The organism is Streptomyces piniterrae (genome assembly GCF_005048155.1).
GTDB classification, from domain to species: Bacteria; Actinomycetota; Actinomycetes; order Streptomycetales; family Streptomycetaceae; genus Streptomyces; species Streptomyces piniterrae.
Map to the genome: position 1 here is coordinate 57,672 of NZ_SUMB01000002.1, position 229,542 is coordinate 287,213.

Below are 229,542 nucleotides of genomic sequence, written 5' to 3' on the forward strand. Positions count from 1 at the left end.
TGGTGACGGAAAGGTCACCGAACCGGCCCCGTAGGAGCACGACGCATGACTGACGAGAACCAGGGCCAGGACAACTCCGCGGATTCCGGGGCCGGTTCCCGTACCGCTTCCGGGGCGGATTCGGGTCCTCCGGCTTCCGGTGCGGGTTCCGTGATCCGGGTGGTGCTGGCCGACGACGAGGAGATGATCCGGCACGGCGTACGGCTGATCCTCCGGCACGCCGACGGCATCGAAGTGGTGGGCGAGGCGCCCAATGGCACCGAGGCCGTCCGACTCACCACCGAACACCGGCCCGACGTCGTACTCCTCGACATCCGCATGCCGGTACTCGACGGACTGGCGGCCGTCGAGCAGTTGGTGACCCTTGCCCCCGCGCCCCAAGTGCTCATGCTGACCACTTTCGGCGACGAGGAGAACGTCACCCGCGCCCTGCGGGCCGGCGCCACCGGCTTCCTGCTGAAGGACGAAGGGCCGCAGGAGCTGATCCGTGCGGTGCGGGCGGCGGCCGCGGGGGATGCGGTGCTCTCGCCCGGCGTCACCGGGACCGTCATCCGGCGGATGCTGAGCGGCGGCGGAGCCGTCGCCCCGGACAGCAGGGTGGCGGGCCTGACGGACCGGGAGCGGGAGGTGCTGGTCATGCTGGGGGAGGGGCTGTCGAACCCGCAGATCGGCGGCCGGCTCGGCATCGGCGTGGGAACGGTCAAGACCCACGTCCGGTCGATCCTGGAGAAGACGGGGTGCAGCGGCCGCGTACAGGCGGCGCTGCTGGCGCACCAGGCCGGGCTCATGGGGTGAGCCCGGCCCGGGGCCTTGGGCAGATGAATCCCTGCTTCGCTCGCTCGGCGGAGGGTCCGAGGCAGGGGTGCAGATTGCCGGGCCGGTTCCGCATCGAGGTTCCATGGCCCTGCTATGCCGTACCGCCACCCGGACCCGTGCCGGTGCGCCTGGACTGGAGCGTGCCTCAGTGATGGGTGGAGGGAACCGGCACTGGAGTAGGCAGCGTCCCTTGATGGACAAGATCGCCAGTGGACGCAGAGGAGTTGGCGATGACCGGCACGGCCACCCGTTACCTCTATCTCATCCGGCACGGCGAGGCATCGCCGGACGAGAGCGAGCTGACAGAGGCCGGCCGTAGGCAAGCCACGCTGCTCGGCCGACGCCTCCGGGACATCCCCTTCGCAGCTGTTCGGCACGGTCCCTTGCCCCGGGCAGAGCAGACCGCACGCCTGATTGACGACCAATTGCAGAACGCCGCTCTGCAGAACGTCCCTCGGCGGAACGCCCCTCTGCAGAACGTCCCTCTGCAAGTCTCGGAAGTCGCCGGTGACTACGTGCCCTACGTGCCCGGAAGAGACGAACTTCCTGCGGAATCAGCAGACTTCTACCTCCGCTTTCTCGCTGGTGCCACTGACGAGGAGCGGGAGCGTGGGCCTGCGCTGGCACGCAAGGCGCTGGATCTCTTCACCGGGCCGGTGGACGGCGAAGAGGACCGGCACGAACTCGTCGTCACCCACAACTTCCTGGTCGCCTGGCTCGTCCGGGATGCCATGCATGCACCGAAGTGGCGTTGGCTCGGCCTCAACTACTGCAACGCGGCACTTACGGTCATCCGATACGCGCCCGGTCGGCCGGCTACGGTCCTCCTGTCCAACGACATGCGTCATCTGCCGACCGAGCTGCGCTGGACGGGCTTTCCCTCCGAGTTGCACATCTGACATTCGGCCGGCCAATGCGGCACTGCCGCCTGACCCGCAACTACGAGGCCCTGCCCCAGGTCAGCGGGGCAGCACAGTGAACCCGAGAATCCGTGCTCCCTTCTCGGTGCGGGGCCGGTGGCGGCTGCCCGGTGCGAATACCACGTACGTACCGGGCCCGTGGCGTTCCTCTCCCTCGATCACCTCACCGCTCAGCACGTAGTAGCGCTCTTCGGTGGCGTGCACATCGACCTCCGGCCACTCGGTTCCCGGGGCGAAGTCGATCAGCCAGCCACTGGCGTATTCCGTCCTCGGCAGCCTGTGCCGCACGATCCCGGGGGCGATCTCGACCGGTGCGACCTCATCGACCTGGACGGTGGTCTTCAATACGGGCGTTTCAGTGGTTTCACTCATGGGACCACTGTGGCCCGGGGCAGGCCGCCGCCCGAGAGTCCAGATAGACATCTCTGGGTATCTTTCTGCCATGAACCGTCATCGAGTGGTGGCTCTGCTCAACTCGCCCCAGTCCCCCTTCGAACTCGCCTGCGCCGCCGAGGTCTTCGGCACCGTCCGGCAGGACCTGCCGGACCACTACGACTTCCGGGTCTGCGCCGAGCGCCAAGGACCCCTGCCGACCACCGTCGGCATCGCGATGCTCGTCGACGCGGGGCTGTCGGCCCTGGAGGAAGCGGACACCGTGATCGTCCCGGGCTGGCAGCCGCCGGGCATGCCGGTGCCGTCGACGGTCCTGGAGGCGCTGCGGGCCGCCCACCGGCGCGGGGCGAGAATCGTCGCCATCTGCACGGGGGCGTTCGTCCTCGCCCAGGCCGGACTGCTCGACGGCCGCCGCGCCACCACCCATTGGCGCCGTACCGCCCAACTCGCCGCCGCATTCCCCGAGGTGCAGGTGGATCTGGACGTGCTGTACGTGGACCACGGCGACGTGGCGACCAGTGCCGGGAGTGGCGCGGGCATCGACCTGTGCCTGCACCTCGTACGCTCCGACCACGGCGCGGCCTACGCCGCCCAGATCGCCCGGCACATGGTGCTGCCGCCCCACAGGGAGGGCAGCCAACTCCAGTACGCCGCACAGCCCGCCCCCGCCAGGGTGGACGAGTCACTGGCACCACTGCTGGAGTGGGCCACCTCCCAGCTCCACACCCGACTGACCCTGGACCGACTCGCCGAGCGCGCCGGACTGTCGAGCCGAACCCTCGCCCGGCGCTTCGCCGAACAGCTCGGCACCAGCCCAGGTCAGTGGTTGCTCGGCCGGCGCCTCGACGCGGCACGAGTACTTCTGGAACAGACCGACCTTCCGGTGGAAGCCATCGCCACGAAGGTCGGGCTCGCCTCGGCGGTCAACCTGCGGCGCCGCTTCCGGGCGGCTCTCGGCACCACACCCGGTGCGTATCGACGGGCCTTCGGCGAAACTTTGTAGGCGGGTGGTCCGTGGTCCGTGGCCCCCGCCGGAGTCCTGCTCGTCGAGAGTGATCGGCGCCGTGCTGGACGCGCGCGACGGAGCGGACTCCCCCTTACCGTCAGCTCCACAGCGTCAGGACCCTTTATGCGCCCTCGTATGGCGCCGAACGGTGCGTAATCCGAGTCGGATGCCCGACAGTTGGCGGATGATCCCGGGGAGGGGCGCCGGTGAAGATGTCCGGCATGGACCCCGAACTCGAAGCGTTCATCCCGCTGTTCCCGCGAGCCGACCTCACCGACCCGGTCAACGACCGCAAGAACTTCGCCAAGCTGGCCGCCTCGGCCCCCGCATCGGACACCACAGGCATGGAGATCGAGGACCGCACGGTGCCCGCCGATCCGGACGTGCCGGTGCGGATCTACCGCCCGCACCAGGCACAGGGCGCCATCGTCTGGCTGCACGGCGGCGGGTTCGTCATGGGTGACCTGGACACCGAACACCCGTGGGCCACCCGGATCGCAGAAAGCTCCGGAGTGATGGTGATCTCGGTCGGCTACCGCCTGGCCCCCGAGCACCCGTTCCCGGCCGCCCTCGACGACGCCTACGCCGTACTGACCTGGACGGCCGAGCACGCAGCCGAGCTCGGCATCGCCCCGGAGCGGATCGCGGTCGGCGGCCACAGCGCCGGCGGCGGGCTCGCGGCCGCGGTGGCACTGCGGGCGCGCGACCAGCAGGGACCGCCGATCCGGTTCCAGCTGCTCAACCAGCCGGGGCTCGACGATCGGCAGGAGACCTGGTCGCAGCAGAACTTCACCGACACGCCCTGGTTCACTCGCGACAAGGCCACCACGGCGTGGCGGCACTACCTCGGCTCCCAGCCCGCCACACCGTACGCCGCCCCGGCGCGGGCCGCCGACCTGTCCGGCCTGCCGCCCGCCTACATCGCCAGCGCCGAACTCTGTCCCAACCGCGACGAGAACATCGCTTACGCGCTGCGGCTGCTACAGGCCGGGGTACCGGTCGAGCTGCACCAGTGGCCCGGCACCTTCCACGGGTCGCAGGCGATCCTGTCCGCCGCGGTGTCGCAGCGTCAGATCGCCGAACTCGGCGCCGTACTGCACCGCGCCCTGGCGGACTGAGCCATCGATACCGAAGAGCACAAGGAAAAGGAAGAGGGCTTGGATCCCGCGGCGCTGAAGTCCGCCCTGGACGGTGTCCACCGCGCGGGGATGCCCGGTGTGTACGCCGAGGTGCGCGACGGCGACCAGATATGGCGTGGCGCTTCCGGGGTCGCCGATGTCGGGACCGGCCGTCCCGTCACGCCCGATATGCGGCAGCGCGTCGGCAGCATCACCAAAACGTTCACCGCCGCCGCCGTCATGCAGCAGGTGGAGAAGGGCCGGATCCGACTCGACGCGCCGATCGGGGACTACCTGCCGAGGCTGGTGCCGGGGGAGCGCGGCAAGAAGATCACGGTCCGGATGCTCCTCAACCACACCAGCGGCATCACCGACTACCTCCCCTACGCGTTCCCGTCCCTCAAGGGTTTCCCCTCTCTTCCGGACGTCTCGCCCAAGAGTCTGGACGACAACCGGTTCCGGGAGTTCCGCCCCACCGAGCTGATCGAGATGGGACTCACGGCACCTCCCGCCAGCGAGCCCGGAGCCGCTACCGGGACCTACTCCAACACCAATTACCTGCTCCTCGGCCAACTCCTGGAGCAGGCGACCGGTACCACGGCCGAGAAGTACATCACCCGCAACGTCATTGAGCGCGCCGGGCTCCGGCACACCGAATTCCCGGCCGGGCCGCACATCAAGGGACCGCACTCACGGATGTACGAGGCGCTGTACGGCCTGATCGACCCACCGCGCGACTACAGCGTCTACAACGTGTCCTGGGTGGGGACAGGAGCCGGTCTGGTTTCAACAATGGAGGACGTCAACAGCTTCTACGGCAAGCTGCTCGGCGGCGAGATCGTCAACCGCTCGTCGCTGGCCGAGATGCAGCGCACGGTCCCGGTCCTGGCCCTGGACGGCAGCACGAAGATCGACTACGGCCTCGGTCTGCACAAGGTCAAAACCCGGGACTGCGGCACTTTCTGGGGCCACGACGGCACGGTCTGGGGAGCCCAAACGATGTCCCTGACCCGCGCCGACGGCAAGCGGCAGATGTCCGTCGCGATGAACCTCGTGAGGTGGAACAAGACGGACTCCTCGGGGAAGCCGCAGCGCCACCCCGTCGACGACGCGCTGAAGACCCTCTACCAGCAGGCGATGTGCGGTCACGGAAACGCCCAGGCCGAGGAAGCGGCCGAGAGGGCCTCGCAAGCCTCGTAGACCTCCCGGGTCCGCGGCGTTCGACCTATAGGCGGAGTGCATCGCCGGAGTGCCGCACGCTCGCTCACCGAGGGCGGTGGCCGAGCGGCGGCACTGTCGGACGCTTTGCGTCTCCGGAACCACCAGGGCCGGGTCGTGTGATCGGCCGGTGGATCCAGGATTCCAGGGTTTGGGCTCAGGCGGCGACGGTGAACCCGTGCTGGCTGCCGAGCGTCGTGAGGGTGGACTTGCCCGGGATGCCGTCGGCGTTCGCTCCCGTGAACCCCTGACGGCGCTGGTAGGCCGCGTAGGCGTCGACGGTACGGGAGCCGAAGGACCCGTCATCGCCGAACTTCGGGTCCAGCAGCCCCTCTGCGACCAGGGCAGCTTCCACGCGTTTGACGTCCGCCGGGAATGTGGTGTGCCCCTGGGCAGCGCCCGGGTCGGTACGTGCGGCGGTGATGACGTGGGAGAGGCTGACCTTGGCACCGGGGGGTGGAGGCGGGGGTGGCTCGATGCCGGGCGTGCCAGGCCGTGGAGCGCCCTTCTTCACCCACTCCTGGAGCGGGTCGCCAGGGCATTTGGTGGCGAAGCCATCGCGGTGCCCTTTGATCTCTGCGCCGGCCCCGCCTTTGTCTCTCAGAAGCTCGATGGCGTCGCGGATACCGTGCAGTTGATCATTGGTCGGTTTGGTGAGGCCGGAGTCGCCCACCATGGCGACCACCGAGTAGTGGTTCAGGTTGAGCTGCTGGTTGCCATTCGCACCTTGGCGTTTGTGCAGGCCACGGCCCTCGAAAACATGACCGTGCGGGCAGACCACGTAGCTGTAGGCGATGTCGGAGTACTTCTCCTTGGTGTTCGCCAGATGACTGGCTTGGATGCTCCGCACCCGGCCGGCGCACTGGGAGTGTTTCTCCGGCTTGGCGAGATCGGCCGGGACGGGAGCGCCCTCATAGTGGACCTTCACGCCCTTCGTGGACGCGATGTGCTTGAGGGGAGATTTGGGCGGCTTGGCCCCCCACTGAGCGCGAGTGACGAGGTGCATTCCTAACTCCCTTGCGAGTTGCAGATCGACGCCGTCGGATGGCGGCACGAAACATGGCGTTACGAAACCCGGAACCCGTGGCTGAGCTTCCCGTGGCAGAGCTTCCGAAAGCGCGTCGACACCGGACCCCGAACCACGAATCACCCGAGCACGAATTTGAAGTCGGCCTTTCTGTCGGCCTTTTAAGTGCGTTCCTCCTGGGCTCAGAGACTGGGCGTGCAGCCAAGGACGGGAAGGCGCGAGCGACTGCGATTCTCGCCGGCCTTGCTCGCCGGCCTTGCGAATCTCACCGCAGACGCGTGTGCGATGTACGCGGCCTGGCTTGGTCAGCGCATAGCGCGCGTAACGGGTATGTAGCGTCTATATCAGGGTGCGTCTGCGCACTTGGGGAGTCAAGGCGAAGTCAAGCAACGCGGGCGGCGGCTGACACGTCGCAGAAATCAGTAGCGAGCTTGGGCCCTCACGGACGAACATGCGACGCATGAGCGACCAACCCGCACGTTGGACTCAGGCGACCGTCCACCCCGACATGTGGGTTGACCCGGACGACGACCCTCGCGACGGCGAAGGCGCCAGTCCGGACGGCGAGCTCGCCACCCTTCGGGACTTCCCGCAACTGGATCAGCGACGGTGACCCGCTGCCGAAGCTGTACGGCGAGCGTGACGCGGACTTCCACGGAGCCGTCGCCGAGCAGGCCGCGGTCGACGCTGCGTTCGCCGATGTGGAGCGGGAGCAGACCGCGACCGACGCCGCGCTGGCCGAGCACCCGGATCTGGGCGCCCGTCTGGCGAAGGACGGCATCACAGTTCGGGAGCTGTGGGTGCACGGGATCGAGGAGTATGCCCGGCACTGCGGGCACGCCGACCTGTTGCGCGAGCGCGTCGATGGACGGGTGGGCCAGTGACGGGGCCGGGGGCTCTATCCGCCGCCAAAGGCGCCCAACCCACCACCTGTAAATCACCTTCCCACCGCCTGTGAATCATCTTCCCACCGCCTGCAAATCAACTTAACGCGCGGGAACTGGCGCTCCGTTTGCCCTGCATCCGGCACCGTCATACGGTCGAAGTAACTGACATTCGCGCCTCGGAAAGCCGCCTCACCCTCCATGGAGGAGGCGCGACCGAGAGGCGTCCTGACCCGCTATGCGTATACCTGAATCGCTATGTGTATACGCGTCAAACAGGGGCGCTCACACTCGGGATTTGAGCCCTTACCCGCAAGCGCAGGTAACGCATTCCGGCAATATCTCCCCTCGGGCCGGGGAATCCGGCCGGCACCCGGTCCTCGACCCGACGCCATACCGAGCCATGGGACATGGCTCCTGATCGGAACGTTAGAAGGGCATTGGGAATGAAAATGAACCTGACCGAGCTTCGCACCCTCGCCACAGAGGTGGGGTTCACCGGCAGCGACATCAACATCGCGGCGGCCGTCGCCATGGCGGAGTCCAGCGGCAACCCGGGCGCTGTGGGGGACGAGAATCTGGTCGACAACAAGTGGGGACCGTCGTTCGGTCTCTTCCAGATCCGCTCCCTCAAGCACCCGGAGCAGTTCTCCCCACCGGACACGCTCAGGATTGCCGGAAAGCTCAAGGACCCGGTCTTCAACGCCAAGGCAGCAAAGGCCATCAAGAAGGCACACGGCTGGAACCAATGGTCCACGTTCACGAGCGGGGCATACCGCCAGTTCATGGATGGCGGCTCCGGCAGCGGCTCCGGCAAGTTCGAACCGTTCCCTGGTGCCTCGTTCTTCCACACCGGACAGAGGTCGCCGATCATCACCGCGATGCACAATCGGCTTGTCGCTGAAGACTGCAACCGATACACGTCCAGCCGTGACGCCGACGTGTGGGGCTCGGGCGATGTGAAGTCCTACGCCGCCTGGCAGCACAAGCTCCACCTCTCAGGCCCTGATGCCGACGGCATCCCCGGCAAGTCCAGTTGGGACAAGCTGCACGTCCCCAACGTCTGACAGACCTTCACAGCCACTGGCACCAGCCGATCCGCCTACAGCCCAGACTTTCGCCCGCCAACGAGACAGTCATATGACGTCTCACGCAGGTGTGAAAGCTGGGCTGTTGGCGTGGCCCCAAACCAAATGCCCTCAAGGATGGCGCTGTTTACCCAGAGTCGGGTGCGTGGGACGCTGCCGCGATGGACGCCCGGCATCACCATCCAACGGTGAGTGTGTATCTCTTCGCCCGCTTCGGTGCCACGTGGCGCATGGGTGTCATCGGCCACCCCCGGCTCGGCGGGGCGATGATCCCCGGCGGGCATATCGAGCCCGACGCGAGCCCAGCTCAGGCCGCCGTGCGTGAAACGCTTGAAGAGACCGGATACCGCGTGCGCCTGCTACCACCAGTCGGGCATGACCTGCCCACGGACTACCCCCACCCCGAGGCGCGGCCGACGGCGACTACGTCGTCCGGCTCCGCACCGTGGTGGGTGGTGGACGTCCCAGCCGCCGAGGACAGCCGGCTCGCCAACCGGCAGGAGCACGTCGACCTTCACGTCGACCACCTTCACGTCGACCACCCTCGCCTCGACCACATTCACGTCGCCGTGGTCGACCGACCCTATGGCCCCAGGACGCCCGGCGCACACCTATTCCGGTGGATCAGCGTCCAGGACCTGCCCAAACTGGATACGCCAGAGGGCACCCGCATTCCCGCCCCCACTCTGGTCGAGTTGGTGTCGGCCACGATCGCCGCCCACCGGCCCCGGTCACCGCTGGATGATGGCCTGCGCCGGGAACTGCTACGCCGGCGCGACATCGACCAGGAGTTCCGTACGAACCTCCCCGAGACCCTGACGGAGGAGGAGTTCGCGCGCTGGGAAGCGATGGACAACGACAACACCGAGTGGCTGCGGAAGGTCATCGACCGTGTCGGCTGGCCCGGACGGTCACTTTGCGGTGATGAGGCAGCCGATGCCGCTTGGCTGCTCGCGCAGCACGCCGACCGTCAGCCGCACCTCCAAGAGGCATGGGTCGATCTGCTGGCTGAGGCCGTCACGTCGGGGGAGGCCGAGCCGAGGCATCTGGCGTTCTTGGAGGACCGTATTTCTGTCCGCAAGGCCCGCGAGCAGTGGTTCGGCACCCAGCACCACAAAGGGGCCAATGGCCAGTGGGAGCCTTACCCGATCCGAGAACCTCTAGGTGTCGACAAGCGAAGGGCCGAGGTCGGTCTCAATCCGCTGGCCGAGCGCACCAGGCAGATCGCGGAAGAGAACCGCCACTAACGACCTTCGGAGTCAGCCGCCCATCTGGCTCCGCCCCGGGGGCAAGCCGTCGTACAGCGGATGACTCACCTGGGTGGCAGCCCCCACGGATGGAACCGCACGCCGGCGAACCCGACGGACGACCCCGCGTCGTTCGGCTGTCGACCCTCCGTCGCGGGGGGCTGTCAACCCTCCGTCGTCGGGCCGTCGACCCTCCGTCGGCGCTCTGTCCACTCTGTGAGCTTTCGCCGCCGCGATGGAACCTCGACCCTGGGCCATGCCATCTCACTGAACGTCCCGATAGTGGGCTTATAGGCAATAAGTGTGATTGGTTCAGTTATGCGTGAATTCAACCGAAGGGGCATGCTCGGACTGGGCGTCGGAGCAGGAGCGGCAGCGGCGCTGTCCGTCGCCGGCTGCTCCTCCACTGGGTCGTCCGTATCCAGCAAGAGTGGATCCGAGGGCGGGCAGAGTGCCCAGCCGAAGCCGATAGGCGATGGCTCTACCGCGTACACCGGCAAGCAGCCGAACCAGCCGCCCAAGCCGGAGAAGCTGGAGCCGGGTCAGAAGCCGCCGCAGTTCGTGGTCTTTTCCTGGGATGGTGCGGGTGAGGTCGGCAACGGCCTTTTCCCGCGGTTCCGCAAGCTGGCCAAGGACCATGACGCCTCGATGACCTTCTTCCTTTCCGGGCTGTATCTGCTGCCCGAGTCGAAGAAGCGGATGTACCGGCCGCCGAACAACCCCGTCGGCCACACCGAGATCGAATTTCTCACCGATGAGCACGTCAGGATGACGCTCAAGAACCTGCGTGCGGCGTGGCTGGAGGGCCACGAGATAGGCACCCACTTCAACGGCCATTTCTGCCGCGAGGGTTCAGGCTCGGTAAAGCACTGGACTCCTGCCCAGTGGGACGACGAGATCGAGCAGGCCATGGGATTTGTCACCAAGTGGCGGACCAACACCGGCTTCACCGATCTCGAACCGCTGCCGTTCGACTACAGCAAGGAGCTGGTCGGCGCCCGTACGCCGTGCCTGCTGGGCCAGGAGAACCTGCTGCCGACCGCGAAGAAGCGCGGCTGGCGGTACGACGCCAGCTCACCTGGCGGTCTCCAGGTCTGGCCCACCAAGAAGCAAGGAATCTGGGACTTTCCACTCCAGGGAATACCGTTCCCCGGCCACTCCTTTCCGGTTCTGTCGATGGACTACAACATCCTGGCCAACCAGTCCAAGAACTCCACCAAGGGACCGCCGGCCAACTACCCGGGCTGGCGCAAGCAGGCCACCGGCGCGTACATAGCCGGCTTCCAGCGAGCCTATGAGACCAACCGCGCCCCCTTCTTCGTCGGCAACCACTTCGAGCAGTGGAACGGCGGTATCTACATGGACGCCGTTGAGGAGGCGATCAAGCACATCGCCGGCGGGAAGAACAAGGACGTGCGGCTGGTCTCCTTCCGCCAGCTCTGCGACTGGCTCGACGCACAGGACCCACAGGTCCTCTCCGACCTGCGCCGACTCAACGTCGGAGAGAAGTTCACCGGACGAGGCTGATTGGCGCTTGTCGGCAGCTGACCGGCACCTGATGGCATCTGAGGCCATCTGACGGCACCGGGAGGGGGCCGAGTGAGATGGCGGCGCGCCGCGTGGGCGGCGCGAGTGCCCCCGACCTCCCTGGCCGTCGTGCGGCGGCATCCATCAACTCCCGCCCGCCCAGCGGAAATGTGGGAACCTGAGCGAATGCCTCGACGAATCATGTTCGTTCAGCTGAAGACGGGATACGACACCGATCGCGGTCCTTCCTGGATCGGCTGGGTGGACTTCTCCAAGACCTGGCAGACCGCCTACTTTCAAGGGAGAACTCTGCGCCGCGCAGAGGGCATGTCCAGTGCCAACTTCTACGACATCGATACCGATGAAGAGTTCTGGATATCCGGCCCGAAGCGAGACCAAAGTGACACACGCTACGGTCCGTTCAACGCAGTGATCGAGGACGACGCAGCCGATGCCTACGCGGCGTTCCGGCGTGGAGCGCCCTTGCCGGGCCGGGAGAACGGGTAGCCGAGTGCGGCTTGAGGTCAGCTCGCCGGGTTCTCGATGAGCCGGAGCAGCGAACGGGCCTGGAGAGCGGGGCCGGTTGACCAGTCCGGCTCTTGGCACACCACGACGCGCAGCTGGTGGACTCCCCACCGACTGGCGAGGGTCTTGTCGCCGCCCTCGCGGGTGACGAGAAGATCGCCCGTCGGCACACTGACTTCCCTGTGTTCGGCCGCCGGGGCGACGAGGGAATCCCCCATGGGGAGCGGGCGGTCGAGGCGGGCGACGCCTTCTCCGCGTACACCCTCGCCCGCTGCCGGAAGATCCGCGGTGACCGCCCGGAGGCCGAGCGGCTCTACCGCCTCGCTGCCGATCACCACTCCGGCTGTGCGTACGGTCTGGCCGTATTGCTCCAGGAGAACGGCGACCCGGAAGCTGCCAGGTGGTTACAGGACGGCTGGGACATGGGCTGTCTCGACTGCAAGATCGAGAGGACTTCGACCGGGTCGCCGAGGACTTTGATGCGGCGGAGGCGGCCGAGGACGGGGAGGCCGCGTGGGAGGCGCTGGAACCGCTGCGGGAGATGGACCGTTGGCGAGCTCGCCCAGGCGAGGCGGAGGCCTGGCTGAGCGAGTTCGATCCCGAGGACGAGGCCGTCGCCGAACGGATCGCCCGGATCGCCCGGCTCCGCGAGGAGGGCGAGGTACCGCGCGTGCAGGACCTGCGCCGGCTGCCGGAACTGTGTGAGCGGGTCGAGGCAGGCGATCTCCGGGCGTCGTACGCGTACGGGAAGATGCGCTACGAGTGGGGTGGGGCGGCGGGGCGGCGGGGCGCTGGGTGGCCCACCGGTACGAGGCTGCGGCGCTCGCGGGCGACACGGCGGCCGCGGCCGACCTCAGGTGGCTCTACGACGACCTGGGCGAGCCCGTGCGCCGCGACCACTGGAAGCGCATCGCCGCAGAGGGCGGTGACCACGACGCCTGCGGCAGCCATGACCTGGCTCTCCGACCACCACAGGGACCACCAGGAGGCACCGAGACAGCGGGCTACTGCTGCCTCGTTCTGAACCGCATCGGTCGGCATGCGGAGGCCGAGGAGCTGCTGCGCCTGGCCGCCGAAAACTGGTGGGCCGACGTCCGGTCGCGGTACAGCTCGGATGATCTGGACATGCTGTCCCGGATGCTGAACCCGGAGGACGAGCTGGCGGCCGCCGAGGAGGCGCTGGCGGCGGGCTGAGCGGACGCGGCGTCCCACTCGCCGGCCGGGAGTCAGGAAAGCCTGACGAAGAGGGGCCCCGGCCCGGCGAGCCGACCGGCCATGGCCTCGGGCGATCCCGCGGCGGACTCCACACCGCACAGGCACCTTCTTCCGGCCCGCCGGTGATCAAAACCAACCCGCCTAGGCCCGCCTAGACACGCGCCTAGGTGTCTAGATCAAGCCACCTGCACCCTTCCCCTGCATCCCGGCCGACGACCGGTACCCCCGCCCCCTTCGTCGCACAGTGTCACCCCATCATCACAATCGTCACCCTTTCGCCCCGACATGATCCACAAAACTCGCTCCGCGACTGACGGGGAAGATCGGCGAGGCGCTTGTGTCCGCTCAGCGGGTTGCTCTGATCGGATAACGATCCGATTACTGCAATGGGTGATTTGGCCGTAGAGCAGACGGTTATGCCCGATTCCCTCCATGATCTGCGCCACACTGGCTGGTTTTCGCCCGTGGTACATCTTCACGACCACCTGACGGACGTCACCCATGTCCGCGTAGGGGGCGCTTGAGCCGGCCGATCGCCGGCATGCAACTCCATCAGCATCCGGGGGGATCGAAACCCGATCCGTCGCCAAGCAAGGCGCGGGTCGGCATGGAGCGGAAAGGGCGCACCACACCATGACCTCAACGCAGGTCGGCACGAACCCCGGCGACGGGAATGGAGCCTCGGGCACTGCACCGGAAGAGGGCTACGAGCGGGGCCTCGGCAGCCGCCAGGTCCAGATGATCGCCATCGGCGGCGCCATCGGCGTCGGCCTCTTCCTGGGCGCGGGCGCGAACATCGCGAAGGCCGGGCCCAGCCTCATCCTCATGTACGCCCTCGCCGGCGTGATTGTCTTCTTCATCATGCGGGCACTGGGCGAGCTGCTCCTCTACCGCCCCGTGTCGGGTTCCTTCTCGGAGTACGCCCGCGAGTTCCTCGGTCCGTTCTTCGGGTTCGTGACGGGCTGGACGTACTGGCTCATGTGGGTCGTCACGGGCATGGCCGAGCTGACGGCCGCCGCGATCTATGTGAACTTCTGGTTCCCGGAAGTCCCACGGTGGGTCACCGCGCTGGTCTTCCTGGTCGTCCTGTACGTGGCGAACCTGATCTCGGTGAAGATCTTCGGTGAGATCGAGTTCTGGTTCTCGATGGTCAAGGTCACCGCGCTCATCGGCATGATCGTGATCGGTATCGGTGTCGTCACCTTCGGCTTCAGCCAGGCGGGAGACGCCGCTGCGGTCGCCAACATCTGGGCCCACGACGGGATCTTCCCCAAGGGCGTCGGCTCCAGCCTCATGACCCTCCAGGGCGTCATGTTCGCCTACCTCGCCGTCGAGCTCGTCGGTGTCACCGCGGGTGAGTCCGAGAACCCGGAGAAGACCCTGCCCAAGGCCATCAACACGCTCCCGTGGCGCATCATCGTCTTCTACGTCGGTGCGCTGAGCGTGATCCTCATGGTCGTCAAGTGGACCGAGTTCGAGCCCGGCGTCAGCCCGTTCGTGGCCGCCTTCGCGAAGATCGGCATCCCGGCCGGTGCGGCGATCGTCAACTTCGTCGTACTGACCGCCGCGCTGTCGTCCTGCAACTCGGGCATGTACTCCACCGGGCGCATGCTCCGCGACCTCGCGGCCAACGCCGAGGCCCCGAAGGCGCTCGGCAAGCTGAGCACCTCCAAGACCCCGGCCATCGCCATCACCCTCTCCGCCGCCCTCATGGGCATCGGCGTGATCCTCAACTACGTCGTTCCGGAGAAGGCGTTCGGCTACGTCACCTCGGTGGCCACCGCGGCCGGCATCTGGACCTGGCTGATGATCCTCATCAGCCACATCCTCTACCGCCGCGCGGTCGTCGCCGGCCGACTGCCCGCCTCGTCCTTCCCGGCGCCGGGCGGCACGGTGTGCAGCTGGATCGCCGTGGCGTTCCTGCTCCTGGTGACCGTCCTGATCGCCATCGACCCGGACAGCCGCGTTTCGCTGTACGTGGGTGCCGGCTGGGCCGTGTGCCTGGCGGTCGGCTGGGCCATCCTCAAGGGCCGCAATCCGCAGATCGCCGCGCAGGGGACGCAGCAGGACAAGCAGCTGGAGACCGCCGGACAGCCCCGCGGCTGAACGGAGCGGGCTCTCGGAGTCCTGACAGACGGCCCTTGACGCCGTCACTCCCCGACGGGGCGCCCAGGTACAGACACCTGGGCGCCCCGTCGGCGTCCGAGGCCATCGCGGCTGCCGGGCGGCTGGCCTGTCACCGCACAACCGGGCTGCTCGGCACGCTCCACATGATTCCCGGCAGTCCGGGCGATCGCCCGGGCCGCCGATGCCATGATGATCACCATCGGCGGCCCCCCGGTGGACAGGTGGAACACCTGGCCGGCTGACGAACCCGCCTCACCCCGTACGCACACCGTGATGTCCGTCGAAGGAGAGCACGTGGAAGACCAGGCGCAGCAGGAGCAGGCGAGCCCCGAAGTGCAGAAGCGCATCCAGGCCAGCTTCGACCGCCAGGGGCTGATGAGCCACCTCGATGCACGCATAACCCACATCGCACCCGGCCGCGTGCGTATCGAGCTCCCCAGCCGGCCCGAAGTCACCCAGCAGCACGGCTACTTCCACGCCGGTGCCACCAGCGCCATCGCGGACAGCGCCGGCGGTTACGCGGCGTACACGCTCTTCCCCGAAGACTCCGACGTGCTCACCGTCGAGTACAAGATCAACCTGCTCGCGCCCGCCGTCGGCGACCACATCGAAGCGGTCGGAACCGTCCTGAAGTCCGGGCGCACCCTGACCGTGTGTCAGCTGGAGGTGTTCGGCGTTCGGGACGACGGCGAGCGGAAACTCGTCGCCAACGGGCAGCAGACACTGATCCGGGTGGACCGGCCCGGCGGCTGAGGCTCTGGCCTATCGCTTCGGTGTGGCCGTGAAATGGAATCCTGTCGCGAGATGTTCGGAGCTGACGTCGTCACTCATCAACATCCCCCCGCTGGCGGCGCGGTAGGAGTAGTTCAGTGAACGCTTCAGCCTCTCGAGGACGTTCGACTCGTCCTCCATGTTCTGCGCGGCGCAGGTGCGGTGGGTGGTGAGTTCCGGGTCGCGGAAGAAGACGTGGGAGCCGGTGAAGAAGACGTCGGCGGTGAAGTCGTTGCAGCCGAGCTTGCCGGTCACGGTGCCGTTCGGATGGAAGTCGAAGTAGAGGTCCTTGCCGGACTTGAATCCGTCGCTGCTGTCGTAGGCGGTCCGCGCCGTCAGTTGGTACCTGGTGTCGAAGAAACCCGGGTGTCTGACCACGGCGAGGGTGACCACGTCACCGTCTTGGTTCCTCAGTTGCGGCAACGAGCCTGGCGGAGGCCCACCGGGCACTGGCGGCAGCTGCTTCGCGGTGATCTTCAGCTGGCCCCTGAGGAACTTCTTGACCTTCGCCTCGAAGTCCGCCAGACCCTTGTTCCGCTTGGCGTAGCCCTCGGCCGCCCACTTCCTCGCAGCCGGGTCCGTGTAACGCTCAATCGACTTCTTCTGCTGGTCGGGCGTCACACAGAGGCCCTCGCCGTCCGTGGGCGGAGCCGGTGTCGCCGAAGGAGTGGGCACCGGCAGGTCCTCGCCCATCGTCAGCTCGGCGGCCTCCAACTCGGCCTTCACCCTGAACGGCGTACAGCCGTAGTCTCCGGAAACCGTGCCGTCCTCATGGAACTCCACCCACGGCCTGGCGTCGTAGGACCCTTCGACCTTCTCCCCGTCCACCGTGAGGTCCTCAAAGGTCCAGATCCCACCGACCAGCCTTCCTCCTGGACCACCTGGCCCCTTCTTCGTGGGTGAGGCGGACGCCGTACCGCCGCCCTGCCCGCTCCGGCCGTCCCCATCACCCGACGCCGTCCCGCACGCCGATACCCCGGCACATGCCACCGCTATGGCTGCGATGAATGCCGCTGTACGTCTTCGAGAGATCCACATGCTTGCCAAACGTCCTCGGTGGAAGCTCAGTTCCACCGCCTCCGCCATGTGGTGAGGCGGATATGTGGCGAAGCGGCCGCCCGAAACCAGCTCCACCACAAATAGAGCGTGTCTCTTTGAATGGCGAGCGCCAGGGCGGAAGAGGGCCACTCGCGCACAGACTCGCGCACAGCATGGGATTTGCTCATACGGGCTATTGTTATTCCTGTTGTGGGTGTGACCCGTGTTGCTGCTCATGCGACCGTATGTGCGTGCGCTATAGCGAGGAGTTCCTGCGGATCTCGGCCAGGAAATGGGCACAGCGCAGTCGTCCTGACCGAAATAAAACACCGGAGATGTCGGTTCCGGACTGGCTGGATGTGCTGCGGGAGAAGTCGTTCGCGGGCTCTTGCCCGACGTTGTGGCGTCAGGCGCCGCCCGGTTGGGAGAAGGCCTCCAGCTAGGTGATGTCATCGAAGACGGTCGCTGGAACGCAGGCGCGACCGTGGCGACATAGTTGCGGGCAAATGAGTTTCTGTATTCAAGTTGTCTGAAACAGAGGGTGACTTGATCACATCGGTACTCGCAGCGGCCGCAAAGACGGCCGTGCGCCCGGACGTTCCGCTGGGATAGCTTGCGCCAGCCTTCGCTGCATCGATTTCAGCGAGAACCTCAACCCTTTCCATGACAGGGAGAAGCATGTCTCTGCTCGATGACCGGCGCCGCACCGCAGGGGACCGACGGGACGGGTGGCCGTCGGCTCTGACCTTCAGTGTGGAGCCGTTCGACCAGTCGGCGAATGCGGAGGAACTGTCCGGACGGGCGCCTGGGAGCATCACCGTCCTGCGCCCCTCCCTCGACAACCCGGCAACCGACCAGCTCTTCCTCGACCGCCGGCCGGTTCCCCGCGACGCCTGGTCGCTGGACTTACGCCACGGCGTGCTGGCGTGGACCGGCGTGTACGGCGGCGGACGCATCACGCTGGACGACAACTTACGCACCGGCCACGGTCTGGTCGGCCCGGTCGCGGACGAGGTCGGCGTGAGCGTGGTCTACAAGAAGTCGTTCACCTGCAGGGTCGCCGAGGACGCGGGCGCGCAGCTGGTGCTGGACGGCGACCGCATCGTCGGGCTGAGCTGGGATGCCGGCTCCGACCGGTGGAAGTCCGCGAGTTGGGGCGACGACGCACTCGTTCTGCGCTATCAGGTGGAGCCCGGTATCCCGCCGGCGGACCCGGACGTCTTCAGCGTCGGCTTCGACGACCTCCGCTGTGGGGACACCTGGGACCCGATGGACAGCGACTACAACGTCACACTCCACGGATCGCAGGACGACCAGGGCAACGTCGTATGGAAGTTCGCCTTCTCCCTGGTCTCCGGGGCGACCGCGCCGGAGGGATGTGAGACGGGGACGCCGCACTACCCCTACCGGTTCGAGTGCGTGGAGCCGTGGTCGACGGACAGCCTCACTGGTGCCCTCCTGGCCGGCTCGCCCGACATCAAGGGCAAGGTCTACGGAGTCAAGGGGGAGTACGTCGACGCGGCGGTCACCGGGTACTACCGGCTGAACGGTGGCGGCATCGCGCACCCCGCGGTGATCGGTGTCTTCGACGGCCGTCTGCACGTCGACGACGAACTCGTCACCGGCTCGGGCGTCTTCGGCCGGGAGCTGGTGTGGAGCGGGCTGACCAAGGAACAGCAGCTGGCCACCGGTCTGCCGGCCGACGGGAGTCTGGCCTTCGGCCCCGTCGGCTCCAGCGGCACCTGTGCGGGCGAGGACATCACCGCCGTGCGACTGAACCATTCGGAACTGTGGTCCGTGCTGAACAGCGGCTCGGAGCAGCACACGGCGCTGCGGCCGCTGCTGGCCCCGCCCGCGGCCGCCGCGCAGTCCCGCGGCGCAGGACCGGGCCTCGACATCAACACCCTGCTGGCGATGCACCCCTGGGCCCAGACCGAGAAGGGCGAGTGGTACGACCAGGTGCAGCAGGGCGTCCGCGGCGACCTCTTCACCATCATGAACTCCCACATCCCCAACGACCTGTGGAGCCTGCTCTTCCCCGACCAGGACCACCCCAGCCTGCAGGGATACCTCGCCGACGTCGATGCCACGCCGGTCGACGGAAAGCCGGCGGCGCCCTGGTACGAGTCACTGTCCACGGCCGTGCTCACCCAGGGTCTGGCCGGCGGCACCGACCCCAACGTCCACCGGCTCAACGGACTGCGCGCCGCGTCCTGGCTGCGGGACCAGGTCGCCGTCTCCACCGCCTACCAGAAGCACGGGGACCTGCTCTTCCACTACCACTGGAAGCAGATCGCGCGGAACTCCACCACCCAGGCGTACCTGGACGACCAGGCCAAGAACACCGCCGAACAGCAGAAGACAATCGACGCCTATGTCGGCAAGTGGATCGACGACATGGAGAGGAACGCCGAGCTCGACCCCGACGACCACGACAAGCTCAAGGCCCTCATCCTGGAGATCGGCGAGACCGCCAAGTCCAACTCGCTCTACTGGGCCTTCTGTTACTACTACCGCGCCACCCACGCCACCAGCTGGGCCAACCTGCAGACGTTGATCGGCAACCCGGACGGCTCCACGCTCACCCGGCTCGTCCAGCAGAACGTCTCGGTGCTCACCGCCCTCGACTCCTCCGGATACTTCGCGCGGAAGTACTTCGAAGCCCTTCAGGTCGCGCTGTCCACCACCGTCTTCCTCCAGTCCATCGACTTCAGGGGCGTCGCGGTCGACTTCTCGTTGATCAAGCTCTACCTCCAGAAGTTCGTCGAGAAGAACATCAACTCGGCGAACGAGACGGTCAAGGCGCAGGCACAGAAGCTTCAGGCGATGCTCGCGGAGGAGGAGCAGACCCACTTCATCGAGGCATCGGTCGACGAACTCCGGCAGATCGCCGGGGTGAAGAACGCACAGTTGCCGTTCGGCGCGGTCGCCACCGAGTTCGTCAAGTGGTTCGAGACGTCGAAGGTCGGTACGAAGTTCGCCAAGTGGGGCAAGGTCTTCGGCGGGCTGCTCATGAGCGGGATGACCGGCCTGGCCCTCAACAACCTGCTCGGCCCGTACAAGGACTGGAAGAACCTCACCGCCGCGCAGCGAGCCGAACTCATCACCAATACGCTGCAACTCGCGGTGCAGGTGGTCGCGGCCGTGGCGAAGGGCACTGTGGAGCTCTACGCGGTGTTCACCGCGAAGGGCCTGACCAACTTCCAGCGGTTCGGTGCCCTGGCCTGGACCACGATCGGCGGAGAGTCCAAGGCTCTCGCCGAAGGCATGTCGAAGATCTCCAACAGCATGGCCCGGTGGATCGGTGGCGCGAGTGCCGGGGCACGCGCCGGCGCCGCGGCGGCGGAGGAGGCCTCGTTCCTCGGCAAGGTCATGGGCAGCAGCCTGAGCGAGTTCGTCGCCACCCGGCTCGGTCCGCTGTTCGTGCTGGCCGGCATGGCGTTCAGCATCTACAACCTCACCCAGGGCGGCTCGGACCTCGAGATCGCCGCCGAGGTCCTCAACCTCGTCAGCGGAGCACTCACGCTCTTCGCCACATTCGGTGGCTGGCTGCTGGCCTCCTTCGTCGCGGAAGCCGTGATCTCGGTCATCATCCCGATCGTCAGTGTGCTCGCTGTGGTCGCCGCCCTGGTAGGCATGGCCATCGGGCTCTATCTCATGTTCAAGAAGCCGCCGAACCCGATTGCCCAGTTCGTCGACGACCACGCGGCCCCGGCCGGGCTGGCCATGCGCGCCCGCTGTTCGGCGATCGACTACGCCGTCCAGTACACGGACAAGGAACAGAACCTCGCCATGGTGGGCTGCCGGTTGGGCACCGGATCCACGGTGCTGACGGCGCGGCCGGACGGCACTGTCGGCATTGGTGCGGCCGACCACAACGCGGCAACGGTGTGGACGAGCGCCACCAACGGTGTGGGCCTCACCCAGTTCTTCACCCTGATCGACCGCACGGGCAGCGACCAGGGCCTGGTCTGGCAGTACCTCAGCCTGCTCAAGGACGGCTCGGTCGGCTTCCGGGACCGGTCGACCAAGGACGCACCCGTACCGGACGTCCAGAGCCAGTACTGGGTCGCGGGCGTCACCGCCGACGCCGAGATCACCCAGGACAACAACCTCAAGAGCCTCCAGCACACGCTCCAGCCGGTCTACCCGGATGCACAGGGCGACTTCCTGCCCGAGAACAAGAAGAACTACCTCGTCACCGACGGAAACGGCGTCAAGATCGTCGAGAACTCCGGAACCACCTGGACACTGACCATGGCGGGCCTTGCCCCGGCGGCGATGACGATGCACGACATCTCGCTGTACAAGGGCGCCCAGTCGGCTCCCTCCTTCAAGCCGGTGCAAGGCCAGACCGGCAGCAAGCCGATGACGTTCGGTCTCAAAAGCGGAACGCTCCCGTCGTTCCTCTCCCTTGACTCCGGCACCGGCGAAATCAAGGTGACGGCAACCCCGACCGAGGTGCAGGCGCCCACCTCGTACACGCTGGTGGCCGAGAACGCGCTCGGAAAGACCGAGGCGGCCTTCAGCGTCGAAGTAAAGGCCGTGTCGTGACCGCCGCCGTCGACGACGACGTTCAGGGCCGGCTCCAGACCGCGCTCAAGGACTCCATCAACCAGGGCCTCCAGTTCTACGCCCGGGGCACGTACCTGCCGAAGGGACTCTGCGACCTGATCGACAGTGTTCCCGGGCGCGGCTCGAACTCGCCCATCGTCACACTTCACAGCAACTGCATGCTCGACGCGCTCAAGAACGGGAACCTGGGCGACGCGGTGGAACCCGGGCCGCTCGCCACCAAGAAGTGGACCAAAGACAACATCATCTTCGACGACGGGGGCCAACCGACCAACTACCGGAAACTGTTCTTCGGTGACGCACCCGAGTACTCCAACACCGAGGCCCTCCGCGCCGCGATGGAAGCCGTCCAGCCGACGCTCAAGGGGCAGTGGCAGAGCATCCTCGTCACTTTCATCTCCGAGATAGCCCGCCAGAACCTCGGTAACCTGCCAAAACTCGGCTACCTCGACAAGCTCAACAGATCCAAGATCGAGGAAACCTACCGGACTTGGGACGGGACGCTGTCCAAGGCGTACGGCGCGTCCTACCTCTGGGTCTTCACCAACCAGTACGAGAAGACCGCCGCCGCCTTGGCGCCGGTCCTCGGCGACGACAGCGGGGCGGCGGCACGGTCCGCGCTCAGAACCGCCATCGAGAACGGGCGCTTCACGGCGGAGGTCAGAGCCGCCATGAGCGGCGGGCCGGATTCCGTCATGCTGGCCGAGTGGTTTCTGTTCAACCTGTGGATCATCCTCACCGCCCTCCACGACACCGATGTGGACGGCGCGATCCGGGAGTTCAAGGCGGCCGATCTGACCGTGCCGGACCAGGTGGGGCCGGGGACATGGTGGACCGGGTACACCGACTGGACGACCTTCGGCCTCGCCGAGGTCTTCGCCAAGGGGAAGACAGCGCTCTCCGCCTGGCGCATGTCGGCCTACTACTTCTTCCCCGACAAGCCCAAGGAGGGGCCCTTCGGCTGGGAGATGAGCCACTGCCAGCAGTTCACTCTCTGGACGCACTACAGCGATTTCCTCAAGGGATAACCCGTCAACGGATAACCCCGTCCAGACGGCGGTGCGGGTGGGCGCGGTGCGCGCTCACCCGCACCGCCGGCGTGGCGGAGTCTGGGGCGTCCGCTCCCGAGGGAGCAGCTTGGGAGATCGCGTACGCACCTTCACCCAAGCTGGCTATGATGCCGCCTATCTTCCTGGCCTGAGGGGTGCTACGTGTCAACTCGCTTGCTGGCCACGCTTGCCGTGGGCTCGATCGTGCTTATCGCGGGATGTTCGGCCGGCGGCAATGACGCCAAAGACGACGCGCCCACCAACGCGGATTCGTCACCGAGTGTCTCGAAGCCCAAGTACACCAAGTTCGCCGACTTTCCCGGCAAGGACTTCGTGACCACCGAACCGGGGCTGAAGCTTGGCGTGCGGGTGAAGCCCGTGGACACCAGGTGGGCACCGGAACTGGTCGGTAAGCCGGCCGATGCCGGGAAGCACTACTTCGCCGTCTATGTCGCCGTGACCGGAGAGCTCGCCGACCGCGGGGTGGAGAACGTCAAACTCAGCTATCTCAGGCTGAAGTTCAAGTCGTCGACGGGGGAGAAGTGCGGCTTCGGGCAGAGTGAGAACTGCTACTACGAGGCTTTCCCCAGCAGCCAGCTCGAGGAGCTCGAAAAGGTCTCGGACGGCGAGTGGCGCAACGCCACCTGGACCGAATCCATCCTCGGGACCAATATCGAGCGCGGCGAGACCAAGATCGGCGTTGTCGGGTTCAGCCTGCCGGACACGGAGAAGGCCACATCCTTCGAACTGTGCGGTCCCACGAAGGAAGCCATGGTGGACACGGACCGATTCGCCTGTGTTCCGGTCAAGACCCCGGACAAGAACGCGGGCTGAGAAGAGTGAGCAGGGATTCGCCTGCGCCGTTCCTACGCCATACGCGCCAGGCGTAGCGGAAGGCGCAGGAGGCGCCAGGCACCCGGCTGGCGGCGGCGTACCCGGGTTTTGAGCTGGTCGGGGGCGACGGCCAGGGAGAGGTCCGGGAAGCGCCGCAGCAGGCGACCGATGGCGACCTCGCACTCCTGACGGGCGAGCGAGGCGCCCAGGCAGTAATGCATGCCGTGACCGAAGCCGACGTGGTCCTCGCCGAGGCCCCCCGACTGCCGCGTCAGGTCCAGGCGGTCGGGGTCGTCATAGTGGCGCGGGTCGTGGTTCGCGGACACCAGGACGGGCTGGACGGCGTCGCCCCGGCGGATCCGGGTGCCGGCCAGCTCCATGTCCTCGGTGGCGTACCGCAGTTGGGTCATCTGGACCGAACCGCACCGGCGCATCAGCTCGTGAACGGCGTGCGGCAGCAGCCCCCAGTCTTGCTTGAGCAGCCGCAACTGGTCGGGGTGGGTGAGCAGGGCGACCGTGCCGTTCCCGATGAGATGGGCGGTGGTCTCGTGTCCGGCGAGCACCACCGTCATCACGAGGGTGACCATCTCGGTGTCGCCGAGTCGACCGCCGTCGCTGTCCTGGACGCGGATGAGCGCGCTCAGCAGGTCGTCCCGCAGGTCCGTACGGCGCTCGGCGATCAGCTCATGGAGGTGGTGGACCATGGCTGGGAACGACGTCCCGATCCGCTCGGGTTCCAGCGAGGCGAGGTCCGAGCCGAAGGCTCGCCAGCGAGGCCGGTCCGCTTCAGGTACGCCCACCAGCTCGCAGATGACCGTGATCGGCAGCGGGTAGGCGAAGTGCTCGATGAGGTCGACCACTCCGTTCTCGTCGGCATGTCCGGGGAGTTCGTCGAGCAGTGTGTCGGTGATCTCCTCGACGCGTGGCCGCAGGCCGGGGACCCGGCGGGCGGTGAAGGCACGGGAGACCAGGCGGCGCAGCCGGGTGTGGTCCGGCGGGTCGCTGGTGAGGATCGACTCCAGGATGTGCACGCTGAACTCCTCGGGGATGCCGAGCAGTTCCATGAGCCGGTCACGTGGGTCCGGGCCGGCGTGGCCCGGTACCGAGTGCGGACTGTTCACAAAGCGCGGGTCCCGTAGGACGGCCCGCACCTCCTCGAAGCGCGTCACGAGCCAGATGGGCGTGTCGTCCATGAAACGTGCGCGGACGACGGGTGCCTGCTCGCGCAGCTTGCCGTAGCCGCCGAACGGGTCGGCGAGCAGCTCCGGATCCATCACGTTCGGCTCGTCGGGGTGCTTGCCGATGAGGTCCTGGATGGCGAGCGGGAGGTCGGCGGTCAGGGTGGTGGCCGGAGAGGTCATACGGAGCCCGGAGAGGTGGCGGTCTGGGAAGCGCGGAGGGGTGTGTGCGCGAAGGTGGTGAGGGTGGCCGGTGGTGGCTCGTTGGGGCCGTCGGGGCTCGGGTGACCGGCGGCCAGAACGTAGAGCGGTGTGTGTCCGGCGTTGTCCAGACCGCATCGCTCGGCGATCAGGCCGTCGTTGAAGGCGCCGGTCTGGGACGGGCCGAGGCCCAGCGCCGTGGCGGTCAGGGCGAAGGTCTGACCCAGGTGCCCGGCGTTGAGCAGGCAGACGCGGTAACAGCGGGGCGTCCGGTACTTCACACTCATACGTTCCAGCCGGGCGGCGAGGACCACCATGAACGCGGCATCGCCGGCCCACTCCTGGCCGGCGCACACATCCACGACCTCATCCCGGGTCAGCCCCTCCCTGCGCAGTTCCAGGGAGTGCTCCAGACCGTTGTAGTGATACCAGCCAGGGGCGAGTCCGGTGACGTTGAGTGCGCCGAGGTAGGCGTCGAGCTCCTGGCGGGAGCCGCCGGCGGGGCTGGTGCGGCGGTAGAGCGCGCCGTGGCCGCTGTCGATGAAGTCCACCGGGCCGAACACCGTGGAGAGCACGGTGCCGAGAGTCTCCAGTGACACCGCGTCGCGGGTGAAGTCGCGATGGGTGCGGCGAGCGTGGACAACCTGCTCGTACGGGGCTCGAAGGCCGGCCCGGGAGCGGGGCAGTGGATGCCGGGGCGCGTCTGGGTAGGTGGTGAACAGCGGCGGCATCTGAGCCGGGTCCGGCATGAGGTCCGACTCAGGCATCAGGTCCGGGTCCTGGGTGCTGATCTCGCTGTCGAGGTAGTCGTTCTGCGTCGCGTAGTGGAGGAAGGACGCCTCGGGGGCCCAGGCGGACCAATGGCGGTCGATCTCCTCGTCGTGGTGGGCTTCCGGGCTGTCCTCCGCCAGCAGGGCGCCGGCCTCCGTGAGGACAGCCACGGCCTCTTCGACGGTTTCGGGTGTGAGGTGCTCCAGAGCCTTCGCGGCCCCGGCGGGCCCGGTCCATTCCTCGAACGCGGAGAGGACTTCGGCGGCCACCGGATGCAGCGAGGTGGGAGTGCCGTGGGGATAGGGGTGGACGACGAACGTTCCGTCGCGCCAGTAACAGGTCAGGCAGCGGGAACGGCGGTAGCGCACGGCAACTCCAGCAGAACAGGCCGGGACGGATACCAAGGAGGGCGGACAACGGGCACGGGACCTGCGGCATTCCGCAGTACGGCCCGCTGCCCGCCCGGCGGATTCACTTCGCAGTGCCGCCCTGGATCTTGTAGATGTAGTACCCGGCGCGCCGGTCCTTCCGGACCGCCGCCTGTGCGTTCATCGTGACCTTACGCATGAGATGTCACTTCCTCTCAACGGGTGATGTGGAGAGTGCGCCGGACGTGAAGAGACGCACCATCTCCAGCCTTCCTGGGGCGTGGCGCGCGCCATGTCCAGACGCGTGGATTTCGGCCCTATGGGGGAAATTGCCCTTCGCGGGTGTGGAACAGCGTGTGCCGGCTCTGGTGCTGCTACGCAAGGGCTTCCCGCTGGGTGCGTTCGGCGTGTTCGGCGTGTTCGGCGCGTTCGATGTCAAGGGAGCGGGGCCGGGCGGGGCGGGGCGGCGGTGTCAGAGTGCCGGGCCGCCGTTGTTGGCACGGTCCACGGCCGCTTCTCCTGCGGCGGTCCAGGCACCGTTCGGGGCGACGAAACCCTTGTTCAGCCAGCGCGTGAACTGCTTCAGGGCGGTGACGGCATCGTCCGAGTACTCGATCCGGTTGGGGTTGAACCAGCCGGTCTTCTGGAGCCTGGACAGCTCCCTCATGGCGCCCTCCGCGTCGCCGGCCGGGTGGACCGTGGGCCGCTTGGCACCCGACGGTGTGGACTGCGAAGGCTTCGCCGGGGCTGCGGACGGCTTCGCCGGGCCGGCGCTGGGCGCGGTGCTCGGCGACGACGCTGACGTGGGGGACACCTGCGACGGCGTACCTGCCGCCGGAGCGGCCGATGAACCGGTCGGCCCACAGGCGGCGGTCGCCAGCAGCCCGATCCCGGCCGTCGCCGCGACCGCAGCCGTCCTGATGGTCACGGGGAGTGTTGAGAGGCGCATCGTGTGATTCCTTGTCGTGTGCTGAGTGCTGAGTGCTGAGTGCTGAGCGATTGGGACGGCCCTACCTTCAATCCCCTACTCGTCACTGGCGTCGCACTCGCGTCACAGCCGGCCGGATGTTTCGTCTCACTCGTGCAACGAAAGCCGAAGTCGGCGGTTGCCCGGGGATGGACGACGCCGGGCCGGCTTACGCCCGGCTCGTATCCCGCAAAAGACTGCGGACCCCGTAGGTATTGGCCCGGGGATCCCCAGAGTTATCCACGGCAATAGCGGAAAACAGCTGTGAAGGGGCGGCTGGTGTCATTCAGTGGGCTGGGGCGGGAACCCGGAGGCGGAATTCGAGATCTCTACGAATGAGACCGCTTTCGTGATCTTGCTTCCACGACCGACCGAATGGAAAGCAGCAATGGGAAAACATCGCAAGCCGTCAGATTCGCGAACTGCGCGCCGGATGGGCATGGGCGTCGCCACTGCAACCCTCGGACTCACCGGACTCGGCTTCGGCGCCACCACCGCTCAGGCGGCGACTGCCGCTCCTGACGCCCCTGCCGCCAATTCCGGCGCCTCCGGAAACGAATTCTTCGACAGGTCCTACGAGAAGTGCCTCGATGACCAGAGCTCCAGTGGCCTGTCCTACGAGCAGCAGGTCGACGCCTGCACAGGGAAGCTCAGGGAGGGGCCTGGTGAACCCGACTCCTCCCACCCGGGGGCAAAGTTCGATCCTGCGACCTACCAGAAAGTCGCACAGCTGCCCAATGATCAGTTCATCGAACTCAGAAACAAGTCGTTGGATGCGGCCTCCGATGGGGAACTGCAGCGAAGCTTCTACTCCAATGGCTGCACCAGAACACCGAGCGACGCCGTATCGCAAAAGACGATGGATGCCTGCATTCAGCATGACTTCCGTTACACCGTCGGCCCGAACGTCTACGACAAGAACTCCAAGGAAGGGCAGGACGACCGGGCTGCTGCCGACGCGCAACTGGGGCAGAACATCGGTGGAATGACGGGGCAGGCCGCCGCACAGCTCACCGGAACCGTGGGCTCATCGTTCTACAACCGTACGGAAACGGGGCAGCAGAACGCCAACGAGCTGCTTCCCCGATGAGGACGGAAAACTCCCGCTAAGAGAATGGTTGCTCGTCGCTGCGGCGGAAGTCCCTGCCCGTCACAGCGGCGAGCAGTCCCATGGAGCCGTCGTACCGAGGCGCGCGCCGACAGGCAATAACTAGGCCGCGTTGGTACAAGCGGCAAACGGGTGTCCTGGGACGGCGCGGCTCCGCGATCATGGACCGGAGACCGACCGCTACCGATGAGGAATGCCTGCCCCATGCCCATGCCTGTACCTGCCGACCCGACGGTCCTTCATCCGATGCCCGAGCAGCCCCGGGTGGTGCTGCTCAAGCCGTTGGTGAAGTCCCCGCTGATAGAGGTCGGGGAGTACTCCTACTACGACGACCCGGACGACCCGACGGCGTTCGAGACGCGCAACGTGCTCTACCACTACGGGCCGGAGAAGCTGGTCATCGGCAAGTTCTGTGCGCTGGGCACGGGCGTGCGGTTCATCATGAACGGCGCCAACCACCGCATGGACGGCCCCTCGACCTTCCCCTTCCCCACCATGGGCGGCTCCTGGTCCGACCACTTCGACCTGCTCACCGGCCTGCCCAACCGAGGGGACACCGTCGTCGGCAACGACGTCTGGTTCGGCCACGGCACGACGGTCATGCCCGGCGTACGGATCGGGCACGGCGCGATCATCGCCTCCGGCGCCGTGGTCACCACGGACGTGCCCGACTACGGCATCGTCGGCGGAAACCCGGCCCGCCTCATCCGCACCCGCTACAACGACCAGGACATCGCCCGGCTGCTGGCGGTGGCCTGGTGGGACTGGCCCGCGGAGCACATCACCCAGCATGTGCGGACGATCATGTCGGGCAGCATCGCCGATCTGGAAGCCGCCGCCCCGGACACCCCGCATGTGTGACGTGGGTGTGGGAGTTTCCGTACGGAGAGATGCCGCACGGAAACTCCCCTGCGGGCACACGGGCCCGAAGGGGACCTCTCCAGAGGGCGGCTGACAGAAATTGCGATGCCCACAAGCCTCAGCGCGGCTAGAGTCGCCGCCATGAACTTCCTTCAGATCTACGGCTGACGGGACCGGGGCAGCGCCCCGTCCTCCCTCCCGCATGTCCTTGTGCGCCCCGACGACCGAGCCTTCCTCGGAGCCGTCGGCGCACCGGCTTGCGGTACCCCTTTCGCCGTAGACCTGAAATGAGTTGAGCTCTATGTCTCGTCGCCGTGCCCACATCGCCATGGTCGGCATCCCCCTCGTCAGCCATGTCCTGCCCAGCCTTGCGGTCATCCGCGAGCTGGTGGCACGCGGCCACCGCGTGACCTACGCCAACGACCCGGCGATGGCCGACCTGATCGCGACCACCGGCGCCGAACTCGTCCCCTGCACGTCCCAACTGCCGTTCGCCGACAACAACTGGCCCGACGACCCCATTGCCGCGATGGGCCTCTTCCTCGACGACGCCATCCAGGCACTTCCCCAGTTGCACGCCGCCTACGACCAGGACCCGGCGGACCTGTACCTGTACGACATCGGCGCCTACGCCGCGCGCGCCCTCGCCGAATCGCAGAACCGGCCTCTCATGCAACTGTCCCCGACGTTCGTGGGCTGGGACGGCTACGACCAGGACGTCTCGGCACACGTGCGCCAACTGCCGGGCGCCGACGCCTACCGGGCGAAGTTCGCACAGTGGCTCGCCACTTGCGGGGCGTCCACCGCCGACGTGGACGCTTTCTCCGGCCGTCCCGCGCGGGCCGTTGCGCTGATCACCCGGGCGATGCAGCCGCACGCCGACCAGGTCGACACCGACGCGGTGACCTTCGTCGGACCCTGCTTCGACGCAACCGCCGACGCGGACGGCTGGACCCGCCCGGCGGATGCGGAGAACGTGCTGCTGATCTCGCTGGGTTCGGCGTTCACCCGTCAACCGGAGTTCTACCGCCAGTGCCTGGCGGCCTATGGCAACCAGCCCGGCTGGCACGTCGTCCTCCAGATCGGCAAGTACACCGACCCGCGGGAACTCGGCGACATCCCGCCCAACGTCGAGGTGCACTCCTGGGTCCCGCAGCGGGCGATCCTGGAGCAGGCGGACGCTTTCGTCACCCACGCCGGTATGGGCGGCTGCGGCGAGGGACTGCTGGCCGGTGTCCCGATGATCGCCGTGCCGCAGGCCGCCGAACAGTTCATGAACGCCGACCGGCTCGTGGAACTGGGCGTGGCCCGCCGCATCGACACCGCGGAAGCGACCGGCGACAACCTACGGGCGGCCCTGAACGACCTGGTCACCGACGCGGAGGTCGCCGGCCGCTCGGCACGGCTACGCGCCGGCGCACGGTCCGAGGGGGGCACTTCGCGTGCCGCCGACCTCATCGAGGACATGCTGGCCTGAGCCCTGACCGCCAAAGGGTTTTGGTGAACAGCACTCCGCTGTTCACCAAAAACCCTTTGGTGGACCACGGCGACCACTGCTAATTTTCGGCAGGCCGTGCGAGAGAACGAGGAGGTGGTACCCGTGAACGCAGTATCGACATGGGTGCTCCCCTCCGGGGTCACGGTCGGGCGATAGGTCGTCCGGGAGCGCCGTTCAAGCGCACTCCCGAAAGGCAAGACCATGCAATTCACTTCCGAACGGCGCCTCGACGACGGCGTCCTCGAACGCGAATTCACCCTCGGCGAGATCCCCGGCATTCTGTGGACACCTGAATCCGCCGCACCGGCTCCACTGATCCTGATCGGCCACCCCGGCGGACTGCACAAGATGTACCCCCGACTGGTGGCCCGGGCCCGGCACTCCGCAGCGGACGGCTTCGCCTCGGCCACCATCGAGCTCCCCGGCAGCGGTGACCGGCCCCGTTCCGCCGCCGCCGAGCAGGCCCGCGCCGACCTGCGCCGAGCGCTGGACGCCGGCGAGCCGGTCGACGACGAGATCGCGGACCGGCTCGTCCTCCCGCTGGTCGAAAAGGCGGTCCCGGAATGGCAGGCCGCCCTGGACGCCCTCCTCTCGCTGCCCGGGATCGGCGGCCCGGTCGGGTACTCGGGGGGAGTGATTTCCATCGGGACCCGGCTGGCGGTGGTCGAGCCGCGGATCTCGGCCGCCGTTCTGTTCGCCGGGAGTTTCGTGCCTCGCGCCATGTTCGAGGAGGCCCGGCAGGTCACCATTCCGCTGCACGTCCTGCTGCAGTGGGACGACGAAGGGAACGACCGGCAGGCGGCCCTGGACCTGTTCGACGCCTTCGGCTCCGAGGAGAAGACGCTGCACGCCAATATGGGCGGGCACACCGGCGTCCCGCAGTTCGCGGGGGACGCCGCGGCGCGGTTCTTCGCCCGGCACCTGAAGTGAGGCCGGGCCGTCAGGCCGACAGCAGAAGGTAGTCGGTGTCGGCGTAGGCGTCTGCGTCGGCCAGGATGCCGCTCGTCGAGGACGGGTCCCGGACCTCCTCGATGACGGTGGCCGGCAGACGCACAACCGCCCCGATCGCGGTGGTACCGGCCATCGGCGGTACCGGCCGGTCGGGGCGGCGCCCGGCTACTTCGTGGGTTCCTCAGCTCCCAGAAATTTGTGCCCGGAAGCTTTGCGGACAGTTGCCGACTTCTTCGGCGAGGAGAGTGCCGAAGAACGTGTCGGCGTCAGTGGCGCCCTGCCTTATGCTGTCGAACCTCTGGCAGGTTTCGGCGTGCTGCCTGGCCTGCTCTTCGGCCGCCTGCTTCGCCTCCTCTTCGCGCTGCTCGGCGGTCGTGCACCTGCCCAGGTAACCCCCGAATCCCGGGTTGCACTGAACGCCAGAGGCGGCAGAGGCGGCCGGTGCGGCGGTGAGGCCGTAGCCGGCCAGGCCGGCGGCAAGAGTTGCGACGGCGATGCCCCGGCCGGCCATACGCCCGCTCCGGCGGCGTGCTCGATGCTTGTTTTGTCCGCGGAGTTTCATGGCACGCATTCCCTTCTGTAAGGAGACCGGTCACCGGAAGGCGCTCGGCCGTGCAATGAGAAAATTGAAGGGAAAATCCGACACGGCCGGAAGCGAATTCGCGAGTTCCTGGGGTGAAGTCACGCTGCACCCCAGGCAAAACCTGCGGAGGCGGACGCGAAAACCTACGGGATCGTCGCCGGGGGCGCTCCCGCCCCTGACCCACACGTCACCGGCTAGCGTGATCACCATGACTTCCGAGATATCCGAGACGTCCGGCACGCGCACCGCGGGCATGGCAGTGAAGACGCAACGTGGGCTGGTCTATGGCCCGAGCGGCCAGCGGCTGGACCTCTACCGCCCGGAGAACGCGTCACACCCGGCGACGACCGTCCTCCTCTGGCACGGCATCGGGCCGGACGAGCGGGACGTCCTGGAGCCGCTGGCGCGCACCGCGGCGGCGCGCGGGCTGCTGGTGCTTGTACCGGACTGGCGCTCGGACGCAGCGGACGGTGGCAAGGCACAGCTGCTGGAGTCGCTCGCCTTCGCCCGCAAGGAGGCGGACGGGCTGGGCGGCGACGGGGAGTCGTGCGTACTGGCCGGGTGGTCTGCGGGGTCCGGGGCCGCGCTGGGGGTCGCACTGCGGCCCGAGATCACGGAGGGGTGGCGGCCGAAGGCCGTGGTGGGCATGGCAGGCCGCTACGATCTCCCGGCGCGCACCACCGGCACCGCCCCGCTGGACGATCTCGCCGCGGGCCGGGCCCCGGCCGTCCCGGTCCACCTCGTCCACGGCAGCCGGGACACCGTCGTGGACGCCCGCCACTCCCGCGACCTGGCCGCCGCGCTGCGCGCCACGGGCCGGCCGGTGACTCTCCAGGAGCCGGACACCGACCACGCAGGCGTGATCATGACCGAGTACGACCCGGCGGCGAACCGGTGCGTCCCGACGACCGCCGAACACGCCGTACAGGCGGGCCGGTTGGTGGCCGAGGCACTGGCGAAGGCCGGGGGCGCGTCCTGAGGTCTCTCCGACGGGTCATCGCTGCGCCCCCACAACCGCGGCACTCCCACGCTGTCCCTCATCGAACCTCATCGAAGGAATTGGGTTGAGCGGTCTCAGTGGATCTCGATGACCGATAGGTTCGTCTCCACGAGGTCTGAGCGGCTGGTGCCGGTGCGGGGCAGGGGCAGGGGCGGTGGTGGGGCACTTGCGGGCGCGTATGGCCGGGGCTGTCAGTGGCTTGAGACCGGCAACGCACGCGACATCACAGGAGTGCTGAGGACATGGCGAACCGCTGGGCCGGAGTGACCGTCGACTGCGTCGACGTGGAACGTGTGGCGGGCTTCTGGAGTGCACTGCTGGACCGCCCGCAGGGGCCGTCCCAGCCCGGCTGGGTCTACCTCGGCCATCGTGGCGACTCGCAGCCCCGCCTTGTCTTTCAGCCGGTGTCCGAGCCGAAGCACGGCAAGGTCCGGCTGCACCTCGACATCGAGGTCGACGATATCGATCAGGGCATCGCCCAAGTCATCGCCCTCGGCGGCCGATTCACCGGCGAACGGCACGACTACGACGAGGGCGTGGTCGTCGTGATGACCGATCCCGAAGAGCACGAATTCTGCCTGGTCCAGATCTACTGACCTGGCCCACCACTGACCGGGGCGGCGCCACCACTGACCGGCGCCGCCCCAGTCCTCACGATCCGGTGGGCTGCTCCGCGACGCTGCCGTGCTCCTGGGCGTCGGCGGCAGGGATCCGGCGCGGCAGTTTCGCGGCGACGGCGATCGTCACCAAAGTGAGAGCGGCGGCGATACCAAAGGCCAGCTTCATCCCGCTCAGCTGTGCGGGCACGGCGGCGACGCCGTCGGCGACCAGATGCCCGGAGCGCGCGGTCATCACGGTCACCACGAGCGCTGTACCGAACGCTGCGGCGACCTGCTGCAACGTCCCGAGCATCGAGCTGCCGTGCGAGTACAGGTGCGGGGGAAGCGCGCCCATGCCGAGCGTGAAGACGGGGGTGAAGGTCGCCGCCAGGCTCACCATCAGCAGTGCGTGCAGTCCCAGCACCTGCCAGTACGGCATCGTCATCGAGACCTGGGTGAAACCGGCGAGGGCGAGCACCATGCCGATCGAGCCGGGCAGCACCAGCGGCCGACTGCCGAACCGGTCGAATATCTTCCCAACGGTCGGTCCGAGCAGTCCCATGGCCAGACCGCCCGGCATGACCAGCAGGCCGGTCTCCAGCGGGCTGAGCCCCCGCGTTTTCTGCAGGTACAGGGGCAGCAGGATCATCGCCCCGAGCATTGCCAGGAACCCGATGGAGATGAGGGCCAGGGAAAGGCCGTAGGTGCGGTGCCCGAGGGTGCGCAGGTCCATCAGCGGCACGCCGGTGCGTTGCAGCTTGATCTGGCGGATCACGAAAACCGCGATTGCCGCGACCCCGGCGACGACGATGCCGATGCCGAGCCCGAGCCCGCCGTCGGTTTCGCCGAGGAGGCTCAAGCCGTACACCAGGCCGCCGAAACCGAGCGCCGCCACGGAGACGCTGAGCCAGTCGATGGAGCTCACCTGCGGCTCGCCTATGTTGTCCATCTTGCGCAGCCCGAGCAGGGTCACCAGAGCCGCGATCGGCAGAACGACCACGAACAGCAGCCGCCAGGAGCCGAGCTGGAGGATCAGCCCGGACACGGCGGGTCCGAGCGCGGGTGCCACCGAGATCGCCAGGGTGACGTTGCCCATCACCCGGCCGCGGTCATGCTCGGGCACCACGATCATCAACGTGGTCATCAGCAGGGGCATCATCACGGCAGTGCCCGCGGCCTGCACGATCCGGCCCAGCAGCAGCACCTCGAAGGACGGCGCGACGGCCGACAGAGCGGTGCCCGCGAGGAAGACGCCCATCGCGATGGCGTAAGCCTGGCGGGTGGTGACTCGCTGGAGGAACCAGCCGGTGATCGGAATCACGGCGGCCATGGTCAGCATGAAAGCGGTGGACACCCACTGTGCCGACTGCTCGGTGATGCCCAACGAGTCCATCAACCGCGGGATGGCGTTGATCAGGATCGTCTCGTTGAGGATCACCACGAACGTGGCCAGGACAAGCAGCCGCACCACGGTCGGTATTCGGCCCGCCTGTACGGCAGGTTGTTCTTTGGTCACAGTTGGCATGGCAGCACCTCGCTGGGGTTCCTGGTCGCAGTCGCCTCGCAGCCACGGGCTGTCGGCACGAACGTGGGTGGTGTTACCGGTAGAGACCGGCACGCCTGGTAGAACTCATCGGTCGGCCCGAGTGTTCCGCATCATCGAACCTAACTCACCCCAATTTTCGCCTGCTCACGAAGGTGTCCGCCGGCGAGGCCGTGGCCGACGGCCGGCGCTTCACCGCTCGTCCACGCCACCGTCCCCAACCGGCCCCCAACCGTCCTCTACACCTTCGACTGCGGCCTGAACTGGTCGTGGGCGACTTCGAGTTCTGCGACCGGCTGAGAAGTCCGACGGCCTCGTGGGGATCTGAGAAACGGCGCTGTCAGCGCGGCTCGGCGGCCCGTTCGGGGTCGTTGTGGTGCCGGTCGGCCAGGGCGGTGATTCCCGCTGTGGCGGCGGCCGCGAGGTCGGTGACCATCGCGTCGTCGACGGGCAGGTTGAGGATGTACAGGGCGGACGCCAGGGAGCCGAGCAGCAGCAGGTGGGCCATCGCGGGGTCGACGGTCCCGGCCAGCTCGCCGCGGGCCACGGCCTGTTCGATGATTTCGGCGAAGGCGGCCTGTTCGGCGGCCAGGAAGGTGTCCTGGAACCGGGTATCCAGTCCGGGATTGCCGGCAAGTTCGCTGATCAGGGCCGGTGCCAGCTGTCGGGCTGCCGGGGTGGCCATGCGGACGTGAAATGTGCGGACCAGCGCCAGCAGGTCCCCGTGCAAGGAGCCGGTGCCGGCGAACGGCGGCAGCTGCTGCTCGTACATGGTGGCAGCGAACGCCATCTCGGCCTTGGAGGTGTAGCGGCGGTAGATCGCCGCCTTGCCCACCCCGGCGCGCGTCGCGACCTGGTCGACGGTCAGGGCCGGGTAGCCGACTTCGTCGATCAGCTCTCGCGTGGTCTGGAGGATTTTGTGATCCACACGACTGTCCCGGGGGCGTCCACCGCGTTGCCTTGTCGCTGTCATGGCTCCATGATACGGAACGTGAGTATCGAAACCGCAGTATCGGAACTAGGGTTTCGGAGTGACTCGCCTGCTTCGTGTTCGTCGAGGCAACCGCAATGAAGTCGCGCCGCGTGGCTTCGTGACAAGAACGGAGAACTCAGGTGATCAAGTGGGCTGGCTGGATCATCACGTTAAGCGGAATCGCGCACTCGATCGGCGCCCTGACCGTGCAGAAAGCCGCGCGTCACGCGGGGACATGGTTCAGCGGCGGACTGTGGCACGAGGACCTGGCCGATATGAGCCCGGCGGGCAGTGCGTACTTTCTGAGCCTGGCAAGCTTCGGCATACCGCTCATCCTGGTCGGCCTGACGGTGCTGTGGCTGGACCGCCGCGGCATCACCCCGCCGGCGTTCATCGGCTGGACGCTGGGGGGCTGGACCGTCGTCGATGCGGTGGTCCTCCCGTTCACGCCCTGGCCGCTCTTCGTGCTCGCGATCGCCCTGCTGCTGATCGGATCCCGCCGCGCCCGTCGCGGCGACTCCCACTCCCAACGCCCGGCGCACTCAAGCTAGTTGTGGCGCAAGCGGCGCCCCGCCAGTAATGGCCCCCGTCAGTCGAGCCCCGCCTCCGCGATCCGCAGCAGCAGCGCGTGCAGGTTTTCCCGCTCGGCCGGTTCCAGCGGGCCCAGTAGCTCGTTCGTCACGCGCACGCTCGCCTCGTCGGTGTCGCGGAGGAAGGCGCGGCCGTCCTCGGTCAGTACGACGATGCGGCTGCGGCGGTCGTCGGGGGCGGGCCGGCGTTCGACGAAACCCTGGCTCTCCAGGTTGTCGACCAGGCCGACGATCGCGCTCGGGTCATAGCCGAGCCGCGCGCTCAGTTCACGTTGCAGCGCGCCCTCCGATGTGGCGAGGAAACGCAGCACTGCGTAGTGGCGCAGGCGCAGCCCCGACTCCTGGAGACAGGCGTTGAACAGCTGCCCGGAGCGCAGGCCCACGCGGTACAGGAGGTAACCCGTGTCCGCGTGCAGCCCCCGCATCCACGGCTCGTGCGCGTCGATCGGTGCGGGGTTGTCGGCGTGCTGCTGGCGGGTGATGGCGGACTCCCTGGTCGAGGCCCCTGGGGTGGGGCGTTCTGTCTGCTGGTCGCAGTTTGTGCTGGTCACAGTGTGGCGCATCCCTTCGGTCGGCGACAACTATTGACGTCAACAATTATTGCTCTTAGCTTCGATCTCGACGTCGCACCCCTATGCCTCGACGTCGCACCCCTGCGCCCTCGTCGGCGCACCCCATGCGAAGGGACCCATCTGTGCCCAGCATCGATCTGACCGGAAAGGCCGCCGTCGTCACCGGCAGCGGCCGGGGCCTCGGCCTCGCCTACGCGCAGGCCCTGGCCGCCCACGGCGCGTCCGTGGTCGTCAACGACATCGACCAGGCCGTGGCCGAGCAGGCCGTCAAGTCCATCACCGAGGCGGGTGGCACGGCCGTCGCCGAGGTCGTCGCGGTCGGCACGACCGACTCCGCGGACCGCCTGATCAACCGCGCCGTAAGCGAGTTCGGGCGGCTCGACATCCTGGTCACCAACGCGGGCATCCTGCGCGACAAGGTCCTGTGGAAGATGACCGACGACGACTTCGACGCGGTGATCGGCACCCACCTCAAGGGCACCTTCACCTGCGCCCGCGCCGCCGCCGTCCGCATGCGCGAACAGGGCGAGGGCGGCACCCTGATCCTGGTCGGCTCCCCGGCCGGACAGCGTGGCAACTTCGGGCAGACCAACTACGCCGCCGCCAAGGCCGGCATCGCCGCCATGGCCCGCACCTGGTCCATGGAGCTGGGCCGCGCGGGCATCACCGTCAACGCGATCGTGCCGGTCGCCGCGACCGCGATGACCGAGACCATCCCCGCGTTCGCCCCGTACGTCGAGGCCATGAGGAACGGCGAGCCGCTGCCCGGCTTCCTGCGCAAGGGCGAGGGCTTCGGCACCCCGGAGGACTGCGCCGCGCTGATCCCGTTCCTCGCCTCGGACGCCGCACGCGGCATCACCGGTCAGGCCATCGGCATCGGCGGCGACAAGGTGGCACTCTGGTCGCATCCCCAGGAGATCAGGACGGCGTACGCCGACGGCGGCTGGACCCCCGACACCCTGGCCGACACCTGGCACACCTCGGTCGGCGCCGAACCCCAGACGGTGGGCATCCCCGCGCCCAAGCTCCCGGAGGCGTGATGGACATCGAAACCCTCGACGCTCTCACCGCGATCGACGTCCACACCCACGCGGAGGTGTCCGCCAAGGGCCACTCCTCCCTGGACGACGACCTGCACAACGCCTCCTCCGCCTACTTCAAGGTCGAGGGCAAGCGGAAGCCGACCCTGGAGGAGACCGCCGCGTACTACCGCGAGCGGAACATGGCCGCCGTGATCTTCACGGTCGACGCCGAGTCCGCCACCGGCACCGAGCCGGTCGCCAACGAGGAGGTCGCCGAGGCGGCCGCCGCCAACCCGGACGTCCTCATCCCGTTCGCCTCCATCGATCCCTTCCGGGGCAAGGCCGGCGTGCGGCAGGCCCGCCGCCTGGTCGAGGAGTACGGGGTGAAGGGCTTCAAGTTCCATCCCAGCATCCAGGGCTTCTTTCCCAACGACCGCGCGCTCGCCTACGGGTTGTACGAGGTCATCGAGGAGACCGGCACCATCGCCCTCTTCCACACCGGCCAGACGGGCATCGGCGCCGGAGTGCCCGGCGGGGGCGGGATCCGGCTCAAGTACTCCAATCCGCTCCACGTGGACGACGTCGCCGCCGACTTCCCGCATCTGAAGATCATCCTGGCGCATCCGTCCTTCCCCTGGCAGGACGAGGCCCTCGCCGTGGCCACCCACAAGCCGGGCGTCCACATCGATCTCTCCGGCTGGTCGCCGAAGTACTTCCCGCCGCAGCTGGTGCGGTACGCCAACACGCTGCTGAAGGACAAGGTCCTCTTCGGCTCCGACTTCCCCGTCCTCACCCCGGACCGCTGGCTCGCCGACTTCGCGCAGCTGTCGATCAAGGACGAGGTCAGGCCGAAGATCCTCAAGGAGAACGCCGCCCGCCTGCTCGGGCTGACGAAACCGTAAGGGGCGTCAGATGCGCAACGAGGGACTGGGGTCGTGGCCCGCACGCCGGGCCCGCAAGACCCCGCACCGCACCGCCCTCATCCACCGCGACACCACGATCACCTACGCCGAGCTGTGCGAGCGCACCACCCGCCTCGCCCACGCCCTGCGTGCCCGGGGCGTCAGACGCGGCGACCGGATCGCCTATCTCGGCCCCAACCACCCCTGCTACCTGGAGACACTGTTCGCCGCCGGCATCCTCGGCGCGGTCTTCGTCCCGCTCAACACCCGCCTCGCCGGCCCCGAGATCGCCTATCAGCTCGCCGACTCCGGCGCCAAGGTCCTCATCCACGACCCCTCGCACGCCGGACTCGTCGCCGGAATCGAGGGCAGCGCCGAGGTCCAGGTTCACATCGAAGTCGGTGCCGCATACGAGGAGTCGCTCGCCGGGGCCTTCCACTCGCCGATCGACGAGCCGGTCACCGCCGACGACCTCTGCATCATCATGTACACCTCGGGGACGACCGGCCGCCCCAAGGGCGCGATGCTCACCCACGGCAACCTGACCTGGAACGCCGTCAACGTCCTCGTCGACACCGACCTGACCACCGACGAACGCGCCCTGGTCTCCGCCCCGTTGTTCCACACGGCCGGGCTGAACATGCTCACCCTGCCGGTACTGCTCAAGGGCGGCACCTGCGTCCTGGTCGAGTCCTTCGACCCGCACGCCACCTTCGACCTGATCGAACGGCACCGGATCACCTTCATGTTCGGAGTGCCGACCATGTTCGACCGGATGGCGCGGCACCCGAGCTGGGCCGGCGCGGACCTGTCCTCGCTGCGGATCCTCAACTGCGGTGGATCACCCGTGCCGACCCCGCTCATCGCCACCTACCAGGAGCGAGGACTCACCTTCCTCCAGGGCTACGGCATGACCGAGGCGGCACCCGGGACCTTGTTCCTGGACGCCGAGCACGCGGTCGACAAGGCGGGTTCGGCAGGAGTGCCGCACTTCTTCAGCGACGTACGCGTCGTACGGTCGGACCTCACGCCGGTCGACGTCGGCGAGACCGGCGAGGTCGTCGTGCGCGGACCGCACGTCATGCCCGGCTACTGGGGACTGCCGGAGGAGACGGCCGCCTCCTTCACGGACGGCTGGTTCCGCAGCGGGGACGCGGCCCGCGTCGACGAGGACGGCTACATCCACCTCGCCGACCGCATCAAGGACATGATCATCTCCGGTGGGGAGAACATCTACCCCGCCGAGGTCGAGGACCTGCTGCTGGCCCACCCGGACATCGATGAGTGCGCGGTCATCGGCGTGCCGGACGACACCTGGGGCGAGGTGCCGCGCGCGGTCGTCGTGCCCCGCCGGGGCGCCGAGCCCGACCCCGACGAGGTCCTCGCGTCCCTCGCCGGACACCTCGCCAAGTACAAGATCCCGAAGTCGATGGTGATCGCGCCCGCACTCCCGCGCACCGCCACCGGAAAACTCCGCAAAGCCCTGGTGCGCGAGCACTACGGCAACCGTCAACTCCCCTGAGGACAGGTGCATATGAGCCCCACCATCAGCCCCACTGTCAACGGCCTCGATGAACTCAAGAAGCTCGCCGGCAGCGACCTCGGCACCAGTGAGTGGATCGAGGTCACCCAGGAACGCATCGACACCTTCGCCGACGCCACCGGCGACCACCAGTGGATCCACGTGGACCCCGAGCGCGCGAAGGACGGGCCGTTCGGCGCCCCCATCGCGCACGGCTATCTCACCCTCTCCCTCTTCATCCCGCTGTTCTCCGAACTGCTGGATGTCCAGGGCGTCACGACCAAGGTCAACTACGGCCTGAACAAGGTGCGGTTCCCCGCACCGGTGAAGGTCGGCTCCCGCATCCGGCTGACCGGAAAGCTGAGCGCGGTCGAGGACGTACCGGGCGGCGGCGTGCAGATCACCGTCGACGGCACCATCGAGATCGAGGGCGGCGCCAAGCCCGCGGCCGTACTGCAGAGCCTGTCCCGCTTCTACGCCTGAGCGCCAGGACCTGAGCGCCTGGACCTCATCGCCTGGGCCGCCTGACCGCCTAGGCCTGATCGTCGACCACGGGCACCAGGTCGAGAAGATGTTCCGCGGCGTCCTGCGCGAGCGGCGTCAGCCGGTCGTACACCGCCCGGAACGTCTTCTCGGCCCGCTCCGCAGGCCAGTCGTCCGGCAGATGCCCGACCGGCAGGCGCGGATCACGGCGGATCACCTGAAGCCACTCGGCCTGCAGCCGTAGCCGCAGCGCGAGCACCGCGAGACGAGGATCCCCCTGGCCGGCGCCCGGGAGAGCCTCCTCGGAGTCCGGCAGCCGCGTCTCCCACGGCTGCCAGCGCCGTACGAACTCCTCGTAGCGCGCCGCCAGTTCGGACAGCTCCCAGGTCTCCTCGACCATCGCGTCGATGTCCATGCCGGTGTCGGCGTGCGCGCGGAAGACCTTCACATGGGCGGACAGCCCGAGCTCGGCCACCAGCGACGACACATCCACCTCGCCGGGGGCGATCCACAGGCCGCTGAACAGCGGCCCGAAGCCGTGCCAGGTGAGCTTGGCGCGCAGGTCATGGCGCTGGCGCTGCCAGGACTCGGGCAGCGAGAAACCGAGCAGGGTCCAGGTCCCGTCCCAGTTCCGATTGATGGCGCCGGTCTGCCAGATGCGCCGCTCGCCGTCGCGCAGAACGGCCGCCGAGTGTTCTGTCAGGCCGAAGTACATCCGCCGCCCCTCGCGCCGGCGGTGCAGCAGGCCGCGCTTCACCATGCGGGTGAGCGTCGAGCGCGTCGCGTGTTCGCCGACCCCGGCGAGTTCGAAGACATCGATGATGCTGCCCGAGTACACGCAGACGTCACGCCCGAGCACCTGGTCGCCGAGGAACGTCAGCATGAGGGACTGGGGCCGCAGCGACTCTTCCGTGGTCACGCGGCCCACCGTACCCTCCGACGATCAGTCCCCGATCCCGCGGTACGAGCCTCGACGCGGGCGGGGGGACGGTCACCGCGCTCCGGCGCGCCCGCGTGCACCGACCAGCTCCGGCGCGGTGTAGCGGATGAACGGCGGAAAGCCGCCCTCTCCCGTCCCCTTCGCGACGTCGTTGAGCTTCCGCGGCTCGGTGGCCGTGCCCCAGCTGCCGCTGTCCACGCGGTGCTCCAGGGCGTTCAGGGCGGCCAGCCAGTTGGCGGGCTCGAAGGTGCAGTGGCCGGTGCCCTGCACATACGTCTGTCGGAGCATTCCGCGATCGCCCGCTCCGCGCACCGTGCGGGCGTACTCGCTCTCCTGCGGCGCAGGGTTCAGCGGGTCATCCGTGGTGTGCAGGGTGAGGTTCGGGACAGGCAGGTGCCCGGACGGAACGGCGGTGCGCCTCATCCGGCGTACGGCATCCGGGTCGGCCTCGATGCGCGCATCGCGCGTGAGCTTCCGCAGATCCTCGTCCAGATCGAGGCCCGCCTTCTTGTAGAGGGCCCGGACCTGGGGCAGGTCGCTGCTGTACGAGAGCAGCCTGGCGTAGTCGACGCCGACGTTGGAGGAGATACGCCCGCCCTCGGCCTTCTCCACCTGGTAGCGCGCCCCGAGAGTGAAGGGGAGCGAAGCCTTGATGAGCCCCTCTGCCTGCTGCTTCTCGCGTGCCCCGTAGTCGTGCGCCGTGGGCGGCTGCTTGCCGCTGAACCAGTTGGGCTGGTTGCGGAGCGCGGCGGCGAGTGCCGTACGGGCGCGGCCCTGCGAGGTGGACTGGGCGCGCTGGACGACCCGCGCCAGAGCCTCGCCGGAGGCGGCGGCCTCCTTGTCGGACGTGAAGCCGGTCAGCTTGATCTCCTCGCCGGCGGCGAGGAGTTGGGCGACCGCGTAGTCGCCGTCCACCTGGTAGTTGTTGAAGTCGACGCCCCCGGCGAGGATGCCGCAGGCGGAGAGCGCACCATCGATACGGCCCTCCCCGTGCTGCGCGATGAGGGAGTTGATCAGCCCGCCCATGGACTCACCCCAGGCGATGGTGCGCTCCGGGTCCCCGACCTTGCCGACCTTCTTCTTTACCGCGTCGAGGGTGGCGAACTGGTCCTTCACTGCGACGTTCAACGCCCAGCGGGAGCTGCCCGAGTACGAGGAGCCGACCAGCGCGTAGCCGCGTTCGAGGAGCGCCTCGCGGGTTTTGGCGTTGGGGGCGTTCGCCGCCTTGAGCGGCCCGTAGCCGTGCGAGAACAGCATGAGCGTGCCGTTGAAGTCGTCCGGCACATCGGCGACCCACTGCGCGCCGTCAGCGAGCTCGCCGGTGTAGTGCTTGGCGTGCGCGGTGGCCCCGGCGTCCACGGCGCTCCGGCCTTCTGTCCCGCCGGCCCCGTCGCAGGCGGCGGTCACCGTCAGCGCGGCGCAACAGCCGAGCGCTGCGGCCACCGTTCGGGTGCGACGGATGGGGGGTGTCGGTGTCATGAGGACTCCCATGGGTGGCTGGCGACGACACAATGCTAGGCACGCATATGATCGCCGTCAAAGAAATGCCTAACATATGGCCGCACATATCGTCCTCGGGCTCGGCTGTCCGGCCGGCGCGCTCAGGGGTGAGGACGCGGAGGCTCAGCCCCGTCGTTGCTGCTGGATTGCCGCCCGGCTCCTGCCCTTGCCGCGTTTGCGCAGCTTCCGGAGGCGTTCCCGCTCTGCCGCTCGGCGTCGTTCCTGCCGGGTGCGGCGGATGCGGTGGGCGGCCGTCCCCAAAACCGCGGTGGCGATGACGAAGGTGGCGATCGTCAGGCCCGCGCCTGGCTGGGCGGTGCAGTCCGTGGAGCAGTGGCGGCCGGGGACGGTGCCGAGGACGTAGCCGAGAGTGGTGAAGGCCAGTGCGTAGCAGGCGATGGCCGCGGTGGAGCGGAGTTTGGGGTGGGGGGTGTCGGGCCGGATCTCCGAGTACAGGTGCCAGCCGGCGTAGCCGCTGCTGAGGAGGATGACGGCGCAGGAGACGCCGAAGCCTATGGGGCCGCCGGGCCAGGCGGTGGGGAGGTCGGGGGTCTGGCCGGCCAGCCAGCGTGGTGTGGCGGCCGCGATGAGGACCCCGGCGACCGAGCCGACGGCCAGGCCGATGGCCAGGGCGACAGTGCCCGCCGACTGGATGGCCGTCCGCAGTCTTGAGGGCGTACGCAGTTTGGAGGGCGTACGCGCTTCCGCCGGCATGGCATCCCCCCGGAGATTCCGTGAATGACGATGGTGACGTGAACGACGATGATGACTGGTGAGTTGAGAATGGTGGATCGGTGCGAATACGCGGTGCCGATCCTATGGGCTTGCCCGTTCACTCACCCCCGCGGATCATGTCCGCGCACTTCTCGCCGATCATCATGGTGGTGATGCAGGGGTTCACGGTCGTCAGGAACGGCATCGCCGAGCCGTCCGCGACGCGTAGCCCGGTGACGCCCTTGACGCGCAGCTGGGGGTCCAGTGGGGCTGCCGGGTCGTCGGGGGCGCCCATGTGGACCGTGCAGGCCGGGTGGTAGACGGTGTTGTGGGTGGCGCGGATGTAGTCGAGGAGTTCGGCGTCGGAGCGGACGTCGGGGCCGGGGGCGAGTTCGGTGCCGGCCCAACTCGCCATGGGGGGCTGGGCGATGATCTCGCGGGCCAGGCGGAGCCCGTACGTCATGACGCGGACGTCGTGCTCATGGGTGAAGTAGCGCGGGTCGACCTTCGGCTTGTCGCGGAAGTCGCGGGTGCGCAGCCGGACGGTGCCCAGAGAACGGGCACGGGTGACGTTCGGAGTGAGACAGAAGGCGTTCTCCGAGGTGGGATAGCCGTGGCGGTAGGTGTTCATGTCGAAGGGCACCGAGCCGTAGTGGAACATCAGGTCGGGGCGGTCGAGGCCGGCCTCGGTGTCGGCGAAGATGCCGATCTCCCACCACTGGGTGGAGGTGCTGACCATGGGCTGTTTGGCGTCCCACATGATGACGCCCTCGGGGTGGTCCTGGAGGTTGGTGCCGACCCCGGGGGAGTCGACCAGCGTCTCGATGCCGACGGTGCGCAGATGGTGGGCAGGGCCGATGCCGGAGAGCATCAGCAGCTTGGGGGTGTCGATGGCACCGCAGGAGACGATCACCTCGCGGCGGGCCCGCACCGTACGGGTGTGGATCAGGTCGGGGGAGAGATAGTCGACGCCGGTGCAGCGCCGGGAGTCGTCCAAGCGCAGCCGCCGCGCCTGCACCCCGGTGCGTACGTCGAGGTTGGAGCGGTTGCCCATGACGGGGTGGAGGTAGGAGACGGAGGCAGACGAACGGGTGCCGTCGGGGCGGCAGTTGATCTGGAACCAGTTCGCGCCGCGGATGACGGTCTTGCCGGTGTTGAAGGGGGTGGTGGGGATGCCCGAGTCGGCACAGGCTTCCAGGAGGGCGACGCCGCACGGGTCCTTGGGCGGGACGGTGCGCAGGATCACCGGGCCGTTGCGGCCGTGGTGGCCGCCGGGCGCGTCGTTGGTCTCCAGACGTTGGAACAGCGGGAAGCAGTCGGCCGCGCTCCAGCCCGTACAGCCCATTTCGGCCCACTCATCGAGGTCCTCGGCCGGTGCCCAGAAGGCGATACACGAGTTGTGCGACGAGCAGCCGCCCAGCACCCTGGCGCGGGCATGCCGCATAAAGCTGTTGCCGCTCTCCTGCGGTTCGACCGGGTAGTCCCAGTCGTAGCCGGATTCGAGCAGGCCCATCCACCGGTCGAGGCGGAGGACGTTGGGGTCGTCGACGTCGGACGGGCCGGCCTCCAGCAGGCAGACGGTGACGGCCGGGTCCTCGGACAGCCGGGCGGCCACGACCGCTCCGGCGGTACCGCCGCCGACCACCACATAGTCGAACTCGCCGATGGGAGCGTCGGGCATGGAGGGGGCGGCGGTATCGGAGGCGGTCGCGGCAGCCATGTCCGCGCTGGGGTCGTCGTGCACCGGGGCCTCCTTGGGCATCGTGCCGTGTCCAGGTCAGTGTTGTTCGGGGGCGTTGGGGTCCGGAACGGCGGCGTGCCCGGCCAGGACACCGGTGCGCTTGCGCTGCACGAACCAGTAGTAGGCGAAGCCGCCGATCGCCACGACGCCGATGAACAGGAACGCCCCCCAGCGCAGATACCAGTGCTGGGGGCCGGTCGCGTTGTAGACGGCCGCGCGTGGCCAGGCGAGGTTGAGGGACATCGCGGCGCCCCAGAGGACGGCGAGGATGTTCACCGGGAGCCCGAATTTCCCGAGGGAGAAGCGTCCGGGGACCGGTGTCCAGCGGCCGCGCAGCCGCTGGACCAGCATCGGCAGGGTGACCATCAGATACGCCAGATAGATCATGATGATCGCGATGCTGGTGATCACCGAGAAGATCTGCGGCTGGTTGACGTTGATCAGCAGGATGCCGACCGCCACCAGACCGATGACGATCGCGGGCAGCACCGGGGTCTGGAAGCGCGGGCTGACCTTGGCGAGCAGCGACGCGGCGGGCAGGTTGTTGTCCCGGGCCATCGCGAACGCCAGGCGGATACCGGCGGTGTGCACCGCCAGCTCGCACACGGTGATCGCGATGACCACGCACCAGAGCACGATCTGCCCGATGGTCGAGCCGAGGGTGGAGAGCACGACGTACTGCAGACCGTCGACGGACAGCTCCTCGGCATGCAGGTCGGGGGTGGCCAGCAGGGCGAAGAGGAGGATGAGCCCGCCGATGAGGAACGAGGCGACCAGTGCGCGGAGGATCGCACGGGGGGCGTTGCGGCCCGGGTCCTTGGACTCCTCGCCGAGCGACGAGGCCGTATCGAAGCCGTACATCACATACGCCGACGCCAGCGACGCCGTCAGGAACGCGCCGAAGTAGCCGAGACTCTCCCCCTCGCCCAGGCCGAAGGTCTCCGTGATCGCGCTCGGGCCGCGGGTGATGTGCGCGGCCAGCAGGATGATCAGCACGATGGCCGCGATCAGCTCGATCGCCACGCCCGCGGAGTTGATACGTGCCATCAGCTTGACGCCGAAGGCGTTGACCAGGGTGGTGAAGGTGACCAGCACGGTGCCGAGGAGGACGGCGTTGGCCGCGGCGTCGTATTTGCCGGTGCCGTCGCCGATGAACTGGAACCAGGACGAGATCTGCGGCAGCGTCACCTGGTAGGCCAGCGCCACGGCGGACAGCGAGACCATGGTGGCGGTCAGCATCATCCAGCCGCCGAGCCAGCCGACATGCGGGCCGCCGAGCTGCTTGGCCCAGTTGTAGATCGAGCCGGCCACCGGATAGCGGGCGGCCAGCTCACAGAAGCACAGCGCCACCATCAGCTGGCCGAGGAAGACCATCGGCCAGGACCACCAGTACGCCGGGCCGCCGTTGCTCACCCCGAAGTAGAAGAGCTGGAAGGTGCCGGTGAGGATGGAGATATAGCTGATCCCGGCGGCGAAGGTGTGGAAGTTGCCCAGGGTGCGCTTGAGTTCGGGCTTGTAGCCGAGTTCGGCGAGCGCGTGGTCGTCGTGCGAACCGTCGGCCGGGGTGCCGGAACCCGAGCCCCCGGAACTGTCGGGCGAGCCGGTCACTCGAACCACCTCTGCGGCCGCGGCGCCGTATTACGCCAGATGTGCTTGGCCTCCCGGTACTCCGCCAGCCCCGCGGGACCCAGCTCCCGCCCGACGCCGGACTGCTTCATTCCGCCCCATTCCGCCTGCGGCACATAGGGGTGGAAGTCATTGATCCACACCGTTCCCGCCCGCAGCCGGGCCGCGACCCGGTGCGCCCGCTCGCTGTCCCCCGTCCACACCGCCCCGGCCAGGCCGTACTCGGTGTCGTTGGCGAGCGAGACCGCCTCGTTCTCGTCACGGAACCGCTCGACCGTCAGCACCGGGCCGAACGACTCGTCGCGCACCACGGACATGTCCGGTGTGCATTCGTCGAGCACCGTCGGCAGGTAGTAGAAGCCGTCGGCCAGCGCCGGATTGTCGGGCGCCGAGCCACCACACCGCAGTACCGCACCCTCGTCGAGACCGGCCGCCACATACGCCTCCACCTTCGCGCGGTGCGCGGCCGAGATCAGCGGGCCGGTGCGGGCATGCTCGTCGAACGGCCCGCCCAGCCGGATCCGCTGGGCACGGGTGACCAGCTCGTCGACGAACGCGTCATGCAGCTCCTCCTGGACGAGCAGCCGGGCGCCCGCCGAGCAGACCTGCCCGGAGTGCAGGAACACCGCCATCAGGGCGTAGTCGACGGCGGTGTCGAAATCGGCGTCCGCGAACACGATGTTCGGGTTCTTGCCGCCCAGTTCGAGGGCGATCTTCTTCACGGTGGGCGCGGCCGCCGCCATGATGCGCCGCCCGGTGACCAGCCCCCCGGTGAACGACACCATGTCCACCCGGGGATCCTCGGTGAGCGGCGCGCCCACCAGCGGCCCGGTTCCCAGCACCAGATTGGCCGCGCCGTCCGGCAGCCGGGCCTCGGCCAGCAGCCGCATGAGATGGATGGCGGTGTGCGGGGTCAGCTCGCTGGGCTTGAGGACGAAGGTGTTGCCGGCGGCGAGCGCGGGCGCGACCTTCCAGGCGGTCTGTAGCAGCGGATAGTTCCACGGCGTGATCAGCGCACAGACACCGACCGGCTCGTGCCGCACCGTACTGTCCGTCTCCGGGCTGCCGGTGTCCACGACCCGGTCGGTGCCGCCGGCCGCGGCCAGATTGCCGAAGTAGCGGAAGCAGCCCGCGATGTCGTCCATGTCGTACGCGCTCTCGACCAGCCGCTTCCCGGTGTCCAGGGACTCGGCCTTGGCCAGCGTGTCCCGGTCGCGCTCCAGCAGCTCGGCGACGCGCAGCACCAGCCGGCCGCGCTCGGCGGCCGGCGTCCGGGGCCAGGGCCCGTCGTCGAAGGCCGTACGGGCCGCCGCGACCGCCGCCGCCACATCCTTCGGACCGCCCTCGTCGACGGTCGCGACCAGCGTGCCGTCCGCCGGGCAGCGGATCTCCCGCACCTGCCCGTCGGCCGCCGCGGTCCACTGACCTCCGATGAACAGCTCCGGCATGGTGGTGCCTCCGGTCTCGGGTCTCGACGTGCCCCGTACGGGGTGGCGCTGCTGCGGGCCCGGCGTGCCGGATGGCCCGGGGCCCCGGGCGGACCTCGGTGACGATCTCTGCACCGAGAGTAAGACGGCCGGGACCGGACCGCACGGTACGAGGGGCCGCAGGGAGGCGCCGCCCGCCAGGTGGCAGCGCCGAGTGGCGCTTTCCGCCAGGGCGGGAGAATGGAGGTATGCCCACAGAACCCGCATCAGGGGCGGCGGTCCCCGGGCCCGCCCCGCATCCGGTCCCCGACACCGCCGCGTATCTCGCCGGCCGCTGGAGCGTCGAACGCGTCGTGATCGATCTGCAGGCCGGCACGGAAGGCCGCTTCCGCGGCACCGCGGACTTCCGGCCCGACACGGCGGGGGAGGGGCTGGTGCACATCGAGGAGGGCGAGCTGACCTGGGGCGGGACGGTGCACCCGGCGAGCCGGACGCTGCGGCTGGCCCCTCAGCCGGACGGCACCGCCGAGGTCACCTTCGACGACGGCCGGCCCTTCCACGACCTGGACCTGCGCAGCGGCCACTGGACCGCCGTCCACCCCTGCGCCCCGGACCGCTACGAGGGCACCTTCACCGTCGTCTCCGTGGACGAATGGCGACTGGAGTGGCGGGTCGGCGGCCCGTCCAAGGACCAGCTGCTGCGCTCGGTCTACCGGCGCCGGGGGTGAGGCGGGCACTCACCGGAGCATGAGATTCCGCCGCCATGCAGGCATATTGGTGACGCAACTGGACTGACGGGCAGTCAGGCTACGCCATCTGACGGGCAGTCGGCGCCCTCGTCATCCGTCGAAATACGGCCCGCTGAGCCGACCCAGGACGTTACCCACCGGGAACCTCAGATGTAGCGCAATTAATGCCATCGGCAGTTGCCGCCCCCATCACCTCCTGTCAGGGTTTCAGCAATCTCAGCCCCTCCCGAGATACTCGGAGGCTCCATGCCCGTCCGCCGCACCGTGGTCGCCGCCGCCTCCGCCGCGGTGATCGCCGTCCCGTTGGTCTTCTCCCTCAACGCAAGCGCCCAGCCGGGCGCCGGCACCCCGTCCCGCGCCGCGCCGACGTCCGCGCTCACACCGCCCGCCAAGGAAGCCGTCGCCACCGGAAACGGCGGCGCGGTCTCCAGCGTCAACCCCTACGCCTCCCGGGCCGGCATCGAGGTACTGCGCCACGGCGGCAACGCCGTGGACGCCGCGGTCGCCACCGCCGCCGCCCTGGGAGTCGTCGAGCCCTACTCGGCGGGCATCGGGGGCGGCGGCTACTTCACGTACTACAACGCCCGCACCGGCAAGGTCAGCACCATCGACGGCCGGGAGACCGCCCCCGCCCGTATGAAATCGGACGCCTTCATCGACCCGGCCACGGGCAAGCCCATCCCGTTCCCCGAAGCCGTCAACTCCGGTCTCTCCGTGGGCGTACCGGGCACCCCGGCCACCTGGCGGAAGGCGCTGCGCGACTGGGGCACCATCTCGCCGGCCAAGGCCCTGCGGCCGGCCACGCGCCTCGCCGACCAGGGCTTCGTCGTCAACGACGAATTCCGCGCCCAGACCGAGATGAACGAGGAACGCTTCCGGAAGATCTCCTCCACCGCGAAGCTGTTCCTGCCGAACGGCGAACTCCCGGTCGTCGGCTCGCGCTTCCGCAACCCCGACCTCGCCCGTACCTACCGGGAACTCGCCCGCGACGGCATGGACGCGCTCTACCGCGGCCCGATCGGTCGCGATGTCGTCCACACCGTCCAGCACCCGCCCGTCGCACCGGACGCGAACGCGAAGATACGCCCCGGCCTGATGGAGACCGGCGACCTCGCGAAATACACCCCGCTGCGCCGCGACCCCACCCATGCCACCTACCGCGGCCTCGATGTGTACTCCATGGCCCCCTCCTCCTCCGGCGGCACCACCGTCGGCGAGGCCCTCAACATCCTGGAGAACTACCACCTCTCCTCGGCCGACCGGGTCCAGGCGCTCCACCACTACCTCGAAGCCAGCCGTATCTCCTTCGCCGACCGCAACCGGTGGGTGGGCGACCCGGCGTTCTCCGACGTACCCACCGACGAACTGCTGTCCAAGAAGTTCGCCAAGGACCGCGCCTGCCTGATCAGCCCCACCAGCACCCTCACCAGCCCGGTCGCGCCCGCCGACCCGCGCCGCCCCGGCACCGGCTGCAAGGCCCGCACCGGCAGCACCGAACCGTACGAGGGCCCCTCCACCACCCACCTGGTCGCCTCCGACCGCTGGGGCAACGTGGTGTCGTACACCCTCACCATCGAGCAGACCGGCGGCTCCGCGATCACCGTGCCCGGACGCGGCTTCCTGCTCAACAACGAACTCACCGACTTCAACTTCACCCCGCTCGCCGAGGGCGTGCCCGACCCGAACCTGCCCGCCCCCGGCAAGCGCCCGCGCAGCAGCATGTCCCCGACGATCGTCCTGAAGGACGGCAAGCCGCTGCTCGCGGTCGGCTCACCGGGCGGCGCGACGATCATCACGACCGTGCTGCAGACCCTGGTCAACCGTGTCGACCTGGGCATGACCCTGCCCGACGCGGTCGCCGCCCCCCGGATCTCACAGCGCAACCGCGCCGACACCGAGGCCGAACCGGCGTTCCTCAAGTCCGCCGAGCGCACCGCACTGGACAAGCTCGGCCAGCACTTCGTGGAGGCCCCGAAGACCTTCACCCCGTCACCGGAGATCGGCGCCGTCGCCGCCCTGGAGTTCCTCTCCGACGGCCGCACCCAGGCGGTCGCCGAACCGAAACGCCGGGGTGGTGGGTCCGCGATGGTCGTCCACAAGGCCGGATAAGGCACGAGCGGAGGCCAAGCCGAAGGCCCGGGTGGAGCTCCAAGCCCACCCGGGCCTTCGGCACTCCGCTCGGCGCGCGCCTCAGCCCTTCACCGCCCGCACCGCGTACAGCAGCGGAATGATCGGCTCCGAGGGCGGCAGCCGCCACCAGCCGTTGTCCGACGGCACCATCGAATCGAAGCGCTTCCAGGGCAACAGCTCGGTCTCCCGGACCAGTTGGACGGTCAGCCCCGCTCCGGCCAGGGCCGAAACGACCTCCCCGACGCCGTGCCGCCACTCATAACTGGTCGTCGCGCCCGTCACGGGCGGACCGTCGGTGTAGGTGCACGGCGTATCGCTCCTGAGGGGCCCTCGACCCGCCAAATAGTCGTGCCGGAGCAGCAGTTGCTGCCGCTCCGGGTCCGGCGTCGGGCCCAGCGCGTCCAGCAGCGGATGGAACTCCACCAGATACAACGTTCCGCCGGGCCGCAGCAGCGCCTCGACGATCCCCGCCCAGACCGTCAGGTTCGGCAGGTAGCACAGCGCCCCCTTGCCGGTGTAGATCACATCGAACCGGCGGCCGTCCAGCGCCTCCACCGCCCGGTGGACATCGGACCGTACGAACTCCATGTCCCGCCCGGCCTCGGCCGCCAGCCGCCGCGCCTCCGCGACCGACGCCGCGGAGATGTCCAGCCCCACGGTGTGCGCGGCGCCCCGGTCGGCGAACGCGGCGGTCTCGGTGCCCAGATGGCACTGGAGATGCAGCACGTCCCGCCCCGCCAGCTCGCCGAGATCCGCCCACTCGAACGGGGCGAACCAGTGCTCGGCGGTACGGGAACCGTCCAGGCCGTAGAACTCGCTGGCCACGTGGACGGGGGTGCGGGCGTCCCAGTTCGCCTCGTTGGCGCGCACCATGTCCTCGATGGTCGGTGGCTGCCCGGTGAGGGGTGAATGTTCCGAGGCCGGTGCCACCTGGGCCGCGGGGATCGCCCCGGCCATCGGCTCACGCTTGTCTGTGGTCATCCACCCGTTGTACCTGCCTCACCCGGCGTCCACACCTCACCTTCCAGCACATTGCGCATCCCGACCCACACCATGTTCATCAGCCGCAGAGTCATCCGCTCCGGCGACTCCTCGGGGTGCCGCTCCATCCAGTCGGTGAGCGTGTCCGCCGCGCCGACCAGGGCGTGCGCCACGAAGTCGGCCTCCTCGTCGTCCAGCCGGGTCCCCCCGGTGTTGTCAGCGATGCCGGCCCGGGCGAGCCCGGCGACCTGCTCCATCACGGCCCGCCGCGCCTGTGCCATCTCCGCCGCGATGGCCGGGCTCAACTCGGAGGCCTGCCGGTGCAGCACCACCCAGCTCGCACGGTGCTCGGTGACGAAGGTGAAGAAGGCGTCCAGGCCGGACTGCAGCCGCAGCTCGGGGGAGTGCGCCTCGCCCGCGGCGGCCTGGAACGCGGCCACCAGCCGTTCCGTCTCCCGCCGCAGACAGGCGAGGAACAGCCCTTCCTTGGAATCCAGATAGAGATAGACCATCGGCTTGGAGATCCCGGCCAGCTCGGCGATCTCGTCCACCGACGCGGCGTGATAGCCCCGTTTGGCGAAGACCTGGATCGCCGCGTCGATGATCTGCTGCTCCCGGACCGGGCGGGGGACGCGTCGCCTGCGTGTGTCACTCATCCCTGCCAGCTTACCTAGTACACAAGTAAACTTACTAAATAGTAACTTTACTGTGCGGTAATGTGAGTCGGGTGCGAGCATGGATGCCGGCATGGGGGAGTTGGGTATGACGAACGGGCTGCGCTGGATATCCGAGGCATATGACATGGGGTACACGGTCGTACTCTGCGAAGGAATCTCGCCGGAGGAAATGCTGTCGCGAATGGGATTCGCCGAGGACCAGGTGTTCCCGCTGTCCCGCGACCAGGCGGACGACATCCTCTGCCTAGACGACGAGGGGACCGCCTCCGACCTGGAGTTCATCGACCCCGAGGACGAGGAGACGATAGAGCGCCTGGAGCGCTGCGGATTCCTCTCCCGGCCCGAGTCCATCGTGCGGGTGGGCGGCCACGGCGGATGGGCGTATGCGCTGGAGGCGTTCTTCGCGAATTCCAGCGACGAAGAACTACTGGCATCCCTGTCCAAGGACACCCGCGTCTTCGCGCTGCACTGCAACGGCGGCAAAGGGTTCGGCGTCGCCTCGTTCGCCTCCTTCGGAGTCGTCCACTGCTCCTTCGAGATCGGCGCCCCGTGGGATGTGCCGGACGTGATGCCCGAGGAGCTTACGGAGTTCGTCGCGCCGGAGGACGACGAACCGGACGCGGTGGCCTTTCTGCGGTTCCTGGAAACCACGTACGGAATTTATGTTCCGTGGTCCGAGGCCGAGACGGAAGCGCGGCTCTCGGCTGCCTTCCCGGCCTGACCGGATGAATACCCCTGAGTAGCAAAGGCGTTGGCGCCGACGCCCGGCATTTCGTGGGTATGTTGGAGTCCGCTCCGGGGCCGCCCGCCATGGCACGGCCGTCCCGGGCCGCATGGCGGTGGATGCCCAACGACGGGAAGTGTGGAATGAGCCAGGAAACGCAACCGCAGTCCGATGCCGTCGACGTCAGCATCCCGAGCGTGGCGCGGATGTACGACTACTACCTCGGCGGCAAGGACAACTACGCCGTGGACCGCGAGGCATGCGAAGAGCTGAACAAGGTCGTCCCGAGCACCAAGGTGCTGGCGATCAACAACCGGCGCTTTCTGCAGCGGGTGGTCCGCTGGCTGGCCCAGGAGCAGGGCATCCGGCAGTTCATCGACCACGGATCAGGTCTGCCGACCCAGGACAACGTCCACCAGGTGGCGCAGCGGGTCGACCCACAGGCCCGCGTGGTCTACGTCGACAACGACCCCATCGTCCTGGCGCACGGCCGGGCGCTGCTGGAGGAGAACGACCACACCGCCGTCATCCAGGCCGACATGCGGGACACCGAAGGCATCTTCGGCAGCCCCGAGGTCGAGCGCCTGATCGACTTCAAGGAGCCGGTGGCCGCCCTGTTCGTCTCCGTACTGCACTGCATCCCGGACAAGGACGACCCCGCCGCACTGGTAAAGCGTGTCGCCGAACGACTGGTACCCGGAAGCTTTCTGGTGGCCTGTCAGCTGGTCAGCGAGGACAAGGCCACCCGCGACTTCGTCACCGAGTTCATGGACAAGAGCACCCACGGCAACTGGGGCCGGGTACGTCAGGCACACGAACTGGAGGGGTTCCTGGACGGGCTGGAGATCCTGGAGCCCGGACTGGTGGAGGTCTCCACCTGGCGGCCGGACTCGGATCTCGGCCCGAAGCAGCTCACCATGGAGTGGATCGAGTACGGCGGCGTCGCCCGTAAGCCGTAGCGTACGCAGCGGTGGCCGTACCGGTACGAGGCAGCGGCTGACCAGTGCTCCGGCTGGTCAGCTCTGCTGCTCGATCAGACCGTCCAGCATCGCCAGCGAGTCCCGCGGTGACTCGGACTGCGCGCTGAGCCGGTCCATCACCGCGAGGTAATGGTCCACGTCATCGCGCTTGTCCAGATAGAGCGAACTGGTCAACTGCTCCAGATAGACGATGTCAGGCAGATCCGGCTCCAGGAACCGCAGGATCGTGACCGGCCCGCCGGCCGCCGCGAGACCGCCGAGGCTGAACGGCGCGATCTGCAGCGTGACATTCGGCAGCGCCGCCATCTCCCGCAGCTGCCGCAGCTGACCGGCCATCACCTCCGCCCCGCCCAACGGCCGGCGCAGCGACGCCTCGTCGAGCACCGCCCACAGCCGCGGCGCGTCCCGGACCGTCAACAGCTCCTGACGCTTGATACGCAGCGCCACCCGCCGCTCGATCTCCTCGGCGGACGCCTGCGGATGCCCGAGCCGGGTCACCGCACGCGCGTAATCAGCGGTCTGCAACAGGCCCGGCACGAACTGGACTTCATAGGTGCGGATGACGGACGCGACCTCTTCGAGGCCGAGCAGCGTCTCGAACCAGCCGGGCAGCACATCGCCGTACTGGTGCCACCAGCCAGGAGTGCTGGTCCGGCGGGCCAGCGCGAGGAAGTCGGCGCGCTCCGAGTCGTCCGTGATGCCGTAGAGCGTCAGCAGATCCGCGATATCCCGCTCTTTGCAGCCCACCCGGCCGAGCTCCAGGCGGCTGATCTTCGCATGCGAGCCGCGGATGGCGTCTCCGGCGGCCTCGCGGGTGATGCCCGCCGCCTCGCGCAACCGTCTCAACTGGGTGCCCAGGACGATGCGCAGGACGGTCGGGCCACCACGGGGATGCTCCAAGTAGCGGCGCAGAGACGATTCGCGGCTCGGCTGCGCGGCACTCATGGTGACTCCCCTGGGTGTTCGGACGAACGCTCAGTGTCCCATCGTCCCAGAGCGTTCGTACAGTCGCGCAATTATCCGGCCGTCATATGTCAGCCGCAATCGATGAGATCGTCGAAGTCGCCGTCCTTGGCGCCCTGGACGAACGCCGACATCTCGGCACGGGTGTAGACCAGCGCCGGGCCCGACGCATCCCGCGAGTTCCGTACCGCCACCCCGCCGCCGGAAAGAACGGCCAGCTCAACGCAGTTGCCACTGGGGTTGCTGCGGCTGCTCTTGCGCCAGACGGCGCCTTCGATGCTGGTCGCCTGCATGCCGTTGGTCACCGACTCCATCATGCTGCTCCCTTGCTGGAGGACGCGCCTCCGCCGTTCCCGGGCCCGCGATCACATTGGCGTGAACGGGCCCCTGAGCAACCGTCCTTACCGATGCAATTGCAGATGTACTTGCAGCGGGGGGCGGCCGACGAGGATATTAGCTGTCCCGGGAAGTTCCGCCCAGCCCCGAAAGCCCTCACGGAGTTCGTGATGACGACACATCCGGCAGAGACCGTGCACGACGCCCTTCGGGAGGAATCACATCAGGACACCTGGTGGTTGCCGGGTCCCGACGACTTCGCCGCATGCGCCCTCAGCGACTCCCCGCGCACCGCGGCCGAGGCCCGCCGCTTCACCCAGCTGACCCTCGAAGGCTGGCGGATGTGCCCCACCGTCACCGAGAACACCGCACTGGTCGTCTCCGAACTCGTCAGCAACGCACTGCGATACGGCGCCAAGGCGCAGGGGCGGGAGGACAGGGGGGACGACGAGCAGGCCCCGCACGACGACGACCGGGGCGGCTTCACCCCGGCCGGCTCCTACTGCCCCGCCTGGCTCGCCCTGACCCGGCAGGACACCGGCGTGCTCTGCGCGGTCTCGGACGCCGGCACCGGGACGCCGGTGCTCATCACGCCCGACCCCCTCGCCGAGTCCGGGCGCGGACTGCGCATCGTCGACGAGCTCAGCGAAGCCTGGGGCTGGACACAGCCGGACGCCTCGGGCAAGACGGTCTGGGCCACGGTGTCGACCCACGGCTGACGACCCGTCGGATGATGCCCGCTGCGGGTCTCGCCACCGCCGCCGGACGGGCCCTGTGTGACCATGCCCTGGTCGCCGTCACCACAGCGGGAGGCCCGAGAAGCCGATGGATCTGCTGTCCCTGCGCTACTTCCGGGCCGTCGCCCGGCGCGAGCACATCAGCCGGGCCGCCGAGGAACTACGGGTGGCCCAGCCATCGGTGAGCCGTACGATCGCCCGGCTGGAGGCCGAGCTGGGCGTTCCGCTCTTCGACCGGCAGGGCCGCACCATCCGGCTCAACCGCTACGGCGCGGCGTTTCTGCGCCGGGTCGAGCGGGCGCTGGACGAACTGGACGACGCCCGCCGAGAGGTCGCCGACGCCGCCGGCCTCGACCACGGCGGCGTCGCTCTCGCCGCCGAGACCCTGCTGCCGCTCTCCGAACTGCTGGGCGCGTTCCGCACCGCACACCCCAAGGTCACCATGCGGGTCCTGCAAGCCACCCCCGAAGTGATGCGCAATCAGCTACGTGCACGGGAGGTGGACTTCTGTGTGGCCTCACAACCGCTGGACGGGCCCGGCCTCGAAGCGGTTCGGCTCCTGCACGAAGAGGTACTGCTCGCCGTACCGGCCGGGCATCCGCTGGCCGCCCGGGACCGGGTCTCGGTGGCCGACATCGCCGACGAGCCGTTCATCTCCACCCGGCCGGGGCACTGGCAACGCGCCCTGCTGGAGCGGCTGTTCACCACCATCGGCCGCAGTCCGGTCATCTCCTGTGAAGGGGAGGAACCAGGCGCCACGCACTTTCTGATCGCGGCCGGGCTCGGCATCGGACTGCTGCCGTCGATCGCCCGCACCGACCCCTCGGTGCTGCCACTCGCCTGGCTGCGCCTCGACACCCCCGACTGCGCCCGCACCCTGAGCCTCGTCCGCCGCAAGGACAGCTATCTCTCCTCGGCCGCCGCACGCTTCCGCGACATGGCCGTCGCGCATTTCGCGAACACGGGGTGAGGTATTCACCGTGTTCGGAGGCGTCATCGCCGAACGGGTCCCCCTTCGGTGAACGGGCCGGTGCCGTACGGATGCAGCTCGATGGCGACCCCGTTCGCCGAAGGGTCCATGTCCACGGCCTGCGTGACGTCACCTCCGGCGGCGGCCAGATGACGCTGGACACCGTACTGGCAGGTCTTGGCCAGCCGGTCCGCCTCGACGGCCGACAACCGCACGCCCCGGCGCAACTGCACATGGACGACCGGCCACGCCTCCAGTTCCCCGCCGGCCGCCGGGGCGAGACGGAACCCCTCGATCAGCCCGGCCAGCGGATTGCCCTCAAACAGCCCGTACTCGACATCCTGCGGATACACAGCGGCCCCCTCCGACAACAACCACAACCCCAGGTGACACCAGGCGAGTTGCTCGCATGCCCGCCCCCGGAATCCTCGATGCCGGGGCCAGGCCGTGTCATGAGCGCGGCTACTCAGAAGCGGGGGTGAGTACGACGGGGGCGGGGCCGGGCCCACGCCCGACCACACCCCCGAAGACCGTTCCGACCCTGTCCCACCGGACAGGTGCTATGACCCGTCCGACAGCCCGAACGCGTCCAGCAGCCGCTCGGCGGCCAATGTCGCGGTGATCTCCCCGTCGCGCACCGCACGCTCGATGCCTGGCCCCTGGCGGCGCACCTCGGGGTGCTCCTGGAGCCGGTCGATCAGCCGCTCGCGGACCATCGACCAGGTCCAGTCGACCTGCTGCGCACGGCGCCGCTCGGCCAGCGCGCCGGTCGAGTCCAGCAGCGTGCGGTGCTGCTCGATCCGCTCCCACACCGCCTTCAGGCCGGTGCCCTCGCGGGCGCTGCACGTCAGCACCGGCGGTGTCCACACGGCGTCGGCAGGCTGCAACAGCCGTAGCGCACCGGCCAGTTCACGGGCCGCCGAGCGGGCGTCCCGCTCGTGCGGACCGTCCGCCTTGTTGACCGACACCAGGTCCGCCAGCTCCAGGACGCCCTTCTTGATGCCCTGGAGCTGGTCGCCGGTGCGGGCCAGCGTCAGCAGGAGGAAGGTGTCGACCATGTTGGCCACGGTGGTTTCGGACTGGCCGACGCCGACCGTCTCCACCAGGATCACGTCGTAGCCCGCGGCCTCCATGACGACGATGGACTCGCGGGTCGCGCGTGCCACACCGCCCAGCGTCCCGGAGGTGGGGGAGGGGCGGACGAACGCCGCCGGGTCGGTCGCCAGCCGCTCCATCCGGGTCTTGTCACCCAGGATGGAGCCGCCGGTGCGGGTGGAGGACGGGTCGACGGCGAGTACCGCGACCCGGTGCCCCATGCCGGTCAGCAGCGTGCCGAGCGCGTCGATGAACGTCGACTTGCCGACGCCCGGCACCCCGCTGATACCCACCCGGCGGGCCGCACCGGAGTGCGGCAGCAGCTCGATCAGCAGCCGCTGCGCCGCCGCCCGGTGGTCGGCGCGGGTGGATTCCACCAGGGTGACGGCACGGGCGATCCACGCCCGGGAACCGGCGCGGACCCCCTCGGCGTACCGTCCGACATCGATCGTCGCAGGCATGACCCCCCGCTCAGAGCTCGTGGCCGAGGACCGACGCCAGTTCCCGCACCAGATCGTGCGCGGCATCGGGGATCACCGTGCCGGGCAGGAAGACCGCGGCCGCACCCATGTCGCGCAGCGGCTGGACGTCCTGCGGCGGGATCACCCCGCCCACCACGATCGTGATGTCCTCCCGGTCCTCGGCGGCCAGCGCCTCCTTCAGGGCGGGCACCAGGGTCAGATGGCCCGCGGCCAGCGACGAGACGCCGACGATGTGGACGTCCGCCTCGACCGCCTGGCGGGCGACCTCGGCCGGCGTCTGGAACAGCGGGCCGACATCCACGTCGAAGCCCAGGTCGGCAAAGGCCGTGGCAATCACCTTCTGGCCGCGGTCATGGCCGTCCTGGCCCATCTTGGCCACCAGGATGCGCGGTCGGCGCCCCTCGGCGCGCTCGAATTCGGCCACCAGGTCCCGGGTGCGCTCGACACCGGAGGAGGGGCCCGCTTCGTCTCGGTACACACCGGAGATCGTACGGATCTGGCCGGAGTGGCGCCCGTAGACGGTCTCCAGTGCGTCCGAGATCTCACCGACGGTCGCCATCGCGCGGGCCGCGTTCACGGCCAGGGCGAGAAGATTTCCTTCAAGTCCCTTGCCGGGCCCGGCCTTTGCCGACTCCGTCAGCGCCCGCAGTGCATCCTGGCAGGCCGCCTCGTCGCGCTCGGCACGCAGTCGCTTCAGCTTCTCGATCTGCTGGGCCCGCACGGCGGAGTTGTCGACCTTGAGGACCTCGATCTCCTCATCGGTCTCCACCCGGTACTTGTTGACCCCGATCAGCGCCTGCCGGCCGGAGTCGATCCGCGCCTGCGTACGGGCCGCGGCCTCCTCGACGCGCAGCTTCGGAATGCCCGCGTCGATGGCCTTGGCCATACCGCCGGCCGCCTCGACCTCCTCGATGTGCTGCCAGGCCCGCTGCGCCAGATCGTGCGTGAGCTTCTCGACGTACGCGCTGCCGCCCCACGGGTCGATCACCCGGCAGGTCCCCGACTCCTGCTGGAGGAAGAGCTGGGTGTTGCGGGCGATCCGGGCGGAGAAGTCGGTGGGCAGGGCCAGCGCCTCGTCGAGGGCGTTGGTGTGCAGCGACTGGGTGTGCCCCTGGGTGGCAGCCATCGCCTCCACACACGTACGCGTCACGTTGTTGAACACGTCCTGCGCGGTCAGCGACCAGCCGGAAGTCTGCGAATGGGTGCGCAGGGACAGCGACTTGGGGTTCTTCGGTTCGAAGCGCTGCACCAGGCGCGCCCACAGCAACCGGGCCGCGCGCAGCTTGGCGATCTCCATGAAGAAGTTCATGCCGATCGCCCAGAAGAACGAGAGCCGAGGCGCGAAGGAGTCCACGTCCATGCCGGCCTCGATGCCCGCGCGCAGATACTCCACCCCGTCCGCGAGGGTGTACGCCAGCTCCAGGTCGGCCGTCGCACCCGCCTCCTGGATGTGATAGCCGGAGATCGAAATGGAGTTGTAGCGCGGCATCTTCTGCGACGTGTACGAGAAGATGTCGGAGATGATCCGCATCGACGGCTGCGGCGGATAGATGTAGGTGTTGCGGACCATGAACTCCTTGAGGATGTCGTTCTGAATGGTCCCCGCAAGCTTCTCCGGCGGTACGCCCTGCTCCTCGGCCGCCACGATGTACAGCGCGAGAACCGGCAGCACCGCGCCGTTCATCGTCATCGACACCGTCATCTTGTCCAGCGGAATGCCCTCGAAGAGCTGCCGCATGTCGTAGATCGAGTCGATGGCGACGCCCGCCATGCCGACATCGCCGGTGACACGCGGATGATCGCTGTCGTAGCCACGGTGCGTCGGCAGATCGAACGCGACCGACAGACCCTTCTGACCGGCCGCGAGATTACGCCGGTAGAAGGCGTTGGACTCCTCGGCGGTGGAGAAACCGGCGTACTGCCGGATGGTCCACGGCTGGTTGACGTACATGGTGGGGTAGGGGCCGCGCAGATACGGCGTGATACCCGGGTACGTGCCGAGGAAGTCCACACCGCCGAGGTCCGCGTCGGTGTACAGCGGCTTGACGTCGATACCCTCCGGCGTCTCCCACGTCAGATCCTCGACACCCTTGCCGGTGACCTGCTGCACCGCCTCCGCCCACTGCCCGGCATCGGCCGACGTGACTGTCCCGAGCGGATCTCCCAGCTCGACCCCGCTGAAGTCCGGGATGCTCACCATCACGCCACCTCCATGACATCCAGGGCCGAGGACAGCACCTCGACCGCGTCGCAGCCCGCGAACACGAACGCGTCCACACCGGCCTCCACGTATTCCTCGCCCCGCGCACCCGGCTTACCCGCCAGATACACCCGCAGCGCACCCGCCGACTTCAGCGCGGCCGCCACCGCCGCCGCCTGCTCGCCGTACACCGCGTCACTCGAACACAGACAGGCAATGCCCGCCCCACTCCGCGCAAACGCCTCGGCCACCGACTCCGCGTCCACCGACGCCGGCTCCTGGACCGTCTCGATACCGCCCGCCTGGAACAGATTCGCCGCGAACGTCACCCGCGCGGTGTGCACCGCGGCCGGACCCAGCGCCGCGACAAACACCTTCGGCCGCTCCCCACCGACCGCCAGATGCGCATCGGACCGGGCCCGCAGCCCCTCGTACGCATCGTCCCTGCGCACCCGCGGCAGACCACCGCCCACCGGAGCCGGCGCCGGATCGCGCTGCACCGGCGACTCCGCCAGATGCGGGAACTCACTGACACCGGTGATCGGTTCACGGCGGTGCGCGAGATCCTCGGACCGCCGCCGCCAGGTCGCCGCCAGCCGCTCACCGATCAACCCGGACCGCAGCGCCGCGGCCTGACCGCCCGCACCCTCGATCTCCTGGAAGAACGCCCAGGCGGACCGGGCCAGCTCGGCGGTGAGGCTCTCCACGTACCAGGAGCCGCCCGCCGGGTCGATCACCTTCGACAGATGCGACTCCTCCAGCAGCACCGACTGGGTGTTACGGGCGATCCGCCGGGCGAACGCGTCCGGCAGGCCCAACGCGGCATCGAACGGCAGCACCGTCACCGCATCCGCACCACCGACACCCGCGGACAGCCCGGCCACCGTGGTCCGCAGCATGTTCACCCACGGGTCCCGACGGGTCATCATCACCGTGGACGTCACCGCGTGCTGACGCTGCGCCGACGCCTCGGGCGACGCCCCGCACACCTCCGCGACCCGCGCCCACAGCCGGCGGGCCGCACGCAGCTTCGCGATCGTCAGGAACTGGTCCGCGGTGGCCGCATAGCGGAACTCCAGCTGCCGGCAGGCCGTATCCACATCCAGACCGGCCGCGGTCAGCTCCCGCAGATACGCCACACCGGTCGCCAGCGAAGCACCCAGCTCCTCGGCGGTCGAACCACCCGCCTCGTGATACGGCAGCGCGTCCACGGCCAGCGCCCGCAACTTCGGCGAGTCGGCGGCCGAACGCGCAGCGAGCCGGGTCGCGGCCTCCAACTGGATCCGCAGCTTGCTGTCATCGCCCGTACGGGCCAACAGTCCCAGCGGATCCGCGCCCAGAGTGCCGGTCGCCTCGCTCAGCGGCACACCCGACGCGGCGTACAGCCCCAGCAACTCCTCGGCGGCCGCGACGAAATCGGCGCCCGCGTCCAGCGCCACCGCGGCCAGATCCAGATACACGCCCCGCAACGCCCGCGGCAGCTCCGTCACCGGCACCCCGCCGTCCCCGACGGTCAGCCACAGCGAGGTGACACCGTTCTCCAGGTCCGCGAGCACCGCCTCATTGGCGCGCTCCGGATCGGCGTGCACATGGCGCTGGCGTACGTCCCAACCGGACACGGTCGTGCCCTCGGGACGGCCGGCGCGTACGAACGGCGGAAAGCCGGGGAGGCCCACGGCGGCCGAATCGTCGTCACGGGTATACAGCGGGCGGATGCGGATCCCGTCCTGGATCTCGGTCGCGAGCGCGTCCTCGGCGGCGGCACCCGCCGCTTCTGTGACGCCCGATTTGCGCAGCACGCCTTCGACGAGGCGCTGCCACTGTTCGCGGTCCGCGTCCGGGAATGCGGCGGCCAGGGGGAGTTCGGAGGACTCGGCGGTCATGGCAAGCAGGCTAAGCGAACGACCGTTAGCCGGAGCAGGGGCTCCGGCTGTGACCTTGCACTCGTTGACCTTGTGTTTGTCCGTATTGGGGGTGGTAGGGGGAGGGCCGCGGCGACGAACTGCTACCCGCCGGTAAGTAGTGGGCGGCGGTGGCGATCCGTACTGGTTGCGTCTGTGTGCAGGTCGGCTCCGTGAGCGGCCGCGGAGTGCGGCGGGATCCTCGCCCGTCAGGGCACACGGCGTGCGGCGCGCCCACCCTCACACTCTCCGCAAATGCCCCATGAGGTGCATAACCGCATATCCGCCCATCTTGCTCGATGGCGATCACCGTTTCCCCTGGTCCGCTCGTCCGGCCAGTTCGCTACCGTGGGCGCCGGCACCCGACCTAGCGACCTAGGAGCGGAATGTCCAGGCGCCGATCCCCCCACACCACCACCGCCGCCGCACTGCTCTCCCTCCTCCTGGCCCTGCTCGCGGCCACCGCCCTGGTGTCATGGGCGATGCCGCGCGCCACCCCGGACCCCACCGCGGCCTGCCCCGGACGCAAGGCTGCCTCCTGGTCGACCGAAAACCCCCTCACCGGGGAGTTCGCCCGCTACGGCAACGACAACACCCGGGTGGACGACTGGACCGGCGGCGACGGCACTCACTCCCTGCGCCTCCCCGACGGCCGTACGCTCTGGCTCTTCTCCGACACCTTCCTCGACCGCGTGCAGCCCCCACCCAACCCACAGGGCCAGCCCTACCGCTGGCGCATCGCCGACAACGGGGGTCCGCCCTACCTCCGCCACAACACCGCCCTCGTGATGTCCCGTTCGGGCCACCTGGAGCGCACCCTGACCGGCGGCACCCCCGCCACCCCCGGCCCGTTCTTCCCCGACCCGGACCCCGCCCCCGGCCCGGCGGGCGGCGGCTGGCGCTGGCCCGTGCACGCGAGCGTGGAGCCCCGCGCCCCCGGCGCCCGCGAAAAAGTCGTCCGCGTCCTCCTCTGGAACCGCGCGCAGGGAACCGCCCCCTGGGTCTTCGGCGTACCCCGCAGCACCGAAGTCGCCACCCTCTCCCTCCCCGACCTCACCCTGGAGAGCATCACCGAGACCGTCGACCAGACCTCCGTCACGGACCCCGCCCAACGCGTCCTCTACGGCTCCGCGACGGCCCGCCACGGCGCCTGGACCTACGTCTTCGGCGGCGACGACCCACCCGACTCGCCGGCCTCCAGCGCCTACCTCGCCCGCGTCCCGACCGGCCGCCTCGCCGACCGCGCCGCCTGGCGGTTCTGGGACGGCACACACTGGCGGCGCGGCGCCGACCAGGCCCGGCCCGTACTGCAGGATGGCGGCACACGCGGCGTCGGCAGCGCCTTCACGGTCGTACGCGACGGCCCCACCTGGGTGCTGTTCACCATGGACACCGGGGGAGCGGGCACCGAAGGCATGACCGCGATCACCAGCTACTGGTCCTGCTCACCCCAAGGCCCCTGGCACGGCCCGAACGGCCGCATCACCCCACCCCGGCCACCCGACCCCGAACCGCACTACGTCGCCGCCTACAACCCGCAGGCGCACCCCGAATTCACCGCGTCCGGTGAACTCCTGCTCAGCTACGACGTCAACTGGCTGGGCCCGCCAGGCGTTCCGGCCGATCCACGGCTCAACGGGAACGTCGACCTCTACCGGCCGCGGTTCCTACGGGTGCGGCTGGGGCCCGCCGCGCCCTGACGAAGCGCCGGTCGACGTCGGGGCGAGGCTCTACATGACTCAACTCCCGTGACGCGTCCGCCATTCCCGGGCGAGCTGGTCGATGTCGAACGGCGTGAGGTTCAGTGGCGGGCCTTCGAGGGGTGTGCGCAGCGCGGCGTGGATTCGTTCGTTGACGGCGGTCAGGATGCGGCGCAGCGCGGCCTCGCTGGGGGCGCTGGCCGCTGCCTCCAGCGCGTCCTCGGCCTCTTTGCGCAGCACGAGGCTCGGCGGCAGGTAGGAGAGGTTCTCCCGGACCATCTTGTCCTTGACCCACCACAGTTCGTCGTACGGCTGGTCGAGGCTCGGGAGGGGCTTTCCGGCGCCGGGCAGGTTCGCGAAGTCGCCCCGTTCCGTCGCCTCACGGATCTGCTTGTCGACCCAGGTCTCGAAGGGCACGCCGGGCGGTTTGCGTTCGGTCATCGCGACTCTCCCGAGGGGTCAGAGGCGTCAGTGGTCGGCCGATCCTCTTGGCGGCACGCTTGCCTGCTGCCGGGCGGCACACGGCCCCTGCTCCCACCGTAACGCGGAGCGGCGGCTCGGCCCGTCGAGCTCGGTGGCTCAGCCGGTCGAGCCCTCCGCCGTGCCGGGCGTACCCTCCGTCGCGCCGTTCGCAGCGCCGCTCGCCGAACCCGTAGGGCTGGGCTCGACGACCGGGAACGCGTTGTTGCCGCCGCAGACCAGGGGGCCGACGCGGATGTCCGCGCCGATCAGCGTCACCGTGACCTCGCCCGGCGGCTTGTCCCCGGGGACCTTGGCATTGGCCGCGGTGCACACCAGCTGGTTCAGCGACGCGGAATCCAGGAATTTCGCGTTCATCGGCAGCGTGATCACGACCGTGCCCCGGCCCGTCGCCGTGGTCAGTCGGCCGGGGAACTTCGGCAGGACGCTGGAGAGACCACGCATCCGCTCGGCGTGGTTCGGGCCCTCCATCAGCAGCTGGATCGCGTCCTCCGGGTCGACCGGGGCCTTCGCCGGGCGGGTCGCGGAGCGCAGCCCGGACGGCCCGTAGAAGAACAGCTGGACATCGGCCGGCGGCTGGCCCGGAGCCTTCACACCCGCGGCGGGCTCACCGGCGTCGATGACGTCGGTGGGCGCGATACCGCAGCCCGTCAGCGTGGCTGTCAGGACGCCGCCCAGCGCGCCGGCCAGCAGACCACCCACCATGATCCGCCGGGTCCACGAGGAGGCCAGGGCGCGGCGGACGCCGTGCGTGTCGAGGGGGGTGCGGGCGTTCATGGGGCTCATGCGTCGTGCTCTTTCCCGGTCCCGGGGCGCTCGGTGTCCCGGCTGTCGTTCACGGCGGCGTGCGCCGCCGGGTTCCCGATCGGGCGCTCGGCGTCGTCCGCGGTCGCGTGCTCTATGGCGACGGTGGACGTCGACGCCGATGCCGGCGATTCCGGTGCTGGTGAGTCGGGCGTCAGCGAGTCCGGTGTCGGCGAGTCGGATGCCAGTGAGTCGGATGCCGGACCCACCGGCAGATCCACCGTGAACACCGCCCCACCCTCAGGCGAGTTGGCGGCCCGTACGGAGCCCCCGTGCAGTCGGACGTTCTCCAGCGCGATGGCGAGGCCCAGGCCGCTGCCCTCCGACCGGGCGCGGGCCGAGTCCGCCTTGTAGAAGCGGTCGAAGACATGCGGCAGGACCTCGGGGTCGATGCCGGGGCCGCTGTCGGAGATCTCTATCAGCAGCCGGTCCGCATCCGGGGCCGGCGCGTGCAGCCGTACCCGGACCGGCTCACCACCGTGGTGGAGAGCGTTGCCCACCAGGTTGGCGACGACCACGTCCAGCCGCCGCGGGTCCAGCCGGGCCCGCACATTCGCCGGCAGCTCGGTCGCCACCCGCTTCTGCCACGCCCTGGCCTGCAACGTCTTACGGATGGTCTCCGCGACGTCCACCTCGTCCAGGTGCAGTGCCGCGGCCCCGGCGTCGAACCGTGAGACCTCCATCAGGTCCTCGACCATCCGCGCGAGCTTGCCGGTCTCCTGGCTGATCAGCCGGACCGCGGAGGCCGTGTCGGGATCGAGGGAATCGGCGTCCTCGTCGAGAACGTCGGTGACCGCCGCCATGGCCGCCAGCGGCGTCCGCAGTTCATGCGACACATCGGCGGCGAACCGCCGGGAGTTGGCCTCCAGACGCCGCAGATCCGCCACGCTCTCCTCCAGCTTCGCCGCCATGTCATTGAACGTCCGTGACAGATCGGCGAGCTCATCGGTGCCCTTCACCTCCAGCCGGGTGTCCAGCTTGCCCTCGGCAAGCCCCTCGGCGGCCTGCCGCAGCCCCCGTACCGGGCGCAGCACCCCCCGCGCGGCGAACAGCGCCGGGATCACGGCCAGCATCAGCACCGGCAGCGCGCCCCGCTGGGCGGCACTCACCAGCGCCTCGACGTTGGACTCCTCCGCGGTCAGCGGCAGCTGCGCGTACACGGACAGCGCGGAGGCGTCACCGTCGGACTGCCGCACCGGCATACCGATCAACAGCCACGGTGCGCCGGCGCGATCGACCCGCTGGAAGGCCGGCACATGACGCTTCTCGACGGACGCCTTGAGGTCGGCCGGCACCACCACACTGCGGCGCAGTCCACCCTCGGCGCTCTGCGGCACGCCCCTGTAGTGGACAGAGATGTCCCACTCCCGGGACTTGCCCGAACGCTCCAGCTGGACCCGGAAGGAGTCCAGATCCGCCCGCGCCGGAGGCACCGGGAGCTCCGGCGCCAGCGAATTGATCTGCGCCCGCAGGTCGTTGACGGCGATGTCCTGGGAGCGCTGGAGGATGGCGTTACGGGCCTCGCGGTACGTCAGCCCCGCCGTGGTCAGCGCGCTGACGGCCGCCACCAGCAGAAACGCGACGACGAGCCGGGCCCGCAGCCCCCGCAGCAGCTGAGGGGTCCCACGTCGCAGACGAGGAAGGGTCGGCAGGGTCGGCACCAGGCTGCCGAGGCGGCTCACAGCGGCCCGAAGCGGTAGCCGAAGCCCCGCACGGTCTGGACGTAACGGGGACTGCGCGGGGTGTCCTCTATCTTCGTCCGCAGCCGCATGACACACGCGTCGACCAGCCGCGCATCACCGTGGTAGCTGTGCTCCCAGACATGCTCCAGCAGCTGCTGGCGGCTGAAGACCTGCCCCGGGGTCGCGGACAGGAACAGCAGCAGCTTCATCTCCGAGGGAGCCAGCGCCAGGTCCTGGCCGCCCTTGCCGACGACGAGTCCGGCCCGGTCTATCGCGAGCTCGCCATATGTCTCGACCGGGGCGGGCCCCGGCTCCGACACGGCCGGCTGACCGTCGGCGGGCAGCGCGGTACGACGCAGCACGGCGCGGATCCGGGCCTCCAGCACCTCGCCACGGGCGGGCTTGACGATGTAGTCGTCGGCCCCGGCCTCCAGGCCGAGCACCACATCGAGGTCGTCGCCGCGGGCGGTGAGCATGATGATCGGCAGCTGCCGTTCCGCGCGGATCAGCCGGCAGACCTCGAAGCCGTCCTTGCCGGGGAGCATCAGGTCCAGCAGGACGATGTCGGGCCGGAAGCCCGGCAGGACCTCCAGGCCCTCCTCACCGCTGGCCGCGGCCGCCACTTCGTGGCCGCGCCGCCGTAGCGCGAGGCTCACCCCGTCCCGTACGGCGGCGTCGTCCTCGATCAGAAGTACACGTGGCATGGGGTCCAGTATCCGTAGGTTTCATGATGGCTCTGTAACAGGGGCAGCCTGCCCGGAATCCCGTGCATCTCTCGTGGTGCAAGGCGGCATGCGTACGCAGCGCGCGCCGCCGATCCGTACACACACGAGCTCGGCATGAGGGACGGGATTCACATGGGACGGCGGCGTTTCGGTATCGAGGGCGGGATCATGGGAGTGGCCGCGGCGGCAGTGGTGTCGCTCGCGGTCGCGGGCGCGCTGGCCTTCGCGCAGCCAGGCGGCACGGCACAGGCCGACACCGTCGACTCCGCCGGGAACAAGCCCGAGCGGGCGCCCGCGGTCACCAAGGTCAACCCGTCCATCGTGCACGCCTCGGACCGTCCGGGCCGCAGCCTGAACATCACCATCGACGACGGCCCGGACCCGGTCTGGACCCCGAAGGTGCTGGCCACCCTGAAGAAGAACGACGTCAAGGCGGTGTTCTGCATGATCGGCCCGCAGGCGAAGGCACACCCCGACCTCGTCAAGCAGGTGGTGGCCGCCGGGCACAAGCTCTGTAACCACACCATCAGCCACAACACCGGCATGGACCACCAGTCGCAGAGCTACCAGTCGAAGCAGATCCTCGACGCACAGAAGATGATCGAGGACGCGGCGGGCGGCGCGAAGGTGGAGTACTACCGCGCCCCGGGCGGCGCCTTCACCCCCTACAGCCGACAGCTCGCCGCCGACCACGGCATGCGGCCGCTGGGCTGGAACGTCGACAGCAAGGACTTCGAGGGCGGCAGCGTCGGGACGATCGAGCAGACCGTGCGCGGCGAACTCACCAACGGGCCGACGGTCCTCTTCCACGACGGCGGCGGCAACCGCGCCCGGACCGTCGACGCCCTGGACGGGCTGCTGCCGTGGATGAAGGGCCAGGGGTACGGGTTCGGGTTCCCGCAGCGGTAACCGCCAGGGGACAGTTGGTTGTGTATGGCTGTGGGGCCTGTTCGCCGAACAGGCCCCACAGTCATACGACAGCAGCGAGACGCGGGCCCAGGGCCCGCGCCGCGGCTTGCGGCTCACGCCGCGCCGAACAGCTCCTCCAGGCCGCGCTCCACGTCGAGATGCGCCGGCTCGCACCCGGCGGGCACCGCCGCGTACGAGCGCGCCAGGAACTGCCGGACGTCCGAGGTCTTCAGCTGAACCATCGCGATGCCCTCGTCCGCGTGGAACTCCATCACCGTGCGGTCCGGACCGGACGGGCGCACTCTGACGTCGCCCCGCCCGGCCGGCATCCGCAGCCCCTCGGCGAGCAGCTCACGCGCGAACGCCCAGTCCACCGCCGCGCCGTCCAGCGAGATCTCCGGCGGGAAGGACATCCGTACCGCCAGCGGGTCGGCGGGCTGGTACTGCAGCACCGCGGGCACCGCGTGCGGGCCGGGCGTGGTCGCGATGAGACGGACCTGGACGGCTTGGTCGATGACAGGGTTCATCGCGGCTGCTCCCTCACTGCTGTCGGGCTATGCACGGCTCACCCACTAGGACGGCGTGGTCGGCTTTGCCGTGCACGCGAGAGGGGTGTGATCTGCGTCATGTTGCGGATCCCTGGTGCGAATCGGGGTATCGCGGGCGCGAAACGGGGTAGCGGTCGGGGCTCGGCGCTCCGGGGAACGCGTTCGTGGGGACGGTGAGGAACTCGTCGAGGATTCCCGGGGCGGCGGCCGCGGCGAAGGACGGGGCGTAGTCGGCGGCCAGGTCCGGGATGCGGTAGCTCTCCTCGCCGGCGGCGACCGCCGCGGTGAGGGTGACCAGTCCGGCCCGGCGGGTGAACGGTGAGCTGGTGAACGTCCAGGCCGCGATGGCTTCGCGCTGGAGGGCGAGGGTGTCACGGCTGAAGGTGCCGGAGCGGGTGACCAGGTGGCGGCCGTGTATCCCGTGGCCCAGATTGCGGTAGGCGTCCCGGGCCAGCCACAGCACGAGCGGCGTGGTGACCACGGCGTAGATCCATGCGCAGGGCAGCAGGACGGGCGTGAACGCGGCACCGAGGCCCGCGAGGACCACCGTGCCGGGGAGGACGGCGAACAGCAGGCCGCGTACGCGTCGCCGGCGGAGAGCGATACGGGGGTGGGGCGTCAGCAGGGGCAGCGAGGACGGTGGGGGCGGCGGGGAAATGGCTGCCTGGTGCGACGACTTGGCTCCCTCGGTCATCAACTCCGTTCCGGGGAACGGGGATTGCAGGGCGCCGGTCGCCACGCGGAGGGCTTCGGGGCGGGGTGCGGGCGGGAGCAGGCCGCTGCGGCGGCGGTTCTCCTCGCGGTTGCCGAGGCCGCCCGCGACCGCCCGTACGAGTGCGCCGCCACCGGCCCGCAGCAGCAGTGGTTCACGCAGCAGCACGCCGCGCAGCCGGGCGCGTTCGATGGTGACCGAGCGGGTGGTGAAGAGTCCGCGGCGCACCTGGAGGGTGCGTGCGTCGGTCCACTCCAGGCAGTAGTTCCACCAGTTCTCGATGTAGAGGGCGACCGCGCCGACCGAGCCCAGGGCCAGGACGGCGAGCACCACCGCGGGGATCGTCAGCCACAGGACGCTCGCCCCGAATTCCGTGAACGCCCGCTGGACGAAGCCGAGTTTCCACGGCTCGATGCCGATGCCGTCCAGCACCCGGTAGACGGATCCGGCCACGACGAACACCCCGCCGACGACCCAGAAGGTCAGCGGCGCGTACCGCAGCCAGCGCCAGCTGATCCGGGCCAGCACCGGGTCCTTGGCGGCCGCCTCGGTGTCGGCGTGGGCGAGCAGCTCCGCGCGCAGCCGGTGCGCCTCGGCGGCCGTCAGCGCCTCCAGCGCCAGTTCCCCGCCGCCGTCCCCGGAGCCCGCCGTACCCGCCCGCAGCACGGTGACGCCCATCAGCCGGTGCAGCGGCGACGCGGTCAGGTCGACGGTACGGATCCGGTGGAGCGGCACGCTGCGCAGCCGCCGGGTCAGCAGTCCGCTTCGTACGTCGAGAGTCTCGTCGGTGACCCGGAATTCGGTACGGGCCCAGCGGACCAGGCCGATCGCGGTGATGACGGCGAAGGAGGCGGCGATGGCGGCGAGAGTGATCCACGCACCGGCGTTGATCTTTCCGCCGGTGGCCAGCGCCGTCAGTGCCAGCGATCCGAGCGGAGCCCCCATCCAGCCGCAGTGCACCAGCAGCGTGCGCGGATCCAGCCGACGCCACTGCGGCAGGGGGGAGGCGGCGATGGGCGCGGATGCGGGGACCGCGCTCCGCTCGGCCTCGTACTCGCCCGGCGCACGCCCCCGGACGCTTCGCTCGCTGTGCTCACTCATGCCGCATCCCCCGGCACGTCCTGGGCGGCCTCGCCGATCAGTCGGGACAGCTCCTCGGCGTCCGCGTCCGACAGTCCCGCGATCTTGATGTCACCCGCCGTGGACGCGGTGGTGACGGTCACCGTCGCCAGCCCGTACCTGCGCTGTATGGGGCCACGCATGGTGTCGACGGTCTGCACCCGGGACAGCGGTGCGATCCGCCGCTTCTGCCAGAACCAGCCGCCCGCCGCGTAGACCGCGCGGCTGCCCAGCTCCCACGCGTGCACGGAATACCGCCGGCGCGGCATGACGAGGAGATAGCCGAGGGCGGGCAGAACCAGCACGACCAGCAGCAGCGGGCCCAGCCAGGGCAACGCGCCCGGGAAGAACAGCACGGACAGCACTGCCATCACCAGCGCGGTGAGCAGCATCGGACCGCTGAGGGTGAGCAGCGCCTGGACCGTCCACCAGCGGCGGGCGCGGGGATCGACGCGATGACGGGGTGGGCGCAGGAGCGGGGCGGCGTGCTCGGGCATGAGGGTTCACCGGTTTCCAAGTCAAGCGTATTGAGTACCGTTACGTTATAACGGTACAAGCGACTTGTAAAAGCGGGCCGCTTCATCCGAAACGCCTTGGCGACGCACATAAGGGGAGGCCGTCCATGCCCAAAAAGGTGGACCACGAAGCCAGACGCGAGGAGATTTCCGAGGCGCTCTGGCGCATCGCGAGCACCCGCGGCCTGGAGGGCGCGAGCCTGCGCGATGTCGCCGCCGAGGCGGGTATCTCCCTCGGCAGGCTGCAGCACTACTTCCGCGGCAAGGACGAGATGCTGCTCTTCGCCCTCCGCTACATCAACCGGCTGGCCGACCAGCGGATCCGCGAGCGCATCGAGGCGCTGCCCGGGGAGCCGTCACCCCGCGCGGTGCTCCGCGCCTGCCTGTCGGGGATGCTGCCGCTGGACGACAAGAGCCGCATCGGGGTGCTGGTCGGCGCCGCCTACTTCGCCCGCGCCATCCATGACGAGGGCCTGCGCGCCGAGGCCAAGGAAGGCATTCCCAAACTCCGCGCCTTCTTCGCCGACCAGCTGCGCGCGGCCGCGGAGCGCGGCGAACTGGCGCCGGACCGGGCGACCGACGACGAGGCGATGCTGTTGATCAGCCTGGTCGACGGGCTCTCCGCCTACGTCCTGCTGGATGTGCACACCCCGGAGCAGGCGGTACGGCTGCTGGATCTGCATCTGGGGAATCTGTTCGGCGGGGGCGAGGGGGCGGAGGTCGCTGGCTGAGCCCGCGTCCTGCCCACGGTCGCCCGAGGTCGGGGGCCAGCCGCGCTGAAGACGGCTGGCTGCGCTGGAGACGGCCGGCCGCGCTGAAGGTGGCCGGCCGCGCTGAAGACGGGGCGCTCGCTCGCTACGCCTCGCGCAGCAGAGCGGCGAGGTCCGCGTCGACATCCAGGTGCAGGCCCTCGCCGCCCCTCGCGACGACCCCGTACGACCGGACCAGAAAGTCCCGCAGATCCTGCGTACCGAACTGCACCATCGCCATCCCCTCCGCCGTGTGGAACTCCACCACGACGGCCTCCGGGCCGCACGGCCAGATGCGTACATCGCCCGTGCCGGACGGCGCCCGCAGCCCGTCCTCCAGCAGATCGCGCCCGAACGTCCAGACCACTTCCGCCCCGTCCAGCGACGCCGCGGGCGGAAACGTCACCCGTACCGCGAACGGGTCCGCATGGTCGTAGCGCAGGCTCGCCGGGATCTCCCGGGACCCCGGGGTGGTCGCAATGAGACGGGCCTGAACGGCTTGGTCGATGGCGGTGGACATCGCCGGCTCCCCCTTGCATTCGGTGCTCGGACTCGGTGCGTCTTTTCTTGTCTCTGTGCGTGCCGCTGCAGTTGTCGCTGTATTTGCCTGCGTCCTGCTGCCGCATTGCCGCTGTTTTGCTGCTTTTTTCGTGCCACTGCTCGGTGCTACTACGACCACTAGGACGTCGGGGGCGTGACGACAGTGCACCGGATTCCCGCGTGACCTACGTCACGAACCTTTGAATGCGGAGATATGTCCGCTTTACTCTGGCTTGGTTCATGCAGGGCCCCGATGGCCGGAACATCCCCGATCAGCGCGCCGCGTCGGGGACCGCGCCAAGAGCCGCGAAGCCGGGCCGCCTCCGGGGCGAGCGATACGTCAGGGGCTGTACCTCCATGTCAGATGCCTCCATCTCAGCTGCCTCCGTGCCGGCTGCCTTCATGCCGGATGCCCTCTCGGCTACCGAGAAGTCGGCGGCGGACACATACGCCGCGCTTTACGAACGGGAGCATCCGCGCCTGGTCGGCTACGCCTGTTCGCTCACCTCCGACGCCTGGCTCGCCGAGGACCTGGTCGCCGAGGCCCACTTCCGGGTCTGGCGACGGATCCAGGGCGGATACCGCATCGACGGGCGCATCGGCGACGGAACGGGCCGCGGCGACCAGGCTGGCGACCAGACCGGCGACTGGTCCGGTGACTGGTCCGGTGACCGGACTGGCGACTGGTCCGGCGACTGGACTGGCGACTGGACCGGTGACATCCCGGCGTATCTGCGGGCCACGATTCGCGACCTCGCCGCGTCCACCGACAGCACGGCCCCGCTCCAGCGCACCGCTTACGTCGCTCTGCTCGCCCGCGTCCTCGACCAGCTGCCGCAGCGCTGGGTGAAGGCGCTCTGGCTCGCCGAGGTCGAGGACCAGTCGCTGTCGGCGATCGCCAAGGCCTTCGGTACGGGGAAGGGCGCGACCTCCCTGCTGCTCCAGCGGGCACGCGAGGGTCTGCGGCAGGCCTTCCTGCGCGCCATGCCCGGCGCGCCCGCGGACCCCGCATGCATCACGTACTGGGAGCGGATACCCGTATTCATCGGACGCGATGCGGGCGCCGATGCCCCACAGGGTCATGCCTTGGACGGTGCCCCGGACGGCCACGCGCCCCACGGCGTTGGCCTGTCACAGAGCCATCTCCTGGTGCAGAACCACGTCCCGCGCTGCCCGGAGTGCCGGGACCGGGCGGCCCAGCTGACCCGCGCCGACCGCCGCCGGCCGGCTCTCACCGGTCCGGCGCTGTTGGCGTTCCTGGCGGGTGGCTCGGGGTCGTTCCTGCTGCCGCTGGTCGGCTACGGAGCGGCGTACGGGGGCGGGCTGCTCAAGGACGCTCAGCGTTCCGTACGGCATCTGATGCGCGGCCGCGTGAGCCAGGCAGGTCCGGTCGCCCTGACTGTCGCCGGAGTGGGCATCGGGGCACTGGTCGGCGCGGCCGTCGCCGGCGGGCTCGCGCTGACCGGCGACGATACGGCTGCCGCGGGCCAGCGGGCGGTGGCGCCGGTGGCCGACGGGCAGACGGCGCCGGGCGGTGGGGGAGAGGCCGGGCTGCCCGCGGCGCCCTTTGGGACGAGTGGGGACGGGGCGGCTCCGGGAGCGGCTCCCGGAACACCGTCGCTGATCACTCTGGTGCAGGCGCACGGCAAGGCGCCGCAGGGGTTCGGGCAGACGATTCCGGTGCGGTCGGGTTCGGCTGCCGCTGCTCGTACGTCGCCTTCGCCCGCCGCGCCGAGCACGTCGGCTTCGTCGACCGGCCCGACGGCGGACCCGAAGCCCGCGTCCACGGCAACGTCACCGTCAACGCCTTCGTCAACGTCCTCGCCGGCCACTACAGCTACAACTGCCCCTGCGCAGACGTCCAAGCCGACGTCCACATCCACGTCCGGCTCTCCGTCTGCTTCCTCATCCACTTCCCCCTCTACTTCTCAGCCTGAGCCGACCCGTACGCCGGCTCCGACATCGACATCGCCATCGCCATCGCCATCGACGTCGACCCCAACGAGTACGCCGACTCAGGCGACGACACCTGAATCGTCCACCCCCGCAACTCCCGCGCCCACCACCCCCACGGCCGAGCAGACCCCCGACGCCACCACCGGCGACACGTCTTCGGGGCAGGCGGCCGACGGCACCTCCACCGGGAACTGAGGCCGGCGCCCGGACTCGGCGCCCTGGACGGGGTGTTCGGGCTGGGCTAGCTTCCACCGCAATGGGGGCCGCGAGAGACCTGAGGCCCGTGGGGAACTTGAGTGGGTGGGGCGGGATGGGGCGGATCCGGGGTACCGGCACTGGATGGGCAAGAGCCACGCGGCGGACAACGAGTACGGGGCGAACGCGTGGGGCGGTGCGCCGGAGCGTCACGGCGGCCACGGCAGCGGCAGTAGCGGTCGTGACGGCAGGCGCTGCGGCGCTCGGCGCGCCGGCGGCCGGCGCGGTGACCGCCTCCCATCCGGCGAACGTCAACACTCATCCGCATGCCAACAGCCTTGTGAATCAGGCTGGTTGGCATCTCAAGGACAGCGGCAGCACGGCCCGGTTCCGGGGACTGGCCGCCGTCAGCCGCACGACGGCATGGGTCGCCGGGACCAAGGGCACCGTGCTGCGCACACACGACGGCGGGCGGCACTGGGCCGATGTTTCGCCGCCCGGCGCCGGCGCGTTGGAGTTCCGCGACATCGAGGTGCTCGACGGGCGCCGTGCGGTCGTTCTCGCGATCGGTGAGGGCGAGGCGTCGCGCGTCTTCCGCACCGACGACGCGGGTGCCACCTGGACCGAGAGCTTCCGCAACACCGACCCGCGCGCCTTCTACGATTGCCTGACGTTCTTCGACCGCCGCCACGGCATCGCGCTCGGCGACCCCGTCGACGGGAAGTACCGCATCCTGTCCACCGCTGACGGCGGCCGCAGTTGGCGCCTGCTGCCCTCGGACGGAATGCCGCCGGCCCAGCAGGGCGAGGCCGCGTTCGCCGCCAGCGGGCAGTGCCTGGTCTCCGCCGGCGGCCACGACGCCTGGATCGCGACCGGCGGCGCGGCCCGAGCCCGTGTCCTGCACTCCACCGATCGCGGCCGGACCTGGAGCGTCGCCAACACCACCGTCCCGGCGGGCGATCCGGCCCGCGGCATCTTCGCCCTCGCCTTCCGCGACCGCACCCACGGCCTCGCGGTCGGCGGCGACTTCCGCCCCGAGCAGCCCTCACCCAAGGCCGCCGCGGTCAGCCCCGACGGCGGCGCCACATGGACGGCCGCCGCCGCGCCCCCGCAGGCGTACCGCTCCGGCGCCGTCTGGCTACCGCACACCCGCCGCATCGCGCTTGCGGTGGGACCGTCCGGCAGCGATCTGACGCTCGACGGCGGCCGCACCTGGCGTGCCTTCGACAACGGCTCGTACGACACCGTCGACTGCGCGCCGGATCTGGGGTGTTGGGCCGCGGGCGAGAAGGGCCGTATCGCGCGACTGGAGCCGTGACGGGGAGGTGAAGGAGGGGGAGGCGAAGGAGGGGAGAGGGAGGAGCCGGGAGGAGCGGGGCTGCTGCGAGGCGGCTGCCTCACTCCACCGGACTGGGCGGCCGCCTACTCCACCAGACTCCCCAGACGCCCTTCCAGCACCACCAGCAACTCGCCCAGCGCAGCGGACAGTTCGTCCTGCCGCTGCTCGCCGATGCCGGCGAGCAGCGCCGCCTCGTACCGCAGCTGTTCGGGCAGCAGCTGGTCGATCGTCTCGCGGCCCTCTTCGGTGAGGGAGAGATGGGAGACGCGGCGGTCCCGGTCGTCGGGGCGGCGGGCGACCAGCCCGCGCTCCTCCAGCTGCCGTACCCGCTTGGTGACCGCCGCCCCGGAAGCGAAAGTCTCACGGGCCACCCGTCCGGGGGTCAGCTCGCGGTCCATCCGGCGGAGCGTGCCGAGGATGTCGAACTCGGGACGGGTGAGCCCGGCCCGTCGCAGCGGCGCGTCGGCCGCCTGCTGGAGCAGGGCGGAGCAGCGGTTCAGCCGCCCGATCACCGCCATCGGGCCGGTGTCCAGCCCGGGGTGTACCTGCTGCCACTGGCGCAGCACCCCCGCGACGATGTCCTCGGTCACCCGCACTCTCCTCTCGGCCGCATTGCCGTACGGCCCAATTGTGCCTGCCGCCGGGCCGGGCGGTGTGCGGGCACCTCCCATGCCCATGCCGCGAATGCGTGGGGGAGCGTCAGGCTGCCAGCGTGGGCGCCGAGAGCCGCCGGACCAGGCCGGCCAGGGCAAGGTGCCCCTCCCGCTCGGCGTGGGCGATCCGCTCCGCCGGGAGGTCCCGCTGCCACCACTCGCCGGCCGCCACCTCGACCGCCTCGCGCAGCTCGACCAGACAGCCGGCCAGCCGGTCACGGGCCCGGCCGGCCTCCTTCGCCGGGGAGGTCTGTGGCACTGGGCCGACCTCCTTCGCCTGCGAGATCCGTTGTGCCTCGACGGAATCGGGCCCCGGATCCGCCGCGAGCAGTCGGCACGCAGCGGTCGCCGCGTCCATCGCCTCCGCCACCCGCTCCAGGGCGATATCGATACGGTCGCTGGCCCGCCGGTTGGTGACCAACACGCAGCAGGCCAGACCGACCGCAGCGCCCACCACGGTGTCGATCCAGCGGTCGGCGATCAGCGCCCGCACGGGCACCCGGCCGCCGAACGAGGTCAGCAGCAACGCCATCGGCGTCACGCACACCGAACCGAGCCAGTAGTTGCGGGTGATCCATGCCTCCGCGCCGAGCTGGCAGGCCAGCGCGAGCGCGATCATCGCGAGATGCCCGGTGTGGATCAGCGGCAGCAGGGCGGTGAAGAGCAGCAGCCCGAGCAGATTGCCGAGGGTGCGTTGCAACGCGCGTTGCCAGGAGAGCGTGGTGTTGGCCTGGTAGATGGAGGCCGCGGTGACGACGGCCCAGTACGGGTGCCCGACGCCGACCGCCATCGACGCCCAGCCCGCCAGCACACACCCGGCAGCCACCCGCGCACCGATCGGCAACAGCGGCGACCCGGGCGCGAGCCGGGCCAGCACCGCCCGCAGGCCATGCGGACGGCCGGGCGTGGGCCGCCGCAGCCATGACGCCTGCCGCGGCCATTTCGCCTCGTCGGCACGGTCGGGCCGCTCCGCTGCGATGCCGGCCAGTTCGTCGGCCTGCGCCGCCGACAGTGCCACGTCGGGAAGCGGGCCCCCACGGCGCAGCCCGCGCGCCCAGGTGTCGAGCCGCTCGGCCTCCGCCGACGCGCCGTCCCCCGTCACACCTCCCAGCGTCGACTCGGCTCGTACGAGGAGGCGCTCCAGGCCGGCGCGTGCGGCGGCCTTCGCCGGGGCGCGGGCCGGGACCAGGAAGAGCGTGTGCCACGCGGCGTTCACGGCAGCCGCCGTCGCGTGCCGGGCGTGCGCCACTCCGCCCTCCCCGCCCTCCTCGGCGTGGCCCGTGATTCGGCCCGTACGCAGCAGCCCCGCGGCGGCCTCCAGCGCGCGGGCCGTCGCGATCCGCTGCGGCCCCTGCGGCCGGACCAGCGCGGGCGCCATACACACCAGCCACGCCAGCATGCCGGTACCCAGCGCCAGCGCCAGATGCCCGGGTACCTGCCCGAGACGCTGCGGAACGAAGAACGCCGACGCGGTGATGAAGGTGAAGATCAGATTCCCGGGCGGGCCGATGCGCGTCGCATCGCAGACCACCTTGTGGACCGCGGCGAGCAGCGAGGCGAACACGACGAGCAGGGCGGCCGAGCTCGTCAGGGACGCGGCGGTCAGCGCGATACCGAGGCTCGCGACCATGCCGAGCACTACCCGCGACAGCGTGCGGGCACGGGCGGCGTACGGGAGACCGTGCGCGTACAGGGCGCACATCGCCCCGGCCGACGTGTAGAGGATCAGGTCCAGCCGGCCGATGACGAGCAGCGTGACATCGGGGACGGCAAGGGCGGTGACCGCGCTGAGCGCCGGCTTGTGCCAGATGTCGACGGGGCGGCCCAGCCGGACGGTGCTCCGGAGAGGGAGCGGGCGCACGGGAAGCGGGCGGATGCGCGCTCCGGTCTTCGGTACGGCGGCTGTCGCTGTGGCCGTGGCGGTGGTCGCTCTCTTTCCGGCAGGTCTGGCGTGTTTCCCCATGCTGGAAAGGTTAGCAGGTATTTCAAATGTATTTCACTTGCGAAATTATCCGCGGGGGGTCAGGTTTGGGAGTCGGGAGTCGGGGATCGAGGCGCGCCCCCGGCCTACATCCCCTCCAGCACCCGCGCCCGGCAAGCCGACGGGCTCCCCCAGGCCCCGCGCAGCGCCCGAGCCTTGCGGATCCACAGGGACAGATCCAGCTCCTCGGTGTACCCCACCGCGCCGTGCAGCTGGAGCGCCGCGCGCGCCGCGCCGTACGCCGCCTCGCCCGCGGCCACCTTCGCCGCCGCGACGTCCGCACCCGCGCGCCCCTCCTCGCCGGCCAGCGCCACCGCCGCTCCGAACACCAGAGGCTCCGCGAATTCCAAGGCCAGCAGCGTGTCCGCCAGCCTGTGTTTCACCGCCTGGAAGGAGCCGATGGCCACCCCGAACTGCTTCCGCTGCCGCACGTACGCGACGGTCTCGGCCAGGAGCCGCCGCCCGACGCCCAGCGCCTGCGCGGCCGTAAGGAACGAGGCGACGTCGGCGGCATACGCGGCGGCGGCCCGTACCGCAGGCCCGCTCGCCAAGACCTCGCCGCCGGGCGCAGGCCGGGCGAGCCGCCGCGCCGGGTCGAGCGACGGCTGGACCTGCCCATGGCTCGCCGCCCGCAGCAGTCGGTCCTCCGCGACGACGAACGTCGCATCGGCGCTGCCCGCGTCCAGGGCATACGCATACGCATACGGCCCATGAGTTGCCGCCACGTACGACACGAGCCGAGTGCCCGTCGCGATCCCCGGCAGCCAGTCCCCGCTGAGCGCCGGATCGCCCAGCCGCCCCAGCAGGGCAGCCGAGGCGACGGTTTCGACGACCGGCCCCGGCACCGCATGACGCCCCAACTCCACAAAAGCCACGGCCAGTTCAACGGCGAGCCCCATGCCGATCCTCGGGCTGTCCTGGGGCGCGTCCCCACGCGCCGACGGGGCCGGGCCGCCATACGCGTCCGCAGCCACGCCCCCGTACTCCTCCGGCACGGGCAGCGCGAACACCCCCGCGTCCGCGAGCCGTTGCCACACCTTTCGTCCGGGGCCGGTGTCATCCGCCGCCCATGCCCGTACGGCGCCCGCGGTGTCCGCGGCGCCCAGCATCCGGTCGAGCGTCCGGCCGAACTCCCACTGCCCGTCGTCAAGAAGAAAAGTCATCGCTCACCGCCTCCCCTTCGGCAGGCCGAGCAGCCGCTCGGCGATGATGTCGCGCTGGATCTCATTGGTGCCCGCATAGATCGGACCGGCCAGCGCGAACGTCCAGCCCTCCGCCCAACTCCCGTGATCCGCCGCCTCGTTGGCATCATCGGCGAGTTCGCCTCCGGCGCCGAGGACGTCGAGCGCGGTCTCGTGCAGGGCGATGTCCAGCTCGGACCAGAAGACCTTGTTCAGGCTGGACTCGGCGCCGAGGCTGCCGCCCGCGGCGAGCCGGGCGGCATGGGCGCGGGTGAACAGGTGGTACGCGCGGGCGCCGATGACCGCGTCGGCGACCCGATCGCGCAGCGCCGTATCGGCCGTATTGGTCGTGTTGGCCGGATCGGCCGGATCGGTATGCCGACGCCACAGCTCGACGAGACGGCCGGCGGCCGCCGTGAAGCGCCCGGGGCTGCGCAGCGTGAGGCCGCGCTCATTGCCCGCGGTGCTCATCGCGACCCGCCACCCCTGGCCCGGCTCGCCGATAACGTCCTCGTCCGGGACGAAGACCTCGTCGAGGAAGAGCTCGGCGAAGGCGGGCTTGCCGTCCAGCCGCCCGATGGGCCGTACGGTCACGCCGGGCGCCCGAAGATCGAACATCACATATGTCAGCCCGCGGTGCGGCCGGTCCGCCTCCGGATCGCTGCGGAACAGGCCGAACGCGCGATCCGCGAACGCGGCCCGTGACGACCAGGTCTTCTGCCCGCTGAGCAGCCAGCCGCCCGCGGTCCGTACGGCTGTGGAGCGCAACGACGCGAGATCCGATCCGGCTTCCGGCTCGGACCAGGCTTGCGCCCAGACGACCTCGCCGTTCGCCATCGGGGGCAGTACACGGGCGAGTTGGGCGGGGGAGCCGTGCTCGAAGAGGGTCGGGGCGAGCAGGTTGATGCCGTTCTGGCCGACCCGGCCGGGAGCGTTCGCGGCGTAGTACTCCTCCTCGAAGATCAGCCAGCGTGCGAGGGACGCCCCGCGGCCGCCGTACTCCTCGGGCCAGGAGACCGCCGACCAGCGGTCCGCGGCCAGGGCGCGCTCCCACGCCCGGTGGGCGGCGAAACCCTCCTCGGTCTCCAGCGAGGGGAGGGGGTCGGCGGGTACGTGAGCGGAGAGCCAGGCGCGCGCAGAATGCCTGAACTCCTCGTCCTCCGGGGCGTGTTCGAGATCCATCGGGCTCCGCTCCCTAGGCGTTCCCTGTTCCCTAACAAGTGTTTGGTAGGTTAGCGTACGGCCATGACGACCGAGAAGCCTCCATACGTCCCCGGGCATGGGCTGCTGGCCGGCCGGACGGCCGTCGTCACCGCCGCCGCCGGCGCCGGGATCGGCGGCGCCACCGCACGCAAACTGCTGGAGGAGGGCGCGGACGTCGTCCTCTCCGACACCCACACCCGCCGGCTCAAAGAATCCGAGGACCGGCTCGCCGAGGAGTTCGGCGCCCGACGGGTCGCCGCCCTGCCCTGCGACGTCACCGACGAAGCGCAGGTCGGCGCACTCTTCGACCTGGCGGAGCAGCGGCACGGCCGGCTCGACATCGTCGTCAACAACGCCGGACTCGGCGGCACCGCCGACCTCGTCGAGATGACCGACGACCAATGGGCCACGGTCCTTGACGTCACCCTCAACGGCACCTTCCGCTGCACCCGCGCCGCGCTCCGCCGGATGAAGGCGGCACACGACGGCGAACGGCTCACGGGGCCAGGCTCAGGACGATATCCAGGCCTAGGCTCAGGGCCAGGCTCAGGCCCAGGACCAAGCCCCGGCTCCGGCCCCGGCGTCATCGTCAACAACGCCTCGGTCGTCGGCTGGCGCGCCCAGCGCGGTCAGGCGCACTACGCCGCCGCCAAGGCCGGGGTGATGGCCCTGACCCGCTGCGCCGCCGTCGAGGCCGCCGCGTACGGGGTCCGGGTGAACGCCGTCTCGCCGAGCCTGGCCATGCACCCACACCTCGCCAAGGTCACCACCGACGAGCTGCTGAGCGAACTCACCGCCCGGGAGGCGTTCGGCCGCTATGCCGAGCCCTGGGAGGTCGCCAACGTCATCGTCTTCCTCGCCAGCGACTACTCCTCGTACATGACCGGCGAGGCCGTCGCCGTCAGCAGCCAGCACGCCTGAGACCGGGGCCGGGCCGGATACGGAGCGACAATGGCCAGGTGCCAACCGCAAAGAACGCCCAGAGCGCAAAGAACGCCCAGAGCGCCAAGAACCCGAAGAGTGCCGGCAAGGTTCGCAGCAAGAAGACCGCGACCGTGAGCGCGTCCCCGGAGCGCCGCCGCGAGCTGCTGAACACCGCCGCCGAGGTGTTCGCCGCGCAGGGCTACAACGCCACGACCGTACGGAAGATCGCCGACGAGGCGGGCATGCTCGCCGGCAGCCTCTACTACCACTTCGACTCCAAGGAATCGATGGTCGACGAGATCCTCTCCACCTTCCTCACCGAGCTCTGGGACGGCTACGACGCCGTGCTCGCCGCCGGACTCGGCCCCAGGGAGACCATCGAAGCCCTGGTCACCGAGTCCTTCCGGGAGATCGACCGGCACCGCGCCGCCGTCGCCATCTACCAGAAGGAGTCCAAGCACCTCGCCGCCCAGCCCCGTTTCGGGTATCTCACCGACTCCCAGCAGAAGTTCGAGAAGGCGTGGCTGGGCACTCTGGAGCGGGGCGTGGCCGACGGGGTGTTCCGTGCCGACCTCGACATCCGGCTCACCTACCGCTTCGTCCGCGACACCGTCTGGGTCGCGGCGAGCTGGTACCGGCCGGCCGGACACCACAGCCCGGAGGAGATCGCCCGCCAGTACCTGTCGATGGTCCTGGACGGTATCGCCGTACGGGAGTGACCCCCGACTCCCGCACGGGAGTGCCCTCACCAGCCAAGGAGCCGCCGTCATGGCCGAGTCACACCAGCCGCGACAGCCACAACAGCTGAGTCAACCGCGCCAGCCGCACCAGCGGTCCCACCAGAAGCCCGACCAGCAGTCCCACCAGCAGCCCCATCAGTCGTACCAGCGCTCCGAGGCATACATCGTCGATGCGGTACGCACCCCCGTCGGCAGGCGGAACGGCGGACTCGCCGCCGTACACCCCGCCGACCTCGGCGCGCATGTCCTCAAGGCGCTGATGGACCGTACAGGCGTGGACCCGGCCGCCGTCGAGGACATCGTCCTCGGCTGCCTGGACACCGTCGGACCGCAGGCCGGCGACATCGCCCGCACCGCCTGGCTGGCGGCCGGACTGCCCGAGGAGGTGCCGGGCGTGACCGTCGACCGGCAGTGCGGCTCCTCGCAGCAGGCCGTGCACTTCGCGGCGCAGGGCGTGCTCTCCGGTACCCAGGACCTCGTCGTCGCCGGCGGCACCCAGAACATGTCGATGATCCCGATCGCCTTCGCCAGCCGGCAGGCCGCCGAGCCGCTCGGCCTCACCGACGGCCCGTTCGCCGGCAGCGAGGGCTGGCGCGCCCGCTACGGCGACCAGCCGGTGAACCAGTTCCACGGCGCCGAACTGATCGCCGAGAAATGGGGCATATCCCGCCACGACATGGAGGAGTTCGCGCTCCGCTCACACCAGCGCGCGATCCGCGCCATCGACGAGGGCCGCTTCGCGCGCGAAACGGTGCCGTACGGAGACGTCACGGTGGACGAGGGCCCGCGCCGCGACACCTCCCTGGAGAAGATGGCCGGCCTCAAACCGCTCGTCGAAGGCGGCCGGCTGACCGCCGCCGTCTCCTCCCAAGTCTCCGACGGCGCCTCGGCGATGCTCCTGGCCAGCGAGCGAGCCGTCCGCGAGCACGGACTGACCCCACGCGCCCGCATCCACCACCTCTCGGTACGCGGCGAGGACCCCATCCGTATGCTCTCCGCGCCCATTCCCGCCACCGCGCACGCACTGAAGAAGACCGGCCTCACCCTCGACGCGATCGACCTGGTCGAGATCAACGAGGCGTTCGCATCCGTCGTCCTGGCCTGGCTCAAGGAAACCGGCGCCGACCTCGACAAGGTCAACGTCAACGGCGGCGCCATCGCCCTCGGCCACCCCCTCGGCGCGACCGGCGCCAAGCTGATGACCACGCTGCTGCACGAACTGGAACGCACCGGCGGACGCTACGGCCTCCAAACCATGTGCGAGGGCGGCGGCCAGGCCAACGTCACCATCATCGAACGCCTGTAACCGGCGCTGCGACCCACAACGTGACCAGCCGACTTCCGCCGATAATCAACGCTGCCCTCGCCCTAACCACCAGTGGGAACTAATCACTCTCCGTAATCGTTGCCGAAATAGGAAGGAGGCAAGGCGGCGGCGAACAGGCACCCGGCTCCGCAGCGAAGGAGGAGAAGGAAGTAGGAGAAGTAGGAGGCGCAGTAGGTGTAGAGGGAAGCAGCAGGGCGAGGTGGCTCGCAGGGCTTACAGTCGCCCTGCCACCGCATCACCCACGCCCAGCAGCGCAGCGCCGACGAGCACCGCCGCGTACGTCAGGCGGGTTGACGCGCGCCGAGCGAGTACGGCGCCCAGCCCCGCGAGGACGATGCCCGCCGAGTAAAGGCCCGTCCAGGTGCCCACTTGGTGGCCCCGCGAAAGCCGGACGATGGCCAGAACCAGGCCCAGGAGGGTCACGAACACCGCGATCACGGTGTACGCGAGACGCTTCTGCCGGTCCTGGCGAGCGGTGTCCTCGGCGATCCCCGGTATGCCCTGCTGCTGAAAGCCTGCACGCAGCTGCTCGGCGCGGCTGTCGGGGGTGTGGCGGCTGGGGTTGTAGCTGTCTCCGTGTCCGGTCATAGGGCGGAAGCCTACGGGCCGCAGGAGAGCGAGGCTCGGGAATGCGTACACTCTCGGATCATGCCCATGCCACACACTTCCCCCGCCCCCGCGCCCGACGCGACCGTGGTGCGCACCGGCCGCCGGGGCGCGCTCCGCTCCCTGCCCATCTGCCTGATCCTGGTCGCGCTCGGCCTGGCCGGCGTGGTCGGGCTGATCATGCTGGCCACGGGCAACGCCAAGGGCGACTTCTCGGTGAAGGGGCTGCTCGGGCTCCTGATGATGCTGGCGTTCGGCGCGCTTGGGGTGCTGCTCGGCGTGCCGATCTGGCGGGGCAGGAACGCTGCGGTGATCGTGGACGGCGCCGGCCTCTGGCTCGACAACGGGCGGGCACGGCAGATCATCCCCTGGGACACACTGGCCGGGGTCGGCCTGCAGTGGAGCCAGATGGGGAAGCGGGTGAAGCAGTACTCCGTCGAGCTCTGCCCCAGCGGCCCGATCAACGACCGCGACCCGGTGCTCTGGGCCCTGGTCCGCGACGAGGAGCCGATCGCTCCCGGGCTGCCGCGGCTGCGCTACCGCCTTCCGGTGCCGACGGGCGGCGGTCAGGAGAAGGTCACGGCGGCGATCCGCCAGTACGCGCCGGCGCACCTGTGGCTGGGCGAGGCGCAGCGCGAGCCCGGCCACCTCGGCCGCCCTGACCTCAGCCGCCGCCCCGGGCGCTAACGCTCACGGGCCGCCGACCGAGGTCGGCGGCCCGCGCAGCCTGCCCTCAGCAGGGGTGGCGGTCAGCAGGGTGTGTTCTTGACGTACACCGCCCGCGGCCAGGATGCCGGCGCGTAGCGGACGTCCTTTGTGACGCCCTTGGCCAGGCGGCCGTGCGGGTCCTTGTAGTGCGGTATGGCGATGGTGAAGCACGCGGGGCGCTTGGTGCACAGATTGGTCAGCTTCACGTAGTGCTGGCGGTCCTTGTCGAAGTACTTCTGCACCTTGACGCACCGCGGTGTCCGCTCGGCGGCCGCCGCGTTGGAGGCGGTGGCCAGGGTCAGCGACGCGCCGCATGTCACCACGGTCAGCGCTATGGCCATGATCTTCCGCACGTAATCTCCCCCGTTGGAAAACTTCCCCCGCGACGGCCGATCCGACCTCCGCGCGTTCATCAGTTCTCACCCCATTATTGTGCATCCGCCCCAGGAGCAAATCAGCCCTGAGTACCACACTGCAGTCGACCCTGAGTAGCATCCCCGGCAGCACACGAGAACCCCGGTAGTAGCACCTTGGAACGATGGCGGTAGCAGCGCCCCGACCGGTCGGTTCGTGGAACAGTCCCGGCACCAGCACTACGTGGAACCGCCCCCCGGCAAGGGTCCGGTAAGGGTCCGGCAAGCGATCCGTGATCCGTTTCACGGGATGGGGGCGCAGTCAGAGGACGGTGGGGGACGTAGCGGGATCACGGGACCGGACTCCAGCCAGTCCGTCCAGCGTCTCGTACGCCTCGCTCATGATCCGCTCCACCAGTTGTGCGCACGAGGGCAGGTCCTCGATCAGCCCGGCGATCTGGCCGGCGGCCATCACCCCCAGATCCGTCCGCCCCTCGACCATCGCGGCCCGCAGCATCATCGGCGTATTGGCCGCGAGCAGAACCTGACTCCAGGTCAGCTCCTTGCCGTGCTTCATCGCCAGCCCATCGCGCACCATCTGGGACCACCGCATCCCGGACCGTTTGCGGAACGCCGCGGCGTGTCGGACGGCCCGCAGTAAAGCGGCCGAACGCCCGCTCTTCTCAAGGGAGTTGACGAGATCCGTACGCAGCATCCGGTGCGGCAGTCCGTCCACCTTCGTCGTGACCGTGATGTCCTTGACCGACGCCGCCAGATAGCGCTCCTTGACCGCGTCGGGGACGGTGCTGTCGGACGTGAGCAGAAACCGCGTACCCATCGCCACCCCCGACGCGCCGAAGGCGAGCGCGGCGACCAGCCCCCGCCCGTCACGAAAGCCGCCGGCCGCGATGACGGGAATCCCGACCGCGTCCACGACCTGGGGCAGCAGCACACTCGTCGCCACTTCGCCGGTGTGCCCGCCCCCCTCGCCCCCCTGGACGAGCACCGCGTCGGCACCCCAGGCCGCCACCTTCTCGGCGTGCCGGCGCGCCCCGACCGACGGGATGACGACCACCCCCGCGTCCTTGAGCCGCGCTATCAGTTCTCGGGAGGGGGCCAACGCGAAGGAGGCCACCTTCACCCCCTCCTCGATGATCACCCGCACCCGCTCCCCGGCGTCACCGGCATCCGCGCGCAGATTGACCCCGAACGGCGCGTCCGTACGGGAGCCGACCTCGCGCACGGCCGCCCGCAGCTCGGGCACGGTCATCGTGGCGGACGCCAGGATTCCCAGCGCCCCGGCATTCGCGGTGGCGGAGACCAGCCGCGGCCCGGCCACCCACCCCATGCCGGTCTGCACGATCGGGTGCCGTACGCCGACGAGATCGGTGAGGGCGGTCCGTAGGGGCGGCGGGTCCGGCGGGGTGGTGCGGGTGGCTGGTGCGGCGGGTGGTCCCTCGTTGTCGCGGGGCGGCCCCTCGTTGTCGCGGCGATCGTCGGTCGTCACGTACGTACCTCGCGATCGCGCAGCCCGCGGGGGTCGATCACCTCGCGGATCAGTCGCAGCTCCGCTGCCGTCGGCGCCCGGGTCTCCGGCACCTCCGGAGGCACCACCAGCTCGAAGCCGGTGGCCTCCCGTACCTGCTCGACGCTCACACCGGGATGCAGCGAACGGATCCGCATCGAGTGGTCGGGGGTCGAGAAGTCGAACACGCCCAGATCGCTGATGACTTCGGGAATGTGGTGGTAGCGGGTCGCTGAGGGGCCGGCCGCCTCGGCCCGGTCGTAACCGACGCCGCAGACCATGTCGACCCGCTCGACGAAGGTCCGTCGAGAATGCCGTGGAATCCAGTAACTCGTCGGATTGTTGAGGGTGTTGATGGGCGCGCCCCGCACGCCGAGCAGCTGGCGGGCCGGCCGGGACCACTCGCCGACGCAGGAGATGTTCTGGTTGCCGAAACGATCGATCTGACTCGCGCCCATCATGACGTGCCGGCGCCCGGTGGCCACCAGCGCCAGATGCTGGCGGTACGGCAACCAGCCCTCGGTCACCTCGGACCGTGCGCCGACCGCGGGGACGTCGCCCATCAGCAGCGCCTCCCCGTCGGTGAGCAGGAGATCGGGCGAGAACGTCAGCCGGGCCAGCCGCGCACCGATCGACGGCACCGTGCCCATCGGGCTGGCGAGCACCTCGCCGGCGCCCCGCCACGCCTCGGCGCAGGCCAGCACGCAGTACTCGGCCCGCGTGGTGGGGGCCGGGGGAGTGGGCTGGTTGGACGTGCTGGGAGGGGGTGAGGGGACGGTACGGTTGGTCGGAGTGGAGTTCATGCGGTTTCTCCCTCCCTTTCGTGAAAGGCCGACACCGCGGACTGGTACTCCCGCTCGTCCCCAGCCAGGAATCGCTTGACGAACACGGCCCACTCCTCCGGATCCGCCGCCGCCGTCGCATACGCCTTCTGGAACGCCTCGTCCCGCCCGTAATCCGGTTCGCAGGCGGTGAAGTGCGCACCGTTCGGCGCCGCCACGACCCCGGTCACGAACGGCCGCTTGACGAGCATCGTCTGCGGCCCGCGCCAGGGGTCCTTGGAGCTTCGGTCGTCCGTGGAACCTCGGTCGTCCGCGGAACGTCGGGGCCCCTTGGAATTCCCCGAGCCCTTGGCATCCCCGGTGCTCTCGGTGCGCCCGGAACCCCCGTACACCAACTCCTCGCTCTCCACGATCCGTTCGCAGGACACATACGCGGCGTCCGCGGCCTCGCAGAACAGATCGTCGAAGTACGGATCGGGGCCCAGGTACTGGCCGTTGCCCTGCGCGTCCGCGCGATGCAGATGCACCAGCGCGGCGTCCAGACGCAGTGCGGGGACGGCGACCAGCTCCTCCCCGTCCTCGTACGGTGAAGTGACCGTCCTCAGCTGGGGGTTGACCCGCAGTACGTCGGAGCCGAGTCCGGCACGGACCGGCATGAACGGCAGCCGCTGGCCGGCCGCGGTCAGCCCCCACATGAACATGGCCTCGTCCAGTTCCGTCAGCTCGATGGTGCCGTTCTGGCGGGCGGTGCGGAAGTGCGGTTCGAGGGGAATCGAATCGAGGGTGGCGAAGGGTGCGACCAGGCGCCGGATCTTGCCCGCGGCGGCCAGCAGTCCGACATCGGGTCCGCCGTACGCGACCACCGTCAGATCGGTCAGATCGGACCGCAACAGGGCCCGTACCAGCGCCATCGGCTTACGGCGCGAACCCCAGCCGCCGATCCCGATCGTCATCCCGCTCGACAAACGCCCTATGGCCTCGTCGGCGCTCATGGTCTTGTCGCTCAACTCGGCTCCTTGGACGTTGACTTGACGGACAGGGGCGAGGAGGGGGATGCGGGCCGATCCGCGGAGACGAAGGCATCGCGATGTCGGTCGGCGACACCGCTGAGATTGGCTTCGAAAGTGAAGCCCTGCTCGAAGCGGTAGCTGCGGCGTACGTCGACGGGATCGATGCCGTTGATCGCGGCCTTGGCCAGCCGGATCAAGTACCCGTCCTTCGCGGCGATTTCCCCGGCCAGGGACAGTGCCGTGTCGAGCAGCTTCTCGCGCGGCACCACCTCCCACACGGAACCGTGCTGGTGGAGCTCGCGGGCGGTGGCGGTGCGCGAGGTGTAGTAGAGCGTGCGGACGAGATGGGGCGGTACGAGCCGGGCAAGATGAGTGGCCGCGCCGAGTGCGCCGCGGTCCAGTTCGGGCAGCCCGAACGTCGCGTCGTCGCTCGCCACGATCGCGTCCGCATTGCCGACCAGCCCGATTCCGCCGCCCAGGCAGAAGCCCTGCACCGCCGCGACGACCGGGACCTCGCATTCGTAGACCGCGGCGAACGCCTCGTAGCAGCCCCGGTTGGCGCCGATCAGCGCGGAGTGCCCCTCGGTCCGCTGTATCTCCTTGATGTCCACGCCGGCGTTGAAACCGCGCCCGGCGGCCGCGAGTACCACGCAGTGGTTTTCGGGATCCCGGCCGGCCGCGCGTACCGCCTCGGCGAGGTCGTACCAACCCTGTACGGGCAGGGCGTTGACCGGGGGGAAGTCGACGGTGACGAGGGCGATGCGGCCGGGGGTGCCGCTCGCGCCGGGGGGTGGGGCGGGGTGAGAGGTGGAGACACCCATGGGTAGATCAGCTACCTTTCCCTTGCGTCCCGATCCACCAAACGTTTGTTAGGTGCTGTCGAGTGAGAAGGTAGCAGCGCGCGGAGCGCTGCGGGAGGTGTCGCATGGCGCTCACCATCGATCTGTCCGGCCGCGTCGCGGTCGTCACGGGCGGTACGCGCGGCGTCGGCGCGGGGATCACCAGGGCACTGCTGAGCGCCGGCGCGCAGGTCATCGCATGCGCGCGCCGGCCTCCGGACCGCCCGCTGGAGGCGGCGGGGCGGGCGGCACGGTACGTGGCACTGGACCTGCGCGACGCGGACGCGGTCTGCGCCTGCTTCCGGCGGATACGGGCCGAGCACGGGCGCCTTGACATCCTCGTCAACAACGCGGGCGGCACCCCATACCGCCTGCTCGCCGACTCCACTCCACAACAGGCGGCCAGAGCAGTGGAGTTGAACCTGATCACCCCGCTCACCGCATCCCTGGCGGCCCGTGAGGTGATGGCGGGTCAGGATTCCGGCGGATCGATCGTCATGATCGGCAGCGTCAGCGGGACCCGTCCCTCGCCCGGCACCGCCGCCTACGGCGCGGCCAAGGCGGGACTGGACAACCTCGCCCGCTCCATGGCCGTCGAATGGGCCCCGAAGATCCGCGTCAACACCCTGACGCTCGGCATGGTCCGCACGGAGCTGTCCCACCTCCACTACGGAGACGAGGACGGTATCGCCGCCGTCGGCGACACCATCCCGCTCGGCCGGCTGGCCGCACCCGCCGAGGTCGGGGAGGCGTGCGCCTTCCTCGCCTCCGATCTGGCGGGGTATGTGAGCGGCGCGAGCCTGCTGGTGCATGGGGGTGGGGAGCGTCCGGCGTTTCTTGACGCTTCGACGGCCGGTGGGGGGAGCGGTGGGGTGGGTGGTACGTCGGCTGGTGCGGCGGGCGGCGCCGGCAGGGGGGCTCAGGGCGGCGACTGCGCCGACCGCGCCAACCGCGTGGCCGATGCCGCCACAGCCGATGGAACTGCCGATGCCGCCGAAGTCCCTGGTCCTGCTGATCCTGCCGATGCCGCCGCGACCGCCCGGACCGGCGTCGGCGCGCGCGTCGCCCACACTGCAACTACCAGCAGGGAGAGCTGAGATGACCGTAACCGGAATCTGTGACGGACGGGTCGTCATCGTCACCGGCGCGGGCCGCGGCCTGGGCCGTGCGCACGCCCTCGCCTTCGCCGCCGAGGGTGCCCGGGTGGTGGTGAACGACCTCGGCGTGGGGCTGGACGGCGCGCAGGGTGATGGTGGTGTGGACGTTACGGATGGCACGAGGGGCGACGGGGGCTCGGGCGGTGATCGCGGCCCCGCGGAGGCCGTCGTCGAGGAGATCCGTGCCGCGGGCGGCGAAGCCATCGCGCACGGCGGCGACATCGCCACGCCGCAGGGTGCCGCCTCCCTCATCGCCACCGCCCTGGGCATGTACGGGCGCCTGGACACGCTCGTCAACAACGCGGGCTTTCTGCGCGACCGGATGCTCGTCAACCTGGAAGAGGACGAGTGGGACGCGGTGCTACGGGTCCACCTCAAGGGCCACTTCCTGCCCCTCAAGCACGCCGCGGCGCACTGGCGCGCGGAGACGAAGGCGGGCCGTAGGCCACAGGCCCGCGTCATCAACACCAGTTCGGGGGCAGGGCTGTTGGGCAGTGTGGGGCAAGGCAACTACTCCGCTGCCAAGGCCGGAATCCTCGGCCTGACGCTGGTCGCCGCGGCCGAGATGGGACGTTACGGCGTCCAGGTCAACGCCATCGCGCCGGCCGCGCGTACCCGAATGACCGAGCAGACCTTCGCCGAGACGATGGCGGCCCCGTCGGGCGCGGGGGAATTCGACGCGATGGCTCCCGAGAACGTTTCGCCGCTGGTGGTGTGGCTGGGCTCCGCCGCCTCAGAGGGCGTCACGGGCCGGGTATTCGAGGCGGAGGCCGGCCGGATCACCGTCATGGAGGGCTGGCGTCCGGGCCCGAGCCTCGACAAGGGTGCCCGCTGGACCCCGGTGGAGGCCGGTGACACGGCTCGCCTACTGCTCTCCAACGCCGAGACGCCGCAGGTGGTTTATGGGGCGGGGTGAGGTGGGGGAGGGCGAGGTGGCGACGCCAACTCCTCCCGCAATGCCCCCTCGTTGCGGTGCCCGCTACACCTCCGGGGCTAGCAGCCGGGCCGCCATCCTCATCAGCTCGGCATCCGTGTCGTCGGATCGCTCCGAGGCGATGCCGGACCGGAACAGCGCGGCGCCTTCGACCAGCATCACGAACGTCTCCGCGCGCGCCTGGCAGACACGATCCGACAGTCCGGGGTCGTGCCTGCGGAGGAATGCGGCGACCTGCGCGGTGTAGTCGCGGTAGAAGGCCCGTACGGCGTCGGCGATCGCGTCGTCCCGGGCGGCCAGCGCCCAGATCTCGGCGAACAGGCGGGTCAGCTCGGGCTCGTCCTGTTCGGCCAGGATGCCGCGGACGAGCTGTGCGGGCTCGCCGTCCAGCGGTGCGCCCTCCGGGCTGCCGGTCAGCTCGGCCAGGCGGTGCAGCGAGCGTTCGAGCGCCCGGTTCAGTACCGCGCCGATCAGATCCGCGCGGGCCGGGAAGTAGTACTGGAGATGGCCGAGGCGTACGTCTGCCGCCGCGGCGACCGCCCTCATCGAAAGCTGTGTATGGCCGTCGGCGATGAGGATCCGCTCGGCGGCGTCGAGCAGCGCGCGACGCCGGTCGCTGCCCTTGGGGGTGGGGGGTGGGGCTGCGGTGCGGCGTCCGCCCATGTTGGGATCCGGGGCCGGGCTGGGGTCCGGGGCTGGGCTGGAGTCGGGGGCCGGGCTGGGCTCCGAGGGGGCGTGCCGCCCGCGCTTGGCTCGCGTCTCATCCGCCCTCACGCCGCAGCCTCCTTCGCCTCGGTTCCGTTGTCCGCAGCGGCCACCGCCACAGCGCCTGGCCGCTGCTCGCTGATCGATACACCCATGCTTAGGAGGAACCCCGGAACGTCCCGCGGCCGTGGCGTCATCTCAGGAAAGGCGACCCCGGGGGCGGGCGGGGCACCGTCGGCACCGAGGACACGGCGCAACCCCATCAAGGCCCCGACCGCCGTCAGATGCGCCTGCCCGAGCGGATCGGTGAGTATGGCGGCACGGCGCCCGGCCGGGCCCTCGACGTCCATCCGCACCCTGGCCACCCCGCCCTCGCCCGGCGAGTAGAGCAGCGACCGGCGTACCGGTGCCCAGCAGTCACCCCGGCCCCAACGGAAGAACCCGGTCCGTTTGACGGCGAGCAGTGCCGAGGTCGACAGCGCCGAGCCGAACCCGATACGGGTGATGGCGCTGCGTACCCCAAGGCTGATCGGCAGCGTGAACTGTTCCGGGGTGTCGATCCGGGCCACCTTCGTACGGAGGTCCCCGATCATGACCCGACCGGCGCCGCTCAGCGGCATGATGCGGCGGCTCTGCCCGTTCTCCAGCACTTCGTAGTCCAGGCCGAGGCGGTCCATGAACTCCACCGAGTCCGCACCGGCACGATCCTTGAGGTCCCACCGGATGGCGACCTCCACGCGCTCGGCGCCGCCGAGTTCAGCAGCCAGTGCGGCCGCCATCAGGTTGGTCGTACCGCCCATCCAGCCGGAGGAGAACAGCACAGGTGCGACGGGCTTGAGCACCGACACCACGGCTACGGCCCGCTGCAGACGCGCCGTCCACCGGGTGATATCGACGTAGGGCACGCCTCCGTCGACCGCCGCGCGCAGCACACGGTCGCCGGGGTCGTTCACCACACCTACGACGGCGCGGACCGCGGCGGCGAAAGGTGCGGGGTCCGTGAGATCCCACCGCCGGACCTCGGCGCCCAACTCCGCTCCTAATGCCTCGCCCCGCGAGGACCCGCCCTCGGGCCTACGTCCTGTGAGGAGCAGCGGCCACGACGGCGCCGCCAGCCTGGCCAACTCGCTGCCTACCGTGCCATATCCCCCCACCAGTAGAACCGGACCCGCCGCGTCGAACCGGAGCTCATCAGTCATGCCGATCAGGCTAGGCAAAAAATAGGTCGACTGACCTAGAAACCCGGAAACTGCTTGGCTCGTACCTCGCCGGTCCAGTGGGTCGCGTGCGTCCCGCGGGCCTGTCCTGTGCCTTGAGGCTCCAAGTCAGTCTCCGGAGACCGGGCGAGCCGTGACCACTCTCAGGCCCCGGTCCGCGAACTCGCGGCGGGTAGCCTCCTTGGCGCCGCTGTCCGTGATGAACGTGTCGAAGACATCCGCGTCACCGACCCGGGCGAAGCAGCGTTGGCCGATCTTCGAGGAATCCGCGACGATCACGGCACGCCGGGATCGCTCGGCCATCAGGCGGTTGACCCGGGCCTCCGCCTCGTCGTGCACCGTTGCCCCCATCACCGGGTCTATTCCGTTGGCTCCGATGAAAGCGGTGTCGATGGAGATCTGCTGTAGTACCAACTCGCTGAACGGGCCGACCAGTTCGAAGGACCGCGAATGTGCCACCCCGCCGGTGAGCACGATCTTGATCTGCGGTCGTACGGCCAGCTCATTGGCGATGTTGAGGGAATTGGTGACGATCGTCAGATGCGGCTGCGGGCCCGCCTCCGCGAAATCCGGGCGAGTGGCCAGCACCCGGGCGATCGCCGTGGTGGTGGTGCCACCGCTCAGCCCGACCACGTCCCCGCGCTCGACCAGCTTCGCGGCGGCCTCGGCCACCGCCTCCTTCTCCTCGGACCGATGAGCGTGCTTGTACCGGATCGGCAGGTCGTACGCCACCGAGCTGAGCACCGCGCCGCCCCGGGTGCGGGTCAGCAGCTGCTGCTCGGCGAGGGCATCCATATCGCGCCGCATCGTCGCGGCCGAGACCTCCAGCTCGGTCGCCGCCTCCTCGACATCCACCCGGCCCCTCTCCCCGAGCAGCTCAAGCAGTGCGTTCATCCGTTCATGGCGCTTCATGACGCGAGCCTAATTCGTTCCAGCTGGCCAGGGTGAGGCCAGGTGCCGGCTGCTGCTGCCACGGGCCGCCTCGACCACGGCGGCTGTCTCCGTGCCTTCCCTGGCCTCGGGGGCGGAGCCCCGCTCGTCGCTGACCGGCGGATCGTCGCCGGTGCCGGCGTATCTCAACGCGTCCTCCTTGCCAGTGCTGAGTGGTGAGCCGGGTGGCGTTGTGCCTGGTGTGTGGTGTGTGGTGTGTGGTGACTGATGACGGCTGCCTGGCGTGGTCACTTGTTGTACGGGGTGAGGCACTGTCTCAGGGCCGCACGCTGTCCGTCCGAGAGATGCTCGCCCGCGGGCGACCGGCGCGGGCTGTGCTCTCCGTCGCAGATCCAGCTGCCTTCCCCTGCATCGAACCACCACGGCTCGCTTCCCCACATGGGGTGCCCCTTCAAGAGGCTGCGGGCCAGCGGCTCACAAGGCTCCGGAGCGTGCTGGGCCTTGAGTGCGGTTGTCACGGCACCAAATGGCTTCAGTGGGAATGTCCGTGTCGCCGAGGGCGGGCAGTAGCAGAAGCAGCCGCGCGTGCGGGTCGGTGACCCCGGTTTTCCCGGGTGGGCAGTCGAGCAAGGCGGCCAGTTCGGGCCAGCACAGGCCGGGGCCGATCCGGTCCTGGTCGTCGCTGCTCAGGACCACGTCATGTGGCCAGTCAGGGTGGGTGAGGAAATAGTCCGTGCTGCTGTGGTCCTCTCCGTTGTTGTAGTGGACGACGACGCTGTGACCGCCCGCCAGCGGGACGTGGAACACCGGCCAGGCGGAAGTGTCGTGGAGTCGGTCCAATGCGGCGCCGGCGTCCGCGGCGTCGACGCCGAAGGACTCCACCGGCAGTCCTTCGTACAGATTCGCCAGGTGCGCGGCCCAGAAGCCGGTCTGTGCCATCAGCGGCAGACCGTCGACGACGGGAGAAGAGGCATACCAATGCCGTGCCATGACCATGCCTCGATTGTCGCCGTGGCCATGCCTCGCTTCGTCGGGGCCGCTGATTCCGGCCGTCGATCACCCCGGAGCCGGAGCCTGGGCGGCGAGCTGGCCCGGAACTGCCGCCGGCGTGCCCAGTACGTCCAACAGCCTCGCCGCCTCGTCGGCCACTGCCTCCCGGGCCGGTTTGATGTATTTGCGGGAGTCGACGAGCGCCGGATCCGCGCCTAGCGCCTCTCGTATGGAGTGGGTGAACACGGAGACCAGATGCGTCGAGATATTGATCTTCGTCATTCCGGCGGCGATGGCACGACGCAGCTCGTCATCCGGCACTCCGGAGGAACCGTGCAGCACCAGCGGCACCGGCAGCGTCGCATGCAGTTCCGCGATCAGGTCTTTGTCCAGCACGGCCGTGCGCTCGTGCATCGAGTGGGAGGACCCGACGGCCACGGCGAGCGCGTCCACTCCCGTCTCGCGGACGAAGGCCAGCGCCTCCTCCGGGGCGGTGCGTACTCCCGGAGCATGTACCCCGTCTTTGCCGCCGACCTTGCCGAGTTCCGCCTCGACGTAGACGCCCCGGTCGTGGCACCAGGCGGTGAGCTCGGCGGTGGCGGTGACGTTCTGTTCGTACGGAAGCGCGGAGGCGTCCACCATGACCGAACCCACCCCCGCGCCGATGCCCTGATGGACCAGATCCGCATCGGTGATGTGGTCGAGATGCACCGCGATCCGGGCAGAGGAAGCCTCGGCCAGGGCGAGAGTGGCGCGGGTGATCGGCAGCAGGCTGCCGTGATAGCGGATGCAGTTCTCGCTGATCTGCAGGATGAGGGGGATGTCCGTGCGCTCGGCGGCGGAGACGAGTGCCTCGGCGGTTTCCAGATGGATGACGTTGAAGGCCGCGGCACCGACCCGCGCCTCACACGCGGCGTCGACGATCGATGAGGTCGGAACGAGGGGCATGGGGTCCTGACTCCCTTGCGGACGGGGTGAGTTGATGTCGGGGGAGTGGAGCGTCTACGGCGCGGCCGGGGCCTCGAGCATCACGGAACGGGTCAGGCTGCGCGGGTTGTCCGGGTCCAGACCGCGAGCCCGGGCCCGCTCCAGAGCCACCCGCTGCACCAGCACCAGATCGGCCAGCGGATCGCGGGCATGGCACACGAACCGCGCACCGGTCCGTGCCACATCCGCCTCCAGGCCCTCCGGCGCCTGGCCGAACAGCCAGGTCACCCGGCCGGGCGCGGCTATCGCGATCGGGCCATGGCGGTACTCCATCGCCGGATAGGACTCCGTCCAACTCTGCGACGCCTCCCGCATTTTGAGGGCCGCTTCATTGGCCAGTCCGAACGTCCAGCCCGTCCCGAGGAAGGAGAACTGCTCGGCGTCCACCCACTCCCGGTCGATCGGCGCGGCCAGCGCCTCCTGCGCGTCGCTCACCGCCCGCGAGACGTCCTCGCCCAGGTGGGCGCGCAGCAGCGTCAGCGCCGTCGTCGCGAACCGGGTCTGCACCACGGACTTCTCGTCGGCGAACGGCAGCGCGACCGTCTCATCGGAGACCTCGACCGCCGGAGTGTCGGTGTCGCCGAGGACCGTCACCGTCGGGATACGCCCCTTGACCGCGTCGAGGACGCGCAGCACTTCGGTCGTGGTGCCCGAGCGGGTGATCGCCACCACCGCGTCATAACCGCGGGCGCTGCCGAGGAACGCCTCCGAGGCGGCGAAGGGATCCGTCACACCCAGCCCGGCGCCCTCGCGCAGTGCCGCATACGACTGCGCCATGAACCACGAGGTGCCGCAGCCGACGACGGCGACCCGCTGTCCGGGCTTGGGCAGCGGGCCTCCCGCAGCTCCGTTCCGTGCCGCTGCCCGCCAGGTTTCCGGCTGGCTCCGCAGTTCCTGCTCCATGTACGACGTCCCGCTCATGGTCACCCTCCCGTTTGTGTGGCTCCGACGCTCAGATCCGATGCATGGATCGGATCGCCTGCGCGGAGGTCATCTGTTCCGGTGCTCCGGATCCCGACCGCTGACGCTGTGCTGCACGATTCTGCAAGTTTCAGCTTCACTGCAATCGACTGTACGCATCTTTCGCGCAGGGATCCATCCCTCGTGAGAGTGAAGCGGCAAGGGGGAGCGTCCCCACCGTGGGCTTGGAGAGGCTGGGTGGCTAGCCCAAATGGCCGTGCTGGCCTGTGCGTCTGCCTCGTCCGCCTGCGCGTCGGTTCGTTGAGCGGCTGAGCGAAGGAATCTGTTGACACTTGCGAGAAAGAGGCCCAATACTCGCAAGATCAGTCACGAAGGCAGCGCCACGATTCGTCACGACCGTCATGCAGCAAGGCCGCTCCGCCGTCCGAAGGACTCCCCATGTCCCTTGCCACGCTCTCCGCGACGCCCCCACCGCCGGCATCCAGGACCTCGCACCGCACCGGCAAAATGTTCGCGCTCACCGGCGCCGTCGTCGGCGTCATCTACGGCTACGACACCGGCAGCATCTCCGGTGCCCTGGTGTTCCTGAGCAGGGACTTCCACCTCACCGAGGCCGAAAAGGGCCTGGTCAACAGCATCCTGGTGTTCGGATCCATCGTCGGCGCACTGATCGGCGGCAAGCTCGCCGACGCCCTCGGCCGCAAGGCCGCGATGCTGATCGTCGCCGGCTCGTACGCCGTCTTCGTCGCACTGTCCGCGCTCGCGCCCAACGTCGTCGTGCTCGATGCGGTCCGCTTCCTGCTCGGCGTCGCCATCGGCATCTCGATCGTCGCGGCCCCGCTCTACATCGCGGAATCGACCCCCGCGCGCATCCGCGGAGCTTCCGTCGCCGCCTATCAAGTGGCGACGGTCGCCGGCATCGCCGTCACCTACTTCGTCAACTGGGGACTGTCCGGCGGCGGCCACTGGCGGTGGATGCTCGGACTCTCGGCGATCCCCGCGGCCCTCGTCCTGATCCCGCTGCTCAGGCTGCCCGACACACCCCGCTGGTACGTACGCAAAGGCCGCACGGAACGAGCCGTCGAGGTCATGGCCACGACCGACCCGGATGTCGACGCACGCGCCGAGGTGGCCGCCGTGGCGGCCGCGCTCGCCGAGGAGAGCGGCGGAACGGTGCGCTCACTGCTGCACAAGCCGTACGCGCGTGCCGCGCTCTTCGTCGTCGGGCTCGGATTCTTCTGCCAGATCACCGGCATCAACGCCGTGACCTACTACAGCCCGCAGATCTTCGAGGAAATGGGCTTCACCGGCAACGGCCAGAACTTCCTGCTGCCGTCGTTCGTCCAGCTCGCCTCACTGGCCGCGACCGTCCTCGCCATCGTCATCATCGACCGGCTCGGCCGGCGCGCGGTCCTGCTCTCCGGGATCGGCACGATGGTGGCTATGCTCGCCGTCCTGACCGCGGTCTTCGGCTTCACCGATCTCCAGGGGGCCACCACCTGGATCGGTTTCGGCGCCATCCTGCTCTTCACCGCGGCCTTCAACTTCGGCTTCGGATCGCTGATCTGGGTCTATGCGAGCGAGGCGTTCCCCGCTCAGCTGCGTTCCACAGGGGCGTCGGTGATGCTCACCGCCGACCTCGTGGCCAATCTCCTCATCGCCCAGTTCTTCCCCTCCCTGATGGCCTGGGCCGGCGCGGCCCGGACCTTCGCCGGCCTCGGGGTCCTCGCCCTCGGGGCGCTGGCCTTCGCCGCCGTCACCGCACCCGAGACCAAGGGCCGTCAACTGGAGGAGATCCAGGGTTACTGGCGCAACGGGGGGCGGTGGCCCACGCCGGCGCCCGAGACCGCCCCGTAGCGCGGGGCGGCGGCTGCGGCTCCGCGCGGACCACGGCGCCTCAGGACGGCAACTGCTCCCGGTACGCCTCCAGTGCCGGGGCGGTCGTCGTCGCGACGAACTCGGTGATCCGGTACGCGCACACTCCCTCGACGCTGAACGGGTCCTCCGCCACGAGCCGCTCAACGGCCGCGCGGTCCATTCCGGCGGCGAGGATGACGCCCCCGTCGCGCGGCACCTTGCGGCCGGCGGCGATGAAGTGTCCCGCGGCGTACTGCTCCTTCAGCCACGTCACATGATCCTCGAGGGCGGCGTCGACGCGTTCGATGGGGGCGGTGTAGGTCAGCTCAAGTACGAACATGTAGGCAATATAGAGGGCTCCCGCGGGCGACGCCGTCGCGCCCTCCCGGTGCGGAATGCGCAGGCCAGAGAGGCGCGGAGCCGGTGCTGACAGATCACCGGCCCACGGGTCACCGGCCACCGGGCCGCGGAGCACCCGCCCCCTCGCCCGATCATGGGTTCGGTAGCGTGGCCGTCACCATGGACACTCCCGGAACGATCTCCTGCGACGACGAACTGCGGCACTGGCCGGCCGACGAGGCCCAGGCACGCGCGGTCCAGGACCGCCTTCGGCCGTACGTACGCCTCGACGAGCCAGGGCCGGACCTCGGATTCGAGGGCACCGTAGTGGGCGTGGACGTGGCCTACGACGACGAGCGCGACGTCGTCGCCGCGGCCGCCGTCGCCCTGGATGCCCGCACCCTCGCCGTCGTCGACGAGGTCACCGCCGTCGGCCGGGTCTCCTTCCCCTACGTCCCGGGCCTGCTCGCCTTCCGTGAGATTCCCACCGTGCTGGACGCGCTCGGCCGCCTCGCCCGGACACCGGATCTCGTGGTCTGCGACGGGTACGGGCTGGCCCACCCGCGCCGCTTCGGGCTCGCCAGCCACCTCGGGGTTCTGACCGGGCTGCCCACGATCGGCGTCGCCAAGAACCCCTTCACCTTCCGGTACGCGCCTCCGGGACCGGAACGGGGCGCGACCTCACCCCTGTTGGACGACACCGAACCGACCGCGCCCGGCGCCCCTACGGGCGCCGAGGAGGTAGGACGTGCGCTGCGCACCCAAAAGGGCGTCAAACCGGTCTTCGTCTCCGTAGGGCACCGCATCGACCTGGATGGGGCCTGCGCCCACACGCTCCGGCTCGCGCCCAAGTACCGGCTTCCCGAGACGACCAGGGCCGCGGACTCCCTGTGCCGGAGGGCGCTCGCCAGCGTGTGACGTGCGGACTATCCCCGGACGACCCGGAACGTCAGCCCCGCCTTCTGGAGACGTTCTGTCAGCGCGTCCCCCATGGCGACCGCCGTCGTCACCTGGCCCGCCGTCTCCGGCAGATCGTCGAAGGCCAGGCTCAGCGCCGACTCGGCGAGCATCTTCGCGGTCTCGTCGTAGCCGGGATCGCCGCCGGAGACCTCGGTGATCAGGCGTTCGCCGCCACCCATGCCCACGAAACGCACCGTGAACCAGCTCTTGGCCCGCCGCTCCGCACTCGGCCCGTCGCCCGGCTCCAGACGCCCCGACAGCCACCGCCGGGCGGGCGGCACCTGGGCGAGCGCGCAGATCGCGCCCGCGCCCAACGCCCCGCCCACGGCGACCGGCAGCCACCGCACGCCCGCGTAGTGGCGATAGCGGAAGTCGGGCCCATAACGGTCGAGGGCCGCGGCCGAACGGGCGATGATCTGCGGATCGATGGTCGGCAGCGGCACGCCCCAGGCGCGCGTCGCACCGCTCCTGAGGGGCGGGCCCAGCGGTGCCCGCACCGTACGGCCGGCCGGCCGCGGCTCCGCCCGCTGCCGCTCGCGGGCGACCCGCGCCATGGCCAGCGGACGCGAGGCGACGGTCAGCGCGGACGCCAGAGTGCCCCCGGAGAAGGTCGCGTTGGTCCGTACGAAGCCGTCGATGCGCAGCGGCACGCCCTCCGGGAGGAGGCCCACCGTGTAGAGCACGCCCAGATCGTGCGGGACGGAGTCGAAACCGCAGGCGTGCACGAGGCGCGCGCCCGAAGCGCGGGCCGTCGCATGGTGCCGCAGATACATCCGGTCGACGAATTCCGGCTCGCCGGTCAGATCGACGTAGTCCGTGCCCGCCGCGGCGCAGGCGGCGACCAACGGCTCCCCGTAGGTGAGATACGGGCCGACCGTTGTGGCCAGCACCCGGGTGTCCGCGGCGAGTGCGCGCAGCGAATCCGGATCGCCGCTGTCGGCGTGCAGGAGCGGCAGGTCGGCGCAGGCCGGGTCGATGGCGGCCAGCCGGTCGCGCAGCCGCGCCAGTTTCGTGGTGCTGCGCCCGGCCAGCGCCCAGCGGCAGTCCTTGGGTGCGTGCCTGGCCAGATATTCCGCTGTGAGCGCCCCGGCGAAACCGGTGGCGCCGTAAAGGACGAGGTCATGGGCCCGCCCCGAGGTGTCCTGCCGTCGCATCGCACGTCCTCTCGACTGAAGTCCGGACCTTAGGCAGTCGCCGCCGTCCCGTCAACGACCGCCCTCCGTCAGGTCGGTTGGTGGCCGGGGCGCGGCCTGCCGTCTTGACACGGCGTCGGAGCGGGGCGACATTCGCCCCTGACCTAGGACGTCCAATGTCCGGATTGCCGGGCGCGCGATCCGACCGCGGCACCGACCACCGCTCTCCCGGACTGGACCGTACGGCAGAAAGCCGGACGCCATGCCCCTTTCCACGCCCCTTCCCGCACCGCTCACCGGAGTCGTGCCACCGCTGTGCACCCCGCTCACCGACAGCGGCCAGGTCGACGTGCGGTCGCTGGCCGCGCTGACCGAGCGTCTCGTCGCCGCCGGGGTGGACGGCCTCTTCGTGCTCGGCTCCACGGGGGAGGCCGCCTACCTGCCGGACATCCAACGACGCACCGTCATCGAGACGGTCGTCGACGCCGCCCGGGGCAGGCTGCCCGTCCTGGCCGGGGCCATCGACATGGCGACCGCCCGGGTCCTGGACCACGCGCGCACCGCCCAAAAGCTGGGCGCCGACGGCATCGTGGCCACCGCACCCTTCTACACCCGCACCCATCCGGCCGAAATCGCGGACCACTACACCCGCATCCGCGACACCGTCGGCCTACCACTCTTCGCCTACGACATTCCGATGGCGGTGCACACCAAGCTGCCCGCGGACACGGTGCTCGCCCTCGCCGCCGACGGTGTGCTCGCCGGGCTCAAGGACAGCAGCGGCGACGAGGGCGCGCTGCGCCGCCTGCTCGTCCGGCTGCGCACCGTCGACCGCGGTTTCTCTGTGCTCACCGGTTCGGAACTATCGGTCGACGGGGCCCTGTTGGCCGGGGCGCACGGCGTCGTACCGGGGCTGGGGAACGTCGACCCGGCCGGCTATGTGCGGCTGTACGCACACGCCCGGGCCGGGCGGTGGCGTGCGGCCGCCGACGAACAGGACCGGCTGGCCGCCCTGTTCTCTCTCACCGACGTCGGCGACGAGTCGGCGATGGGCCGTAGCTCATCCGCCCTCGGAGCCTTCAAAGCCGCGCTTCACCTGCTCGGCGTCATCGACAGCCCGGCCACCGCCGCCCCGCAGCTGCCGCTCGACGACGACGCGATCCGCACCGTCCGCCAACTGCTGGAGGAGGCCGGACTGCTGTGACGACGCGCTCTACGGGCCATGCCGCCGGGCCACCGCCCTGGTACCGGGAGATCAGCCCGCGCCAATGGAAGGCGATGGTCGCCGCCTGGATCGGCTATCTCCTCGACGGCTTCGACTTCGTCCTGATCACCCTCGTACTGACCGAAATCGCCGACGATTTCCACCTCAGCACCGTCACCGCCGCCTCGCTCATCTCCGGCGCCTTCATCACCCGATGGCTGGGCGGCGCGCTCCTGGGCGCGATGGCCGACCGCTACGGCCGTAAAGCAGCCATGATCGCCAGCATCCTGCTCTACTCTCTCGGCACCTTCGCCTGTGGTTTCGCCTGGGGCTACCTCAGCTTGTTCGCCGCCCGGCTGGTGATCGGCCTGGGCATGGCGGGGGAGTACAGCGCCAGCGTGACGTATGTGCTGGAGAGCTGGCCCACCCGGGTGCGCAACCGCGCCTCCGGATTCCTCATCTCCGGTTACGCGGGCGGCACCGTCGTCGCGGCCGAGCTCTACAAGTGGGTGGTCCCCCAGTGGGGCTGGCGCTGGATGTTCTGGATCGGCGTACTGCCCGTCCTGGTCGCGCTATGGGTGCGCCGGTCGCTTCCGGAGGCCGGCGACTGGGCGGCGGAGATCGGCCGTCGGTCGGCTGCATCGGCCGCGTCGATGGGCTCCGCCGTAATGACCGGCCCGGCCCCCGCGCCCGGCCCGGCCGCCTCGAAGCCGGCACGTCCGAACCCGTTCCGGCCGTTGTTCACCGGCCGTGTCCGTTCCTGGGTCAACGCCTCGCTGGCCGCGGCCGCCTCGGGCGCCCTGTTCGGCGTCTTCACGCCCGCTGGAACGGGACACGTCCCCTGGCTGTCCGCAGTCGCCGCGCTCTGCCTGATCGCCTTCGCGGTGCAACTCGGCGGACGCAGGGGATGGCTGCTGTACGTGTCGCTGATGGCGACGGTGTTCTGCGCCTTCCTCTACAGCTGGCCCATCCAGGCCTTGCTGCCCACCTATCTCAAGACCGACCTGGGATACGCCCCCTCCCAGGTCACCGACGTGATGTTCTACGCGGGCTTCGGCACCATGGCGGGCTGCTGGCTGGCGGGGTTCGTCGGCGACTGGATCGGCACCCGCCGCGCCTACGCCTGTACCCTCCTCGCCTCCCTGGCCTTCGTCTTCCCGGTCTTCGCGGTGCAGGACAGCCTGGTGGGGCTCGGGGTACTGCTCTTCGGACTGCTCGCGCTCAGCCAGGGCATCTCCGGGATCCTGCCGAAATACATCGCCGGGCACTTCCCGACCGCGACCCGCGCGGCCTCGTTGGGCTTCGTCTACAACGTGGGGGCTCTGGGCGGAGCGGTCGCCCCGGTCCTCGGCGCGCGGCTGGCCGAGGGCATGTCCCTGGGCCGCGCGCTGGCGGTGCTCACCTTCGGGCTGACGCTCGTCGTCGTCATCCTGGTGGGCGGCAATGTGCCGCAGCGGCTGGCCCGCCTCGCGGACCCCGATGCGCCGGACGATCACCTCGTGCCGGCGGCCGGGGGAGCGGAGATCGGATCCAAGGAGACCACTCCCGGTTCCGTGTAGCCCGGCGGGTCGGGCGCATTCCTTCCAATACCCGCCCCGGCAGACCGGATTGCGGTCGGCCGGCATGCCGCGGCTCGACGCGCGCGAAGGTCATAGGTGCCCTCCACACCGCCGCTCGATCCGCCGCGGGCACATGGCCGTGCGCCGGCCCGGCGGACTGCGCTCCGCGGGCCGTTGTCAGTGGTCGCCGTTAGCGTGGAATGCGATGGGAGCGACGCGCCGGCAGCGCGGCGCGTCGGGGCATCGCGTGCGGTGCCGGACGGGGGAACGGACGTGGAGGAGCTCATGGCGAAGGCAGCGGGCCCGGCGGCGGTGTGGGAGCGGGTGCGGACCTTCGCGCTCGGGCTTCCCGGGGCGGTGGAGGAATTTCCGTGGGGCGAGAGCGTCGTCAAGGTCAACAAGAAGGTCTTCGTCTTCCTGGGCACCGATGACGGGAGCTATCCGCTGGGGATCACGATGAAGCTCAAGGATCCGGAGGCGCATGCCCATGCGCTGTCCTCGCCCGGCGCCGAGCCCGCGGGCTACGGGCTGGGCAAGTCCGGATGGGTGCGGGTGCCGCTGGAGGAGACGGACGCACCGGCGGCGGATCTGCTGTGTGACTGGACCGAGGAGTCCTACCGCGTCATAGCCCCGAAGAAGCTCATCGCCGAGCTCGACGGGGAATAGCGGCGCAGCAGCAGGCGCGCAAAGGCCCGTGGCGGCGATGGCAGTTGAACATCGCCGCCACGGGCTTTTTCGACGGTCGCCACGGAGCTCGGGGGCTTGTGGAAAGTGGAACACGTTCTTAACATCGCGAGTGTTACATCAGAAGTGTCACAGTCGGGCACGTCTCACGATCGGCGGGAGGCAGGGGGCGCGATGGCAGAGTCAGGGAACGGCCCGCTCAGCGGGGTGCGGGTGGTCGAGCTGGCCGGCATCGGCCCCGGGCCGTTCGCGGCGATGCTGCTGGCCGATCTCGGCGCCGATGTCGTCCGCGTCGACCGGCCCGGAGGGGCGGGGCTGCGCATCGACCCCGCGTACGACATCACCAACCGCAACAAGCGCTCGGTGCTGATCGACCTGAAGAGTTCCCAAGGGGCGGCGCAGGTGCTCGACCTGGTGGAACGCGCCGATGTGCTGATCGAGGGGTACCGTCCTGGCGTCGCCGAGCGGCTGGGCGTCGGCCCCGAAGCGTGCCTGGCGCGCAATCCCCGGCTCGTCTACGGCCGGATGACCGGCTGGGGCCAGCAGGGACCGCTCGCCGACACCGCAGGACACGACATCGGCTATATCGCCATCACCGGCGCCCTCGGCATGATCGGGTCGCCCGACGGCCCGCCTGCCATCCCCGCCAACCTGGTCGGCGACTACGCCGGCGGCTCGCTCTACCTCGTCATCGGCGCCCTCGCGGCCCTCCAGCACGCACGGACCGAGGGCGGCAGGGGCCAGGTCGTGGACGCCGCGATCGTCGACGGCACGGCCCATCTCACCGCGATGATCCACGGCATGCTCGCGGCCGGCGGCTGGCAGGACCGGCGCGGCGCGAACCTGCTGGACGGCGGCACACCGTTCTACGGGGCCTACGAGACCGCCGACGGCGGCTATATGGCGGTCGGCGCGCTCGAGAAGCGGTTCTACGCCGAATTCATCCGGCTGCTGGGCATCGAGGAGGACGCCCCCAGCCGCGACGACCTCGCCGCCTGGGGAGAGCTGCGCACCGCCATCGCCGCCCGCTTCAAGACCCGTACGCGCGAGGAGTGGACGGCGGTCTTCCAGGACTCCGACGCCTGTGTGGCGCCGGTGCTGTCGCTGCGCGAGGCTCCGGCGCACCCGCATCTCGTCGCCCGCGGCACCTTCGTCGACCACGCCGGGATCACCCAGCCGGCACCCGCACCCCGCTTCTCCGAGACCCCCGGCGCGGTGCGCAGACCGCCCGCCCAGCCCGGCGCGGACACCGCGGAGGTCGCCCGCGACTGGCAGACCCCCAGTCTCACCGCCGAGCAGAAGGACGCAGGCAGCTGATGGAACTCGCCACCACGCTCCAGTACGCGGGCGATCCGCGCCAGGCCGCCGAAGAGGTCGCCGCCCTGGAAAGCGCCGGGCTGGACGCCATCTGGGTCGCCGAGGCCTATGGCTTCGACTCACCCACGATCATGGGCTTCCTGGCCGCCCGCACCGAGCACGCCAGGATCGGCTCGGCGATCCTCAACGTCTACTCCCGCACCCCGGCCCTGATCGCCCAGACCGCCGCCGGGCTGGACGCGATCTCCGGCGGCCGCGCGCTGCTGGGCCTCGGTGCCTCCGGCCCGCAGGTCGTGGAGGGCTGGCACGGCAAGCCCTACGACAAACCGCTGGGCCGCACCCGCGAAACCATCGAGCTGTGCCGCCGCATCTGGCGTCGCGAGATCATCGACCACCACGGCATCACCGATATGCCGCTGCCCGAGGAGAAGGGCGGCAAGCTCGGCAAGCCCCTGAAGATCCTCACCAAGCCGGTCCGGCCCGAGATCCCGGTGTATGTGGCCGCACTGGGCCCGGCCAATGTCCGGATGACGGCCGAGGTGGCGGACGGCTGGCTGCCGACCCTCTTCATCCCGGAGAAGGCCCACGACGTCTGGGGCACACCGCTCGCCGAGGGCGCCGCCAAGCGCGCCCCCGAGCTCGGCCCGTTGCAGACCGTGGCGGGCGGACTGCTGGCCATAGGCGCGGACGCCGCGGCCGTACGCGACCTCGCCCGCCCCCTCATCGCCCTGTACGTCGGCGGCATGGGCGCCAAGGGCAAGAACTTCTACAACGACCTGGCCGTCGCGTATGGCTACGAAGAAGCCGCCCAGCGAATCCAGGAGCTGTACCTCGCCGGGAAGAAGCGGGAGGCCGAAGCTGCCGTCCCGGACGAATTCTGCGAGCTGATGTCGCTGTGCGGGCCCGAGGGCTACGTCCGCGAGCGCATAGCGGCCTTCCGGGAGGCGGGCGTGACGATGCTCAACGTCCACCCCGTCGGGCCCGAGCCCGCGAAGCTGATCGAAACCGTCAGGAACTGGCTCTGAAGAGGGCCCCGGCCGGGAAGCTCCGTCGCCCGGAAAGATTCTTCGAAGGGAAAGCAGCGTGAAGCGCCAGATCTTCACCGAGGACCACGACGCCTTCCGTGAAACGGTACGCACCTTCCTCACCAAGGAAGTCGCACCGCACTACGAGCAGTGGGAGAAGGACGGCATCGTCAGCCGGGACGCCTGGCGGGCGGCCGGCAAACAGGGGCTGCTGGGCCTGGCCGTGCCCGAGGAGTACGGCGGTGGTGGGGAGCCCGACTTCCGCTACAGCGCCGTGCTGGCCGAGGAGTTCACCCGGGCCGGCGCCGCCGGACTCGCCATCGGCCTGCACAACGACATCATCGGCCCGTACCTGACCACGCTCGGCACCGACGAGCAGAAGCGCCGCTGGCTGCCCGGATTCTGCTCCGGCGAGATCATCACCGCGATCGCGATGACCGAGCCGGGCGCCGGCTCCGATCTGCAGGGCATCCGCACCACGGCCGAGGACCGTGGCGACCACTGGATCCTCAACGGCTCCAAGACCTTCATCTCCAACGGAATCCTCGCCGACCTCGTCATCGTCGTGGCCAAGACGACACCGGAGGGCGGGGCGCACGGCCTCAGCCTGCTGGTCGTGGAGCGCGGCATGGAAGGCTTCGAGCGCGGCCGCAACCTCGACAAGATCGGCCAGAAGTCCCAGGACACCGCCGAGCTGTTCTTCAACGACGTGCGGGTCCCCAAGGAGAATCTGCTCGGCGAGCTGAACGGCGCGTTCGTCCACCTGATGACGCATCTCGCGCAGGAGCGGATGGGCATCGCCGTCGCCGGTATCGCCGCCGCCGAACACCTGCTGGAGATCACCAGCCAGTACGTCAAGGAGCGCGAGGCGTTCGGCAGGCCGCTGTCCAAACTCCAGCACATCCGCTTCGAAATAGCCGAGATGGCCACCGAATGCGCCGTCACCCGCGCCTTCCTCGACCGCTGCATCGCCGACCACTCCGCGGGCGAACTGGACGCGGTGCACGCGTCGATGGCCAAGTGGTGGGCCACCGAGCTGCAAAAGCGCGTCGCCGACCGCTGCCTCCAACTCCATGGCGGCTACGGCTATATGACCGAATACCGCGTGGCCAAGGCCTTCACCGACGGCCGTATCCAGACCATCTACGGAGGCACGACCGAGATCATGAAGGAGATCATCGGCCGCTCCCTCCTCGGCTGACCCCGGACCGGCCCGCCCCCACCCGCTGCGACTGCCCCACCCTCATGCGAAAGGCTCCCTGACGTGAGTACCGAAGCGTACGTATACGACGCGATCCGCACCCCTCGCGGCCGAGGCAAGGCCAACGGCGCACTGCACGGCACCAAGCCCATCGACCTGGTCGTCGGCCTCCTCCACGAGGTGCGGCGGCGCTTCCCCGGCCTGGACCCGGCCGCGATCGACGACATCGTTCTCGGCGTCGTCGGACCGGTCGGCGACCAGGGCTCCGACATCGCCCGCATCGCGGCGATCGCCGCCGGGCTGCCGGACACCGTCGCGGGCGTCCAGGAGAACCGCTTCTGTGCCTCGGGCCTGGAAGCGGTCAACATGGCCGCCGCCAAGGTCCGTTCGGGCTGGGAGGACCTGGTGCTCGCGGGCGGCGTCGAGTCGATGTCCCGGGTCCCGATGGCCTCCGACGGCGGCGCCTGGTTCGCCGACCCGATGACCAACTTCGACACCGGCTTCGTCCCCCAGGGCATCGGCGCCGACCTCATCGCCACCATCGAGGGCTACGGGCGGCGCGACGTCGACGAGTTCGCCGCGCTCTCCCAGGAGCGCGCCGCCGCGGCCTGGAAGGACGGTCGTTTCGAGCGGTCCGTCGTCCCGGTCAAGGACCGCAACGGGCTCACGATTCTCGACCACGACGAGCACATGCGGCCCGGCACCACCGCCGAATCGCTGGGCAAGCTGAAGCCGTCCTTCAAGGACATCGGCGACCTCGGCGGCTTCGACGCCGTCGCGCTCCAGAAGTACCACTGGATCGAGCAGATCGACCATGTCCACCACGCCGGCAACTCCTCCGGCATCGTGGACGGCGCCGCACTGGTCGCCATCGGCTCCAAGGAGGTCGGCGAGCGCTACGGCCTCACCCCGCGCGCCCGCATCATGTCCGCCGCGGTCTCCGGCTCCGAGCCGACCATCATGCTGACCGGTCCCGCCCCCGCCTCCCGGAAGGCGCTGGCCAAGGCAGGGCTGACCATCGACGACATCGACCTGGTCGAGATCAACGAGGCGTTCGCCGCCGTCGTGCTGCGCTTCGTCAAGGACATGGGCCTCTCCCTGGACAAGGTCAATGTCAACGGCGGCGCCATCGCCCTGGGCCACCCCCTCGGCGCCACCGGCGCGATGATCCTCGGCACCCTCATCGACGAGCTGGAGCGGCAGGACAAGCGCTACGGCCTGGCCACCCTGTGCGTCGGCGGCGGCATGGGCATCGCCACCGTCATCGAGCGCCTCTGACCGCCCGTCCTTAACCCCCTTACGGAGAAGCCACAGTGAGCGAGCCCACCACCATTCGCTGGGAACAGGACGAGACCGGCGTCGTCACCCTCGTCCTGGACGACCCCAACCAGTCCGCGAACACCATGAACCAGGCGTTCAAGGACTCCATCGCGGCGATCGCCGACCGCGCCGAGGCCGAGCGGGACTCCATTCGCGGCATCATCTACACCTCCGCCAAGAAGACCTTCTTCGCCGGCGGCGACCTCAAGGACATGATCCAGGTCGGCCCCGAGAACGCCCAGCAGGCGTTCGAGACGGGCAACGCCATCAAGAGCTCCCTGCGCCGCATCGAGACCCTGGGCAAGCCCGTCGTCGCCGCCATCAACGGCGCCGCCCTGGGCGGCGGTTACGAGATCGCCCTCGCCAGCCACCACCGTGTCGCGCTCGACGCGCCGGGCTCCAAGATCGGCCTGCCCGAGGTCACCCTCGGCCTGCTCCCCGCAGGCGGCGGCGTCACCCGCACCGTACGCCTCATGGGCATCGCGGACGCCCTGCTCAAGGTGCTGCTCCAGGGCACCCAGTACTCCCCGCGGCGCGCCCTCGAGAACGGCCTCGTCCACGAAGTGGCGACGTCCGAGAACGACATGCTGGCCAAGGCGCGGGCGTTCATCGACGCCAACCCCGAGTCGCAGCAGCCCTGGGACGTCAAGGGCTACAAGATCCCCGGCGGTACGCCGTCGAACCCGAAGTTCGCCGCCAACCTCCCCGCGTTCCCGGCCAACCTGAAGAAGCAGCTGGCCGGCGCCCCCTACCCGGCACCGCGCAACATCCTCGCGGCCGCTGTCGAGGGCTCACAGGTCGACTTCGAGACCGCGCTGACCATCGAGGCCCGGTACTTCACCGAGCTGGTCACCGGCCAGATCGCGAAGAACATGATCCAGGCGTTCTTCTTCGACCTCCAGGCCGTCAACTCCGGCGCCAACCGCCCCAAGGACATCGAGCCCAAGACCGTACGCAGGGTCGCGGTGCTCGGCGCCGGGATGATGGGCGCCGGCATCGCCTACTCGTGCGCCCGCGCGGGCATCGACGTCGTCCTCAAGGACGTCTCCGCGGAAGCCGCCCAGAAGGGCAAGGGCTACTCCGAGACGCTCTGCGCCAAGGCCGTCGCCAAGGGACGCACGAGCCAGGAGAAGGCGGACGCGTTGCTGGCCCGCATCACGCCCACCGCCGACCCGCAGGACCTCGCGGGCTGCGACGCCGTGATCGAGGCGGTCTTCGAGGACACGGCGCTCAAGCACAAGGTCTTCCAGGAGATCCAGGACATCATCGAGCCGGACGCGCTGCTCTGCTCCAACACCTCGACGCTGCCGATCACCCTGCTCGCCGAGGGCGTGACCCGGCCGGTGGACTTCATCGGCCTGCACTTCTTCTCGCCGGTCGACAAGATGCCGCTGGTCGAGATCATCAAGGGCGAGCGCACCGGTGACGAGGCGCTCGCCCGCGCCTTCGACCTCGTACGGCAGATCAACAAGACCCCGATCGTCGTCAACGACTCGCGCGGCTTCTTCACCTCGCGTGTCATCGGGCACTTCATCCACGAAGGCGTCGCCATGGTCGGCGAGGGCATCGAGCCCGCGTCGGTCGAGCAGGCGGCGGCCCAGGCGGGCTACCCGGCGAAGGTCCTCTCCCTGATGGACGAGCTGACCCTCACCCTGCCCCGCAAGATCCGTAACGAGACGAAGCGGGCCGTCGAGGAGGCGGGCGGCACCTGGCAGGACCACCCGGCGGACGTCGTCATCGACCGCATGGTGGACGAGTTCAACCGCCCCGGGCGCAGCGGCGGCGCGGGCTTCTACGAATACGGCGAGGACGGCAAGCGCGCCGGTCTGTGGCCTGGTCTGCGCGAGCATTTCGGGGGTTCCGGGGGGCGTCCCCCGGGCAAGGGCAGCGGCAATCCCGGGCACGAGATCCCGTTCCGGGACATGCAGGAGCGGATGCTGTTCTCCGAGGCGCTGGACAGCGTCCGCTGCTTCGAGGAGGGGGTGCTGACCTCCGTCGCCGACGCCAACATCGGCTCCATCCTCGGCATCGGCTTCCCCGGCTGGACCGGCGGCGTGATCCAGTACATCAACGGCTACCAGGGTGGGCCGGGGCGGGAGGAACTCGTCGGGCTGCCCGGCTTCGTAACCCGCGCCCGTGAACTCCAGGCGGCGTACGGCGACCGGTTCGCGCCGTCCCCGCTGCTGATCGAGAAGGCCGAGAAGGGCGAGAAGTTCAGCGACTGACCGTGTGTGCGGGGCGGGCCGCCGCGGCCCGCCCCGTCACCCCTCGTTCTGCTCGTCCGGTCCCCTGTCGCCCTCCTTGCCGAACCACTCCCGCAACTCCTGCTTCATCGACCGCTGGAAGGCGGTGACCAGTGCCTGGACCACCATCGGCTGCATATGGGCGGACAGCGACTTCATCCGCGCCATCTCCTCCGCATCCGGCCCCCCGTCCCGGTACGGCCCCCATACCTCGTCCTTGAAGAGCCGGCTCAGCTCGCGCGCCGCCGAGCGGGTGTGCTCGATGACGACGGTGCGTGCCGCGAGGATCGTCTCCAGCGCGATCGGGACGTCGAGCAGCCGCGTCCCCAGATGCAGCAGGCCCGGATCGACCTGGAAGACCCGCGGGTCATCGGTCCGTACGAGCACACTCATGGCCGCCAGCCGGTCCAGGTCCTCCTCGGTCAGCTCCCGGCCGACCCGGCGCTCCAACTGCTCCCGGGTGGCGTCCTCCGCCTTGTCCGGGATCCAACTCGCCACCAATGCACGGTGGATGGCGAGGTCCTGGGCGCTCAGATCGGGCGGCAGCTGCTCCAGATAGCGCTCGATCGCGGACAGCGTCATGCCCTGGTGCTGGAGTTCCTCGATGAGCGCGAGCCGCGAGAGATGGTCCGGACCGTAGCGGCCGACCCGACGCGGGCCGATCTCGGGCGGTGGCAGCAGCCCGCGCGTGCTGTAGAACCGGATCGTGCGGACGGTGACGCCGGCGCGGGCGGCCAGTTCGTCGACCGTCAGGTCGGTGGCGGACTCCATCATGTTCAACAGTATTGCTGTCTCACCACTCTTGTGAAACCTTCGGAACCTTCTCGCCCGTGCAGCACCGCAGACCCTGCCCGGAGCCAGTGCCCTCGGTACGGTCCGCAGATCAGGCCCACATCATCAGGAGGCCGCGTTGACCACGATCCTGCGATTGCCCGGCGAACCGGGCGAACTCACCCTTCCGGCCCTGTTATCACGCAACGCCGAGGACCACGGGGAACTGCCGGCGCTCTCCTGGTGCGACGCCGAAACCACCGGCTGGCACACCCTGAGCTGGGCCGAGGTCCGCGACCGGGTCGCGGAGCTGGCCGCCGGATACCGCTCGCTCGGCGTACGGCGCGGCGAGATCGTCCTCCTCATGATGGGCAACCGGCCCGAGCACTGGCTCAGCGACCTGGCCCTGGTGCACCTCGGCGCTGTCCCGGTGACCGTCTATGGAACTGCCGCGCCCGAGCAGATCGCCCATATCGCCCGGCACAGCAGGGCAAAGATCGCCGTGCTGGAGGGTGCGCGGGAGCTCGCGCGCTGGGAGCCGCTGCTCGACGACACCGCCGCCCGGCTGGAGAAGCTGGTGATCATCGAGTCGGACGACACGGGATCGGACGACACGGGAGAGACGGGCAAGCACGAGACGTACGCAGCCCTGGCCGGCCGGGGCGCCGAGCTGCACGACCCCCGCGCGTTCGAGGCGACATGGCGGCAGGCGGACGCCGGCGACACGCTGACCGTCGTCTACACCTCCGGTACCACCGGCGATCCCAAGGGCGTCGTGGTCAGTCACCGCAATGTGCTGCTCAACGCGCTGGCGCTGGATGGCGCGGTGGAGCTGCCCGATCATGTCGAGCACCTCTGCTATCTGCCGTTCGCGCATATCGCCGAGCGGATGCTGGGCATCTACCTGCCGGTCTTCCGCGCCTCGCACGTCTATCTCTGCGCCGACCCGGCGATGGTCGCGGCGACCGCGCGCGAACTGCGGCCGGCGCAGTTCTTCGGTGTGCCGAGGGTCTGGGAGAAGCTGGCGGCGGCGATACGGGCGCTGCTCGCCCAGCTGCCGGAGGATCGGCGGGCGGCCGTCGAGGCGGCCGCGGAGACCGCCCGTGGCCAGGTGGAATTCCGGGAGCGGGGGCAACGGCCGCCGGAGCGGCTGGCGGACGCGTATGCCGAGGCCAAGGCCGGGGTGCTGGACCCGTTGCTCGCGCGGGCCGGCTTCGACCGGCTGGTGTGGACGGCGAGCGCGTCCGCCCCGATGCCCCCGGATGTGGTGCGGTTCTGGGCCGGTCTGGGCATCGTGATCATGGATGCGTGGGGGCTGACCGAGACGGTGGGGGTGGCCACGACGAACAGCCCGGGAGCCTTCCGGCTGGGCTCGGTGGGCCGCCCGCTCGACGGCCTTGAGGTGCGTACCGCCGAGGACGGGGAGATCGAGGTCCGGGGGCGCACCGTGTGCGAGGGCTATCTGCGGGCCGACGGATCGGTCGAGCCGGCGGCCGGCGCCGACGGCTGGTTCGCGACCGGCGACATCGGCCGGGTCGACGAGGACGGATTCCTCTGGCTGACCGACCGCAAGAAGGAAATGATCGTGACCTCGACCGGCAAGAACGTCTCGCCGGCGCTGGTGGAGAACACCCTCAAGGAGCACCCGCTGATCGGACAGGCGCTGGTGTACGGCGACGGCCGGTCGTATCTGGTCGCGCTCCTGGTGCTGGACCCGGAACTGGCGCCGGCCTGGGCCGCGCAGCAAGGCATCGAGGGCACGCTGCGGGAGCTGGCCGGGCATCCGGCCGTACACGAGGAGATCGAACGAGCGGTTTCGGCCGCGAATACCCGGCTCAACCGCACGGAACAGGTCAAGCGGTTTTCGCTGCTGAGCGAGGAATGGGGCCCGGAATCGGGTGAGCTGACTCCTTCCTTGAAGCTCCGTCGGAAGTTCATTTCGGACAAATATCGCCAAAAGCTGGATGGCTTGTATCACTTGTGATCTTGCCCACAGACGGGGGGCGCCTCTTCGTGGAAGGTGTGCCGTCGGCCGACTTCGCGCGATCCGCGAAACCCACGGCCACAGCGCCTGCCCGAAAGTGAGAGAACCAGCAGTGAGCACAGAAATCCTCACGGATGAAGCACAAAAGTCATCCGACGGGGGGAGCGGCGTCCCACAGGACGCGGGCGACGCGGGATACAGCAAGGGCCTCAAGGGCCGGCACGTCAACATGATCGCCATCGGTGGAGCGATCGGAACCGGCCTGTTTCTGGGCGCCGGCGGCCGACTGCACTCCGCCGGCCCCGCGCTGGCAGTCGCCTACGCGGTCTGCGGCATCTTCGCCTTCTTCGTCGTCCGGGCCCTCGGCGAGCTGGTGGTGCACCGCCCCTCGTCCGGTTCCTTCGTCTCGTACGCCCGTGAGTTCCTGGGGGAGAAGGGCGCGTACGTCGCCGGCTGGATGTATGTCGTGAACTGGTCGACGACCGGTATCGCCGACATCACCGCGATCGCGCTCTACACGCACTACTGGAGCCTGTTCACCGACATCCCGCAGTGGGTGATGGCCCTGATCGCGCTGGCGGTCGTGCTGACGGTGAACCTGATCTCCGTGAAGATCTTCGGTGAGCTGGAGTTCTGGTTCGCGATCATCAAGGTCGCCGCGCTGGTCATCTTCATGTTCATCGGCATCTTCCTGCTGGCCACCCAGCACCCCGTCGGCGGGCACACCCCGGGAATCAATCTGCTGACCGACCACGGCGGCCTCTTCCCGACCGGTCTGCTGCCCGTGGTGATCGTGCTGCAGGGCGTGGTCTTCGCCTACTCCGCCGTCGAGCTGGTCGGTGTGACCGCCGGCGAGACCAGCGACCCGCAGAAGGTCGTGCCGAAGGCCGTCAACTCCATCATGTGGCGAGTGGGCGTCTTCTACGTGGGCTCGGTGGTGCTGCTGGCGATGCTGCTGCCGTGGAACAAGTACGTCGGCGGCGAGAGCCCCTTCGTGACGGTGCTGTCCAACGTCGGAGTGCCGGCCGCTGGCGACGTGATGAACCTCGTCGTGCTGACCGCCGCCATGTCCAGCCTGAACTCCGGGCTCTACTCGACCGGCCGCATCCTGCGCTCCATGTCGATGGCGGGCTCCGCGCCCAAGTTCGCCGGGCTGATGAACCGCAACCAGGTGCCCTACGGCGGCATCATGCTCACCTCGGCGGTGTGTGTGCTCGGTGTCGGGCTCAACTACCTGATGCCGGGTGAGGCGTTCGAGATCGTGCTGAACATCGCGGCGCTGGGCATCATCAGCACCTGGTGCACGATCATGATCTGCCACATGGTGTTCGTCCGCCGCTCCAAGGAAGGCCGGGTCGAGCGCCCGCGCTTCCGCCTCCCGGGCACGCCGGTCACCGACATCGCGACCATCGTCTTCCTGCTCGGCGTCATCGTGCTGATGTGGTTCGACGACGGCGTCGGCCGCCAGACCGTGATGATCATCCCGGTCCTCGCCGCCGCGCTGGTCGCCGGCTGGTACGCGGTCCGCGGCCGGGTCAGCCGGATCGCCGAGGAACGCGAGCTGACGAAGTAATCGCGCAACTACTGGCGCCTTGAAGAACCGAGGGCGGCCGCGGAGTCCGAGAGACTTCCGCGGCCGCCCTCGCGCTTGCCGCCCCCGCGTCGGCCGTCCCCATCGATTGTCAGTGGTCGCCCTTACCGTGGAGGCATGACTGAGAACACGGGGATCTCATACGTCAAGGGGGACGCCACCGCGCCGCAGGGCAAGGGCGTCAAGGTGATCGCGCATATCTGCAACGACCTGGGCGGCTGGGGCAAGGGCTTTGTGCTCGCGCTCTCCCGCCGCTGGCCGGAGCCGGAGGCCGCCTACCGCAAGTGGCACCGCGAGCGCGCGCGGAACGACTTCGGGCTGGGCGCGGCCCAGTTCATCCAGGTCGGCGACCGGCTGTGGGTGGCCAACGTCGTAGGCCAGCGGGGCATGTTCCCCCAAGCTCTCGACCCAGCTCGAGCAGGGGGGACCCCCATGGGCAGCAAGGGCGTGCCCGTACGGTACGAGGCCATCGCGGCCGGGCTCGGCCGGGTCGCGGCCGAAGCCCAGGAGCTCGGGGCATCGGTCCATATGCCGCGCATCGGCTGCGGGCTGGCGGGCGGCAAGTGGTCCCGGGTGGAGCCGCTGATAACCGAGCGACTCGTCCGGCGCGGCATAGCGGTGACGGTCTACGACCACTGACGGTCTACGACAACTGCCGGTCGACGACCACGGACCGACGGTCTGCGGTCCTGGACCGTTCACGCCTGCTTGAACTCCGCGGAAACTGGCCGAGGGTGTATCTGGGTACACCCCTGCCCGGCATCCAGACGCAGTGGCGACGGGCCCGCCGGACGGCATCGTCGATGCCATGCGAAGCAAACCTGTCGACATCAAGGCGATGGCTGCCTTGTTCCTCACCGTTGCCTTTCTGGCGGCCGGAGTGCTCGGCGCGCTCCAGCCCGCGACCGGGATACCCAGTGAGGTCATCCAGCTGACACAGTTCGGACCCGCACTCGGGGTCGGAGTCGCCGCGCTGCTATGGCCGGGGCGGGTACGGGAATTGCTCGCCGGCCTCGTATCGGCCCGCAGCGGCCAGGGGGTGCAAGGGGCGCTCCTACTCCTCACGGCGCCTCTGATCATCGCGCTGAGCGTCAGTGCGTACGCGGCGCTCACCGGGGACGCGCGCTTTGCGCGGCCGGGCGCCCCGTTCGTGTTGATCGCCGTGGCGCAGCTGATCGGCGCGTGTGGCGAGGAGATCGGGTGGCGTTGCTTCCTGCAGCCGCTGCTGCGCACCCGCCTCGGCCCTCTTACGGCGTCGGTCGCGGTGGGTGTGGCGTGGGGTGTCTGGCACATCCAGGTTTTCGTGAGACACCCTGTCTATGCGGGGGCGTTCATCATGGCGGCGGTGTCCATGTCGGTGGTGATGGGATGGGCCCTTGAAGGCATACGGGCTTCCCGGCTGCCGCTCGCAGGGGGCTTTCACGCGCTGATCAACCTCGGCATGCTGCTGTTCATGGACGAAGAGTCCGGCGCGGTGCTCCCCATGGTGCTGTTCGGCGTCTCGTGCCTGGCGGCGGCAGGACTGTGGACGTGGACAGACGTTGGCAGGCAACGGTCGGCGGCTTCCACATCGGCATCCACACAGGCATCCAGGCAGGCGTCCACACAGCCATCCGCATCGACATCGGTATCCGCACCGGCACCCGCACTGGCACCCGCACCGGTACCGGCACCGGTACCGGCTAGGATCCCCCCGATCATGGACGATGTTCGATAAGCCCCGTACGGTCGCCTGCCGCGCCTGTGTCGCCGTCGGTCGGTGCCAGCTGGCGAGCCTGCATGCCATCGCGGTGTCGGCGGTGGGCTCGCTGGTGGTACTCGCCCTGTTGCTGGTGCCCGTGGGCCTGGGCTTCCGGTTGCTGCCGCCCGCCGCGCGGGCCCTGCGCGCACTGTCCGACCGTTCCCGTTCACGCGCCGACCGGTGGACGGACGCCCGTATCAGTCCACCGGAGCCGCTGCCCGTGGACCGGGTGGACCGTGCCCTCAACTCCCGTAAGAGGTCGGGCGCGATCATCGCCGACGAGGGGTTCTGGCGCGACTTGGCATGGGCCTGGCTGGAGCCGGTGACCGGCGGGCTCCTCGTCGCCGTTCCCCTCGCCCTGATCGAGTACGGGGCCTTCGGCGCGCTGGTGCAGCCGTTCATCTGGCGACGCATCGACGACGGCAATTGGTACGCCTTCGTCCCCGTGCACAGCACCATCACCATGTGTCTCGCGCTCGTGCTGGGACTGGCCTTCATGGCCGGTGGGCTGCTGGCCGCCCCCGCCATGCTCCGGCTGCACACCCGGGTGAGCCGACCGCTGCTTTCCGCGCCGCGCAGCGTCCAACTCGCCCAACGGGTCGAGCGGCTCACCGACACCCGTGCCAGGGCCCTGGACGCCCAGGCCGCCGAACTCCGGCGCATCGAGCGGAACCTGCACGACGGGGCGCAGGCTCGGCTCGTCGCCCTGGGAATGACGCTGGACCGTGCCACCCGCCTCGTGGAGACGGACCCGGCGGCGGCGCGCGAACTCCTGCTGGACGTCCGTCGAACGTCCGAGGGGGCCTTGCAGGACCTGCGCGAGCTGGTACACGGCATCCACCCGCCGGTCCTCGCCGACCGGGGCCTGGGCGACGCTGTCCGGTCGCTGGCGCTCGACAGCTTCCTCGACGTCCACGTCGAGACCCGGCTGCCGGCTCGGCTCCCGGCACCGGTCGAGTCCGCCGCCTACTTCGCGGTGAGCGAGGCGCTGGCGAACGCGGCCAAGCACTCCGGGGCCGGTGAGGTCGGCGTCGTCTTGACCTACGACAACGGCCTGCTGCGCGCGACCGTCACCGACGACGGTCACGGCGGCGCCGACCCCTCACGGGGCACCGGGCTGACCGGCGTGCGACGACGATTGGATACCTTCGACGGCACCCTCGACCTGCACAGTCCGCAGGGCGGACCGACCACCGTGACGATGGAGATTCCGTGCGCGTTGTCCTCGCCGAAGACCTCTTCCTCCTGAGAGACGGGCTGATACGCACCCTCCGGGAACACGGCTGCGAGGTCGTCGCGGTGGACAACGGTCCGTCTCTGCTGCGCGCGCTCCTCGCAGAGGGGGACACCGCACCGGATGTCGCCGTGGTCGATGTGCGGCTGCCGCCGACCTTCACCGACGAGGGCCTCCAGGCCGCACTCGAAGCCCGTCGCCGGCGGCCCGGACTGCCCGTCCTCATACTCTCCCAGTATGTCGAGCAGCTGTACGCGAACGAGCTGCTGGCCGGGGGCGAGGGCGCCGTCGGGTATCTGCTCAAGGACCGGGTCACCAACACCGAGCAGTTCATCGACGCGGTCCGGCGCGTGGCTGCCGGAGGCACGGTGATGGACCCTCAGGTCATCTCCAAACTGCTGGTGCGCAGCGACGCCCGTGGCACGATCGGCAGCCTGACACAGCGCGAGCGGGACGTCCTCGAGCTGATGGCCGAGGGCAGGTCCAACGCCGCCATCGCCGGCGGCCTGCACATCAGCGAGAGCGCTGTCGCCAAGCACACCGCGAGCATTTTCACCAAGCTCCGGATCAACCCGTCGGCGGACGACAACCGCAGGGTGCTGGCCGTTCTGGCCTATCTCAAGCGCTGAGAGGCTTGGGCGTGGAGCGGGGCACGCTCACCGGACAGCGCGCCGAGCTCCCGAAGGAACTCGACGCGCTGCCGGACAACGAACGACGACGAACGACAACGAACGACGACACAAAACGACGAACGACAACGAACGGCCGCGGTTCGGCCCGGTGCGCCGGCCAGGCCAACTAGCCGCCGATCACCGGATAGTGGTCGCTGAGGTTGGTGTAGGTGTAGTCGGTGCCCCAGCTGGAGACCGTCCAGGGGTCCGACTGCTCCTTGACCACCTCGTTCTGCCAGCCGGCGGGCCGGGCGTGACCGTTGCGGTGCAGGACGTAGTCCAGGTCCTCACGGGGGTCCGTCGGGTAGCGGTACTTGGCGACGGAGTTCTCCTGGGTGTCGAACGAGTACGGGTGGCCCGTGCGGCTGTCGGCGGGGGCCAGATCGCCGTTGCTGAGCAGCGCGTCGTACTCGGGACTGCGGGAGTCGACGTTCAGATCGCCCGCGACCATGACCTCTTCGTCCGCCGGGATGTTCTTGGCGTCCAGGAAGGCGTCCATCTCCTTGAGCTGCTTGGCGCGGTCGGCGGCCGCCTCGCCCGACGCGCAGCCCGAGTCGGTGGACTGGGTGTGCGTACCGACGACATGCACCTTGGTGCCGTCGACGTCCAACACCGCGTAAACGAAACCCTTGTTGGAGTGGGAGTCCGATCCGCAGGCGTCCTTGTAGATGTACTGCTCCTTGCGGAGGACCGGCCACTTGCTCAGCAGCGTCACCCCGCCGTCCTCGGGGGTGACGGAGGAGTAGGCGCCGCCGGTGGCGTCCCAGCCGTCCTTGCTGCGGCCCACCACCGGGGTCTGGTGCGGGTACTGCGCGGCCGCCTTGGACTTCAGCGCGTCGGAGGAGGAGTTGTCGAAGGCTTCCTGGAGGACGACGACGTCCTTGCCCTGGAAGAAGTCCGCCGCCGCGATCGCCTGGGCACGGTGGTCCTGGCCCCAGTTGGGATAGAGGTTCTTGCTCATGAGGAAGGCGTTGTAGGTGAGCACCTTCAGATGCGGGGTGGCGGCGGCCGACGCGGTCGGGGACGCGGCGGTCACGGTCACGGCGGCGAGGGCGGCGGCTATCGCGGCCGCCCGGGATGCGCGCGAGGCTGAGAACGACACTGAATCTCCCTGTGGGGGTGGGGAAATGATGTGGCGGCAGACATCAAATCAGCTGCGGTTACCTCAAGGTAACCATTGGGTGGGCGGCAGATTTACAGGCCGCGTCCACGAGCCGCCGCGGAGGCTGTCACAGGCCGTGCGCCGATGACTTTTCCTGTCGCTGACGAAGTCCTCCGTTCCCGGCAGGGCGGCCTGAGTGCCGAATACCCCCTGTACAGGCCTGAGTTACAAAGTCATTCGGTTAGTGTCTGTGTTGCGGAGAGGAGAGCGCCGATGGCTGCGCCAGGTACGGATGCCACACCGGCTGCTGCCGGACAGGGGCCGGTGGATGAGGGTTCTCTGCTGGCCCGCGCGCTGGAGAGCGCACCCGACCGTGACCCGCTGACCGAGAAGATTCTCGACGCGGCCCGCGAGCAGTTCATGACGTTCGGGCTGCGCCGCTCGACCGTCGACGATGTGGCCAAGCGGGCCAAGGTGTCACGGGTGACGGTGTACCGGCGGGTCGGGAACAAGGACGAGCTGGTGCAGCAGGTTCTGCTGCGCGAGTACCGGCAGTTCGTGAGCGAGGTGGACGCGGCGGTCGCGGGGCTGCCGACGATGGAGGAGCGGATGGTGGAGGGGTTCGCCGCGATCCTGCGGCTGATCCGCGGCCATCCGTTGATCGGGGGGCTGATGCGGTTGGAGCCGGAGACGATGCTGCCCTATCTGACGCTGGAGAGCGGGCCGTCGTTTCTGGCGATGCGGGGATATTTGGCGGGGCACTTGCGCAGGGCGCGGCGGGGGGAGGGGAGCGCGGCGGGGGATCCGACACCGGTGGCGGAGCTGATGGTGCGGATCACGGTGTCCTTTCTGCTCAACCCGGTGAGCTGCTTCGAGCTGGATGACGATGAGCAGGCGCGGGCGTTTGCGCGGAGGTATTTGATGCCGCTGCTGGATCGATGAGGCTGTGGCACTGGCCATGTCACGTTTTGGGGAGCTGCCTCCGTCCTGGGGGCGAGTAATCAACCGTCGTTCTCGCGCAGAAGGAGACTTTCGTGTTCGCCCTCTATCTCGTGGTCACCCTCCTCGCCTCGGCCGTCAACGGCCTGGCCGCCATCGCCAACTTCATCGGTCACGAGTACCCCAAGAGCCAGGCGGACAAATTGCGCGTGCCCCGGTCCTGGATGCGCCCGCTGGGCGCAGTGTTGGCGGCGGGCGCGCTGGGGCTGCTGGCCGGGTTCGCTGTGCCGGTGCTGGGCACGCTCGCCGCCGCCGGTCTTGTGCTGTATTTCCTGGGTGCGCTCGGTGCCCATCTTCGGGTCGGTGACTACCAGTTGGGCCCCTGGGGCGTGTTCTTCTGTCTGCCGGTGGCCGCTCTCACCGTGAGCCTGGCCTACCACGGAGCCTGGTGAGCCGATGGCGTGATCGGCTTCGCCTCGGAGATCAAAGAGGGGAAAACGTCATGAAGCGTCCTCGCCGGGGAGCGGTGTGAGTGGGCGGTGCTGGGCCCAGGCGGGGCCGAGGTCGTCGAGTGTGTAGCCGAAGGGGTACGAGCGGGGTGCGGTCAGGCCGGGACGGGATTCGGGGCGGGCCGGTGTGAGGCGTATGAAGAGGGAGCGGGCTCGTAGTGTCCGCTCGGCCAAGGTCCTTAGCCAGGCAGGTTGTTGGGGGAATCCCAGGGCGTGCAGCAAGGGTTCGTCGAGCAGAGCCAGGGAGAAGCGGGCGATGGCGGGGCGTAACGCGGCCGGGTACCAGGCGGCCATCACCCGGAAGGTGGCGTTGGCGACCCGGTGGTTGGCCGGGTCGTAGGCGAACATCTCGGCTTCGTAGTCGTCGAGGAGTTTCTCGAAACCGGCCATGGTGCGGGGCGCGCCCTCGATACCCATCATGGCGGCCATTTTGTGCCCGACCAGGGCGAGCGCCTGGTGCTCGTTGGCGCACAGCGGCCGCCAGCCGAAGCGGTCGATCCAGCGCTTGGGGCCGACGACGGTGGTGGCCAGGACGTAGCGGTAGTCGTCCATGTGGATGCGGTATTTGGCGTGGATGCGGTTGAGGTGGCGGGCGGCGGCCCGGCCCCGCTCGGAGTCGAAGCCCTCGACGGCCATCTCGTAGCCGAACAGCACCGTGTCGTCGTAGCGCTTCTGTCCGACCCGCTCGAACTCCTGGGTGCGGTCGAGGAGTTGGGAGATGCGCGGGACGGCGTAGTCGCGCAGGAAGGCGATGGAGACGCCCTGGGCGTAGTCCCACGGGAACTCGTACTGGGTGATCCAGCGGAAGATCTGCTCGAAGTCCCGCTCGGGGTCCATCCGGCGGATCTCGCGCAGACGGCTGTAGCGGCCCATGGCGGGCACCTCCTGAAAAAGTGGCCGGGCGCTCGAATGGCTGCTTCGCACTAATGGCTGTTTCGCAGGACCGTGTAGTGGACGTCGGCGGCGTCGACGAGGACCTGGCTCGCGGTGACCGGCTCCATGGTCAGTTCGGGGAGCTGGACGGCGAGGGGCAGGTTGGCCGGGATGACATCCGCGCCGACGCAGATCTGCGGGGTGTTGACCTTCAACCAGGGGATCTCCACGGACCCCTTGAGGTAGGTCGCGTAGACATCGACATTGCGGATGTCGAGCTGGACGTCGAGCCGGTGCGTGGTGCCGTCGGGGCCCTTGACCTCGAGGTGGTAGTCGTCGGCGACGATGCGCGCGGCGTGTACCCAGAGGACCTTCATCCGGCCGCCGCCCACGGTGGGCAGATAGGTCGCGCCGTGGATGATCGCGTCGGTGGCCGTGAGGCGGGTGGCGCGCACGGTGGGGTGGTACGGGCTGATGGGGTAGCCGGCCCGGCCGGGGCCCGGCTGGTCGCCGATGACCAGCGGGGGTTTGAGTGCGGTGAGGTCGTCGGGGTCACCCACCGTGCCGGGCTTCGCCGTCTTCGTCGGCGGGGTGGGCCGGTCCTGGCCGGAGGGCGGCGGTCCGGTGGGGGCGGGGTTGTCGGCGCCTCCGGTGTCCACGCCGGTCAGGCAGGGGAGTGCGACCTCGGCGGGGGTGTCACGGGGATCGCCGGGCCGGGCTGTCGCCCCGCCGGCCGTGACACCCGGCGGGGCGGCGGCCGCCGTCGGTGCCGGAGCGGCCACGACCAGCGCGGCGGCGAGCGCGAGCGGCAGTGTCAGCGCGATGACGGCGGTGCCGGGACCGGCCCCGGCACGCTCGGTCTCCAGGGTCCCGGCATCGCCTGCCCTGGCGCCCCAGGCCCCGGCACCCGCGCCCCCGTCCCGTTCACCCGCACCCCCGCCCCATCCGCCCGCACCTTCGTCCCGTTCACCCGCGTCCGTCGCGTCCTCCTCCAGCCCGTCCCCACCCTCATCCCCCTGCTCGTGAGGCAGCCACCCAAAGGCCATGGACGACCCGAACAGCCCCAGCCCGCACCCGATGCCGAAGCCCCCGAGATTGGTCGTGGCGAGGGAGACCAGCGAGGCGATGGCGGTGACGACGGAGATGAACATCCGCTGGGCGGGGGCGAAGAGGAAGAAGAGTCCGCCGGCGATGAGGACCAGGCCGACGCCGATCGCGGACATCGCGCCGATGCCGACCTTGAGCATCAACGGGAGCGGCGCGAGCGGCAGCACGATCAGTTCCACCCCGCCGGCCGCCGTCCACAGCCCGGCCCAGAACGGACGCCGTCGGCGCCAGTGCCGCAGCGATCTGCGCAGCCGGGCGGCGGGCAGCAGCCGGTCGAGCCAGCTGCCGGTCTCCTTGGCGAGTTCGGCGAGGAAGCCGAGGACAAAGGTGATCACGAGGCGGTCTCCTCCCGGCCGGTGGCCCGGCTAGTAGCACTCTTTGCCGGCATGGCTCAGCTCGATCTCGACCTTGTCGAGGGTGAGCGAGCCGCCGTTGGAGGCCCAGGCGGTGCTCCGCACATCGCGTGCGAGGGCGGTGCGCGCCTGGACGCCGAAGAGCCCCTGTGGGCCGCTGACTCCGGGCGTCGCGTCGAGCGTCGACGCGTCGCGGCCCGCCTGGACCCCGGTCACCCGCCCGCCGCCGCTGGTCAGCGCGTCGGCGTTGACCACCAGATGCTCGCCCGAGATGGGCCGATGGGAGCCGGACCGTACGATCAGCGACACCTCGCCGACCAGCGGCAGACGCTGCTTCATGGAGAGGCAGACCCCCTTCGCCGTACCGGACTCGATGCCCGCCAGCAGTACGGCGTGCCCCTTGCCGTCCTTGCTGCCCAGCGAGGACGGGAAGCCGGAGACGCCGCGGCCGGTGATCTCGTCGGCGGAGACCTTGAAGTTCTTGCCGGAGACGGCGAAGGAGGCCGCCATCGCGCCCTGGGCCAGGGCGATGACCACCGCGCCGACGCAGGCCACACCGGGCACCAGCATCAGGGCGGCCCGCTTCCAGTGCGTACGGCCCTCGGGGTTCGACTTGGTACTCAACTCACGTGCTCTCGCGGCCATTTCGGGGTTCCTCCCGACGGGTGAGTCAAAGTTACAAAGACTATTGACTTGTTTCACGAGCCGCGTCAACACTGCTGACACGGATTCAGCAAGGAGGCCGGATGAGCACCGAGGCATCAGCCGAGACCCCTCCCGACGCCCACCCCGACGCCCCTGTCGGCAACCCTCCCGGCATCTCTGCCGGCAATCCTCCCGACGCCTCATCCGGTGCGCCTGCCGTGCACGCACCCCGGCGCGGCGGCGTGGTCTGGCGCTATTTCGGCGACACCAGGGGCTTCCTGACGGCACCTCAGTTACTGCTGCTCCAGGTCGCCCACCCCGTGGTCGGCGCCGGTGTCGCGGACCACTCCGCCTTCCGTGCCGAGCCCTGGCAGCGGCTGATCCGCACGGTCGGCTCGCTGAGCACCGTGATCTACGGAGGGCAGGCCGCCGCGACCGCGGAGGCCCGGAGGCTGATCGACGTCCACCGGCCGATGAAAGGCGTCGACGCACAGGGCCGCCGCTACCACGCACTGCACCCGGAGGCGTACCACTGGGTGCATGCCACCCTCGTCCGCGGGCCGGTCGACGCGCTGCGCCTCTTCGGCAAGGGGCTGACGGCGGCCGAGACGGAGGAGTACTACCGCGAAATGCGGGACGTGGGACGGATCTGGGGGCTGAAGGGCCACCATCTCCCGCCCGACTGGGCGTCGTTCTGCGCCTACTACGACGACATGGTGGCGGAGCGGCTGGAGATGAACCGGTCGGTCCAGGACGTCCTGGACGAGCTGGCCCATCCGCAGAAGCCGCCGGTGTGGTGGGTGCCGGCGCCGCTGTGGCGGCCGTTCGCCGCCGTCGCCGCCCACTACGCGCTGCTGGTCACCATCGGCGTACTGCCACCGGTGCTGCGCACCCGCCTCGGCCTCGCCTGGACGGCGAAGCAGGAGCGCCGGCTGCGCCGCTTCGCCCGGCTGGTGCGCTGTCTGATGGCGCTGGTGCCGCCGCCGCTGCGGATCGCCCCCGCCATGTTCATGGCGTACTGGAACACCCATCGGCCCGGCGCCGATCCCCGCACTCGACGCCCGCCGGGGGCCGCCGTATGATCATTAATGCCATGAATGACGCACGAAACGACCCGGAACCCCCGCCGCCCGGAGGTGTGCTCTGGTCGCTGGTCGGGGACATCCGCACGCTGCTCACCCTGCCCGCCGCGCTGACGATGCAGGTCGCGCACCCGGCGGTGGGCGCGGGCGTGGATGACCACTCGGTGTTCCGTACGGACCCCTGGGGGCGCGGTGAGCGGTCGCTGACCTCGTTGCAGCTGTGGGTGTACGGCGGGCAGGAGGCGGTCGAGGAGGGGCGCAGGCTGCGCCGGCTGCACAGGACCATTCAGGGCACCGACACCCGCGGTCGGAAGTACCACGCGCTCACCCCCGCCAACTACGCCTGGGTGCACGCCACCGGCTACCCCGTCTTCCGGCAGGGACAGCGGTATCTGAGCCGCCGCCCCTTCACCGAGGCGCAGGAGCGCCAGCTCTACGCTGAGTGGCTCCAGGTCGGCCGGATCCTGGGCATCAGCGACCGCGATATGCCGCAGACCATCGAGGAGTTCTGGCCGTACTACCGCAAGGTGCTCGACGACGAGCTCGAAGAGACCGCGGTGGTCAGGGAGTTGATCGCGACGGACCTGCCGCTGCCGGTCCCGGACCGCGGCCCGCGCTGGCTGCGGCTGCTGCTCCGGACGGCCTGGCCGGTGATCCTCCCGGGCTTCGTCCGCTTCCGCCGCTTCGTCACCATCGGGCTGATGCCGCCGGACGCGCGGCGCGCCATCGGCCTGGAGTGGACGGACGCCCAGGAGCGCCGGCTGCGCCGCCTCGGCAAGGTCGTGCGCGTGGTGGTGCCGGCGCTCCCGGAGCGGTTGCGCTATATGCCGATCGCCCGCCGGGCCCGGCGGGCGGCACGGGCGTGAGCGGAACCGCGGAATGACCGGAGCCGGGGGACCGTGCCCCCGGCTCCGACCAGGTCAGTGCTTGTGCGTCTCGTGCGTGGTAGCCGCGATCTGCTTCCAGGACTTGGGCTCCGCGACCGGCGCCCGCTGCGCGCCGAGCGCCTGCTTGGCAGCACCCGCCGCCGGCTTCGACGGCTGGAACAGCCAGGTGTCGAAGAAGTCGGCCAGCTGCTTACCGGACTTCTTCTCGGAGAACTTCACGAAGTCGGCCACCGAGCCGTTGCCGTACTTGTTCTCCGTCTGCCAGGACTTGAGGATGTCGAAGAACGCCTTGTCGCCGATCTTGTTGCGCAGCGCCTGGAGCGTCAGCGCACCACGGTCGTAGACCGCCCGGTCGAACTGCTTGTCCGCGCCCGGGTCGCCCGGCTTGACGGTCCAGAACGGGTCGTCGGCCGGGTGCTGGGAGTAGACCCAGTCCGCCAGTTCCTGAGCGGTGCCCTCGCCCTCCTTCTCCGACCACAGCCACTGGCTGTAGGTGGCGAAGCCCTCGTTGACCCAGATGTCCTTCCAGTCCTTCACGGACACGTTGTCGCCGTACCACTGGTGCGCCAGCTCGTGCACCACCACGGAGACGTTGGTGCCCCGGTCGAACGCCTTGCTCCCGTAGAAGGGGCGGGTCTGGGTCTCCAGCGCGTACCCGGCCGGAACGTTCGGCACATAGCCGCCGACCGCGTTGAACGGATACGGGCCGAAGACGCCTTCCAGCCACTCGGTGATCTCGGTGGTGCGCTCGATGCTGGCGCGCGCCGAGCCCTCGTTCGCGCCGAGGTCCTTGCTGACCGCGTTGATGACCGGCAGGCCGTTGGCGGTGGTGTCGGTGGTGACATCGAACTTGCCGACCGCGAGTGTCGTCAGATACGTCGCCTGCGGCTTGTCCGAGCGCCAGTTGTAGCGCGTCCAGCCGAGCTTGGAGGTCTGCGAGGCCAGAACGCCGTTGCTGAGCGCCTGGGTGCCGTCCGGGACGGCGATCGACACGTCGTAGGTCGCCTTGTCGGTGGGGTGGTCGTTGCTCGGGAACCACCATGCGGAGCCGTGCGGCTCCTGGGCGATCACACCGCCGTCGGGCGTACGGGCCCAGGCGGTGAAGTCGTCGATCTTCAGCTCGGAGGGCTTGCCCGCATAGCGCACCACGACGCTGATCTTCTTGCCCTTCTCCAGGGGCGCGGGCGGGGTGACCTCCAGCTCATGCTGGCCGGAGGTGGCGAACTTCGCCTTCTTGCCGTTGATCCGTATCTCGCTGACCTTGAGACCGAAGTCCAGGTTGAAGCGGGAGAGATCCTGGGTGGTCGTGGCGAGCAGCGTCGCCGTGCCCTCCAGCAGGTCGGTCTTCGGCTGGTACTTCAGCCGCAGATCGTAGTGGGAAACGTCGTAACCGCCGTTTCCGCTGTCCGGGTAGTAGGTGTCGCCCACACCCGGAGAACCGGGCGTGAAATCGGCCGCCGATGCCGGGATCGCCAGCAGCAGGCTGAGCGCGGCCGCGCCCGGGACGAGGAGTCTGTGACGCACGAGTCCTCCAACTCGTAGGGGAGATGGCGCTTCAGACCCTATGCACCCGTACGGGTCAACGTCATGTACATAACCCCATCTGACATATGACCGACATGAACCGTCATCAGTCACCGGTCCCCCGCACGGGCTCAACCATCACGGACCGCCACCCCGACCTCACCGACACCCTTACGTCCGGCAGTTGGTCGCGCTAACGTCCGGCGCGTGACGATTTGTGCGCGGGTCACCCGCATTCCCTGGAAAACAGTCGTGGTGGCGGCCGTCGTCGCCCTCATGTCCGCCCTGATCGGGCCCACCGCCGCGCAGGCCGCGGCCGACGAGAGCAGACCCGTCTACTCCTACGACCGGGCGATACGCGAATCGGTCTGGGTGGACACGCGGCTCGACGGCGACGCGGACGGGAAGACCGACCGGGTCGCCGTCGACATCGTGCGGCCGCGCGAACCCGCGCAGGAGGGCCGGCGGATCCCCGTGATCATGGACGCCAGCCCGTACTACTCCTGCTGCGGACGCGGCAACGAGAGCCAGAAGAAGACCTACGACGACCAGGGCCGGCCGGTCCAGTTCCCGCTCTTCTACGACAACTACTTCGTGCCCCGCGGCTATGCGACGGTCCTCGTCGACCTGGCGGGCACCAACCGCTCCGACGGCTGCATCGACGTCGGCGGCCGCTCCGACATCCAGTCGGCGAAGGCCGTCGTCGACTGGCTCGCCGGCCGGGGCCGCGCCTACAGCGCCCGCACCGGAGGCAAACCCGTCGCCGCCGGCTGGTCCAACGGCAGTACCGGCATGATCGGCAAGAGTTGGGACGCCACCATCGCCAACGGTGTCGCGGCCACCGGCGTCAAGGGCCTCAAGACCATCGTCCCGATCGCCGGGATCTCCTCCTGGTACGACTACTACTTCGCCAAGGGCGCCCCGCTCTACGACGGCGGCCCCGACGGCCTCGCGAGCCGCGTCGAGAGCGACGGCGCGCACCAGCACTGCGCCGCCGTACAGAAGAAGCTCGCCGACGGAGCCCCGCGCACCGGCGACTGGACCGACCTGTGGACCGAGCGCGACTACGTCCCCGACGCCGGCAAGGTCCGCGCCAGCGTCCTCATGGTCCACGGCATGCAGGACCTCAACGTCCGCACCAAGCACTACGGCCAGTGGTGGGACGCGCTCGCCCGGCACGGCGTCGAGCGCAAGATCTGGCTGTCCCAGACCGGCCATGTCGACCCGTTCGACTTCCGGCGCGGGGCGTGGGTCAAGACCCTGCACCACTGGTTCGACCACTACCTGATGGGCTACGACAACGGCATCGAGCGCACCCCGATGGCGGACATCGAACGCGCCCCCGGCACCTGGTCGACCGACTCCCGCTGGCCCGCGCCCGGCACCACGGCCACCACCCTGCGGCCGCAGAACGGGACCAAGCCGGGCGTCGGCGTCCTGGGCACCGAGTCCGCGCCACACGGCGCGACCGAGACGTTCACGGACGACCCGAAGCTCAGCGAGGCCGACTGGGCGGCCCATATCGACCAAACGACGGCCGCCAAGGCCGGGTTCAGCACCCGTCCGCTGAGCGCACCCCTGCGGCTGTCCGGCTCCGGCAAGGTGACCGTGACCGCCACCCCGACCACCTCGACCGCCCATCTCTCGGCCGTCCTGGTGGACCTCGGCCCCGACACCATCCGCAACTACGCGGCCGACGGCGAGGGCATCACCACCCTCGACAAACGCACATGCTGGGGCTCCGGAACCACCGGCGACACCGGCTGCTTCAAGGAGACCGCCGCCGACACCCAGAAGGTGGCGCACACCGTCTTCGGCCGCGGCTGGGCCGACCTCGGCAACTACGCCGACGACCACAAGGGTCGGCCGCTCACCCCCGGCAAGCCCTACACCATCACCCTGGACCTGACCGCAAGCGATCACATCGTGCCCGCCGGACACCGGCTGGCGCTCATCGTGGCCGGGACCGACGCGGGCCTGATCGAGCCGCCCTCCTCCCGCCCGCGGCTCACCCTCGACCTGGCCCGCACCTCCGCCGAACTGCCGCTGACCGGCGGCGCAGCGGCCTTCGACCGGGCAACCGCCGGCCCCTCGCACCGCGCGGGCATCACCGGAGCGCCGCTGGACGGGATCGCCCCGCCGCGCTCGCCGAGCCACCTGCCGTCCGCAGGATGACCGCCCCGGGGCCGCCCCAGCACGCGGGCGGCCCCGGACCGCTCCACCTCCCGCCTCACCCGCCTCACCCGCCTCACCCCGCACCACCCGGATCGCCTTGCCCCCCCACCCCCCGGCTCCTCCTTTCCCACCCCCCGCCCATGGGAGGCACCCCGTGACACTTCGCTCCCGCGGTCTCGCCCTCGGGGCGCTGGCCGTCGGCCTGACGGCCACGCTCGCGGTGAGCCCGGCCCCGCCCGCCGGAGCCGCCGCGCTCCACCCGCCCCGCACCGGCTTCGAGACCAGCGACGGCGCCCGCTGGACCAGCCAGCCCGAGGAAGCCGCCTTCCTGACGGCGATCGACCGCGCCACACCCCGGGTACGCGTCGACCGGATCGGCACCACCGAACAGGGCCGCCCCCTACGGCTCGTACGGATCGGCGCCCCGGCCCCGCAGCGCCCCCAGGACATACGGCGCGGCAACTCGGTCCTGCTGATCTGCTCGCAGCACGGCGACGAACCCTCCGGGCGCGAGGCCTGTCTGAGCACCGTCCGGGACCTCGCCTACGCCGAGGACCGGGCGACCCGGCGCTTCCTGGAGCGCACCAGCGTGCTGGTCGTACCCACCGCCAACCCCGACGGCCGGGCCGCGGACACCCGCGAGAACGCGGCCGGCGTCGACATCAACCGCGACCACATAGCCCTGAAGACCTCCGAGGGCCGCGCGATGGCCGCCGTCATCCGCGACTACCGCCCCGACACCATTTATGACCTGCACGAATACGGGCCGACGGTGCCGTACTACATGAAGGACGTGCTGTCCCTGTGGCCGCGCAACCTCAACACGGCGGACGCGGTGCACCGCGAAGCCGGCGCGCTGTCGGAGCGGTTCGTCGAGCCCGCCGTCCAGCAGGCGGGATTCAGCACCGGCGTCTACGGCATCTGGACCGACCCCGAGACGGGCGACCCCGTCAAGCAGGTCGCGGGCGACGGCCAGGAGCGGATTCTGCGCAACACGGCGGGCGTCAAGGGCTCGGTCGGACTGCTCGTCGAGACCCGCGTCGACGCGATCACGGACGCCGAGAAGGCCGATCCCGCGCTCAACAACCGGCGCCGGGTGACCTCACAACTGGCGGCCCTCAAAGGAGCGTTCGCCTTCCTCGACGCGCACCGTCAACGCGTAGAAGCGGCCACCACCTCCGCGCGCCGGGCCGGATACGCCGACCGCGGCCCGGTCTACCTCGGCGGCGCGGACAACGAACCCGCCACCGACGAGCAGACCCTGGCCGACCCGCCCTGCGCCTATGGTCTCGACTCCGCTCAACTCGCCGCCATCCACGATGAGTTGGCCCTCCACGGCGTGACCTGGAAGCGGGCCGGTGAAGGCGCCTTCGTACCCCTGCGCCAGTCCCTGCGCGCCCTCGTGCCGCTGCTGTTGGACGCGCGGGCCGGTTATCACCTTACGGTCGCGACGCCCCTGCCGGGCTGCCGGCGTGTGGTAGCAGGTAACGGGTAGGGAAGCCATGGTCAATTGATCAAGGGAAAGGTTCAACACGTGTCGGACACAGTCAAGGGCAAGGGAGACGGGGGTGGCTCGTCCGCAGCGGCGGACCAACCCGATGACTCCCACCGGACCGGGCCCCCACAGACCGACCGCGTGGTCTTCGGCGTCACCGCGCTGCTGACCCTCGCGTTCATCGCCTGGGGAGCCACTTCCACGGAATCACTCAAGAACGTATCGACCACGATGCTGAACTGGGTGATCGACAACGGCGGCTGGGCCTTCGTGCTCGCCGCCTCCGGCTTTGTGATCTTCGCGATCTGGCTGGCCGTCAGCAAATACGGCCGGATCACCCTCGGCAAGGAGGGCGAGGAGCCCGAATTCCGTACGGTGTCATGGGTCGCCATGATGTTCAGCGCGGGCATGGGCATCGGCCTGATGTTCTACGGCGTCAGTGAGCCGCTGGGCCACTTCATGACGCCGCCGCCCGGCACCGACCCCAAGGACGCCGCCCAGGCGATGGACACGGCGATGGCCACCACGCTGTTCCACTGGACGCTGCACCCTTGGGCCATCTACGCGGTCGTGGGTCTGGCCATCGCGTACAGCTGCTTCCGGCGGGGGAGGCGGCAGACTATCAGCGCGGTGTTCACGCCCTTGATCGGCAAGCGGCGGGCGAACGGCTGGGGCGGCCAGGTCATCGACATCCTGGCCATCTTCGCCACCCTCTTCGGCTCCGCGGCCTCGCTGGGCCTCGGTGCGCTGCAGATCGGCAGCGGCATCAAGGTGCTGGGCTGGATGGACAGCGTCAGCACCACCCTGCTGGTCGGCGTCATCACCGTCCTGACCATCGCGTTCATCCTGTCCGCGGTCTCCGGCATCGCGAAGGGCGTCCAGATCCTCTCCAACATCAATATGGTGCTGGCGCTGATCCTGGCCGTCTTCCTGTTCGTCGTCGGGCCGACCATCCTCATCCTCAACCTGCTGCCGACCTCCCTCGGGTCGTTCATCGGCGAGCTGCCGCAACTGGCCGGCCGCACGGAAGCCAGCAGCGGTGACGAGGTGGGCGGCTGGCTGCGCAGCTGGACCGTCTTCTACTGGGCGTGGTGGATCTCCTGGACGCCCTTCGTGGGCATGTTCATCGCCCGGATCAGCCGGGGCCGGACGATCCGTCAGTTCATCGGCGGTGTCATCCTCGTGCCGAGCGTGGTCAGCCTGGTGTGGTTCGCGGTGTTCGGCGGCTCGGCCATGAAGCTGCAGGACGGCAAGAAGCTCGCCGGGTCCACCACCGCTGAGGGCCAGCTCTTCGATGTGCTGCACCAGTACCCGGTGGCGACCGTCACCAGCATTCTGGTCATGATCCTGGTCGGCATCTTCTTCGTCTCCGGTGCCGACGCGGCGTCCATCGTCATGGGCACCCTGTCGCAGAAGGGATCCTTCGAACCGACCCGGCTCGTGGTCGTCTTCTGGGGCGTGGTGACCGGCGCGGTCGCCGCGATCATGCTGCTGATCGGCGGCGGATCGGGCGATGCGCTGACCGGACTGCAGAATCTGACGATCCTGGTCGCGGTGCCCTTCCTGGTCGTCATGATCGCCATGTGTTGGGCGCTGATGCGGGATCTGCGCAGCGATCCGCTGATCGTGCGCGGCCAGAAGGGCGAGGAAGCCGTCGAGATGGCCGTGATCGCGGGCCATGAGCAGTACGACGGCGACTTCGAGTTCCGGATCGGGCCGGCGGACGGCGGTGAGAGCGCCGCCGCCACGGTCGTGGTGAAGGAGCCCGACGGCGGGAAGTAGCCGACGGAGCTTTCGGGGCGGAGGGCCGGTGCGACCGGTCCTCCGCCCCTTTGCGCCAGGCGGCCCGGCCGCGCCACCTCGGGCCCCGGGCCCTCGCCGTCCGTCACGCGGCGCCGGCCCCCGCCGCCCCCACCAGCCGGACCACGTCCTCCGCGCACCCCCACGCCACGGTCACGCCCGCGCCCCCGTGGCCGTAGTTGTGCACGCACAGCGCCCCGCCGGGCAGCCGCTCCGCCGCCAGCCGCACCACCGGGCGAGCCGGACGCAGCCCCACCTTGTGCCGCAGCACCCGGGCCCGCGCCAGCTCCGGGAAACGCCGGGCGCAGCGCGCCACGATCGCCGCCGCCACCGCCGGATCCGGCTCCAGCGACCACGCGTCCTCGCGCGCCGTACCGCCCAGAACCACACCGTACGGCTGCGGCAGCACATAGGTCGTGGTCGCCGCACCCGCGTCGGCCGCGACGAACCACTCCTCGACCCCGGGATTCTCCACGATCACCAACTGCCCCTGCACCGGGCGCACTTGAGGATCCGGGACAAGTTCCCGAGCGCCCATCCCGGTGCAGTTGACGATCGTCGCGGCCTCCTGCCCCGCCTCCTCCAGAGAGGCGACCGTCCGCCGCTCCACCCTGCCGCCGGCATCCGCCAGCCGCCGCTCCAGGTAGCGGAGATGCACCGGCATATCGACGAGGGGAGTGCGGGCCCGCCAACCCGAGGCGCACCCGTGGGGCAGCTCATGGGGAAGCGCACGACGCAGCCCGGGGACGGCTTCGTACCAGGCGGCGAAGGGGTCTTCGGCGGAATCGGTGGTGTCGGCGGTATCCGCATCGGCGGCATCTGCCGCGCCCGCTGTCGTGCCCGCTGTCGTGTCCGCCGTCGTGCCCGTCACCATCCGGGAGCCGGTCGCGTCCGGCCGTCCGGCGAGGTCGGCGAGCACCGCAAAGGTGCGTACGGACCAGCGCACCGCCTCCTCGTACGGGTGGATGCGATAGGGCCAGCACAGCGCTCCGGCCACCGCCGAGGTCGTATCGCCGGCCGCGTCGCGGCTCACCACCCGCACCCGGTGGCCGCCCTCCGCCAGCGCGATCGCCGAGGTCAGCCCGATAACGCCGGCACCGATCACCAGGACCTCACCCGCGTCGCCCGTCATCTCGCCCGCCATGTTGCTCGTCATGTCTGGAAGCTAACCGCTGGGGCGCATGTGTACGAGGGAGCGTTCTGGGCGGCCCGCAGGCGGGGATACTCCAGACATGTCTGCGGAATCTGCGGAATACGCGACCTTCGGGCTGGCCCCGGCCATGCGCCCCGGTGGTGTGCTGCCCACCGGGGCCTATCAAATGCACCGGGATTTTCTGGACTTCAGCATCGACGGCAGGCCGCTGCTCTTGCGGCTCGCCGACCTCGACGCGGTCTCACCGCTCGCCGCCGACCTCGGCCCCTCGCTCCTCGCCGCGCAGGTCCGGCGGCTTCTCCTGGAGGACGGCCCGCCGCTCGACGGCGGACGCCGCGTCATCTACGGCTGCCCCGAGTGCGAGGGACCGGCCTGCGGCGCCGTCACCGCGGTCATCGAGCGCGACGGTCCCGACTTCGTCTGGCGCGACTTCGCCTGGCAGACGGACGACACCGTGGACCTGCGGCTCAACGGCTATACGGGACTCGGGCCGTTCCGCTTCGAGGGTGTCCAGTACCGGGCCGTGCTGGAGCGGCTGCTGGAATCCGACGCCGAAAGCCCCGAGCGCCCCGCCCGCCGGGTGCTGCTGGTCGGGCGGCGGGCGGCCGTACTGACGAAGCTGGCCGCGGCGCTGCGCGGCACCGGCATCGGCGCGGAGATCACCCACGACGCGGCCGGCGCCGCACCCGACGAACTGCGCTCCTACGGTGCGGTGGCCCTCGGCCGCGGGGTCGACGAGGCCGAACGCGCCGCCGTACGGCAGGCATTCGCGGACGCCGGATCCACAGCCGTCCTCGTCGACGGCCTGGCGCCGATCGTCCCGCTGCTCGTCGCACAGATCGAAGAGGCGCTGGACCGCTGCCCGCAGGACGAGCGCCGGCTGCTGCGACTCGTCGCTGAGCGCGACGGCGACACCCTCACGGCCACCCTCACGGTCGCCATCCCCTGCCGCGTCCGGCTGACCGGCTACCGCCTCGACCGGCTCTACCGCACCCGTACGACCGAGCTCTTCGACGGCCAACTGGCTGCGGGAGAGCATGAGTTGGCCGTGGACGGACTGGCGGGCGAGGCGTTCGTGGTGGCTCGGACGACGGGGGGTGTGCTGGTGGCGCGGGTTGGGCGGTGATCATGTCGGGGCGGGCCCGGAAAGCTGAGGAGGGCGGGGGAGCGGGACGGCGGTCGGCTCCCTCCCTGACCCGCCGGACGGGCCCTGGCGGATCCCCGGTTCGGGCTGCTGGTCACCGGTACCGGCCCCCGACGCCTCCATGAGCACCTCCCCGGCCGCGGTCCGCACGTACAGCACCGAACGCCCGGCCCTCCGTCGCTCCAGCAGCCCCGCGTCCAGCAGCACCCGCAGATGCCGCCCCACCGACCCCAGCCCCTGCCCGGTCGCGGCGACCAGCTGGGTCGTGCTCATCGGAGTACCGAGCAACGCCAGCAATCCGGCCCGTGCGGTCCCGATCAGCGCCCCGAGCCCGGCCGGGACGGGCCGCCGGTCGTGGTCCTCGGCGAGCACCCCGAGACACGGGTAGACGACGGCGTACCGCTCCCGTCCCTCCCACGACACCCACCCGGCCCTCGGCGTCACCGGCATGAAGAGCAGCTCGGCCCCGGCGGCGATCTCCCGCGGCGGATACGCGTTCAGGTTGACCTGGAACCGGCTCTCCCCGAGCCACCGCGTCCCAGGCCGCAGCGAGTCCAGCACGGCCACCCAGCCGCCCTGGCTCACCCGCGCGGTCCGCGCGACCACATCGGCCTCCATGACGCGCCGCCGACGCTCCCAGTCAGGCCGTACAGTCTCCTCCCAGACGTACGTCAGGAGCGTGGTCGCCCGCTCGGGCAGGTCGTCCCGCTCCAGGGCGGCGGGGAGCGGGCCCCGGAGGGACACCCGAAGGTTGGCGCGCGCCTCCCCGGCCGCCGCCGCCCGCACCCGGGCCACGGTCTCCTCGAAGCTCTCCCCGACGCATGAGGTGGGGCAGAAGAAGTCGGCGATCCAGGACGTGCCGAGTGCCGCCCGCACCACCAGCGCGGTCACCGGATCGGCCGCGAGGCGCGCGCGGTAGCCCGGCAGGTGCGCGCGCAGCCAGGCGTCCTCGCCCGGATGGGCCCCGGTCCCCGCGTGCAGCAGCTTCAGGCTCGCGAAGGTCTCGGCGAACGGCGAGAGCACGAACCGGCTGCGAGCGAGCGTGTCGGTGTCGATCCGCCATAAGCCCATGCGTACGACCTTAAGCCCATGCGCGTACGACCTTTCGCGTGTCGGCGAAACAGTAACCACGGCACCCGGGCCGCTCCGAGACTCCGACGCATGCGAAGCTACCGAACCCTGTTCCGCACCCCGGAGTTCAGCCCGTTCCTGCTCTCCTTCGCCGCCTACGCCGCGGCCCAGACGATCGGCGGACTGGCCCTCGGCACGCTGGTCTTCCAGGCCACCGGCTCCCCGCTCCTGTCGGCGGTGAGCATGTTCGGACCGCAGCTGGCGCAGTTGCTGGGAGCCGCGTTCCTGCTCTCGGGCGCCGACCGCCTGCCCCCGCGCGCGATCCTCTCCGGCCTCGCGCTCGCCTTCGCGGCCGGTACGGCGGTGCTGGCGCTGCCCGGCCTGCCGGTCGGGGCGATCTTCGCCGTCGTACTGGCGCAGGGCCTGATCGCGTCCCTGGGCGGGGGAGTGCGCGCGGGGCTGTTGACCGAAATCCTGCCGAAGGACGGCTATGTCCTGGGGCGCTCGGTGTTCAACATGCTCTGGGGCCTGATGCAGGTGGCCGGTTTCGCTACGGGCGGCGCACTGCTGGCGCTCCTGACCCCCAGGACGTGCCTGCTCTTGGCGGCGGCACTGTACGTGATGTCGGCCCTCGCCACCCGCCTTGGCCTCACGGCCCGCCCGCCGCGCTCCTCCGGCCGCCCCTCCTTCTCGGCGACCTGGCGCACCAACGCCCTCCTGTGGTCCTCGCGCCCCCGCCGCCTGGCGTACCTGGGCCTGTGGATCCCCAACGGCCTGGTGGTCGGCTGCGATTCGCTCTTCGTCTCCTACGCCCCCGGGGCGGCCGGGATGCTGTTCGCATGCGGGGCGCTGGGCATGTTCGTGGGCGACGTGACGGTGGGCCGCCTGGTGCCGCCCGCGTTGCGCCCCCGACTCGCGGTCCCGCTGCGCCTGCTGCTGGCGACGCCGTACCTGTTCTTCGTCCTACGGCCGGGAGTGGCGCTGTCGGCCGTGGCCACCGCCGTCGCCTCCGTCGGCTTCGCCGCGAGCCTGGTCCTGCAGGACCGTCTGATGTCCCTCACTCCCGACGACCTCGCGGGCCAAGCCCTCGGCCTGCACTTCGTCGGCATGTCCACCCTGCAGGGCGTCGGCGCGGCCCTGGCGGGCACGGTCGCCCAACTGACCTCCCCGGCGACGGCGATGACGTTGCTGGCGGTCGGATCGGTCATCGTGACCCTGACCCTCGCGGCACTGGGCAGGCACGAGGAACGGCAGCCGGCCGTTCCGGGTACGCGTCCGGGCGTACTGTCGGAACCTGCCGCCACGGAGTAGGGCCTGTGCGGCGGCCCCGGCGACGGCCGCCGCCGCGAGCTGCCGGGGGCGTCGACGCGATCGTCGTCTCTACGTGATCTTGGCGTAACCCTCCCGCAGTCATCGGGACAAACCCGGACCTTAGGCTGGTGGCAGCACCGTCGGCCGATGACGCCCCTCGGACCCCGTACGCCACCGTGCGTCGACGTCTCGCCGGCGTTTCGTCGGCGTCCGTCTCCGCCCGTCTCACCCCTCCTTTCCGCCCGTCTCCCTTCGTCCTCAGTTCGTCCTCCACTCGTCACGTCGTCTCACGCCTGAGGAGGCCCATGCCCCGCGCGCAGCGCGCCGTGCCCGCCTGGCTCGCCCACCCCTTCCGCTGGCAGCGGCTGCCCGTCCCGTGGGCGGCCGTGGCGCGCGGCGCCCTCTGCGCGGGGCCGCTGCTCGGCGTGGGGATGGCGACCGGGCACCCGGCGGCCGGCGTGCTGGCCGGTCTCGGCTCGATGCTCGCGGGCGTCAACGACCGCCCCGGAACCCGCCGCACCGGCATCGTCCACATCGGCCTGCCCGCCATCGCCTCCGCGCTCGGGATGCTGATCGGCGCGACGCTCCAGACCGCCGGCGCGGGCTGGTGGCTCGTCCCGGCCCTCTTCGCCGTCGGCTTCGTCTCCGGCGCGGGCAGCGTGGCCGGGCCCGTACGCTCCAACGCGGGCATGCAGATGCTGGCCGCCACCATCCTCGGCGCCGGCATGCCACTGCCCGGCGCCCCCTGGGCGAAAGCCCTCTACGTCCTCGCCGGATGCCTGTGGCTGCTCCTGCTCCGTCTCGTGCTGCGTTCACCACGTCCCGTGGGCGGTGCGCTCAGCGGTGAGCGGGCGGCGGTCGCCACGGTCTTCGACGCACTCGCCGACGCCCTCGGCGCGGCGGGCGGGCCCGGCGCCGAGCCCGCCCGACGGCGCCTGACCGCCGCGCTGGACCGGGCGGACGAGGCCCTACGACTGCATGCCCTGACCAGTCGGCTGCTGCGTCGCCGGGCCCGTGCGGAGGAACTCCTGCTCGCCGAGCGGTTCGCCGCGGCGACGGCGCTGTGCGAGGCCAGCGTCGCGCTCCTCTGGGAGGCCCGTCCGCTGCCGCACCGCGTCGCGGAGAGCCCCCGGCGGTTCGCCGAGGCGCTGCGCACCGGGCGCCCGCCGGGCCGGCTGTCCGCCCCGGAGACCAGCTCGGCCGCCCGCGGCGCCTTCGACCAGGCACTCTTGGACGCCGCGGTCGCCTTCGCGCGCCCGGAGCCACTGTCCCAGCCGTATCCGGCGTCGGGCGCCCATTCGGTGGTGAGTGCCGTTTCGACGGCCGGCGCCGCAGGGGAGGCGGCGGCCGACTCGGGTCCGGAGCCCGGCTCCGCGTCGTCCGCTTCCGCCTCGGCCTCCACCATCCCCTCGTCGTCATCCCGCCGGCCCGCCTGGATGCCCGTGGCCCGCCGGATGCTGGGCGTGATCAGCCGGCGGACGCGGCGTGGGCGCAGCATTCTCGGGCCCGCCGGGCGCGACTACGGCCTACGGGTCGCCGTCTGCATCGCCGCCAGCACCGCCGTGGCCCTGCTGCTGCGCGCCGACCACTGGTACTGGCTCCCGGCGACCGTCACCTTCCTGGTCAAGCCCGACCTGGGCCCGCTGTTCTCCCGTACGGTCAACCGCTTCGCCGGGACCGTCGCCGGCGTGCTGGTCTTCGCCGGGGCGGGTCTGCTGCTGACCGGCTCGTGGTGGCCGGTGCTGGCGGCAGGCGTGGGCGGCGCGCTGCTGCCGTTCGCCACCCGCCACTTCGCGCTGCAGACCGTCGCGATCACCCTCATGGTGCTTTCGTTCGTGCACGTCAGCGGCGATCCACAGGCCGCCGCCGAACGGATCGTCGACACCTCGATCGCCTGCGGCATCGTGCTCGTCGTCGGCCATCTGCCCCGGCTCGCGGACCCGCGACGCCGGATCGGCCAGCGGGTCACCTCGGCGCTGCGCGCCGCCGAACGCTTCCTCCGGCACGTCCTGGAGTCGGAACCGGGGCAGGATCCCACCGAGCGGCTGGCGCTTCGCCGGGCCGCCTACCGGGCGCTGGGGGAGGCCCGTGCGGCGGCGGAGACCGGCGCGGCCGAACTCCTCGTCGCGCGCGACCGCAACCCCGACTGGCTGACCGTCGTCACCGCGGCCGAACGCATCGTGGACGCCGCGACCGCCTGCGCCGTCCGCCTCGACCACGGCGCCCGCCGCCCCAGCACCGACGACGCGCGCCGGCTGTGCCAGGCGCTCTCCGCCATGGCCGACGCCCTGGAGGACCCGCGCCGCGACACGACCGGGACACCCGCGGCTCCCTCACCCGAGATCCGGCCCGTACCGGACTGCGCCACCCTCACCGACGTGGCCACCGAACTGGAACGCCTCCGGGGGCACGCGGGCGCGATGTGAGGGGCGCTGCGTGAGGGGCGCTGCGTGAGGGGCGCTGCGTGGCGCGCTGCGTGGCGCGCTGCCTACCGCCCACGGCCCGATCCCGGCGGCCGGATACGATCTCCGGCAATGCCCGGACGTAGCGCAGAGGCAGTCGCACCCGCCTTCGCAAGGTGGAACACGCCGGTTCGAATCCGGCCGTCCGGGCAGCCGTTGACCAGGTATGCGCGCCCCTGACCTCCGGTGGCCGGCCGGTGTTCGGAGCTGAGTACGAGGGCTCATGCGCGGGGACCGGCGCCGAGGTTGAGTGGCGTACATGAACGACCACATGCCGCTCGGACCCACTCCGGTCCCTTACGTGCCGCTCGGCGGGACGCCGGCCAATCCCCGGTCGCCTCACGGCACACCGGGCAACCGGGACGACGAGCCCGACCCGAGTGCGTGGCTCGCGCCTCTCATCTCGACCGCCGTCACCGCGTTCCTGGGCTTCTTCGCCGTCATCGTGGGCATGATGTCGCCGATGGTCTGCGACTCGTGCTCCCGCGCCGAGGCGGACCGCTTCGGGGTCCTGTTCCTCGGCTACTTCGCCGGAATGCTCGTTCCCGCGGCCCTGTTGATCGTCAGCTGGATTCTGCCCTGGCGCAGGAAGCACGCCGCCAACCGCATCGCCTTCGCGGCATTCGCGCCATGCTCCGTCGTCGCGCTCGTGCTGCTCTATTTCACGCTGCTCGGCGACGTGACGGGGTGAAGAGGCAAAGGGGCGGAGGTGGGGAGCCCTGAGGTGGCGACCGGCTCGGCATGGCGTGTGTCGCGTTCGCCGGACACCGACAGACCTGCCTCCGGAAGAGAAGCATCCCTCTAATCTGGTGCCGTCATGTTGTCAGCACGGGTGGCGGACGATGATGATCCGCCTACCGCGCTGTTGGGTGGCGCGATGGGCGCGGAAGCGTCCGCGCCAAGGGCACTGGGGGCGGTATGCGGGTACGTATCGACAGCGGTGATCGCGACGGGGACGTGGGTGCGGGGCTGACCGCGCAGTTCGCTCAGTGGCTGGCCCAGGACCGCAGCGTGAACCAGTACGTGGAGATCCGCCCGGTCCGCCCAGAACAAACCGACGGCGCCATGTCCGCAGACCTCGTGGAGTGGCTCAACCTCGTGGTCTCCACAGGCTTTTCGACAGCCGCGCTGGTCTACGCCCATCGTTCGTTCCGCGCCTCCCTTCCGCCGCGCCTGAGGCGCGCAGCGCGGATGGTGATCGAGAGTGACGGCGTCCGCGTGACGGTCGAGGACGGTACCGAAGACGACGTCGCCCGAGTTGTGGCAGCCCTGGACGGCCGGGCAACCGGACGCGATCCCGATGCACTTCATGCCCCCGAGCGTCCGGCAGGAGATGCCGCGCAGGTGGGCACCGAATGAGGGTTCCCGCGCCGGCGGCAAGCCGGGCGGTTCTGATCGGCGTCGGCAGTTACACGCATCCCGACCTCGCACCGCTGCCCGCGGCGGAGACCGGCGCAAGCCGCCTGGCCACCCTGTTAGGCGACCCGACCATCTGGGGGCTGCCCGCCGGGCATGTCTCGGTGCTGCCCGCCGACGCCACCGCGGAGGACGTACTCGGAGCGGTCCGGGACGCGGCACAAGGTGCCACGGACTCCCTAGTGGTGTACTTCGCCGGACACGGTCTGCGGGATCGCGAAGAACGGCTCTTCCTCGCGCTGAAAGGGGCCGACGCGGACTACCCCCAGATCGGAACCCTCTCCTACCGCGTGTTGCGCGATGTGTTGCGGCAGGTCGGCTACCGGGCACGCCGTCGGGTCACGGTGCTGGACTGCTGCTACAGCGGCCTGGCCGGCAGCATGTCCGCCACCGGCGACCCGACCCGGTCCGAACTCGCGCGCGCCCTGGACGAGCCCGAACGCACGGACGGAGCCCCGATCATGGGGCCGACCGTCGGCATAACAGGACATGAGGACGACTACGGCGACTGCATACTCACCTCGGCTCCACCCACCCAGCGTTCGTTCGCCACGCCAGGCGCGCCGTTTCCGGATTTCACCGGAGAGCTGATCGACGTCCTCGAGCACGGCATCACCAACGCGGGGGAGACCATCAGCCTGGACGACGTATGGCGCCGGGCCCGGAATCGTCTGCGCGAGCGAGGCAGCCCCGAACCGCAGCAGTTCACTCAGAACGCAGTCGCTCGCCACATCCGCCTCCGCAACCGGAGTCACGGACAAGAGGTCCGCACACTGGAAAGCCGCTTTCACGGTGCACAGGAACTCGGCAGAGCGGGTGATCCCGCCGGTGCGGTGGCCGGCTTCTCCGACCTGGTAGTTGATCTGGAGCGGGTGCTGGGCCCCGATCACCACACCACTCTGGTCGGCAGGTACGAGCTGGCGCTCTGGCGCGGTCGAGCCGGTGACCCCGCCGCCGCGGTGCACGGACTCACCGAGGTGGTGCGCGACCTGAAGGGAGCGCTGGGCGACGACGACGCCGAGACGCTGACAGGACGTCAAAGCCTGGCGCTCTGGCGCCACATAGCGGGGGATGCCGCTGGTGCCGCAGCGGATTTCGCCGACCTGGTCCCCGCTCTCCAGCGGGTGCTGGGCCCCGACCACCCCGACACCCTGACCAGCAGGCAGAACCTGGTCTCCTTGAGGGGCGAGCACGATCCGGCGGCTGCCCTCGTAGATCTCGCCGACCTGGTGCCCGTCCTCCAGCGGGTGCTGGGCCCCGACCACCCCGACACCCTGACCAGCAGGCAGAACCTGGCAGTCCTTCGTGGTGAGGCGGGAGACCCTGTCGCTGCGGTACGGGAACTCGCCGAGGTGCTGTCCGCCCGCCGAAAGGCCCTGGGCTCCGACGGCCCCGACGACCCAGACCACCCCGACGACCCCGACACCCTGACCAACCGCTTCATGCTGGCGCGCTGGCGAGGAAAGGCGGGCGATCCCGCCGCCGCGGTACGGGTTCTCGCCGAGGTGCTGTCCGACCGGCAACGCGTCCTGGGCCCCGACCACCGCGGAACGCTGACCAACCGGCAGGAGCTGGCCCTCTGGCGCGGTGAGGCGGGCGATCCCGCCGCCGCGGTACGGGAGCTCGCCGAGGTGCTGTCCGACCGGCGACGGGTGCTGGGCCCCGACCACCGCGACACCCTGATCAACCGGCACGAGCTGGCGCGCTGGCGAGGGATGGCGGGAGACCCTGCCGCCGCGGCAGAAGAATTCGCAGCCCTGTTGGCCGACGTCGAGCGGGTGCTCGGCCCCAACAGCCCCACGACACTGACGACTCGGCACGAACTGGCGCGCTGGCGTGGCGAGGCGGGAGACCCTGCCGCCGCGGTACGGGGACTCGCCGAGGTGCTGTCCGTCCGGCTACGGGTGCTGGGCCCCGACCACCGCGACACCCTGACGAACTGGTACGAGCTGGCGCGCTGGGGAGTTGAACAATGGCCGGCCTCGCGATCCGGGTTCGAACGAGGTGCGCCAAGTCTCGTTCGCGCCATTGCCGTTGGGGCGGACTGGCGGTGAGGTGATGCAGCCGCCTTTTGGCGCGGGACCCTGGTATGGGCAGGCGGCCGGCTTGTAGCCCGGCTGACGAGACCGGCGCAGGGTCGCCGGGCGCGCGGTCAGAACCAGTGCAGGCAGTGCGGGGAGCGCTCGGCGCGGAAGAGGGCGTCAGCGAGGGCGGCCGCGCCCGGACTGTGGGCCCGGATGTGTCCGGCACGCACGAGCGTGCTCGGGGCGGTGCCGCCGAGGTAGACCGAGCCCAGGTCGCCCACGTCCAGGGACAGATCGGGCTCCCGACCCGTCGGGACGCAGTCGGCCTTGCCGTCCCGGACCGTCAGCAGATAGCGGCCGTGCTCGCCGAGGAACGGGTCTCGGACGTCGAGGACGAGCTCGCCGTCCATGAACCAGCCGCGCGCGGTCAGAGCACGTGGGACGTCCAGCAACCGTACCCAGAGCCAGTCAGTGTCGCCGCTCACCTTGCCGGCGCGGAAGTCCGCGAACTGCCAGCGCAGCGGGTGCTCGGGCGGGACGTGCTTGAACACGACCTGAGAGATTAGGTCGTGTCCGAGTACGAACCTGGCCAGGGCCGTGAAGACGGTGTCGTCGGTGGCGATGGTCTCGTCGACCGTCAAGGTCTCGGGCTGGCCGATCGAGTAGCTGGCGTACCCGTCCGGGACGCCGTCGGCGTCCCGGTGAACGGCGACGTAGCGCGGCGCCGGCGAGATCGGGGGCTGCCCCGCGCGCAAGGCCCACCAGCGGTGCGGCCGGGAAAGCGCGCCGGGCTGGGCCCGGCGATACCGGTCGTAGACCTCTTCCAGAATCTCTCCGCACTCGGCACGTCGCAGCACCTCGACCGAGCTGGGGTCCGGGCCGGTGCCCGAGCCGGCTGCTGATGCGTCGGCCATTCCGCGCGCCCGGGGAACGGCGAGGGCGGCCTTGTGGCGCGGCACCGTCAGCCGCGCCGTGTACGTCGCCGGTCCGTAGCCGAACCTGCCGTAGATCTGCGCCTCGGAGGCCAGCAGCACGGAGAGGAACTCCCCGCGGCCACGCAACTCGGCGAGCTGATGCCGCATCAACGCGCTGAGCACGCCCTGCCGCCGGTGCGAGGGCAGGACGCCGACGGCGGTCACCCCGGCGGCCGGGACAAGGGTCTCACCGGGCAGGGTGAGCTCGAAGGAGTGCGCGGCGGCGGTGCCGACGGGCCGCCCGTCCGCCGTCAGGGCGAGCAGGCCGCGGTCCATTTCGAGCGCCGACCACCAGAGCCCGCCGCCCTCGATCGGGGTCTCCGGGAAGCGCCCGAACGCGGCATGGACGGTGTCGACGAAGACGTCGAGGTCCTCATCGGTCGTGGCACGAATCTCCATTGCCGCCGCTGCTCCTCGAAATCTCGAAATCTCGAAATACCGGCACCACGAGTCGTGGTGTCCCGGCCACAGTGCAGCGATGACCAGTGGCCAGGGCAAGCGAATTACGGCCGGGGCCGCGGCCCGGGGTGCATGATCGCTGAGGCGCGACCAAAGGCAGATTTGTTACCGCTGCCAGCGGTGGCTCAATCGGCACTCTCCACGTGATCCCTACCAAGAAGTACTGTGCGTCGGCGCGAGTTCACCAGGAACGGGGGTCATGAGGGAGGGATCGCTGCCATGCTCTACTGCTTTGTCAGGGTCGTGCTGTTGGTGCCGTTGTTCCGGTGGCTCTTCCGGCTACGGGTCGAGGGGATGGAGCACATTCCGGAGACAGGCCCGGCGGTCATCGCGGGCAATCATCTGTCGTTCTGCGACCAGTTTCTGACGGCGACGGTGACCAGACGCAAGCTCACCTACCTGTGCAAGAAGGAGTACTTCACCGGGCGCGGCATAAAGGGCGCGTTGACCCGCGGATTCTTCCGCGGCTGCGGGCAGATACCGGTGGATCGCTCGGGGCAGGGCGCCGGTAAGGCCGGGGTTGCGGCGGGTCTGAAGGTGCTGCGCTCGGGCGAGTTGCTCGGCATCTTCCCGGAAGGGACACGCTCGCACGACGGGCGGATGTACAAGGGCAGGGTCGGCGTGGCCGCGATGGCGCTTGGGTCGGGTGCGGCCGTGATCCCGTGCGCGGTGATCGGCACATTCGAAGCCCAGCCGACGGGACGGCGGTTGCCCCGTCTGACTCCTCTCACGATCCGCTTCGGGGCGCCGCTGGACTTCTCCCGGTACAAGGGGATGGAAGAGTCCCGCGAGGTGCTGCGGGCGGTCACGGACGAGATCATGTACGCGATCATGAAGCTGTCGGAGCAGGAGTACATCGACAAGTACGCGGCCGAGGCGAAGGCCGAAGCGAAGGCGCAGGGGCCGGCGCAGGAGCCGGCGGTAGGGCAGAGCGTTCCGCAGGCGGGGCGCCGTAACCCGGTCAAGGTCGTTTCAAAGTCCGTCAGTTGAGGTGACCCCGCGGGGGCGGGCGGTTCGCGACGGACCGGGCTCGTGGGCTGCGCTCCAGCCCGGCGTGGCGCGTCCTACCGCGCCACGCCGGGTCCGCCGCGGCCACAGGTGGTCCTCGGACATCGTTTCCGACGCTGGCTTACTCGTCCGGATCGAGCCTGGTGGACGAGGGCTCAGCAGGCCATGAAACGGCCCAGCTCGTGTGACTTCCGGTGCAGGGCGGCCGCCCACGCTTCCTGGTCAGGGGGCGTAGGCGCCGGCACCTGGACGTCCCTGCGTTCGTTGTCCGTGGCGAAGCTGGCCGACCTCCAGCTCACCTCGATGCCTGCCCTCTCTGCGAGTACCAGCAGGGTGGCCACGAATCCTTCGGACAGGGCGACCATGACGGCATGGCTCGTTCCGCGGTGTCGTGCCAGCAGGGCGTCGACGAACGCTGTGAAGGCGGTGGGGTCGATCTGGCACTCGTCGGCTTGCATGGGCCCGATGCCGGACGGCAGTTCCAGTTCGGCCTCGTAGACCGCCACGTGGCGCAGGAACAACCGGGACGCGCCGTTCGACGGGTTCCACAAGGTCTGCTCGCCCATGTCGTAGGACTGGCTCACCGCGGCCTCTTCTTGCTGGTCTTCCTGCTGGTCACCTTTCTGGTCATCGCGACAGCGTAGCCAGCGAGCCGCGCGCCGCAACGCGAAGTTGAAGCGCGCGGCTTTTCGTATCAAAGACTGTGGGTCACGCGGCTCCGGCGACGTTCTGCACCCAGGCGTCGAGCAGGGCGAGGTCGGTGTCGGTGAGTCCGGTCGCAGAATCGACGCGGTGAAGCAGGGCCTGTCCGGGGTGCTGTGCTTCGACCCATGCGCGGTCGAGATCGCTGATCTCGTCGTCGACCCAAGCGAACGGGCGACCGGCCGCGGTCTCCACGAGAGTGCGCGTCTTCCAGTGCAGCACGCCCGTCTCATCCTCCTCCGGCGCGTCCGGCAGGTCGACCACCGGAAGCCTCGGCAGGCGGAGCAGCGGGGCTATCACCTCGTTGGCATCGTGCATCCACGCCGTGGCCCACATCAGGTCACAGGGCATCGCCAGCAGGCGTGAGCCGTGTGCGGGGACGAGCTTGGCCAGCTGCGGATTGGATACATGCTGCCACTGGCCCCATTGTTCGAGGGTTGACGGCAGATTCGCTCCGCCGTAGGGCAGGAGCGTTCCGTCGACGTCCAGGAACAGCAGCGGGCGCTGCGCGGGATCGATCACGACGGCACAGTATCGGCCCCAGGTCCCAGGCCTCGACGGGGGATCAGGCTTGAGCCCACTCACGTTCGACGATTCGACGAGCTGTCCGCGTTCGAAGCCGGGCAGGCCTTAGCCGGGACGACGAGGAAGCCCGGGTGCCTGGTGCGACGACGGCCCGCCGCGGTGGCCGAGCCGAGCCGGGCTAGGGTTTCCGGCGTCACCGTGTCCGGTGACGACCACGAGACTGAGGGGGATCTCTGTGGCTACCCCGCCACCACCGCACGGCACCGGTCCGTACGCCGGGCCGCAGCCGCCCGGCCCGTACATATCGCCGCAGGCCCCGCAGATCAGCGGTCCCTACGCCCCGCAGCAGGCGCCGGGCGTCGGCGAGCCGTACGCCCCGCAGGCCCCATACGCCGCGCCTCAGGCGGGCACCCCATACCCGCAGCAGTCGGGGCCGTACACGGCTCCGCCGCAGGCCGGCCCCTATCCGCCGCAGCCGCACGGCCTGTACGCCCCGTCACCGGGCTCGCCCGCTTGCGGTATCTGCGGGGCGCTACCCGCCGTGCCCGCCACCGTGCGCGGTCACCAGGGCTTCCTCGTCCTGATGCGGTTCCTGAGCCGGCGCGGAGCGTTCTGCCGCGACTGCGGGCTCGCCAGTGTCCGCGACATGTCCGCGAAGACGCTGTGGCAGGGCTGGTGGGGTCCACTGTCCGTAGCCATCACTCCGCTCACCCTGTTGATGAACATCGGCCCCGCGGGCCGCTTCCGCAAGCTCGCCGCGCCGACGGGGGGTTTCCGGCCCCCGCTCGATCCGGGCAAGACCCTGCTGCGACGTCCGGAGGCCCTCCTTTTCCTTGTGCCGATGGTGTTTGTCGCCGTCGCGATCCCGGTTCTGATGGTCATCGGCCTGCTGGCCGGCGGCGACCAGGGACGCGCAGGGCCCGGCGTCGAGAAGGCACCGACGCTCGCCATCGGCGCCTGCGTGCGCAATGACGGCGACTGGGAAGACCAGGACTTGCAGGTCACGGACTGCGGTGCGACGGACGCCCAGTACAAGGTGACGCGCCGGCTGGAGAAGGCCGGGTCGACATGCGCCGACGGTGAGTTGTACGCCCACCTCAAGTACGGCCCCGGCGGCACCACCGTCTCGTGCCTGAAGCCTCTTCGCTGAGCTCCTCCCGCCTGGCTCCCACTCCTGGCTCCCACTCCCGGCTCCGAGTCCTCGGCTCCTCACCCCTGGGCGGGCCGCCGTGGCGAATAGCTGAGGATGACCATCCCGGTGCTGTGTACCTCCGTGCCGTTCAGCGTGAACGCCGTCTGTAGGCCGTCGCGGTAGAGGAGTTCCGACGGCGCGGCCTTGCCCGACAGGACCGGGTGCAGCCAGATGCGGAGCTCGTCGAGCAGGCCGTTGTCCAGCAGCAGCCGGGTGACCGGGCCGAATCCGTACTGGAGGATGTTCCCGCCGGGGCCCGCCTTGAGATCGCGTACCTCGGCCACGACATCACCGCTGACCACGCTGGTGTTCGTCCAAGCCGGGTCGCGCAGCGTCGAGGAGACGACGTACTTCTGGATGCTGTTCATCCGGTCGGCGAACTCGTCCGTACCGGCCCGCTGCGGCCAGGCGTCGGCGAACGCCTCGTACGTCTTCCGGCCCATGATCAGCGCATCGCTGCCGGAGAGCTGGGCTGCGGCGGCCTGCCGCGCTTCCTCGCCGAAGTAGTGGAAATGCCAGTCCTGCATGTTCGTGATGTCGCCGTCGAGCGTCATGTAGGTGGCGTTGATGATCTTCCGCATGGCTCTCGTCCTCTGGTGGTGTGCCGTGGGTGTGTTCCCGGGCTGTCGGAGAGATAGACGGCTACTGCCGCCGATACTCATCGGCCGCGCTTCGTCAGCCGCGCGGACCTGCGGAAATATCCCTTACGGCGGCGAACGCCTGCTCGGATAGGGTGATCGGGCAGGTCGTGGAACGGCGCGCGGCCACGGGGGCAGGGGTAGGGGCAGGGCTTCATGGGGGCTGGGGTGGGCTGGCGCAGCCAGGACGAGGCCGGTGGAAAAGAGACCACTGGACAAGAGGTCACCGGACAAGAGGTCACTGGACAAGAGGTCACTGGACAAGAGGTCACTGGACCAGAGGTCACTGGACCAGAGGTCTGCGGAGACGAGGTCGGTGGGGCAGGCGTCGCCGTCGGTGGGGGCTCCGATGGCGGCGTCAGTGAGGGTGAGCTCGCCGCCCTCGACCGGACTGTCGCACGGCTGCGGGCGCTGCCCGTCGACGATCCGGTGCGGCTCCGTGCAGAGCGGGTCGTCGGCTCGTTCGTGCGGGACGGGCGGCTGGCCCGGCGCAAGGCGGTCAAGCGGGAGCAGGCCATGGCCGACGCGGCGGTGCTCGCCGCGACCGCTACGGGTGCGAGGGACCGGCGCGAGGACGCACCGCTGGACGAACGGGTCGGCGAGAGCGGCGAGTTGTCCCGTCCACGGCGCTGCTATGTCTGCAAGTCGCTCTATCGAGAGATCGACTCCTTCTACCACCTGCTGTGCCCCGCCTGTGCCGCGGACAACACCGCGCGCCGTTCGGCGCGTACGGATCTGACCGGGCGTCGGGTGCTGCTCACCGGCGGCCGGGTGAAGATCGGGTTCCAGCTGGCGCTGATGATGCTGCGCGATGGCGCGGAGCTGCTGGTCACCACGCGTTTCCCGCAGGACACCGTGCGCCGGTTCCGCGCCGTGCCCGGGAGCGGCGACTGGCTGGACCGGCTCACCGTCGTCGGCATCGACCTGCGCGACCCGCGCCAGGTGCTCGGCCTGTGCCAGGAACTGCGGGACGAGGGGCGGCCGCTGGACATCCTCGTCAACAACGCGGCGCAGACGGTACGCCGGCCGCCCGAGTCGTATGCGCTGCTTGCGGCGGGGGAGCGGGGTGAACTGCCGCAGGGGGAGGGCGAGTTGGTGCGCTGCGCTCCCGGGTTCCGTACCGAGCTGGCGCTGACCGGCGCGACCGAGAACGCGCGCGCCCTGGAACTCGTGCTGCCTACGAGCGCGCCGGGGCCCCAGAGCCTCCCAGGATCCCAGGGACTCTCGGGTACCCAGGCCCTTCCGGGCCAACGTGACATCTCCGGTCGCCCCGCCACCGTGGACGAGGCCGGCCTGTTGCCGGACCCCGCGCCTGTCAACTCCTGGTCGGCCCGGATCGGGGAGCTCGACCCCGCTGAGCTGCTGGAGACCCAGCTGGTCAACGCGCTGGCGCCCGCCCTGCTCTGCGACCGGCTGCTGCCGCTGCTGCTCGCCTCGCCGCACCCCCGCCGTTACGTGGTGAATGTGACCGCCGTCGAGGGACGGTTCACCGTGCGCAGGAAGACCGGCGGCCATCCGCACACCAACATGGCCAAGGCGGCCCTCAATATGCTCACCCGCACCAGCGGCCCCGAACTCGCCGCTCAGGGTGTCCATATGTGCAGCGTCGACACGGGGTGGATCACCGACGAGAACCCGCTGCCAACGAAGGACCGGATCGCCGAGGCCGGTTTCCGTACCCCGCTGGACATCGTCGACGGCGCGGCCCGCGTCTATGACCCGATCGTGCGGGGCGAGGCGGGGGACCCGGTCGCCGGCGTCTTCCTCAAGGACTACCGGGAGGCGGAGTGGTGATCGAACCCCAGCCGGAGCACCAGCCAGAGTCCCAGCCTGAGCCGCCGCCAGAGTCCCAGCCGGAGACCCGGCCGGAGGCGCACCCCGAGCGCCAACCGGAGGCCTCCCCTCACCTGGCGTCAGGGCCCGTGCCGCGGCCCGTCGCCGACCTGGCGCCGCTGCTCGCCTGGTTGCGGGACGGTCGCGTGGCGGGCGAACGGACCGACTTTCCGGCCGGGACCGCGCTGCCCGACGGGCGACTGGACCTCTGCAAACAGCAACTCGGGCCGAAAGGTGCCGAGTTGGTGGCCGACGCACTGCGCCCCGGGCCGGTGCGTCACCTTCTGCTCGGTACCGACGGGCTCGGCGACGCGGGTGCCGGGGCGGTCGCAGGCAAGGCCGCCGAGGCGGCGGTCGAGACGCTCTATCTCGGCTGCAACGGCATCACCTCCGGCGGCGCCTGCCGCATCGCGGACCGGCTCAAGGCGTCCCCGTCGGTGGTGACCGGGCTGTGGCTCAAACGCAATCCGCTCGGCGCGGGCGGTGGCGCGGCGGCCGCCGGGCTGGTCGAGTCGGCGCGTACGCTGCGCACGCTCGACCTCGTCCAGACCGGTCTGGACGTGCCCGGCCTGACGGAGCTGTGCACGGCGCTGCTGGCCGCCGCGCACTCCGGCCGGCGCGTCCACCGGCTCTACCTCGGCGGCAACCCCCTCGGCCCCGAAGGCGCCGAGCCGCTGTCCCGGCTGCTGTCGGCCGGAGCGGTCGGCGAGTTGTACGTCTCCGCGGCGCGGCTGGGCGACGGGGGTGCCCTGCTGCTGGCGGAGGCGCTGACCCGGGCGCCGTACGGCGGCCTCAACCGGATCTCGCTCGCCAGCAACGGCATCGGGCCGCAAGCCGCCGCACAGCTGGTGACCGCCGCTGCCGTCGCCGGGGTGGAGGTGTGCGACCTGGGGCGCGTACGAGCCGCCGGGGCGCTCGGTGCGGCCGACAACCGGATCGACGAAGCCGCCGCCCACACCATCGCCGCCACACTGGGCGACGGCCGCCCCCACCGGCTCAGCCATCTCGTACTGACCCATACCGGTATGCGCAGCCGGGAGGCGCACCGCCTGCTGGACGGGGCACAGCACGCCGCCACCCCCACCCGCTACCTCCTGGGCAAGGGCATCGCCGGCTCCGTCCGCGGCCGACTGAACGCCCTGGCCGCCCCACTGCCGCCGCGGCCGCCTCTCCCGGCCGATGTGGCCGCCGTCCGCAGCGTGCACCGTACCGCCATGACCCCCGCGGCACCTGCGGACGACGACCCGCTCACCCCCTAGGTATCGACGCGAACGTCTCGATCCAGAACCGCTGCACCTCGCTCGACGCACCGACCAGGTACGTGGAGCGCAACTTCGGCGGCAGCAGGGCCACCAGCCGGGCGACGACCTTCGGATGCTTCTTCAACTGGGACAACTCGGCGTTGGCCAGCACCTGGTGCACCACGTCGGTGTCGTTCGTCCCCTCGCTCGACGCGGCCGCCGCCTTCCGCAGCCGTGCCTCCCAGGCGTCGATGTCCTCGGCGATCTCCCGCAGCCCGGTCACCGGACGTTCGTTGAGCCGGTCGATCAGGGCGGTCAGCGGCACCGGCGCGTACTCGCCGTCGCCCAGATAGACCGTGCCCATCTCCAGCGGCAGCCCCCGCTCATGGAGCTTGATCAGCCGCTCGATGGTGCGCTTGGTGATCCAGGCCCGGCCGTCCTCGTCGATATCGTGCTTCCACCACTCCAGGACCGTCTCCGCGACCGCGCCGTACTTGGCGATCAGCCATTCATTGGCGGGGATGTCGCCGGGCGCGACCATCAGAGAAGCCGTGAAGCGGGTCGCCTGCGCGATGTTGTTCCGGGCGACCAGGAGCTTGCGGCCAAGGTGGTACGGCGGATTCTGCACCGCGATCTGGGCCCGCAGATTCTCGATCCGGCGCCCCGCCAGCGACCACTCCTGAGTGATCTCCATCAGCTTCGCGAACGCCGCCTTGTCCTTGGGGCGGTTGTACTCGTCCCATACGATCGCCTTCGGCTCCGGCCCGAGGAACGGCCCCGCCAGGAGGTTCTCCAGCGCACCGTCGGTGGTCGGAATCGGCGCGCACAGGTCCTCGACATTGGTCACCGGCATCGAGAAGTAGAGCGGCTCCCGACCGCCGAGACCCTCGCGGACCGTCTCCCGCACCAGCTCCGTCTTGCCGCAGCCCGGCGGACCCTGGAGCAGCACCGACCAGCGGTTGCGCAGCGCCGCGCGCACCACCGCGCGCACCGGATCGGGGATGGTGGCCGGATTGTCGGCCCCGACCGCGGCCGCGATCCGGTCCAGTATCTCCGCCGTACGGTCCTTCCCCCGCCGCCCGTCGGCCCGGGTCTCGACCAGCCGCAGCCGCTCGCCGTTGACCAGCGGAAGACCCCAGCTCAGCGGGAATCCCTCGCGGGCGTTGGCCAGGATGTGGTCGATGGTGCGCGGCGAGAGCAGCTCGCGCAGCGCCGGGCTGAGAGTGGACCAGGTGGTGAACACCTCGCGCAGGTTCCAGTCGCGGTACTTCGCCGCGAGCTCATGCCGCCAGGACGTGTCATTGGCGGTGAGCCGGATCGTCACCATCCGGTCCAGGACCGCCAGATCGCTGCGCCGGGCCGCCGTCTCCGCCAAGGATTCGTTGTCCGTCAGGAAGACCCCGATGCAGCCCAGCGCCCGCAAATCGAATTCGCCCAGCGTCCAGTTGCAGGCGATCTGCATCAGCTGTGACTGGATGGTGGCACCGGCCTGTAGCGAGTCGTCGATCAGCAGGACGAACGGCTTGCCCGGCCGGAGCTGGCTCATCACCAGTTGCCGCAGCACCAGTTCACCGGTCCTGGCGTCACGCACCGGGGCGTTGGCGAGCAGATCGTCCGGCGTGAGATTGGCGGCCGGCACGAAGACCAGCTCGGCTTCGGGATACGCCTTGGGCAGATACGAGAAGAACGTCGCCGTCTTCCCGATGCCGTGCTCGCCGAAGACCTGGCCGGTCTGGCCCATGTCGATCATCGCGTCGATGAACGACTCCAGCCGGGACACACCCGTCCAGCCCTCGGGCGGCTCGGGGTAGGTGGCGCTCACCCGCCAGCGCGCTCGCCTTGACGGCGCGGCAGCCCCGGTCGGTCCGGCAGCACCGGTCGGCGCGGGAGCCCCGATCGGCGTCGCGGAAGCGGTCGGCGTGGTCGTGCTCATCGGTCTCCTGTCGTCACTCGATGGCAGGCCATCGGCGTGCTGTGGTGGTCGGGCCAGTCGTCGCCGCCCTGGGTGATCAGCCAGATCCATTTGTCCGGCTCGGCGGGGGTGAGGTGCGGGGCATAGCCGTCGGTGAGCATCACGACGGCGTCCGGTATCTCGTCGAAGTACGCGCCGTTCACTGCCGTACGGCCCTCGACGTAATCGGCCACCGCCTGGAAGCTGGTGCCCCCGCCGCCGTAAACCCGCTCACCGGGCTTGAACGGCATCACCACCCCGTCGAACGACAGCCAGTGCGCCTCCACCCCGTCGATCGCGCCCACCAGCTCCGTCAGCCAGGACACCACCCCATCAGGCATCGACCCCGAGGTGTCATAGGCGATGACCAGCACCTTTTCACGCACCGGCCCGCGCCGCGACAGCATCGGATCATGGCCCAGAGCGGCCAGCAGGGCGCCGCGCTTCTTCGGATAGACCAGCCGCTCGCCCTCCCTCAACTTCGAGGCGAGGACATCGACCAGCCAGCGCTGCCACCAGTCCACCTGCCCTGTGCGGGCCGTCTCGCCGCGCAGCGCCCCCGCGCCCAGCCGGCCCCACACCCGGCTCGCACGCTCCGACGTCCCGTCCGTACGGTCCATCAGGTCGAGCAACTCCTGCTCCGCGCCCGGATGCCCGCGCCGCGCGGCGAGCAGCGCATTGAGCAGCGCGGACGAGACCGTCTCATCGATGGTCTCCTGGTCGCCCGCCATCCCGGGATCGATGAGATGCACACACGACGCGGCGGGCACCGGCGGCCGCCGCATCCTCTTGAGCTCGGCGAAGACGCTCATATCCGTCTCGACGAAGTCGTCATAGCCGAGGGGCGCCAGACCCTGCTCCTCAAGGTCGGCGACATAGCTCTCATGGATCGCATACGGATCCACGCCCACCGGTTCGCCGTCGATCAGCGGCAGGCTCGTACGCCCCAGCCGCACCAGGGCGACATGGTTGATGGAGACCTCTGCGGCGATCGTGAAGACCGGGTCCTCGCGCAGCTCCTGATCGGCGAACAGATGCCGGTGCACCAGATGACGGGACTCGTGGAAGAGGACGAACTTCACGCCCTCCAGGCCGAGTTGGACGAAGAAGTCGGGGTTGTAGAGCAGCGGGCAGGTGCCGTCCCCCGAAGCCACCACGGCGGCCGTCGCGACCGCCGTCGTCGGGATCTGATGATGGCACTTCGCATAGATCCATGACGCGACCACGGAGTCCGTCAACCCGAAATCCAGCAGCGCGGCCTCCTTCAGCCGCCGCGCCTCCGCCACCACACCCGGCGCCGCCGGCCGCCAACTCTCCAGCGCCCTCCGGTCGGTCAGGTCGACCACCGGCCGGTGCCCCGCGGTCTTCGCGTCGAGAGCCAGAGCGGAAGCCACGTCGGCAGCCCTGTCGAAAGTCATGTCCCACCCCCGTTTTCAGCCGCCCCCATTCGTATCAGGCGCCACTGACAATTAAGCTTGTCGGCAAGGGGCGGGGTCGTAACGCAGAGGCAGACGAGCCCGGTCTCCAAAACCGCGGAAGACGCTGGTTCGAATCCAGCCGCCCCGCCCCCCCCACCAGGCCGGCCGCCGTGGCCGCGGCCGTCAGACCCCGGCCGTCGCGATCGCCCCCGCCGTCCTCACCAGCTCCGGCAGCGTCCCGTCGAACGTCGGCAGCAGCTGCGCGAAGACCGCCCAGGCTTCCGGGTGCCCGCCCAACTCCGTCCGCACCAGCGGCCGCAGGACGTCCAGCGCCTCCGGCATCCGGTGCGGGAACGCCCGGCGTCCCACATCCAGGACCTCCAGCGCACGCTGCGGCGAGCGGCAGCGCGAGACGAAATCCCACGGGCCGGCCATGATGCCCGCGCTCCGCAGCCGATGGCGGAACTTCGGATGGGAGCCGAACTGTTCGCGCAGCGCGGGCGGGCAGTCGATCCGGATGGCGAGGTTCCATCGGGCGTACCCGGGCAGCGGCTCCGCGCGGTCCGCGGCGGCGACCGCTTCCCAGTCGCCCCGTGTCACCGCCATCGCGGCTCCCCGCCCCTGGCTCATCCGGCGGGCCCGGCGCAGCTCGCCGACGACGCCGTGCGGGCTGTCCGCCAACGGGATGTGCGGCGGCTCGTCGCCGGCGATGCTCTCGTGGACCGCGACGGGCCCCGGATGCGGGCCGAACGGGACGCCCCGGAGGATGTCCCGCCGGATGGCCGCGGTCGCCGGCTCCGAGGCGTACACCTCGCGGTTGATGTCCGGATCATCGCATTCGAGCATCCAGAGCATGAAGCTGTGCGCGGACCAGCGGTTCAGGACCCCGCGGACCTCCGACAGGGGGACCTCCCGCTCCGCCCCGTCATCCGCGGCGAGGCCGAGCCGGTCGCGTACCCGCTCGGCCTGCGCCGCGTCGACCAGCCCCAGCAGCAGCGAGAGTCGCTCCCGCTGCTGCCGGTCGCCGTCGTCCCGCATCAGCGGCCGCCCCGCTCCTTGCCCAGGAGTCCGGCCCGCCGCAGGGCGTCGGCCATCGCGTCGTTGGCCGGCCCGGCATCGCGGCCGCCACGCCGGTCGCCGCCGCGCGGTGCGCCGCCGCCCTGCCGCTGCCGAGGCGCGCCACCACGACCGCCCTCGCGTCCGCCGCCGTTGCCGCCCCGGCGCTCGCCGCCACCACGGCGCTCACCGCCGCCCGCCGACGCGCCCTTGCCGTGCTCGTCGTCCAGCCGCAGCGTCAGCGAGATCCGCTTCCTGGGAATGTCGACATCGAGCACCTTGACCCGCACGATGTCACCCGGCTTCACCACATCCCGCGGGTCCTTGACGAACGTCTTCGACATCGCCGAGACATGCACCAGACCGTCCTGGTGGACACCCACGTCCACGAACGCCCCGAAGGCGGCGACATTGGTCACCACGCCCTCCAGGAGCATCCCCGGCTGCAGATCGCCGATCTTCTCCACGCCCTCCTTGAACGTCGCGGTCTTGAAGACCGGACGCGGGTCGCGCCCCGGCTTCTCCAGCTCCTGAAGGATGTCGGTGACCGTCGGCAGACCGAAGGAGTCGTCGACGAAATCGGCGGGCTTCAAGGAGCGCAGCACCGTCGTGTTCCCGATCAGCGAGCCGACCTCGGCACCCGCCGACTTCACCATCCGGCGCACCACCGGGTACGCCTCCGGGTGCACGCTGGAGGCGTCCAACGGGTCGTCGCCGCCGCGGATCCGCAGGAAGCCCGCGCACTGCTCGTACGCCTTCGGGCCGAGCCGCGCCACATCCTTGAGGGCCTTACGGGACCGGAACGGACCGTTGCTGTCCCGGTGGGCGACGATGTTCTCCGCCAGGCCCGAGCCGATGCCCGACACCCGCGAAAGCAGCGGCGCGGACGCGGTGTTGACGTCCACACCGACACCGTTCACACAGTCCTCGACCACCGCGTCCAGAGAGCGCGACAGCTTCACCTCGGACAGATCGTGCTGATACTGGCCGACCCCGATCGACTTCGGGTCGATCTTCACCAGCTCGGCCAGCGGGTCCTGGAGCCGGCGCGCGATGGACACCGCGCCGCGCAGCGACACATCCAGCCCCGGCAGCTCCTGCGAGGCGAACGCGGAGGCGGAGTACACCGAGGCGCCCGCCTCGGACACCATCACCTTGGTGAGCTTCAGCTCCGGCTGAGCGGCGATCAGATCGGCCGCCAGCTTGTCCGTCTCCCGGGAGGCGGTGCCGTTGCCGATCGCGATCAGCTCCACGTCGTGCTCGCGCGCCAGTCGCGCCAGGGTGGCCAGCGACGCGTCCCACTTCTGCTGCGGCACATGCGGATAAATCGTTTCCGTGGCGGCCACCTTGCCCGTGGCGTCCACGACCGCGACCTTCACACCCGTACGGAAACCCGGGTCCAGACCCATCGTCGCGCGCGTCCCGGCGGGCGCCGCCAACAGCAGATCACGCAGATTGGACGCGAAGACCCGGACCGCCTCGTCCTCGGCGGCCTGCCGCAGCCGCAGCCGCAGATCGATCCCGAGGTGCACCTGCACCCGGGTGCGCCAGGCCCAACGGACCGTGTCCTGGAGCCACTTGTCGGCCGGACGGCCCCGATCGACGATAGCGAACCGCCCCGCGATGGACCGCTCGTAGGACGACGGCCCCTCGACCGGCTCGGTGTCCGGCTCCAGCGCGAGGTCGAGGATCTCCTCCTTCTCGCCGCGGAACAGCGCCAGCACCCGGTGCGAGGGCAGCTCGGTGAACGGCTCGGCGAAGTCGAAGTAGTCGGCGAACTTCGCGCCCGCCTCCTCCTTGCCGTCGCGCACCTTCGCCGCGACCTGCCCGCGCGACCACATCCGCTCGCGCAGCTCGCCGATCAGATCCGCGTCCTCGCTGAACCGCTCGGTCAGGATCGCCCGCGCGCCCTCCAGAGCGGCGGCCGCATCGGCGACGCCCTTGTCCGCGTCCACAAACGCCGCGGCCGCGGCCGCCGGCTCCACCGACGGGTCGCTCAGCAGCCCCTCGGCCAGCGGCTCCAGGCCCGCCTCCCGCGCGATCTGCGCCTTGGTGCGCCGCTTGGGCTTGAACGGGAGGTAGATGTCCTCCAGCCGCGCCTTGGAGTCGGCGCCGCGGATCTGCGCCTCCAGGGCGGCGTCCAGTTTGCCCTGGGACCGTACGGACTCCAGGATCGCGGTCCGCCGCTCCTCCAGCTCCCGCAGATAGCGCAGCCGCTCCTCCAACGAGCGCAGCTGCGCGTCGTCGAGCATCTCGGTCGCTTCCTTGCGATAGCGCGCGATGAACGGCACGGTCGAGCCGCCGTCGAGCAGTTCGACCGCGGCCTTCACCTGCCGCTCCTTGACGCCGAGCTCCCCGGCGATCCTCGCTTCGATGGACCCGAGCGTCCCGATGGGCTCAGTGGATGCCGTCACGTTGATCCTGACCTGCCTTCCAGCGCTTGCTTGAGCCTGCATTGTGCCGGGTGGCGGGCCGGAGTGTCGCACCGCCCGGCCGGGAGCGCCGGAGTGCGAGTCGCCGCACGCACCCCCGGCACCCCGGACGGTGGCTCAGCCCTTGCCGAACAGCGCCGCCGGGAACGCCCCGGCGTTCATGGCGGCCGTGGTGAAGCCGGCGGCCAGCTCGCTGAGCCGGGCCACGCCCTCGGCGCCCAAGTGCTCGTACGGAGCCCGGTCCAGCCGGTCCGTGGCGGTCTCCAGGTTCTCGCGCAGCTGTACGCCGGCCTCGGTCAACTCGCCCTCGGCGTCCAGGATGCCGCGCTCGCGCAGTCGCTCCCGCGCCGCCGCCCAGTCTTCCTCCGCCCAGCCGCGGGTCGCCATGATGCCCTTGTAGCTCATCCCGCGGCCGGTGGCGACGTGCGAGACCAGCGCCTCCAGGCCGTCCAGTCCGGCGTCCAGCAGTGCCATCAGATGGCCGTCACCGCGGTGTTCCCGCAGCAGCGTCGCGGCGTGCCAGTAGGCGAGGTGCGGCGCCTCGGGCACCGGCAGATCGGCGTGCGCGGCGTACAGCGGCCGGGCGTGGCGGGTGCACGCTTCGGTGGCGCGCAGGGCCAGCTTCGCGGCCGTGGCCATCTCCGGGGACGCGACGGCCTCGTCGCCGAGCAGCCGGCGCAGGCTGACGTCGACGGCACGCAGCCGCGCCTCCAGGACGGCCTCGGGCGAGGTGACCGACCAGATGTGCGGGACGTGCTGGGCGATCAGCTCGTGGTTGAAGTTGTAGAAGGTGGCCGAAATGGTGCCCGGTCCCACCGCGCCCATGGCCGCGCCCCGAGCGGCGAAGTACGCGGCGCTGCGGTTCTCCAGGCCGAGCTTGGCCAGCTCGGCGGGGAACTCGGGCGCGAAGTAGTGCGTGGAGTGGAACGGGTTGATGGCGTTGTGACAGTGACGTCCCGCGTTCTCGGGCAGTGCGCTCGTAGCAGTCATGGCAGCAGGTTACCGACCGCTCGGTATGAGGCTAGGGGGAGGGTCCCTCCGGTGCGGCCCGGCCTGGATGGCGCTCTGATGGCAGCAAAGGTGGGTAATTCGTCATTGCCGCCATCCTCACGACTGCCCAGGATGGATGGCATGGAACAGCGCGATGTGCTGGTCGTCCTCTTCGACGGCCTCCAGAGCCTCGATGTCACCGGCCCCGTCGAGGTTTTCGCCGGTGCGAACCAGGGTGTCCCGGGCGCCTACCGGATCCGCACCGCGAGCCTGGACGGCGGACCGGTCCGCACCTCCAGCGGCCTGACGCTCACCCCGGACCGCGCGCTCGCCGGCACCGAACCGCCGCACACCCTCCTGGTGCCCGGCGGCGACGGCACCCGCCACCCCGACCCGCGGCTGATCGACTGGCTGCGGACGCACGCCCCCCGCGCCCGCCGGAAGGTCTCGGTGTGCAGCGGCGCGCTGCTGCTGGCCGAGGCCGGGCTGCTGGACGGCCGCCGCGCGACGACCCACTGGGCGCTGTGCGACGAACTCGCCGAGCGCTACCCGGCCGTCCGGGTCGTCCCGGAGCCGATCTACGTACGGGACGGCGATCTGACCACCTCCGCGGGCGTCACGGCCGGTATCGATCTCGCGCTGGCGCTGGTCGAGGAGGACCTGGGCCGGAGCCTCGCCCTGACCATCGCCCGCCATCTCGTCGTCTTTCTGCGCCGGCCCGGAAACCAGACCCAGTTCAGCGCCCAGCTCTCCGCGCAGACCGCGGAGCGGCGGCCACTGCGCGACGTCCAGCAGTGGATCACCGAGAACCCGGCCGCCGACCTCTCCGTCGACGCACTCGCGGCCCGTGCGGGCCTGTCACCACGGCACTTCGCCCGCGCGTTCCGAGACGAGGTCGGTATGACACCGGGGCGCTATGTCGACCGGGTGCGACTGGAGGCCGCCCGGCGGCGACTTGAGGACACCGTCGACGGCATCGAGCAGGTGTCGCGCCACTGCGGTTACGGCACCCCGGAGGCGATGCGCCGCGCCTTCATCAAGGCCCTCGGCGCCGCCCCGGCCGAATACCGCCGCCGGTTCCAGCCGGCGCGTCCGGCGCTGTGAACCAACGGCCGACCACCGGTGCGTGACCACCGGCACCGACCACATGCCGGTGAACCACTAACCAGTGGCCACCAACCACCAACCACCAACCACTGACCACTGACCACTTGCCACCAACCACCACCGACAGGACCCCACCATGCAGATCGCGATCCTCCTCTACGACCGCTTCACCACCCTGGACGCCGTCGGCCCCTACGAAACCCTCGGCCGCCTCCCGGGCGCGGAGACCGTCTTCGTCGGCGAACGCACCGGCCCGTACCGCAACGACCTCGGCTCGCTCGCGCTCACCGCCGATGCCGCGCTGTCCGACGTCACCTCGCCCGACATCCTCGTCATACCGGGCGGTCCCGGCCAGCTCGCGCTCATGGAGGACGGCCCGCTGCACGAGTGGATCCGTGCCGTGGACGCCACCACCACCTGGACCACCTCGGTGTGTACCGGCTCGCTGATCCTCGGCGCCGCGGGCCTCCTCAAGGGCCGCCGGGCGACCTCCCACTGGCTCGCACTGGACCAGCTGCCCGCGCTCGGCGCCGAGCCGACCGGGGAGCGGGTGGTCTTCGACGGCAAGTACGTGACGGCGGCGGGCGTCTCGTCCGGCATCGACATGGGACTGGCACTGGCCGGCCGGATCGCCGGGGACGTCGTCGCCCAGTCCATCCAGCTCGGCATCGAATACGACCCGCAGCCGCCCTACGACGCGGGCGCCCCGGACAAGGCCCCGGCCGAGATCACCGCCATGATGCGGGAGCGGAGCCGGTTCGTGCTGGCGGGGGAGGAGTAGCCGGCCCGCGCAGGCTCCCGCCCGGCGTCAGCCCGCGGGCCAGGTGAAGCGCGGCGCCCTGCGCTCCAGGAAGGCGGCGGCACCCTCCGTGGTGTCGCCGCTCTCGCGCGCCTGCGCGGCCCAGTACGCACCCCGCTCCTCGGCCTCCGCCGGCGGCACGTCCCACGTCCCGTTGGCCAGCTCCTTCGCCGCGGTCTGGGTCAGCAGCGACCGGCTCGCAAGTACGGCCGTGAACTCGGTGACCCGCTTGTCCAGCTCGCCCTCGGGCAGTACCTCGTCCACCAGACCGGTGCGCAGCGCCCGCGCACAGTCGATCAACTCCCCTGAGAACAACAGGTACTTGGCGGCGGAGGGGCCGACCAGCCGGACCAGGCGCCGGGTCGCGGACGCCGGATAGACGACGGCCAGCTTCGCGGGCGTCACACCGAATAGCGCCCCCTCCTCGGCGAACCGCAGATCGCAGGCGGCCGCCAACTGGGCGCCGCCACCCACGCAATAGCCGCGTATCGCCGCCAGGGTAGGCCCGGGGAAGGCTGCCAGCGCCTCCTCCGCCACCACCGCCAGGCCCTGCGACTCACCCGCCGGGTCCCGCAGCGTCCCGATGTCCGCCCCGGCGCAGAACGTCCCGCCCTCGCCCGTCAGCACCAGGGTCCGCACGGCACGGTCCCCCGCCAGCCGCTCCAGCAGCGACGGCAGCTCCCGCCACATCCGCACGGTCATCGCATTGCGCTTCTCGGGATTGCTGATCGTGACGGTCGCAGTGCCGTCGCTGACATGCGTCTTCAGAGCCGGTTCCATGCCCCGGATATTAGGGGGCGGGGCGATGACCGGGCCGGATACGATCGACGGCCTGATGTCAGCAACTCTTGTCGCCAAAGATCTCGCCGCCGGCCATGGCGAGCGCGTCCTGTTCTCCGGTCTCGATCTGGTCGTCGCACCCGGCGACGTGATCGGCCTAGTCGGCGCCAACGGTGCGGGCAAGTCCACTCTGCTGCGGCTGCTCGCCGGGCTGGACACCCCGGAGGAGGGCAAGCTCGCGCTCAGCCCGCCCACCGCCACCGTCGGCCACCTCCCGCAGGAGCCGGACCGCCGCCCCGGAGAGTCCGTACGGGCCTTTCTCGCCCGGCGCACGGGCGTGGCCGACGCGCAGACCGCCCTCGACGCCGCCACCCAGGCGCTGGTCGACGAACGGCCCGGCGCGGACGACGCCTACGCCATCGCCCTGGAGCGCTGGCTCGCGCTGGGCGCCGCCGACCTCGACGACCGTGCCGAGGAGACCGCCGCCCAGCTCGGCCTCACCATCAGCCTCGACCAGCCGATGACGTCCCTCTCCGGCGGCCAGGCCGCCCGCGCCTCGCTCGCGTCGCTGCTGCTCTCCCGCTACGACGTCTTCCTGCTGGACGAGCCCACCAACGACCTCGACCTGGACGGCCTGCACCGGCTGGAGTCCTTTGTCACCGGGCTGCGCGCGGGCACCGTCCTGGTCAGCCACGACCGCGAGTTCCTGACCCGTACGGTCAACCGCGTAGTGGAACTCGACCTCGCCCAGCAGCAGGTCAACACCTACGGCGGCGGCTACACCTCGTACCTGGAGGAGCGCGAGCGGGCCCGGCGGCACGCGCGCGAGCAGTACGAGGAGTACGCCGACACCAGGGCCGCCTTGGAGACCCGCGCACACACCCAGCGCAACTGGATGGAGAAGGGCGTCAAGAACGCCCGCCGCAAGGCCCCGGACAACGACAAGATCGGCCGCAAGGCGCGGGTGGAGGCCACCGAGAAGCAGGCCGCCAAGGCCAAGCAGACCCAGCGCATGATCGAGCGGCTGGACGTTGTGGAGGAGCCACGCAAGGAGTGGGAGCTGCGGATGGAGATCGCCGCGGCGCCGCGGGCCGGCGCGGTGGTGGCGACCCTGCGCGGCGCCGAGGTCCGCCGCGGTGACTTCCACTTCGGGCCGGTGGACCTCCAGATCGACTGGGCGGACCGGGTCGCCATCACCGGCCCCAACGGCTCCGGCAAGTCCACTCTGCTCGCCGCGCTCCTCGGCCGGCTGCCGCTGGACGCCGGGCAGGCGTCCCTCGGCCCGGGGGTGGTCGTGGGCGAGGTCGACCAGGCGCGTGGTCAGCTTTTCGGTGGACACAGCCTGGGGGACGAGCCGCTGATGGACGCCTTCCGGGCCTCCGTACCGGATCTCTCGCCCGCGGATGTCCGCACCCTGCTGGCGAAATTCGGCCTGAAGGCGGCGCATGTGCTGCGCCCGGCGCGCACCCTGTCGCCGGGGGAGCGCACCCGGGCCGCCCTTGCCCTCCTCCAGGGCCGTGGGGTCAACCTCCTCGTCCTGGACGAGCCGACCAACCATCTCGACCTGCCGGCCATCGAGCAGCTGGAGTCCGCGCTCGCCTCGTACACGGGCACCCTGCTGCTGGTCACGCACGACCGGCGGATGCTGGACGCGGTGCACACCACGCGGCGCATCGAGGTCGACCGCGGAAGGATCGCGGACCGGGCGGTGTGAGCCCCGGCGGACCCCCGCTCCGATAATCGATTTGGTCCTGGGTCCGGTGGCCCGTAAGGTGGGGTTCACCGACGCGGGGTGGAGCAGCTCGGTAGCTCGCTGGGCTCATAACCCAGAGGTCGCAGGTTCAAATCCTGTCCCCGCTACTCAGATGGAACGGAAGGCCCGGTGCTCAGGCACCGGGCCTTCCGTCCTCTACGGATCTTCGGGTGTTCCCGCGCTGATCTGATGGCGCGTACCGTGCGGTGCTTGCTTCGGCGCAGGCCGTAAGTAAGGAACAAAGCGCGCGGAAACGGTCGCCAGATCGATCAATTCACTCAGAATCGGTCATAAGGCGTCGATAAGTGCTGACTTGTGTTCAGCAGGCCGGTCCGGACCAACGCATTCTCAACACTCTTCCTGTGAGGATGCCTTCCGGACCCCCTGCAGAACCCCCCGAGGAGCTGACCTCCCCGCTCGCGTACGAAGGTGTGTGGCGGTTCACCGCCCCGGCGCTGGAGTCGTCGGTGCCCCAGGCGCGCCACGCGGTCCGGGATCTGCTCGAAGAACAGCGTGTGCCCGTCGCCGCCGACATCATGGACGGTCTGCTCCTGATCGTCTCCGAACTCGTCACCAACGCCGTGCGGCACGCCGCACTGCTCTCGCCCCAGATCGCCGTGCAGGTCACCATCGGGGCGAACTGGCTGCGGGTCGCGGTCGAGGACAACCACCCCTACCGCCCCAAGGCACTGGAGGCGGATCAGGGTGATGTCGGCGGTCGGGGCCTGTGGCTGGTCAAGACGCTCACCGCCGAGGTCGGCGGCAAATGCGACGTCGAGCACACGGTCAACGGCGGCAAGGCCATCTGGGCCGAACTGCCGCTGGTTCCGCTCGCTACCAGCCCGCCGAGTTCCCGGTGAGCTCACGGACCGCCGGGCGCGCCGCGTCCAGCACGGTCATGAACCACGCGGAGAACGGCACCGCGGCATGCCGCTCGGCCAGTTCGTCCGGCGTGACGAACGCGATCTCGCCGATCTCCTCCGGGTCCGGTGCGGGCTCGGCCCGCACCAGCCCGACGAACAGGTGGTTGTACTCCTGCTCCACCAGGCCGGACGCCGGGTCCGGGTGGTTGTAGCGCACCGTTCCTGCCTCGGCGAGCAGCGCGGGCGCCAGGCCCAGCTCCTCGGCGACCCGGCGGGCGGCGGCCGCGAACGGCGTCTCGCCCGGGTACGGGTGGCCGCAGCAGGTGTTGGACCACACACCGGGGGAGTGGTACTTCGACAGCGCCCGCCGCTGGAGCAGCAGCCGGCCCTTCTCGTCGAAGAGGAACACCGAGAACGCCCGGTGCAGCTGTCCGGGGGGCTGATGTGCGGCCAGCTTCTCCGCGGTGCCGATCGTTCTGCCGTCCTCGTCGACCAGCTCCAGCATGATCGGCTCGGCGGCGCCGTCCGGTGAGCTCACCGCTGAGATCCCGGCGGTCTGTCCGTTGGCAGGTGTGATCGGCATGCCCATCCTTGTCGTCGGTCTACCACGCCAGTCTGCCCTAGCCAGGCGCCCACACGTGGCAGAGCGGTGCCGTCCGGCTACGCGGCGCCGACGTGTTCGAATGCGAAACGATCACGAGGCCGGGGGCCGGCCGCACGGGACCGACGGACCGCCCGACGCGCCGCCGCCGTGAGATGGTCCACACCACTCGCCGTGCCCGCCCGGCCACTCCGGGGCGGCGGCCCTCGCCGTCAGCAGCGGGAATGGATCTCGCCACACCCGTCCCCGGCACAACCCGCCCACCCGTGACCAGCCCTCCCATAACCGGCACCGGATCGGGCTTCGCGATCGGACGCCAGTTGTTCCCGCCCCACCCGATCCACCATGATGATCGCGGCAGGCGCAGCCGACGGTCACCCGATCGTGCGGTGAATGCGCGGTGAACGGCCGCATCCGGCGATCCGATAGCCTCTGCCGACGTGCCACCGGCCCTCCGGGGCCCAGGTGTGCCACGCCCGCTGCCCGGGTAGTCCGTATCGAATACGGGTCGACTCCGGGCTGTCCCGCGCTGCCTTGTCAGCATCCAAGGAGTGAGTTCGTCTGTCGACCGCCATCCTCACCGGTCCGCCGGTAGCCGGGTCGCCGCTCGAGGGCGACCTGCGCACGCTGGGCTTCGACGTCCGTACGGCGGACGACCCGGCGTCCGTCGCCGAGCTGATCGCAGCGGTGCCCGCGCACGAGCGGGTGGCCGTCGTCGACCCCCGCTTCGTCGGCCACCTGCACGCGCTGCGGCTGACGCTGACCGACCCGCGCTTCCCGGCCGCGGCCGTGCAGGGCGCGCTCACCGTGCAGCCCGAGGCGCGCGCCGCACTGGTCCGCGCGGCCGGCCGGATCCCGGTCGGCGCCGGCACCGCCCACCTCACGGACGTGCTGACCGGCACCCTGACCGAGTCCCTCGACCGTGAGGACATCGGCCTGCACCACGTCGACCTCGGCAGCCTGGTCGCGACCGTCGCCCTCACCCCCGCGCAGCGCGAGAGCGCCCGGGAGGCCGTGGCGGCCGTCGACGACGAGGCCGTACGGCTGCGCACCGCTGTGAAGTCCCGCGACGGCTTCTTCACGACGTACTGCATCAGCCCGTACTCCCGCTACCTCGCCCGCTGGTGCGCGCGCCGCGGCCTCACGCCCAACCAGGTCACCACCGCGTCCCTGCTCACCGCGCTGATCGCGGCGGGCTGCGCGGCCACCGGAACCCGCGGCGGCTTCGTCGCCGCCGGCGTCCTGCTGCTGTTCTCCTTCGTCCTGGACTGCACCGACGGGCAGCTCGCCCGCTACTCCCTGCAGTACTCGACGATGGGCGCCTGGCTGGACGCCACCTTCGACCGGGCCAAGGAGTACGCGTACTACGCGGGGCTCGCGCTCGGCGCGGCGCGCGGCGGCGACGACGTCTGGGCGCTGGCGCTCGGCGCGATGGTCCTCCAGACCTGCCGCCATGTCGTCGACTTCTCCTTCAACGAGGCGAACCACGACGCCACCGGGAACACCAGCCCCACCGCCGCGCTCTCCGACAAGCTCGACAGCGTCGGCTGGACGGTCTGGGTGCGCCGGATGATCGTGCTGCCCATCGGCGAGCGCTGGGCCATGATCGCGGTCCTCACCGCGCTCACCACCCCGCGCATCGTCTTCTACGCCCTGCTCATCGGCTGTGCGCTGGCCGCCTGCTACACCACGGCCGGCCGGGTCCTGCGCTCGCTCACCCGCCGGGCCCGCCGCACCGACCGGGCCGCGCAGGCGCTGGCCGACCTTGCCGACTCCGGGCCGCTGGCCACGCTCTTCGCCAAGGGCCCGGCGGCGCGCGGCAACATGACCCCGCCCCTGATGGCGCTGGCCGGCGTGGCATTCCTCATGGCGCAGCTGGCGTGGAAGGACGGCGGGAGCTGGTGGCCCGTGCTCGGCGCGGCCGTCTACGCCGCCTTCTCCGGCGCCGCCGTCGCCCGTGCCCTCAAGGGCCCGCTCGACTGGCTGGTGCCGCCCCTCTTCCGCATCGGCGAATACGTCACGATCCTGGTCCTGGCGGCCCGGTCGGACGCGCACGGAGCGCTGCCCGCCGCGTTCGGGCTGGTCGCCGCGGTCGCCTACCATCACTACGACACGGTCTACCGCATCCGCGGTGGCACCGGAGCCCCGCCGCAGTGGCTGGTCCGGGCGACCGGCGGGCATGAAGGACGGATCCTCGTGGTCACGGTCCTCGCCGCTCTGTTGTCCCCCACAGGTTTCACAATCGCGCTGACGGCCCTTGCTGTGGTCCTGGCGCTGCTGGTGCTCATCGAGAGCATCCGCTTCTGGGTGTCCTCCCAAGCACCCGCCGTACACGATGAAGGAGAACCCGCATGATCGGCCTCGTGCTGGCAGCCGGCGCCGGACGGCGTCTTCGCCCCTACACAGACACCCTGCCCAAGGCTCTGGTGCCGGTCGATGGCGACACGACCATCCTGGACCTGACCCTCGGCAACTTCGCCGAGATCGGCCTGACCGAGGTCGCGATCATCGTCGGTTACAAGAAGGAGGCCGTCTACGAGCGCAAGGCGGCGCTCGAGGCGAAGTACGGCCTCAAGCTCACCCTCATCGACAACGACAAGGCCGAGGAGTGGAACAACGCCTACTCCCTGTGGTGCGGCCGTGACTCGATCAAGCACACCGTGATCCTCGCCAACGGCGACACCGTGCACCCGGTCTCCGTCGAGAAGACCCTGCTCGCCGCCCGCGGCAACGGCCAGAAGATCATCCTCGCCCTCGACACGGTCAAGCAGCTGGCCGACGAGGAGATGAAGGTCATCGTGGACCCCGAGAAGGGCGTCCAGAAGATCACCAAGCTGATGGACCCGTCCGAGGCGACCGGTGAGTACATCGGCGTCACCCTCATCGAGGGCGAGGCCGCCGAAGAGCTGGCCGACGCCCTGAAGACCACCTTCGAGCGGGACCCCGACCTCTACTACGAGGACGGCTACCAGGAGCTCGTCAACCGCGGCTTCAAGGTCGACGTGGCCCCCATCGGCGACGTCAAGTGGGTCGAGATCGACAACCACGACGACCTCGCGAAGGGCCGTGAGATCGCATGCCAGTACTGACCCGCCTCATTCCGTCCCCGGTCGTCGTTGACATCAACGCCGGCGCCCTGGACGACCTGGCGGGCCTGCTGGCCGATCAGCGCATCTCCGCGTCCGGCAAACTCGCCATCGCGATCAGCGGTGGCTCGGGGGCACGGCTGCGCGAGCGGCTGACGCCCGCCCTGCCTGGCGCCGAGTGGTACGAGGTCGGCGGCGGCACCCTGGACGACGCGATCAAGCTCGCCGACGCCATGAAGAAGGGGCACTACGACGCCGTCGTGGGCCTCGGCGGCGGCAAGATCATCGACTGCGCCAAGTTCGCCGCCGCCCGTATCGGCCTGCCGCTGGTCGCCGTCGCGACGAACCTGTCGCACGACGGCCTGTGCTCGCCGGTCGCCACCCTCGACAACGACGCGGGGCGCGGCTCCTACGGTGTGCCGAACCCGATCGCCGTGGTGATCGACCTCGACATCATCCGCGAGGCCCCGGTTCGCTTCGTCCGCTCCGGCATCGGCGACGCGATCTCCAACATCTCTGCGGTCGCGGACTGGGAGCTCTCGCACCGCGAGACCGGCGAGGACATCGACGGGCTGGCGGCCGCCATGGCACGCCAGGCCGGCGAGGCCGTGCTGCGCCACCCCGGTGGCGTCGGCGACGACAACTTCCTCCAGGTGCTGGCCGAGGGTCTGGTCCTCACCGGCATCTCGATGTCCGTCGCGGGCGACAGCCGCCCTGCCTCCGGTGCCTGCCACGAGATCAACCACGCCTTCGACATCCTCTTCCCCAAGCGGGCGGCGAGCCATGGCGAGCAGTGCGGCCTGGGTGCCGCGTTCGCCACGCACCTGCGCGGGGACAAGGAGACGTCCGCGCTGATGGTCGAGGTGCTCCAGCGGCACGGCCTGCCGGTCACGCCGGGTGAGATCGGCTTCACGGACGAGGAGTTCGTCCAGGTCGTCGAGTTCGCCCCGAAGACCCGCCCCGGTCGTTACACGATCCTGGAACACCTGGACCTGTCCACCGACGAGATCAGGGACGCATACGCCTCCTATGCCAAAACCATCAGTAGCTGAACTACGCCCGGTCGTTCACCCCGAGGGCGTGAAGGACCGGCGCAGCGGTGAGCACTGGGCCGGCCGGCTCTACATGCGCGAGATCTCGCTGCGCATCGACCGCCACCTGGTGAACACGCGGGTCACGCCCAACCAGCTGACCTACCTGATGACCGTCTTCGGCGTCCTCGCCGCCCCGGCACTCCTGGTGCCGGGGCTGCCGGGCGCCGTGCTCGGCGTGCTGATGGTCCAGCTCTACCTGCTGCTCGACTGCGTCGACGGCGAGGTCGCCCGCTGGAAGAAGCAGTTCTCGCTCGGCGGTGTCTACCTGGACCGCGTCGGCGCCTACCTGTGCGACGCCGCGGTCCTGGTCGGCTTCGGCCTGCGCGCCGCCGACCTGTGGGGCCCGGGGCGGATCGACTGGCTGTGGGCCTTCCTCGGCACCCTCGCCGCGCTCGGCGCCATCCTGATCAAGGCCGAGACCGACCTCGTCGGTGTCGCCCGCCACCAGGGCGGACTGCCGCCGGTCAAGGAGTCGGCGTCCGAGCCGCGCTCGTCCGGCCTGGCGCTGGCCCGCAAGGCCGCCGCGGCGCTGAAGTTCCACCGGCTGGTCCTCGGCATCGAGGCGTCCCTGCTCATCCTGGTCCTGGCGATCCTCGACACGGTCAGGGGCGACCTGTTCTTCTCCCGCCTCGGCGTCGCCGTGCTGGCCGGCATCGCGCTCGTCCAGACCTTGCTCCACCTCGTGTCCATCCTGGTTTCAAGCAGGCTCAAGTGACCCACACTCCTCAGACGCTGAAGGTCGGCGCGGTTGTCCTCACCATGGGCAACCGCCCCGAGGAGCTGCGTGCGCTGCTGGACTCGGTGGCCAAGCAGGACGGCGACCCGGTCGAGATAGCGGTCGTCGGCAACGGTTCGCCGCTGCCCGAGCTCCCCGACGGCGTACGGACCGTCGAGCTGCCGGAGAACGTCGGCATCCCGGCGGGCCGCAATGTCGGAATCGAGGCCTTCGGGCCCGGCGGCAGCGACGTCGATGTGCTGCTGTTCCTCGACGACGACGGGCTGCTGGCCAGGGAGGACACCGCCGAGCTGTGCCGGGAGGCCTTCGGGCGGGACCCGGAGCTCGGCATCATCAGCTTCCGGATCGCCGACCCGGACACCGGCGAGACCCAGCGCCGGCACGTGCCGCGGCTGCGCGCCGCCGACCCCATGCGGTCCTCCCGGGTCACCACCTTCCTCGGCGGCGCCAATGCCGTCCGTACCAAGGTCTTCCAGGAGATCGGCGGGCTGCCCGACGACTTCTTCTACGCCCATGAGGAGACCGACCTGGCCTGGCGGGCCCTGGACGCGGGGTGGCTGATCGACTACCGGTCGGACATGCTGCTGCTGCACCCCACCATGGCGCCCAGCAGGCACGCGGTCTACCACCGGATGGTGGCCCGCAACCGGGTCTGGCTGGCCCGCCGCAACCTGCCCGCCGTGCTGATTCCGGTCTATCTCGGTGTCTGGTTCCTGCTCACCCTCGCCCGGCGCCCCTCCTGGCCCGCGCTCCGGGTGTGGCTGGCCGGCTTCAAAGAGGGCTGGACGACCCCTTGCGGTCCCAGGCGCCCCATGAAGTGGGCTACGGTTTGGCGACTGACCCGACTGGGCCGCCCTCCCGTCATCTGACAAGCTCGTATCTGAGAGCATCAGCCGCGAACCGGGGCGTGGCCCCGGCAGCGCACCCTGAGGACGAAAGTGTCAACTGTGAGCGAGACCACGCACGACAGTGCGGTCGCCATGAGTGCCCCGCCATCTTCCGACGAGGGGCTCACCCCCGCCGAGCGGGCCCAGAAGTACGGGCTTTCGCAGAGCGGGGCGCGCCCCAGCCTCCCGCAGTACATCCGGGAGCTGTGGGACCGGCGGCACTTCATCTCCGCCTTCGCCAGCGCCAAGCTGACCGCGCAGTACAGCCAGGCCAAGCTGGGCCAGGTCTGGCAGGTGGCGACGCCGCTGCTGAACGCGCTCGTCTACTACCTCATCTTCGGTCTGCTGATCGGCACGCGGAACGGTGTCCCCGACTTCGTGCCGTTCCTGGTGACCGGCGTCTTCATCTTCACCTTCACGCAGAGCTCGGTGATGGCCGGTACGCGGTCGATCTCCGGCAACCTGGGTCTGGTCCGCGCGCTGCACTTCCCGCGCGCCTGTCTGCCCGTCTCGTTCTGCCTGATGCAGCTCCAGCAGCTCGTGTTCTCCATGGGTGTGCTGATGGTCATCCTGCTGGGCTTCGGGCAGCTGCCGACCTGGTCCTGGCTGCTGGTGCTCCCCGCGCTGGCGCTGCAGTTCATGTTCAACACCGGCCTGGCGATGGTCATGGCGCGGCTGGGTGCCAAGACCCCCGACCTGGCGCAGCTGATGCCGTTCATCATGCGGACGTGGATGTACGCGTCCGGCGTGATGTTCAGCATCGACGCGATCCTCAAGGGCAAGCACGTCCCCTCGTTCGTGGAGTTCCTGCTCGACGCCAACCCGGCCGCCCTCTACATCGACCTGATGCGTTTCGCCCTGATCGACAGCTTCACGCTGGACAAGCTGCCGCACGGGATGTGGGCGTGGGCGTGGGCCGGCGGCTGGGCGCTGGTGATGGGTGTCGTCGGCTTTGTGTACTTCTGGAAGGCTGAGGAGCGGTACGGACGTGGCTGAGCAGAAGAACGGCGTTCAGCCGACCAAGGCGGCAGAGGCCCGCGTACCGACCGTGATCGCGGACGAGCTGCACATCGTCTACCGGGTCTACGGCACCGGTGCGGGCAAGGGCGGCGCCACGGCGGCGCTCAACCGGATCATCCGCCGCAAGCCGTCGGCGGGCGTACGCGAGGTGCACGCGGTCAAGGGCGTCTCCTTCACCGCGTACCGGGGTGAGTCGATCGGCCTGATCGGATCGAACGGATCCGGCAAGTCGACGCTGCTCAAGGCGGTGGCCGGGCTGCTCCCCGCGGAGCGAGGCAAGGTCTACACGCACGGTCAGCCGTCGCTGCTCGGCGTGAACGCGGCCCTGATGAACGACCTGACCGGCGAGAAGAACGTCATCCTCGGCGGGCTGGCCATGGGCATGTCCCGCGACCAGGTCCGCGAGCGCTATGACGGCATCGTCGACTTCTCGGGCATCAACGAGAAGGGCGACTTCATCTCGCTGCCGATGCGCACCTACTCCTCCGGTATGGCGGCCCGGCTGCGGTTCTCCATCGCCGCGGCCAAGGACCATGACGTCCTGATGATCGACGAGGCGCTGGCCACCGGTGACCGCAGCTTCCAGAAGCGCTCCGAGGCGCGCATCCGGGAGCTGCGCAAGGAGGCCGGCACGGTCTTCCTGGTCAGCCACAACAACAAGTCGATCAGGGACACCTGTGACCGGGTGCTGTGGCTGGAGCGGGGCGAGCTGCTGATGGACGGTCCGACGGACGAAGTGATCAAGGCATACGAAAAGGAGACGGGCAAGTAGCCCCTCCCGCGTCCGAAGGCCCCCGCGAGCCCGGCTCGCCGGGGCCTTCGAGCGTTGGCAGATGGTCAACTCCGCCGGGTTCGGGATCAGTTGAACCCCTTTTGATGGTGACCGGATCGTTGTCCCAAGCCTCGGTACCCGCTCGGACGTGGACGAGACGTACGGCGTAAGCTGTACGGGTACTGAACAGCACAAGTGGTATAAGTCGGGCAATGATCACCTGATCGGGCGAGCGGAAGCCCGAACAGGGGCGCGTCGTGACCAGCGGCGTGTCCGAAATAGGATGCTTTAGCTTGGCGGTGTAGAACGGGAGACGTGACGGCAATGGCTACTGGTTCGCTCCGGCTCCGAAACGCGCCGGGCAGCCCCCGGTGAGCGGAGGGAGGCGCAGCGTCTTCGACAGGCGCGCGGTGGTCTCCGGCGGGCCGGCGGACGCCCAGTCGCGCACCGTGCTCGACCAGGCCGCACACGAGAACTTCCCGGTGGCGCCGTTCTTCCTGCCCCGCGCCTGGCGCGCCGACCTGATGGCCGTCTACGGCTTCGCCCGGCTCGTCGACGACATCGGCGACGGCGACCTCGCCCCCGGTGGCGGCGATGCCGTACTCCTCGGCCTCGACCGGGCGCAGCATGGGGGTACCTCCCGCTCGAGCGCAGCCGAGAGTGGGGGAGACCGGCCGGCGCTGCTCGATGCCCTGGAAGCCGACCTGCACCGCGTCTTCAGCGACCGCGCGCCCGGCCCCCGGCATCCGCTGATGCGCCGCCTCGGCCCGACCGTCCGCCGCCGCGCGCTGACCCCCGAGCCGTTCCTCGACCTGATCGAGGCGAACCGGCAGGACCAGCGGGTCTCCCGCTACGGCACCTACGACGACCTGGCCGCCTACTGCCAGTTGTCCGCCAACCCCGTCGGCCGGCTCGTCCTCGCCATCACCGACACCGCGAGCCCCGAGCGCATCCGCCGGTCTGACGCCGTCTGCACCGCGCTGCAGATCGTCGAACACCTCCAGGACGTGGCCGAGGACCTGGCCCGCGACCGCATCTATCTGCCCGCCGAGGACATGAAACGCTTCGGCGTCACCGAAGCCGATCTGGCCGCCCCGAGCGGGGGCGCATCGGTGCGCGCACTGATCGCATACGAGGCGGAACGCGCCGGTGAGCTGCTGAATGAAGGCGCCCCGCTGGTGGGTAGCGTCCACGGCAGACTCAAGCTGCTGCTGGCCGGCTTCGTCGCCGGCGGACGCGCCGCACTCCAGGCGGTCGCGGCCGCCGATCACGACGTACTTCCTGGACCGCCCAAACCGACCACGCTCAGCCTGCTGCGCGCGGTGGGGGCGACATTGCGAAGAGAGGGGTGAGCCGGACCGTGGAGGCAACCGCACCCGCGTCCGCGCCGGTGCTCGCTGCGTACCGCTACTGCGAGGCCATCACCGGGCAGCAGGCACGGAACTTCGCCTACGGCATCCGGCTGCTGCCCGCCGACAAGCGGCAGGCCATGTCGGCGCTCTACGCCTTCTCCCGCCGGATCGACGACATCGGCGACGGCATCCTGGAGCCCACCGCCAAGCACGAGCGCCTCGCGGAGACGCGGGCGCTGCTGGCGCGCATCCAGGACGGCCGGATCGACGAGGACGACACCGACCCGGTGGCCGTCGCGCTCGCCGACGCCGCCCGCCGCTTCCCGCTGCCCCTGGGCGGCCTCGACGAACTGATCGACGGCGTACTGATGGACGTTCGCGGCGAGACCTACGAGACCTGGGAGGACCTCGAGGTCTACTGCCGCTGTGTCGCCGGGGCCATCGGCCGGCTCTCGCTGGGCGTGTTCGGCACGGTGCCCGGCGCGCCGGACGCCGAGCGAGCCTCCGAGTACGCCGACACCCTCGGGCTCGCCCTCCAACTGACCAACATTCTCCGGGACGTTCGCGAGGACGCGGGCAACGGCCGCAGCTACCTGCCGGCCGAGGACCTCGCCAAGTTCGGCTGCGCGGACGGCTTCCACGGCCCCGTCCCGCCGGCCGGCTCCGACTTCACCGGCCTGGTCCACTTCGAGGTCAGCCGCGCCCGCGCGCTGTTCGCCGACGGCTTCCGGCTGCTGCCGATGCTCGACCGGCGCAGCGGCGCCTGCGTGGCCGCGATGGCCGGCATCTACCACCGGCTGCTCTCGCGGATCTCCGCCGACCCCGAGGCGGTGCTGCGCGGACGGGTCTCGCTGCCCGGCCGGGAGAAGGCGTTCGTCGCGGTGCGCGGACTGTCCGGGCTGGACGCCCGCGCCATCGGCCGCAAGCAGGCCGTCAGGAGGCGCGGATGATGCGCCGGACCGCGAACGACAACGGAGATCCCGCATCAGCGCGGCGGGCAACCCTCCCCCGGACGGCTGCGTCCCTCACTGACGTAAGGGGGGAGAACGCATGACATCCGGAGCCACCGGGCGCGATCCGCACCGCGCACGGGCGGCGGACCGCCGCCGGGGAGCCACCGCGGTGGTCATCGGCGGCGGCCTCGCCGGCACCACGGCCGCGCTGGCGCTGGCCGACGCCGGGCTGCGGGTCACCCTCGTCGAGGGCCGGCCCCGGCTGGGCGGACTGGTCTTCTCCTTCCGCCGCCACTCCGCCGCCGGCGAGCTGAGCGTCGACAACGGCCAGCATGTCTATCTGCGCTGCTGCACCGCCTACACCGCCTTCCTGAAGCGCATCGGCGCCGCGCATCTGGTGCCCCTTCAGGACCGCATGGACGTCCCGGTCCTGGACGCCGACCGGATGCGGCTGGGCCGGCTGCGCCGCACCGCGCTGCCCGTCCCGCTGCATCTCGCCAAGAGCCTGGCCGGCTACCCGCACCTGTCGCCCGCCGAGCGGGCCGGCGTCGTACGCGCCACCCTCGCGCTCAAGGGACTGGACCCGGCCGACCCCGCGCTGGACGGCGTCGACTTCGGCAGCTGGCTGCGCCGGCACGGCCAGTCGGCCCGCGCGATCGAGGCGCTCTGGGACCTGGTCGGCATCGCCACCCTCAACGCCACCGCCGGCGACGCCTCCATGGGCCTGGCCGCCAAGGTCTTCAAGACCGGACTGCTCTCCGCACCGGGCTCCGCCGACATCGGCTGGTCCCGCGTCCCGCTCGGCGAGGTCCATGACACCGCGGCCCGCACGGCCCTGGAGAAGGCCGGCGTCCGGATCGCGCTGCGCACCCGCGCCGGCGCCCTCACCCGTACCGACGGCGGCTGGCAGGTCTCGGTGACCGACGGCCCGCACAGCACCGAGCAGCTCACCGCGGACACCGTCGTCCTCGCCGTGCCGCAGCGCGAGACGCACGCCCTGCTGCCCGAAGGAGCACTGGCCGACAAGGACCGGCTGCTGGACATCGGCACCGCGCCGATCCTCAACCTCCATGTCGTCTACGACCGCCGGGTGCTGCGCCGCCCCTTCTTCGCCGCGATCGGCTCTCCCGTCCAGTGGGTCTTCGACCGTACGGCGGCCTCCGGGCTGCCAGGCCCCGCCGAGCAGTCCGGGCAGCGCGAAGGAGCCGGCAGCCAGTATCTGGCCGTCTCGCAGTCCGCCGCGCAGGAGGAGATCGACCAGCCGGTCGCCAAGCTCCGCGCCCGCTATCTGCCCGAGCTGGAGCGGCTGCTGCCCGCCGCCCGGGGCGCCAGGATCCGCGACTTCTTCGTCACCCGCGAGCGCACCGCGACCTTCGCGCCCACCCCGGGCGTCGGCAGACTGCGCGCCGCCGCCCGCACCCAGACCCCCGGCCTGTTCCTGGCCGGCGCGTGGACCGCCACCGGGTGGCCCGCGACCATGGAAAGCGCTGTTCGCAGCGGCACCACAGCCGCTCGCGAGGCACTCACCGAACTCGGCTGCCCCCAGGGCCAGTTGCCCCAGGAGGCGGCATGACAACGGGTACGAGCACTCGCACGAGCACGAGCATCGGAAACAGAGGAGAAACCGTGCATCCGGCTTCCCCAGCTATCGACACCGAGAGCGTCACCGCGCTGCTGGAGCGCGGGCGGACACTCGCCACTCCCGTGCTGCGTGCCGCCATTGACCGGCTCGCCCCGCCCATGGACACCGTCGCCGCCTACCACTTCGGCTGGATCGACGCCGCGGGCCGCCCCTCGGCGGGCGACAGCGGCAAGGCCGTCCGCCCCGCGCTCGCCCTGCTGTCCGCGGAGGCCGCGGGCCGGGCCCCCGAGGTCGGCATCCCCGGCGCGGTCGCCGTCGAGCTGGTGCACAACTTCTCGCTGCTGCACGACGACCTCATGGACGGCGACGAGCAGCGCCGGCACCGCGACACCGTCTGGAAGGTGCACGGCCCCGCCCAGGCCATCCTCGTCGGCGACGCGCTCTTCGCGCTCGCCAACGAAATACTGCTGGAACTGGGCACCGTCGAGGCCGGCCGCGCCACCCGCCGGCTCACCGTCGCCACCCGCAAGCTGATCGACGGTCAGGCCCAGGACATCTCCTACGAGCACCGCGAGCGGGTCACCGTCGAGGAGTGCCTGGAGATGGAGGGCAACAAGACCGGCGCGCTGCTGGCCTGCGCCGTCTCCATCGGCGCGGTGCTCGGCGGAGCCGACGACCGCACCGCCGACACCCTGGAGAAGTACGGCTACCACCTCGGCCTCGCCTTCCAGGCGGTCGACGACCTGCTCGGCATCTGGGGCGACCCGGACGCCACCGGCAAGCAGACCTGGAGCGATCTGCGGCAGCGCAAGAAGTCGCTGCCGGTCGTCGCCGCGCTGGCCGCCGGCGGACGGGCCTCCGAGCAGCTGGCCGGCATCCTCGCCGCCGACGCCAAGAAGAGTGAGACCGAGATCGCGGACTTCACCGAGGAGGAGTTCGCCTTCCGCGCGGCCCTGATCGAGGAGGCCGGCGGCCGCGAGTGGACCTCCGAGGAGGCCCGCCGGCAGCACGCCACCGCCATCGCCGCGCTCGACGAGGTCGAGATGCCGGAAGAGGTCCGCGCGCAGCTCGTCGCGCTCGCGGACTTCGTCGTCGTACGGGAGCGATGATCACTATCGACAGTAAGTAGTTCGCAGTCGCCGGCCGGTGCCCGCCGGGCGCCGGCCGACGGAATCCCTGAGCACGCTTCACAGTTCACTGCAGAAGGGGAAGCCATGACAGCGACGACCGACGGAAGCACCGGGGCGCTGCCGCCCCGGGCCCCTTCGGCCAGCGATGCCACCGCTGAGAACACCGCGAGAAGAGAAGAGAGACGGCCCGCGGCACCGGATGCGGCGCCGCAGGACACGGCCGCCGCCGCACGGCGCGCGACCGCCCTCGCCACCGAGCATCTGCTCTCCCTCCAGGACCCCGCCGGCTGGTGGAAGGGCGACCTCGAGACCAACGTCACGATGGACGCCGAGGACCTGCTGCTCCGTCAGTTCCTGGGCATCCAGGACCCCGAACTCACCGAGGCAGCGGCCCGCTTCATCCGCGGCGAACAGCGCGCCGACGGCACCTGGGCCACCTTCTACGGCGGGCCCGGCGAACTCTCCGCCACCATCGAGGCGTATGTGGCCCTGCGGCTCGCCGGTGACGCCCCGGACGCACCGCACCTGGCCAGGGCCTCCGCCTGGATCCGCGAACAGGGTGGCATCGCCGCCGCCCGCGTCTTCACCCGTATCTGGCTGGCGCTCTTCGGCTGGTGGAAGTGGGACGACCTCCCCGAACTCCCCCCGGAACTCATCTACTTGCCCAAGTGGTTCCCGCTCAACATCTACGACTTCGGATGCTGGGCACGGCAGACGATAGTGGCGCTGACCATCGTCTCGGCCAAGCGCCCGGTACGCCCCGCGCCGTTCGCCCTCGACGAGCTGCACACCGATCCGCGCAACCCCAACCCGCCGCGCCCGCTCGCCCCCGCCACCAGCTGGGACGGCGTCTTCCAGCGGCTGGACAAGGCGCTGCACGTCTACCACAAGGTCGCCTCGCGCAAGCTGCGCGGCGCCGCGATGCGCTCCGCCGCCCGCTGGATCATCGAGCGGCAGGAGAACGACGGCTGCTGGGGCGGCATCCAGCCACCCGCCGTCTACTCCATCATCGCGCTGCACCTTCTAGGCTACGACCTCGACCACCCCGTGCTGCGCACCGGCCTGAAGTCCCTGGACCGCTTCGCCGTCTGGCGCGACGACGGCAGCCGGATGATCGAGGCCTGCCAGTCCCCGGTCTGGGACACCTGCCTCGCCACCATCGCCCTGGCCGACGCAGGACTGCCCGCCGATCACCCACAGCTGGTCAAGGCCGCCGACTGGATGCTCGACGAACAGATCCACCGGCCCGGCGACTGGTCCGTCCGCAGACCCCGACTCCCCTCCGGCGGCTGGGCGTTCGAGTTCGAGAACGACAACTACCCGGACATCGACGACACCGCCGAGGTGGTGCTGGCACTGCGCCGGGTCGCGCACCCCGATCCGGGCCGGGTCGACGCCGCCGTACAGCGCGCGGTCCGCTGGAACCTCGGCATGCAGTCCAGGAACGGGGCCTGGGGCGCCTTCGACGCCGACAACACCAGCCCGTTCCCCAACCGGCTGCCGTTCTGCGACTTCGGGGAGGTCATCGACCCGCCATCGGCCGACGTCACCGCCCATGTCGTCGAGATGCTCGCCGACGTCGGCCGTACGCACGACCCGCACACCCGCCGCGGCATCGACTGGCTGCTCGCCGAGCAGGAACCCGGCGGCGCCTGGTTCGGCCGCTGGGGCACCAACTACGTCTACGGCACCGGATCCGTCCTCCCGGCGCTCGCCGCGGCCGGCATCCCCGGCTCGCATCCCGCCGTCCGGCGGGCCGTCGGCTGGCTGGAGCGGGTGCAGAACGACGACGGCGGCTGGGGCGAGGACCAGCGGTCCTACCAGGACAAGAAGTGGGCAGGGCGCGGCGAGTCCACCGCCTCGCAGACCGGATGGGCGCTGATGGCGCTGCTCGCGGCCGGCGAGCGGGACGGCGAAGCCGTACGGCGCGGGGTCCGCTGGCTGGCCGAGACCCAGCGCCCGGACGGCTCCTGGGACGAGCCGTACTTCACCGGCACCGGCTTCCCCTGGGACTTCTCCATCAACTACCACCTGTACCGCCAGGTCTTCCCGCTGACGGCCCTGGGCCGGTATGTCAACGGCGGGCCGGCCGGTGCGCCCCTGGGGGCCTGATGCCGAGACGGCCCCCGCCGGACGCGGATCCGCCGCTGCTGGTCGCCTGCGCGCTCGGCATGGAGCGGCTCGCGCTCAGGGGCGGCGGCCGCGGCGGTGCGAGCCCGCCGCTCGTCATGCTCCGTACCGGCATGGGCCCGCAGGCGGCGGAGCGCGCCCTGGCGAAGGCGCTGCGCGAAGGCTCCGCCACCGCCCGTTCCCCGGTCGTCGCCAGCGGCTTCTGCGCCGGCCTCGCCCCCGGCATGCGGCCCGGGGACGTCGTCGTCGCCGAGACCACCCGCGACCACCGTCCGGCCGCACCGGAAGTGATCTGCCGCGACAACGGCCCCTTGCTGCGGGCCCTGCGGCAGCGCGGCCTGACCGTCCACACCGGTCTGCTGCGCGGCTCCGACCACGTCGTACGCGGCGCGGAGCGGGCCGCGCTGCATGCCGCGGGCGCCGTCGCGGTGGACATGGAATCCGCCGCTACGCTCCACGCCGCGGTGCGCGCCGGAATCCGCCCGGTTGCCGCCGTCCGGGTGGTCGTGGACGCTCCAGAACATGAACTCATGCGAATCGGCACCGTGCGCGGTGGAATATCGGCCTTCCGTGTGCTGCGCTCCGTTCTTCCCGTCTTTTTTGAATGGCACCGTTCTTTGCTGCTCCCCAGGAGGTGAGCCAGATGGCAATGCCGCTCCGTCAGTCCATCCGGGTCGGGACGTATCTCTTTGAACAGAAAGTGCTGCGGCGGCGCGAGAAGTTTCCGCTCATCGTCGAGCTGGAGCCGCTCTTCGCCTGCAACCTGAAATGTGAGGGCTGCGGCAAGATCCAGCATCCGGCGGGCGTCCTCAAACAGCGGATGCCGGTGGCACAGGCGGTCGGCGCGGTGCTGGAATCCGGCGCCCCGATGGTCTCCATCGCCGGCGGCGAGCCCTTGATGCACCCGCAGATCGACGAGATCGTGCGCCAGTTGGTTGCGAAGAAGAAGTACGTCTTCCTGTGCACGAATGCGATGTTGCTGCGCAAGAAGATCGACAAGTTCACGCCGTCCCCGTTTTTCGCGTTCGCGGTGCACATCGACGGGATGCGTGAGCGGCATGACGAATCCGTCGCGAAGGAAGGCGTATTCGACGAGGCGGTGGAGGCCATCAAGGAAGCCAAACGCCGCGGCTTCCGGGTCACCACCAACTCCACCTTCTTCAACACCGACACCCCGCAGACCATCATCGAGGTCCTCAACTACCTCAACGACGACCTCCAGGTCGACGAAATGATGCTGTCGCCCGCCTACGCCTACGAAAAAGCACCCGACCAGGAGCACTTCCTGGGCGTCGAGCAGACCCGGGAGCTGTTCAAGAAGGCGTTCGCCGGCGGCAACCGCAACCGCTGGCGGCTCAACCACAGCCCGCTCTTCCTCGACTTCCTGGAAGGCAAGGCGGACTTCCCGTGCACCGCCTGGGCGATCCCCAACTACTCGCTCTTCGGCTGGCAGCGCCCCTGCTACCTCATGAGCGACGGCTATGTCCCGACGTACCGGGAGCTCATCGAGGAGACCGACTGGGACAAGTACGGCCGCGGCAAGGACCCCCGCTGCGCCAACTGCATGGCGCACTGCGGCTACGAGCCGACCGCCGTCCTGGCCACCATGGGCTCGCTGAAGGAGTCCCTCCGGGCCGCCCGGGAGACCGTCGCGGGAAACCGCGGGTGATGTGAGGCGCGGCGGCGGGCCGGCGGCACCGGGACTCCCCGGCTCCCCGGCCGGCCGCCACCGCCGGCGCGGCACAGCTCGCGCGCGATCCACCGAACCATCAGAGGGGGACCGAACATGACGATGCTGGAGCACATCCGCGAACCCCGCGACCTCAAGATCCTGCCGGGGGCCCGGCTGGACGAGCTCGCCGAGGAGATCCGCCAGTTCCTGGTGCAGGCGGTGGCCCGCACCGGCGGACATCTGGGACCCAACCTGGGCGTGGTCGAGCTGACCATCGCCCTGCACCGGGTCTTCGACTCGCCCGCCGACCGGATCCTGTGGGACACCGGCCACCAGTCCTACGTCCACAAACTGCTGACCGGCCGCCAGGACTTCTCGAAACTGCGCGCCAAGGGAGGCCTCTCCGGCTACCCGTCGCGCGCCGAATCCGACCACGACATCATCGAGAACAGCCATGCCTCCACCGTGCTGAGCTGGGCCGACGGCCTCGCCAAGGCCAACGAGGTACGCGGCAGGAGCGACCACGTCGTCGCCGTCATCGGTGACGGCGCGCTGACCGGCGGCATGGCCTGGGAAGCCCTCAACAACATCGCCGCCGCCAAGGACCGCCCGCTGATCATCGTCGTCAACGACAACGAGCGCTCCTACGCCCCGACCATCGGCGGCCTCGCCAACCACCTCGCCACCCTCCGCACCACCGACGGCTACGAGAAGTTCCTCTCCTGGGGCAAGGACGTCCTCCAGCGCACCCCGGTCGTCGGACAGCCGCTCTACGAGTCGCTGCACGGCGCGAAGAAGGGCTTCAAGGACGCCTTCGCGCCACAGGGCATGTTCGAGGACCTGGGCCTGAAATACGTCGGACCGATCGTCGGGCACGACATCGCCGCCGTCGAGTCCGCGCTCCGCCGGGCGGCGAAATTCCACGGTCCGGTGCTGGTGCACTGCCTGACCGAGAAGGGCCGCGGCTACCAGCCCGCCCTGGAGGACACCGCGGACCGCTTCCACACCGTCGCCAAGATGAACCCGCTGACCTGCGAGCCCGTCGCCCCGCCCAGCGGCCCCTCCTGGACCTCCGTCTTCGGCGACGAGATGGTCAGGATCGGCGCCGAGCGGGAGGACGTCGTCGCCCTCACGGCCGCCATGCTGCAACCGGTCGGACTGGGCAGGTTCGCCGCGGCGTATCCGGACCGTATCTGGGACGTGGGCATCGCCGAACAGCATGCCGCGGTGTCGGCCGCGGGCCTGGCCACCGGAGGGCTGCATCCGGTCGTCGCGGTCTACGCCACCTTCCTCAACCGGGCCTTCGACCAGGTCCTGATGGATGTGGCGCTGCACAAGTGCGGCGTCACCTTCGTCCTCGACCGGGCCGGTGTCACCGGCGTCGACGGTGCCTCCCACAACGGTATGTGGGACCTGTCGGTGCTGGGCGTCGTCCCCGGCCTGCGGATCGCCGTCCCCCGCGACGCCGAGCAGCTCCGCGCCCAGCTGCGGGAATCCCTCGACGTGGACGACGCGCCGACCGTCCTCCGGTTCCCCAAGGAGTCGGTGGGCGAGCCGATCCCCGCGGTGGAACGGATCGGCGGCACCGATGTGCTGCACCGCACGCCGCAGCCGGACGTCCTGCTGATCGCGGTCGGGGTGATGGCGCCGGTCTGTCTGCAGGTCGCCGAGCTGCTCGCGGCGCGCGGCGTCGGTACGACGGTCGTCGACCCGCGCTGGGTCAAGCCGGTGGACGAGGCCGTCGTCGAACTCGCCGCACAGCACACCCTGGTGGCCGTCGTGGAGGACAACAGCCGTAACGGAGGCATCGGCTCGGCGGTCGGCCAGGCGATGCGCGACGCGGAGGTGGACGTGCCGCTGCGCACCTTCGGCATCCCCGAGCAGTTTCTGCCGCATGCCAGGCGCGGCGAACTGCTGGCGGACCTCGGCCTCACCCCGGCCGAGATCGCCGGCCGGATCAGCGGTGCGCTGGCCGCCCGTAAGGAGAACCCTTCATGACCGGATTCGACCTGGCCGAACTGCTCGCCGAACGCGGCGGCGAGCGCTACGACCTGCACACCCGCCACCTCAACCACCAGTTGCCGCGGATGCTGCACACCATCGGCTTCGACAAGGTCTACGAACGGGCCGAGGGCGCCCACTTCTGGGACGCGGACGGCCAGGACTACCTGGACATGCTCGCCGGATTCGGCGTGATGGGCCTCGGCCGCCACCACCCGGTCGTCCGGCAGGCGCTGCACGACGTGCTGGACGCCGCCCTGCCCGACCTCACCCGCTTCGACTGCCAGCCGCTGCCCGGCCTGCTCGCCGAGAAGCTGCTGACCTACGCGCCCCATCTGGACCGCGTCTTCTTCGGCAACAGCGGCACCGAGGCCATCGAGACCGCCCTGAAGTTCGCCCGCTACGCGACCGGCAGACCGCGCGTCCTCTACTGCACCCACGCCTTCCACGGCCTGACCACCGGCTCGCTCTCGGTCAACGGCGAGGCCGGCTTCCGGGACGGCTTCGCGCCGCTGCTGCCCGACACGGCGATCGCGATGGGCGATCTGGCCGCTCTGGAACGGGAGTTGAAGCACGGCGACGTGGCGGGGTTCGTGGTCGAGCCCATCCAGGGCAAGGGCGTGCACCCGACCCCGCCCGGCTTTCTGCGGGCCGCGCAGGAACTGCTGCACCGGCACAAGGCCCTGCTGATCGCCGACGAGGTGCAGACCGGCCTCGGCCGCACCGGCGACTTCTTCGCCTACCAGCACGAGGACGGCGTCGAACCGGACCTGGTCTGCGTGGCGAAGGCGCTCTCCGGCGGCTATGTCCCGGTCGGCGCGACACTCGGCAAGGACTGGATCTTCAAAAAGGTCTACTCGTCCATGGACCGCGTCCTGGTGCACTCCGCCAGCTTCGGGTCCAACGCCCAGGCGATGGCGGCCGGCCTCGCCGTACTCGCCGTCATGGAGGACGAACAGATCGTCGCCAACGCCCGGCACACCGGCGACCTGCTGCGCACCAGGCTCGCCGCGCTGACCGACAGATACGAGCTGCTGCATGACGTCAGGGGCCGCGGCCTGATGATCGGCATCGAGTTCGGCCGCCCCAAATCGCTCGGCCTGCGGAGCCGCTGGACGATGCTGCAGGCGGCCCGCAAGGGACTGTTCGCGCAGATGGTCGTGGTGCCGCTGCTGCAACGCCACCGCATCCTCACCCAGGTCTCCGGCGACCATCTCGAGGTCATTAAGCTGATCCCGCCGCTGATCATCGGCGAACGGGAAGTGGACCGCTTCGTCGACGCGTTCACGGCCGTCATGGACGACGCCCACAGCGGCGGCGGCCTGATGTGGGACTTCGGGCGCACGCTGGTCAAACAGGCGGTCGCCCAACGCTGACAACTCGGGTGGGGGAAGAGATGGTCGCCGAGACGACGGTACGTTCCGTCAACGACATGACGGCGCGCTGGGCGCGGGACGCGGTGGGGGAGCGGGGCACCGTACTCACCGCCGCCGGTGTCTGGCCGCTGCTGGCGCTGCTCGCCGGCCCGGCGACCGGCCCGGCCCGCAAGGAACTCGCCGACGCGCTGGGCACCGACGCGGAGCACGCCGTATGCGAAGGCTGCGACCTGCTGGCCGCGCTCGGCGCGGCGGACGGCGTCGATGCCGCACTGGGGCTGTGGACCCAGCGCACGCTGGCGCTGCGGCCCGAGTGGCTGTCCGGCCTGCCGCTGGATCTGCACGGCGAGCTGACCGGCGACGCCTCCGCCGACCAGGAAGCGCTGAACGCCTGGGCGCGGCGGCACACCGACGGCCTGATCGAGCGGATGCCGGTGCGGGTGACGCCCGACATGCTGCTCGTCCTGGCGAGTGCGCTGCTGGTGCGCACCACCTGGAAGAGGCCGTTCCGGGAGAGCCCGCTGCAGGTGGCGGAAGGCCCTTGGGCAGGACGGGACCTGACCGGCCTGAACTGCTACCGCCTGCCCGCGGAGCAGCTGCGGGTGCACCGTACTCCGGCCGGTCCGCTGACCGCCTTCGACGTCCTGGGGGAGAACGGTCTGGACGTCCAGCTGCTGCTCGGTCCCGAGGACATGACGGGTGGTGAGGTGCTGCACCACGGCCTGACGGTGCTGGGCGGCGGATATCCGACGGTGCCCGGCGCGGAGCTGACCGAAGGCGCAGGCCCCGGGCTCACCGTGACAACCATGCCGAGCTGGGACGGCTCATCGCGGGCGGACCTGAGCACCGTACGGTTCACCGTCGACGCCGAACACGACCTGCTGAAGCGGCCCGAGCTCTTCGGGCTCGAAACCGCCACGGACAACTCGCGAGGGCACTTTCCCGGCATCAGCGAGACGCCGCTCGCGGTGTCGTCCGCCCGGCAGGCGGCGACCGCGACATTCGGTCCGCTCGGCTTCCGGGCGGCCGCGGTCACGCCTGTGGCGATGAACGTGGCGGGCGCGCCCCAGATCCCCCCGAACGAGGCGCGGCTGGTGTCGGCCCGCTTCGACCGGCCGTTCGGCTTCCTCGCGGTGCACCGGGCGTCGGGGCTGGTGCTCGTCGCCGGATGGGTCACGGATCCGGACGGGTGGGACCACAGCCGTCCGTTCGGTCCTGGCATGTGGTGACGCGCCCGGTGCGATGACACGGCAACGGCCCGGTGGGACTGCCACCGGGCCGTCCGTCTCGGATGGTTCGCGGAACGCGCCGGTCGGCCGGTCGGCGGCCGTTCAGTCCGTCAGCAGCTGGGTGCGCAGCCGCTCGCGGGTCGCGGGCGTCAGCCGCAGCCCTTCGGTGAGGTAGTTCTCCGTCGATCCCCAGGTCTCGTCGATCGCGTCGAACGCCGCGTCGAGGTATTCCGTGTGCGCCCCGAACAGCGGCGACAGCAGCTCCATGACCTCCTGGGACATACCGGCCGCGGAGTTGTCGGAGCGACGGATCTTGTAACGGCGGCTGGGGTCGTTGGACTTGAGGTAGTCGGCTTCGATGGCGTCCCGCTCGACACCGACCGCCAGCAGCGTCACGGCGACGGACAGTCCCGCACGGTCCTTGCCGGCCGCGCAGTGCATCAGCGCGGGGACGCTGTCCTCGGCGAGCGCATGCAGCACCCGGCTGTGGTCTTCGGTACGCGTCGTGATGATGTTGCGGTAGGTGCGGGTCATGCGGGCCGACCCCTGGCCGTCGCCGAGCGCGGTACGCAGCTGGTCCAGTTCGCCGTCACGCACCATCGCCCAGAATTCGGCGCCGTCGGCCGGATCGGTGAGCGGGATGTTGACATTCCGTACGCCGGGAAGCGTGACATCGGGGCCTTCCAGCCCGATGTCCGAGGCGTTGCGGAAATCAAAGATGGTGTGCAGCCCGAGACCGGCGAGAAATGCGGCGTCCGCCTCCGTCGCATGCGCTAGGTGGCCGCTACGGAACAGGCGCCCGTGTTTCAGCCGCCGCCCGTCCGCCGTCGGCAGCCCGCCCACATCGCGGAAATTGCGCACCTCCGTGAGCACCGACTCGGTCGACGGGATCTGCGGCGTCTGCGTCACGGGCGCTCCTCGGGGTCGGCCGCCGACGCTGCTCGTCGACAAAAGCGGGCCACCTCTGACGATACGACATTCGTTCAAGGGGCAATCAAGCCGTAATAGCGTCGATGTGCGAGGTGTCGCCATTCGTGGTCCCTGGCGGAGTGATCGATGAACGGTCGGGGAGCCGTCCTGAACCGATCATTATTCCAACTTGGCGAGAATTTGACCGGGTGGCATTAATCACCTGCCGTCAACCCCTGGTTACGGTGGCGTAAGTCACTTCTCACGGTGAAGTATGTCCTGGTGGCAGACGATTCGAAGAACATCAAGAGCGGCGCCCATGGCGCCATCGGGTCGTACGCAGCCGTCGGGGACAGCTTCACCGAGGGGGTCGGGGATCCCGGCCGTGACGGGGCGTACATCGGTTGGGCGGACCGGCTGGCGGTCCTCCTGTCGGACGGGCGGGCGGAGGGCGACTTCCGCTACGCGAATCTGGCCGTCAGGGGACGGCTCCTCGACCAGATCGTCGAGGAGCAAGTGCCCCGGGCGAAAGAGCTGGCCCCCGCGCTGGTCACATTCTGTGCCGGCGGAAACGACATCCTGCGACCGGGCTCGGACCCGGACGCGGTGGCCGACCGCTACGAGCGGGCCGTCGCCGACCTGCGCACGTCGGTCGGTACGGTGCTGCTCTGCACCGGCTTCGACACCCGCGGCGTCCCCGTCCTCAAGCATCTGCGGGGCAAGATCGCGACCTATACGGCGCATGTCCGGGCCATCGCGGACCGGCACGACTGCCCGGTCCTCGACCTGTGGTCGCTCAAGTCGGTGCAGGACCGCCGGGCGTGGAGCGACGACCGGCTGCATCTGTCCGCCGACGGGCACACCCGGGTGGCGCTGCGCGCGGCCCAGGTGCTCGGTCTGCCGGTGCCGGCCGACCCGGACCAGCCGTGGCCCCCGGAGGCGGAGCGATCGGCCGCCGAGGCCCGGCGGGACAACATCCACTGGGCGCGCGAGCACCTCGTACCGTGGATCGGCCGCCGCCTGCGTGGCGAGTCCTCCGGCGACCATGTCGAGCCCAAGCGCCCCGATCTGCTGCCGCTGTAGGCCCGCACTCGGGTAGGTACGCACGACGACATGAGGCCCCGACGTCCGCCGATGGCGGAGCGGGGCCTCAGTGCGTTGCGGCGGTGTAGGGCAGATCCGCCCAGACGGTCCGGCCCAGGCCGCTGCCGTCGGGCCTCGACCCCCAGCTTTCGGACAGTGCGCCGACGAGGAACAGTCCCCGTCCGCACTCCTTGTCCACGCTGCCGGGCTGGACCTGCGGGGCCGATGCGCCCCCGCCGCCCTGGTCCGTGACCTCTATACGTATGTGCGCGCCGACGAGGGCGAGCTCACAGCCGACCTTCTCGCTGCCGGTGTGCCGTACCGCGTTGGTGAACAGCTCGGTCACCACCAACTCCACGTCGTCGCGGACTTGTTGATCCGCGCCCCATGCGCGCAGCAGCGCGCTGACGCGTCTGCGCGCCTCGGGAACGGACGTGCGTCGCGCCGGCAAATGGAACGCGTCCTGCGGGTGCTCGGCGACAAAGCCGCTACAGCGCCCTAACAGAGGAGCGTTGTTGGAGGAAGCCACTCCGTAACTATGTGCGATGTTGGTCGCCGATGGCAAGGATCACTCTGTAATTTGCAGAATTAGATATGCAGTCTGTTCGTGTAGCTGACGGCATGACACACTGCTGATCACATGAGCTAGTTGGAGGGGATCGGACGTGGCGGATCCACGGTCGGCAGGGGCGGCGCCGACCGTCCTGCGGGTGGTGCTGGGCAAGCGCCTGCAGGACCTGCGCGAGAAGGCGGGACTGTCGTTCGAACGGGCCGCCAAGGCCCTCGATGTGACCCATGCCACGATACGGCGCATGGAGAAGGCCGAGGTCGGCCTCAAGATCCCCTACGTCGAGAAACTGCTGGCGACCTACGGCGTCACCGACCAGTCCGAGATCGACGGTTTCCTCTCCCTCGCGCGCGAGGCCAACAAGCCCGGCTGGTGGCACAACTTCCGGGACGTCCTGCCCGAGTGGTTCAGTGCTTTCGTCAGCCTGGAGAGCGAAGCCAACCTCATCCGGGCCTACCAGCCGCACTACGTCCCCGGTCTGCTGCAGACCGAGGACTACGCCGCCGCCGTCCTGCGGGCCGGCATGCCGCACGCCCCGGCCGAAGACATCGACCGCATCGTGGCGCTGCGCCTGGAGCGGCAGTCCCTGCTGACCCGCGAGAACGCCCCGATGCTCTGGGTCGTCATGGACGAAACCGTCCTACGGCGCCAGATCGGCGGCCCCAAGGTGATGCGTGATCAGATCACCCGGATGATGGAGGCCACCGCGCTGCCGAACGTCCGGCTCCAGGTCATGCCCTTCGCCGCGGGCCCGCACCCGGCCATGTACGGGCCGTTCCACATCTTCCGTTTTCCGATTCCGGAACTCCCGGACATCGCGTACGCGGAGAGCCTCGTCGGCGCCGTGTACTTCGACCAGCGCAACGACGTCTCTCAGTTCCTGGAGGCCCTGGACCGGATGTGTGCACAGGCCGCGCCGGCACACACCACCGAGGCCATTCTGGGTGGCTTTCGCAAGGAGATCTGAACCCCCCATGGATCGCATACGTATCTACAACGGCATGCCCGCCAAAGAACTGGGCAACGAGGGCTGGCACAAACCGTGGAGCGGCGGAAACGGCGGTGAGTGTGTCGAGGCCATGCGGCTGGGGGACGGCAGAGTGGCGCTCCGCCAGTCCACCGACCCGGACGGCCCGGCGCTGATCTACACCCACCACGAGATGGTGAGTTTCATCGAGGGCGCGAAGGCGGGGGTCGCCGACTTCCTGGTCTCCGCGGCGCCGTGCCGGCACACCGAGCGGAGGACGGCATGAGCACGCAGGACATACCCCAGGGGGACCAGACCCCGGACGTTCCGCAGTTCCCGCACTATTCCCAGGCACCGGAGCACTCCGGCTTCTCTGCCGAGGAGATCGACACCAGCCGGCCGCATCCCGCCCGGATGTACGACTACTACCTCGGCGGCTGGGACAACTACGAGGTCGACCGGGTGGCCGCCGAGCGCGTCATCGAAGTCCACCCCCAGGTCCGGCTCAGCGCCCGCGCCAACCGCGCCTTCCTGCAACGGGCCGTACGCGAACTCGTCCGCGGCGGCATCCGCCAGATCATCGACATCGGCACCGGCATCCCGACCTCGCCCAACACCCACGAGGTGGCACGCGAGATCGCTCCCGACACCCGCGTCGTCTACATCGACAACGACCCGATCGTCGCCACCCACGCCGGGGCCCGGCTGACCAACACCGAGCGCACCAGCTTTGTGCTCGGTGACGTCCGCGACCCCAAGGCGGTCCTGGACCACCCGGCCGTCCGCGAACTGATCGACTTCGACCAGCCGGTGGCACTGCTGCTGGTGGCCGTTCTGCACTTCGTCCGGAGCGACGAGGACCCGGCGGCCCTCGTCGCCACCCTCGCCGACGCGCTCCCCGCCGGCAGCCACCTGGTCCTGTCGCATGCCACCGATGAGCCCTACGAGGCGTACGAGGCGGGCCGGACGGACGTACGGGCACGCGAAGGCGTGGTGAACGTCTACAAGAGCGCCACCGCCACCCTCAACCTCCGCTCGAAGACCGAGATCCACGACCTGTTCGGCCCGTTCACCCTGCTGGACCCGGGCGTCGTCCGAGTGCCGCTGTGGCGACCGGACGGCGATGTGCCCGGCCCGGAAGAGCTGAACAACATCATCTTCTATGGCGGGGTGGGCCGAAAGGACTGAGCGCGCCGGAAGGGCGCCGGGGCGGCGAGTTGTTGATTGCCTGCCCGTCGCTCGTCCCTCGTTCGCCGGTCGACTGTGAGGCGGGGGACCGCCAGGCCCGGGGAAGGCTGTGCCTGGGGAATAAGGCTGTGCTTGGGGAATCAGGCTGTGCCCGGGGAAAACAGGCTGTGCCCGGGAATACCGCCCACCGCCCCGGCGTTGTGGAACTGCAAGGGGGCCTCGCATCCCCTAGGGGATCTGTTCGAACATCCCCTAGGGGTATGACCGGGGCGTTTGTCGGTCTCCGACGTTAGGACACCGGGCAGGTCACGGACGAGTGGCCATCAACAGATCGACCACGTAGGTCTCCTCCAGCGTCTCGTCGGGGAACATTTCGCGCAGCTGCCCGCGCTCCTCGGAGAGAAAAGCCCGCTTGTCGTCCTCGGGAAGGACAAGGAACGACGAGTGGCTGCTGATATTGGCGAGGTGAGTGTCGAGGGTGACCATACGGCTCCACCGAACCTGGCGGCGGGCGACCCGGAGCCCTGACAGGCCCGCCAGCCGGATGGCGTCGCTGTCGTCGGGAAGCGCCCGAGGAGACGACTTCACTCCGCAGCGGCGCGCGATTCGCTCATGTTGCCCCCGGATCCAGGGCACGTCAAAGGCTGTGGTGTTCCACCAGATCGCGAGGGCACCGCCCGGAAGCAGCACCCGCAGCACCTCTGGGACCGATCGGGCGGTATCGGTCCACTGCCAGGACTGTGCGTAGGTGATGAGGTCATGGGAGGTATCCGCGAGGGGAAGAGCGTTGCCGTCACCTCTGAGGATCGGCACATCCGGGAGCAGAGTACGAAACTGGGCGGCCATGGCGCCGCCCGGCTCAACTCCGATCACGTCAGCCCCGCGCTCACGCAGCAGAGCGGTGGCGATTCCGGTGCCCGCGCCGATATCGGCGACGCGGGCACCGGCCAGGGGACGGCTCATGAACTGCGCGATGAAATCGAAGAGCGCGGGCGGATACGAAGGTCGGCCGGCCGCGTACTGGTCAGCGGCCGTGTCGAACGAACGGGCGCGCGAGCTGGCGGTCATCCCCACATCATCACCCTCTGCCCCGCTGACCGCCCGCCCGATGATCGATTCTGGTCACCGCACCAGCGGGCCGGGCGCCTGTACTCCAGCAGCCGTGGCCGTGTGAACGCGAGGCTCCGCCGCCGGGACCCGCTCCAGTACACCGCCCGCGAACACGTCGTACAGCGGCAGCGTTTCCAGATGGACGTAGCCGATGTGGCAGTCGCAGACGGCCAGCGGGCAGGTGCGCGGGCGGAGCGCCGCGCGGTAGCTGCCGTCGTAGAGATTGCCCAGCTCGGCGCGGACGAAATGGCAGCGGCGCACGGTGCCGTCGCCGTCCACGGAGATCACCGACTCACCCGTCCGGCACGGGAGACCGGCGCTCTTGTGCGGATGGCGGCTGAACGGGAACAGCGGATCCAGTTCCGTCCACAGGGCGGCCTCCGCATCCGTGTAGTCGCGGCCCTCGGCGGCGTTGACCCAGAGGTAGACCCCCTCGGGGAGGTCCGCACGCAGTCGGCGGGCATGTGCGAGGTGCTCGGGGAAGCCCACGATCCCCACGCTGAACCGGGCGCCGCGCTCGGCCAGCTCGCGGGTCTTCGCCAGAAAACGGTCGTACGGGGTCTGCCCGGGGTGGTACGTGCACCACAGGGCCAGCGTGTCCAGATCCGCCTCGGCCAGCCAGTCGGTGCGGCAGCTGAGATTGGTCTGGATCGCCACCCGCCGGATGTGCGGGAGCCGGCTCAGCTCGGCGAGGGTGCGGCGGTACCAGGAGCGGACCAGGCCCTCCCCCCAGGGCGTGAACAGGATCGACAGCCGGTCGCCCGGCCCGCTCTCGGGATCGTCCCCTTGCGCCGCGGCCCAGTCGGCGAAACGGGTCAGCGCCGCGCGGTCGGCACGCAGCTGCTCGCGGCTGTCCCGCCGCTTGGCGAACGGGCAGTACGGACAGTCGTAGTCGCAGGACGCCAGCGGGCCGCGCGGTACAGAATCGTCAAGTCCATGAAGCGGCGCCTTACTTGAGGTCGTAGGCGGCCATACGGGCCCGTACGGCGGGGGAGAACAGCATCGGTCCCAGGGCGTCGGAATACGCCAGTCCTTCCGCGGACAGCCGCAGCCGCCCGGGAGCCGCGGCGGTGTCCAGCCAGCCACGGTCGGCGAACCGGGCCAGTTCCGCCGGGAAGTCATCGGCGGGCGCACTGCCGAAGCGGGCACGGTAGTCCGCCGTCGCCATCCCCTCCGCCTGGAGCACCGACTGCAACAGATTCCGGCGCCGCGCCTCGTCCTCGGTCATCTCCCAGCCGAACTCGGCGTGCGCGAACGCCGAGGCCGGCCGGGATATGTAGTGGTCGATGATCGAGCGGATATCCGTCATGCCCACGGCGTAGTCGAAGGAGTAGTGCAGGCGGGAGGTGTAGGACCGGGCGCCGCAGCCCAGGCCGATCATGCCGTCGGTCTGGCAGGCGTGGTCGTCGCCGCCCGAGGCGGGCGTGGCGGCGCCCCGGCGGCGGAACATCCGCATGGACACCTGCTCATAGCCCGCCGCCAGCAGATGGTCACGGCCGTGGCGGTAGAGCCGCAGCCGCTGGGCGTCCCACTCGGGGTCCGGCGCGCCGGGATCCCGGCGGCCCAGGCCCGTCAGCGGGCGCACGTACAGCGGGTAGAGGTAGAGCTCCTCGGGGCGCCAGGTCAGCGCGGTGTCCAGGGACCGCTGCCAGCTGCGTTCCGTCTGGCCGTCGATGCCGTAGATCAGATCGATGTTGAGGACCGGGACGCCCGACTCCCGGATACGGTCCAGCGCGGCCGCCACCTCGTGCGGGTCCTGCGGGCGGACCGCCGCCCGCGCCTCCGCCTCGATGAAGCTCTGCACTCCGATGCTGATCCGGGTCGCACCGCGCTCGGCCAGGACACCCAGACGGTCCGCCGTGGCAGTCGACGGGGAGGTCTCCACGGAGAGCGGCACCGCACGCAGATCGGCGCCCATCCGCAGCTCCGCGATATCGCACAGCCGCGCCAGCTCACCGGCGCTCAGGAAGGTAGGGGTGCCGCCGCCGAAAGCCGCCGCGGCGAAGCGGGCGTCCGGGTGCAGGGCGTCCCGGACCGCGGCCGACTGGCGTTCCAGGGCGTCCAGATACTCCGAGGCCATGTCCCCGGGGGCGCCGATGCGGGTGAAGAGATTGCAGAAGCCGCAGCGCACCTCGCAGAACGGTATGTGGAGGTAGAGGGAGAGGGCGTCCTGGGGCTCGCTCGCCCAGAGGTCGCGCAGCGTGGGGCGGTCCGGGCGGGGGCGGTAGGCCGTTTTGTGGGGGTAGGCGTAGACGTAGTTCTCGTAGGGGGAGATGGGGCTCTCTTGGGGTGAGCCGGTGGGTGGTGGGGGAGGGGCGGGCGCGGTCCTGGTGGTGGGATCTGCTGCGTTGGTGGGATCGAGAGCCTTGCTGGGATCGGCAGCCTGGGCGGGATCGGCCGTGATCTGCGGGGCGGTGTTCATCGGGCTCATCCGGTGGCCCCGATCGTGAAATGGGCGTACGGGACGGTCCATACGGCCTCGTGGCCCAGGCGGTGGCCCGTATAGCCGTCGTCTCCGTACGTCGTGCCATGGTCGGAGCACACGATGGCGAAGCACGGACGGCGGCTGCTCGCGGCGGCGAGGAGCCGGCCGATGTGGCGGTCCACGTACTCCAGCGCGGCGGCATGCGTGGCGCGGCTGTCGCCGGCCTCCCGGGTGGCGCCGGGCAGATGGAACCAGTTCGGCTGGTGCAGTGCGGCGACGTTGACGAACAGGAACAACCGCTGCTCCGCCGGGAGCGCGGCGACCACCTCTTCGGCGCGGGCCACCTGCGCCTCGAACGAGGTCGTGGAGGCCACACCGAACTCGGGCTCCCAGTGGCTCTCCTGGAACAGCCCGGGGAGCACCGAACCGAGCGCGGCCCGCTGGTTGAAGAAGCCCACCCCGCCGATGCACACCGTCCGGTAGCCGGCCGCGGCCAGGCCGGAGACCAGGTCGGGGGTGTCGAAGACCCAGGTGCCGGGTGCGGTGGTCTCGCTGCCCGCGAACCGCGCCGCGAACAGCCGCGGATGCGGTCCCGGAGCCGCCGGGGTCGGCAGGAACCCGGCGAATATCGCCTGGTGGGAGGCGTAGGTGAAACTTCCGGGGGCGTGCCGGCGCTCCCAGCGGCCGCCGGGCAGATGGCGGGCGAGATGCGGTATCCGGCCGTCCGCCGCCAGCTCCTGGGCCACGTCGTAGCGCAGGGTGTCGAGCGTGACCAGAAGGAGGTCGTGGCTGCCCACGATCTCGTTCATGTCGGGGGCGGCGACCGCCGGTTCGAGGGCGTACGGCGCCGCTTCAGGGGTGCGCGGGACGGCTTCAGAGGTGTGCACGGTGCGTTCCGATCTTTCTGTTCTCGCTCGCGTGCACGCTCTTGCCCGCGTTCACGTCCGCGTTCTTGCTCAGCACGGCGGCGACCTGCGCGCCGTATGTGTCCAGGTCCTCGGCGCCACTCCCCGGCAGGCCGGTCAGCCGGGGCAGCAGATCGCCGAAGGCGTTGACCTCGCCCACGACGAATCGCCGCCAGCCCACGACGGGCAGCAGATCCACGCCCACGCACAGAGTGCGCGGGAAGCACGCCGCTGCCGCCTCGCAGACCGCCGGCGCATCGGCCCAGCGGGCCCCCGACGCCTCGACGGACGCACGCGCCGCCTCCAAGTCGCCACGCATGCCACCGAGATGGAGGTTGGTCATCGGAGAGCGGCTGGTACGTACGACGGCGTGGGTGGCGCGGCCGGCCACGACCACCACCCGCAGGTCGGCGACCCGGCCGGTCTGCGCCGCTTTGGGAATCCAGCGTTCGATGTGCAGACCGTCCGGCGCCAGCGCGTCGACGATGGCCGCGATCTGCTGCTCGCCCGTATAGCGGCGGACCCGGAGCGAGTTGAACAGGCTGCCGTCCGGGCGTAGTTCGACGGAGGTGGTGGCCCGAAACCGGTTGCGGCCGTCGGTCTCCAGCGCCAGCACGCCGGACGCCGAGGAGCCATGGGCCGGCTTGAGGAAGGCCCGCCGCAGACCCGCGTCCCGGAGCAGTTCCCTGGTCTCCGCCCACCCGCCGACGGTCGGCGCGGCCGGCCCGGAGGTGGGCGACTCGGGAACCGGCACCCCCGAGGCGCGCAGCACGCCATGACATCGCCGCTTGTCGAACAGCACCGCCAGTTCGCCCGGATCGTCCAGGAGCCCGGCGCCACCGGCCGAGGCGGCACGGGCGACCTCGCGCACGGCCTCCGTGAACCGGGCGTACCACCGGGCCGTGCCCTCCACCCTGGTCGGATCGACGACGCCCCGCAGCAGCCGCTCGACCTCGGCGTTCTCCCCGGGTGAGTCGATCCGTACGATCTCGTCGGCCGCGAACTCCGCACCCGAGAGGAGCACTTCGGCCCAGGGCAGCACACGCGGCGCGGGCAGTCCGGCGGCGCGCACCGCATCGGCGAACAGCGTCACCCGCCGGTTCTCGGGATTGCCGACCACGGCGAATCGGGGCACCGCGAATCCGGGCACGGCGAACCGGGGCACGGCGGTGCCGGCGTCATCGGGGCGGCCGACGGTGCTCACCTCCTCATCACCTGCCTGTCGCCTACTCGGTCACCGCGGCATACCGCCACACCGTGCCGTCGTCCTCGTCTTCTTCGCCCCGCTCATTGATCACGACCTCCACCCCGCTGGGCTCCAGGGCCACACGGATCCGCCGCACCATGGCATCGGTGAGGAAGTGGTGGTCCAGGTCGAGCCACTTGAGGTGGGTGAGCGGCTGGCCGCCGAGCAGCGCCTCCGCGCCGGCGTCCGTCAGGATGCCCATCGACAGGTCCAGCGTCTCCAGGCCCGCCACGACCGGAGCGGCGGCAACGGCAGCGGCGATCTCATCCTGGATCTCGCTGTTCTGCAGGCCGAGGTGGCGCAGCGCGGGGAAACGACTGCCGGCCAGCGCGGCGGCCAGATCCGTGACCTCGTAGTCCCCGCCGTACTCCGGAACACCCAGCCACAGCGTCAGCGACTCCAGCGCCGGGAAGTCGCTCTCGCATATCCCCCGGACCGCGGCGGCCGGCAGCCCGCCCGATTCGAACCGCAGCTCGCGCAGCGCCTCATGCCGTACGGGCGGGAAGACCAGGCCTTCCCCGCCCCGGACGGAGAGGCTCCGCAGCGCGGGGAAGGCTGTGAGCAGCGGCGTGACATCGGACTGCTGGATCCAGGAGATCTCAGACTCCTCCATCACCATGTCGCCGAGGAAGATCGCGCGCAGGCCGCCGAGCCGGTCCTTCGCGGCGACGATCGCCTCCACCACCACGGCCGAGGTGTTCTCGTACGTCTCGCCCCACGGACCCACGACCAGCGCGCGCACGCCGGAGAGCTCCACGGTCTCGGTGAAGCGCTGCCAGCGCTCCGCGAAGGTCTCCTCGTCGTCGTACGGATCGACGGACAGCCGCCAGGCGACCGCGCCGGGCTCGGGGAGGGTTGTCGTGTCGGCCGTGGCCTCGCGAAAGTCGTAGACGGGCAGGCCGTCCAGTTCTTCCACGTGTTCGTGGATGCTCATGGTCGATATTCCTATCAACAGCCACTGACAATTCCCTGCCTTGGCCTGCCGTGCCTCGTCCGCTCACCATCCCCACAGCCCCTTGCCGAGCGTGACCAGCGCGCCGGCCAGCGCGAGCAGCAGCACCAGCCGCCGGGCGGGGCCTTCCGGAATCCGTGCCGCGAGAGCTTTGCCGGTCACCGAACCGGCTGCGACGGCAACCGCGACCAGCAGCCAGGCGGCGGTCGAGAGTCGCGGCGCTCCGTTGGCCGCCAGGGACAGGGCGTTGACCAACAGGCCGTAGAACTGCGCGTTCGGTATGAACTCCCGGACCGTCCAGCCCGCGTTCACGGCGTAGAGGGAGATCGCCGGACCGCCCACACCGGCCGCGGAATTCATGAATCCGCTCGCGGCACCGGCGGCGAGCGCACCCTTCGTGCCGCGCAAGGAGGCCACCCGCACGCCGCGCATCACCACGAGTACGGCGGTGGTCATCAGCGCTCCCATCCCGGCCAGCAGCTGGGGTTCGGGGAGACGCCGTGCCACCCATGTGCCGACGGGTACACAGCAGCCGGCCGCGAGGACCAGCGGCAGCATCGCGCGCAGCCGTACGTCCCGCCAGCCGTCGGCGAGCCCCACCGCGCTCACGAGACCGGCCCCGCAGTTCGCCAGAGCGACGCCCTCGGACGGGCCCAGCAGCAGCACCAGTGCGGGCACCGCCACCAGCGCGAACCCGATGCCGGCCAGCCGCTGGACGGAGGACGCCGCCAGGACGATCCCACCGAGGAGCAGTTCGGCTGCCCAGGCACCGGTCACGGACGGCTCCTCACTCGTGGACGACCTCGCGCAAGCTTCGCCCTCCCGTCTCGATCTCTTCAACGGTTGGGGCGGCAGAGGTCGTTGGTGCCGGACGAGATCGTTGGCCCGAACGCGGCGGTTGACGCGGCGCGGTTCCTGCCGCCGTTGCCCCGCCCGCGCGGCGGCGACCCCCGCCACAGTCAACTTTCCGCAGGTCAGGGCGGATTGTCAGACCCACCCCCTAACGTTTTCGACATCGGCATCGCGGCGGACGAATGCGAGGGACGCGGACGAGCGCGAGCGGTGTGGATGTACGCGGACGGTACGAACGGGTGCCAACGAGGGGGAGGAACGGTCGTGTACCGACAGGGAGATGTGCTGATCGTGCCGGTCGAGGAATCGGCGCTGCCGGAGCATGTGAGCGGCCTGCCGGAGGAACCACGGGATGCGCGGGGGCGGATGGTGCTGGCGCTGGGCGAGGTCACCGGCCATGCCCATGCGGTGGTAGGCGCCGGTGCGCTGAAGCGCGAGACCGGGGCGTTCGGGCCCGCGCTGCTGCATCTGCCCGACGGCGGCCGGGTCGTGCATGAGGAGCATGCGGCGATATCGCTCCCCAAGGGCTGGTATCGCGTGGTGCGCCAGCGGGAGTACGTGCCGGGGTCCGTGCGACTGGTGGCGGACTAGCCGGGCTGGCTGGACGAGCCGGATGAGTCGGACGAGTCGGGCGAGTCGGATGAGCCGGGCCGGCGGGCGGACGGGGCGGTAGAGGCGACGGGTGGGCGGTAGAAGCGGCCGGTGGGCGATAACGAGGGCGTGAGCAAAGATGCGGGTGAACGGGGAGTTGGACATGGAGACGGCTGGGGGAGCGAGGGGCGGGGCCCCGGGCAATGGGGGCGCGGCCGCCGCGGGCGTACGGCCTGCGGAGGTCGAGGAGTGGCGCCGGGTGGCGGCCGCGACCGGTGCGGCGGACCGCGAGGCGGCCGAGGCCGGGGTGCGGATGGCCTATCGCCTCGCGGGGCTCGCGGAGCCGGAGCGGGTGGAGTGGGCCGGTTCGCCGCGGGAGGCGACGGCGCGGGTGCTGGCGTCCTCGCAGGCGGAGCTGGGAGCAAGCGTGCGTGACGCGGTGCGGACCTGTCCTTGGGCGGATGAACGCGCTGCGTTGCACGCCGAGTTGGGCCGCACGGCGTGGGCCGACCGGTGGAGTGTGACCGGCGGCCGCCTGTGGGATACCACTCGCGCACTGGCCGAGCGGATACGGACCGGGGTCGTCGAGGCTCTGGCCGAGACGCCGCAGGACGAGCCGGCGGTGCGGCTGGCGCTGCTGGACGTCGTGCTCGGGCAGCATGACGCGCCCTGGCTGGCGGCGTTCGCGGGGGCGGGCGAACGACTGGCGGGTATCGCGGCGGTGGCACGCAGCGCCGGGTGGTGGTGGCCGTACGAGAAGGTGGCGATCATCACCGAGCGGCCGGTCGAGCTGCATCGCGACGAAGCCGGGCGGCTGGATCGCGGCGACGGCCCCGCCCTCGCCTTCCCCGACGGCTTCGCCCTGCACGCCTGGCGCGGAATGCCGGTCCCGGCGACCTTCCTGGACGGACTCTCCGACCTGACGCCGGACCGCATCCGAAAGGAGGAGAACGCCGAACTCCGCCGGGTCATGCTGGAGTTCTACGGTTACGACCGCTACCTCGAGGAGTCGGGAGCGCAGCCGCTGCACCGCGACGAGACGGGCGTTCTCTGGCGTATCGACCTCGTGGACGACGAGCCGGTGGTGATGGTCGAGGTGGTCAACTCCACGCCCGAGCCGGACGGCACCCGTCGCACGTACTGGCTGCGGGTGCCGCCCAGGACCCGTACGGCGCGGGAAGGCGTCGCATGGACCTTCGGACTGGGAGAGGCGGTCTATGCACCGGTGCGGGAGACCTGATCGCCCGTGCGGGCGGCTGGGACGGTAGTGGTGAGCGTGACGGGGATCGTTGCTGCGGCTCCGGTCGAGTTGAGGGCGTAGCTGAGTTCGTCCGGCTTGATGAGAGCGGTGTGGGTGCCGCGCGCGGTGCACGCGTGGGCTCCGGCGATGGCGCCCAGGCGTGCGCACTCCTCCAGGTCCCGGCCCTCCAGCCGGCCGTAGAGGAAGCCGCAGGTGAAGGCGTCGCCCGCGCCGTTGCTGTCCAGGACGGGGCCGGGCGGGACCGCGGGCGGGATCAGCCGCGGGGTGCGGTCGTCGGGGGTGAGGAGATACGCGCCGCCCGCGGCGGCCGTCGCGATCACCGCCTGGGCACGCCCCTTGCGGAGGATCTCCTGCATCACCGCCCCGATCCGCTCACCCGCCCCGGCCGTGCTGAGGAACACCAGATCGGAGCGGAGCGCGAACTCCCGGTGGTGGGGGGTGGCACCGTTCCAGTCGTGGAGGTCTGTGGAGACGGGTATGCCGAGGGCTTCGATGTCGTCGTACAGATAGCGGGCGAAGTTGGTGATCGACAGATGGACGTGGCGGGCCCGGTGAAGACGGGGCAGGTAGTGCTCGGCGGGCATGCGCAGGTCGAGCGGGTCGCGGGCGTCGTAGAAGGACGTTCGCCGCCCGTCGGGGCCGACGAGGTTGACTGCGCGCCGGGTGCCGTGCGGGGAGATCAGGGGCCAGAAGTCGACGCCGGTGCCGGCAAGTCGCTCACGGATCAGGGTGCCTTGGTGGTCGTTGCCGATGAAATCCAGGAATCCGGTGGTGAGTCCGAGCGTCGCGCAGCCGAGCGCGACTCCGGTGCCCGTGTGTCCCGCCCATTCCTCGATGGGCGGCACTCCGTATGAGTCGGCGGACGGCACGTGAAGTGCGTCGACGCGCACGATGGTGTCCACGCCCGATCCTCCGACGACCAGGACGTCGTACGGCTCATTTTCCTGCTGGAATGTCACAAGCGTCCTTGTATCCCTTGCTGGTGAGACCGCCTGCGGACGTCGCGTCCGCGCAGCCGGATTCTAGACGCAGACCCGGCTCATAACGGGACGTTAGGGACTGGCGTGACGGGAGAGAGGAAACAGCTTCCGAGGAGTTGCGACGGGCTGTCGGCGAGGGGTGATCAGCGGCCGATGGCGAGTGACCGCTGAGCTATCTGAGCCGGATGGCAGGAAGATCGTCGACACGGATGTGAGGCGCACTGAATTCTGAGACCCTTCTGATCAAGTCAGTGATCAATCCAGTGATCAAGTCAGCGCTCGAGTTGGTGATTGAGCGAGTGATCGAGCGAATGGGTCAGTCGGTCATCACGTCGGTGGTCGACTCACCGCTCGAGGCCGGCGAGAGGCGAGGGCGTCAGCGCCCGGCCGACGGGAGCGGAGCGGTAATGGCAGTGCGCGCCGAGGAGGACCACATCGGTGCTGAGCGCGCCGACGCCGACCGGACCGCGATCGTGATCGGTGGCGGACTCGCCGGAATGCTCGCCGTCACCGCCCTGTTGGGGCATGTCGACACCATCACGGTCGTCGAACGCGATCGGTATCCGGCAGGGCACACCTTCCGTAAGGGCGTCCCGCAAGCCCGCCATCTGCACATTCTCCTGAGCGGTGGCCAGCGCGCCCTGGACGCCCTGCTGCCCGGCACGGTCGCCGCGCTGACCGGGGCCGGGGCGCGGAGCATGTATCTGCCGCGCGATCTGCTCACCCGCACCGCCACCGGCTGGGAGCGTCGCTTCGACGAGCGCCGCCACCCCACGCTGTGCATGACCCGCCCCGTCCTGGACGTGGTCGTACGGGAGCACGCACTGCGGGCGGCCGCCGGCTCCGCCACCCGCGTCGACGTCCTGGAGGCCACCGAGGCGATCGGCCTGACCGGCGACGCCCAGCGGGTGACCGGAGTCCGCGTACGGTCCCGGAACGGCGAGCGCGGCGACCCGGCCGAGCGCGTGCTCTCCGCGGCACTCGTCGTGGACGCCTCGGGCCGTGGTTCCCGTGCGCCCCAGTGGTACGCCGAACTCGGCCGGACCGCACCGCACGAGGAGACCGTCGACGCCGGCCTCGCCTACGCCACCCGCATGTACCGCCCCAGCGACCCGGCCGGCGCGCCGGACGCGGGCGTCAACATCCCTGGCTGGCCCGAGTGCCCGCGTGGCGGTGCCTACCTACCGGTCGAGGACGGCAAGTGGCTGCTGACGCTGTCCGGCGTGCGCGGGCACCACCCGCCCACGGACGCGGCGGAGTTCACCGAATTCAGCGCCACGATCGGCGACCCGTATGTCCGCGAACTGCTCGCCCACGCCGAGCCGATCTCGCCGGTGCACGGCTTCCGGGACACGGCCAACCGCCGCCGGCACTTCGAACGCTCCGGTGCCGTTCCCGAGGGGTTCCTCGTTCTGGGCGACGCCAACTGCACCTTCAACCCCGTGTACGGGCAGGGCATGTCGGTCGCGGCGCTCAGCGCGCTGGCGGTCCGCCGCACCCTCGACGCCGACGGCGGCCTGCGCCCCGGAACCGCCGCCGAGGCACAGCGGGCGGTGGCCCGCGCCTCGGACCCCGCCTGGGTCGCCGCGGTCGGCGCGGACCGCCCGTACGCGAGCGGCGATGACACCAAGGCGAGCCTCGGCGAGCGCCTGACCACCTGGTACTTCGACCGGCTGACCGCCCGCGCCGCCATCGACCCCATCGTCGGTGCGACCTTCCGCGACGTCTTCTGCCTCACCGCCCCGCCGTCCCGTCTCGCCGCCCCGCGCATCGTGCTCCGCACCGTCTTCCTGCCCCGTCGACCCGGCCTCCCCACCCCGCCAACCGTCATCGAGAGCGTGTAAACACACCATGACCTGGACAACCACACAGGACCTCGACGCCTTCGAGGCGTCCGCAGGCGCGTTCCTCCGGGCCCGGCCGGCGGAACACACCGTGCTGCTCTCGGTGACGGCCTCCCTGCGCGCGATAGGGGCGGATGCGTACGGGGCCGGCGCGCCGTGGTTCGGATGGTGGCGGAGAGGCGGCGCCGAGACGGTCGGAGCCGCGTTCGTATGGACGCCGCCACGGACCGTACTGCTCTCGCCGATGCCACAGGAGGCGGCGGCGGAATGGGCGGATGAGATGTCGCGGCGACGGCTCGCCGTTCCCGGGGTGAACGCCGGCCGGGCAGCGGCCGAGGCGGCTGCCGCGGCGTGGCAGCGATCCCAAGGCGGCACCGTACGGACCGCGGAGCGCGCCCGGCTCTACCGGCTCGGCGCACTGATACCCCCGGCACCCGCACCACCCGGTGCGGCTCGGCTCGCCACGACGACCGACCGCGACCTCCTGATCGACTGGTTCACCGCCTTCGCCGCCGAGGTCGGCGATCCACCGCCCCGGGACGCCCGCGCCGTCGACGACCGGATCGCCCACGGCCGCTGCACCCTGTGGGAGGTCGACGGGCACCCCGTCGCCATGGCCGGCGTCACCCGTACGCTCTTCGGCACGGCCCGCGTCGCCCCCGTCTACACCCCGCCCGACCTGCGCGGACGCGGCTACGCCGGGGCGGTGACAGCGGCCGTGTCGCGCGCCGCCCAGGCCGCCGATGCCGCCGAGCTGCTGCTCTTCGCGGACCTGGACAACCCCACCAGCAACGCCCTCTACCAGCGTCTCGGCTACCGACCGGTCGAAGATCACCTCGTCCTGGAGTTCGATCCGGAACCGGACCGGCCCTGAAACTGGACCGGCCCTAAGGAGTGTCCGACGGATATCTGCTGGGTCCGCAGCGCCCGACGCCGCAACTGGCCCGCCGGGCGGGTGCTGCATGGCGAACCCGCCGGGACCCCGCCCGTGCCGCCGGGCTGCCTTTACAGGTCGAGTTCGGCGACGATGGCAGCGTGGTCGGAAGCCTGGTTGCCGGGTCCGGTCACTTCTTCGAACGGGGTGCCGAACTCGAAGATCCCACGCCGCTCCACCTCGACCTTGTCCACCTTGGCGAAGAGCTCCGGCGAGAACATCAGGTAGTCGATCTTTTCGCTGGCCGTGCACTTCCCATGGGTGCCGAGCGGGCCCTCGTAACTGTCGTGGGTCATCGCGTCCTTGAGGCTGGTGGCCTCGAGGAATGTGAGCGGCGGGCTGCCCGGGGTGTCATTGAGATCCCCGGCGACTACGACATGGGCCGAGCGCTTGAGCGCGGCCCGGTAGAGCTTGGCGACGCGCTTGCCCTGGAGCTTGCGCTTGTCGGCGCCTCCGCCGCCGCGCTTGCTCTTGAAGTGGTTCCCGAGGAGCCAGAGCGGTTCGCCATCGATGTCGATCTCGAATTCCGGGCAGTCCCGGCTGAAGATGTCCTGGGAACCCTCCTTGTCGAAGATGTGCGAGCGTACGGAGGTGATCGGGCGCCGACTGAACAGCCCCACGTCGATGCCGCGAATGTCGTTGCCGTCGATCAGCATGTTGAACGGATACGGTTCCGCGTCGAACTGGCCCGCCAGCACCTGTTTGTTGAAGCGGTGCAGGGTGAGCCGGTCCTCGACTTCGACGGTCAGCAGTATGTCGGCGTTCACCTCGGCGATCACCCTGGCGGTGTTCTTGACGGCGTCCCAGCTGAGGTCGTCCTTGACCAGTTCGACCCAGCCGACCCAGGCGGACCGTCCCGTGGCCTCGGCCCTGACCTCGATGTTCCTGCCCTCGCCCTTGAGCAGCCGGGCTTGTCCGCGCGTCTCGTTCACCCTGATCGTCTGGGTGGAGATTTCCTGGGAGACATCGACGCTGTGCTTCTTGAGAAGCTCGATGATCTTTGTCTTGTCGTTGTCCGTATACGTGCGGTGATCGAGGATATCGACAAGTTTCCTGAAGTCCGCGAGCACGGCGTCGCGTATAGGGTCGTTTCCGCTACCGAAGACGACGGGCCTCCGGAAGAGGTTTTCGCAGTTGAACGTGGCTATACGGATGCTCATGGCCCCTCCTTACACACATCCGATTTTCCGGCGGCGTGCCAGGGCTGTCGAACGGAGCGGGGCCGCTCCTGGGGGAGCAGCCCCGGGGCCCCAGCCGCGGAGCGGGCCCTCGCAACGGTGGTCCGCCGGCCCGACGGGCGCCATCGGACACCCCCTGGAGCGACGCACCGATGACCGGCACACCGATCGCCGAGGCGCCGTCCGCGCAGGCACCGGTCCACGGAGGGCACCGACCACCGAAGCACCAGAGAGGCACCGCCCCCCCCCCAGTCCCCCACATCGCTCCACCCCGGAGAACTGCCCCCGAGCCGGGAGAAGTCCCCCCACCCCGGAATGCCCCGGCCCGTCGCGCGGTTTGCATCTGCGGGTGATGGTGTGGAAGCGCGGGCGGTGTGTGGCCGCCCGGCGTGCCGGAACCCGCCGTCCGCGCGGTGCGTTCACTGCTCGACTGTCCCGACCATGGAGGTGCCGTGACCGGTTCCCGACCCCGCCGTACCCCGCTGAGCGCCCTGCGTCCCGCGAGTTTCGGCGCCGAGCCCACGGGGGAGCGGCTGGCCAGGATGCGCCGGTCGCCGCAGTTCGTGGACGGCCAGTTCCGCAATCCGAGACAAACCAGACAGCTGCTCCGGGGGGCCGGGCTGCCCATGGCGCGTGCGCAGCTGAGTCGTGAGGGGCGGCTGCGACGGGCACCGGTCGGACGGATCCCGGTGCATCGCCCGACCGCGGCCGAGTGGGGCCGACCGCCGGCCTCCGGGCTGCGGCTCACCTGGATGGGGCATTCCAGCGTGCTCGCCGAGATCGACGGGCAGCGGGTGCTCTTCGACCCGGTCTGGGGCGAGCGCTGTTCGCCGTTCAGCTGGATCGGCCCCAAGCGGATGCACCCCGTCCCGGTCGCGTTGGCGGATCTTCCCCCGGTCGATGTCGTGGTGATCTCGCACGACCATTACGACCACCTCGACATGTCGACGATCCGGAGCCTGACCAGCACCGGAGCGGCCTTCGTCGTGCCGCTGGGCGTCGGCGCCGACCTGGAATTCTGGGGTGTCCCCCCGGCGCGGATCACTGAGCTGGACTGGCACGAGTCGACCAGTGTCGGCGGCCTGACCCTCACGGCCACGCCCGCGCAGCACTTCTGTGGTCGCGGACTGCGCGGTCCGCAGCACACGCTGTGGGCGTCCTGGGTGGTCGCCGGACCCGAGAACCGCATTTACCACAGCGGCGACACGGGTTACTTCCCCGGTTTCGCGGAAATCGGCGCGGAGCACGGCCCGTTCGACGCGACGATGATCCAGATCGGCGCGTACAGCGAATTCTGGCCGGACATCCACATGACGCCGGCTCAGGGCACGCAAGCCCACCTTGACCTGCAAGGACGCACACCCCACGGCGTGCTGATGCCGATCCACTGGGGCACGTTCAACCTCGCCCTGCACCCGTGGGCCGAGCCCGCAGAGTGGACGAAGGACGCGGCAGACGAAGCCGGGCAAGCCGTGGCGTTGCCGCGGCCGGGCGAGCCTTTCGAGCCCACTGGGAAGCTCCCGGTAGAACCCTGGTGGCGAGCAGTGGCTGCCCCCATCGCACGCTCTTGGCGCCGGCCCCAGCCTCTGGCCGTTGCGCAAGAGGTCAGAAGCGATCTCGACTTGGCGAGCGAGAAGTGACGCGGGGCATGGACGACCTCAGCAAGATGGCTCGGATGCCGGGGGTAATGCCGAGTTGAGGAGTGCGGCCGCGTAGCGAAACGGTGGACGGCCCACCTCGCCAGGAGCGCTCGGCGGTGCCCATCAATTCAGGCCACGTGGGCGGCAGAGGGAAAGGCCGGAACTTTCTGTCGCCCCGGCTCGTGGAAAGCGGCGCTGCGCGCCAAGGTGCACAGCGCCGCCAATAGCGAACACTCACTGGAGTGTGACTGTCAGCCGCCGTGGCGTCGCCGGTAGCGACGAGCCGCCCACAGTCCAACGAGAATCCCCGGAACGATGAATCCCCACGCGTTTGCGGTTGCTTCACGCCCGCCGAGGGAAACGATCCAGAGGAATGCCAAGACGGCCGTGCATGCCGCAGACACCGATGCGAACACCGCGAATTCGGTCCACCAGTGGCGAGAGCGATAATTCATATTCGTCATCATCGGCTACTTGGTGATGAAGTGGCACTGCACAGCGCGCCGCGAACCGTTGACGAACAGCTGAGCACACGCCTTCCCGTACTTGGGAAGCTTGCGCTTTCCTACCTTGTACACAGGTACCGTCCCGGTCTTGCATGTCGTGTTCAGTGGACCGCGCACGATCTTGTACGTCTTCCCGGCGGTATTGGCGTAGTGGAATTCCAGGCGAGTGTTGCAGAAACGGGTGGCCAGCACTGCCGGGCCGACACAGTCCACACCTGCGATCTGGCGGTCGATCTTCTTACCGGAACCCTTGACCGAGTGGGTCAAGAAGCAGCCGGTGGGAACGTTGAAGGTGGCTCCGCCGATGGAGTAGCTGAACGAACCGATAGCGGTGGAGCCGGTTGCTGAGCGCAGCATCGGGTTCGGCGCCTTTACCAGTTTCTCGTCTTCAGCGGTGACAGCGTCGCCAGGAATATCGTCTATGACGACGTCGTCAGCGAGTGCCTCGCCCGAGTAGTCGGACGGAATATCCTCTGCCGCTTGGGCCGAGGAGGCGCTAGCAGCGAGGAGTGCCACAGCGGATATGCCGGCCATGGCGACAGCGATGATCTTACGCAATGGGTTTTCCCCCGGGTGTTGCAAGTTGAGCGGCCCCGCGGGACATTACCTTCCGTTTACCAGCGAAATCTAATCGATCTTCTCGGGGTGACGTGATCTTGTGGGCACCATCACATGCCGGGTTGTTGCCGCGTGGCACGCCCTGGAGGAATTCAGAATCCGCAGATCGCGCGGAGCGGGCGCGGCGCGAGCAAGTGCGGATCGCTGGCACAACTCAACGTCGAGGCCCTTGACGCCGTGGCTGAGTGCGTCCGCCTGCGCGACCTCGCGAGCTGCTGTGGGTCGTCGCCGTCCCGCACGCCGAGTACAAGCTCTGACCCACCAGTGAGCACACGAGCGCAGGAAGTGCGGGAGGCGTTGGGTGCCCGGCTTCGTGGGTTCCGTAAGGACGCGGCAAGAGCATCAAGAAGCCCCTCACGCGAATGAGGGGCTTCTGTTTATGTAGCAAGGATGCGCACGAGGAGCAGGTCCTAAGGCTCTTGAGATCGCAAGTGATTCAGTTCCACCAGCGGACCAATGGAATCCATAAAGTCCGCCCAGCGGTGAGTCATTACGACGACGAATCTGCAGTCAATACGCCGAGACTGGTGAGCACCAGCACCATCAAGGTGAGGGAGATGCCGAAGGCGGCGCTTCCCCGAGTGACGCAGGCCGGCGCGCTCGCGCCGTCCAGTCGGGCCAGCAGTCCCGCCGTCATGCCGACCACGATCGCTGCCAGCGCCGCCGCCAGGACGAGCAGCAGCCTGACGCCGAATGACAGTTCCACCTGAACCTCCGCTAGATCACAGTGACTTGATGCACTCAGCGTCTGCGCAGATGGGAGGCCTCGTCTAGGATTCTGGACTATCTCAGAACATCATCGGACTCTCGCAAGACAACGCAGGATTACTCGGGATTCGGGGGGCTGACGTGGGGCGACGGTCGAAGGCGCTGGACCCGGACCTCCCTCTCCATGCCTTCGCCATTGCTCTCCAGAGCCTGCGCGACGAGGCAGGCGATGCTGGACACATGGCAACGACCTGCACCGAGGCCGCAATCAGTCGTGCCACGTACTACGCCATCCTGAACGGCACTCAGCTACCGAACCGCGACACGCTTTCACGGCTTGTTCGGGCCTGGGGGGCGGAGCCGGCGCCTTGGCTGGAACGACGAAGTCGTGCGGAACGAGCACTGGCAGGGCTGAACAACGACTCTGCGGTAATCGCCGAAGAGGCCGGGGAGGAGTCCACTCGTCAGGTCTGGCCTCAGTTGTCACAGGCCACCCTGGCTGGGTTGGAACCGTATCTCCCCACGGATGACAAGGCCTTCGACAGGCTCACCTCGGCCTTCCGCTCGGAACGGGTCACGCTTCTTTCCGCTCCCCACCTGCCTGCACGGTGGCTGGGGGCACTCATGCTGTTCCGACGTACCGGGGTGGCGCCAGTCCACGTTCTCCCCAACGACACTGCGCCGAGTGATCTGATGGGGCGTTTTGAAGGCGAAACACCCTCAGCTCAAGGCTATGTTTTGTGCGACTTGGCCACCAGCGGGCGGGATCCCCTTCGGGAGCGCCAACTGGCCGAGCTTCGCTCACGAATGTTCAAGGGCAACTCGTTCTTGGTGATCACGGTGCCTCGGGACGCGGCTCTGGACGGGGGGATGCAGGCCAGACACTGGCAGCCGCCAGTCTCCCAGGGGGCCTTGGCCGCAGTTGGAGTCCGAACCAAGAGCTCTGGTGCGGGGGTTACGGGGGTTGGGGGTGAGGTTAGGTCCGCGCCGGCGCCCATCTCGGTGCCACCCGCGCCCATCTCGGTGCCGGAGGCCTTTTCCGTGCCGGAGCCCCGTGAGATTACGCCCGTGCCGGCGTCTGTCTCCGCGCCGGCGCCCGAGGTGCCCCAAGCACACGAAGCATGCGAACCACATGAGCCACACGAAGCACGCGAAGCGCGCCCGCCCACCGTCCTCGTGGTCGCCACCGAGTGGTGGTCCCGGCACGGAGGTCTGAGCACCTTCAACCGGGAGCTGTGCCGGGCGCTCGCCGCGGTCGGCGCGCAGGTGTACTGCGTGGTGATCAACGCCACCGACGGCGAGATCGCCGACGCCCAGGCCGGGAACGTCACTCTGCTCTGTCGGCCGGCGACTCCCGGCGTACCGGAATATGCGCAGCTGACCCGCCGTCCGCAACTGCCCAACGGCATCGTCCCCGATCTCGTCATCGGACACGGCCGGATCACCGGACCCGCCGCCGAGGTACTGGTCTCCGACTACTTTCCGGTGGCCAGGCGGCTGCACTTCATCCATACGGCGCCGGACGAAATCGAATGGCACAAGCTCGACCGGGCTCACGACGCCGCCCTGCGCGCGGAGGGCAGGACGGAGGTCGAGCGCCTGCTCGGCGCGGGCGCGCACCGGGTGGTCGTGGTGGGACCCCGGCTGCACAACCGCTTCCTGAGGGAGTTTTCCGGCATGGGGGCTCCGGATCCGTTGCGGATCGACCCGTGGTTCGACACCGCCGATCCGACGCCCCGCACCCCGCCCGCCGGTGCGCCGCTGAACGTCCTCCTCGTCGGGCGGACGGAGGACGCACAGCTCAAGGGACTGGACCTCGCGGCACGGGCATGCGGCAAGGTGGCGGTGTGGCGGGAGAATGCCAGGGTCTCGCCGATCAGCCTGCTGGTCAGGGGAGCGCCCCGGGACGCCGCCACCGACCAGCGCGAACAGCTGCTGTCCTGGGCCGCGAACCCCAGGCTGGATGTCATGGTCCGCCCGCTCTCATCCGACCAGCAACGGCTCGCCGCCGATATGACCCGGTCGAGCCTGGTCATCATGCCGTCCAGGTCCGAGGGTTTCGGACTGGTCGGGGCCGAGGCCATCACCATGGGCGTGCCCACCCTCGTCAGCGAGGCGAGCGGGCTGGCGGACTTCCTGCGCGAGAAGCTCGACGGCGAGACGGCGGCCCGCGTCGTCGTCCCCATGTCGGGCGATGACGACGAGGACACCGCGAGGTGGGCGCGTGCCATCGACGCCGTCATGAACGACCGGCCCAGCGCCTTCCGACGCGCCGCCGAACTGCGCAATGCGCTGGCCGGCAAGGCGACCTGGGCGGATGCCGCCGCGAAGCTGTTGGGCGAGGCGGCCGGCCGGGGTTGAGCGCGGCGCGGCATCGGGCACAGCCGCGGCCTTCCTCGGGGGGCGAGTCGGCCGGGGCGCATGTCGCGTCGCCCGGACGCCCGGCAAGAGTTCCCGTTGGATACGCCAACTCCCTCCGCCTGAACGGGAGTTCGGATTTCTTCGTACTGACGTGCCCGTGACGCCCACTTACGGAGGTGGCGTGGGGTAGCGAAACCCCGAAGACGGTCTGAACCCCACCCCCGCAACAACTAGCGTGCGTGATCCGTGAACTGCCAACGGCCGATCCGGAGGGCGCAGATGCCTACCGCTTTCCCCCTGGGGACGCAGTCATCCCAGGAGGCACACAGGCCCTCGGGGACCCAGGGTTCCCCGGGGGCTGCTCCCGTCCCCACCTCCGCGCGGCGGCGGGAACACGAGGGCGGGCGGCACGGACGGATCTCCTTCCCCGAGTCGGCCGCCGACTCGGCGATACGCTCCCGCCTGGTCCGGCTCGCCGCCGTCCCCTGCCTCCTCGTCGCCGTCACCGGCGCCGCCGTCACCGCCTTCGTCGTCCAGGCCGGCGGCGCCCAGCTGGGCAGCCGCGAATGGGCGGTGCTCTCCGGCGGACTGACGCTGATCTGCGTCATCGTGCTCACCGCGGGCGCCGCCGCCAACTCCGAGGCGCGCGCCACCGTCACCCGCTACGCCCGCCTCCGCCATGTCTGCGCGCGCAGCCAGTCCGACCTCTACGACCTGCTCGACCGGGTACGGCAGGGCGAGTGGACGCCGCACCGCGACCCCGATCCGGAGCTCGTGCCCACCGGCGACACCCTCGACCTGCTCGCGCACGAAGTGGCGGCCGCCGGCCGGGCCGCGGAGGCCGCCGTCATCGACGCGGTCGCCATCGCGCGCAGCAACGCCACCGGCAGCGAGCAGAAGGTCGAGGTCTTCGTGAACCTCGCCCGCCGCCTGCAGTCCCTGGTGCACCGTGAGATCGAACTGCTCGACGAGCTGGAGAACCAGGTCGAGGACCCCGACCTGCTCAAGGGCCTCTTCCACATCGACCACCTGGCCACCCGTATCCGCCGGCACGCCGAGAACCTCGCCGTCCTCGGCGGCGCCATCTCGCGCCGCCAGTGGAGCCGCCCGGTCAGCATGACCGAGGTGCTGCGCTCCTCCATCGCCGAGGTCGAGCAGTATCCGCGGGTCAAGCTGGTCCCGCCGATCGAGGGCACGCTGCGCGGCCACGCCGTCGCCGACGTCATCCACCTGCTCGCCGAACTCGTCGAGAACGCCTCGATCTACTCGGCCCCGCAGACCAATGTCCTGCTGCGCGCCCAACTGGTCACCGCCGGTCTCGCCGTCGAGGTCGAGGACCGCGGTCTGGGAATGTCCGCGGAAGAGCAGACGCAGATGAACGCGCTGCTGGCCGACCCCGAACACATCGATGTCGCCGAGCTGCTGAGCGACGGGCGGATCGGTCTGTTCGTGGTCTCCTCGCTCGCCCGCCGGCACGGCATCGTGGTGAAGCTGCAGAGCAACATCTACGGCGGTGTGCAGGCCGTCCTGGTCCTCCCGCAGGAGCTGCTCGGCGCGGAATCGAGCCGGGCGGCCGCCGCCCGCACCGGGTCCCCGGACAGCGACCCGGCACGCGAGCACGACGACGGCCACGACGACTGGCCGGACGACTGGCAGGACCTTTGTGCCGAGCCGGGCAGCGGCAGCCGGGACTCCGTCCCCGGCCCCGACGCCGACCGAGCCCTCGAAGCACCGCGTCGCGGCCACGACCACCAGTCGGTCACCTCCCGCGCCGAGAGCAGCCGCGCCGGCGACGTCGACGGCGAGCACGGCTCCGGCACCACACACAGCCGAGCCGTCCCCGCCCGCGACAGCGTGACCGGCCGCGACGACGGCCCCGCCGACCCCGGCCCGGTCGTGCTGCCGCCCCCGCCCGCCCCGCTGGACAACTCCATCCGCCCGCGGCTGCCGCGCCGCCGCAAGCAGGAGCATCTCGTCCCCGAGCTGCGCGGCGAGCCGATCCTGCCGTCCGCCACCCGCCGTACGGAGCCGGAGCCCATGGCCGACCCCGGCCTGATGGCCGCGTTCCAGCGCGGCTTCGGCCTCGCCGACGAGACCTACAAGGCCCGCCGCCGCTCCCAGAACACCCCCGGCGACAACGGCAACGCCGCAGGCCAGGGCGACCGCGGCAGTGCCGGCGGCGCCGAGCCGTTCTACGACCGTGACCACGACGCCCCGATGACCCGCCCCCGAGGAGACGACCCCAACCATGGTGAGTGATGTGCACGCGCAGCCGCATGCGCCGCTGCAGCGAGGTCAGAACACCGATCTGTCCTGGCTGCTGACCGGACTCGTGCAGCGCGTCCCGCATGCCCGCAGCGCGCTCCTGTTGTCATCCGACGGCCTGGTGAAGGCCGCCGACGGCTTCGACCCCGACAGCGCCGACCACATGGCGGCACTGTCCTCCGGGCTCTACTCGCTCGCCCGCAGCACTAGCGCGCGCTTCGGGGAGGGCGACAAAGTCCTCCAGGTCGTCGTCGAGCTGGAGTCCATGTTCCTGTTCGTCTCGTCCGCCGGGTCCGGCGCCTGCCTGGCCGTGCTGGCCGGCCGCGAGGCCGATGTCGCCGTACTGGCCTACGAGATGGGCATGCTGGTCAAGAGCGTACGGCCGTATCTGTCCACCCCCGCACGCCAGCAGGCGCAGGCGGGCGGCCACTGAACATGGCGCTGAGTCGCCGACGGCGGCAGAGCGGCCAGGACACACCGTGGTACGACGACGAGGCCGGCCGGCTGGTCCGGCCGTACACGATCAGCAACGGCCGGACCCGTCCGACGGCACACTTCGATCTGATGACCATGGTGATGGCCACCGGACGCCGGCCGGCCTCCTGCCAAGGGCCGGACTACGCCCAGGTGTTGGGGCTCTGCGAAGGGCCGGTCTCGGTCGCCGAGATCGCCGCCCACATACGGCTGCCCGCCGTGGTCACGAAGGTGCTCCTCGCCGATCTCGTCGACTGCGGGGCGCTCACCGCGCGGGCCCCCGCAGCCGTTTCGGCAGGGCCCGTGGCCTGTACAGACCGAGCCCTACTTGAGGCGGTGTTGAATGGACTTCGCAAACGACTGTGACGCTCAGGCGCCGGGGGATCCCTCGCCCGACCTCTTCCCGACCGCGCTCAAAATCCTGGTCGCGGGCGGCTTCGGGGTCGGCAAGACGACCTTCGTCGGAGCGGTGAGCGAGATCGAACCGCTCAGCACCGAAGAGCTGCTCACCCAGATCAGCGTCGGCACCGACGATCTGGCGGGCATCGAGGAGAAGAACACCACCACCGTCGCCATGGATTTCGGGCGGATCACCCTCAGCCCGGACCATGTCCTCTACCTCTTCGGGACACCAGGCCAGGAACGCTTCTGGTTCATGTGGGACGAGCTCTCCCACGGGGCGCTCGGCGCGGTCATCCTCGCCGACACCCGCCGCCTGGACCAGTGCTTCGCCGCCGTCGACTTCTTCGAAACGCGCGGCATCCAGTTCATCGTCGCCGTCAACGAGTTCGACGGCTCCTACCACTACGAACCGGACGAGGTCCGCTCCGCCATAGACCTCGAACCGGGGACCCCGGTCGTGCTCTGCGACGCCCGCCAGCGCAGCTCGGCCACCCACGCCCTGGTCTCGCTCGTCCAGCATCTGCTCACCCCCGCCCTCGCCGCGCCCCCGGAGCTGCCATGAACCACCCCGCGTCCCGCATCCCGTACCCGTCCTACGACCCGACACGGCATCTGCTGCTCACCCCCCAGGACGACGAGGCCCCGGCGCGCGTCGCCCGGCTGCGAGCCCTGGGCATCGGGGATTCCCCGCTGCCGGCGTTCGACGACTTCGCGCGCAAACTGGCGCACACGACCCAGGCGCCGTACTCGATGGTCAACTTCATCGACGAACACCGGCAGTACTTCGCCGGGCTCTACGCACCCGCCCAGGACCAGGCCGTCGAGCTGGGCCCGGCGCCCGCCAGCGCCCAGCCCGGCCGGGTGATGGACCGCGACCACGGCTACTGCCCGCATGTCATCGTCCGCCGCAAGGCCCTGGTCCTGGAGGACGTCTGTGACTATCCGCGGTTCGCGGGCAACCCCGTCGTCGACGAGATCGGCATCCGCTCCTACCTCGGCGCGCCGCTGATCGACCATACCGGCATGGCGCTGGGCACCGTCTGTGTCGTGGACCTCGAACCGCGTCCCTGGGGGCGGGAGGGGCTTGCGACGATCAAGGCGATGGCCGCCGAACTCGTCGAGCAGATCCATGAGATGGAGCGGCGGCAGGCCGAGAGGTCGACGGGTGAGGAGCCGGCCGACGGCCCCTGATCCGGTGCCGTGCCGGTCCGTACGGGCCGGGGCCGGTGCGCAGCCCGAGGGCCGGGAGCCGGGGCCGCCGGTCAGGACTTGTCGCTCGTCCGGAAGGGCGCGAACCAGGAGCGCCGCCCTTCGGAGGAGCCGGTGCGCTGGCTCGGCACCGTGGCGCCGGCGTCCTCCGCGGCGGCTGCTTCCTCCGGGTCGCCCGTCTCCCGCCGGGCGCTCGCCTCTTTCGGGTCGCTCGCCTCTTGCGGGGCGCTCGCCGTTTCCTCCTCCGGCTCTTCCGGCTCCTCGGGCCATTCGGACGGCTCCAGCCGCAGCAGTTCCGCGAGCCGGCCCGACCAATCGCCCTTCGCCTGCCCCAGGGCCAGCTCGCCCAGACGCAGCAGCTGGATGTCCGAAGTGCCGGCCGGTGCGAACATGTGGTGCGCATCGCGCAGGAAACGCTCCACCGGACGGTCGGTGAACAGCCCGGACGCGGCGTGTATGTCCATCGAGTCCCGCGCCGACTCCAGCGCCGACTCCACATTCACCAGCTTGGCGTTCATCAACTCCGCGTCACACGGCTGCCCCTGGTCCAGCAGATGCACCGCGTGGTACGCGGACAACCGGGCGAGCAGCAGGCGTGACTGGATCCGTCCGAGCTTGAGCTTGATGTTGCCCAGATCGGCCAGCGGTCTGCCGTAGCGCTGCCGCTCGGCGCAGAACTTCGTCGTCTCGTCCAGCACGGCCTGGTGGATCCCCAGGGACACGGCGGTCAGATTCGGCCGTCCGTACAGCACGCTGGAGGAGTACGCCACGGACAGCCCGTCGCCCTCGCTGCCCAGCAGATTCGCCGCCGGCACCCGGCAGTCGTCGAAGAACAGCTCGCCGAAGCTGAAGCCGTGCAGCCCCATCGCCGGTTTGTGCGCGCCGACGCGGAAGCCGGGACTGCCGGACTCCACGAGGAACGCCGACAGCCCCTTGGAGCCTTCGCCGGTGCGGACGACCACACCGTGCAGATCGCCGACATGGCTGTTGCCGACGTAGATCTTGCGGCCGTTCAGGATGTAGTCGTCGCCGTCGCGGACCGCGGTGCTCTCCATGCCCAGGACATGGCCGCCGGATTGTGGTTCGGTGACGGCGATGGTGGGCAGGCAGTCGCCGGACGCGATGGCCGGCAGCCAGGTCTTCTTCTGCTCCTCGTTCCCGAAGTGGACGATCTTCGCCACGCCCAGCTGCGAGGCCTGCACCATGGCGCCCATCGCGGCGCTCACCCGGGAGAGCTCCTCGATGATCAGGGTCTTGGCGAGGTGCCCGGCGCCCATTCCGCCGTATGCGCGCTGTACGGTCGCGCCGATCCACCCCTGACGGGCGATCAGGCGCGCCAGGTCATGGCAGACGGTACGGCTCGCCTCCATCTCCGCGACCCGGGGGCGGACCTCGCACTCGGCGAATTCCCGGACCTGGTGTCGGAGCGTTTCATGTCGCTTGTCGGTGAAATAGCGATGCAAGACGAGCCCTCCTACGCGATCTCCCGCGCTGTTCGCTCCCCGTCTCGGGACGGCAATGGCGATGCCGTCTGCTGTGGTCATTCCGGAACGTGATCCGGTGCTTACTGCGCGCAATACCCGTTGGCATACCTACTGCGGACCGTGTGAAACATCAACTGGGTGCGTTTGAGCGCGAGGTGAGGCGCGCGGCGACTCCGCACCACCCCCTGATCCGAGAGGGGCCGAGCCACCCCACGCCACCCCATGCCGCCCCGGTCGTTCGGTCAGTGACCGGTGCCGCAGCAGGACTCACGACGCTGCTGCCGGCCCACCTCCAGCCAGTCGACGGCAGCGGCCCGCAGGGCGCGCCCGGACGGAGCGGGGAAGGAGCCGACCAACTCCCGCTGCTCGAAGAGCCGTCCACCGCGCAGCACGGCCGAGGTCCGCACCAGCGAGTCGAAGTCGGTGAACGGGTCGCCGTCCACCAGCGTCATATCGCCGAGCTTGCCGACCTCCAGCGTGCCCAGGTCCCGCTCGGCGCCGAACACCTTGGCCGGCAGCGCGGTCGCCGTGCGCAGCGTCTGCGGCACACTCAGACCACCCCGGTGCAGCGCGCGCAGACACAGATGCAGGCCCAGACCCACCGCCGTCAACGGCTGGTCGGTGCCCAGCGCGACCAACCCTCCACCGCTCAGCACCCGCCGGTATATGGCGACCTCGGTGCGGATGTCGGCCAGCTGGGCGGGCGTCGGGCGGTGCCCGGCGTGCTCCCGTACGAGCGCGACGTCCCAGGGCGGCATCAGCGTCCCCACACGGGCGTCCTCGGCCAGCGCCGGATCGTCGCCGAGCAGCGCGGACGCCGAGAACGGCGTCGCCAGCAGATGGAAGTCGCTGCCCGTGTAGACCTCTTCGACGTCCTGGTAGGAGTGCGCCGAGCCGGACACTGCGTGCCCGAACTCCAGCCGCTGGGTGGCCTGCAGATGGGTCGTGACGTCCTGACCCAGCTGTATGCCCGGGCTGAGCAGATGACTGCCCGCCCGGACCCCGAGCCGCTCATGGGCGAAGCGGGCGGCCTCCTCCATCACCCAGCCCGGCGCCCGTACATAGGTCTTGACGAAGTCCCACTCCAGGGCCGCGCCGCGGGCCAGCGAACGGCGCAGCCCGGCGCGGGTACGGTGCGCCCGCCCCATGCTGTACGCGACCCGCCCGCCGTCCAGCAGCTCTCCGCAGGTCAGCAGCCGCGGCCCGGCGAGCGCACCGGTCGCGACGGCCTCCCGGAGGCGCGCCTGCTCGTAGGAGAAGCCGCCGCAGGAGACCGCGGTGGTGATGCCGTACGCGAGCTGCAATGCCGTCTGCCGGCCGCCGTACGTCGTCTGCCACGGGTGAGTGTGCGCGTCCCACAGGCCGGGCAGCACGGTCTGCCCGGAGGCGTCCACCCGGAGCGCGCTACCGGGGCGGCCCGGCCGGTGCGGCTCGACGGCGGTGATCCGCCCGTCCCGCACCACCACGTCGACGTCCTCACGCACCTCGTCGCCGGTGCCGTCCCAGAACCTGCCCGCGTGGACGACGGTGTCCCGGGCGCGTGACCCGCGGTGTTCGAGGGACAGCGGCACGGTCCGCGCCGCACCGCCGGACACCCCGATCAGCCGCAGCTTCCCGGCCGAGAGATACAGCAGCGTGCCGGAGTCCCCGGACCACGACGGGTGGTCGGCGCTCTCGTCGGTCAGCCGACGCGGAGCCCCGTCGGGCGTACCGTCGGGCCGCACCGGCAGCACCCACAGCGCGGACTCGGCGATCACCGCCATCCACCGCCCGTCGGGCGACCAGACGGGCCCGGAGTCATAGCGGTCGGCGAGCGAGACATGCGCGGCGAGCGCATGCAGCCGGCTCTCCCCGGACTCGGTGTCGACGACCCGGATGACGTGGTAGCCCTCGCGGAAACGCCGGTTGAGGCGATTGCGGTCGCAGAACGCCAGATAGCGGCCGTCCGGCGACCAACTGGGACGGCCCGGCAGCCCGCCGCCGCCCATCGGGGCGGCCAGCACCTTCTCCGTGCCGTCGGCCAGCGTCCGTACGACGAGATTGCCCGACATGTCGAGTGCCGCCAGCCGCCCGCCATCGGGCGACAGCGCCGGCTGGACCCGGCCGCCGGTGGCCAGCACGGTCTCCTCGCCGGAGGCGACATCGCGGCGGCGCACCGCGAACAGCCCGTCTTGGTCGTCCGCGTACAGCAGCGAACGGCCGTCGCGGGACCAGCTCGGCGCGAGGACATAGCGGGTGGCGTCGGCGTGCACGATCCTGCGCGGCGCACCGCCGCCCGAAGTCGGCGCCAGCCAGAGCGAGTTGAGCGCGGCGAAAGCGACCTTGCGGCCGTCCGGGGAGAGCGCGGGCAGATGCACCCCGCGCACCGGCCGCGCCGCCGTCCGCTCGAAGCCGTAGTCCTTGACGCGGTATGCGGGGCGGTCCAGCGGCAGCTTCGCGGTGAACGGGATGGTCTCGGCACGCCGGGGCGCATCGGCCCGGACGATCCGGAACTGCCCGCCGACCGTCAGCAGCAACTCGTCTTGCGAAACCCACCGCGGCGGCACCGGCGCCACCTCCCCGTCCACCGCGAGCGGCTCCCCGTCCACGACGAGAGTGCAGGTGGGGCCCGGATAGTCGGTCGTCCGCAGATACGCGAGCCGGCCGGCGGGGGAGAGGGCCGGCGCCATCACCTGGGCGGCCGCCGCCTCGGTGTGCTCGGTGCGCACCGGGCCGCCGCCGTCGGCCGGCACCGAGGCGACCGTACGGGAGAGCAGCGCCGTATCCGCCACCTTCCCTCGCACGAACAGGATGCGGGAACCGTCCGGCGACCAGCAGGGATCGAAGTCCTCCCAGGCGCCGTCCTGATGGGGCCCGTCCTGACCCGGCAGCCCGGTCACCCGCGTCAGCCGCCCGGACTCCACCTCCAGCACCCAGATCCGGTAGGGACTGCCGGCCACCGGGTCGCCGCCCCGCTCCGAGGCGAACGCGATCCGCGTCCCGTCCGGCGACCAGGCCGGTCCGCGGTCGTCCCACGGGCCGTCCGTCAGCTGCCGGAGCCCGGACCCGTCGGCACGCAGCATCCACAGGTGGAAGCCGCCGCCCCGGTAGGCGCAGACCGCGATCCGGCGGCCATCGGGGGAGTACACCGGGCGGGTGGGTTCCAGGTCGGGCGGGGTCAGGGCGACCGCGTCACCGCCCGCGCGCGGCAGCGACCACAGGACGTTCTGGACCTCGGCGATCAGCCGGTCGCCGGACGGTGCCAGCGTCGCGGCGCCATTGGTGGCGGCGGTGAAGGAGAGCGCCGCACCGGGCGCTCCGGCCGCCGGCCGCGCCGACGCCCCGGGCGCGGCGACCCCGACCAGCCCCGCCGCGGCGGCCGCCGACGCAGTGCCCTGCAGAAAACGGCGGCGGGACAGCGGTAAGGGGACGGCGGAGGCATTCCTGCCGGGGGACTGCTCGCCCGAAGACTGCTCAAGGGGGGTCTTCTCACAAGGGGACTCAAAACGGCCCGTGGTGTCCAACTTTCCTCCTGGGACAGGGGGTTGCGGCACAAACGCCGGAAGCGAACCGACTGATCGTGTCACGCCCGACGAGCGCACGGGTAACCCACCGCGCGCCCCTTGGCGCACCGACGCGAGGAAGGAGAGAGTGGGCGCCGACGGCTCGTCAGAAACCGCCCGCACTCAGGAGATGACGCCATGGTCGACGCCACGCAGCCCCTGCGGCAGGACTTCCACCAGGCCCTCGACGGCGCCCGCATCGCCACCTACACCTGGCTCCCGGAGTCCGCACAGCCGCGCGCCCTCGTACAGATCGCCCACGGCGCCGCGGAACACGGCAGGCGCTACGACCGCTTCGCGCGCTTCCTCACCGGCCACGGATACGGCGTGCTCGCCTCCGACCACCGGGGCCACGGCGCCACCGCGGCCTCCACCGGAGGCCGCGGGGTGGTCGGCGAGAACGCCTGGCGGGCGATCGTCGCCGACCTCAAGGGCATCGGCGACCACCTGGCCGCCGACCACCCCGGCGTCCCCCTCGTCCTCCTCGGCCACAGCATGGGGTCGATGCTGGCCCGCGACTACGCCCAGGAGTACGGGGCCGATCTCGCCGGACTCATCCTCACCGGGACGTTCCGCACACTGCCGGGCGCGGAGCTCGACACCGCCGTCGCCGAACTGGATCGGGAGATCTCCGTACACGGCCGCACCCACCTCTCCACCTTCATCCCCCGCACCTTCAGCTCCTTCAACGACGCCTTCGCCCACCGCACCGGCTTCGAATGGCTCTCCCGCGACGCGGCCGAGGTGGACCGCTATGTCGCCGACGAGGACTGCGGATTCCCGTTCTGCGCGGGCCTGGCCGTCGACTGGGTACACGCCATCCGCAAGATCAACGACCCCGGCAACCTCGCCCGCATCCCGCGCGGCCTGCCCGTCCACATCGCCGTCGGCGACCAGGACCCCTGCCACCAGGGGATGACCCTCGTCTACGAACTCCTGGAGGACTTCCGCTACCTCGGCACCCGCGATCTGACCTGGAAGGGCTATCCGGACGCCCGCCACGAGATCCTCAACGAGACCAATCGTGAGGAGGTCCAGGACGACCTGCTGGCGTGGCTGGAGAAGCACGTCTGAGTCCGGTGTCTGCTGCGTTCGGGACACAGTGCATCCGTTGTCACTGCCGGGCGGACACCCGCCTGCCGAGCAGCACCGCGCAGGCCCCGAACGTCAGCAGCCCGCCGGCGAGGAAGGCGCCCCGCACATCGGCCAGCGTAAGGATCAGCCCCCCGAGCGCGGCGCCCGCCGCGATACCGGCGTTGTAGGAACCGGAGTTCGCGGCGAGCGCGCTGTCCGTGCGGCCCGGTGCGCAATGCAGCATCGCGTTCTGGGTGGTCATGAACACCGGCCCGAGCGCACCGCCCATCAGTACCAGGAACACCACCGCCGCCACCGGATGGGTGCCGGCCGCGTACAGGCCGAGCATGCCCACTGCCTGCGTGGCCACGGCCGTGGTCAGCGCGGCCTGTGGAAAGCGGTCCAGCAGCGCTCCGGTGATGCTCACCCCGGCCAGACACGCAACACCGAAAGCCACGAACAGGGCGCTGACCGTGCCAGGGGAGAACCCGCTCACGTCGCCCAGGAACTTCACGATGTAGGTGTATCCCGCGAACGCCCCCGTGGCGGACAGCGCCCCGGCCACAAGCACCATCGCGAACCGGCGGGCGTCGGGACTGGTTCCGTAGGCGGCGGGCTCTTCTTCCGGACGCGAGGTCGGCAGCAGAACGGCGATCGTCACCAGAGAGATCAACCCCAGAGCCGCCGGCATGGCGATGGGCACCCGCCAGTCGCTCTGTTGCCCCAGCCAGGTTCCGGCGGGAACACCGAGCACGAGGGCGAGCGAACCGGCGACGGACAGCGCCCCGACCACACGCCCACGGACCTTGGGCGCGAACAGGCCGACCGCGACCGGCCCCATCACGGCCCAGAACAGCGCCTGGGCGAGCGCGGTCAGCAGCCGCGCCACAAGGAGCAGCCAGTAGGAGGCAGCCAGCGCCGCAACCAGGCTGGACACGACGAGCGCGGCCAGCAGTCCCGTGAGCACATGTCGTCGGGGCACGGCCCGCGTGACGTGGGCGAGCGGCACAGACACGACGGCCACCGTCACGCCGTAACCGGTGACCAGGAGACCGACCGCTGACAGGGATACCCGCAGACTCTCGGAGATGAGCTCCAGAAGGCCGACCGGCAGGTTCTCCGCAGTGTTGAAGGCGAAGGCGGCCAGCATCAGGGCTACGAGCACCGCCGGCCCGCGCCATGGAGCCGGTTGGCCGGTGGTCGCACGGTGTCTTGCTGCCCTCGCCCGTTGCGCGTGCTCCGTGGCACCGTCCATGGAGGTACCCCACCCGGATCGCCGGCCGGGCCGCAACCCAATTCATCTGCCGTGTGCGGGTGAGTTCACCTGTCGCCGGCCTGGCCTGGCCTGGCCTGGCCTGGTCTGGTCTGGTCTGGCCTGTGCCGCCGTTCGGTCCGCCGTCGCCGGTCCGGTCCGGGCCGCCGACATCGGCCGTTGTCAGTGGGGCCCGCTACCGTCGGGAGCATGGTCACCGCTGACGATGCCCGTGTACGCGTTCGCCCTCCCGGAGACGGAGGACAGGGCCGCCCGGGGCGCGCCCCGCGAGAGTTCGCGGATGCGTGCCCCAACCCCCGGGAGCGGGCGGCCCGTTGACGTCCGCGAGCCGCGATGGGCCGACGGCCGTGCTACCGCCCCAGGAAACCGGTGATGCGCTCGCGCAGCCCGTGCGGGTCGAGGCCGTGACCCGCCAGATGCTCATCGAGCTGTCCGTAGCGGCGCAGCTCCTGGCGTCCGACGCCGAGCCCCAGCACCCGGTGCGGACGGTCCTCCAGTGCCTCGGTCGCGAACCGCGTCGAGGTCCCCGCGAGATACGGCTCCACGATCACCACCTCCGCGGCGTCGGCCGCCCCGGTGGCCGCCCGCAGCGTGCCGGCGTCGAAGGGACGCACGGTCGACGCGTACAGCACCGTCACATCCAGCCCCTCGGTGGCGGCGAGCACCGGATCCAGCATCGGACCGACCGCCACCACGACCCCGCCGCGCCCCTCCCGCAAGGTCAGGAAACGGGCCCCGTCCACCGGCCGCGGCGCCTCGTTGACCTGCACCGAAAGCCGCACATACACCTTTTCGTCACCGGCCGCCGCGGCATGCCGCAGCAAGGCCTCCGCCTCGTCCGGATGGCCGGGGACATGCACGGTCCAGCCCTCCAGCGTGTCGAGCAGACCGACGTCACCGGGCGCCATATGTGTGAAGCCGCCACTCGGCCAGTCGTACGAGCCGCCGGCACTCACCAGCACTCCGCCCACGCCCTGGTGCCCGAAGTCCAGCTTCACCTGCTCGAAGGGCCGCTCCACCAGAAAGCTGGCGAAGGTGTGCATGATCGGGCGGAGCCCGGTGAGCGCCAGTCCGCCGCCCACTCCGACCAGCAGCTGCTCCCTGATACCGACATTCACCACCCTCTCCGGATGCCGTTGCGCCGCATCGGCGAAGCCGTCCTTGCCGATCTCGGCGAGCACGGCCGCGAGCCGCGGGTCCTCGTCCAGCAGCCGGGAGGTGACCGAGGCGAAACGCTCACGCATGGTGTCCATCACTGAAACCCTCTCGAAGTCTTGGTTGGTGGGGGCGGCCGCTGCCTTGGCGGCCGGCATGCGAGTCCCGCTCTGCATGCGAGTCCTGCTCTGCATTCGAGCAGTGCTCTGCATACGGGGAGGACGAGGCCGGTCAGGCGTCCTTGGGCTCGACGCGCGCGACGACCGCGTGCGGACGGCCCGGGTGCGGCGCGCTGTACGCCTCGTACAGCGCCTGGTGGTCGCGGCCGTCCACGGTCGTCGCGGACCAGCCGGCGGCCTGGAAGCGGGAGGCGATACCGCCGCGCCAGCCATGTGTGGCCGAGGAGTTGTCGATGACGAGGGTGTGCAGCCGGTCCAGCCCGGCGGCGCCCGCATAGGCCAGCGCCTCATGGTTGCTGCCCTCGTCCAGTTCGGCGTCGCCGATCAGCACCCAGACGGCCGGCTCGGGGCGGCCCTGCGCCCGCAGCCCGAGCGCGGTGCCCACGGCCAGCGGCAGCCCGTGCCCCAGCGAACCGCTGCCGATCTCGGCCCCCGGCACCAGCATCCGGTCCGGGTGGTGCCCGAGCGGGGAATCGTACGAACCGAAGCCCGGCAGCCAGTCGGTGGGGAAGAAGCCCTTCGCGGCCAGCACCGCGTAATAGGCCATCGGGCCGTGCCCCTTGGAGAGCAGAAAACGGTCCCGCTCCGGGTCGGAGACGCTGTCGGGGGAGACCCGCAGCACCCGGTCGTAGAGGACCCAGACCGCGTCGAGAGTGGAGGTGGCGGCCGGGCCGTGCTTCTCATCGCCCGTCATCAGGCTCATCAGGCCCGGCAGTTCATCGAACCTGACCGGCTCGATGCGCGCCGGGCCGTGCGCGCTCGGGGACAGGTCCGCCGTCGCATTGGTCATCACATTGGTCGTCGCATTGGTCGTCGCGTTCGTGATCGCGTTCGTCATACGACAGAGGTTGCAACCTCAAG

203 protein-coding genes, 3 tRNA genes and 3 pseudogenes (1 of these 209 cut by a window edge) are annotated in these 229,542 nt (G+C 70.1%); 119 read left to right on the plus strand and 90 right to left on the minus strand.

Going from position 1 to position 229,542, the window contains the following annotated elements:
• From FCH28_RS04615 to FCH28_RS04625, 3 genes are all read left to right on the plus strand, one after another.
• Positions 1-53 carry the 3' end of a sensor histidine kinase gene (locus FCH28_RS04615; RefSeq protein ID WP_136738432.1) on the plus strand. 1,687 nt of this gene lie to the left of the window's left edge, so 53 of the gene's 1,740 nt are visible here — the last part of the coding sequence; its start codon lies off the left edge, out of view; it ends in the stop codon at positions 51-53.
• Positions 54-183: 130 nt separating this feature from the next.
• The gene (locus FCH28_RS04620) at positions 184-795 is read left to right on the plus strand and encodes a response regulator (protein ID WP_425471901.1); all 612 of its coding nucleotides are present in this window, start codon (positions 184-186) and stop codon (positions 793-795) included.
• Between the two features lie 251 nt (positions 796-1,046).
• The gene (locus FCH28_RS04625; protein WP_136738434.1) at positions 1,047-1,715 is read left to right on the plus strand and encodes a histidine phosphatase family protein; all 669 of its coding nucleotides are present in this window, start codon (positions 1,047-1,049) and stop codon (positions 1,713-1,715) included.
• A 60-nt stretch (positions 1,716-1,775) separates the two neighbouring features.
• Here FCH28_RS04625 and FCH28_RS04630 read toward each other — a convergent pair whose 3' ends face one another.
• Entirely contained in the window at positions 1,776-2,108 is a 333-nt protein-coding gene (locus FCH28_RS04630; protein ID WP_136738435.1) for a cupin domain-containing protein, read from the minus strand.
• Between the two features lie 70 nt (positions 2,109-2,178).
• Here FCH28_RS04630 and FCH28_RS04635 point away from each other — a divergent pair, with 70 nt between their 5' ends.
• The 3 genes from FCH28_RS04635 to FCH28_RS04645 all read left to right on the plus strand — a co-directional run bounded on the left by FCH28_RS04635 (position 2,179) and on the right by FCH28_RS04645 (position 5,453).
• Positions 2,179-3,132: a helix-turn-helix domain-containing protein gene (locus tag FCH28_RS04635; RefSeq protein WP_136738436.1), complete on the plus strand. Its 954-nt coding sequence runs from the start codon at positions 2,179-2,181 to the stop codon at positions 3,130-3,132.
• Between the two features lie 224 nt (positions 3,133-3,356).
• A complete protein-coding gene (locus FCH28_RS04640) occupies positions 3,357-4,253 on the plus strand; it encodes an alpha/beta hydrolase (RefSeq protein WP_136739083.1) in 897 nt (298 codons plus the stop codon).
• Between the two features lie 39 nt (positions 4,254-4,292).
• Complete coding sequence (locus tag FCH28_RS04645) at positions 4,293-5,453, plus strand: serine hydrolase domain-containing protein (protein ID WP_246102396.1); 1,161 nt, start codon at positions 4,293-4,295, stop codon at positions 5,451-5,453.
• 175 nt (positions 5,454-5,628) lie between these two features.
• Here the strand turns inward: FCH28_RS04645 and FCH28_RS04650 are convergent, their stop codons facing one another.
• Entirely contained in the window at positions 5,629-6,477 is an 849-nt protein-coding gene (locus tag FCH28_RS04650) for a peptidoglycan-binding domain-containing protein (RefSeq protein WP_136738437.1), read from the minus strand.
• A 472-nt stretch (positions 6,478-6,949) separates the two neighbouring features.
• Here FCH28_RS04650 and FCH28_RS04655 point away from each other — a divergent pair.
• The 5 genes and pseudogenes from FCH28_RS04655 to FCH28_RS04675 all read left to right on the plus strand — a co-directional run bounded on the left by FCH28_RS04655 (position 6,950) and on the right by FCH28_RS04675 (position 11,751).
• Positions 6,950-7,382 (plus strand): annotated as a pseudogene (locus tag FCH28_RS04655) (mycothiol transferase).
• Positions 7,383-7,834: 452 nt separating this feature from the next.
• Positions 7,835-8,449 carry a peptidoglycan-binding protein gene (locus FCH28_RS04660; protein WP_136738438.1) on the plus strand — a complete coding sequence of 205 codons (615 nt, stop codon included), beginning with the start codon at positions 7,835-7,837 and terminating at the stop codon, positions 8,447-8,449.
• A gap of 182 nt (positions 8,450-8,631) precedes the next feature.
• Positions 8,632-9,717, plus strand: a complete 1,086-nt coding sequence (locus tag FCH28_RS04665) for a DUF6624 domain-containing protein (RefSeq protein ID WP_136738439.1) — start codon at positions 8,632-8,634, stop codon at positions 9,715-9,717.
• Positions 9,718-10,035: 318 nt separating this feature from the next.
• A complete protein-coding gene (locus FCH28_RS04670; RefSeq protein WP_136738440.1) occupies positions 10,036-11,244 on the plus strand; it encodes a polysaccharide deacetylase family protein in 1,209 nt (402 codons plus the stop codon).
• A 186-nt stretch (positions 11,245-11,430) separates the two neighbouring features.
• Entirely contained in the window at positions 11,431-11,751 is a 321-nt protein-coding gene (locus FCH28_RS04675) for a hypothetical protein (protein WP_136738441.1), read from the plus strand.
• A 17-nt stretch (positions 11,752-11,768) separates the two neighbouring features.
• Here the strand turns inward: FCH28_RS04675 and FCH28_RS38955 are convergent, their stop codons facing one another.
• Positions 11,769-12,107, minus strand: a complete 339-nt coding sequence (locus FCH28_RS38955) for a hypothetical protein (protein WP_246102398.1) — start codon at positions 12,105-12,107, stop codon at positions 11,769-11,771.
• A gap of 457 nt (positions 12,108-12,564) precedes the next feature.
• Between FCH28_RS38955 and FCH28_RS38960 the strand changes: the two genes are divergently transcribed.
• From FCH28_RS38960 to FCH28_RS04690, 3 genes are all read left to right on the plus strand, one after another.
• Positions 12,565-12,963, plus strand: a complete 399-nt coding sequence (locus FCH28_RS38960; protein WP_246102400.1) for a hypothetical protein — start codon at positions 12,565-12,567, stop codon at positions 12,961-12,963.
• Between the two features lie 654 nt (positions 12,964-13,617).
• Positions 13,618-15,090 (plus strand): amino acid permease, encoded by a 1,473-nt coding sequence (locus FCH28_RS04685; protein ID WP_136738442.1) that lies wholly within the window; start codon positions 13,618-13,620, stop codon positions 15,088-15,090.
• A 294-nt stretch (positions 15,091-15,384) separates the two neighbouring features.
• Complete coding sequence (locus FCH28_RS04690; protein WP_425471878.1) at positions 15,385-15,864, plus strand: PaaI family thioesterase; 480 nt, start codon at positions 15,385-15,387, stop codon at positions 15,862-15,864.
• Positions 15,865-15,873: 9 nt separating this feature from the next.
• On the opposite strand, the gene FCH28_RS37905 is transcribed toward FCH28_RS04690, so the two are convergent.
• Positions 15,874-16,710: an META domain-containing protein gene (locus FCH28_RS37905; protein WP_169314052.1), complete on the minus strand. Its 837-nt coding sequence runs from the start codon at positions 16,708-16,710 to the stop codon at positions 15,874-15,876.
• 888 nt (positions 16,711-17,598) lie between these two features.
• On the opposite strand from FCH28_RS37905, the gene FCH28_RS04700 reads away from it, so the two are divergent.
• The 3 genes from FCH28_RS04700 to FCH28_RS04710 all read left to right on the plus strand — a co-directional run bounded on the left by FCH28_RS04700 (position 17,599) and on the right by FCH28_RS04710 (position 23,378).
• Positions 17,599-21,474, plus strand: coding sequence for an Ig domain-containing protein (locus tag FCH28_RS04700; protein WP_169314053.1), 3,876 nt, complete (start codon positions 17,599-17,601; stop codon positions 21,472-21,474).
• Positions 21,471-22,523 (plus strand): hypothetical protein, encoded by a 1,053-nt coding sequence (locus FCH28_RS04705; protein ID WP_136738446.1) that lies wholly within the window; start codon positions 21,471-21,473, stop codon positions 22,521-22,523. Before FCH28_RS04700 ends, FCH28_RS04705 begins: the two co-directional genes overlap by 4 nt.
• Positions 22,524-22,706: 183 nt before the next feature.
• On the plus strand, positions 22,707-23,378 hold the full coding sequence (locus FCH28_RS04710) for a hypothetical protein (protein WP_136738447.1): 672 nt from the start codon (positions 22,707-22,709) through the stop codon (positions 23,376-23,378).
• Between the two features lie 32 nt (positions 23,379-23,410).
• Here FCH28_RS04710 and FCH28_RS04715 read toward each other — a convergent pair whose 3' ends face one another.
• The 3 genes from FCH28_RS04715 to FCH28_RS04725 form a co-directional block, all read right to left on the minus strand.
• Complete coding sequence (locus FCH28_RS04715; RefSeq protein ID WP_246102402.1) at positions 23,411-24,739, minus strand: cytochrome P450 family protein; 1,329 nt, start codon at positions 24,737-24,739, stop codon at positions 23,411-23,413.
• Positions 24,736-25,896: a SagB/ThcOx family dehydrogenase gene (locus FCH28_RS04720; protein ID WP_136738448.1), complete on the minus strand. Its 1,161-nt coding sequence runs from the start codon at positions 25,894-25,896 to the stop codon at positions 24,736-24,738. The genes FCH28_RS04715 and FCH28_RS04720 overlap by 4 nt, the downstream gene beginning before the upstream one ends.
• A 472-nt stretch (positions 25,897-26,368) precedes the next feature.
• Positions 26,369-26,563, minus strand: coding sequence for a hypothetical protein (locus FCH28_RS04725; protein WP_136738449.1), 195 nt, complete (start codon positions 26,561-26,563; stop codon positions 26,369-26,371).
• A gap of 40 nt (positions 26,564-26,603) precedes the next feature.
• Here FCH28_RS04725 and FCH28_RS04730 point away from each other — a divergent pair, with 40 nt between their 5' ends.
• The 5 genes from FCH28_RS04730 to FCH28_RS04750 all read left to right on the plus strand — a co-directional run bounded on the left by FCH28_RS04730 (position 26,604) and on the right by FCH28_RS04750 (position 31,260).
• The gene (locus tag FCH28_RS04730) at positions 26,604-26,852 is read left to right on the plus strand and encodes a hypothetical protein (protein ID WP_136738450.1); all 249 of its coding nucleotides are present in this window, start codon (positions 26,604-26,606) and stop codon (positions 26,850-26,852) included.
• A 360-nt stretch (positions 26,853-27,212) separates the two neighbouring features.
• Positions 27,213-27,953 (plus strand): hypothetical protein, encoded by a 741-nt coding sequence (locus tag FCH28_RS04735; RefSeq protein ID WP_136738451.1) that lies wholly within the window; start codon positions 27,213-27,215, stop codon positions 27,951-27,953.
• Positions 27,954-28,181: 228 nt separating this feature from the next.
• Positions 28,182-28,832 (plus strand): CatB-related O-acetyltransferase, encoded by a 651-nt coding sequence (locus FCH28_RS04740; RefSeq protein WP_136739086.1) that lies wholly within the window; start codon positions 28,182-28,184, stop codon positions 28,830-28,832.
• A 301-nt stretch (positions 28,833-29,133) separates the two neighbouring features.
• Positions 29,134-30,309, plus strand: a complete 1,176-nt coding sequence (locus FCH28_RS04745; RefSeq protein ID WP_222852390.1) for a macrolide family glycosyltransferase — start codon at positions 29,134-29,136, stop codon at positions 30,307-30,309.
• Between the two features lie 222 nt (positions 30,310-30,531).
• Complete coding sequence (locus FCH28_RS04750) at positions 30,532-31,260, plus strand: dienelactone hydrolase family protein (RefSeq protein ID WP_136738452.1); 729 nt, start codon at positions 30,532-30,534, stop codon at positions 31,258-31,260.
• Positions 31,261-31,270: 10 nt separating this feature from the next.
• Here the strand turns inward: FCH28_RS04750 and FCH28_RS37910 are convergent, their stop codons facing one another.
• Together FCH28_RS37910 and FCH28_RS04755 are read right to left on the minus strand one after the other, a co-directional pair.
• Positions 31,271-31,414 (minus strand): hypothetical protein, encoded by a 144-nt coding sequence (locus FCH28_RS37910; protein WP_169314054.1) that lies wholly within the window; start codon positions 31,412-31,414, stop codon positions 31,271-31,273.
• 48 nt (positions 31,415-31,462) lie between these two features.
• A complete protein-coding gene (locus FCH28_RS04755; protein ID WP_136738453.1) occupies positions 31,463-31,792 on the minus strand; it encodes a hypothetical protein in 330 nt (109 codons plus the stop codon).
• Between the two features lie 280 nt (positions 31,793-32,072).
• On the opposite strand from FCH28_RS04755, the gene FCH28_RS04760 reads away from it, so the two are divergent.
• Together FCH28_RS04760 and FCH28_RS04765 are read left to right on the plus strand one after the other, a co-directional pair.
• On the plus strand, positions 32,073-32,843 hold the full coding sequence (locus tag FCH28_RS04760) for an alpha/beta hydrolase (RefSeq protein ID WP_246102404.1): 771 nt from the start codon (positions 32,073-32,075) through the stop codon (positions 32,841-32,843).
• A gap of 263 nt (positions 32,844-33,106) precedes the next feature.
• The gene (locus tag FCH28_RS04765) at positions 33,107-33,460 is read left to right on the plus strand and encodes a VOC family protein (protein ID WP_136738454.1); all 354 of its coding nucleotides are present in this window, start codon (positions 33,107-33,109) and stop codon (positions 33,458-33,460) included.
• Between the two features lie 55 nt (positions 33,461-33,515).
• Here the strand turns inward: FCH28_RS04765 and FCH28_RS04770 are convergent, their stop codons facing one another.
• Positions 33,516-34,988, minus strand: a complete 1,473-nt coding sequence (locus FCH28_RS04770) for an MDR family MFS transporter (RefSeq protein ID WP_136738455.1) — start codon at positions 34,986-34,988, stop codon at positions 33,516-33,518.
• A gap of 358 nt (positions 34,989-35,346) precedes the next feature.
• Complete coding sequence (locus FCH28_RS04775; protein WP_136738456.1) at positions 35,347-35,934, minus strand: TetR/AcrR family transcriptional regulator; 588 nt, start codon at positions 35,932-35,934, stop codon at positions 35,347-35,349.
• Positions 35,935-36,119: 185 nt separating this feature from the next.
• Between FCH28_RS04775 and FCH28_RS04780 the strand changes: the two genes are divergently transcribed.
• Positions 36,120-36,530, plus strand: coding sequence for a DUF6463 family protein (locus tag FCH28_RS04780; RefSeq protein ID WP_136738457.1), 411 nt, complete (start codon positions 36,120-36,122; stop codon positions 36,528-36,530).
• A 38-nt stretch (positions 36,531-36,568) separates the two neighbouring features.
• Here the strand turns inward: FCH28_RS04780 and FCH28_RS04785 are convergent, their stop codons facing one another.
• Positions 36,569-36,994, minus strand: a complete 426-nt coding sequence (locus FCH28_RS04785) for a MarR family winged helix-turn-helix transcriptional regulator (RefSeq protein ID WP_136739089.1) — start codon at positions 36,992-36,994, stop codon at positions 36,569-36,571.
• Between the two features lie 269 nt (positions 36,995-37,263).
• On the opposite strand from FCH28_RS04785, the gene FCH28_RS04790 reads away from it, so the two are divergent.
• Genes FCH28_RS04790 through FCH28_RS04805 form a run of 4 tightly spaced genes read left to right on the plus strand, consistent with a single transcriptional unit; the run spans position 37,264 to position 41,070 of the window.
• The gene (locus tag FCH28_RS04790) at positions 37,264-38,181 is read left to right on the plus strand and encodes an SDR family NAD(P)-dependent oxidoreductase (protein WP_136738458.1); all 918 of its coding nucleotides are present in this window, start codon (positions 37,264-37,266) and stop codon (positions 38,179-38,181) included.
• Positions 38,181-39,065, plus strand: coding sequence for an amidohydrolase family protein (locus tag FCH28_RS04795; RefSeq protein WP_136738459.1), 885 nt, complete (start codon positions 38,181-38,183; stop codon positions 39,063-39,065). The genes FCH28_RS04790 and FCH28_RS04795 overlap by 1 nt, the downstream gene beginning before the upstream one ends.
• Before the next feature lie 10 nt (positions 39,066-39,075).
• The gene (gene menE, locus FCH28_RS04800; protein WP_136738460.1) at positions 39,076-40,587 is read left to right on the plus strand and encodes an o-succinylbenzoate--CoA ligase; all 1,512 of its coding nucleotides are present in this window, start codon (positions 39,076-39,078) and stop codon (positions 40,585-40,587) included.
• A gap of 24 nt (positions 40,588-40,611) precedes the next feature.
• Complete coding sequence (locus tag FCH28_RS04805) at positions 40,612-41,070, plus strand: MaoC family dehydratase (protein WP_136739090.1); 459 nt, start codon at positions 40,612-40,614, stop codon at positions 41,068-41,070.
• Between the two features lie 49 nt (positions 41,071-41,119).
• Here FCH28_RS04805 and FCH28_RS04810 read toward each other — a convergent pair whose 3' ends face one another.
• From FCH28_RS04810 to FCH28_RS04835, 6 genes are all read right to left on the minus strand, one after another.
• The gene (locus FCH28_RS04810) at positions 41,120-41,989 is read right to left on the minus strand and encodes a PaaX family transcriptional regulator (protein WP_136738461.1); all 870 of its coding nucleotides are present in this window, start codon (positions 41,987-41,989) and stop codon (positions 41,120-41,122) included.
• A 72-nt stretch (positions 41,990-42,061) separates the two neighbouring features.
• Positions 42,062-43,489, minus strand: a complete 1,428-nt coding sequence (locus tag FCH28_RS04815) for an alpha/beta hydrolase family protein (protein ID WP_136738462.1) — start codon at positions 43,487-43,489, stop codon at positions 42,062-42,064.
• 144 nt (positions 43,490-43,633) lie between these two features.
• The gene (locus FCH28_RS04820; RefSeq protein WP_136738463.1) at positions 43,634-44,224 is read right to left on the minus strand and encodes a hypothetical protein; all 591 of its coding nucleotides are present in this window, start codon (positions 44,222-44,224) and stop codon (positions 43,634-43,636) included.
• 118 nt (positions 44,225-44,342) lie between these two features.
• Entirely contained in the window at positions 44,343-45,905 is a 1,563-nt protein-coding gene (locus tag FCH28_RS04825) for a GMC family oxidoreductase (RefSeq protein ID WP_136739091.1), read from the minus strand.
• A 96-nt stretch (positions 45,906-46,001) separates the two neighbouring features.
• Complete coding sequence (locus FCH28_RS04830; RefSeq protein ID WP_425471879.1) at positions 46,002-47,582, minus strand: APC family permease; 1,581 nt, start codon at positions 47,580-47,582, stop codon at positions 46,002-46,004.
• Positions 47,570-49,039, minus strand: a complete 1,470-nt coding sequence (locus FCH28_RS04835) for an aldehyde dehydrogenase family protein (protein ID WP_136738465.1) — start codon at positions 49,037-49,039, stop codon at positions 47,570-47,572. Before FCH28_RS04835 ends, FCH28_RS04830 begins: the two co-directional genes overlap by 13 nt.
• Positions 49,040-49,266: 227 nt before the next feature.
• Between FCH28_RS04835 and FCH28_RS04840 the strand changes: the two genes are divergently transcribed.
• Together FCH28_RS04840 and ggt are read left to right on the plus strand one after the other, a co-directional pair.
• The gene (locus tag FCH28_RS04840; RefSeq protein ID WP_136738466.1) at positions 49,267-49,746 is read left to right on the plus strand and encodes a DUF6314 family protein; all 480 of its coding nucleotides are present in this window, start codon (positions 49,267-49,269) and stop codon (positions 49,744-49,746) included.
• 267 nt (positions 49,747-50,013) lie between these two features.
• Complete coding sequence (gene ggt / locus FCH28_RS04845; protein ID WP_136738467.1) at positions 50,014-51,876, plus strand: gamma-glutamyltransferase; 1,863 nt, start codon at positions 50,014-50,016, stop codon at positions 51,874-51,876.
• An 81-nt stretch (positions 51,877-51,957) separates the two neighbouring features.
• On the opposite strand, the gene FCH28_RS04850 is transcribed toward ggt, so the two are convergent.
• Both FCH28_RS04850 and FCH28_RS04855 read right to left on the minus strand, forming a co-directional pair.
• On the minus strand, positions 51,958-52,770 hold the full coding sequence (locus FCH28_RS04850) for a class I SAM-dependent methyltransferase (RefSeq protein WP_246102535.1): 813 nt from the start codon (positions 52,768-52,770) through the stop codon (positions 51,958-51,960).
• A gap of 104 nt (positions 52,771-52,874) precedes the next feature.
• A complete protein-coding gene (locus tag FCH28_RS04855) occupies positions 52,875-53,534 on the minus strand; it encodes a TetR/AcrR family transcriptional regulator (RefSeq protein WP_136738469.1) in 660 nt (219 codons plus the stop codon).
• 79 nt (positions 53,535-53,613) lie between these two features.
• Between FCH28_RS04855 and FCH28_RS04860 the strand changes: the two genes are divergently transcribed.
• Positions 53,614-54,276, plus strand: a complete 663-nt coding sequence (locus FCH28_RS04860; protein WP_136738470.1) for a DUF6461 domain-containing protein — start codon at positions 53,614-53,616, stop codon at positions 54,274-54,276.
• A gap of 146 nt (positions 54,277-54,422) precedes the next feature.
• Complete coding sequence (locus FCH28_RS04865) at positions 54,423-55,238, plus strand: SAM-dependent methyltransferase (protein WP_136738471.1); 816 nt, start codon at positions 54,423-54,425, stop codon at positions 55,236-55,238.
• 57 nt (positions 55,239-55,295) lie between these two features.
• Here FCH28_RS04865 and FCH28_RS04870 read toward each other — a convergent pair whose 3' ends face one another.
• Positions 55,296-56,204: a helix-turn-helix domain-containing protein gene (locus FCH28_RS04870; protein WP_136738472.1), complete on the minus strand. Its 909-nt coding sequence runs from the start codon at positions 56,202-56,204 to the stop codon at positions 55,296-55,298.
• Between the two features lie 89 nt (positions 56,205-56,293).
• On the minus strand, positions 56,294-56,536 hold the full coding sequence (locus FCH28_RS04875) for a DUF397 domain-containing protein (RefSeq protein ID WP_136739092.1): 243 nt from the start codon (positions 56,534-56,536) through the stop codon (positions 56,294-56,296).
• Between the two features lie 192 nt (positions 56,537-56,728).
• On the opposite strand from FCH28_RS04875, the gene FCH28_RS04880 reads away from it, so the two are divergent.
• Positions 56,729-57,277, plus strand: a complete 549-nt coding sequence (locus tag FCH28_RS04880) for an ATP-binding protein (protein ID WP_136738473.1) — start codon at positions 56,729-56,731, stop codon at positions 57,275-57,277.
• Between the two features lie 106 nt (positions 57,278-57,383).
• Positions 57,384-58,265 (plus strand): LysR family transcriptional regulator, encoded by an 882-nt coding sequence (locus FCH28_RS04885; RefSeq protein ID WP_136738474.1) that lies wholly within the window; start codon positions 57,384-57,386, stop codon positions 58,263-58,265.
• A gap of 23 nt (positions 58,266-58,288) precedes the next feature.
• Here the strand turns inward: FCH28_RS04885 and FCH28_RS04890 are convergent, their stop codons facing one another.
• The 4 genes from FCH28_RS04890 to mutA form a co-directional block, all read right to left on the minus strand.
• Positions 58,289-58,618, minus strand: coding sequence for a coenzyme f390 synthetase (locus tag FCH28_RS04890; protein ID WP_246102406.1), 330 nt, complete (start codon positions 58,616-58,618; stop codon positions 58,289-58,291).
• Positions 58,619-58,825: 207 nt separating this feature from the next.
• Complete coding sequence (meaB, locus tag FCH28_RS04895) at positions 58,826-59,821, minus strand: methylmalonyl Co-A mutase-associated GTPase MeaB (RefSeq protein ID WP_136738475.1); 996 nt, start codon at positions 59,819-59,821, stop codon at positions 58,826-58,828.
• 10 nt (positions 59,822-59,831) lie between these two features.
• On the minus strand, positions 59,832-62,042 hold the full coding sequence (scpA, locus tag FCH28_RS04900) for a methylmalonyl-CoA mutase (RefSeq protein WP_136738476.1): 2,211 nt from the start codon (positions 62,040-62,042) through the stop codon (positions 59,832-59,834).
• Positions 62,042-63,925 carry a methylmalonyl-CoA mutase small subunit gene (gene mutA, locus FCH28_RS04905; RefSeq protein ID WP_136738477.1) on the minus strand — a complete coding sequence of 628 codons (1,884 nt, stop codon included), beginning with the start codon at positions 63,923-63,925 and terminating at the stop codon, positions 62,042-62,044. The genes scpA and mutA overlap by 1 nt, the downstream gene beginning before the upstream one ends.
• Before the next feature lie 404 nt (positions 63,926-64,329).
• On the opposite strand from mutA, the gene FCH28_RS04910 reads away from it, so the two are divergent.
• On the plus strand, positions 64,330-65,643 hold the full coding sequence (locus tag FCH28_RS04910) for a DUF4185 domain-containing protein (RefSeq protein WP_136738478.1): 1,314 nt from the start codon (positions 64,330-64,332) through the stop codon (positions 65,641-65,643).
• A 39-nt stretch (positions 65,644-65,682) separates the two neighbouring features.
• On the opposite strand, the gene FCH28_RS04915 is transcribed toward FCH28_RS04910, so the two are convergent.
• The 4 genes from FCH28_RS04915 to FCH28_RS04930 all read right to left on the minus strand — a co-directional run bounded on the left by FCH28_RS04915 (position 65,683) and on the right by FCH28_RS04930 (position 69,313).
• Complete coding sequence (locus FCH28_RS04915) at positions 65,683-66,084, minus strand: DnaJ family domain-containing protein (RefSeq protein ID WP_136738479.1); 402 nt, start codon at positions 66,082-66,084, stop codon at positions 65,683-65,685.
• Between the two features lie 138 nt (positions 66,085-66,222).
• Positions 66,223-66,909 carry a hypothetical protein gene (locus FCH28_RS04920; RefSeq protein WP_246102407.1) on the minus strand — a complete coding sequence of 229 codons (687 nt, stop codon included), beginning with the start codon at positions 66,907-66,909 and terminating at the stop codon, positions 66,223-66,225.
• Positions 66,906-68,588, minus strand: coding sequence for an ATP-binding protein (locus FCH28_RS04925; RefSeq protein ID WP_425471902.1), 1,683 nt, complete (start codon positions 68,586-68,588; stop codon positions 66,906-66,908). The genes FCH28_RS04920 and FCH28_RS04925 overlap by 4 nt, the downstream gene beginning before the upstream one ends.
• Positions 68,589-68,605: 17 nt before the next feature.
• Entirely contained in the window at positions 68,606-69,313 is a 708-nt protein-coding gene (locus tag FCH28_RS04930; protein ID WP_136738480.1) for a response regulator transcription factor, read from the minus strand.
• 153 nt (positions 69,314-69,466) lie between these two features.
• Here FCH28_RS04930 and FCH28_RS04935 point away from each other — a divergent pair, with 153 nt between their 5' ends.
• Positions 69,467-70,243 carry a polysaccharide deacetylase family protein gene (locus FCH28_RS04935; protein ID WP_246102409.1) on the plus strand — a complete coding sequence of 259 codons (777 nt, stop codon included), beginning with the start codon at positions 69,467-69,469 and terminating at the stop codon, positions 70,241-70,243.
• Positions 70,244-70,356: 113 nt separating this feature from the next.
• On the opposite strand, the gene ssgD (FCH28_RS04940) is transcribed toward FCH28_RS04935, so the two are convergent.
• The 3 genes from ssgD (FCH28_RS04940) to FCH28_RS04950 all read right to left on the minus strand — a co-directional run bounded on the left by ssgD (FCH28_RS04940) (position 70,357) and on the right by FCH28_RS04950 (position 73,119).
• Positions 70,357-70,770, minus strand: coding sequence for a spore wall synthesis regulator SsgD (gene ssgD, locus FCH28_RS04940; protein ID WP_136738481.1), 414 nt, complete (start codon positions 70,768-70,770; stop codon positions 70,357-70,359).
• Positions 70,771-70,867: 97 nt separating this feature from the next.
• Positions 70,868-72,604, minus strand: coding sequence for a PH domain-containing protein (locus FCH28_RS04945; RefSeq protein ID WP_136738482.1), 1,737 nt, complete (start codon positions 72,602-72,604; stop codon positions 70,868-70,870).
• Positions 72,601-73,119, minus strand: a complete 519-nt coding sequence (locus FCH28_RS04950) for a PH domain-containing protein (protein ID WP_136738483.1) — start codon at positions 73,117-73,119, stop codon at positions 72,601-72,603. Before FCH28_RS04950 ends, FCH28_RS04945 begins: the two co-directional genes overlap by 4 nt.
• Positions 73,120-73,244: 125 nt before the next feature.
• Here FCH28_RS04950 and FCH28_RS04955 point away from each other — a divergent pair, with 125 nt between their 5' ends.
• Positions 73,245-73,868: a TetR/AcrR family transcriptional regulator gene (locus FCH28_RS04955; protein ID WP_136738484.1), complete on the plus strand. Its 624-nt coding sequence runs from the start codon at positions 73,245-73,247 to the stop codon at positions 73,866-73,868.
• Positions 73,869-73,992: 124 nt separating this feature from the next.
• On the opposite strand, the gene ssgD (FCH28_RS04960) is transcribed toward FCH28_RS04955, so the two are convergent.
• The gene (ssgD, locus tag FCH28_RS04960; protein WP_136738485.1) at positions 73,993-74,406 is read right to left on the minus strand and encodes a spore wall synthesis regulator SsgD; all 414 of its coding nucleotides are present in this window, start codon (positions 74,404-74,406) and stop codon (positions 73,993-73,995) included.
• A gap of 422 nt (positions 74,407-74,828) precedes the next feature.
• Between ssgD (FCH28_RS04960) and FCH28_RS38965 the strand changes: the two genes are divergently transcribed.
• Together FCH28_RS38965 and FCH28_RS04970 are read left to right on the plus strand one after the other, a co-directional pair.
• Positions 74,829-76,577, plus strand: a complete 1,749-nt coding sequence (locus tag FCH28_RS38965) for a sigma factor (protein ID WP_246102411.1) — start codon at positions 74,829-74,831, stop codon at positions 76,575-76,577.
• Between the two features lie 115 nt (positions 76,578-76,692).
• Entirely contained in the window at positions 76,693-77,895 is a 1,203-nt protein-coding gene (locus FCH28_RS04970) for a WD40/YVTN/BNR-like repeat-containing protein (RefSeq protein WP_425471881.1), read from the plus strand.
• Positions 77,896-77,999: 104 nt separating this feature from the next.
• Here FCH28_RS04970 and FCH28_RS04975 read toward each other — a convergent pair whose 3' ends face one another.
• The 4 genes from FCH28_RS04975 to FCH28_RS04990 all read right to left on the minus strand — a co-directional run bounded on the left by FCH28_RS04975 (position 78,000) and on the right by FCH28_RS04990 (position 82,913).
• Positions 78,000-78,506 carry a MarR family winged helix-turn-helix transcriptional regulator gene (locus FCH28_RS04975; RefSeq protein WP_136738487.1) on the minus strand — a complete coding sequence of 169 codons (507 nt, stop codon included), beginning with the start codon at positions 78,504-78,506 and terminating at the stop codon, positions 78,000-78,002.
• Between the two features lie 109 nt (positions 78,507-78,615).
• The gene (locus tag FCH28_RS04980) at positions 78,616-80,532 is read right to left on the minus strand and encodes an FUSC family protein (protein ID WP_136738488.1); all 1,917 of its coding nucleotides are present in this window, start codon (positions 80,530-80,532) and stop codon (positions 78,616-78,618) included.
• Positions 80,533-80,636: 104 nt separating this feature from the next.
• Positions 80,637-81,713, minus strand: a complete 1,077-nt coding sequence (locus FCH28_RS04985) for an acyl-CoA dehydrogenase family protein (RefSeq protein WP_136738489.1) — start codon at positions 81,711-81,713, stop codon at positions 80,637-80,639.
• Positions 81,714-81,716: 3 nt separating this feature from the next.
• Positions 81,717-82,913: an acyl-CoA dehydrogenase family protein gene (locus tag FCH28_RS04990; RefSeq protein WP_136738490.1), complete on the minus strand. Its 1,197-nt coding sequence runs from the start codon at positions 82,911-82,913 to the stop codon at positions 81,717-81,719.
• A gap of 63 nt (positions 82,914-82,976) precedes the next feature.
• Here FCH28_RS04990 and FCH28_RS04995 point away from each other — a divergent pair, with 63 nt between their 5' ends.
• The 3 genes from FCH28_RS04995 (at position 82,977) to FCH28_RS05005 (ending at position 85,904) form a co-directional block, all read left to right on the plus strand.
• On the plus strand, positions 82,977-83,855 hold the full coding sequence (locus tag FCH28_RS04995; protein ID WP_136738491.1) for an SDR family oxidoreductase: 879 nt from the start codon (positions 82,977-82,979) through the stop codon (positions 83,853-83,855).
• A gap of 134 nt (positions 83,856-83,989) precedes the next feature.
• Positions 83,990-84,577 carry a TetR/AcrR family transcriptional regulator gene (locus FCH28_RS05000; RefSeq protein ID WP_136739096.1) on the plus strand — a complete coding sequence of 196 codons (588 nt, stop codon included), beginning with the start codon at positions 83,990-83,992 and terminating at the stop codon, positions 84,575-84,577.
• Between the two features lie 49 nt (positions 84,578-84,626).
• Positions 84,627-85,904, plus strand: a complete 1,278-nt coding sequence (locus tag FCH28_RS05005) for an acetyl-CoA C-acetyltransferase (RefSeq protein WP_246102415.1) — start codon at positions 84,627-84,629, stop codon at positions 85,902-85,904.
• Between the two features lie 234 nt (positions 85,905-86,138).
• Here FCH28_RS05005 and FCH28_RS05010 read toward each other — a convergent pair whose 3' ends face one another.
• The gene (locus FCH28_RS05010) at positions 86,139-86,513 is read right to left on the minus strand and encodes a hypothetical protein (RefSeq protein WP_136738492.1); all 375 of its coding nucleotides are present in this window, start codon (positions 86,511-86,513) and stop codon (positions 86,139-86,141) included.
• A gap of 66 nt (positions 86,514-86,579) precedes the next feature.
• On the opposite strand from FCH28_RS05010, the gene FCH28_RS05015 reads away from it, so the two are divergent.
• Positions 86,580-87,218 (plus strand): hypothetical protein, encoded by a 639-nt coding sequence (locus tag FCH28_RS05015; RefSeq protein WP_246102417.1) that lies wholly within the window; start codon positions 86,580-86,582, stop codon positions 87,216-87,218.
• A gap of 62 nt (positions 87,219-87,280) precedes the next feature.
• On the opposite strand, the gene FCH28_RS05020 is transcribed toward FCH28_RS05015, so the two are convergent.
• From FCH28_RS05020 to FCH28_RS05045, 5 genes are all read right to left on the minus strand, one after another.
• The gene (locus tag FCH28_RS05020) at positions 87,281-87,592 is read right to left on the minus strand and encodes a hypothetical protein (RefSeq protein WP_136738494.1); all 312 of its coding nucleotides are present in this window, start codon (positions 87,590-87,592) and stop codon (positions 87,281-87,283) included.
• 322 nt (positions 87,593-87,914) lie between these two features.
• Positions 87,915-89,099 carry an NAD(P)H-dependent flavin oxidoreductase gene (locus tag FCH28_RS05025; RefSeq protein WP_136738495.1) on the minus strand — a complete coding sequence of 395 codons (1,185 nt, stop codon included), beginning with the start codon at positions 89,097-89,099 and terminating at the stop codon, positions 87,915-87,917.
• The gene (locus FCH28_RS05030) at positions 89,096-89,920 is read right to left on the minus strand and encodes a CoA-transferase subunit beta (RefSeq protein ID WP_246102419.1); all 825 of its coding nucleotides are present in this window, start codon (positions 89,918-89,920) and stop codon (positions 89,096-89,098) included. Before FCH28_RS05030 ends, FCH28_RS05025 begins: the two co-directional genes overlap by 4 nt.
• Complete coding sequence (locus tag FCH28_RS38970; protein ID WP_246102539.1) at positions 89,917-90,891, minus strand: CoA transferase subunit A; 975 nt, start codon at positions 90,889-90,891, stop codon at positions 89,917-89,919. Before FCH28_RS38970 ends, FCH28_RS05030 begins: the two co-directional genes overlap by 4 nt.
• Positions 90,892-90,902: 11 nt before the next feature.
• On the minus strand, positions 90,903-91,730 hold the full coding sequence (locus FCH28_RS05045) for an enoyl-CoA hydratase family protein (RefSeq protein ID WP_136738496.1): 828 nt from the start codon (positions 91,728-91,730) through the stop codon (positions 90,903-90,905).
• Between the two features lie 104 nt (positions 91,731-91,834).
• On the opposite strand from FCH28_RS05045, the pseudogene FCH28_RS05050 reads away from it, so the two are divergent.
• Both FCH28_RS05050 and FCH28_RS05055 read left to right on the plus strand, forming a co-directional pair.
• Positions 91,835-92,602 (plus strand): annotated as a pseudogene (locus FCH28_RS05050) (SDR family oxidoreductase); the annotation flags it as partial.
• 244 nt (positions 92,603-92,846) lie between these two features.
• Positions 92,847-93,821: an SDR family oxidoreductase gene (locus FCH28_RS05055; RefSeq protein ID WP_136738498.1), complete on the plus strand. Its 975-nt coding sequence runs from the start codon at positions 92,847-92,849 to the stop codon at positions 93,819-93,821.
• Between the two features lie 63 nt (positions 93,822-93,884).
• Here the strand turns inward: FCH28_RS05055 and FCH28_RS05060 are convergent, their stop codons facing one another.
• The 7 genes from FCH28_RS05060 to FCH28_RS05085 all read right to left on the minus strand — a co-directional run bounded on the left by FCH28_RS05060 (position 93,885) and on the right by FCH28_RS05085 (position 99,550).
• Positions 93,885-94,613 (minus strand): TetR/AcrR family transcriptional regulator, encoded by a 729-nt coding sequence (locus FCH28_RS05060; protein WP_246102421.1) that lies wholly within the window; start codon positions 94,611-94,613, stop codon positions 93,885-93,887.
• A complete protein-coding gene (locus FCH28_RS05065) occupies positions 94,610-95,743 on the minus strand; it encodes a saccharopine dehydrogenase family protein (RefSeq protein ID WP_136738499.1) in 1,134 nt (377 codons plus the stop codon). Before FCH28_RS05065 ends, FCH28_RS05060 begins: the two co-directional genes overlap by 4 nt.
• Positions 95,744-95,869: 126 nt before the next feature.
• Complete coding sequence (locus FCH28_RS05070; RefSeq protein WP_136738500.1) at positions 95,870-96,673, minus strand: DeoR/GlpR family DNA-binding transcription regulator; 804 nt, start codon at positions 96,671-96,673, stop codon at positions 95,870-95,872.
• A gap of 9 nt (positions 96,674-96,682) precedes the next feature.
• On the minus strand, positions 96,683-96,841 hold the full coding sequence (locus tag FCH28_RS37915) for a hypothetical protein (protein WP_169314055.1): 159 nt from the start codon (positions 96,839-96,841) through the stop codon (positions 96,683-96,685).
• Between the two features lie 285 nt (positions 96,842-97,126).
• Positions 97,127-97,648 carry a hypothetical protein gene (locus FCH28_RS05075; protein ID WP_136738501.1) on the minus strand — a complete coding sequence of 174 codons (522 nt, stop codon included), beginning with the start codon at positions 97,646-97,648 and terminating at the stop codon, positions 97,127-97,129.
• Positions 97,649-97,708: 60 nt separating this feature from the next.
• A complete protein-coding gene (locus FCH28_RS05080; protein WP_136738502.1) occupies positions 97,709-98,590 on the minus strand; it encodes a class II fructose-bisphosphate aldolase in 882 nt (293 codons plus the stop codon).
• Between the two features lie 54 nt (positions 98,591-98,644).
• The gene (locus FCH28_RS05085; protein ID WP_136738503.1) at positions 98,645-99,550 is read right to left on the minus strand and encodes an SIS domain-containing protein; all 906 of its coding nucleotides are present in this window, start codon (positions 99,548-99,550) and stop codon (positions 98,645-98,647) included.
• A 438-nt stretch (positions 99,551-99,988) separates the two neighbouring features.
• Between FCH28_RS05085 and FCH28_RS05090 the strand changes: the two genes are divergently transcribed.
• Entirely contained in the window at positions 99,989-101,407 is a 1,419-nt protein-coding gene (locus FCH28_RS05090) for a sugar porter family MFS transporter (protein ID WP_136738504.1), read from the plus strand.
• Between the two features lie 40 nt (positions 101,408-101,447).
• Here FCH28_RS05090 and FCH28_RS05095 read toward each other — a convergent pair whose 3' ends face one another.
• Positions 101,448-101,747, minus strand: a complete 300-nt coding sequence (locus FCH28_RS05095; protein WP_136738505.1) for a YciI family protein — start codon at positions 101,745-101,747, stop codon at positions 101,448-101,450.
• A gap of 179 nt (positions 101,748-101,926) precedes the next feature.
• On the opposite strand from FCH28_RS05095, the gene FCH28_RS05100 reads away from it, so the two are divergent.
• Complete coding sequence (locus FCH28_RS05100) at positions 101,927-102,664, plus strand: endonuclease V (protein ID WP_136738506.1); 738 nt, start codon at positions 101,927-101,929, stop codon at positions 102,662-102,664.
• A gap of 8 nt (positions 102,665-102,672) precedes the next feature.
• On the opposite strand, the gene FCH28_RS05105 is transcribed toward FCH28_RS05100, so the two are convergent.
• On the minus strand, positions 102,673-103,860 hold the full coding sequence (locus FCH28_RS05105; protein ID WP_136738507.1) for a saccharopine dehydrogenase family protein: 1,188 nt from the start codon (positions 103,858-103,860) through the stop codon (positions 102,673-102,675).
• A gap of 241 nt (positions 103,861-104,101) precedes the next feature.
• Between FCH28_RS05105 and FCH28_RS05110 the strand changes: the two genes are divergently transcribed.
• From FCH28_RS05110 to FCH28_RS05145, 8 genes are all read left to right on the plus strand, one after another.
• Complete coding sequence (locus FCH28_RS05110) at positions 104,102-105,043, plus strand: dihydrodipicolinate synthase family protein (RefSeq protein ID WP_136738508.1); 942 nt, start codon at positions 104,102-104,104, stop codon at positions 105,041-105,043.
• A 74-nt stretch (positions 105,044-105,117) separates the two neighbouring features.
• Positions 105,118-106,602 (plus strand): MFS transporter, encoded by a 1,485-nt coding sequence (locus tag FCH28_RS05115; RefSeq protein ID WP_136739100.1) that lies wholly within the window; start codon positions 105,118-105,120, stop codon positions 106,600-106,602.
• A gap of 285 nt (positions 106,603-106,887) precedes the next feature.
• The gene (locus FCH28_RS05120) at positions 106,888-107,268 is read left to right on the plus strand and encodes an MmcQ/YjbR family DNA-binding protein (protein WP_136738509.1); all 381 of its coding nucleotides are present in this window, start codon (positions 106,888-106,890) and stop codon (positions 107,266-107,268) included.
• A gap of 192 nt (positions 107,269-107,460) precedes the next feature.
• Positions 107,461-108,603: a CaiB/BaiF CoA transferase family protein gene (locus FCH28_RS05125; protein ID WP_187363757.1), complete on the plus strand. Its 1,143-nt coding sequence runs from the start codon at positions 107,461-107,463 to the stop codon at positions 108,601-108,603.
• The gene (locus tag FCH28_RS05130) at positions 108,603-109,628 is read left to right on the plus strand and encodes an LLM class F420-dependent oxidoreductase (RefSeq protein ID WP_136738510.1); all 1,026 of its coding nucleotides are present in this window, start codon (positions 108,603-108,605) and stop codon (positions 109,626-109,628) included. The genes FCH28_RS05125 and FCH28_RS05130 overlap by 1 nt, the downstream gene beginning before the upstream one ends.
• 58 nt (positions 109,629-109,686) lie before the next feature.
• Complete coding sequence (locus FCH28_RS05135; RefSeq protein WP_136738511.1) at positions 109,687-110,829, plus strand: acyl-CoA dehydrogenase family protein; 1,143 nt, start codon at positions 109,687-109,689, stop codon at positions 110,827-110,829.
• A gap of 63 nt (positions 110,830-110,892) precedes the next feature.
• Positions 110,893-112,107, plus strand: a complete 1,215-nt coding sequence (locus tag FCH28_RS05140) for an acetyl-CoA C-acetyltransferase (protein ID WP_136738512.1) — start codon at positions 110,893-110,895, stop codon at positions 112,105-112,107.
• A 35-nt stretch (positions 112,108-112,142) separates the two neighbouring features.
• Positions 112,143-114,374: a 3-hydroxyacyl-CoA dehydrogenase NAD-binding domain-containing protein gene (locus tag FCH28_RS05145; protein WP_136738513.1), complete on the plus strand. Its 2,232-nt coding sequence runs from the start codon at positions 112,143-112,145 to the stop codon at positions 114,372-114,374.
• Positions 114,375-114,410: 36 nt separating this feature from the next.
• Here FCH28_RS05145 and FCH28_RS05150 read toward each other — a convergent pair whose 3' ends face one another.
• Positions 114,411-115,166, minus strand: a complete 756-nt coding sequence (locus FCH28_RS05150; protein WP_136738514.1) for a MerR family transcriptional regulator — start codon at positions 115,164-115,166, stop codon at positions 114,411-114,413.
• A gap of 136 nt (positions 115,167-115,302) precedes the next feature.
• On the opposite strand from FCH28_RS05150, the gene FCH28_RS05155 reads away from it, so the two are divergent.
• The 6 genes from FCH28_RS05155 (at position 115,303) to FCH28_RS05180 (ending at position 122,342) form a co-directional block, all read left to right on the plus strand.
• Positions 115,303-117,147 (plus strand): AMP-dependent synthetase/ligase, encoded by a 1,845-nt coding sequence (locus FCH28_RS05155; RefSeq protein ID WP_136738515.1) that lies wholly within the window; start codon positions 115,303-115,305, stop codon positions 117,145-117,147.
• Between the two features lie 112 nt (positions 117,148-117,259).
• Positions 117,260-118,720, plus strand: coding sequence for an amino acid permease (locus FCH28_RS05160; protein ID WP_136738516.1), 1,461 nt, complete (start codon positions 117,260-117,262; stop codon positions 118,718-118,720).
• Between the two features lie 135 nt (positions 118,721-118,855).
• Complete coding sequence (locus FCH28_RS05165) at positions 118,856-119,377, plus strand: macro domain-containing protein (RefSeq protein WP_136738517.1); 522 nt, start codon at positions 118,856-118,858, stop codon at positions 119,375-119,377.
• Positions 119,378-119,510: 133 nt separating this feature from the next.
• On the plus strand, positions 119,511-120,455 hold the full coding sequence (locus FCH28_RS05170) for a CPBP family intramembrane glutamic endopeptidase (RefSeq protein ID WP_246102422.1): 945 nt from the start codon (positions 119,511-119,513) through the stop codon (positions 120,453-120,455).
• Positions 120,445-121,728: a sensor histidine kinase gene (locus FCH28_RS05175; RefSeq protein ID WP_246102424.1), complete on the plus strand. Its 1,284-nt coding sequence runs from the start codon at positions 120,445-120,447 to the stop codon at positions 121,726-121,728. The genes FCH28_RS05170 and FCH28_RS05175 overlap by 11 nt, the downstream gene beginning before the upstream one ends.
• The gene (locus tag FCH28_RS05180) at positions 121,692-122,342 is read left to right on the plus strand and encodes a response regulator transcription factor (RefSeq protein ID WP_136738518.1); all 651 of its coding nucleotides are present in this window, start codon (positions 121,692-121,694) and stop codon (positions 122,340-122,342) included. Before FCH28_RS05175 ends, FCH28_RS05180 begins: the two co-directional genes overlap by 37 nt.
• 169 nt (positions 122,343-122,511) lie before the next feature.
• On the opposite strand, the gene sph is transcribed toward FCH28_RS05180, so the two are convergent.
• Positions 122,512-123,486 (minus strand): sphingomyelin phosphodiesterase, encoded by a 975-nt coding sequence (gene sph, locus FCH28_RS05185; protein WP_136738519.1) that lies wholly within the window; start codon positions 123,484-123,486, stop codon positions 122,512-122,514.
• A gap of 273 nt (positions 123,487-123,759) precedes the next feature.
• On the opposite strand from sph, the gene FCH28_RS05190 reads away from it, so the two are divergent.
• Together FCH28_RS05190 and FCH28_RS05195 are read left to right on the plus strand one after the other, a co-directional pair.
• Positions 123,760-124,428 (plus strand): TetR/AcrR family transcriptional regulator, encoded by a 669-nt coding sequence (locus tag FCH28_RS05190; protein ID WP_136738520.1) that lies wholly within the window; start codon positions 123,760-123,762, stop codon positions 124,426-124,428.
• A gap of 92 nt (positions 124,429-124,520) precedes the next feature.
• Positions 124,521-124,877: a DoxX family protein gene (locus FCH28_RS05195; RefSeq protein WP_136738521.1), complete on the plus strand. Its 357-nt coding sequence runs from the start codon at positions 124,521-124,523 to the stop codon at positions 124,875-124,877.
• A gap of 48 nt (positions 124,878-124,925) precedes the next feature.
• On the opposite strand, the gene FCH28_RS05200 is transcribed toward FCH28_RS05195, so the two are convergent.
• From FCH28_RS05200 to FCH28_RS05210, 3 genes are read right to left on the minus strand one after another with little or no spacing between them, the layout of a single operon-like run.
• The gene (locus FCH28_RS05200) at positions 124,926-125,807 is read right to left on the minus strand and encodes an oxygenase MpaB family protein (RefSeq protein WP_136738522.1); all 882 of its coding nucleotides are present in this window, start codon (positions 125,805-125,807) and stop codon (positions 124,926-124,928) included.
• Between the two features lie 50 nt (positions 125,808-125,857).
• Positions 125,858-127,249, minus strand: coding sequence for a DUF6114 domain-containing protein (locus FCH28_RS05205; protein ID WP_136738523.1), 1,392 nt, complete (start codon positions 127,247-127,249; stop codon positions 125,858-125,860).
• Between the two features lie 30 nt (positions 127,250-127,279).
• Positions 127,280-127,912, minus strand: a complete 633-nt coding sequence (locus FCH28_RS05210; RefSeq protein ID WP_246102426.1) for a DUF6230 family protein — start codon at positions 127,910-127,912, stop codon at positions 127,280-127,282.
• A gap of 101 nt (positions 127,913-128,013) precedes the next feature.
• On the opposite strand from FCH28_RS05210, the gene FCH28_RS05215 reads away from it, so the two are divergent.
• Together FCH28_RS05215 and FCH28_RS05220 are read left to right on the plus strand one after the other, a co-directional pair.
• Entirely contained in the window at positions 128,014-128,994 is a 981-nt protein-coding gene (locus FCH28_RS05215; protein ID WP_136738524.1) for an oxygenase MpaB family protein, read from the plus strand.
• An 11-nt stretch (positions 128,995-129,005) separates the two neighbouring features.
• Positions 129,006-129,860 (plus strand): oxygenase MpaB family protein, encoded by an 855-nt coding sequence (locus FCH28_RS05220; protein ID WP_169314056.1) that lies wholly within the window; start codon positions 129,006-129,008, stop codon positions 129,858-129,860.
• A 54-nt stretch (positions 129,861-129,914) separates the two neighbouring features.
• Here the strand turns inward: FCH28_RS05220 and FCH28_RS05225 are convergent, their stop codons facing one another.
• The gene (locus tag FCH28_RS05225; RefSeq protein WP_136738525.1) at positions 129,915-131,405 is read right to left on the minus strand and encodes a M1 family metallopeptidase; all 1,491 of its coding nucleotides are present in this window, start codon (positions 131,403-131,405) and stop codon (positions 129,915-129,917) included.
• 276 nt (positions 131,406-131,681) lie between these two features.
• Between FCH28_RS05225 and FCH28_RS05230 the strand changes: the two genes are divergently transcribed.
• From FCH28_RS05230 to FCH28_RS05240, 3 genes are all read left to right on the plus strand, one after another.
• Positions 131,682-133,580: a Xaa-Pro dipeptidyl-peptidase gene (locus FCH28_RS05230; protein WP_136739106.1), complete on the plus strand. Its 1,899-nt coding sequence runs from the start codon at positions 131,682-131,684 to the stop codon at positions 133,578-133,580.
• A gap of 154 nt (positions 133,581-133,734) precedes the next feature.
• A complete protein-coding gene (locus FCH28_RS05235; RefSeq protein ID WP_136738526.1) occupies positions 133,735-135,075 on the plus strand; it encodes a M14 family metallopeptidase in 1,341 nt (446 codons plus the stop codon).
• Between the two features lie 39 nt (positions 135,076-135,114).
• On the plus strand, positions 135,115-136,857 hold the full coding sequence (locus FCH28_RS05240; RefSeq protein ID WP_425471883.1) for a BCCT family transporter: 1,743 nt from the start codon (positions 135,115-135,117) through the stop codon (positions 136,855-136,857).
• A gap of 103 nt (positions 136,858-136,960) precedes the next feature.
• Here FCH28_RS05240 and FCH28_RS05245 read toward each other — a convergent pair whose 3' ends face one another.
• Positions 136,961-138,031 carry an FAD-dependent oxidoreductase gene (locus FCH28_RS05245; protein ID WP_246102428.1) on the minus strand — a complete coding sequence of 357 codons (1,071 nt, stop codon included), beginning with the start codon at positions 138,029-138,031 and terminating at the stop codon, positions 136,961-136,963.
• 76 nt (positions 138,032-138,107) lie between these two features.
• On the opposite strand from FCH28_RS05245, the gene FCH28_RS05250 reads away from it, so the two are divergent.
• Positions 138,108-139,154, plus strand: a complete 1,047-nt coding sequence (locus FCH28_RS05250) for an oxidoreductase (RefSeq protein WP_136738527.1) — start codon at positions 138,108-138,110, stop codon at positions 139,152-139,154.
• Here the strand turns inward: FCH28_RS05250 and FCH28_RS05255 are convergent, their stop codons facing one another.
• Complete coding sequence (locus tag FCH28_RS05255) at positions 139,155-140,243, minus strand: helix-turn-helix domain-containing protein (protein WP_136738528.1); 1,089 nt, start codon at positions 140,241-140,243, stop codon at positions 139,155-139,157.
• A 90-nt stretch (positions 140,244-140,333) separates the two neighbouring features.
• On the opposite strand from FCH28_RS05255, the gene FCH28_RS05260 reads away from it, so the two are divergent.
• The 6 genes from FCH28_RS05260 (at position 140,334) to FCH28_RS05285 (ending at position 147,486) form a co-directional block, all read left to right on the plus strand.
• Entirely contained in the window at positions 140,334-141,554 is a 1,221-nt protein-coding gene (locus FCH28_RS05260) for an MFS transporter (RefSeq protein ID WP_187363759.1), read from the plus strand.
• Positions 141,555-141,859: 305 nt separating this feature from the next.
• Positions 141,860-143,980, plus strand: a complete 2,121-nt coding sequence (locus FCH28_RS05265; protein ID WP_136738529.1) for an FUSC family protein — start codon at positions 141,860-141,862, stop codon at positions 143,978-143,980.
• A gap of 112 nt (positions 143,981-144,092) precedes the next feature.
• Positions 144,093-144,166, plus strand: a tRNA-Ala gene (locus tag FCH28_RS05270).
• Between the two features lie 109 nt (positions 144,167-144,275).
• Complete coding sequence (locus FCH28_RS05275) at positions 144,276-144,707, plus strand: hypothetical protein (protein ID WP_187363760.1); 432 nt, start codon at positions 144,276-144,278, stop codon at positions 144,705-144,707.
• Between the two features lie 227 nt (positions 144,708-144,934).
• On the plus strand, positions 144,935-145,375 hold the full coding sequence (locus FCH28_RS05280) for an effector-associated constant component EACC1 (RefSeq protein WP_136738530.1): 441 nt from the start codon (positions 144,935-144,937) through the stop codon (positions 145,373-145,375).
• Complete coding sequence (locus FCH28_RS05285; RefSeq protein ID WP_136738531.1) at positions 145,372-147,486, plus strand: caspase, EACC1-associated type; 2,115 nt, start codon at positions 145,372-145,374, stop codon at positions 147,484-147,486. Before FCH28_RS05280 ends, FCH28_RS05285 begins: the two co-directional genes overlap by 4 nt.
• Positions 147,487-147,584: 98 nt before the next feature.
• On the opposite strand, the gene FCH28_RS05290 is transcribed toward FCH28_RS05285, so the two are convergent.
• Entirely contained in the window at positions 147,585-148,829 is a 1,245-nt protein-coding gene (locus tag FCH28_RS05290; protein ID WP_136738532.1) for a GNAT family N-acetyltransferase, read from the minus strand.
• A gap of 279 nt (positions 148,830-149,108) precedes the next feature.
• Between FCH28_RS05290 and FCH28_RS05295 the strand changes: the two genes are divergently transcribed.
• The gene (locus FCH28_RS05295; RefSeq protein WP_136738533.1) at positions 149,109-149,879 is read left to right on the plus strand and encodes a lysophospholipid acyltransferase family protein; all 771 of its coding nucleotides are present in this window, start codon (positions 149,109-149,111) and stop codon (positions 149,877-149,879) included.
• 173 nt (positions 149,880-150,052) lie between these two features.
• Here FCH28_RS05295 and FCH28_RS05300 read toward each other — a convergent pair whose 3' ends face one another.
• Positions 150,053-150,481 carry a DUF6086 family protein gene (locus FCH28_RS05300; protein WP_136738534.1) on the minus strand — a complete coding sequence of 143 codons (429 nt, stop codon included), beginning with the start codon at positions 150,479-150,481 and terminating at the stop codon, positions 150,053-150,055.
• Positions 150,482-150,605: 124 nt separating this feature from the next.
• Positions 150,606-151,121 carry an HAD domain-containing protein gene (locus FCH28_RS05305; RefSeq protein WP_342781576.1) on the minus strand — a complete coding sequence of 172 codons (516 nt, stop codon included), beginning with the start codon at positions 151,119-151,121 and terminating at the stop codon, positions 150,606-150,608.
• A 238-nt stretch (positions 151,122-151,359) separates the two neighbouring features.
• On the opposite strand from FCH28_RS05305, the gene FCH28_RS05310 reads away from it, so the two are divergent.
• The gene (locus tag FCH28_RS05310) at positions 151,360-152,274 is read left to right on the plus strand and encodes an LppU/SCO3897 family protein (RefSeq protein ID WP_136738535.1); all 915 of its coding nucleotides are present in this window, start codon (positions 151,360-151,362) and stop codon (positions 152,272-152,274) included.
• Between the two features lie 59 nt (positions 152,275-152,333).
• On the opposite strand, the gene FCH28_RS05315 is transcribed toward FCH28_RS05310, so the two are convergent.
• Positions 152,334-152,897, minus strand: coding sequence for a dihydrofolate reductase family protein (locus FCH28_RS05315; protein ID WP_136738536.1), 564 nt, complete (start codon positions 152,895-152,897; stop codon positions 152,334-152,336).
• A gap of 213 nt (positions 152,898-153,110) precedes the next feature.
• On the opposite strand from FCH28_RS05315, the gene FCH28_RS05320 reads away from it, so the two are divergent.
• Both FCH28_RS05320 and FCH28_RS05325 read left to right on the plus strand, forming a co-directional pair.
• The gene (locus tag FCH28_RS05320; RefSeq protein WP_136738537.1) at positions 153,111-154,748 is read left to right on the plus strand and encodes an SDR family NAD(P)-dependent oxidoreductase; all 1,638 of its coding nucleotides are present in this window, start codon (positions 153,111-153,113) and stop codon (positions 154,746-154,748) included.
• A 128-nt stretch (positions 154,749-154,876) separates the two neighbouring features.
• A complete protein-coding gene (locus FCH28_RS05325) occupies positions 154,877-156,046 on the plus strand; it encodes a leucine-rich repeat domain-containing protein (protein ID WP_169314057.1) in 1,170 nt (389 codons plus the stop codon).
• On the opposite strand, the gene FCH28_RS05330 is transcribed toward FCH28_RS05325, so the two are convergent.
• Complete coding sequence (locus FCH28_RS05330; RefSeq protein WP_136738538.1) at positions 156,036-157,961, minus strand: AAA family ATPase; 1,926 nt, start codon at positions 157,959-157,961, stop codon at positions 156,036-156,038. The two genes, FCH28_RS05325 and FCH28_RS05330, sit on opposite strands and share 11 nt — an antisense overlap.
• Complete coding sequence (locus FCH28_RS05335; protein ID WP_136738539.1) at positions 157,958-159,397, minus strand: DUF2201 family putative metallopeptidase; 1,440 nt, start codon at positions 159,395-159,397, stop codon at positions 157,958-157,960. Before FCH28_RS05335 ends, FCH28_RS05330 begins: the two co-directional genes overlap by 4 nt.
• Positions 159,398-159,467: 70 nt before the next feature.
• On the opposite strand from FCH28_RS05335, the gene FCH28_RS05340 reads away from it, so the two are divergent.
• Positions 159,468-159,546: transfer RNA gene (locus FCH28_RS05340), tRNA-Trp, on the plus strand.
• A 34-nt stretch (positions 159,547-159,580) separates the two neighbouring features.
• On the opposite strand, the gene FCH28_RS05345 is transcribed toward FCH28_RS05340, so the two are convergent.
• From FCH28_RS05345 to FCH28_RS05355, 3 genes are all read right to left on the minus strand, one after another.
• Positions 159,581-160,435 carry a hypothetical protein gene (locus FCH28_RS05345; protein WP_136738540.1) on the minus strand — a complete coding sequence of 285 codons (855 nt, stop codon included), beginning with the start codon at positions 160,433-160,435 and terminating at the stop codon, positions 159,581-159,583.
• Positions 160,435-162,867 carry a Tex family protein gene (locus FCH28_RS05350; RefSeq protein WP_136738541.1) on the minus strand — a complete coding sequence of 811 codons (2,433 nt, stop codon included), beginning with the start codon at positions 162,865-162,867 and terminating at the stop codon, positions 160,435-160,437. The genes FCH28_RS05345 and FCH28_RS05350 overlap by 1 nt, the downstream gene beginning before the upstream one ends.
• A 135-nt stretch (positions 162,868-163,002) precedes the next feature.
• Positions 163,003-163,875: an SCO6745 family protein gene (locus tag FCH28_RS05355; protein WP_136738542.1), complete on the minus strand. Its 873-nt coding sequence runs from the start codon at positions 163,873-163,875 to the stop codon at positions 163,003-163,005.
• A gap of 141 nt (positions 163,876-164,016) precedes the next feature.
• Here FCH28_RS05355 and FCH28_RS05360 point away from each other — a divergent pair, with 141 nt between their 5' ends.
• Both FCH28_RS05360 and FCH28_RS05365 read left to right on the plus strand, forming a co-directional pair.
• Positions 164,017-164,979, plus strand: a complete 963-nt coding sequence (locus FCH28_RS05360) for a GlxA family transcriptional regulator (RefSeq protein WP_136738543.1) — start codon at positions 164,017-164,019, stop codon at positions 164,977-164,979.
• Between the two features lie 139 nt (positions 164,980-165,118).
• Positions 165,119-165,763, plus strand: a complete 645-nt coding sequence (locus tag FCH28_RS05365) for a DJ-1/PfpI family protein (RefSeq protein ID WP_136738544.1) — start codon at positions 165,119-165,121, stop codon at positions 165,761-165,763.
• A gap of 27 nt (positions 165,764-165,790) precedes the next feature.
• On the opposite strand, the gene FCH28_RS05370 is transcribed toward FCH28_RS05365, so the two are convergent.
• Entirely contained in the window at positions 165,791-166,561 is a 771-nt protein-coding gene (locus FCH28_RS05370; RefSeq protein WP_136738545.1) for an enoyl-CoA hydratase/isomerase family protein, read from the minus strand.
• Between the two features lie 55 nt (positions 166,562-166,616).
• Between FCH28_RS05370 and FCH28_RS05375 the strand changes: the two genes are divergently transcribed.
• From FCH28_RS05375 to FCH28_RS05385, 3 genes are all read left to right on the plus strand, one after another.
• Complete coding sequence (locus tag FCH28_RS05375) at positions 166,617-168,275, plus strand: ABC-F family ATP-binding cassette domain-containing protein (RefSeq protein WP_136738546.1); 1,659 nt, start codon at positions 166,617-166,619, stop codon at positions 168,273-168,275.
• 72 nt (positions 168,276-168,347) lie between these two features.
• A tRNA-Met gene (locus tag FCH28_RS05380) sits at positions 168,348-168,421 on the plus strand.
• 261 nt (positions 168,422-168,682) lie between these two features.
• Positions 168,683-169,174: an ATP-binding protein gene (locus FCH28_RS05385; RefSeq protein ID WP_136738547.1), complete on the plus strand. Its 492-nt coding sequence runs from the start codon at positions 168,683-168,685 to the stop codon at positions 169,172-169,174.
• Here FCH28_RS05385 and idi read toward each other — a convergent pair.
• Positions 169,149-169,760: an isopentenyl-diphosphate Delta-isomerase gene (gene idi, locus FCH28_RS05390; RefSeq protein WP_136738548.1), complete on the minus strand. Its 612-nt coding sequence runs from the start codon at positions 169,758-169,760 to the stop codon at positions 169,149-169,151. The genes FCH28_RS05385 and idi overlap by 26 nt on opposite strands.
• A 579-nt stretch (positions 169,761-170,339) precedes the next feature.
• Between idi and FCH28_RS05395 the strand changes: the two genes are divergently transcribed.
• The 17 genes from FCH28_RS05395 to FCH28_RS05475 all read left to right on the plus strand — a co-directional run bounded on the left by FCH28_RS05395 (position 170,340) and on the right by FCH28_RS05475 (position 190,798).
• Positions 170,340-172,133 (plus strand): DUF5941 domain-containing protein, encoded by a 1,794-nt coding sequence (locus FCH28_RS05395; protein WP_136738549.1) that lies wholly within the window; start codon positions 170,340-170,342, stop codon positions 172,131-172,133.
• Positions 172,130-172,867: a phosphocholine cytidylyltransferase family protein gene (locus FCH28_RS05400; protein WP_136738550.1), complete on the plus strand. Its 738-nt coding sequence runs from the start codon at positions 172,130-172,132 to the stop codon at positions 172,865-172,867. The genes FCH28_RS05395 and FCH28_RS05400 overlap by 4 nt, the downstream gene beginning before the upstream one ends.
• Positions 172,855-173,916 carry an iron-containing alcohol dehydrogenase family protein gene (locus FCH28_RS05405; RefSeq protein WP_136738551.1) on the plus strand — a complete coding sequence of 354 codons (1,062 nt, stop codon included), beginning with the start codon at positions 172,855-172,857 and terminating at the stop codon, positions 173,914-173,916. The genes FCH28_RS05400 and FCH28_RS05405 overlap by 13 nt, the downstream gene beginning before the upstream one ends.
• On the plus strand, positions 173,894-174,673 hold the full coding sequence (locus tag FCH28_RS05410; protein ID WP_136738552.1) for a CDP-alcohol phosphatidyltransferase family protein: 780 nt from the start codon (positions 173,894-173,896) through the stop codon (positions 174,671-174,673). Before FCH28_RS05405 ends, FCH28_RS05410 begins: the two co-directional genes overlap by 23 nt.
• Positions 174,674-174,690: 17 nt before the next feature.
• Positions 174,691-175,563 carry a glycosyltransferase family 2 protein gene (locus FCH28_RS05415; protein WP_136739112.1) on the plus strand — a complete coding sequence of 291 codons (873 nt, stop codon included), beginning with the start codon at positions 174,691-174,693 and terminating at the stop codon, positions 175,561-175,563.
• A gap of 78 nt (positions 175,564-175,641) precedes the next feature.
• A complete protein-coding gene (locus tag FCH28_RS05420; RefSeq protein ID WP_136738553.1) occupies positions 175,642-176,577 on the plus strand; it encodes an ABC transporter permease in 936 nt (311 codons plus the stop codon).
• Complete coding sequence (locus tag FCH28_RS05425) at positions 176,570-177,373, plus strand: ABC transporter ATP-binding protein (RefSeq protein ID WP_136738554.1); 804 nt, start codon at positions 176,570-176,572, stop codon at positions 177,371-177,373. The genes FCH28_RS05420 and FCH28_RS05425 overlap by 8 nt, the downstream gene beginning before the upstream one ends.
• A gap of 449 nt (positions 177,374-177,822) precedes the next feature.
• Positions 177,823-178,725 (plus strand): squalene synthase HpnC, encoded by a 903-nt coding sequence (gene hpnC, locus FCH28_RS05430; protein WP_136739113.1) that lies wholly within the window; start codon positions 177,823-177,825, stop codon positions 178,723-178,725.
• A complete protein-coding gene (hpnD, locus tag FCH28_RS05435; protein ID WP_136738555.1) occupies positions 178,722-179,675 on the plus strand; it encodes a presqualene diphosphate synthase HpnD in 954 nt (317 codons plus the stop codon). The genes hpnC and hpnD overlap by 4 nt, the downstream gene beginning before the upstream one ends.
• 100 nt (positions 179,676-179,775) lie before the next feature.
• On the plus strand, positions 179,776-181,251 hold the full coding sequence (gene hpnE / locus FCH28_RS05440; protein ID WP_136738556.1) for a hydroxysqualene dehydroxylase HpnE: 1,476 nt from the start codon (positions 179,776-179,778) through the stop codon (positions 181,249-181,251).
• Complete coding sequence (locus FCH28_RS05445; protein ID WP_136738557.1) at positions 181,248-182,369, plus strand: polyprenyl synthetase family protein; 1,122 nt, start codon at positions 181,248-181,250, stop codon at positions 182,367-182,369. Before hpnE ends, FCH28_RS05445 begins: the two co-directional genes overlap by 4 nt.
• A 105-nt stretch (positions 182,370-182,474) precedes the next feature.
• The gene (gene shc, locus FCH28_RS05450; RefSeq protein WP_136738558.1) at positions 182,475-184,502 is read left to right on the plus strand and encodes a squalene--hopene cyclase; all 2,028 of its coding nucleotides are present in this window, start codon (positions 182,475-182,477) and stop codon (positions 184,500-184,502) included.
• The gene (locus FCH28_RS05455) at positions 184,502-185,158 is read left to right on the plus strand and encodes a phosphorylase family protein (RefSeq protein WP_136738559.1); all 657 of its coding nucleotides are present in this window, start codon (positions 184,502-184,504) and stop codon (positions 185,156-185,158) included. Before shc ends, FCH28_RS05455 begins: the two co-directional genes overlap by 1 nt.
• A 5-nt stretch (positions 185,159-185,163) precedes the next feature.
• A complete protein-coding gene (gene hpnH, locus FCH28_RS05460) occupies positions 185,164-186,189 on the plus strand; it encodes an adenosyl-hopene transferase HpnH (protein WP_136738560.1) in 1,026 nt (341 codons plus the stop codon).
• A 117-nt stretch (positions 186,190-186,306) separates the two neighbouring features.
• Positions 186,307-188,190 (plus strand): 1-deoxy-D-xylulose-5-phosphate synthase, encoded by a 1,884-nt coding sequence (gene dxs, locus FCH28_RS05465; RefSeq protein ID WP_136738561.1) that lies wholly within the window; start codon positions 186,307-186,309, stop codon positions 188,188-188,190.
• Complete coding sequence (locus FCH28_RS05470; protein WP_136738562.1) at positions 188,187-189,569, plus strand: aspartate aminotransferase family protein; 1,383 nt, start codon at positions 188,187-188,189, stop codon at positions 189,567-189,569. The genes dxs and FCH28_RS05470 overlap by 4 nt, the downstream gene beginning before the upstream one ends.
• 8 nt (positions 189,570-189,577) lie before the next feature.
• The gene (locus FCH28_RS05475) at positions 189,578-190,798 is read left to right on the plus strand and encodes a serpin family protein (protein WP_342781577.1); all 1,221 of its coding nucleotides are present in this window, start codon (positions 189,578-189,580) and stop codon (positions 190,796-190,798) included.
• Between the two features lie 102 nt (positions 190,799-190,900).
• Here the strand turns inward: FCH28_RS05475 and FCH28_RS05480 are convergent, their stop codons facing one another.
• Positions 190,901-191,707, minus strand: a complete 807-nt coding sequence (locus tag FCH28_RS05480) for a tyrosine-protein phosphatase (protein WP_246102431.1) — start codon at positions 191,705-191,707, stop codon at positions 190,901-190,903.
• 282 nt (positions 191,708-191,989) lie between these two features.
• Between FCH28_RS05480 and FCH28_RS05485 the strand changes: the two genes are divergently transcribed.
• On the plus strand, positions 191,990-192,790 hold the full coding sequence (locus FCH28_RS05485; RefSeq protein WP_136738564.1) for an SGNH/GDSL hydrolase family protein: 801 nt from the start codon (positions 191,990-191,992) through the stop codon (positions 192,788-192,790).
• A 67-nt stretch (positions 192,791-192,857) separates the two neighbouring features.
• Here FCH28_RS05485 and FCH28_RS05490 read toward each other — a convergent pair whose 3' ends face one another.
• On the minus strand, positions 192,858-193,319 hold the full coding sequence (locus tag FCH28_RS05490; RefSeq protein ID WP_246102433.1) for an ATP-binding protein: 462 nt from the start codon (positions 193,317-193,319) through the stop codon (positions 192,858-192,860).
• A gap of 136 nt (positions 193,320-193,455) precedes the next feature.
• Here FCH28_RS05490 and FCH28_RS05495 point away from each other — a divergent pair, with 136 nt between their 5' ends.
• From FCH28_RS05495 to FCH28_RS05505, 3 genes are read left to right on the plus strand one after another with little or no spacing between them, the layout of a single operon-like run.
• Positions 193,456-194,325, plus strand: a complete 870-nt coding sequence (locus FCH28_RS05495; protein ID WP_136738565.1) for a helix-turn-helix domain-containing protein — start codon at positions 193,456-193,458, stop codon at positions 194,323-194,325.
• 7 nt (positions 194,326-194,332) lie between these two features.
• Positions 194,333-194,611, plus strand: a complete 279-nt coding sequence (locus FCH28_RS05500; protein ID WP_136738566.1) for a DUF397 domain-containing protein — start codon at positions 194,333-194,335, stop codon at positions 194,609-194,611.
• A complete protein-coding gene (locus tag FCH28_RS05505) occupies positions 194,608-195,513 on the plus strand; it encodes an SAM-dependent methyltransferase (RefSeq protein WP_281289678.1) in 906 nt (301 codons plus the stop codon). The genes FCH28_RS05500 and FCH28_RS05505 overlap by 4 nt, the downstream gene beginning before the upstream one ends.
• A gap of 306 nt (positions 195,514-195,819) precedes the next feature.
• Here the strand turns inward: FCH28_RS05505 and FCH28_RS05510 are convergent, their stop codons facing one another.
• From FCH28_RS05510 to FCH28_RS05540, 7 genes and pseudogenes are all read right to left on the minus strand, one after another.
• Positions 195,820-196,581: a class I SAM-dependent methyltransferase gene (locus FCH28_RS05510; protein WP_136738567.1), complete on the minus strand. Its 762-nt coding sequence runs from the start codon at positions 196,579-196,581 to the stop codon at positions 195,820-195,822.
• A 54-nt stretch (positions 196,582-196,635) separates the two neighbouring features.
• Positions 196,636-197,561: pseudogene (locus tag FCH28_RS05515) on the minus strand (STM4011 family radical SAM protein).
• An 11-nt stretch (positions 197,562-197,572) separates the two neighbouring features.
• On the minus strand, positions 197,573-199,045 hold the full coding sequence (locus FCH28_RS05520) for an STM4012 family radical SAM protein (RefSeq protein ID WP_136739117.1): 1,473 nt from the start codon (positions 199,043-199,045) through the stop codon (positions 197,573-197,575).
• A gap of 5 nt (positions 199,046-199,050) precedes the next feature.
• Positions 199,051-199,857: an STM4013/SEN3800 family hydrolase gene (locus tag FCH28_RS05525; protein WP_136739118.1), complete on the minus strand. Its 807-nt coding sequence runs from the start codon at positions 199,855-199,857 to the stop codon at positions 199,051-199,053.
• A gap of 64 nt (positions 199,858-199,921) precedes the next feature.
• Positions 199,922-201,103: an STM4014 family protein gene (locus FCH28_RS05530; protein ID WP_136739119.1), complete on the minus strand. Its 1,182-nt coding sequence runs from the start codon at positions 201,101-201,103 to the stop codon at positions 199,922-199,924.
• 76 nt (positions 201,104-201,179) lie between these two features.
• Entirely contained in the window at positions 201,180-202,133 is a 954-nt protein-coding gene (locus tag FCH28_RS05535) for an STM4015 family protein (protein ID WP_136738568.1), read from the minus strand.
• Positions 202,134-202,196: 63 nt separating this feature from the next.
• The gene (locus tag FCH28_RS05540) at positions 202,197-202,928 is read right to left on the minus strand and encodes a sulfite exporter TauE/SafE family protein (protein WP_136738569.1); all 732 of its coding nucleotides are present in this window, start codon (positions 202,926-202,928) and stop codon (positions 202,197-202,199) included.
• Between the two features lie 339 nt (positions 202,929-203,267).
• Here FCH28_RS05540 and FCH28_RS05545 point away from each other — a divergent pair, with 339 nt between their 5' ends.
• Positions 203,268-203,594, plus strand: coding sequence for a hypothetical protein (locus FCH28_RS05545; RefSeq protein ID WP_136738570.1), 327 nt, complete (start codon positions 203,268-203,270; stop codon positions 203,592-203,594).
• A gap of 163 nt (positions 203,595-203,757) precedes the next feature.
• Positions 203,758-204,834, plus strand: coding sequence for a DUF6745 domain-containing protein (locus FCH28_RS05550; RefSeq protein WP_246102435.1), 1,077 nt, complete (start codon positions 203,758-203,760; stop codon positions 204,832-204,834).
• Here FCH28_RS05550 and FCH28_RS05555 read toward each other — a convergent pair.
• On the minus strand, positions 204,810-205,814 hold the full coding sequence (locus tag FCH28_RS05555; RefSeq protein ID WP_246102437.1) for a carbohydrate kinase family protein: 1,005 nt from the start codon (positions 205,812-205,814) through the stop codon (positions 204,810-204,812). The genes FCH28_RS05550 and FCH28_RS05555 overlap by 25 nt on opposite strands.
• Positions 205,815-206,242: 428 nt before the next feature.
• Between FCH28_RS05555 and FCH28_RS05560 the strand changes: the two genes are divergently transcribed.
• Complete coding sequence (locus tag FCH28_RS05560) at positions 206,243-207,679, plus strand: NAD(P)/FAD-dependent oxidoreductase (protein WP_136738571.1); 1,437 nt, start codon at positions 206,243-206,245, stop codon at positions 207,677-207,679.
• Between the two features lie 7 nt (positions 207,680-207,686).
• Positions 207,687-208,553 (plus strand): GNAT family N-acetyltransferase, encoded by an 867-nt coding sequence (locus FCH28_RS05565; protein ID WP_136738572.1) that lies wholly within the window; start codon positions 207,687-207,689, stop codon positions 208,551-208,553.
• 131 nt (positions 208,554-208,684) lie between these two features.
• Here FCH28_RS05565 and FCH28_RS05570 read toward each other — a convergent pair whose 3' ends face one another.
• Positions 208,685-209,773, minus strand: coding sequence for an endonuclease/exonuclease/phosphatase family protein (locus tag FCH28_RS05570; protein WP_136738573.1), 1,089 nt, complete (start codon positions 209,771-209,773; stop codon positions 208,685-208,687).
• 470 nt (positions 209,774-210,243) lie between these two features.
• On the opposite strand from FCH28_RS05570, the gene FCH28_RS05575 reads away from it, so the two are divergent.
• Complete coding sequence (locus FCH28_RS05575) at positions 210,244-211,431, plus strand: MBL fold metallo-hydrolase (protein WP_169314058.1); 1,188 nt, start codon at positions 210,244-210,246, stop codon at positions 211,429-211,431.
• Between the two features lie 470 nt (positions 211,432-211,901).
• Here FCH28_RS05575 and FCH28_RS05580 read toward each other — a convergent pair whose 3' ends face one another.
• Positions 211,902-212,495, minus strand: a complete 594-nt coding sequence (locus FCH28_RS05580) for a hypothetical protein (RefSeq protein WP_136738575.1) — start codon at positions 212,493-212,495, stop codon at positions 211,902-211,904.
• Between the two features lie 550 nt (positions 212,496-213,045).
• Entirely contained in the window at positions 213,046-213,261 is a 216-nt protein-coding gene (locus tag FCH28_RS05585) for a hypothetical protein (protein WP_136738576.1), read from the minus strand.
• A 1,178-nt stretch (positions 213,262-214,439) separates the two neighbouring features.
• Between FCH28_RS05585 and FCH28_RS05590 the strand changes: the two genes are divergently transcribed.
• The 6 genes from FCH28_RS05590 to FCH28_RS05615 all read left to right on the plus strand — a co-directional run bounded on the left by FCH28_RS05590 (position 214,440) and on the right by FCH28_RS05615 (position 219,956).
• Positions 214,440-215,624, plus strand: a complete 1,185-nt coding sequence (locus FCH28_RS05590) for a glycosyltransferase family 4 protein (RefSeq protein WP_136738577.1) — start codon at positions 214,440-214,442, stop codon at positions 215,622-215,624.
• A 279-nt stretch (positions 215,625-215,903) separates the two neighbouring features.
• Positions 215,904-217,883: a sensor histidine kinase gene (locus FCH28_RS05595; RefSeq protein WP_136738578.1), complete on the plus strand. Its 1,980-nt coding sequence runs from the start codon at positions 215,904-215,906 to the stop codon at positions 217,881-217,883.
• Positions 217,873-218,322 carry a roadblock/LC7 domain-containing protein gene (locus FCH28_RS05600; RefSeq protein ID WP_136738579.1) on the plus strand — a complete coding sequence of 150 codons (450 nt, stop codon included), beginning with the start codon at positions 217,873-217,875 and terminating at the stop codon, positions 218,320-218,322. Before FCH28_RS05595 ends, FCH28_RS05600 begins: the two co-directional genes overlap by 11 nt.
• Positions 218,323-218,324: 2 nt before the next feature.
• A complete protein-coding gene (locus FCH28_RS05605) occupies positions 218,325-218,729 on the plus strand; it encodes a DUF742 domain-containing protein (RefSeq protein ID WP_136738580.1) in 405 nt (134 codons plus the stop codon).
• Positions 218,707-219,327: a GTP-binding protein gene (locus FCH28_RS05610; protein ID WP_136738581.1), complete on the plus strand. Its 621-nt coding sequence runs from the start codon at positions 218,707-218,709 to the stop codon at positions 219,325-219,327. Before FCH28_RS05605 ends, FCH28_RS05610 begins: the two co-directional genes overlap by 23 nt.
• Positions 219,324-219,956, plus strand: coding sequence for a GAF domain-containing protein (locus tag FCH28_RS05615; protein WP_136738582.1), 633 nt, complete (start codon positions 219,324-219,326; stop codon positions 219,954-219,956). Before FCH28_RS05610 ends, FCH28_RS05615 begins: the two co-directional genes overlap by 4 nt.
• Before the next feature lie 71 nt (positions 219,957-220,027).
• On the opposite strand, the gene FCH28_RS05620 is transcribed toward FCH28_RS05615, so the two are convergent.
• Positions 220,028-221,437 carry an acyl-CoA dehydrogenase family protein gene (locus FCH28_RS05620; RefSeq protein WP_136738583.1) on the minus strand — a complete coding sequence of 470 codons (1,410 nt, stop codon included), beginning with the start codon at positions 221,435-221,437 and terminating at the stop codon, positions 220,028-220,030.
• A 263-nt stretch (positions 221,438-221,700) separates the two neighbouring features.
• Positions 221,701-224,856 (minus strand): amidohydrolase family protein, encoded by a 3,156-nt coding sequence (locus tag FCH28_RS05625; protein WP_246102545.1) that lies wholly within the window; start codon positions 224,854-224,856, stop codon positions 221,701-221,703.
• Between the two features lie 282 nt (positions 224,857-225,138).
• Here FCH28_RS05625 and FCH28_RS05630 point away from each other — a divergent pair, with 282 nt between their 5' ends.
• The gene (locus tag FCH28_RS05630) at positions 225,139-226,074 is read left to right on the plus strand and encodes an alpha/beta fold hydrolase (RefSeq protein ID WP_136738585.1); all 936 of its coding nucleotides are present in this window, start codon (positions 225,139-225,141) and stop codon (positions 226,072-226,074) included.
• A gap of 40 nt (positions 226,075-226,114) precedes the next feature.
• On the opposite strand, the gene FCH28_RS05635 is transcribed toward FCH28_RS05630, so the two are convergent.
• The 3 genes from FCH28_RS05635 to FCH28_RS05645 all read right to left on the minus strand — a co-directional run bounded on the left by FCH28_RS05635 (position 226,115) and on the right by FCH28_RS05645 (position 229,471).
• The gene (locus FCH28_RS05635) at positions 226,115-227,224 is read right to left on the minus strand and encodes an MFS transporter (protein WP_222852391.1); all 1,110 of its coding nucleotides are present in this window, start codon (positions 227,222-227,224) and stop codon (positions 226,115-226,117) included.
• Between the two features lie 473 nt (positions 227,225-227,697).
• Positions 227,698-228,600, minus strand: coding sequence for a transketolase family protein (locus FCH28_RS05640; RefSeq protein ID WP_136738587.1), 903 nt, complete (start codon positions 228,598-228,600; stop codon positions 227,698-227,700).
• 133 nt (positions 228,601-228,733) lie between these two features.
• Entirely contained in the window at positions 228,734-229,471 is a 738-nt protein-coding gene (locus tag FCH28_RS05645) for a thiamine pyrophosphate-dependent enzyme (RefSeq protein ID WP_136739122.1), read from the minus strand.
• Positions 229,472-229,542: the final 71 nt, after the last annotated feature.

Coding starts and splice junctions, on each gene's coding strand:
- FCH28_RS04620 (WP_425471901.1), top strand. CDS start 184: ATGATCCGGCACGGCGTACGGCTGATCCTCCGGCACGCCGACGGCATC.
- FCH28_RS04625 (WP_136738434.1), top strand. CDS start 1,047: ATGACCGGCACGGCCACCCGTTACCTCTATCTCATCCGGCACGGCGAG.
- FCH28_RS04630 (WP_136738435.1), bottom strand. CDS start 2,108: ATGAGTGAAACCACTGAAACGCCCGTATTGAAGACCACCGTCCAGGTC.
- FCH28_RS04635 (WP_136738436.1), top strand. CDS start 2,179: ATGAACCGTCATCGAGTGGTGGCTCTGCTCAACTCGCCCCAGTCCCCC.
- FCH28_RS04640 (WP_136739083.1), top strand. CDS start 3,357: ATGGACCCCGAACTCGAAGCGTTCATCCCGCTGTTCCCGCGAGCCGAC.
- FCH28_RS04650 (WP_136738437.1), bottom strand. CDS start 6,477: ATGCACCTCGTCACTCGCGCTCAGTGGGGGGCCAAGCCGCCCAAATCT.
- FCH28_RS04660 (WP_136738438.1), top strand. CDS start 7,835: ATGAACCTGACCGAGCTTCGCACCCTCGCCACAGAGGTGGGGTTCACC.
- FCH28_RS04665 (WP_136738439.1), top strand. CDS start 8,632: ATGGACGCCCGGCATCACCATCCAACGGTGAGTGTGTATCTCTTCGCC.
- FCH28_RS04670 (WP_136738440.1), top strand. CDS start 10,036: ATGCGTGAATTCAACCGAAGGGGCATGCTCGGACTGGGCGTCGGAGCA.
- FCH28_RS04675 (WP_136738441.1), top strand. CDS start 11,431: ATGCCTCGACGAATCATGTTCGTTCAGCTGAAGACGGGATACGACACC.
- FCH28_RS04685 (WP_136738442.1), top strand. CDS start 13,618: ATGACCTCAACGCAGGTCGGCACGAACCCCGGCGACGGGAATGGAGCC.
- FCH28_RS04690 (WP_425471878.1), top strand. CDS start 15,385: ATGTCCGTCGAAGGAGAGCACGTGGAAGACCAGGCGCAGCAGGAGCAG.
- FCH28_RS04700 (WP_169314053.1), top strand. CDS start 17,599: ATGTCTCTGCTCGATGACCGGCGCCGCACCGCAGGGGACCGACGGGAC.
- FCH28_RS04715 (WP_246102402.1), bottom strand. CDS start 24,739: ATGACCTCTCCGGCCACCACCCTGACCGCCGACCTCCCGCTCGCCATC.
- FCH28_RS04725 (WP_136738449.1), bottom strand. CDS start 26,563: ATGAGGGAGCTGTCCAGGCTCCAGAAGACCGGCTGGTTCAACCCCAAC.
- FCH28_RS04740 (WP_136739086.1), top strand. CDS start 28,182: ATGCCTGTACCTGCCGACCCGACGGTCCTTCATCCGATGCCCGAGCAG.
- FCH28_RS04745 (WP_222852390.1), top strand. CDS start 29,134: ATGTCTCGTCGCCGTGCCCACATCGCCATGGTCGGCATCCCCCTCGTC.
- FCH28_RS04750 (WP_136738452.1), top strand. CDS start 30,532: ATGCAATTCACTTCCGAACGGCGCCTCGACGACGGCGTCCTCGAACGC.
- FCH28_RS37910 (WP_169314054.1), bottom strand. CDS start 31,414: ATGGCCGGTACCACCGCGATCGGGGCGGTTGTGCGTCTGCCGGCCACC.
- FCH28_RS04755 (WP_136738453.1), bottom strand. CDS start 31,792: ATGGCCGGCCGGGGCATCGCCGTCGCAACTCTTGCCGCCGGCCTGGCC.
- FCH28_RS04760 (WP_246102404.1), top strand. CDS start 32,073: ATGACTTCCGAGATATCCGAGACGTCCGGCACGCGCACCGCGGGCATG.
- FCH28_RS04765 (WP_136738454.1), top strand. CDS start 33,107: ATGGCGAACCGCTGGGCCGGAGTGACCGTCGACTGCGTCGACGTGGAA.
- FCH28_RS04770 (WP_136738455.1), bottom strand. CDS start 34,988: ATGCCAACTGTGACCAAAGAACAACCTGCCGTACAGGCGGGCCGAATA.
- FCH28_RS04785 (WP_136739089.1), bottom strand. CDS start 36,994: ATGCGGGGGCTGCACGCGGACACGGGTTACCTCCTGTACCGCGTGGGC.
- FCH28_RS04795 (WP_136738459.1), top strand. CDS start 38,181: ATGGACATCGAAACCCTCGACGCTCTCACCGCGATCGACGTCCACACC.
- menE (WP_136738460.1), top strand. CDS start 39,076: ATGCGCAACGAGGGACTGGGGTCGTGGCCCGCACGCCGGGCCCGCAAG.
- FCH28_RS04815 (WP_136738462.1), bottom strand. CDS start 43,489: ATGACACCGACACCCCCCATCCGTCGCACCCGAACGGTGGCCGCAGCG.
- FCH28_RS04820 (WP_136738463.1), bottom strand. CDS start 44,224: ATGCCGGCGGAAGCGCGTACGCCCTCCAAACTGCGTACGCCCTCAAGA.
- FCH28_RS04825 (WP_136739091.1), bottom strand. CDS start 45,905: ATGCCCGACGCTCCCATCGGCGAGTTCGACTATGTGGTGGTCGGCGGC.
- FCH28_RS04835 (WP_136738465.1), bottom strand. CDS start 49,039: ATGCCGGAGCTGTTCATCGGAGGTCAGTGGACCGCGGCGGCCGACGGG.
- FCH28_RS04840 (WP_136738466.1), top strand. CDS start 49,267: ATGCCCACAGAACCCGCATCAGGGGCGGCGGTCCCCGGGCCCGCCCCG.
- ggt (WP_136738467.1), top strand. CDS start 50,014: ATGCCCGTCCGCCGCACCGTGGTCGCCGCCGCCTCCGCCGCGGTGATC.
- FCH28_RS04850 (WP_246102535.1), bottom strand. CDS start 52,770: ATGGTGCGCGCCAACGAGGCGAACTGGGACGCCCGCACCCCCGTCCAC.
- FCH28_RS04855 (WP_136738469.1), bottom strand. CDS start 53,534: ATGAGTGACACACGCAGGCGACGCGTCCCCCGCCCGGTCCGGGAGCAG.
- FCH28_RS04860 (WP_136738470.1), top strand. CDS start 53,614: ATGGATGCCGGCATGGGGGAGTTGGGTATGACGAACGGGCTGCGCTGG.
- FCH28_RS04865 (WP_136738471.1), top strand. CDS start 54,423: ATGAGCCAGGAAACGCAACCGCAGTCCGATGCCGTCGACGTCAGCATC.
- FCH28_RS04870 (WP_136738472.1), bottom strand. CDS start 56,204: ATGAGTGCCGCGCAGCCGAGCCGCGAATCGTCTCTGCGCCGCTACTTG.
- FCH28_RS04875 (WP_136739092.1), bottom strand. CDS start 56,536: ATGGAGTCGGTGACCAACGGCATGCAGGCGACCAGCATCGAAGGCGCC.
- FCH28_RS04880 (WP_136738473.1), top strand. CDS start 56,729: ATGACGACACATCCGGCAGAGACCGTGCACGACGCCCTTCGGGAGGAA.
- FCH28_RS04885 (WP_136738474.1), top strand. CDS start 57,384: ATGGATCTGCTGTCCCTGCGCTACTTCCGGGCCGTCGCCCGGCGCGAG.
- meaB (WP_136738475.1), bottom strand. CDS start 59,821: ATGCCTGCGACGATCGATGTCGGACGGTACGCCGAGGGGGTCCGCGCC.
- scpA (WP_136738476.1), bottom strand. CDS start 62,042: ATGGTGAGCATCCCGGACTTCAGCGGGGTCGAGCTGGGAGATCCGCTC.
- mutA (WP_136738477.1), bottom strand. CDS start 63,925: ATGACCGCCGAGTCCTCCGAACTCCCCCTGGCCGCCGCATTCCCGGAC.
- FCH28_RS04910 (WP_136738478.1), top strand. CDS start 64,330: ATGTCCAGGCGCCGATCCCCCCACACCACCACCGCCGCCGCACTGCTC.
- FCH28_RS04915 (WP_136738479.1), bottom strand. CDS start 66,084: ATGACCGAACGCAAACCGCCCGGCGTGCCCTTCGAGACCTGGGTCGAC.
- FCH28_RS04920 (WP_246102407.1), bottom strand. CDS start 66,909: ATGAGCCCCATGAACGCCCGCACCCCCCTCGACACGCACGGCGTCCGC.
- FCH28_RS04930 (WP_136738480.1), bottom strand. CDS start 69,313: ATGCCACGTGTACTTCTGATCGAGGACGACGCCGCCGTACGGGACGGG.
- FCH28_RS04935 (WP_246102409.1), top strand. CDS start 69,467: ATGGGACGGCGGCGTTTCGGTATCGAGGGCGGGATCATGGGAGTGGCC.
- ssgD (WP_136738481.1), bottom strand. CDS start 70,770: ATGAACCCTGTCATCGACCAAGCCGTCCAGGTCCGTCTCATCGCGACC.
- FCH28_RS04945 (WP_136738482.1), bottom strand. CDS start 72,604: ATGAGTGAGCACAGCGAGCGAAGCGTCCGGGGGCGTGCGCCGGGCGAG.
- FCH28_RS04950 (WP_136738483.1), bottom strand. CDS start 73,119: ATGCCCGAGCACGCCGCCCCGCTCCTGCGCCCACCCCGTCATCGCGTC.
- FCH28_RS04955 (WP_136738484.1), top strand. CDS start 73,245: ATGCCCAAAAAGGTGGACCACGAAGCCAGACGCGAGGAGATTTCCGAG.
- ssgD (WP_136738485.1), bottom strand. CDS start 74,406: ATGTCCACCGCCATCGACCAAGCCGTTCAGGCCCGTCTCATTGCGACC.
- FCH28_RS38965 (WP_246102411.1), top strand. CDS start 74,829: ATGCCGGATGCCCTCTCGGCTACCGAGAAGTCGGCGGCGGACACATAC.
- FCH28_RS04970 (WP_425471881.1), top strand. CDS start 76,693: ATGGGGCGGATCCGGGGTACCGGCACTGGATGGGCAAGAGCCACGCGG.
- FCH28_RS04980 (WP_136738488.1), bottom strand. CDS start 80,532: ATGGGGAAACACGCCAGACCTGCCGGAAAGAGAGCGACCACCGCCACG.
- FCH28_RS04985 (WP_136738489.1), bottom strand. CDS start 81,713: ATGACTTTTCTTCTTGACGACGGGCAGTGGGAGTTCGGCCGGACGCTC.
- FCH28_RS04990 (WP_136738490.1), bottom strand. CDS start 82,913: ATGGATCTCGAACACGCCCCGGAGGACGAGGAGTTCAGGCATTCTGCG.
- FCH28_RS04995 (WP_136738491.1), top strand. CDS start 82,977: ATGACGACCGAGAAGCCTCCATACGTCCCCGGGCATGGGCTGCTGGCC.
- FCH28_RS05005 (WP_246102415.1), top strand. CDS start 84,627: ATGGCCGAGTCACACCAGCCGCGACAGCCACAACAGCTGAGTCAACCG.
- FCH28_RS05010 (WP_136738492.1), bottom strand. CDS start 86,513: ATGACCGGACACGGAGACAGCTACAACCCCAGCCGCCACACCCCCGAC.
- FCH28_RS05015 (WP_246102417.1), top strand. CDS start 86,580: ATGCCACACACTTCCCCCGCCCCCGCGCCCGACGCGACCGTGGTGCGC.
- FCH28_RS05030 (WP_246102419.1), bottom strand. CDS start 89,920: ATGAACTCCACTCCGACCAACCGTACCGTCCCCTCACCCCCTCCCAGC.
- FCH28_RS38970 (WP_246102539.1), bottom strand. CDS start 90,891: ATGAGCGCCGACGAGGCCATAGGGCGTTTGTCGAGCGGGATGACGATC.
- FCH28_RS05045 (WP_136738496.1), bottom strand. CDS start 91,730: ATGGGTGTCTCCACCTCTCACCCCGCCCCACCCCCCGGCGCGAGCGGC.
- FCH28_RS05055 (WP_136738498.1), top strand. CDS start 92,847: ATGACCGTAACCGGAATCTGTGACGGACGGGTCGTCATCGTCACCGGC.
- FCH28_RS05065 (WP_136738499.1), bottom strand. CDS start 95,743: ATGACTGATGAGCTCCGGTTCGACGCGGCGGGTCCGGTTCTACTGGTG.
- FCH28_RS05070 (WP_136738500.1), bottom strand. CDS start 96,673: ATGAAGCGCCATGAACGGATGAACGCACTGCTTGAGCTGCTCGGGGAG.
- FCH28_RS05075 (WP_136738501.1), bottom strand. CDS start 97,648: ATGGTCATGGCACGGCATTGGTATGCCTCTTCTCCCGTCGTCGACGGT.
- FCH28_RS05080 (WP_136738502.1), bottom strand. CDS start 98,590: ATGCCCCTCGTTCCGACCTCATCGATCGTCGACGCCGCGTGTGAGGCG.
- FCH28_RS05085 (WP_136738503.1), bottom strand. CDS start 99,550: ATGAGCGGGACGTCGTACATGGAGCAGGAACTGCGGAGCCAGCCGGAA.
- FCH28_RS05090 (WP_136738504.1), top strand. CDS start 99,989: ATGTCCCTTGCCACGCTCTCCGCGACGCCCCCACCGCCGGCATCCAGG.
- FCH28_RS05095 (WP_136738505.1), bottom strand. CDS start 101,747: ATGTTCGTACTTGAGCTGACCTACACCGCCCCCATCGAACGCGTCGAC.
- FCH28_RS05100 (WP_136738506.1), top strand. CDS start 101,927: ATGGACACTCCCGGAACGATCTCCTGCGACGACGAACTGCGGCACTGG.
- FCH28_RS05105 (WP_136738507.1), bottom strand. CDS start 103,860: ATGCGACGGCAGGACACCTCGGGGCGGGCCCATGACCTCGTCCTTTAC.
- FCH28_RS05110 (WP_136738508.1), top strand. CDS start 104,102: ATGCCCCTTTCCACGCCCCTTCCCGCACCGCTCACCGGAGTCGTGCCA.
- FCH28_RS05115 (WP_136739100.1), top strand. CDS start 105,118: ATGGTCGCCGCCTGGATCGGCTATCTCCTCGACGGCTTCGACTTCGTC.
- FCH28_RS05120 (WP_136738509.1), top strand. CDS start 106,888: ATGGCGAAGGCAGCGGGCCCGGCGGCGGTGTGGGAGCGGGTGCGGACC.
- FCH28_RS05125 (WP_187363757.1), top strand. CDS start 107,461: ATGGCAGAGTCAGGGAACGGCCCGCTCAGCGGGGTGCGGGTGGTCGAG.
- FCH28_RS05130 (WP_136738510.1), top strand. CDS start 108,603: ATGGAACTCGCCACCACGCTCCAGTACGCGGGCGATCCGCGCCAGGCC.
- FCH28_RS05150 (WP_136738514.1), bottom strand. CDS start 115,166: ATGATGGAGTCCGCCACCGACCTGACGGTCGACGAACTGGCCGCCCGC.
- FCH28_RS05165 (WP_136738517.1), top strand. CDS start 118,856: ATGACTGAGAACACGGGGATCTCATACGTCAAGGGGGACGCCACCGCG.
- FCH28_RS05175 (WP_246102424.1), top strand. CDS start 120,445: ATGTTCGATAAGCCCCGTACGGTCGCCTGCCGCGCCTGTGTCGCCGTC.
- FCH28_RS05190 (WP_136738520.1), top strand. CDS start 123,760: ATGGCTGCGCCAGGTACGGATGCCACACCGGCTGCTGCCGGACAGGGG.
- FCH28_RS05200 (WP_136738522.1), bottom strand. CDS start 125,807: ATGGGCCGCTACAGCCGTCTGCGCGAGATCCGCCGGATGGACCCCGAG.
- FCH28_RS05210 (WP_246102426.1), bottom strand. CDS start 127,912: ATGGCCGCGAGAGCACGTGAGTTGAGTACCAAGTCGAACCCCGAGGGC.
- FCH28_RS05215 (WP_136738524.1), top strand. CDS start 128,014: ATGAGCACCGAGGCATCAGCCGAGACCCCTCCCGACGCCCACCCCGAC.
- FCH28_RS05220 (WP_169314056.1), top strand. CDS start 129,006: ATGAATGACGCACGAAACGACCCGGAACCCCCGCCGCCCGGAGGTGTG.
- FCH28_RS05230 (WP_136739106.1), top strand. CDS start 131,682: ATGTCCGCCCTGATCGGGCCCACCGCCGCGCAGGCCGCGGCCGACGAG.
- FCH28_RS05245 (WP_246102428.1), bottom strand. CDS start 138,031: ATGACGAGCAACATGGCGGGCGAGATGACGGGCGACGCGGGTGAGGTC.
- FCH28_RS05250 (WP_136738527.1), top strand. CDS start 138,108: ATGTCTGCGGAATCTGCGGAATACGCGACCTTCGGGCTGGCCCCGGCC.
- FCH28_RS05255 (WP_136738528.1), bottom strand. CDS start 140,243: ATGGGCTTATGGCGGATCGACACCGACACGCTCGCTCGCAGCCGGTTC.
- FCH28_RS05260 (WP_187363759.1), top strand. CDS start 140,334: ATGCGAAGCTACCGAACCCTGTTCCGCACCCCGGAGTTCAGCCCGTTC.
- FCH28_RS05265 (WP_136738529.1), top strand. CDS start 141,860: ATGCCCCGCGCGCAGCGCGCCGTGCCCGCCTGGCTCGCCCACCCCTTC.
- FCH28_RS05275 (WP_187363760.1), top strand. CDS start 144,276: ATGAACGACCACATGCCGCTCGGACCCACTCCGGTCCCTTACGTGCCG.
- FCH28_RS05280 (WP_136738530.1), top strand. CDS start 144,935: ATGCGGGTACGTATCGACAGCGGTGATCGCGACGGGGACGTGGGTGCG.
- FCH28_RS05285 (WP_136738531.1), top strand. CDS start 145,372: ATGAGGGTTCCCGCGCCGGCGGCAAGCCGGGCGGTTCTGATCGGCGTC.
- FCH28_RS05290 (WP_136738532.1), bottom strand. CDS start 148,829: ATGGAGATTCGTGCCACGACCGATGAGGACCTCGACGTCTTCGTCGAC.
- FCH28_RS05295 (WP_136738533.1), top strand. CDS start 149,109: ATGCTCTACTGCTTTGTCAGGGTCGTGCTGTTGGTGCCGTTGTTCCGG.
- FCH28_RS05315 (WP_136738536.1), bottom strand. CDS start 152,897: ATGCGGAAGATCATCAACGCCACCTACATGACGCTCGACGGCGACATC.
- FCH28_RS05320 (WP_136738537.1), top strand. CDS start 153,111: ATGGGGGCTGGGGTGGGCTGGCGCAGCCAGGACGAGGCCGGTGGAAAA.
- FCH28_RS05330 (WP_136738538.1), bottom strand. CDS start 157,961: ATGAGCACGACCACGCCGACCGCTTCCGCGACGCCGATCGGGGCTCCC.
- FCH28_RS05335 (WP_136738539.1), bottom strand. CDS start 159,397: ATGACTTTCGACAGGGCTGCCGACGTGGCTTCCGCTCTGGCTCTCGAC.
- FCH28_RS05345 (WP_136738540.1), bottom strand. CDS start 160,435: ATGCGGGACGACGGCGACCGGCAGCAGCGGGAGCGACTCTCGCTGCTG.
- FCH28_RS05355 (WP_136738542.1), bottom strand. CDS start 163,875: ATGACTGCTACGAGCGCACTGCCCGAGAACGCGGGACGTCACTGTCAC.
- FCH28_RS05360 (WP_136738543.1), top strand. CDS start 164,017: ATGGAACAGCGCGATGTGCTGGTCGTCCTCTTCGACGGCCTCCAGAGC.
- FCH28_RS05365 (WP_136738544.1), top strand. CDS start 165,119: ATGCAGATCGCGATCCTCCTCTACGACCGCTTCACCACCCTGGACGCC.
- FCH28_RS05370 (WP_136738545.1), bottom strand. CDS start 166,561: ATGGAACCGGCTCTGAAGACGCATGTCAGCGACGGCACTGCGACCGTC.
- FCH28_RS05375 (WP_136738546.1), top strand. CDS start 166,617: ATGTCAGCAACTCTTGTCGCCAAAGATCTCGCCGCCGGCCATGGCGAG.
- FCH28_RS05385 (WP_136738547.1), top strand. CDS start 168,683: ATGCCTTCCGGACCCCCTGCAGAACCCCCCGAGGAGCTGACCTCCCCG.
- idi (WP_136738548.1), bottom strand. CDS start 169,760: ATGCCGATCACACCTGCCAACGGACAGACCGCCGGGATCTCAGCGGTG.
- FCH28_RS05400 (WP_136738550.1), top strand. CDS start 172,130: ATGATCGGCCTCGTGCTGGCAGCCGGCGCCGGACGGCGTCTTCGCCCC.
- FCH28_RS05405 (WP_136738551.1), top strand. CDS start 172,855: ATGCCAGTACTGACCCGCCTCATTCCGTCCCCGGTCGTCGTTGACATC.
- FCH28_RS05410 (WP_136738552.1), top strand. CDS start 173,894: ATGCCAAAACCATCAGTAGCTGAACTACGCCCGGTCGTTCACCCCGAG.
- hpnE (WP_136738556.1), top strand. CDS start 179,776: ATGACATCCGGAGCCACCGGGCGCGATCCGCACCGCGCACGGGCGGCG.
- FCH28_RS05445 (WP_136738557.1), top strand. CDS start 181,248: ATGACAACGGGTACGAGCACTCGCACGAGCACGAGCATCGGAAACAGA.
- shc (WP_136738558.1), top strand. CDS start 182,475: ATGACAGCGACGACCGACGGAAGCACCGGGGCGCTGCCGCCCCGGGCC.
- FCH28_RS05455 (WP_136738559.1), top strand. CDS start 184,502: ATGCCGAGACGGCCCCCGCCGGACGCGGATCCGCCGCTGCTGGTCGCC.
- hpnH (WP_136738560.1), top strand. CDS start 185,164: ATGGCAATGCCGCTCCGTCAGTCCATCCGGGTCGGGACGTATCTCTTT.
- dxs (WP_136738561.1), top strand. CDS start 186,307: ATGACGATGCTGGAGCACATCCGCGAACCCCGCGACCTCAAGATCCTG.
- FCH28_RS05470 (WP_136738562.1), top strand. CDS start 188,187: ATGACCGGATTCGACCTGGCCGAACTGCTCGCCGAACGCGGCGGCGAG.
- FCH28_RS05500 (WP_136738566.1), top strand. CDS start 194,333: ATGGATCGCATACGTATCTACAACGGCATGCCCGCCAAAGAACTGGGC.
- FCH28_RS05505 (WP_281289678.1), top strand. CDS start 194,608: ATGAGCACGCAGGACATACCCCAGGGGGACCAGACCCCGGACGTTCCG.
- FCH28_RS05510 (WP_136738567.1), bottom strand. CDS start 196,581: ATGACCGCCAGCTCGCGCGCCCGTTCGTTCGACACGGCCGCTGACCAG.
- FCH28_RS05520 (WP_136739117.1), bottom strand. CDS start 199,045: ATGAACACCGCCCCGCAGATCACGGCCGATCCCGCCCAGGCTGCCGAT.
- FCH28_RS05525 (WP_136739118.1), bottom strand. CDS start 199,857: ATGAACGAGATCGTGGGCAGCCACGACCTCCTTCTGGTCACGCTCGAC.
- FCH28_RS05535 (WP_136738568.1), bottom strand. CDS start 202,133: ATGAGCATCCACGAACACGTGGAAGAACTGGACGGCCTGCCCGTCTAC.
- FCH28_RS05550 (WP_246102435.1), top strand. CDS start 203,758: ATGGAGACGGCTGGGGGAGCGAGGGGCGGGGCCCCGGGCAATGGGGGC.
- FCH28_RS05560 (WP_136738571.1), top strand. CDS start 206,243: ATGGCAGTGCGCGCCGAGGAGGACCACATCGGTGCTGAGCGCGCCGAC.
- FCH28_RS05565 (WP_136738572.1), top strand. CDS start 207,687: ATGACCTGGACAACCACACAGGACCTCGACGCCTTCGAGGCGTCCGCA.
- FCH28_RS05570 (WP_136738573.1), bottom strand. CDS start 209,773: ATGAGCATCCGTATAGCCACGTTCAACTGCGAAAACCTCTTCCGGAGG.
- FCH28_RS05595 (WP_136738578.1), top strand. CDS start 215,904: ATGCCTACCGCTTTCCCCCTGGGGACGCAGTCATCCCAGGAGGCACAC.
- FCH28_RS05600 (WP_136738579.1), top strand. CDS start 217,873: ATGGTGAGTGATGTGCACGCGCAGCCGCATGCGCCGCTGCAGCGAGGT.
- FCH28_RS05605 (WP_136738580.1), top strand. CDS start 218,325: ATGGCGCTGAGTCGCCGACGGCGGCAGAGCGGCCAGGACACACCGTGG.
- FCH28_RS05610 (WP_136738581.1), top strand. CDS start 218,707: ATGGACTTCGCAAACGACTGTGACGCTCAGGCGCCGGGGGATCCCTCG.
- FCH28_RS05615 (WP_136738582.1), top strand. CDS start 219,324: ATGAACCACCCCGCGTCCCGCATCCCGTACCCGTCCTACGACCCGACA.
- FCH28_RS05630 (WP_136738585.1), top strand. CDS start 225,139: ATGGTCGACGCCACGCAGCCCCTGCGGCAGGACTTCCACCAGGCCCTC.
- FCH28_RS05635 (WP_222852391.1), bottom strand. CDS start 227,224: ATGCTGGCCGCCTTCGCCTTCAACACTGCGGAGAACCTGCCGGTCGGC.
- FCH28_RS05640 (WP_136738587.1), bottom strand. CDS start 228,600: ATGGACACCATGCGTGAGCGTTTCGCCTCGGTCACCTCCCGGCTGCTG.
- FCH28_RS05645 (WP_136739122.1), bottom strand. CDS start 229,471: ATGACCAATGCGACGGCGGACCTGTCCCCGAGCGCGCACGGCCCGGCG.